Source organism: Sphingomonas sp. (assembly GCF_004799495.1).
Taxonomy (GTDB): Bacteria; Pseudomonadota; Alphaproteobacteria; order Sphingomonadales; family Sphingomonadaceae; genus Sphingomonas.
This window is the reverse complement of record NZ_SSMY01000006.1, coordinates 112322-338002: the sequence shown is the minus strand read 5'-3', so window position 1 is coordinate 338002 and position 225681 is coordinate 112322. Positions and strand designations below refer to the sequence as shown.

Genomic DNA, 225681 nt, shown 5'->3' with positions numbered 1-225681 from the left:
GGCTGGGTGCGGAACCTGATCGGGTTTTACGAGGCGCGGGAGATCGTGGGGTTCGACGCGTTTGGAAACGTCGCGGCATGGCTCGAACGCGGGCTGGCACGGCCGGCGGTTCAGCGCGGGCTGAAGATACCGGCGCGTCCCCTCTAATTGATGAAACTCTCCTGCCTGTCGTTGGTTGATCGAAGGCAACCAGCAGGAGTTTTCGATATGGCCGCCGCCGAGCAGAAGGAACGCTCCTCATCTAAGGCTGGGAAGGTTCCCTCGGCCTCGCTCGGTATGATCGCCGGGGTAGGTGCGGCCGGGGCGGCGCTCGGTGTGCTGGCAATGATCGGGCGTAAGTTCGCGGTCCAGGCGCCGACCTATTTCGCTGGCGACTGGGACGACGCGCTTGCCGCCGAGCACAAGGCGACCTTGCTGGTGTTCGACGCGATCCAGGCGACGCCGGACAGCGCCAAGGTCAAGCGGTCGATGCTGCTCGCCAACCTCAAGCACATGCTCGCCAAGCACGCGCTCGAAGAAGAAAATGCGATCTATCCGGCGCTGCGCGACGCCGGGATGGTGGCAGAGGCAGACGAGCTCAATTCGGAGCACGGTTACGTCAAGCAATATCTTTACGAGCTCGACAACATGCCGAATGATACGCCCAAATTCCTCGAGACGATGGCGAAATTCCGGGCCGATATTGAGCATCACATGCGCGAGGAAGAGGACGGCCTGTTCCCCCGGCTCAAGGCGCAACTGGACGAAGAGAGGAATCGCACGCTGACGCGTGCGATGAACAAGGAAGGCTTCAAGATCGCCTGATCGCGATCGCTCGTCCGCAAGACATCTGTTCCCCTATCGTTCTTTTTGGGGTAGGCGGTCGTCATGGCCAAACCCCAAAAACGCTACGTCTGCCAATCATGTGGCTCGGTCGCGAGCCGCTGGCAGGGGCAATGCGTCGATTGCAGCGAGTGGAACACGCTGGTCGAGGAAGTCGGCGGCAACGTCACGCCGTTCCAGGCCAAGCATAACCTGCAGTCCGGCGGGCGCGCGATCGCGTTGATCGGGCTCGATGCCGAGGTCACCTTGCCCGAGCGGATGGCGACGGGGATCGCCGAGCTCGACCGCGCGATGGGAGGCGGGTTCGTCGAGGCCTCCGCGACGCTGATCGGCGGCGATCCGGGGATCGGGAAGTCGACCTTGCTGTTGCAGGCCGCAGCCGAACTCGCGCGGCGCGGACAGCGTGTCGTGTACGTGTCGGGCGAGGAAGCCGCCGACCAGGTGCGGCTGCGCGCGCGGCGGTTGGGGCTCGGCGATGCGCCGGTCGAGCTCGCCGCCGCGACGTCGACGCGCGACATCCTGACGACGCTGGGGCAGGGGCCGCCGCCGGCGATGCTGGTGATCGATTCGATCCAGACGATGCATTCGGACCTGATCGAGGGTGCGCCGGGGACGGTGAGCCAGGTGCGCGCCTCCGCGCAGGAACTGATCCGCTTCGCCAAGGAGCGCGGCAGTGCGCTGGTGCTGGTCGGGCATGTCACCAAGGACGGCAGCATCGCGGGGCCGCGCGTGCTCGAGCATATGGTCGACACCGTTCTGAGTTTCGAGGGCGAGCGCAGCCACCAATATCGCATCCTGCGCGCGATCAAAAACCGCTTCGGCGGGACGGACGAGATCGGCGTGTTCTCGATGGAGACAGGCGGGCTGAGCGAGGTCGCCAACCCCTCGGCGCTGTTCCTGACGCATCGCGAGGAGGGGATGACGGGGTCTACCGTGTTCCCTGCGCTCGAGGGCACGCGGCCGGTGCTGGTCGAGGTGCAGGCTTTGGTCGTGCGGCTGGCGTCCGGCGCGACACCGCGGCGCGCGGTGGTCGGCTGGGACAGCGGGCGGCTGGCGATGATCCTCGCGGTGCTGGAGGCGCGGTGCGGGCTGAGTTTCTCGACCTGCGAAGTCTATCTCAATATCGCCGGCGGGTACCGGGTGCAGGATCCGGCGGCGGATCTGGCGGTCGCGGCGGCGCTGATCTCCGCGCTCAGCGAGCGGCCCGTGCCCGCCGATGCAGTGGCGTTCGGCGAGATCGCGCTGTCGGGCGAGGTGCGCCCCGTCGCGCACGCCGCGCTGCGCATGAAGGAAGCCGCCAAGCTTGGGTTCGAGCGCGCGATGGGGCCGGCGGCGACCAAGGGCGATCGCGCGATGAAGGTCAGTGGATTCAAGACGCTCGGCGCCCTCGTTGACCATATGCTGGGGCGCGGCTAGCCCTTCGCCTCATGGGTTTGCATACGCTCGATATCCTCGTCCTGCTCGGCGTCGGCGCGACCGCCGCGTTTGGCTGGATGCGCGGGTTCGTGTGCGAAGTATTGTCGCTGTTCGCCTGGGTGCTCGTCGTGTTCGCGCTCAAGCTGGTGCACGCGCCGGTGACGCAGGCGCTTAGCGGCATCATCGCGACGCCGACGGGCGCCGCGGTGCTGGCGTTCGCGCTGATTGCCGGCGCGGCATGGTTCGCGGGGCGGATGCTCGCGCAATCGATCGGTAAGCGCACCCGGACCTCGATCCTCGGCCCGCTCGACCGTGCGATGGGGTTCGGGTTCGGCGCGCTCAAGGGGCTGATCCTGGCAAGCCTCGCTTTTCTGTTGCTCGTGCTCGTCACCGATACCGCGGCGGGCGGACCGAAGCAGCGGCCGCTCTGGCTGACCAAGGCGCGCACCTACCCGCTGCTCAACGCGACGAGCGCGTATGTTGCCGACGTGATCGGCAAGCGGCGGAGCGGGCAGGCGATGTTCGGGAGTTCCGACAATTCCAACGACGCGGTGGAAAACGATAGCGCGCCCGAACCCAAGTCGACTCCCACGTCCGCAAACGTGAAGAGACCGGTCAAGCCAAAGCCCCACGTTTCCCGTTGATCGTGACCAATAACGGGGGTGCATGATGCGGCGCCGTCGCCTACATCCCCGAAACGATGAACGCGCCGCTCTACAACACCGATATTCTGCGGCTGGCGGCATCGATTCCGCATCATGAGCGGCTAAGCGATCCAATGGGGTCGTCCGAAAAGCGCTCGCCCATCTGCGGCAGCCGCGTGACGGTCGATCTCAATCTGACCGACGGGCGGGTCAGCGAGATCGGCATGCTCGTCCGCGCCTGCGCGCTGGGTCAGGCATCGTCGTCGTTGTTCGCCGCGCACGCGATCGGGCGGACGCCCGAAGAGCTGATCGCCGCCCGCGATCAACTCACGGTCTGGTTGGCGGGTGAGGGGCCGCTGCCCGACTGGCCCGATCTCGATATCTTTACCCCCGCGCTGGCGGTCACCGCGCGCCACCCGTCGATCCGGCTCGCGTTCGAGGCAGGCGCCGACGCCGCCGCGCAGGCAACCGTCTGATGGGCGACGGGTCGATGCTCCGCGACGGCGTCGTGATGCTCGGCGCCGGCCTCGTGTTCGTCATCCTGTTCCGCCGGCTCGGGCTCGGCGCGACCCTCGGCTTCCTCGTCGCGGGCGCGCTGATCGGGCCGCAAGCGTTCCATCTGATCGGCGATGCGGAGGGCAAGATCGGCGTCGCCGAGCTCGGCATCACGCTGCTGCTGTTCATCGTCGGGCTCGAGCTCAACCCGAGCCGGTTGTGGAAGATGAAGCAGGACATCTTCGCGCTTGGGTTGATTCAAGTCGTCGCGTGCGGGCTTGCCGTCTCCGCGATCGTCCACGCTGTCAGCAACACGACCTGGGCGGCGTCGCTCGTGCTCGGCTTGCCGCTCGCCTTATCGTCCACCGCGCAGGTGCTGCCGATGCTGCAATCGGCGGGGCGGCTGCGCACCCCGTTTGGTGAGCGCGCGTTCGCGATCCTGCTGTTCCAGGACCTGTCGATCATCCCGCTGATCACGCTCGTCACGATCCTGTCGCGCAACCCCGCCGACCTGGGCGGACCGCCCGGATGGCTGCTGTTCGTCGAGACGGTGCTGGCAATCGCCGGGCTGGTACTCGCGGGGCGTTACCTGTTGCGTCCATTGTTCCGCGTGATCGGCAATCTCGGCGAGCGCGAGATGTTCGTGTTCGCCGCGCTGTTCACCGTGATCGCCGCCGCGGCGTTGATGGAGTTCCTCCACCTTTCGACCGCGCTCGGCGCGTTCGTCGCGGGCGTCATGCTCGCCGATTCGCCATACCGGCACGAACTCGAAGCCGATGTCGAGCCGTTCCGCTCGATCCTGCTCGGGCTGTTCTTCCTGGCGGTCGGCATGATGCTCAACCTCCACGTCATCGCCGACCGGCCGCTGATGGTGGTCGGCATGGCGGCCGCGCTGATCGCGACCAAGGCGGCGATCGTGATGGGGATCGGCCTCGCGTTCAAGATGAACTGGCGCGGAGCGCTCGCGCTCGGGCTGTTGCTCAGCCAGGGCGGCGAGTTCGGCTTCGTGCTGTTCGCGCAGGCGCAACGCGCGATGCTGATCGACACCCAAGCGGTCAGCATCTTCAGCGCGGTCATCACGCTGTCGATGGCGACCACGCCGTTCTTGATGATGGCGACCGCCAAGTTTCGCGAGGCGCCGGTGAAAACCGGCGAGCGCGAGGGACCGCGCGCCGACGGCGCCAACGCGCTGATCGTCGGCTACGGGCGGTTCGGCCAGACCGTCTCGCAGATGCTGATCGCGGCGGGCGTGCCGGTGACGCTGATCGACACCGATATCGAGATGATCGACGTCGCGGGCGAATTCGGCGCCAAGGTCTATTACGGCGACGGTACGCGGATGGATTTGCTGCGCCAGGCGGGCGCGCACGACGCCGAGCTGATCCTGTTCTGTATCGATGGCGACCAGCTCGACGCCGATCTGATCGAGGGCGTGCACGAGGCATTCCCGGCCGCCTCGATCTTCGCGCGCACCTACGACCGTCGCGCGCTGATCAAACTCAAGGGCTCGCCGGTGTCCGGCGTGGTGCGCGAAGTGATGGAATCGGCGGTCAAGATGGGGCGCATGGCGCTCGAGGCGATCCAGGTCGACGGCGAACAGATCGACCGCGCCGAAGACATGTACCGCGCGCGCGACAAGGAACGGCTGCGCGCGCAATATGAGGCGGGCGACCTGCGCGCGGCGCGCGACCGGATCATCACGATCGACGAGCGCGAGGAACTCGCCGCCGCGACCGAACGCCACACCGTCGGCGTGACCGGGGTCGACGACGGAGGGGAGGAACTGGGACGGGGGCAGGAGCCGTGAAGAACCGCCCGTTTCGCGAGCGGCTGGGCTTCGCGCTGGCGGGCTGGCGCGCCGGATGGCGCCGTGAGCGGAGTTTTTGCACGCAAGCGGTGATTGGGGTCGCTGCGGCGGCGGCGCTCGTGGTGTTGCGCCCAGCACCGATCTGGTGGGCGCTCGTTGCGATGCTCGCCGCACTGATCCTCGCACTCGAACTGCTCAACGGCGCGATCGAGGCGGTAATCGACTTGCTCCATCCCGGTTTGCACGACGAGATCACGGCGGCGAAGGATATGGTCGCGGGCGCCGTGTTGGCGATCAGCGCGGCGGCGCTGGTCGTCGGCGCGGCGCTGGCGGTCGAACGCGGTCCGGCCGCGTTGAGGGAGTGGGGAGTCTTGCGATGAGGTGGATCGGCGTCCTGGCGGCGCTGTCGGGCGCGATGGCGATCGCCGCCGGCGCGTTCGGCGCGCATTGGGCGGGCAAGGACGTCGCCGATTTGCTAAAGACCGGTGGGCAGTACCAGCTGATCCACGCCGTCGCCGCGCTCGTCGCGCTGCGCATGGGCGCGCGCGGGCCGGCGGCATTGTTCGTCGGCGGTGGTGCGCTGTTCGCCGGATCGCTCTACGCATTGGCGCTCGGAGCGCCGCGTCCGGTCGGCGCGATTACGCCGATCGGTGGCGTGATGATGATCGCGGGGTGGTTATGGCTGGCATGGAATATGCGCCGCGCTGCCTAGAAGTCCCATAACTCCCAACGCACCCCCAGCACGCCGTACCGGACCGTCGTACCTGTCGACGGTTCGAAACGGGCGTTGCGCATGGCCAACCGACAGGTCGTCTCGTCGAGGTCGGGGGCGGCATTGACGACGGCGCGACAGGCAGTTGGCGTTCCTTCCGGCGACACGGTGATGACGATGACGCTTCGGCCCTGCGCACCGCGCCGCTTGGCACTCGCCGGATAGCTGTCCTGCGGAAACCAGGATGCCGCATTCGATCCGGGCAATGTCCGCGCCATCGTCGCAGGATCTACGCCCCAGCTCCGGATCAGGTCTTCGTTGCAGGCTCGCATCGCTTTCAACACCGCCCGCATCTTGCCGGTATCGAACCAGAAATGCTCGTTGCCGGCGGTGATCAATACGCTGGCGGTGTCGTCCATCGCCTTGACCATGTCGGCATCGGCATAGACTTGATAGGTGCGCACCTTTCCGCGGGCCGGTATCCAGCTCGTAAAGTCGACCTTGCGGCTTTCTTTGGGCGGATCGAGAGAGATCGTCGCGTGGCCCTGCCGATAGCCGCCATTGCCACCGGCATTGGGCGCCACGACGTATAGCGCCTGACCCGTTTCCTCCATGGAAACGGCGGGTTTGAGCGCGAAGATGATCGGTGCCTCCGCGGGGCCGAACGGCCGGGAGACGATGCACATGTCCTTTTGATATTCGACCGTCCACTTTCCCGCCGGCGGCAAGGGCGCGGCGGCGCCCTGCGATGCGAGCAAGGCTGCGAATAACGAAGCGATCATCAATTTTCCCCGTCCAAAAACGCTGCAATGTCAGTCAGATCGACCGAATGGTCAACGAAGGTCCGTCCGATCCCGTGCGCAAGGAGGAAGGGGAGGGTGCCGGCGTCCATCTTCTTGTCGTGACGCATGTGATCGACCAGCGTCGCCCCGCTCGCGGTAATGCCCGCCGCGGTTACGCTATCGGGCAGGCCGACCGCGCGGAGGTGCGCGGCGACTCGCTCGGCATCCTGGCCCGCGCATAACCCCCGCCGCGCCGAATAGGCGAAGGCCAGCGCCATCCCCGCCGCGACCGCTTCGCCGTGAAGCAATTTGTCGGAGAAGCCGGCCTCCGCCTCCAGCGCGTGGCCGAAGGTGTGGCCGAGGTTGAGTAGCGCCCGCTTGCCGGTCGTCTCGCGTTCGTCCTCGGCGACGATCCGCGCCTTGGCGGCGACCGAATGCGCGATGGCGTATTCGCGCGCTTGCGGGTCGCTGGCGAGTAGCTTCTCGCCGTTCGCCTCGCACCATTCGAAGAAGGCGAAATCGTCGATCAGGCCGTATTTGACGATCTCCGCATACCCCGCGCGTTGCTCGCGCGGCGGCAGTGTGTCGAGCACGTCGGGGTCGATCAGGACGAGCGACGGCTGGTGGAACGCGCCGATCAGATTCTTGCCCACGCGCGTGTTGATCGCGGTCTTGCCGCCGACCGAACTGTCGACTTGCGCGAGCAGCGTGGTCGGGATCTGGACGAACCCGCAGCCGCGCTTAACGATCGCGCAGGCGAACCCGACCAAGTCGCCGATCACCCCACCGCCGAGCGCAATCACGTGGTCGCCGCGCTCGACGCCGTGCGCGAGCAGGCGGTCGGTCAGCGTCTCGAGCTGGTTCCAGCTCTTGGTCCCTTCGCCCGGCGGGAGCACGATCGCCTCGCTCGCGATCCCGGCGGCAGCGAGCGCGGCCTGCAGCGTCGCGAGATGCGGCGCGACATTCGCGTCGCTAACGATCGCCAGCGACCGCCCGCGCGCGAGCGTCGCCAAATACTCGGCGGCGCGACCGAGCAACCCGCGCTCGATCACCACGTCGTAACTGCGGGCGCCGAGCGATACCGGAATCACGGTCATGGCTTCGCACTCCAGCCGATCGCCTTGAGGATCGCGACCACCGCCGATTCGTGCGGCGCCTGATCGCTCGCGATGCGGATCGGGGCCTGCGCGTAGATCGGGTTGCGCACCGCGGCGAGCTCGGCGAGCACCTGATGCGGGTCGCGGTTGCGCAGCAGCGGCCGCGTGTCGCGGCGCTTGACCCGGTCGGCCAGTACATGCGGCGGTGCGTCGAGCCAGATCGCGATCGCTTGTTTCAGGATCATCGCGCGCGTCTCGCCGTTGATGAACGCGCCGCCGCCGGTCGCGATCACCTTGGGCGTGCCGTCGACCAGCCGCGCGATAACGCGGCGCTCGCCGTCGCGGAAATAGGGCTCACCGAATTTCTCGAAGATTTCGCCGATGGTCATGTCGGCGGCCGCCTCGATCTCGTGATCGGCGTCGGCGAACGGCACCCCGAGCCGCGCCGCCAGCCGCCGCCCGACGGTCGACTTGCCCACGCCCATCAGCCCGACGAGCACGATCGGCTTGCCGGTCCACGTCTTGGGCGAGGGGGCGCTTTGCAACATGCGTTATCGGCTATACAGCGCACCTCGTGCTCGTCCACAATCCGGGTGTGCACGACGGTGTTTCGAACGAGAGTATGTGTCGCATGTCGCGGATGATGATGGTGTTGATCGTTGTGGTGGTGGTGCTGGTCGGGGGGATGATCCTGCTGTCGACCCGCGCGCACGAGAAGCAGCCGACCCGCGTTGAAAAGGCCGTGTCGCTTGGCAATCTCCAGGGTTAAGACTGGCCTTTCCGCGTTCGCGCTGCTCGCCATCGGCGGGGCGGCGTTCGCGCAGCAAAAGCCCGAATCGATCCTGCCGCCAGGGTTCGACCAGCCTCCGGCGCCGACCCCGCGTCCGGCGCCGACGCGCGCCGCTCCCGCGCCCGCCTCGGCGCCGACCTCTTCCGCCGCTACGCCTGTCGCGGCCGCACCCGCGCCAGCCGCACCGCCCTCAGGCGCAGCGCCGGTCCCGACGCCCGTCGCGACCGATCCCGTCACCGGCCTGCCGCTCAACGCGCCGCCGCCGCCCCCGTTCGGCTCGGTCCATTACGCGCTGCCCGATTCCTCGCGGCGCTCGCTCGACCAGGTCGGAATCATGCCCGCTGATGGCGTGGTGAACCCGAGAGCGTTCGGCGCCGCGGACGGGCGCTACATCGAAGCGCTAATGCGCTCGACCCAGGCGCCGATCGCGTCGCGCTGGGTGTCGATCGCGCTGCGCCGCTTGCTCGCCGAGCCGCTCGACACGCCGCGCAACGTCAACGGCGCGGATTTCGCCGCGGAACGCGCGTTTCTGCTGCTGCGGATGGGCGAATCGGTGATGGGCCGAGCGATCGTCCAGTCGGTCGACCCGCAGGATTATACCCCGAAGCTCTATCAGGTCGCGATGCAGGCGGCGCTGGCGACCGGCGATGTCGGCGCGATGTGCCCACTGGCGACCGATGCGGTGAAGGTATCGGACGAGCCAGCCTGGGTGCTGGCGCGCGCGATGTGCGCCGGGCTGTCGTCGTCGCCGAGCCAAGCCAAGCCGCTGATGGCGCAGGCGCAGCGAGTCGCGACCGGCATCGATCTGCTGCTCGCGCAGAAGATCGCGGGCAAGGGGTCGAACCGCCAGGACGTGACAATCGAATGGGCGAGCGTGCCCGGGCTCAACAGCTGGCGCTACGGCCTCGCGACCGCCGCGGGCGAGGATATCCCCGACGAACTGTTCGCCAACACCGGCGTGCAGATGCGGTACTGGCAAGTGCTGTCGCCGCACCTCGCCCCGACCAAGCGCGCGCAATATGCCGAACTGGCGGCGGCGCAGGGCGTGTTGTCGAATGCGGCGTTGGTCGATCTGTACGGGCTGGTCGATGCCGGTGACGAAACCGGGACCGGCGCCAATGCGATCGCGAGCGACCTGAAGAACGCCTATTCCGCGTCGAGCCGCGACGGCCGTCTCGATGCGTTGCGCGGGCTGTGGAAGGGCGCCGATGTGGGCGAGCCGGCGCATTATGGCCGCCTTGTCCTCACCGCGCGCGCCGCCGGGCGCGTGCCGGTGGCGGGCGCGACCGACGGCAGCGACGACCTGATCGCCTCGATGATCAGCGCCGGGATGGACGGGTCGGCGTTGCGCTGGCGCAATATTGTCGCGCGCGGCAGTCTGGGCTGGGCACTTATCGCGCTCGCCGATCCGAACAACGCGGCGCGCTACGCCTCGGGCGACGTCGGCGCCTTCTCGGTCAGCGCGGAAAAGCAGAAGATGTTCGCGGCCGGGCTGGCGGGACTCGGACGGCTCGATACCGGCGTCGCGCAGAGTTACGGCGTCGACGTCGCGGGCGAGAATAGCTGGACGCGCGCGATCGACCGCGCCGCCGCCGAGGGGCGTCCGGGCGAAGTGCTCGTGCTGAGCGCGGTGGGCATGCAGACCACCGATTGGCACGGCGTGTCGCCGCAAGCGGTGTTCCATGTCGTCAACGCGTTGCGCGTGGTCGGGCTGACCGGCTGGGCGCGAATGGTCGCGGCCGAGGCGGTGACTCGGGTGTGACCGGCGGGCGTCCGGGCGACGACCGCGCGCTGATCGAGCGCTTTCTCGAGATGCTGGCCGCCGAAGCGGGCGCGGCGAAGAACACGATCGTGGCCTATGCCAGCGACTTGCGGCTGGCGTCGGAGGCGTTGGGCGGCGGGCTGGCCGAGGCGAGCCCGGCGGATCTCGCGAAGCTGGGCGACGGCTGGTCGGCCCTGTCGCGGGCGACCGTCGCACGTAAATCGGCCGCGTTGCGACGATTCTTCGCGTTCCTCGCCGACGAAGGGCATCGCGCCGACGATCCCGGGACTGCGCTGCCGCGTCCCGGCGCACGGCGCGCGCTGCCCAAGGTGCTCAGCCATTCCGACGTCGATCGCCTGTTCGCCACGATCGCCGAGCGCCAGGCGCGGACGCCCCCCGATCCCAACGACCTGCGGCTCGCGGCGCTGGTCGAACTGCTCTATGGCTCGGGCCTGCGCGCGACCGAATTGGTGTCGCTGCCGCGCAACGCGATCCAGCCCGACCGGCCGTATCTCATTCTGAAGGGGAAGGGCGGGCGCGAGCGGTTGGCGCCGATCTCCGACCGTGCGCGCGCCGCCGTCGCCGCGTGGCGCGAGTATGTCGCGAGCGACCGCGCGTGGCTGTTTCCCTCGGGTAAAACCCATTTGTCGCGCGTCCGGCTCTATCAGCTGATCAAGGCGCTCGCGGCCGAGGCCGGCATCCCGCCCGACCGCGTGAGCCCACACGTCCTGCGCCACGCCTTCGCGACGCACCTGCTCGAAGGCGGCGCCGACCTGCGCGCGCTCCAGGCGATGCTCGGGCATGCCGATATCGCGACCACCGAAATCTACACGCATATCGACAGCAAGAAGCTGGTCGAGCTCGTCAACACGCGCCACCCGCTCGTTGACGAGCATTTGAAGCGCGCCTAACCCCCGCCGATGCCTACTTTCCTCGATTTCGAGAAGCCGATCGCCGACTTGCAGGGGCGGATCGACGAACTCCGCGAGACCGCCGCCGACGGCGCGATCAACATCGACAGCGACGTCGCGCGGCTGCAGGCCAAGTCCGATGCGCTGCTCAAGTCGACCTACGCCAAACTCACGCCGTGGCAGAAGACTCAGGTCGCGCGCCATGCCGACCGGCCGCATTTCAAGAATTACGTCGCCGGGCTGTTCGAGGACTTCATGCCGCTGGCCGGCGACCGAGCATTCGGCGACGACCAGGCGATCCTGGGCGGTTTCGCGACGTTTCGCGGCACGCGCGTGATGGTCATCGGCCACGAAAAGGGCGACGACACCGCGAGCCGGCTCAAGCACAATTTCGGGATGGGCAAGCCCGAGGGGTATCGCAAGGCAATCCGCCTGATGGAGCTCGCCGACCGGTTCGGGCTCCCCGTGCTGACGCTCGTCGACACGTCGGGCGCATTCCCCGGCGTGCAGGCGGAGGAGCGCGGCCAGGCCGAAGCGATCGCGCGCTCCACCGAAGCGTGCCTCAAACTCAAGGTGCCGATGGTCGCGGCGGTGGTCGGCGAGGGCGGCTCGGGCGGCGCGATCGCGCTCGCGGCGGGCAACCGCGTGCTGATGTTCGAGCACGCCGTTTACTCGGTGATCTCGCCCGAGGGCAGCGCGTCGATCCTGTGGCGGACCGCCGACAAGGCCTCCGATGCAGCGGATGCGATGAAGATCACCGCGCAGGACCTCAAGGGGCTCGGCGTGATCGACACGATCGTGGCGGAGCCGCTCGGCGGCGCGCACCGCGACCCCGACGCGGCGATTGCGGCGCTGGGTGATGCGATGGAGGGCGCGCTGGCCAGCCTCCACAATATGTCGCCCGATCAACTCAAGCTCGACCGCCGCGACAAGTTCCTCGCGATGGGAAGACTGTAGGCAGAGCAGGAGCCGTGGACACAGGCGACGACCGTTCGCGGTGGAAGGCTTACGTCCTTCAACAATTGTCGCCGCGCGTTCTGTTGCTCAACATGGCGAACGCGCGCGTTCGGACGCCGGACTGCAAATACTTCAAAATCGGCGTCGCTTACCGGATGGCTGGTCAAGCGGAAAGGTTACAGAGTTTCGGCGCGGAGGCTCGCGCGATCGAAGACGAACTGGTCGCTGATCGGGGGATCGCGAACCGGCTCGCCGCGCTGCGGGCGATGGGATTCGAGGTATATTTCGAAATCTACGACGAGCCGTGGCGGCGCGATCTGGAAATCAACGTTATTCAGAATGCCGATGCAGAGCGTTTGCTGAAGATCGAGGCCGACAAAACGTCCTGAAACAAGCGGCGTCGCTTAGACCAAGAAAAAGGGCGGCGGAACCGAAGTTCCACCGCCCTCCTTCAAAAGCTGTAAGCGAAGCTTACGAAGCCTTCATGTTCGACGACACGTTGGTGAACGTGGTCTTCAGCTGGTTGCCCAGGCCCTGCATCGCGGCAATCGCGGCGACGGCGATGAGCGCGGCGATCAGGCCGTACTCGATGGCGGTGGCACCCTTCTTGTTCGTGAAAATCTTGCGAACGGTCTTCATGGCTGGTCTCCAATGTTGCAACTTCAGTTACCCGGCTGGAACCGGAGATGCCCCCGACCAGCAGCCCGAATCACTAAGCTTGGCAGGTTGATAAAAACTTAAAGCCCGGTAAGGCGTTGCCGGTCGGGCACTTAGTGTGCGGCCTGCACCTTGTTGGAGACGTTGCCCCACATATCGATGGTCGCGCCGGCGGTCAGTTGCAGCGCGCCGAACATCGTCAGCACGATAAGCGCGAGGATCAGGCCGTACTCGACGGCGGTTGCGGCTCTGCGGCACTCGGCCACGAGGCGAAGCAAGTGCATCATAGTCTTTTTGCCGCGAACGGCTCCCCAATCTGGGTGAAGGGGTTAAGCGGGGTTCGTTAACGAAATGACAACAGGACAGGAGTGCGTGCCCAAATGACGATGCTGGTGGTCGCGGTAGCGCTGACCGATGCGGAGGGGCGCGTGCTGCTGGCGCGGCGGCCGGCGGGCAGGCAGCATGCCGGGTTGTGGGAATTCCCGGGCGGCAAGGTCGAGCCGGACGAAACGCCCAGGGCGGCGCTGGTGCGCGAATTGCGCGAGGAACTGGGGATCGAGATCGACGCCGCCGATTTGACCCCCGTCGCGTTCAGCGAGTCGCCGGGCGAGCGCCACCTGACGTTGCTGCTCTATCGCTGCCGGTCGTGGCGGGGCGAGGCGCGGGCGATCGACGCGGCGGAGATTTGCTGGAGTGTGCCGACCGAGTTCGGACGCTTCGCCATGCCGCCCGCCGACCGACCGCTGGCCGAGACGCTAGCGGCCGAGCGCTGAGGCCAGCGACGCGGTCGCGCTGCCGCGCTTCGCCGGCTTGGGCTGGTCGGACGAGGGCGCCCAGCCGGTCAGGAAGACGATCTCGAACCGTTCGCTCACGCGCCCGTCGGGATCGGCGTGGCCGGCGAAGGCGCTCGCCGCAGCCGCAATGGTCGCGCGAGTCAGCGGCACGCGGCCGCGCAGCACGTTGCTCGCCGCCATCCCGCGCAGATCGGCGATCAGCCGGAACAGGTCGGGGTAGCGAACGGTCAGCGCTTCGCTGTCGGCGACCGGCAGCGCGAACCCCGCACGGACGAGCAGGTCACCCGCTGATCGCACATCGACCATCGGGTGAAAGCGTGCGGCCGGGCGATCGGCCTCAGCTTCGCGGAACGCGGCACGCGCAACGCTCAGAGAGCTACCTCCAATAAAGGCGCCGAGAAACAGCCCATCGGGGCGCAGCGCACGGCGGATCTGCGTCAGCGCGCCGGGCACGTCGTTGACGCTGTCGAGCACCCCGGCCGACACGACCAGGTCGAAGCTGTCGGGTGCGACGGGCAAAGCGTCCTCGTCGGCCTGGATACCGCCCACCCGACGCGCGAACGCGGCGCCGGCGTCGATCCGCGTGACGGCAGCGCCCGGCGGCGATGCGAATGTCCCGTCGAAACAGCCGAGATCGAGCATGTCGCGGAAATCGCGCTTCACGCTCGCGAGCCGGTCGGCGATCCCCTCGAGCATCGCCGCGCGCAGGAAATCGTGGTCGCGCCAGTTCGCCGCTGCCCGGTCGCGGCGCTGGCGGCGCGCGGCGCGGTCGAAGATTTCGGGGGTGTCCATGCGCGGGCGCTTGTGCCGCCACCGCGCGCGCGCGACAAGGGCGCGATGGGGGTAACCGCGATCCTCGGCGAGACCTTGGCGCTGGCGCTGCCGCCGCGCTGCCCCGGGTGCGGCGCGGTGGTGCGCGGCGATCATCGCTTCTGTATCGATTGCTGGGGATCGCTCGATTTCCTCGGGCCGCCGTGGTGTGCGACGTGCTGCCAGCCCTTCGCGATCGATCGCGGTCCGGGGGCGCAATGCGCCGCGTGCCTCGACCACCCGCCGCGTCACGCGGGCGCACGGGCGGCGGTGGCGTACGGCCCGGTCGCGCGGACGCTGGCGTTGCGGCTCAAATATGGCGGACGGTTGGCGTTCGCGACGACGGCGGCGCGGTTGATGGCGCGGCATTTGCCAGCGGATGCAGGCTTGATGGTGCCGGTGCCACTGCATCGCTGGCGCTTATGGGGCAGGGGATTCAACCAGGCCGCACTGATCGCCGCCGCACTGGCGCGGACGTCGGGCATCGCGCACGACCCGCTGCTCCTGCATCGCACGCGCCGGACGCCCGCGCTCAAGGGCATGGGCCCGCGCCAACGGCGGCAGGCGGTCCGCGCGGCGTTCGTGGTCGATCCTGCGCGCCGCGCCGGGCTCGAGGACTGCCACATCGTGCTGATCGACGACGTCTATACCAGCGGTGCGACCGCCGACGCGTGCACGCGGGCGTTGCTCAAGGGCGGAGCGGCCAAGGTCACCGTGCTGTGCTGGGCACGCGTGGTCGGCGACTCGTTCGATTGACAAGCGCGACCTCGCTCTCCACCTTTTCGTACGATGGCAAAGGTCGAAATCTACACCAAGGCGTGGTGCCCTTATTGCACGCGCGCGATGAGCTTGCTCGCATCGAAGGGCGTCGAGCCGGTCGAATATGACGTGACGATGGGCGGCCCCAAGAAGGCCGAGATGGTCCAGCGCTCGGGCGGGCGGATGACGATGCCGCAGGTCTTCATCGACGGAAAGCATATCGGCGGGTCGGATGATCTCGCCGCGCTCGACGCGCGCGGGGGACTCGATCCGCTTCTCGCGGCATGAAGATCGCGCTGCTCCAGATGAGTGGCGGGATCGATCCCGCCGCCAATGTCGCCACCATCGTTCAGGCGATCGCCGAGGCAAACGCGGGCGGGGCGACAATGCTGTTCACGCCCGAAGTGTCGGGGCTGGTCGATCGCGACCGCGAGCGGGCGGCGAGCAATATCCGCGACGAAGCGAGCGACGCGGTACTCGCGACCGTGCGCGCCGCAGCGGCCGAGCACAGCCTATGGATTCATCTGGGTTCGCTGCTGATCCGTCGCGAGGACGGAAAGCTCGCCAATCGCGGTTTCGTGATCGACGATGTGGGGACGATCCGGGCGCGGTACGACAAATTGCATCTGTTCGACGTCGACCTGCCGACCGGCGAAAGCTGGCGTGAATCGGCGAGCTACACCGCAGGCGACCGGGCGATGGTCGTCGATACGCCCGCCGGCGCGCTCGGCATGTCGATCTGCTACGACCTGCGCTTTCCCGACCTCTACCGCGCGCTGACCGACGCCAGCGCGACGGTTCTCACCGTTCCCGCTGCCTTCACGCGACCGACCGGCGCGGCGCACTGGCACGTCCTGCTTCGCGCGCGTGCGATCGAAAGCGCGGCGTTCGTCGTCGCGGCGGCGCAGACCGGGGTGCATCAGGACGGCCGCGCGACTTACGGTCATTCGCTGGTGATCGATCCGTGGGGAGAGGTGCTGCTCGATATGCGCGAGGCGCCGGGGCTGGGGTTCGCCGAGATCGACCAGACAAAGCAAGAGGAGGTTCGCGCCCGCATCCCTGCGCTTCGGCACCGCCGGGCCATCCCGGACGTTGAGCGGCTATGATCGTTTTCGACCTCAAATGCGGCAAGAGCCACGTGTTCGAAGCATGGTTCGGTTCGTCCGCCGATTATGAGGATCAGCAGGCGCGGGGACTGGTCGATTGTCCGATCTGCGGCGACCGCTCGATCGAAAAGGCGGTGATGGCGCCGGCGGTGGGGGCGAAGAGCAACCGGCAGGCCGACGTCTCTCCCGCCGCGATGAAGGCAGCGATGGCGGCGCTGGCCGCGGCGCAGTCGAAGGCGCTCGAGGGGTCGCAATGGGTCGGCACCGCGTTCGCCGGGCGCGCCCGCGCGATGCATGCGGGCGAGGAGGATCACGCCCCGATCCACGGCCAGGCGACGATCGCTGAAGCCAAGGCGCTGGCCGAGGATGGCGTGCCCGTCGCGCCGCTGCCTCTGCCGGTGGTGCCGCCCGACGCATGCAATTGACCAGCGCTGGGGCTGCCGGTACCTGACGCGGCGTGGTTCCGTAGCTCAGCAGGATAGAGCGCCACTTTCCTAAAGTGGGCGTCGGGGGTTCGAGTCCCTCCGGGACCACCAATTTTGGGGAGTATTGTGATCGGGCCGGATCGCGTCGCCACGTTATGGATTGGCGACGCGCTCGGCATGGTCGAGCGCGCCTGCCTGCGCGCGGCGGTGCGTCAGGGGCACGCCGTCACGCTTTATTGCTACGATCAGCCGCAGGGCGTGCCCGAGGGCGTGGCGGTAGCCGACGCTGCGCGCGTCGTGCCCAGCGACCGCGTCGTGCGCTACCCGAACGGCAGCGTGGCGCTGTTCTCCAACCTGTTCCGCTACGAGGTACAGCGGCAGGGGCTGGGCACGTGGATCGACACCGACATCTACCTGCTCCATCCGCTCGGTTTCGATGCGCCCTATTTGTTCGGGTACGAGCAGCCGGGAATGCTCAACAACGCGGTTCTGCGCTTACCCGCGGACTCGCCGATCCTGCCGGCGCTGACCGCACCGTTCGACGGGCAGACGATTCCCGACTGGCTGTCGTGGCGTGAGCGCTGGCGTGCAAAGGGGCGGTTGCGGCGCGAGGGGAGGAGCGACGTTGCGCGGATGCCGTGGGGCGCGACCGGGCCGCGCGCGCTGACCGCGCTCGCGCGCCGCCACGGGCTGGATCGCTGGGCGGTGCCCGTCGAGACATTCTACCCGGTGCATTATGCGCAGGCCGACTGGGTGCTGGACCCGGCGACGAGCGTTGATCGGGTAATCGCGCCGGATACGGTCGCGATCCATCTGTGGAACGAAGTGATCCGGCCATTCAAGGAGTTGCCCGCGCCGCGCGGGAGCTTCCTCCACCGGTTGCACCGCGAAGGCGCGTAGCGGACACAACAAGGGCGCCGGCACGGATCGCACCGACGCCCTATTGGTGTGCCCCGTGGCTTACGCCTTGACGTGCTTGGCGATGTGCTTGTTCATTTCGAACATCGAGCACTTGTCGGTGCCGAAGACCTTCTTCAGTTTGTCGTCGGCCAGGATCTCGCGCTTGTTGGCGGGATTCTGCAGGTTATTCTTCTTGATGTGGTCCCACACCTTGGAGATCACCTGGCTGCGGGGCAGCGGCGCCGTGCCGACGATCGCGCCGAGTTCGGGCGACGGGGTGACGGGGGCGTGGATGCCGCCGGTCTTGGGTGCGTTAGCCATTGCATTCCTTCCTGTTCGTTTGGCCGGTTACCGGCCTAGACTCGTTACGCCTCTTACTAGCGCCCCTCCTTGTGCGCTGCCTTTTTGCGCTTGTCACGCCTTAGGATGCACGTTTTCTATCCCATTCGGCGAGGACGCGATTGGCGCGAACCGGCGAAGTGCCTAGAAGCGCGGATCAACCGACAGGAGCCGCCATGAAGACCCGCGCCGCCGTTGCGTTCGAAGCCAAGCAACCGCTCGAGATCGTCGAGGTCGACCTGGCGGGGCCAAAGGCGGGCGAAGTGCTGGTTGAGATCATGGCCACGGGCATTTGCCACACCGACGCCTACACGCTCGATGGTCTTGATTCGGAAGGGTTATTCCCCTCGATCCTGGGCCACGAAGGCGCCGGGATTGTGCGCGAAATAGGCATCGGCGTGACGAGTGTGACGCCCGGCGACCACGTCATCCCGCTCTACACGCCCGAATGCCGCCAGTGTAAATCGTGCCTATCGGGCAAGACCAACCTGTGCACCGCGATCCGCGCCACGCAGGGCAAGGGGGTGATGCCCGACGGGACGAGCCGCTTCAGCTACAAAAATCAGCCGATCTTTCATTACATGGGCTGTTCGACCTTCTCGAACTTCACCGTCCTGCCCGAAATCGCGGTGGCGAAGATTCGCGAGGACGCACCGTTCCAGACGAGCTGTTACATCGGTTGTGGAGTCACCACGGGTGTGGGGGCGGTGGTCAACACCGCCAAGGTGCAGGCCGGGGACAATGTCGTCGTGTTCGGGCTCGGCGGGATCGGGCTCAACGTCATCCAGGGCGCGAAGATGGTCGGCGCGGGCCGGATCGCCGGCGTGGACATCAATCCCGATCGTGAAGCGTGGGGTCGCCAGTTCGGGATGACCGACTTCATCGACGCGCGCGGGAAATCGCGCGAGGACATCATTGCCCAAGTCCTGGCGCTGACCGACGGCGGCGCGGATTTCACCTTCGATGCGACCGGCAATACCGAGGTGATGCGCACCGCGCTCGAGGCGTGCCATCGCGGATGGGGCACCAGCATCATCATCGGGGTCGCCGAAGCGGGCAAGGAGATCGCGACGCGCCCGTTCCAGCTCGTCACCGGGCGCAACTGGCGCGGCACCGCATTCGGCGGCGCGAAGGGCCGCACCGATGTGCCCAAGATCGTCGACTGGTATATGCAGGGCAAGATCGCAATCGACCCGATGATCACGCACGTGCTCAGTCTCGACGAGATCAACAAGGGCTTCGACCTGATGCACGCGGGCGCAAGCATCCGCAGCGTCGTCGTTTATTGAGGAGGGAGAGGACATGTTCAGCCATATGATGGTCGGATCGAACGACATCGATCGCAGCCGGAAATTCTACGACGCGACGTTCGCCGCGATGGGCGGGCGCGAGGGTCGCAAGGACGACAAGGGCCGGCTGATCTATGCGCATAACGGCGGCATATTCATGGTCACCCCGCCAATCGACGGCCAGCCCGCGATGCACGGCAACGGCTCGACCATCGGCTTCGCAATGACGCCCGAACAGGCCGATGCGTGGCACCGGGCCGGGGTGGATAATGGCGGCACCGCAATCGAGGACCCGCCCGGCGTGCGGACGGGCTCGGGGATGAGCCTGTACCTCGCGTATTTGCGCGATCCCGACGGCAACAAGCTTTGCGCCCTGCATCGCATGCCGGCGTGACGCTGGAGACGCTATCGGAGCAACGCTGTTTCGGCGGCGTCCAAGGCATCTATCGCCACGAGTCCGTCGAAACGCGCACGCCGATGCGTTTCGCGGTATTCGTTCCGCCGGGCGAGGGCCCGTTCCCGGTGCTGTGGTTCCTCGCGGGGCTGACGTGTACTGAGGAGAATTTCATCGCCAAGGCGGGCGCGCAGCGTGCGGCGGTCGAGCATGGTGTGATCTTGGTCGCGCCCGATACGTCGCCGCGCGGTGACGATGTCCCCGACGACGACGCATATGATTTCGGCAAGGGCGCGGGCTTCTACGTCGATGCGACCGAAGCGCCGTGGTCAGCCACTTACCGGATGCGGTCGTATGTCGAGGACGAACTGCCCGCCCTGATCGATGCGAACTTTCCGGCGGACATAACGCGGCAGGGCATTACCGGTCATTCGATGGGCGGGCACGGCGCGCTGACGATAGCGTTGCGTAATCCCGAGCGTTTCCGCAGCGTATCGGCGTTCGCGCCGATCGTGTCGCCACTGCGTTGCCCGTGGGGTGAAAAGGCGTTGACCGGATATCTCGGCGCCGGCCGCGCGACATGGCGGGGCTATGATTCCTGTGCGCTGATCGAAGACGGCGCGCGCGTGCCGGAGATCCTTGTCGATCAAGGCGAGGCCGACCAGTTTCTCGTCGAGCAACTCAAGCCGCACTTGCTCGTCGATGCTTGCCGTGCCGCCGGGATCGGCCTGACGCTGCGGATGCAACCGGGTTACGACCACAGCTATTACTTCATCGCGAGCTTCATCGCCGATCACGTCGCCTGGCACGCCGCGCGGCTTGCATAGCAAAAGCCCCGGCGAAGCGCTCGCCGGGGCTTTACTTTCGTAGTCGCCCCACGGTCAGGCGAGGCCGCCCGCATCAGAACTTGAAGCGAGCGTCCAGGCCATAGAAGCGCGGCGGGCTGGGATAGGCCGACAGCGTCCCGCTTTGCGCAACACCCGGGAAGATAACCGGATTATACTTCGGCGCGGTCAAGTTGCGGCCCCATACGCTGAGCTCGAGGCCCTTGATCACCTGGAAGCCGATCGACGCGTTGAGCGATTCCGGCGATGCCTTGTACGGTAGGCCCTGCGCGATCGTGAACGCGCTGTCGTGCGCATAGTCGACGTGGAAGATCACCGCCTGCTCGTTGCCGAACGGCACGGTGTAGGTGCCGCCGACCGAGATTGAGTATTTGGAAATACCCGAGGGCGTCTTGCCCGTCAGGTCGGTCGGCACCACCAGATTGGTCGCTGGGTTGAACGACGATCCGCCGGTGAACTTGTCGTACTTCGGATCGAGATACGTCATCGATGCGGTGAACACGAGGTTCTTGGTCGGCGACATCGTCGCGTCCATTTCGATGCCCTTGGTCGATTCCTGCTCGGCGTTCGCCAGCACGAAACCCGTGCCCTGGAAGACGTTGCTCTGGAAACCCTTCAGAATCTGCTTGAAGACCGCGACGTTGATGCCGAAGCCTTGCCAGCTGCCCTTCACGCCGACCTCGTATACCTGCGCCTTTTCCGGACCCGCATAGCGCGTGCCGTAGGTCTGGTTGACGACGGTCAGCCCGGCGGTCGTGAGCGCGGCCGCGTCGCTGAGAAACGGTCGGCTGTCGTACGACAGGTTGAACGACGACGCCTTGAAGCCGGTGGCATAGCTTGCGTAGGCGTTGACGTTACGGCTGAACTTGTACGCGACGCGCAACGTATAGGACAGATTGTCGTCGTGCGTTTTTCCATCTTCCACCGCGTTCGGATAATTAAGGAACGGCGGCAGGAACTGCAGCGGCCTGAAGGCGAGGAACGGGTTGGTTGTCGTCGAGAACACCGTCGCCTGAGCGGGCGTGAGTCCCAACCCGCCGAACGCCACCGGAGTCACAGCGAGATTGAATCCGGCCTTGACCAAGTCGAGCTGCGAGAATGTGTCGGTAGTGGAGTCGTTGGTCCGCACCTTCTTGCGGTCGTTTGTATAGTTGAACCCGGCGGTGAAGGTGAGGTTCTCGATCGGCTTCAAGTCGACCTGGCCGAAGATCGAATAGGCCTCGTTGTTGTATTTGTAGTGCTCGAACCGGCCTTGGCCCTGTGCGCCGAATGCCGTGGCCGGGGTTGCAGCCGGCAGCCCGAGCAGCGCGCGAAGCGTCGGCTCGAGCCCGCTGTAGTTGCCGCCGCTCAACAGGTTGGCATAGGCCTTGAAATCCTTGCCGAACGTCAGCGAACCGTCGCTGGCGATGTCTTCCTTGAAATAGAACCCGCCGATCAGGAAGTTGAAGGGCCCGTCGAAGCTCGACGCGAGCCGCACTTCCTGCGTGTAGGTGTCGACCTTCGTGGTTAGCTGGTTCGAGCCGATCAGGTCGGCGCTGGAGAAATCAGAATCGGCGTTGGTGTAGGTCTTCACCCGGCGATACGAACTGATGCTGGTCAGCGCGATTTGGGGCGTCACGGCATAGTCGATCTGGCCTGAGAAGCCGTAATTGTCGATCTTCGTGATCGACGGGAAGTTGGCGTAGCTGTCGTAGGAGAAGGGCTGGTTCGAATTGATTTTCCCACCTACCTGCGCGATCGCATATCCCGGCGTGATGACCTGGAACGACGCGCTCGGCGGCCTGTTGTTATTGAACAGACTGGCCACGGTGCAGCAGACTTCGTCGATCCGGTCGTAATCGGCGATCAGGCGGATCTTGAAGTCCGAACTCGGTTCGAACAGCAATTGCCCGCGGAAGCCGTACCGGTTGCGGTCGTTACCCCGGGTGCCGAGGTTCACGTAATGCGCGTAGCCGTCGCGCTTGTTGTAATTGCCCGCCAGGCTGAACGCGAGGGTCTGAGTGATCGGGCCGGTGACGTCGCCCTTCAGCACGATCGCGTTGTAGTTGCCGTAGCTCGCCTCGACGCTGCCGCCGAACTTGAATTGCGGCAGCTCGGTGACGATGCTGATCACGCCGGCCGACGCGTTCTTGCCGAACAGCGTCGACTGCGGCCCGCGCAGCACTTCGACGCGCTTGATGTTGGGAAGATCGGAAATCTGCGCCGACGAGCGCGAGCGGTACACGCCGTCGATGAACACCGCGACCGACGGCTCGATCCCGATATTATTGGCGCCGTTGCCGAAGCCGCGGATGATGAAGTTGGTGTTGGCCGAGCTCTGCAGCTGGCCGACCTTGAGCGACGGCACCAGGGTCTGCAGGTCGAGCAGGTCGCGTACCTGCGACCGCTCGATCGCCGCGGCGGTCGTCACCGACACCGAGATCGGCGTGTCCTGCAGCGTTTGCTCGCGCTTCGTCGCGGTGATGACGATGTCGTTGTCGGTCGCCGCATTTTCGGCCGTCGTGGTCTGCGGCGAGGACGTGTCGGTCGGCGCCTTTTGGGCATCGGGCTGCGGCGTGGTTTGCGCGGCGGCGGGCACGGCGGCGATCAGCGCGATCGCGGAAGCGGCGAGAAGCTCGAATTTCTTCATGGGTATCCCCTCTGCAAGTGCCGCCGTGTCTCGTGCCGGCTGGCGCGGTTTCTAACCTGAGTGAGGCCGAGCCTATGAGGCTTAAACTTGTGCCGTCAATGGCCGCGCCCGCGGGCGTCGGCGCGTTTTCGGCGGGTGTTGCCGCGGGGGGACAGTGGCGGTGGAGCGTCACGTCGCGGCAACCCGCCTTTCCGTAGCGTCAGCGCCCGCCCGCGCACCGCGGGCAAGAAAAAAGGCCGCGAAAAAAATTCGGGCCTTTCTTCCATTTTTCGTCGGTTCGGTGCCGCAGATCGCGGCCGGGCGTGCGTGTCAGAACTTAAACCCGGCCGCGACGCCGTAGCGGCGCGGTTCGAGCGTGAACGCGTTGGTGAACAGGCCCGACGACTGGTCGGTAACGTACAGGCCGGTAATCGCGTTGTTGTTGGTCAGGTTCTGGATGAACGCCCGGAGATAGAAGCGGTCCTTCGGCCCGTTCAACTGGATCTGGGCGTTGATCACCTCATAGCCCTGGATGCGGTTGATGTTCTGGTTGAAGATGCTGCCGTAATAGCCGCCGGTATAGGTCAGGTCGGCGCGCGGCACGAGCGTCCAGTCGCCGATATCGGCGGTGTACTGGACCCCGGCCGAGAATTTATAGTGTGGCGATTGCGGCAGTTCGTTGCCGCGAATGTTGGTGGTCACGCCTTCCTGCAGCACCGTCACGCCCGACGCCGCCGTGGCGTTCGCGGTCAGCACCGAGCATAGGCTGAATGCGCCGGTAGTGTTGGTGCCCGGGATTGCGGTCGGCGCGCGGAGGCCGAGGCCGGCGTTCACCGCGCCGACGAAACCGTTCGACTGCGCGGCGATGCCGGCGTTCGAGATGACCGCGCAATTGTTGCCGTATTGCAGGTCCTTGATGATCACCGCGTCGGCGCGGCCGCCCGACGGGTCCTGCGTGTTCGCAAGGAACTTGTCGGTCGTCACCTTGGTGTGCAGATAGCTGGCGTTGAGGTTGAACATCAGCTGGCGCGATGGCTTGATGATCGCTTCCGCCTCGAGCCCGTAGACGTCGGCATCGACATTGTCGTTGACCGCGGTGCGCGCCACGATGCGGCTCAGCTGAAGCTGCTTGTACTGGTAGTAGAAGCCGGTCAGGTTGAGGCGTAGCGTCCCGTTGAGGAAGGTGTTCTTCGAGCCGATCTCGAATGCGTTGACGCTTTCCGGACCAAATCCGACCGGGACCGCGAACACCGGGGTCAGCGGCGGGTTGATGCCGCCCGATTTGTAGCCGCGCGAATAGGAGGCGTAGAGCAGGTTGCGGTCGGTGATCTGCCAGTCGAGCACCGCACGGCCGGTGAGCCGGCTGAAGCTCACGTCGTTGATCGCCAGCGGCTGGATGCCGGTGCGGGTCGGGTCGGCGTCGAAATTGACGAACGCCGGCGAGGTGTAGACGTTGGTCGTGTTGAACGGCACCACGACGCCGGTCAGCAGCGTCGTACGTGCCTCGACATGCTTGTCGTCATGGTTGTAGCGCAGTCCGAGCGTCAGTTTCACCTTGTCGTTGAAATTGACATAGGCCTCGCCAAAAATACCGTAGGATTTCAGCGTGTAATCGGTGGTGTTGTTGCGATAGAACGGCGTCGCCGAATAGCCGCTGCCGCCGCCGAACAGCACCGACGCGTAATCGAGCGCGAACGAATTGACATAATAGCTGTTTTCCTTGAGGTGATAGTTCAGATAGCCGGCGCCGAGCAGGAAGTTGAACATGCCGGTGAACTTGCTGCTCAGGATGCCTTCGCCGAAATACTGGTTGGCCGAACCGGTCGACCGGTCGAAGTCGAGACTGGTCGGGGCGCAGATCGCATGGCCGCCAAATACGCCGGTGCCGGTCGGTTCCGCCAGCGACTGGCAGAGCGACGAGGTATTGCCGTTGGGCAGCAGGGCGTTGCGCGCAGCCAGGAACCCCGGGCCCAGCGCTCCGGAGCCCGCGACGGCATTGAAGGTGTTGAGGCCTGCGTTGGTCTGATAGTTCCGGGTTTCCGTCGCGAGCGTATAGTCGACCGTCGAGTCGGTCGATCCCTCGGTATAACCACCGTCCAGCTTGAGCGTGATGTCGCCGAAATCTTGCACCAGGTTGGCGAGCACTTGCTTCTCGTTGGTCTTGAAGCGCGGCGCGTAATCGTCGTTGACGGTACGCATATCGCTGGGATTGACGGCGCCGCTGAACGCATCGGCACCATAGACGCTGCCGAGCGCGAACGTCGGACCCACCGCGGCGAGCGGCGTGCCGGCATAGGCGATGCGCAGAAATTCGGTGCTGGTCAGGGTTGAGCTGAACTGGGCGTTGCCGTTGACCGTGTCGTTCCCCAGGCGATCGGGCAGGCAGCCGAGCACGCCGGTCGGGTCGCGGTGGCACAATTGCTTCTGAATGCGCGAGCGGTCGTCATTCTCCTTGAAATAATGCCCGACGATGTCGAGCGTGGTGCTCGACGACGGTTGGAAGCGGATCGAGGCCCGGATGTCGAACTGGTCGCGGCCGTCGATCTGCGAATTGGTGAACAGGTTTTTCGTGAACCCGTCGCGCTTCAGGTAATATCCCGCCACGCGGATACCGAAAATATCGCCCAGCGGAAGGTTGAACATGCCCTTGACGCGGACGCTGTCGTAATTGCCGTATTCGACGTCGCCCGATGCGTGGATACCAGACAGATCGGGCTTGGCGGTGATGAAGTTGATCACGCCGCCGGTCGCGTTGCGGCCGAACAGCGTGCCCTGCGGCCCGCGTAGAACCTCGACGCGCTCGAGGTCGAAATATTCGTTCTGGAAGATCGGCGACCCCAGCACCGGCGTGTCGTTGACGTGGATCGCGGTCGCCGCGTCGCAGGTGACGCCGACGCACAAATCGCCGATGCCGCGGATGTTGAACGACGAGGACGAGGTGAAGTTGGACTTGGTGTAGGTGATGTTGGGCAGCGTCAGCTGAAGGTCGCTGGTCGTGTTGATCTGCTGCTCCTTCAGATTCGCCGCGCTGAACGCCGAGACCGCGATCGGCACGGACTGAAGGCTTTCCGATTGACGCTGCGCCGTGATGACGATGTCGCCGATCTGATTGTCGTCGTCCGCCTGCGGCGTCGGCGTACCGGTCGTGGCGGGCTGACCCGGCGGCGGCGTGGTCTGCGCAAGCGCCGGATTGGCGGCGAGCAAGGCAATCGCAGACGCGGCGAGAAGCTCGAATTTCTTCATCGGAAAACATCCCCTCCTGCAGACGCTCCCGATCTGATGTCGGCTAGCGCGTTTCTTCGTACCCAACATTCCAAATCTAGGAGGCTTAAACTTGCGTCGTCAATGGGCTAGACGCTCTAAAAGTTGCGGGTTCGGGCGTCTGTTGCTCAAAAGGAACAGTCTGCATGCAAGCGGCGCGCGGGGCCTTGCTATTGCATCGCGCCGGCAAATGACGTGAACGGATCGAGATGAGCGAACACGAAGACGATTTGAACGACGGCGACCTGGTCGCACCGTCGCCGAAGATTCCGGTCCCCGACGAGGTCGCCGATGCGGTCAAAACGCTGATTCGCTGGGCGGGCGACGATCCCACGCGTGAAGGATTGCGCGACACGCCGCTTCGCGTCGCGCGGGCGTGGAAGGAATATTGCGCGGGATACGACGACGACCCGGCGGTCCACCTCAAGCGCGTGTTTGAGGAAGTCGGCGGATACGACGATATCGTCTTGCTCAAGGATATCCCGTTCCAGTCGCATTGCGAGCACCACATGGCGCCGATCATCGGCCGCGCGCACATCGCCTATCTGCCCAAGAACCATGTCGTCGGCATCTCCAAGCTGGCGCGCGTCCTCCACGGCTTCGCGCGGCGGCTGCAGGTGCAGGAGCGGCTGACCGCCGAGGTAGCCGACTGCATCTGGGACAACCTCAAGCCGCAGGGCGTCGCGGTGGTGATCGAGGCGACGCATGCGTGCATGACCGCGCGCGGCGTACGCACCCCGGGCGTGGGGATGGTCACCAGCCGCATGATGGGCGTGTTCCGCGACGACGAGCGCAGCCGACGCGAAGTGCTCGCGCTGATGGACATGCAGGGCCGCGCTTGACCCGGACCGTCCTCGTTACCGGCGGATCGCGGCGGATCGGCGCGGCGATCGTCCGTGCGCTGGCGCGGGCGGGGCACCGCGTGGTGATCCACCACCACCAGCCGCACGATGACGATGCGGGCAGCCTCGCGGCGGAACTCGATCCTTCCGGGGAGCGCGTCGCGACGGTGGTGGGCGACCTCGCCGACCCGCACGCGCCCGCGGCGATCTTCACGGCCGCGCGCAACGCCATGAACGGGGTGATCGACGGGCTGGTCAATTGCGCATCGGTGTTCGAGTTCGACCGCCCGCCGGCGTTCGATCCGGCACTTTTAGCCCAGCTGACTGCGACGAACCTGTCGGCGCCCGTCGCATTGGCGTGCGAACTGGCGAAGCAGGGCGGGCTGGCCGATGGCGCGGTGGTCAATTTGCTCGACCAGAAGGTCGCCAATCTCAATCCCGATTTCTTCAGCTACACCTGCACCAAGATCGCGCTCGAAGGCGCGACGACGATGCTCGCGCAGGCGCTGGCGCCAAGGGTGCGCGTCAACGCCGTGTCGCCCGGCCTGACCTTGCCGAGCGGCGACCAGAGCGAGGCGGAATTCGCGGCGGTCGCCGGGCAGAATCTGCTCCAGCGTCCGGTTCCGATCGAGGAGATCGCCCGCGCGGTCGAGTACCTCCTGACCGCGCCCGCGGTCACCGGGCAGAACCTATTCGTCGACAATGGCCAGCGTTTCCTCAAGCGCGACGGCGACGTAATGTTCTCGACCCCCGGGCGCCGCGATGGGTGACGCGACCTACACGATTCGGCTCGACGCGCTCGAGTTGATGATCGGGCTCGGCATCCACGCGCACGAGTTGGCCGCACCGCAGCGCGTGCTCGTGTCGGTCGCGATGACTTGCCGTTATCCAGCGCTGCCCGAGGACCGGATCGAGGCGGTGGTCGATTACGACCGCATCCGCGAGGGCATCCACGCGATCGCGGCTGGCGAGCACATCATGCTGCAGGAGGTGCTGTGCGAGCGCATCGCCGCGCTGTGCTTGACCGATCTGCGCGTTACCGAAGTCACGGTACGCTCGACCAAACCCGACATCTATCCGGACGCGCAAATCGGCTGTGAAGTCGTCCGCACGAGGGGGAGGGTGAGGTGAGAAGGGTAGTCGCGATCCTGTTGGCACTGTCGCTCCCATTCACCGGCCCGCCGCTTGCCGCGAAGCGCGCGCCGCGCCTGGCGCTCGACGGCGTGTGGAAGACCGATTGCCTGCCGATCGGCAAGAACGGGCGGCACGGCTTCGTCACGCGACTGGAGATATCGGGGATGGCGGTCGTCGCCGCCACGCAAATCTTTGCGCACAACACTTGCGACGTGCCCACCGTCGCCACTGATTATCGCGCGGTGATGGTGAGTTGGCGGACGATGGACGACGGCACCACCGATTTCGAGCACGACGTCCGGTCGATCACGATGACCCCCGACGCCGAGGACGTCGTCGCGACCTACAACGCGAGTCAGGCATCGGGTTGCGGCTTGGGCGGCGGGTGGAAACTGAACGTCGCGCGCGATGTGGCGGGACGGTTCTGCGCGCCCTTCGCGTTTCCGGCGACCGGCACGCGACTGTACGAGCGTGCGTGGGTGTCGGGCGACGAGATGCGCATCGGCAGTTTCCCGATCGTGTGGACCAACACGTCGCCCGACAGGCGCCCAACGACGCCCGGCCTGATGGTCTTTCATCGACAGAGTGTGGGGAGAGATAAATGACGCTGTCGCTCTATTCGGCGGTCGTGCCGAATTACGTCCAGATTCTCGGCGCGGTCGCGCGGTTGCTCGACAAGGCGGAGGCGCATTGCGCGGAGACCGGGACTGACCCCGACGATCTGCTCAAGGCGCGACTGGCCGACGACATGCTGCCGTTCGGATATCAGGTGAAATCGTGCTCGGCGCATTCGATCGGCGCGATCGAAGGCGTCCGGGCGGGAGTGTTTTCGCCCGACATGACGCCGTGGCCAACGACGTTCGACGGGCTGCGGTCCGCCATCGCCGGGGCCCTCGCCAAGATCGAAGCGCTATCGCCCGACGAGGTCAATGGTTTCGTTGGTCGCGACATGCGGTTCGAGATGGGCGAGATGGTGATGCCGTTCACTGCCGAAGACTTCCTGCTTTCCTTCTCGCAGCCCAATTTCTATTTCCACGCGACGACGGCGTATGACATCCTGCGCTGGAAGGGCGTGAAGTTGGGCAAGCGCGACTTCCTGGGTAGGCCACGGTTGAAGCTCTAGGCGCGGTTCGCCGCCGATAACACCGCGCGCACGCTCGCGGTCGCGACGTCCTCATCGATCCCCACGCCCCATACCGTCGCACCGTCGGCCGAGCGGCACTCTACATAGGCGGCCGCTTGGACGTCGGTGCCGTGGCCGATCGCATGCTCGACATAATCGACCACCTCGAGATCGATCCCGAACCCCTCGCGGACGCCCGCCAGCACGCTCGAGATCAGACCGTTACCGCGCCCGCTGACCGATTTGACCGCGCCGCCCTCCGCGATGCTGCCGGCGAAGATGCGGTCGCCGTCGGCGGCGCGCGTTTCGTCATAGGCCTGGAGCTTGAGCCGGTCCCAATCGCCCGCCAGATAGGTGCGCTCGAACAGCCGCCAGATGTCACCGGCGTCGAGCTCGCGGCTGGCTTGGTCGGCCAGCCCCTGCACATGCCGCGAGAAGTCGGCTTGGAGCCGCTTGGGCAAGCGCAGCCCCTTGTCTTGTTCGAGCACCCAGGCGACGCCGCCTTTGCCGCTCTGCGAATTGACGCGGATTACTGCCTCGTAGCTGCGGCCCAAGTCGGCGGGGTCGATCGGCAGGTAGGGGATTTCCCAATAGTCGTCGTTCTGCCGCTCGCGCGCGGTGAAGCCCTTCCTGATCGCGTCCTGATGGCTGCCCGAGAACGAAGTATAGACCAGCTCCCCCGCATAAGCGTGGCGCGGGTGGACGGGCAGGCTGGTGCAATATTCGACCGTGTTGATGATCGCATCGATGTCCGACAGGTCGAGTCCCGGATCGACCCCTTGCGTGTACATGTTGAGCGCGACGGTCACGAGGTCGCAATTGCCGGTGCGCTCGCCATTGCCGAGCAGGCAGCCCTCGACCCGGTCGGCGCCCGCCATCAGCCCAAGCTCCGCCGCCGCGACCCCGGTTCCGCGGTCGTTGTGCGTGTGGAGCGAGATGATCACGCTGTCGCGATTGGGGATCGTCCGCCCGAACAGTTCGATCTGGTCGGCATATACGTTGGGCGTCGCGCATTCGACCGTCGCGGGCAGATTGAAGATGATCGGTTTGTCGGGAGTGGGCCGGAGCACGTCCATGACCGCCGCGCAGACCTCGACCGAGAAATCGACCTCAGCGGTGGAGAAGGTTTCGGGCGAATATTCGAACCGCCAGTCGGTATCCGGCTGAGCGGCGGCGCAGTCGCGCAGGATCTTCGCGCCGTCGATCGCGATTTGACGGATCTCATCCTTCGACATGCCGAACACGATCTTGCGCCACGCGGGCGAGACGGCGTTGTAGAGGTGGACGATCGCCCTGGGAGCGCCGCGCAAGCTGTCGAACGTCGTCTCGATCAAGTCGCGGCGCGATTGCGTCAGCACCTGCGGCGTGACGTCGGCGGGAATGCGCCCCGACCGGACGAGGTTCCGGATATAGTCGAAATCGGTCGCACCGCTCGCCGGGAAGCCGACCTCAATCTCCTTGATCCCCGTCTTCACGATCAGGTCGAAGAAGCGCGTCTTCTTCTCCGCATCCATCGGATCGATCAGCGCCTGGTTGCCGTCGCGCATGTCGGTCGATAGCCAGATCGGTGCGCGCTCGATGCGGCGCGACGGCCATTGCCGGTCGGGCAGGTCGATGGTCGGAAACGGTCGGTACTTGGTCGATGGGTCGCGCAGCATGGCTCTTCTCGGCTAATCTAGTCGAAGGTCAGCCCTTAGGCGCGGCGCGCTCGATGAGCGCACGGAGTGAAAACCGCGCCTAAGGGCGCGTAAGTCGCAGGATAAGGCCGAGCGCGATCGTCATCTCGATGCCAGCGTTAGCCCGCGATGGTTAAGGAAGTCCAGCGCTCAGTCGCCGAACATATTGTCGATCGGGCTGCGCGGCAGAAACCACAGGATCGCGACGAGCAGCGCACAAGCGATCCCGAGCCAAGGGGACACGAACGACAGGGGAACGCCGACAAAGTAAATTGCCGCCGCGACAACGCCCTTGCGCGTGGTCTGGCGATGATAGGTTTGCGCGACGTCGCGCTGCGATCCGGTCGTGCGGATGACGCCCTGCAGCGGGATATACGCCATCGCCGGGAACAGCATCGTCGCCAGATAGACTAGCGTCGCGTCGCGGCTGAAATGCTGCGTGCCGAGATACGCGGTCGAAAACGGGATCAGCGACAGCGCGAACAGCAGGAACAGGTTGAACCAGACGAGCCCGTTGGTGATGCGCCTTGCGTGGCTGAACAGCCGGTGATGGTTGACCCAGTAGATGCCGACATAGGCAAAGCTGAGCGCGTAGGCGCAAAAGGTCGGCCACAGCCGCCACAGATGCTCGACTCCCGGTTCCTCCGGCGCCTTCAGCTCGAGCACCATGATCGTGATGATGATCGCGAGCACGCCGTCTGAAAACGCCTCGACCCGGCCGACCCCGGGCTGACCCTCGTCACCGTCGCTCACTGCGCCTCGAATCCGGCGTTGATCTTCAAATCGACGCGGTCGGAGACGAGCGGGATGCTGTTGGTCAGCCCGAAATCGCTGCGCTTGATGCTCGCGGTCGCGGCGAACCCGAAGGCGAGTTTCTTGTCGCCCCAGAACTCGTTTCCCGCCCCGACGAAGCGCGCCTTGAGGACGACCCGCTTGGTCACGCCGTGAAGGGTCAGGTTGCCGGTAATCGTTGCGTTCGTGCCGGCGACGCTAACGTTGGTGGAAACGAACGTCGCGGTCGGGAACTTGGTGGAATCGAAGAAGTCCGCGGCCTGCATGACCTTGTCGAGCTCGGGAGAGCTGGTCCGCACCTTGGCGATCGGGATCGTCACTTCGACCTTCGACGTCCCCGGCGCGCGGGGATCGAGCGTCACGGTGCCGATGGGCTCAGCGAAAATGCCGTTGAACTCGGTAAAGCCCAGCCGATTCACGGTGAATACGACCTGCGTGTGGTCGGGATCGATCTTGTAGCTGCCCTTCACCACGCGCTTGGGATCGAGCTTGCCGGGTGCTTCGGTCGGCATCGACATCTGCGCGACCACGGGGACCGCGACCGCAGCGGCGAGGAAAGCGAGGGGGATAAGGTGGCGCATCGTCGGTCTCCGGCGAAATCGTTGTAGGACCGTTCTAACTACCTCGCCCATACCCGTCATCCCCGCGAAAGCGGGGATCGCAAGCGGCTATCGTTCGGTCATCTCAACCCCAGCTTGTGCCGGGGTGACGGTCAGGGAAATCAATTCTTGTCCTTATCCACCAGCTTGTTCGCGCCGATCCACGGCATCATCGCGCGCAGTTCGGCGCCGACCTTTTCGATCGGGTGCGCGGCGGCGGCCTTGCGGGCGGCTTTCAATTCGGGCTGGCCGGCGCGGTTGTCGAGGACGAAGTTCTTGACGAACCGGCCCGATTGGATGTCGGCGAGGACGCGCTTCATTTCCTTCTTGGTCTCGTCGGTGATGATCCGCGGGCCGGTGGTGATGTCGCCATATTCGGCGGTGTTGCTGATCGAATAGCGCATGTTGGCGATCCCGCCTTCGTAAAGCAGGTCGACGATCAGCTTGGTCTCGTGGAGGCACTCGAAATAGGCCATCTCGGGAGCGTAGCCCGCCTCTGTCAGCGTCTCGAACCCGGCCTGGATCAGATGCGTGATGCCGCCGCACAGGACGGCTTGCTCGCCGAACAGGTCGGTTTCGCACTCCTCGCGGAAATTGGTCTCGATGATCCCCGATCGCCCGCCGCCGACGCCGCTCGCATAGGCCAGCGCGATGTCGTGCGCGTTGCCGCTTGCGTCCTGATGCACCGCGATCAGGCAGGGTACGCCGCCGCCGCGGATATATTCGCTGCGCACAGTGTGGCCGGGTCCCTTGGGCGCGATCATGATGACGTCGATGTCGGCGGGCGGCTCGATCAGCCCGAAGTGGATATTGAGGCCGTGTGCGAAGGCGATCGCGCTGCCGGGCTTCATGTTGCCCTTCAGGTCGTTCTCCCAGATCGCCGCCTGATGCTCGTCGGGGGCAAGGATCATCAGCACGTCGGCCCACGCCGCGGCATCCTTGTTCGACATGACCTTGAAGCCGGCACCCTCGGCCTTTTTGGCGGTCGCCGATCCTTCGCGCAAAGCGATCGCGACGTCCTTGACCCCGCTATCGCGCAGGTTCTGGGCGTGGGCGTGCCCTTGCGAGCCGTAGCCGACGATCGCGATCTTCTTGTTGGTGATCGAGTTCAGATCAGCGTCGCGATCGTAATAGACACGCATTGATAGGCTCCCTTTGATCTCAATTCCTCTCCCTGTGGGAGAGGATACGGAGACTTGGCAGCTTGCTGCCTAGTCGAAGTTGGTGAGGGCAGGGAAGGGCGACTGCCCTCACCCTTCCGCCGTTTCGCGGCTCCTTCCCTCCCCCGACGGGAGAGGGAAATTCTACGCCGCCTCTTTCCCCCGCGATATCGCAACGATACCCGTCCGCGCGACCTCGATCAGGCCGACTTCGCGCATCAGTTCGACGAACGTGTCGATCTTTCCGGTCCCGCCGGTCACCTCGAACACGAAGCTCGACGTCGTCGCATCGACCACGCGCGCGCGGTACACGTCGGCCAGCCGCAACGCCTCGATCCGGTGATCGCCGGTCCCGGCGACCTTCACCAGCGCCAGCTCGCGCTCGACGTGATCGCCCTCGGCGGTGAGGTCGTGGACCTTGTGGACGGGCACCAACCGGTCGAGCTGCGCGGTGATCTGTTCGAGCACGTGCGCGCTGGCCGAGGTCACAATCGTGATCCGGCTGACGGACTTGTCCTCGGTGATCTCGCTCACAGTCAGGCTCTCGATATTGTAGCCGCGCGCGGTGAACAGTCCGGCGATCCGCGCCAGGATGCCCGGCTCGTTGTCGACGATCACCGCCAGCGTGTGGCGCTCGGTCGCTTCTTCCCTGATGTGCATCAGACCAGCGCCTTCGCCTCGTCGTCCATCGTGCCGGAGACTTCGGCGGCCTGGAGGATCATGTCGGTATGCGCGGCGCCCGACGGGATCATCGGGAAGCAATTGGCGAGCTGCGAGACGCGGCAATCGACCATCACCGGGCCGTCATGCGCGAGCATGTCGGCGATGCCGTCGTCGAGCTGATCGCGAGTGTCAATGCGGATGCCCTTCCAGCCGTACGCCTCCGCGAGCTTCACGAAATCGGGCAGCGCATCGCTGTAGCTCGACGAATAGCGGCTTTCGTAGGTCAGTTCCTGCCACTGGCGGACCATCCCCATATATTCGTTGTTGAGGATGAACACCTTGACCGGCAGGCGGTATTGCGTCGCGGTCGCCAGTTCCTGGATGTTCATCTGGATCGACGCTTCGCCGGCGATGTCGATGACCAGCGCCTTGGGATTGCCGAGTTGCGCGCCGATCGCCGCGGGCATGCCGTAGCCCATCGTGCCGAGCCCGCCCGAGGTCAGCCACTTGTTGGGCGCCTCGAACCCGAAATGCTGCGCGGCCCACATCTGGTGCTGGCCGACCTCGGTGGTGATGATCGGGGATTGTTTGTGCGTCGCTTCCCACAGCGCGCGGATCGCGCGTTGCGGCATGATCGCCTGGGGATCGCTCTCCGGGAAATCGAGGCACTTGATCGCGCGCCAGCCGCGGATGCGGCGCCACCATTCGGCGGTGTCGGGCTTGGGGTGCTGGCGCGCTTTCCACACGCGGACCATGTCCTCCAGCGCGCGGCCCGCGTCCGCCACGATCGACAGGTCGACGCGGACGTTCTTGTTGATGCTCGAGCGGTCGATATCGATATGCACCTTGCGCGCGTTGGGCGCGAAGGCGTCGAGCCGCCCGGTCACGCGGTCGTCGAACCGCGCGCCGAGCGCGACGATCAAATCAGCCTGGTTCATCGCCCAATTGGCTTCGAACGTCCCGTGCATGCCGAGCATGCCGAGCCATTGCTCGGACGAGGCGGGGTAGGCGCCGAGACCCATTAGCGTCGAGGTGACCGGCGCGCCGGTGATCTTGGCCAGCTCACGCAGCAATTGCGACGCGCCCGGACCGGCGTTGATAACGCCGCCACCGGTGTAAAGGACCGGGCGTTCGGCGGCGGCGAGCATGTCGACCACCGCCTCGATCTCCGCCGGGTCGGCCTTCACGCGCGGGCGATAGGTCTTGTGCTGGATCGGGCCAGGCTTGGTGTAGCGGGCGGTCGCGACCTGTACGTCCTTGGGAATGTCGACGACCACTGGTCCGGGGCGGCCCGAGGTGGCGATATGGAACGCCTCGTGGATCGTCGTGCCCAGCCTCGCCGGGTCCTTCACCAGATAATTGTGCTTGGTGCAGTGCCGCGTGATGCCGACCGTATCGGCCTCCTGGAACGCATCGGTCCCGATCAGCGCGGTCGGCACCTGACCGGTGATGACCACCATCGGGATCGAATCCATCAGCGCGTCGGTGATCCCGGTGACGGCGTTGGTCGCGCCCGGGCCGGAGGTGACGAGCACGACGCCGGGCTTGCCAGTCGAGCGCGCATAACCCTCCGCCGCATGCGTCGCCGCCTGTTCGTGGCGGACGAGGATGTGGCGGATGCGATCCTGCTTGAACAACGCGTCGTAGATCGGGAGCACCGCGCCGCCGGGATAGCCGAACACGACCTCCACGCCGAGATCGCATAGCGCCTCGATCAGGATATCGGCTCCACTCTTCTCGGCCACGACAGGCTCCTTTGTTCGCACGCGCAACATAATGGCGGTGGCGGCGCTCTACGGGTAGGAAAACTACACGTCAATCGCCAATGGAATTATTTAATATCTATTTCATGAAGATTTGGGACATTTTCTGTCGCAGCCGTTCGCCGCCACGTCGGGGGTGGCTGGTTGCGAAACCAGGTATATTGGCGCTTGGCGTATTGCCGCGTTGCAAGGCTGGCACGCTCGATCGCTTCGGCGAGCGTGATCGTGCCGAGCGCGGCGGCGGCAAGTTCGGGCAGCCCGATCGCCCGGCGGATCGGCGCGTCGAGCGGCACGTCCTCGCGCGCGACCAGAGCGGCGACCTCATCCATCGCGCCCTCGTCGACCATCGCCGCAAAGCGCCTGTCGATCCGCTCGTTAAGCCATTCGCGCGGGGGCAACAGGATCAGCGCGCGCAGGTCGACCCGGTCGCCGATCCCGCCGACGCGCTCGCGCCGCCAGTCTGCAATCGATTTACCCGTAGAACGGATCACCTCCAGCGCGCGGGCCACGCGCGTGGTGTCGGTGGGGCTGAGGTTCGCCGCCTGCTCGGGGTCCATCTTCGCCAGAGCGGCATGGGCTTCGGCCACCGGCATCGCGCGCGCCTCGGCCCGGATCGCGGGATCGATCTCGGGCACCGGTGCGATACCGTCGATCAGCGTGCGCAGATAGAGCCCGGTCCCGCCGACCAGGATCGGCAGGCTTCCCGCCGCCACCGCCGCGTCGATCGCCTCGCGCGCCTCGCTTGCCCAGCGCGCCGCCGAATAGCCGGTATCGGCGGCGTCGACATGCCCGAACAGCCGGTGCGGCGCGCGCGCTTCCTCCGCCGCCGACGGCCGCGCGGTCACGATGCGCAGGTCGCGATACACTTGCGCGCTGTCGGCGTTGATGATCGTCCCGCCGTGCTCCTCCGCCAGCATCAGCGCGAGCGCGGACTTGCCGCTCGCGGTCGGCCCTGCGATGAGCGCGACTTTCGGGAGGTCCTGCTTGTTCATCGCGACGCTGATAGCCGCCACGTTGCCGCAGGGCGAGGTGTCCGCCGCGCGCGACCGGCTCGACGCGGCGGGGTGCCTGCCGGTCGCGGAAGTGTGGGTCGAGGAGGGCGAGGCGTGTGACCTGCAATTCGGCCGCGACCTGGCCGCCGCGCGCGCCGCGCTGGAGGGGCAGGGCGCGTGGGACGTCGTCGTCCAGCCCGCCGAGCATCGCCGCAAGAAGCTGATCGTCGCCGACATGGATTCGACGATGATCACCGTCGAATGCATCGACGAGCTCGCCGATTATGCCGGGATCAAGGCCGAGGTCGCCGCGGTGACTGAGGCAGCGATGCGCGGCGAAATGGATTTCGGCGAAGCGCTCGACGCGCGGGTGGCGCTGCTCAAGGGGATGGATGAGGCTGTGATCGGTCGCTGCCTGTCCGAACGCGTCAAGATCATGCCCGGCGCGAGCGCGCTGATCCGCACGATGCACGGCTGGGGCGCGACCGCGATCCTGGTGTCGGGCGGCTTCACCCGTTTCGCCGAACCGGTGGCGCGCGAGATCGGCTTTACCCGCGCGATCGCCAACGTGCTGGAGGTGGTGGACGGCAAGCTCACCGGCACGGTGGCCAAGCCAATCGTCGATTCCGCGACCAAGCTCGCGACGCTATCGGAGGCGATGCTGACTTTAGGAATCGCGCGCGAGGAAACGCTGGCGGTCGGCGACGGCGCCAACGACCTCGCGATGATCACGCAGGCGGGGTTGGGGGTTGCCTATCACGCGAAGCCCGTCGTGGCGGAAGCGGCCGGTGCGCAGATCGATCATGGCGACCTAACCGCGCTGCTGTTCGCGCAAGGTGTGGCGCGGAAGGATTGGGCGGTCGCCTGAGCGCTCAGCTGCGCGCCTGCGAATAGGGAAAGAGCAACTGGTTGCCGTCGGGATCGTCGACGATCATCACCCGATAGCCCCAATGCCCGTCGCGCACCGCAATGCCCGCTCGCTCGAATTGCTCGCGCACCCCATCAATCTCATCGTCATCGAGAGAGATGAACGTCAGCGCCTGGCCGTTCCGCTTGGGCCATTGGCACGACAGCAGCAATTCGCAACCCTGCCGAGACACTTGCGCGACGAGTAGCTCATCGCCCTCGGCGTGCCGCCAGTCTTCGTCAAACCCTAGCCGTGCATAGAAATCGACCGACCGTTGGACGTCCGCGACCGGGACGATCGCGCGCGTGTACCAGCGACCCATCGTCCGGTCAGGACGCGACTGGCACGCACGGCTTGACCGCGCCGCACGCGCCCGCCGCTTCGCCCTTCGACGCATACGGGCCGACCAGCAGCCTGGTCAGCGCCCCCGCCTTGACGAAGCTCGGCTGGCGGCCCGGGAAGCGGCCCGCGACCTGGCTCCATAATTTGTGTGCATTGCTGGGATCGCCGAACGCGCCGAGCTGGACGCGCCAGCCGCCGCCGGTCGCGACGGGGACGGGCTTGGGCGCGGGTTTAACGACGACCTTCGGCGGCGCGGGCTGTGGCGGCGATGGTGGTGCGACGACCGGGCGCGGGACGGGCCGGGTCGCCGGCGCCACGACGACGACCGGCGGCTTGCCCTTGGGCGGCTTGGCGCCGGGCTGCGGATAGGTCGCGCCCGGACGGCTCGGCGGCACGTCGATCGTCGCGATCGCGGGGCGCGGCGGGGCGTCGCTGCCGCCGGCGACCTCGCCGCTGTAATTGGGCCGTCCGACCTGCGCCTCCATCTGCCGCGCCATCGCGATCCCGGCCTGGCGCTGGTCGTCGGGGATGTACTTGTCCATCTCCGCCAGCGTCTGCGATCCTTGCGGCAACCCCGCCTGCGACGACCGCTGGAGCAAGGCGTAGGCGCGCACCCAGTCGCGCGGCACGCTGTCGCCATTGAACAGCATCGTGCCGAGTACGAGCTGTGCGCGTGGCTCGCCCCGCGCGACCGCCTTCTCCAGCCACGGCACCGCCTCGTCGCGCTTGCCGTCCTGGAACAGCGCGAGCCCGTAATTGTCCTCGGCCTGCGGATGCCCCTGCAACGCCGCCTTGCGGTACCAGCTTTCCGCCATCGGCAGGTCGACCGGCACGCCGCGCCCGAGCTTGTAGGCCTGCGCCAGGTTGAACTGCGCGTCGGCGTCGCCGGCGATCGCCGCCTTGCGCCATTCGGCGACCGCGGTGGTGTAGTCGCCGCGGTTCCACGCATCGACCCCGGCCTTGGTATCGGCCAGCGCCGGCACGCCCGCGATGACCATGAGGGAAAGCGCCGCAGCGCCGATCAGCGTTCGCATAATACTCAGTCCCGCCCAGCTAAACCCTGGTCCGCATCATGCCCCCGCGATCGACGGCGAGCAATAACTGTTCCGTTAACCTGTTCTTAGGCCCCCGCATGGCACCTCGCTTTCACGAATAGCGGGGAGTTACAGGATCAATGCGCGTTCTCGCGATGGCATCGCAGAAAGGCGGATCGGGCAAGACGACGCTGTCTGGGCACCTGGCGGTGCAGGCACAGCTCGCCGGCGCCGGCCCCGTCGTGCTGATCGATATCGACCCGCAGGGGTCGCTCTCGGACTGGTGGAACGAGCGATCGGACGAATATCCGGCGTTCGCGCAGACCACCGTCGCGCGGCTCGCCGCCGACCTCGAAGTGCTGCGGCAGCAGGGCTTCAAGATGGCGGTGATCGACACGCCGCCCGCCATCACCATGGCGATCCAGAGCGTCATCCAGGTAGCCGAGCTGATCGTCATCCCGACGCGTCCCAGCCCGCATGACCTCCGCGCCGTCGGCGCCACGGTCGATCTGTGCGAGCGCGCGGGCAAGCCGCTGATCTTCGTGGTCAACGCCGCGACGCCCAAGGCCAAGATCACCTCCGAAGCCGCGGTCGCGCTGTCGCAGCACGGCACCGTCGCCCCGATCACGATCCACCACCGCACCGATTTCGCCGCGTCGATGATCGACGGTCGCACCGTGATGGAGGTCGACCCCAACGGCCGCTCCGCCGGCGAAGTCCGCGAACTGTGGGGCTATATCGCCGACCGCCTCGAAAAGAATTTCCGCCGCACCGTGTTCGCAGCCCCCACCGCGGTGCCGTCGACCTTCGGGATGCAGCGTCCCGCCGCGGGCGGTGGCTTCGGCCGCCGCGTGACGAACTGAAAGGGGGCGCGATGATGAGCGAACCCAAATCCTTCGCCTCGCTGTCCTCGGGCCTGCTCGCCCGCAAGGGTCATGCGCGCCCCGCGATGCGGCCGCAGGGCTTCACCGGCGGCTATGCGTCGCTGGCCGGCGGTCTCGACGATCTCGGCTGGAACGACATGGGGCAGATTCACGAGCCCGAAGCCGATATCCACCCGCTGAACGCCGAAGACGCAATCGTCGCGCCGCCCGAGGGTGTGCCGCCGGTGCTCGCGCAGCGCCGCCAGCTGAAGGAAGAATTCGAACCGCCGGTGATCGACGCGGTCCCCGACGAGCACGACGTGACGATCGAGGCACCGGTGCACGAGCCGGCCGAGGTCGTCTCGATCGTCCGCCGCCCGGTGTCGGTCGCGACCGCCGGCCGGCTGGCGCGCGAGACGCGGCACAAGAACAAGGCAGCGTTCACGCTTCGGCTCGACGAGGACCGTCATCTCCGCCTGCGGCTCGCGAGCGCGCTCGCCGGGCGATCGGCGCAGATGCTGGTGACCGAAGCATTGGACGCGTTTCTGGAAAGCGTTCCCGAAGTCGACGACCTGGCGCGCCAGGTGCCGGTTCGGGCCAAGGGTTGAACGGGGGTATGACCATGAACAGCAAGGGTCTGAAAACCGGCCTGTCGGCGCTGGCGCTCTGCGTCGCGTTCGGTGGTCTGGTCGAAGGCGTCGCGGTGGCGGGCGAACGCAGCGCCGCGCAGATGGCCGCGGCCGCGCGCGACGATGCCGCGAAGGCGTCGAAGGCGCTGGCGAAGCGCAATGCCGGTGAAGCGGTGCGTTATGCCGAGCTCGCCGTCGCGATGCAGCCGCAATCGGCCGAGTATCGCGCGCTGTTGGGTCAGGCCTATCTGCTTGCCGGTCGGTTCGGCTCGGCCAGCACCGCGCTCAACGATTCGCTCAGCCTGTCGCCGGGCGAGGGCAAGGTCGCGCTCAATCTCGCGCTCGCGCAGATCGCCGATGGCGACTGGCAAGGCGCGCGCCGCACGCTCGACGCCAATTCGGGGGCCATTTCAATCAGCGATCGCGGGCTCGCGCTGGCGCTGGCCGGCGACCCGGCCGCCGCGGTCGACCTGATGCTGCCGGTCGCACGCCAGCCCGGCGCCGATGCCAAGCTGCGCCAGAACCTCGCGCTCAGTCTCGCGCTGGCGGGCCGTTGGCAGGATGCCAAGATCGTCGCCAGCATGGACCTGTCGCCGACCGAAACCGATCAGCGCCTGCAGGACTGGGCGGCGTTCGCGCGCCCGACCGGTCGCGCCGACCAGGTCGCGGCGCTGCTCGGCGTGAGTCCGGCAAACGATCCGGGTCAGCCGGTCGCGCTGGCGCTCAACGCGCCCGCGCCGGTAGCCGTTGCCGCCGTCGCGCCGACGCCGGTCGTGGTCGAGGCGCCGGCGCCTGCGCCGGTCGTCGCGGCCGTGGTCTCCGCGCCCGCACCAGTCGCCGACCCGATGGTCTTGCCGAAGCCCGCCGTGTCGGGCGTCGTTTTCGCGCCGCGTGCTGAAGTTGTGCAGCCGCTGCCGGTCAAGGCCGTCAAGCCGGCAGTCGGTATCGTGCCTGTCAAATCCAGAAATTTCGTCAAACCTCCGGTCGCTGCCATAACCACCCCGGGCGCTTCCAAGGTCAGCGTGGGTAAGGGCAATTTCTTTGTCCAGCTCGGTGCCTATGACAGCGCGGGCGTCGCTCGCGATGGCTGGGCGCGGGCCTCACGCGCATTTTCGGGCTATGTGCCGCAGGGCATGCCGGTCACCGTTGCGGGCAAGACCTATTATCGCCTGTCAGTCGGCGGCTTCGACGAAGCCGGCGCAAAGCGGATGTGCTCAAACTATCGCGCCAAGGGCGGGCGCTGCTTCGTCCGCGCCGGCGCGGGCGATAAGGCCGCGGCTTGGGCGAAGAAGTAAGCTAGATTTCCGCGCCGCCCTTCCACAGGCGAAGCACCTTTCCTTGAGCCGGCAGCCCGTCGAACGGCGTGTTGCCGGCTCTTGCCGTCATGGCCTCGCCCTTGATCTGCCACGGCGCGTGCTCGTCGAGCAGCAGCAGGTCGGCGGGCATGCCGGGCGCGAGGGTCCCCGAGTCGAGCCCGAGCAATTCCGCCGGGTTGGCCGCGAGCAGCGCGAACAGGCGCTCGATCGGCATTTCGAGCGACAGCCCCAAAGCAAGTAGGGTCTCCGCACCCGACGCACCTTCGGCGGCGTCGGCGAAGGGGAGGCGTTTTTCCTCCGGACCGCGCGGATCGTGGCCCGAGCACAGCACGTCGACGGTCCCGTCCTTGACCGCCGCCAGCGCCGCCTGACGGTCGCTTTCGTCGCGCAACGGCGGCGAGAGGTGCGCGAACGTGCGGAAATCGCTCATCGCATTGTCGGACAGCAGCAGGTGGGCAGGCGTGATCCCGCAGGTAACGCGCACGCCGCGCCGCTTGGCCGCGCGGATCAGGTCGAACCCGGCAGCGGTCGTGACCTGGCGGACGTGCAGCCGCGCGCCGGTATCTTCTGCCAGCGCCACGTCGCGCGCGATCGCCAGCGCTTCGGCGATCGCGGGCGCGGCGGGCAGGCCGAGCCGCGTCGCGGTCTCGCCCTCGGTGGCGACCTTGCCGTCGGTCAGCCCGCCATCCTCGGCGTGCGTGATCACCACGAGATCGAGGTCGCGGGCATAGGCCAGCACTTTGCGCATCACCCCCGAGTCCGCGATCCAGCGCCGCCCGGTCGAGACGGCCTTCGCGCCCGCGCCCATCATGATTGCCATTTCGGCGAGATCGGTCCCGGCGAGCCCCTTGGTCGCAGCGGCGATCGGATGGATCCACAGCTTCGGCTTGCCGACCAGCGAAGCGCGCTGGACGATGCCGGGGTCGTCGAGCACCGGCGACTGATCGGGCATCAGCCCGACGCGGACGATCCCTCCGGCGCGGAACGCCGCGCGGTCGATTGCGAATACACCGAAGTCGATAATCCCCGGCGCGAGCGTCTTGCCGCCGCAATCGATCGTCTCGGCATCGTTGGCATGGGCGTTGGTGATCACGTCGTCGCGGACGTGCAATTCGCCCGGCTCGGTGCCCTCGGGTCGCACGACCCGGGCGTTGACGAAGCGCAGGTTGCTCATGCCCACCCTTCCATGCCGCGTGCGCGCCGGGTTAGCACGTCGAGGCACGCCATCCGCACCGCGACTCCCATCTCGACCTGCTCGGTGATCGCCGATTGCACCGAGTCGGCGACGCTGGAGTCGATCTCGACCCCGCGGTTCATCGGGCCGGGGTGCATTACGAGAGCATCCGGTTTGGCCAGCGCGAGCCTCTCGGGCGTCAGCCCGTAGCGCAAGTGGAACTCGCGCGTGGACGGGATGAACGCGCCCGACATCCGCTCGTTCTGCAGGCGTAGCATCATTACGACATCCGCGCCGCGGAGCGCGGCATCGAAATCCGAAAACGGCGTGGCGCACATCCGGCCGATCGCGGCGGGCATCAGCGTCGCGGGTGCCACCACGCGCACCTCGGCGGCGAGCGCGGTCAGCGCGAGAATATTCGAGCGCGCCACCCGGCTGTGCAGGATGTCGCCGCAGATCACGACGCGCTGCCCCGCGATGCTCCCGCGTCGTCGTCGGATCGTCAGCGCGTCGAGCAAGGCTTGGGTCGGGTGTTCGTGGCTGCCGTCGCCTGCGTTCAAGACCGGGCAATCGACCTTGTCGGCAATCAGCCGCACCGCGCCCGAACTGGCGTGGCGGATCACGATCATGTCGGCGCGCATCGCATTCAGCGTCTGCGCGGTGTCGATCAGCGTCTCGCCCTTTTTCACGCTCGATTGCGCGACCGCCATGTTGACCACGTCGGCGCCAAGCCGCTTCCCCGCGATCTCGAACGACAGGAGCGTCCGCGTCGAATTCTCGAAGAAGGCGTTAATCAGCGTCAGGCCCGCGAGGCGCTTGTCGGGCTTGGCGCGCGCCCTGTTCGCTTCGATCCACTGCTCCGCCTCATCGAGCAGGAACATGATCTCGTGCGGCTCGATCCCGTCGATTCCGGTCAGATGCCCGTGCGGGAAAACGGCGCCGCCCTGAATGAGCGACGCGGGGCGATGATCCGATGCTTGCATCAAAGCCGTCGCCTAGACCGCCGCTCACGCCGGCGCAAGCCGATCGGTAAAATCGCTCGGGATCGGTTCGCCGGCCCTTTCCAATCCCCGCGCATTTGGACACATTGCCCGCGGGGGAATCAATGACCGATCGAGCCGCAGACAGGCAGCCGACCGACGTCCGCTTTCACTTGCCGGCGCCATCGCTCAGGGCGCTGGTCACCTCCTATTGCGTGATCGACGCGCCGGACCCGGTGGTCGATTTCACGCATCCCGAATGGGCCAACATCCGCTTCCTGCTGAGAGGCGACTTGCGCTTCGGCGACCCCGACGGGCGTGAGATGACGCCGCCGCCCAACGCATCGATCATGGGACCGACCGACCGATCGTGGCGATTCGACAGTAACGGCGGCATGACGATCGGCATCGGGTTCACGCCGATCGGCTGGCTGAGCCTGATCGGCACCGACGCGTCGCACATCGCGAACGGGATCGTTCCCTTGGGCGACGAGCTCGGCGAACCCGGCGAGGCGATCCTGGAACGATTGATCGCGGCGCCCGACGATGTGGCGCGCGTCGCGATCCTCGATACGATTCTGACCGCGCTGCCGCTGCGTGCGAGCCATTATCGCGACGCCGCGATCAAGGTTCAGGAAGCGTTGTTATCGGGCGTCATCGACGATGTCTCGAATCTCGCCGACACGCTCGAAATCGAGCCGCGTACCTTGCACCGCGTGTGTCGCACGGCGTTCGGCTTTTCCCCGGTCCGGCTGCTGCGACGCCAGCGTTTTCTGCGCACGCTCGCCCGCGTCCGCGCCTCGCTCGACCGGCCGCTCGGTCAGCTCATCGACGAGCATTATTACGACCAGGCGCATTTCAACCGCGATTTCAAGGCGTATATGGGAATGACCCCTCGCGCCTATTATGACAGCCCGCGCGAGATACTACGCCGCGGCGGGGAGGAGCGCCGCCGGGTGCTCGGCGCGCAAGTGCAGGGGCTTCACGTCAACTCGTCGTCAGCTCGCGACTAGTCCGTCGATCGCGCCCTGCAGGATGTAGCTCGCGGCCAGCTTGTCGACGCGTTCGGCGCGCTTGGCGCGGCTCAGATCCTCGGCGATCATCTGGCGCTCGACCGCCTGGGTGGACCAGCGTTCGTCCCACAACAGGATCGGCAGGTTCAGGTCGGCGAGGTTGCGCGCGAAGGCGCGAGTCGATTGGGTGCGGGGGGAATCGCTGCCGTCGAGGTTGAGAGGGAGGCCGACGACAAGCCCCTGAACCGCTTGCGCCCCGATCAGCGCGACGAGCGTCGCCTTGTCGGCGGTGAACTTGGTCCGGCGGATCAGCTCGGCGGGACTGGCGAAGCTCCACCCGGCATCGCACAAGGCGGTGCCGATCGTCTTCGTCCCGACATCGAGCCCGAGCAGCCGCCCCCCATCGGGCAACGCCGCGCGATACGCGATGCGGTCTTCGGTGATCATTTCGCCGAAAACGTCTTCAACCGCCGCACCGTGTCGGCGCGGACGTTCGCCCAGAACAGCGAATAATCGAACACGTGGTAGTTGTTGCCCGGCAGGACATAGGGGCCAAGGTCGATCGGCTGGCCGATGCTCAGGAAGCCGCGGCCGACGCATTTGGCGGGCACCGTTCCGACGCTCATCGTTCCGGTCTTGAAGTCGGACGAGGCGACGAGCGTGCCGAGGTTCGCGGTGGCGGGCGCGGCGGCGTTTGGCGTGCCGGTCAGCGGATTGGTGCAGACGAGCGGCGTTCCGGCGCGCGCGATGCCGGTCGGGCCGCTGGTCTTGTCGAAAATATCGAGCAGCATCGACGTGTCGGCGGGCTCGGCATAGCTTTGCCATGACAGGATGCATCCCGCCTGGTCCGCCGTCGTGCATTCTGGCAGCCCGAGTGCGGGGAGGTCGGCGGTCTTCGATACCGGCCAGCCGATCACGTACGCCGCGACGATTCGCTTCGCGAGCGGCTTGTCCGCGACTCGCTCGCGCAACAGGCGGGTGAGGTGGAACGCGCCCTGGCTGTGCCCGGCGAGGATGATCGGGCGGTCGGGGCCGATTTCCCTGAGGAACTCGTCGAATGCCATGGCGACGTCGCGGTATGCGAGGTCGAGCGCCTTCCCGGCGTCGGCCTGGCTGGTCAGGAACGCCCCGAACGTCGCCTGGCGGTAACGCGGCGCCCAAACTTGCCCCGCTTCGTTGAACACGCTCGCCTGACCCCGCAGGAACAAGGCGGCACGCCCGTTCGCCTCGGCATCGTCGAGCGGTGCGTTCCAGTGCGCGCGGTTGAGGTACGAGGTCGGGTGGATGAAGAACACCGCCGCCGGCGCCGTCGCGGGCACACCGTATCCGGGTGGCGTCCAGGTCGCGGGATTGCCGCGCAGGTCGGGCCGCGCCAGCCACATCTTCGCGTCGGCATAGGCGCCCTGCGGTTCCGCCGGTGCCGATTCGAAAGCGGTGCCCGGCACCATCGACAGGCGCATCACCCAGCCGGGGAAGAGCCGATAAACGAACGCGCCGGCGATCACCAGCAGCAGGATGACGACGATCGCGTAGAGGAACTTGCGGGCCATGCGCGCGCCGTGCCCGATGCACGCGGCGCTTGCAATCGGCGAGCGCAACGCGTTGTTTCGGTGCACCAAGGGGAGGACGCGCCATGGACGACCAATTGCAGAGCGACGAGCCGGGCTGGCCGCAGCGCGCCGTGATCCTGATCGCGGTGGGGGCGGTCGCAGCCTTGATCGTCCAGCAATTGATGCAGCCCGAAGACTGGCATCGCGGTCATGGCGCGTGGCGCGATGCGTGCGCAACCGGCGTGGGCGTCGCCGCGCTGGCGTTCGGGTTCGGGCTCGGCCGCGTGCGGATCGCTTGGACGATGGCGTTCGCGCCCGCGCTCGGGCTGCTCGCCGGGCTGATCCAATATTGGAACGGCCAGCCCAACGGCTTGTGGACGTGGAGCGGCGCGAGCCTGGTGCTCGCCGTCGCCATTGCCGTACCGCTGTTCCAGGTCGCGCGCGACGAAGGGCGCTTGTCGTTACCGTACAGCCAGGTTCACGGCCATGCCTGGACCAATATCGTCCTGTGGGGCGCGTGCTGGGGGTTCACCGGGATCGTGGTGCTGCTGTCGCACCTGCTCGCCGAACTGTTCGCGCTGATCGGGATCGATTTCCTCAAGGACTGGCTCAGCCACCATTGGTCGAACGCGCTGATCATCGGTGCGGCGTTCGGCGCGGCGCTCGGGCTGTTGCGCGACCGCGACCGCGTGGTGCGGCTGTTGCAGCGCGTGGTGACCTCGGTGCTGGGGTTCCTCGCGCCGATCCTGGGCGTGGCGCTGATCCTGTTCCTGCTCTCGCTGCCGTTCACGGGCCTGAGCAAATTGTGGGAGGCGACCAAGTCGACCACGCCGGTGCTGATGGCGTGCGTCATCGGTGCGCTGATCCTCGCCAATGCCGTGATCGGGCACGGCCCGGACGACGAGGCGAAGAGCCCGGTACTGCGCTGGTCGGCGCTTGCGCTGGGCGTCGCGGTGCTGCCGCTTGCGATCATCGCCGCGGTCGCGATGGGGTTGCGGATCGGCCAGTACGGCATGACGCCCGACCGTTTGTGGGGGCTGACCGTCGTGGTGTTCGCGGTCGCCTATGGCCTCGTCTACCTCGCCGACGCGGTGCGCGGGCGGCTGGGCTGGGCATCATTGGTCCGCCGCGACAATATCCGTATCGCCCTCGCAACGATGGTGGCGGGGCTGGTGCTGGCGACGCCGATCCTGGGGTTCAACGCGATTTCCACCAACGATCAGGTCGCGCGGTTGAAATCGGGCAAGGTGAGCGCCGACAAGTTCGACTGGGCCGCGCTGGCGTTCGACTTCGGTGAACCGGGCGAGCGCGCGCTGGCGGAGCTGCGGCGGTCGGCGAATGCGGAGATCGCCCAGCGAGCCGACGACGCTGCTAAGGCAAACGGCCGCTATGAGGTCGGCGATCAACTCAAGAATCAGCGCAGGCAAGCGGAGGTCGCCAATTTGCGCGTATTACCGGCGGGAACGGTGTTACCTGCTGACCTACGCAAAGGCATTGCGGACAGTGAGCAGTGCGATGCCGGGCAGTGCACGATTTTCTTTCTGGTTCCTAACAAGCAAGCAATCGTGATGGACAATGGCTGTTTCACCGATCCGCCGGCCTCGGCTTGGATGAATTGTGGCGATCCTGTCGCTTGGTACCGCTACGAGAATGGCTGGGCCGTGGGGACGAGAACCGCTGCGCAACCGGACGCCGCTGCGATTGTTGCGCGCAACGCCGCCTATAAAGTCGGCAAGGCCGAGGTCCGCACCGTCACGCGCCGTCAGGTCTTTATCGGCGGTGTCCCGGTGGGTCCCGATTTCGAATAGGTTGCGTCGGCGCGGCTCGCTCTGCTAGCCGCGCCTCCCATGTCCGTAGACGCCGCAACCGTGAAGAAGATCGCGAGCCTGGCCCGCATCGCGATCACCGACGAGGAGGTCGCGAAGATCGCGCCCGAGCTCGACAATATTCTGGGCTGGATCGAGCAGCTGGGCGAGGTCGACACGTCGGGTGTCGCACCGATGACCGCGGTGATCCCCAACCATCTGCGCCTGCGCGACGACGTCGTGAACGCCGACCCGCTGACTGGCGGCGGAAAGCGCGATGCGGTGCTGGCTAATGCGCCGGAGGCCGAGCATGGCTTCTTCACCGTGCCGAAGGTGATCGAATAGTGGCCGACATCACCGATCTCGGCGTCGCCGCCATCCGCGACGGGGTGCGCGACGGCACCTTCTCCGCCACCGATGTCGCGACCGCGTTCAACGACGCGGTCGCCAAGGCGAAAACGCTCAACGCGTTCCTGGTCGAGACTCCCGATCACGCGCTCGCCGCCGCGAAGGCTGCCGATGACGCGCGCGCCACGGGCGAGACGCTCAAGCCGCTCGCCGGCGTGCCGATCGGGATGAAGGACCTGTTCTGTACCAAAGGCGTGGCGTCGACGGCGGCGAGCCACATCCTCGAAGGGTTCACGCCCGAATACGAATCGACCGTGTCGCAGAACCTGTGGGACGCCGGCGCGGGCATGTTGGGCAAGCTCAACATGGACCAGTTCGCGATGGGATCGTCGAACGAGACCTCGTATTTCGGCAACGTCATTTCCCCATGGAAACGTAACGATGGCGGCAACGCGCCGCTCGCGCCGGGCGGCTCGTCGGGCGGCAGCTCGGCGGCGATCGCCGCGCGACTCTGTCCCGCGGCGACCGGCACCGACACCGGCGGCTCGATCCGCCAGCCCGCATCGTTCACCGGGATCGCCGGGATCAAGCCGACCTATGGCCGCTGCTCGCGCTGGGGCGTGGTGGCGTTCTCTTCCAGCCTCGACCAGGCCGGGCCGATGGCGCGCGACGTGCGCGACTGCGCGATCATGCTCGAGGCGATGGCCGGGTTCGACGCGAAGGATGCGACCAGTCTGCAGCTCGACGTGCCCAAGTGGGAAGCGGGGCTCAACGCCAGCCTAGCGGGCAAGCGCATCGGTATCCCCAAGGAATATCGCGTCGACAACATGCCGGCGGAGATCGAGGCGCTGTGGCAGCAGGGTATCGAATGGGTGAAGGACGCGGGTGCCGAGGTGGTCGAAGTGTCGCTGCCGCACACCAAATACGCGCTGCCGGCCTATTACATCATCGCCCCGGCGGAGGCTTCGTCCAATCTCGCGCGCTATGACGGCGTGCGGTACGGGTTGCGCGACCTGCCTGACGGCGCGAACCTGCAGGAAATGTACGCGGCGACCCGCGCGGAGGGCTTCGGTGCCGAGGTCAAGCGCCGCATCCTGATCGGTACTTATGTCTTGTCGGCAGGGTTTTATGACGCGTATTTCACACAAGCTTCGAAGGTCCGCGCGCTGATCGCGCGCGATTTCGACGAAGCATGGAAGTCGTGCGACCTGCTGCTCACGCCGACCGCGCCCTCGGCGGCGTTCGCGCTGGGCGAGAAATCGGCCGATCCGATCGCGATGTATCTGAACGATGTCTTCACGGTACCGTCGAGCCTCGCCGGTCTGCCCGCGATGTCGGTGCCCGGCGGGCTCGACAGGGACGGCCTGCCGCTCGGCCTCCAGGTGATTGGCAAGGCGCTCGACGAGCAAGGCGTGCTGGATGCGTGCCTGGCGATCGAGGAGCGGGCGGCGTTTGTCACGCGACCCGAAGCTTGGTGGTAAGCTAGCCTTAAATCGTCATGCCGGACTTGTTCCGGCATCCAACGTGCCACCAACGATGTAGCTGGTGGAGAGTTGGACCCCGGAACAAGTCCCGGGTGACGAATACAGTTGAAATGTTGGACTTCGTTTGAGAGCGTCCGATCCGCTCTTTGACATCGTGATCTTGCACCATCACGAACCATACTGGCATACCATGGTTAGTGCGAACATTGGGAACATTCGCGCACCGACCCCGGCATCCTGGAATCATCACCGATAGCGTGAAGTTTGTGAAGTTTGGCCGTCACTCGGCCCGGCTGCGCTCGACCGAATCGAGAATCCGCGCACCGGCCATGAACACCGCGATCGGGCAGACCGAGAACAGCATCCAGCCGCCGAAGCCGGGATATTGCTGGACGTAATGCACCCCGCGCTCGACCGCGCCGAGGCCGAGGCCATAGATGATCAGGAACGCCTCGAACTTGGTCTTGATGACGAACAGGCGAGAGATCTTGGTCCACATGCCCGCATTAACGCATGGACCGTGCCAATGGCGGAAACGCGCGGTTTCGCGTTACCGGACAGGGTTAATCGTAAGTAAATCCGACAGATAGAGCGTCTCGAACAGCGCGGTGCGGGCCGTGCGGATCCGGTCGATCAGCGCGGGCTCGCCGATGTCGGGACCCGCGATCTCCTCGGGCCATTTCGTCTCGATCACCGACGCGATGCGGTCGAGCTTGGCGGCGTCGACCAGAAAGCGTTCGTCGACCGTCGCGGTGTCGGACACGACGCGCAGCCGCAGGCACGCTGGACCGCCGCCGTTCGCCATCGACTGGCGGACATCGACCACTTCGACCCGCCGGATCGGGCCGTTGCCGGCGAGCATCGACTGCAGCCAGGTCCAGACGGCGGGTGTGTCGCGCGCCTCGCTCGGCACGATCAGCGTCATCGTGCCGTCCGGCAGCGTGACGAGTTGGGCGTTGAACAGGTAGGACGAGATCGCATCGGCCAAACTGACCTTCGCAGCGGGCACTTCGACGATCTCGGCCCAAGGCGCCACCCGCGCGATGTCGGCGTAGAGGCCGGCCTTGTCCTCGAACGCCTGTTCGTGCGCGAACAGCACGCGCTCGTTGGCGACCGCGACGACGTCGTTGTGGAACGCGCCGGCGGCGATCGCGGCGGCCGATTGCTGCGCGTAGATTGTGCGGTCGGGCGCCAGTTTGTGCCGTCGCGCGATCGCCTCGCACGCCTCGCGGCGCTGGCGCGCCGGAAAGGGCCCACCGCTCTCGCCATAAACGAAGATCTCGACCCCGCGGTCGCCGTGATGCTCGCACAGCCGCATGTGGTTGGCGGCGCCCTCGTCGCCGAACGGGGCGGGGACGGGGAGGTGCACCGCGAATGCCGGATGGGCGAAGGCGAGGCGAAGCTGCGCCAGCGTCTCGGGCCATTCGTGGCTGCGGTGCGGCATCGTGACGAGGTTGGCGACGGTCAGGTGGCACCGGCCGTCGGGGGTATCGGGGGCGGGCGAGACGGTCGCCGCGTTCGCCGCCCACATCGGCGAGGCGGACAGGGCCTGCGCCTTGAGGTGCGGCGGCGCGTCGGCATAGTTGGTCGCGAGGCTCTCCAGCCAGCGGTCGTCGGGCCGGTCGTGCGGCAACAGGATGCCCTGCGTCAGCCCGAGCTTGAGATTGGCGCGCATCTTGTCCACGCCCTCCAGCGCGGCGTCGCGCGGGCGTGACGTCATGCCGGCATTCTTCGTCGCGGCCAGGTTTCCCGCGCTCAAGCCGGCATAATTGTGGCTCGGCCCGACGATCCCGTCGAAGTTGATCTCGACCAGCGCCATTCAGAACCGACCAACATGCGTGATCGCATCGCCCTCTTGCACGCCCAGCGCAATCGCGCCCGCGCGGTCGATCACCACGCCGCCCGCGGCCTCGCGCAGCTTGGCATAGGCGCAGTGGAAATCGCCGAGCCGACCGGTCGCGGCCAGTACGCGCTCGCCGCCGTCCTGATCGACCGCCACGACGGTGCTCGAGATCGCGTTGGCGATGCTCTTCACATTGTCGGTGTGCGCGGTCATCGTCGGCCCGCCGTCGAAGATGTCGATATATTTCTCGAACGCGAACCCCTCGCTTTCGAGCATCCGCATCGCCGCACGGCCCGAGGGATGCGGCAGCCCGATCACCGACCGCGCACTCTCGGTCAGCATCGCGACATAGATCGGGTGCTTGGGGAACAGGTCGGCAATGAACTGGTGGCCGTGGGTGGCGTTGAACTGGTCGGCATCCTGGAAATTCATCCCGAAGAACCGACCCGCCAGACCATCCCAGAACGGCGACCCGCCCGCCTCGTCGATGATCCCGCGCAATTCGGCCAGGATGCGGTCGGCGAAACGTGCGCGGTGCATCGCGATGAACAGGTAGCGGCTGCGCGCGAGCAGCATGCCCAAGCCCCCTGCGCGCTCGCCCGGGTGGAGGAACAACCCGCCGACCTCGCTCGCGCCCTCCAGGTCGGTGGTGAGACTCAGCATTTCGGCGCGGAAGGTGCGCTTCAGTTCCTTGCTGGTCTGCGACAGCGTGCCGATGCGGTAGCTGTAGAACGGGTGCTCCTGGCCGACGCGGCTGAACATCTGGCACGTCCCGCGCACGTCGCCCGTCTCGACGTTTTCGAGCATCAGCACGAAGGCTTCGTCGGCCAGCCCGTCCGCGGTCCGCGCGAACGCCGCGCTGCTCTTGTCGAGCCGCGCCTTGAGCGCGCGGCGGTCGGCGGGCAGGTTGGTGAAGCCGCCGCCGGTCAGCTTCGCCATTTCGTAGAGGTGGTCCAGATCGCCCTCTCGCGCGGCGCGGATACGAAAGCTCACAATTCCCCCTTTTCGGCGATCTTCAGGATCGTCAGCGCAGATAGCGCGGCGCGTTCGGGCAGCGAATCGACCAGCAGGAATTCGTCCGCCGAATGGATCGCCCCACCGCGCGCGCCCATCGTGTCGACCACCGGCACGCCCGCCGCGGCGATGTTGTTGCCGTCGCACACCCCGCCGGTCGCCTTCCACGCGATGTCGAGACCGAGGTCGGCGCCGGCCTGTCTGACCAGGCCGAACAGCCTGGCAGCGCCATCGTCGATCGGCTTGGGCGGGCGGTTGAAGCTGCCGTGCAGATCGATGCGGACATCGCGATCGGCGGCCACTGCCGCGATGGCGGAATCGATCGCGGTCTGCGCGGCGGCGATAGCCTTGGGCGAGGCGGGGCGGAAATTGACGCGCAGCACCGCGAGGTCGGGCACGACATTGTTCGGCCCGCCGCCCTCGATCCGCGCCGGATTGACCGCGAGGGCTTCCTGCTTCGCCGCGGACAGGCGCACCGCGAGATCGCTCGCCGCGACGATCGCGTTGCGCCCGTCATCGGGGTTGCGCCCGGCATGCGCGCTCTTGCCGTGGACGACGATCGAGAAATTGCCAGTGCCGCCGCGCGCGCCGGCCAGCGTCCCGTCGGCGAGCGCGGGCTCGTAGGTCAGCGCCGCGACCTTGCCTCGCGCGAGGTCGGCGATCAGCGCGGCGGACGAGAAACTGCCCGTTTCCTCGTCCGAATTGATCATTACCTCGTACCCGATCCGCGCGGCGAGCGGCGATTCCTCGACGGCCTTGAGTGCGGCGAGCAACAACGCGAGCCCGCCCTTCATGTCGGCGACGCCGGGGCCGTTGAGCGTGTTGGCGTCGAGATTTGTCAGCGACTGGAATGGGTGATCGACGGGATACACGGTGTCCATGTGCCCTGTGAACAGCATCCGCACCGCCGCCTCGGGCCGCACGCGCACGACAAGATGCTGGCCGTGCTCGATCGCCCGGACGACGCCGTCCGAGTCGACGCTTTCGGCGGGCGCGGGTTCGATCAATGACACCTCGCCGGGGAGCGCCGAGAACGCATTCGCCAACGTTTGTGCCATCGCGTTCAGCCCGGCGAGGTTGCGCGTGCCGCTGTTGATCGCCGCCCAGGCGCGGGTGTTCGCGAGCATCGGTTCCGCGCTGAGTCGATCGAACAGCGCGGATACGGAGGGAGCAACGGTCATGGCATTCGTCTAGGCCCGCTCGCTCGCGGGGTGAACCCGCCGTCAGCCGCCGTGCGAATTATATTTCGAGCCCGACGAGTTGCCGACACCCATTGCTCGGCGCCCGGCCGCAAACGGGTTGCCCGCGCCGTAACTCTTGGCGCTGCTCGGCCGCGTGCCGCCGCTGCACACGAACTGGCGCGCCGAATCGTCGAGCGACCCGCTAGTGACGTCACGCCACATCCCCGACCCGGCCTCGTCCGACAAAACCGTCAGCCGCGAATTGTACCCGGTCAGGTGCAGGAAGCGGTAGCGCGCGCCGGTGCAATCGAATTCGAGCACCAGCTCGCGCGACGCCGTGCCGTCATCATCATCGGCGGAATGGACGCTCCATGCGTGGATGCGGCGCATGTTGGGGCCGCTGTTCACGATGCTGTCACGGTCGATGAAATAGGCCGTGGTGTTGGTGTCCGATATGGCCACCAGATACCAGTTCTTCGCCGATGCGGGCAGGGCCCAGAACAACGCGACCAGCGCGACCCATTTGATCATGTCACCCCTCCGTAACAGCGTCGCTATCGTGTCGCGCCGTCGTCCGTTTGGCAAGCATTGGCCGCGGTCAAATGGTCCGCCAGGGCGGCGAGTACGTCTTCGTAGAGCTGGCGTTTGAACGGCACGATCAGCCCGGGCAGGCCGCTTGGGTCGACCCAGCGCCACGACATGAATTCGGGGTGCGGCGTCGCGAGATTGATATCGGTGTCCTCGCCGAGAAAGCGATACAGAAACCATTTCTGCCGCTGCCCGCGCCATTTGCCCTTCCACACCTTGCCGACCAGATCGTCCGGCAGATCGTAGAAGAATTCACCCGGCGCCTCGGCGATCAGCGCGACCTTGTCCGGGGCGACGCCGATTTCCTCACCCAACTCGCGCAGCGCCGCTTCCTGCGCATCCTCGCCGGGGTCGATCCCGCCCTGCGGCATCTGCCACGCTTCCATCGTGGTATCGATCCGCTGTCCAACGAACGCCAGGCCGTCGCGGTTGATCAGCATCACCCCGGCGCACGGACGATAGGGCAGGTCGCGGTCGTTCATTCGGCGGCTTGCGCCATCATGCGGTCACCTTCGGCCTCGACGACGATGTCCTTCAATGCGGCGAGTGCCCCCGCGACGTCGCCGACGCTCGACGGAATGACCTTCCGCATCGTGATGAAGCCGTGGACGTTCCCCTTCGCCTCGCGGAAAACCACCGGCACCCCGGCGTTCGCGAGCCCCGCCGCATAGGCACGGCCCTGGTCGCGGATCGGATCGAGGCTCGCGGTCACGACCACTGCCGGCGGCAGACCCGCCAGGTCGCCGACCAGCGGCGAGGTGCGCACGTGCGCCGCTTCGGACTGATACGCGGCGTCGAACCACTCCATCGACTCGCGCGTCAGCAGATAGCCGTCGCCGAACTGGGCGTAGGATGGATACTCCCGGCTCATGTCGGCGGCGGGGTAGAAGGGGAGTTGCGCGATCACCGGCACTTTGGCTGGCGCGTCGCGCAGCGCCATTGCGGTAACGATCGCCAGATTACCTCCGGCGCTGTCGCCGACAAGGATGATCGACGTCACGGCACGGCCCAACTCGGCCGGTCCGCTCGCGACCCAGCGCGCAGCCGCCTCGCAATCGTCGGGCGCGGCGGGCCATTTGGCTTCGGGTGCGAGGCGATAGTCCACCGCGATCACCGGCAAATCGAGGACGCGTGCCATTTCCGCGGTGAAGCTCGCATGGCTGTCGAGGTCGCCGATCACGAACCCGCCGCCGTGGAAGAACACCACCGCCGGCCCTGGCTCGCGGCTGGTGCGCGGGTCGAACAGCCGCGCGGGGATGTCGCCCGCCGGTCCCGGGATCTTGAGGTCGAGCATCGTGCCGAGCTCGCCGATCGGCGGGTCGGCGACGTCCTTCATCATCACGTACATCGCGCGCGCCGCCGCCGGCTCGAGCTCGTGCATCTTCGGCCCGGGCATCGCCGCAAGATAGTCGAGGAACCCGCGGGCATCGGGGCGGACGAAGGGCTCGGTCATGCGGCTATCCTCTGGTGATGTGAGTTCTTAAATAAAAGCGATGATCGCGGTCGTCCATCACCCTGCCTATGTGGCGCCCGGCCAGCCACGCTCGGGGTATCAGTGGAACAAGAACGGCGCGATCCGCGACTTGTTGCGCGAAGCGGGCGAGGCGATCGAATGGTTCGAGCCCGATGCGATGCCGCGCCGCTGGATCGAGGCGGCGCACGATCCCGACTATGTCGCCGAAGTGATCGAGGTGCGCGTACCGCGCGAGAAGGAGCGGCGGATCGGCTTCCCGATCGACGCGACGGTGGCCGAGCGTGCGCAACTGGTGCCGGGTGGGACGTATCTTGCGGCGAAGCTGGCGCTCGACCGCGGTTATGCGGCGAACAGCGCGGGCGGTAGTCATCACGCGCTCGCCGATACCGGCGCGGGTTATTGCGTGTTCAACGACCTCGCCATCGCGGCGATCCGGCTGATCGAGGAGCGGACGGTCGCGCGGTTGATGATCGTCGATTGCGACGTGCACCAGGGCGACGGCACGGCGGCACTGACCGCGGGCCGGCCGGGGATCGCGACCTATTCGATCCATGCCGCGAAGAATTTCCCGGCGCGTAAGGCGCGATCGACGCTCGACGTTCCGCTGGCCGATGGAACAGGCGACGCCGCGTATCTCGAAACGCTCGAAGCGACGCTCGCCCCAATGCTCGATGCCGAGCGCCCGGAACTGATCCTGTATCAAGCCGGGATCGATCCGTTCGCTGGCGATCGGCTCGGGCGGCTCGACCTGACCGACGACGGCCTCGCGCGGCGCGAACGGCTGGTCGCGCGGTTGGCGATCGAGCGCGGCGTTCCGCTCGCGAGCACGGTAGGCGGCGGGTACGCCGACGACGTCGTGGCGCTCGCGCGCCGCCACGTCGCCGCGATCCTGACGCTGGGCCGAGCATTCGCCGATGCGCGGCAAAGAACGGTTTTCACGCGAGTGTAACCGATCTACGTTGGCCGGCAGGGGCTCCACGCCTAGGAAGCCCGCGAAACGACCGCAGGACACAGTGACATGGCGACCGCCGCCCATGAAGTGACGCCGCAAGAGGCGTCGGCCCATCCCCCCGCAGAATCGATCGTCGTCCGCTTCGCCGGAGACTCGGGCGACGGCATGCAGCTGACGGGCGGGCAGTTCACGCTGTCGACCGCCTTGGCCGGGAACGATCTCGCAACCTTCCCCGATTTTCCCGCCGAGATCCGGGCGCCGCAAGGCACGTTGTTCGGCGTCTCCGCCTTCCAGATCAATTTCGGCTCGACCGCGATCGATACCGCGGGCGACGCGCCCGACGTCCTGGTCGCGATGAACCCGGCGGCGCTCAAGACCAATGTCGAGGCGCTCAAACCCGGCGGACTGATCATCGCCGATGAGGGCGAGTTCGGCGAGCGCAACCTGGCCAAGGCGAAGTACGACGCCAACCCGCTCCACGACGGCAGCCTCAACCGCTGGCAGTTGCTGAGCCTCAACATGTCGCAGCTGACGCTCGATGCGGTGAAGCCATTCGGGCTCGGCAACAAGGAAGCGCTGCGCTGCAAGAACATGTGGACGCTGGGACTCGCGCTGTGGATGTTCGACCGCTCGCGCGACCCGATCGTCGCGTGGCTCAACGCCAAGTTCGCCAAGAACCCGACGCTCGCCGAAGCCAATATCGCCGCGCTGAACGCGGGCCACGCCTATGGCGAGACCGCCGAGCTTTCCGGGCCGATGAAGCAGCATCACGTCGCCGCGGCGCCGGCCGAGCCCGGGCTGTACCGCACCGTGACGGGGGCCGAGGCGATCTCGATGGGCCTGGTCGCGGGTGCGCAACTGGCGGGCATCCCGATGTTCTTCGGCGGCTATCCGATCACGCCGGCATCGGCGATCCTGCACCACCTGAGCCGGCTCAAGGAGTTCGGTATCACGACCTTCCAGGCCGAGGACGAGATCGCCGCGATCGCCTCCGCGATCGGCGCCTCCTATGCCGGGCAACTCGGCGTCACGTCGTCATCGGGGCCGGGGATCGCGCTGAAGGGTGAGGCGATGGGTCTCGCGATCATGACCGAATTGCCGCTGGTGATCATCAATTCGCAGCGCGGCGGGCCGTCGACCGGGCTGCCGACCAAGACCGAGCAGTCCGACCTCTATCAGGCGGTCTATGGCCGCAACGGCGACGCGCCGATGCCGGTGATCGCTGCGCGCAGCCCGTCCGACGCGTTCGAGGTGGCGATCGAAGCGGTGCGGATCGCGACGCAGTACATGACGCCGGTAATGGTGCTGACCGACGGTTACATCGCCAACGCGGCCGAGCCGTGGAAGGTGCCGGCGGTCGGCGACTATGCGCCGTTCCCGGTGCGGTATCTCGAGCAGGCGCCGGCCGAGGGGTTCCAGGCCTATGCCCGCGACGCCAAGCTGGCGCGGCCGTGGGTCAAGCCCGGCACGCCCGGTCTGCTCCATCGCATCGGCGGGATCGAGAAGGCGCTGGGCACCGGCAACATCGACTATTCGCCCGCCAACCATCAGGCAATGACCGACATCCGCCGGGATAAGGTGCTGGGGATCGACGTGCCCGACCAGGCGGTCGAATTGGGTGGCGAAGGCGGCAAGCTGGCGGTGGTCGGCTGGGGATCGACCTTCGGACCGATCCATCAGGCGGTTCGACGTGCGCGCCGCCGCGGGCTCGACGTCAGCCATATCCACATCCGTCACATCTGGCCGATGCCGAAGAACCTTGGCGTGTTGCTCAAGGGGTACGACAAGATCCTCGTGCCCGAAATGAACACGGGCCAGTTGAAGACGGTGCTGCGCGACCAGTTCCTGGTCGATGCGCGGCCGCTCAACAAGGTCAGCGGCCAGCCGTTCCGCATCGCCGAGATCGAGGATGCGATCGACGCGATGCTTCGCGGCGGCTCGGGTGGCGAGGTACCCGCCGACGACGCGCAATTGCCGAGCCCCGAGGCGATCAACCCGTGAACGCGGACAGCTCGCAGGCGGCGTTGCTCAACGCCGGCGTAGTGATCGGGCTGTGTGCGCTCGCCTATTTCGTGTTCCCCGGTCACGACGGAGTCATGATCGCGGTGGGCGTGGTCGCCGGGTTCGTGCTGGCGATGCTGACGTTCGGCAAGACGATGCCGGCCGGCGCCACCATCCCTGCCGCGCTCGGTGCGTTCGTCGGACTGGTGCTGGTCGCCTTCGCGATACCGTGGGTGGTTCGCAGCGAGCTACACGCCGACGACCTGGGCGGAATGCGCGCCGGATTGATTACGATGAGCGCGGCGGTGGGGGCATTGTTGTGGGGCGTCGCGTTGCGCCTGTTGTGGAATGCAAGGAAGTTGATCCGATGAACGACATGACGCCGCCCGTGAAGTCGAGCCCCAAGGATTGGGAAACCGACCAGGAAGTGCGCTGGTGCCCGGGCTGCGGCGACTATGCGATCCTGAAGGCGGTGCAGCGCACGATGCCCGAAATCGGCGCGCGGCCCGAGAACACCGTGTTCGTCAGTGGCATCGGCTGCTCGTCGCGTTTCCCCTATTACATGGAAACGTACGGCTTCCACACGATCCACGGCCGCGCGCCAGCGGTGGCGACGGGGGTCAAGCTCGCCAATCCCGAGCTCGACGTGTGGGTCATCACCGGCGACGGCGACGCGCTGTCGATCGGCGGCAACCACACGATGCACTTGTTGCGGCGGAACCTGAATTGCCAGGTGCTGCTGTTCAACAATGAGATTTACGGGCTGACCAAGGGGCAATATTCGCCGACCAGCCGCGTTGGGACGCGCAGCCCCTCGACCCCGTTCGGATCGGTCGACCGTCCGGCGATGCCGTGCGCGTTCGCCCTGGGTTCGGGCGCGCGGTTCGTCGCGCGGGCGATCGACGTCAACAAGAACCTGCCGGCCGTGCTCAAGGCCGCTTACGAGCATCAGGGCGCGGCGTTCATCGAGATCTTCCAGAATTGCATCGTCTACAATGACGACGTATTCGCTAACTTCACCGACAAGGCCAACGTGGCGGCGAACCAGTTGTGGGTCGAGCACGGCAAGCCTCTCCTCTTCAACAACGGCACCGAGGGGCTGGCGATGGATCACGAGCGCCTGGTGCTGACGGTGGTCGATGTGCACGACGGCGACTGGCAGGCGGCGGGAGTCGCCGTGCACGACCAGACCAACAAGGGGCTGGCGCACATGCTGGTCGAAATGCCGGTCGGCGCGTTCCCGATGGCGCTGGGGGTGATTTACGACGATCCCGCCCCGACCTTCGACAGCGCCGTCATCGCGCAGAACGCGCAGGCGTCGGCGGGCAAGAAGCCCGATCTCCAGAAGCTGTTGAGCCAGGGCCAGACCTGGATGGTCGACAAGCAGCCGCACGAAATCTGAGTTTTGCCGTCGATCGTCTGGCTCCGCCGCGACCTCCGCCTCGCCGATCAACCGGCGCTGGCGGCGGCGATCGCGGATGGGCCCGTTGTTCCGGTCTACGTGCTCGACGACGATACGCCGAGGCACCGCGCGATGGGTGCCGCGTCGCGCTGGTGGCTCCACCATAGCCTCGCCAGTCTCGACAAGGATTTGCGTGCGAAAGGATCGCGGCTCATCCTGCGGCGCGGGAAGTGCGACGAGGAGCTGACCAAGGTCGCGAACGAGGTCGGCGCGGGGGCCGTCCATGCGATCCGGCATTACGAGCCGTGGTGGCGCAACGCCGAGCGCGCGGTGGCGAAACAGCTCGACCTGGCGTGTCACGACGGCAATTACCTCGCGCCGCCGGGATCGGTGACGACGGGGAGCGGCCAGCCCTACAAAATCTACACGCCATTCTGGCGCGCGCTGAATGAGCTCATGCCGCCACCGCATCCGCTCAACCGGCCGCGCGAGATACCGGCGCCGTCGACATGGCCGAAGAGCGACAAGCTGGCCGACTGGGACTTGCTGCCGACCAGGCCCGACTGGGCGACCGGGTTCGGCAAGGAATGGACCCCGGGCGAGGCGGGCGCGCACGGCCGGCTCGACGATTTCGTGGACGAGGTCGCGGACTATGCCGAGGGCCGCAACCTGCCATCGGTCGAGGGCAGTTCGCGCCTGTCGCCGCACCTCCATTTCGGCGAGGTGTCGCCGGCGCAGGTCTGGCATCGGCTGGCGGGGCGGAAGGCCGAGGTGTTCCTGAAGGAACTGGCGTGGCGTGATTATGCGCAGAACGTGATCCTGCAACTCCCCGATTACGCGTCGAAGAACGGCCGCGAGCGGTTCGACACACTGCCGTGGCGGTCGTCCAAGGCCGATCTGCGCGCTTGGCAGCAGGGCCGCACTGGCTATCCCATCGTCGATGCCGGGATGCGCCAGCTCTGGGCGAGCGGGTGGATGCACAACCGCGTGCGGATGATTGCCGCGAGTTTCCTGATCAAGCACCTGCTGATCGACTGGCGCGAGGGCGAAAAATGGTTCTGGGACACGCTGGTCGATGCCGATTACGGCAACAACAGCGTCAACTGGCAATGGGTCGCGGGCACCGGGATCGACGCGAACATGTGGGGCCGCATCATGGCGCCGCTGGTGCAATCGGAGAAGTTCGACGCGGCCGATTACATCCGCGAATGGGTGCCGGAGCTGCGCGATCTGCCCGACGAGGCGATCCATGATCCCGATGAAGCGGGATGCCGCCCCGACGGCTATCCGGCCAAGATCATCGGCCATCGCGAAGCGCGCGAGCGGGCGTTGGCGGCGGGACGAAAGGTGCGCTGACGCCGCCTAAGTTCACAAAGTTGACACTGGATCGGTCGTTTACGCCAATCGCGCCGGCGAAGCATCCACATCGCCGCCGCCCGGCGACACGCGCGCCTCACGAGCGCGCCTCCTGCGTCACGCCGCTGCGGCACTAAAGCGGCTGGCAGGCGCCGCCGACGCACCACGGAAGCGCCGGCGATCATCGCGGCGCCTTGGGCGTCGACTCGTCGCGCCCGAACGGGTCGGCGAGCCGCCGCGCATGGCTGGCGAGGACGGCACTCCATTGCTGGTCGAACGGCGTGCCGGCAAGCCGGCGGCGCAGACGGTGCGCGCTCGACCGCGACATTCCCGCGGCACGGGCGGCCAGCGCGACGCTGCCGGTGTCGAACAGGGCACGAAGAAACAGGCGCTGACGCCCCGGAGTCCAGTGCGCGCGGTCGGGCAAGGGGCGGTGCTGATCCATTCGCCAGTATGGTTCATATCAATTCCTACATTGAAAGCAGCTTGTGCGCTGGTGCATGGATTGCGCCATGGACGTTGCCGTTTCCGTGAAGAAACCCCGGGCCGCGGGGGCGCTGGGCTGGTTCGGCCGGCGGATGCTGGCGCGGATCGACCGGGGGATCGTCGAGGGGGCGATCACTGCCTCGCTGCCCGGTGGCCAGCCGCATCGCGTCGGTGGGCGCTTGCCCGGTCCCGAGGCCGTCGTGATCTTGCATTCTTGGCGCGCGCTGTGGCGGCTGGCGACGGGTGGGTCGGCAGGCTGGTATGAGGCTTGGGTCGCGCGCGAATGGGAAAGCCCCGATCCGGTCGCGCTGTTCGAGCTGTTCACCCGCAACCGCCACACGCTGGCACCGACCGCGCGGGCGCAAGGGATCGGGCGCTGGCTGCGGCGGCAATGGCATCGCGCGCGGCGCAACGACCGGACGGGCGCGCGGCGGAACATCCGGGACCATTACGACCTGGGCAACGATTTCTACGAACTCTGGCTCGACCCGAGCATGACCTATTCGAGCGCGATCTTCGCCGCGCCGGACCAGTCGCTCGAAGAGGCACAGCGCACCAAGCTCCGCTCAATCCTCGATCGAACAGAGTGTAAGGCGGGTGATCGCATCCTCGAGATCGGTTGCGGCTGGGGCTCGTTCGCCGAGGAAGCGGCGCGTGCGGACGTTACCGTTCACGGCATCACGCTCTCGACCGAGCAGAAGGCTTATGCCGAGGCGCGGCTGGCGCGGCAGCGGCTGGCGGGCGAGATCGAACTGATCGACTATCGCGACGTCGCCGGCCGCTATGACGGCGTCGCAAGCATCGAGATGGTCGAGGCGGTCGGCGCCGAATATTGGCTCGATTATCTCGGTGCGATCGCCCGGGCGCTCAAACCGGGCGGGCGCGCGGCGATCCAATATATCGCGATCGACGATGCGATTTACGAGGATTACGCGCGCAACGTCGATTTCATCCAGCGCTACGTCTTTCCCGGCGGCATGCTGTTGTCCGAAAGCCGGTTTCGCGCGCTCGCGGAAAAAGCGGGGCTGGCGTGGTGCGATGTCGTGGCGTTCGGGCACGACTATGCCGAAACGCTGCGGCGCTGGCGCGAACGGTTCGATGCGGCGGTCGCGGGCGGGCTGATGCCGAAGCAATTCGACAGATATTTCATCGATTTGTGGCGCTATTATCTGATGTATTGCGAGGGCGGGTTCCGCGGCGGCGCGATCACCGTCGCACAAGTGACTTTGGTCAAGGAGGGGTGATGGAGCGACTGATCCTGGCGGCAACGCTCGCGATTGCCGGTGCTGCGACTGCGCAGACGGTGGCGATCACCCCCGACAACGCGGCGAAACTGCGCCAGGTCGGTGCCGAGGTGTTGTTCTGGAACCAGCAGCAGCGCGACCAGAACTTTCCAGCGATGGAGAAGCTGTTCCCCGGGCACGTCGTGAAGGCCGGCGGCAAGGTGCGGCCGTTGCCCCCGGGCAAGCCGCTGGCGATCCCCGAGGGTGACATCGAGACCGCGATGACCGATCTCAACATCGCCGGGATGATCGTCGTGCAGGATGGCAAGGTCCGGCTCGAACGCTACGCGCGCGGTTACGGGCCGGAAGGGCGCTGGACCAGTTTCTCGGTCGCAAAGTCGTTCACCTCGACCTTGGTCGGCGCGGCGGTTCGCGACGGATACATCAAGTCGATCGACGATCCGGTGACGCGCTACATTCCCGACCTCGCCGGCGGCGGCTATGACGGCGTGACGGTGCGCCAGTTGCTGACGATGACGTCGGGCGTGAAGTGGAACGAGGATTACACCGACCCCAAGTCCGACGTCGCACGGATGTTCAGCGATCCGGTGCCCGCAGGGCAGGATCCGACCGTCGCGTACATGAAGAAGCTGCCGCGCGAGACCGCGCCCGGGACCAAGTGGGTTTACAAGACCGGCGAGACCAATCTGATCGGCGTGCTGGTCGAGCGCGCGACGAAGAAGACGCTCGCCGACTATCTCAGCCAGAAATTGTGGAAGCCGTGGGGGATGGAGCACGACGCGTTCTGGATGGTCAACCCGGGCGGGCACGAGGTCAGCGGGTGCTGCCTGTCAGTCAGTCTGCGCGATTATGCGCGGATGGGGCTGTTCGCGCTGTCGGGCGGCAAGGGCGTGGTGCCCGACGGCTGGTTCGCCAAGGCGACCAGCTCGCAAATCCCGCCGTCGGATGAGTTCAGCGGCGGGGCAGGGTACGGCTACCAATGGTGGGTGCTGCCGGGCGGACGCTACGCCGCGATCGGCATTTTCGGGCAGAGCATCATGATCGATCCCGCCAAAAAGCTGGTGATCGCCGTGTCGAGCGCCTGGCCGCGCGCGACGGGCAGCGATTTATCGGCCAAGCGCAATGCGTTGTGGATGAAACTTGAGGCGGCGGCTGATCTTGAGCTTTAGCCGTCACCCCGCACTTGTTCCGGGTCCAACTCTCCCCGATCGGTAGCGCTCATGGCGCACTGGATGCCGGAACAAGTCCGGCATGACGGCTACTGGCCGACCCGCTCGATGTGACCCGATGCAAAATCCTCGCCGATCAACGCCACGATCCGTGCCGCCACATCCTCGGGCGGCTTGACCTTGCTCGGGTCCTCACCCGGATAGGCCCGCTCGCGCATCTTCGTCCGCGTCGCGCCGGGGTCGACAATCGCCACGCGAATCTTGCTCACCGCTTCGACTTCCTCGCCATAGGCCAGCACCAGCGTCTCCATCGCTGCCTTGGACGCGCCGTAGGCGCCCCAATAGGCGCGCGGCCGGCGTCCGACGCTGGAGGTCAGCGCGATCACACGTCCATGCGCCGATTTTCGCAGCGCCGGGTCGAACGCCGCGATCAGCGCGGCCTGCGCGCTGACATTGAGCGTCATCACCTTGGCGAACTCGCCCGGATCGATCGCCGGCACGGCCGACAGCGACCCGAGCATCGCCGCGTTGAGCACCATGATGTCGAGCGCGCCCCAGCGCTCGCTCACCGCCGTCGCCAGCCGCGCGATGCTGTCGGTCTGCGTCAGGTCGAGCGGCGCGATCGTCGCGGTGCCGCCGGCGGCGTGGATCGCCTCTTCGACTTCCTCGAGCGCGCCCGCCGTCCGCGCGGTGAGGATAACATGTGCGCCCTCCGCTGCGAGCGCCTTCGCCGTGGCGGCGCCAATCCCGCGGCTCGCGCCGGTCACCAGCGCGAGTTGTCCTTGCAATCTCATGTTTATTCCGCTGCTTCGTGGAGGGCGAGTTCGGCGTCGAGCGCGTCGTGGTCGGTCAGCCGCGTCGGGTAATCGCCGGTAAAACAGGCGTCGCAATAGCGTGGCGTCATGTCGTTGCGGCCCGCTTCGCCGAGCGCCTTATACAGTCCGTCGATGCTGACGAACGCCAGGCTGTCGGCGTGAATGAAGTCGGTCATGCCGGGCACGCTGAAGCGCGAGGCAAGGAGCTTGTCGCGTTCGGGCGTGTCCACGCCGTAGAAGCACGAATTGGTCGTCGGCGGGCTGGCGATGCGCATGTGCACCTCGCGCGCGCCGGCTTCGCGCATCATCTCGACGATCTTGAGGCTGGTGGTGCCGCGAACGATCGAATCGTCGACCAGGATGATCGACTTGCCCTGGATCAGCGCGCGATTGGCGTTGTGCTTCAGCTTGACGCCGAGCCGCCGGATCTGATCGCCCGGCTGGATGAAGGTACGCCCGACATAGTGCGAGCGGATGATGCCGAGCTCGAACGGAATGCCCGATTGCTGGGCATAGCCGATTGCGGCGGGGACGCCCGAGTCGGGGACGGGGATGACGAGATCGGCCTCGACCGGCGATTCGATCGCGAGCTGCGCGCCGATCGCCTTGCGGACGCTGTACACCGACTGGTCGCCCGCGATCGAATCGGGGCGCGAGAAATAAACCCACTCGAAAATGCATGGGCGCGGATTGGTCTGACCGAACGGGCGGAGAGAGCGGAGCTGGCCGTTCTCGACGATCACCAGTTCGCCCGGATCGATCGAACGGACAAACTCAGCGCCGACTACGTCGAGCGCAACCGTTTCCGACGCGAAGATATACGCGTCGTCCAATCGCCCCATCACCAGCGGGCGGATGCCGAGCGGATCGCGGCACGCGATCATGCCCTGCGGCGTCATCACGATCAGCGAATAGGCGCCCTCGACCCGGCGCAGCGCGTCGATGAACTTGTCGAGCGAATCGCGGTAACTGCTGGTCGCGACGAGGTGGAGGATCACCTCGGTATCGCTGGTCGACTGGAAGATCGCGCCGCGCGCGACCAGATCGTCGCGCAGGAACATCGCGTTGGAAATGTTGCCGTTATGCGCGACCGCGAACCCGCCGGTGGCAAGCTCGGCGTAGAGCGGCTGGACGTTACGGAGCGCAGTTTCGCCCGTCGTCGAATAGCGGACGTGCCCGCACGCGACGTCGCCGCGCAGCGCGGTCATGATCTCGTCGCGGTCGAAATTGCCCGCGACATGCCCCATCGCGCGGTGGCTGTGGAAATGCGCGCCGTCCCAGCTGGTGATGCCGGCGGCTTCCTGCCCGCGGTGCTGGAGCGCGTGCAAGCCCAGCGCGACGAGCGCCGCCGCGCCGTCGGCGCCCGACACGCCGAATATGCCGCATTCCTCGCGGAGCTTGTCGTCCTCGAACGGATTGGTCGTCAGCATGGGGATCCGGATGCCGTGGGGCCGAGGGCCATATAGTGAGGCGAACCGGGTTTGTCGCGCCCCTTCGCCGCGAATATGACCGCTGCATGACCGACTCGCGCGAAACCGGGCTGATGCTCGATCCGAAATGGGGAGCCGACGGGCTGATCACCGCGGTGGTCACCGATGGCCATTCGGGTGGTGTGCTGATGGTCGCGCACATGAATGCCCAGGCGTTGAAGGCGACGGTCGATAGCGGCGAGGCGGTGTTCTGGTCGCGCAGCCGCGGTGAGCTGTGGCGCAAGGGCGCGACGTCGGGCAACACGATGCGCGTGCGCGAGGTGCGGATCGATTGCGATCAGGATGCGGTGTGGCTGATCGTCGATGCGGCGGGGCCGGCGTGTCACACGGGGGAGCGGTCGTGCTTCTATCGCCGAATCCATGGCGTCGGGCTGGAGCGGGTGGAATGAAGGCGTTCAAATCCTCCTCCGTCACCCCGGACTTGTTCCGGGGTCCATTGTACCGCGGGGGTGGCGCTTGAGCCTTTTGTCATTTCTTCGGTTCCACGATGGATCCCGGCTCAAGGCCGGAATGACGGTTTTGTTGGTTTTGCTGGGGTCATGTTCGAGCCAATCGACGCCTGACGCCAAACCGACCCCATCCAGCCTCGAAGCCGCGGCGATCGACGCCGGGATCATCTCCGATCCCGCCAATACCGACCCGACCGGCCTATACGCGCGCGACCGCGACAAGGTCTGCGTCGTGCCGAGCGCGACGGCGTTTCATGTCGGAGTCTACGTCGATTACGGCGACGATTATTTCTGCAGCGGATCGGGCGGGGCGACGCGCGCCGGGGAAACGCTCCATGTCGAGCTGACCAGCGCGCCGGGGTGCAGCTTCGACGCGAAGTTCGACGGTGATCGGATCGCGGTTCCCGGTGCGTTGCCCGATGCCTGCCAGAAGGCGTGCTCCAAACGGGCGTCGCTCGCCGGGCTTAACGTCGAGCGGCTGAGCGATTCGCCGTCCGAAGCGGCGGCGCTGCGCGACGGGCGCGGCAAGATGCTCTGCGCGAACGCCAGGTAGCGTTGACGTAAACGTAAGGTAAGCGTAGCATCGCGCCATGCCGTGGGTGCCGTCCAACGCCGCCATCGAGCCGCTCCATGACCGGCAAGATTTCTCGATCTCCGACCTGTCGACCGAATTCGGCGTCACCGCGCGCGCACTACGTTTTTACGAAGACGAGGGCCTGATCGCGCCCGAGCGGCGCGGCACGCAGCGCATCTATTCGCACCGCGACCGCGCGCGCCTCGCCTGGATCCTGCGCGGCAAGCGCGTCGGCTTCTCGCTGACCGATATCCGCGAGTTGATCGATCTGTACGACATCGGCGACGGGCGCCGTACGCAGCGCCAGCGCACGATCGACCGCTGCCATGCCAAGATCGACGCCCTCAGCGCGCAGAAGCGCGACATCGACGCCGCGATCGCCGAGCTGACCGAATTCACCGCGCTGCTCGAAGCGGCGCGCGACAACGACAAGGACTAATCCATGCCGCAATACACGCCACCGGTGCGCGACACGCGCTTCGTGCTCGACCATGTGCTCGGGCTGGAGCGCTACGCCAATCTGCCGGGATTCGAGAATGCCACGCCCGACACGGTCGATGCCGTGCTTGAGGAAGGCGGGCGGTTCGTCGCCGAGGTACTGTTTCCGCTCAATCAGTCGGGCGATCTGGAAGGCTGCACGCGCCACGACGACGGCAGCGTGACGACGCCTGAAGGATTCAAGGACGCCTACACCAAGTTCGTCGAATCGGGCTGGGGCACGCTGAGCGCGCCCGCGGAGTTCGGGGGGCAGGCGATGCCGCACGTCGTGTCGACCGCATTCCAGGAATTTATGATTTCCTCGAACATGGCGTTCGCGATGTATCCCGGGCTCACCCACGGCGCGATCGCCGCCTTACTGGTCAAGGGCTCGCCCGAGCAGCAGGCGAAATACGTTCCCAAGATGGTGTCGGGTGAGTGGGGCGGCACGATGAACCTGACCGAGCCGCAATGCGGCACCGACCTCGGCCTGATCCGTACCAAGGCCGAGCCGCAGGCCGACGGCAGCTATGCGATCACCGGCACCAAGATCTTCATCTCGGCGGGCGAGCACGACCTGACGAGCAACATCATCCATCTTGTGTTGGCGAAGACGCCGGGCGCGCCCGAAAGCTCGAAGGGGATTTCGCTCTTCGTCGTGCCCAAAATCCTCGTCAACGACGACGGGTCGCTCGGCGAGCGCAACCATGTCCAGTGCGGGTCGATCGAGCACAAGATGGGCATCCACGGCAACGCGACGTGCGTGATGAATTACGACGGCGCCAAGGGCTGGCTGGTCGGCGAGGAGATGAAGGGCCTCGCCGCGATGTTCATCATGATGAACGCCGCGCGGCTTGGGGTCGGGCTGCAGGGGCTGGGCGTGGCGGAAACGGCGTATCAGAACGCCGTGCAATATGCGCACGACCGGCGTCAGGGGCGCGCGCTGACCGGCGCGGCCGAGCCGCAGGAAAAGGCCGACACGTTATTTGTTCATCCCGATGTCCGCCGCATGCTGATGGATGGCAAGGCGCTGACCGAGGGGCTGCGCGCGCTGTGTCTGTGGGGCGCGCTTCAGGCCGATCTCGAACATGCCGCCGCGACCGAGCAAGAGCGCGAGCACGCCGCCGACCTGCTCGGGCTGCTGACCCCGGTGATCAAGGGCTATGGCACCGACATGGGTTATGCGATCGCGACCGAGGCGCAGCAGGTCTATGGCGGGCACGGCTACATCCAGGAATGGGGGATGGAGCAGTACGTCCGCGATGCCCGGATCGCGATGATCTACGAAGGCACCAACGGCATCCAGGCAATGGACCTAGTCGGGCGCAAGCTCGCGCAGAACGGCGGGCGCGCGGTGCAATTGCTGTTCAAGACCGTGGCCGAGGAAGTCGCCGCGGCGAAGCAGGTCGAGGCGACGGCGGACTTCGCGGGCGCCCTGGAAAAGGCCAACGGCGAGCTTCAGACGGCGACGATGTGGTTCATGGCGAACGGCATGACCAACCCCAACAATGTCGGCGCCGGCGCGCATTCGTACATGCATTTGATGGGGATCGTCGCGGTCGGGCTGATGTGGCTGCGCATGGCCGAGGCAGCGGCGCGGCTCAAGGCGGCGGGCGAGGGCGATCCGGCGTTCCTCGATGCCAAATTGGTAACCGCGCGTTATTTCGCCGAGCGGATCATGCCCGAGGCGGGTGCGCTGCGCCGCAAGATCGAGGGTGGCGCGGAGGCGCTGATGGCGATCCCGCCGGAGATGTTCGCGGCGGCATAACCTCTCCCTTTGGGAGAGGGTCGAGGCGCGTTAGCGCCGAGGGGTGAGGGCAGGGTCGAGCCGCTCCGCTGCTGCCCTCACCCTTCCGTCGCCTTCGGCTCCTCCCTCCCTCTCCCACAGGGAGAGGGAATTAGGGCCGCTCTGATTTAGCCGCAGGCGCCGGCGTCGCGGCGGGCTTGGGCGGATTTTCCTTCTTCCGCACGCCGCTCAGGCCATCGGGTACCGCTGGCTTCAGCGAGAAGTTCGCCGTCGTCGGTGGCGTCGCGCCGGGTGTGGTCGTAGCCGGTTTCGCGGGCGGCGGCGGCAGCGCGGCCGTCGGCACGCCCAAAACCTGCAGCTTCATGCACTCGCCCTTCGACGCGCGCTTGAACTGGCCACAATTCCACAGTGCCTTCTCATATCCGCGCGCCTTGTCGCGCAGATAGCTGAACGCCATCGCCGAAATCTGCGACTGGCCGAGCGGCAGACCTTTGGGAGTCTTTCCCTTGTCGGTCCACGCCATCAGCTTGCAATATTCGCGCGTGCCGCAGGCTTTCGCGGCGACTTGCGGGAACGAGTCGGGCGGCGCGTGCGGGTCGAGCGTAACGAGGAAGCTGTTGGGATCGATCGACAGCGCTTGCGATCCGCCGCCGGTTCCGGCGATGGTCGCGCTATCGATTTCGGCGGGATTGACCACGGCGAGATCCGCCACCGCGCCGCTATGCGCCGCGGAGAAACCGGCGAGCGCGGGAATGCCCGGCTCGAACCCCGACACGCTGTGCACGAACGCGGCGGGGGTGCCCCACCAGCCGGTCCAGCGGAAGAACAGGTGAGTCTTGACTGCGGTCACCTTGTCGAGGCTCGCGCTCCAGTACGGCACCACCCAGTCGGTGTGGTAATGCGTCGAATAGCCGACCTTGCCGTAGACCGCGCCGCTGAGTGCGGCGCTCGCGACCTCGCGCGCGCGCGCCCAGGCGGCGGGGTTGGGATGCCAGCGGTTCATCGCGCCGTCGCAGGCGAAGGTGAACTGGCATCCGGTCGAGCGTTCGGAGCCCTGGAAGATCACGCCGCAAACCGATTTGGGGAAGGCCGGGTGCCGGACGCGGTTGAGTACGACCTGCGCCACCGCGCGCTCGCCTTCGGTGTCGTCGCCCGCTTCGTACAGGACGCCGACCGCCAGACAATCGACCGCCCGCGCGCGCGCGTCCTTGTCGCCCGAGAAGATGAACGGCCGCGCCGGCGGGTTGGGCGCTGTCGAGAAGGGCACCGTATCGTTGAACGCCTTGGCATCCTGCGGCGTGATCGCTTGCAGCTCGACCGGTTCCACCGGCGGCAATTCGGTCTTCGGCACGACGCGCTGCGCCACCGCGACGTTGGGCAGCGGCCTCGCGTGCGGCGCGAACAGCACGACCGCCGTCGGTACCGCGATCAGCGCAAGGCCGACCAGCGCCAGAATGACGCGCAGGCTCAACGACGGGGGCAGCGAACGGATCAAGTCACAACCTGTTTTGGGATGGGCACCGCGATGCGGCGCACGCCCTTAGCGCAAAGCGCGCGCATTGCCAAAACCCGGACGTTCGTGTCCGCTCAGCTTTCGGGCAGGAAGTCCGGGACCGACAGATAGCGCTCGCCGGTGTCGTAGTTGAACCCGAGCACGCGCGTCCTCGCGGGCAGGTCGGGCAGCTTCTGCGCGATCGCCGTCAGCGTCGCGCCCGAACTGATTCCGACCAGCAAGCCCTCTTCGCGTGCCGAGCGCCGTGCCATTTCCTTGGCATCGTCCGCCTCGACTTGGATCACGCCGTCGAGCACCTGCGTGTGGAGATTGGCGGGAATGAACCCCGCCGCGAGCCCCTGGATCGGGTGCGGCCCCGGCTGGCCGCCCGAAATGACCGGCGAGAGTGTCGGTTCGACCGCATAGACCTTGAGGTTCGGCCACTCCTTCTTGAGCACCTCGGCGACGCCGGTGATGTGCCCGCCGGTACCGACCCCGGTAATGAGCACGTCGATCGGCGCGTCCGCAAAATCCTTCAGGATTTCCTGCGCGGTGGTGCGCGCATGAACCTCGATATTCGCGGGATTCTCGAACTGCTGCGGCATCCACGAATTGGGTGTCGCCTCGATCAGCTCGAGCGCGCGTTCGATCGCGCCTTTCATGCCCTTTTCGCGCGGGGTCAGATCGAATTGCGCGCCGTACGCCAGCATCAGGCGGCGGCGCTCGAGCGACATGCTTTCGGGCATCACCAGAATGATCTTGTAGCCCTTGACCGCCGCAACCATCGCCAACCCGACGCCGGTATTGCCGCTGGTCGGCTCGATGATCGTGCCGCCGGGCTTGAGCTTGCCGTCGCGCTCGGCCGCCTCGACCATGGCGAGTGCGATACGGTCCTTGATCGACCCGCCGGGGTTCGAACGCTCGGACTTGATCCACACCTCGGCGCCGGGGAACAGCCGCTGGATGCGGATGTGCGGGGTGTTGCCGATCGTTTCCAGAATGGTGTTGGCCTTCATGGCTGGGCGACTCCGTGCTGGGGTGGGGTTTGGAGGATGTCGGGCGGCTCGAACGTCTTTGCAAGCCTGAGCTCGGGAAACAGCCGCGACCAGGCGAGCACGATGACGATTGCGGCGACTCCGCCGAACGCGACCGCGCCGACCGGCCCGAGCAGCGACGCCATCAGCCCGGTTTCCGCCTCGCCGAGTTCGTTCGAAGCGGAGATGGTGAGCTGCGAAACCGCGCCGACGCGGCCGCGCATCGCATCGGGCGTGTGGAGCTGGATCAGCGACGAGCGGACATAGACCGACACCATGTCCGCCGCGCCCGCGACGATCAGCGCGGCGAGGCTCAAGGGGAACCAGGTCGAGAAACCGAATGTCAGGATCGCGGCCGCGAAGATCAACACCGCGACGAGCATCTTCACCCCGACATTTTCCTTCATCGGGCGGATCGAGAACCAGATCGACCCGGCCGACGCCCCGATCCCCATCCCCGCGGCGAGGACGCCGAGGCCGGTCGGCCCGACGTGCAGGATGTCGCGGGCATATACCGGGAGCAACGCGGTCGCACCGGCGAGCAATACGACGAACAGGTCGAGCGTGATCGCCGCCAGCACCAGCCGATTGTCGCGCACATACTTGAACCCGTCGGCGATACGCTGGAGCGGGTGGCGGTCCTTCTGCGCGGGCGGCTGCGGCACCTTGCCGATCAGAAAGATCGTGCCGAGCGCGACCAGCAACATCGCGGCGATTGCGCCGTATGCGAGGTCGGGGTGGATCGCGTAGAGCAGACCGCCAATGCTCGGCCCGGCGATCGTACCGGTCTGCCACGCGATCGACGACACCGCGATTGCGGTCGGCAGGACCTCGCGCGGCACGAGGTTGGGGGCGAGCGCGCCATAGGCCGGACCAGAGAAGGCGCGAACCACGCCAACCACTGCGGCGGCGGCGAACAGGACCGGCAGGCCCAGCATTCCGGCGCTCGTCATTACCCCCAGCATTACCGCATTGAGCGCGAGCACGGCCGTCGTGATCCGCACGATCCATCGCCGGTCGAACGTGTCGGCGGCCAGCCCAACCACCGGTGTCAGCACGAACAGCGGCACGAACTGCACCAAACCGATCATGCCGAGCATGAACGCCGCTTGCTTGATGTCCATCGTCTGGCGGGCGAGGCCGTAGACCTGCCACCCGATCACGATCCCCTGCGCGCTGACCGCGACGGTGCCGAGGAAACGCGACACCCAATAGGCGCGGAAATTGGCGATGCGCAGGGGATGGTCGGCGGGTAGCACGCATATGCCCTTAGTCGGCTCGTGGCGACTTGGGCAACCATGGCAAAGCTTGGCCGTTGAATTGCTTCACTATGCCGCAGCGCAAGATTGAAACCCGCCGCGCAACCGGCCTATAGCGCCCGCTTTCTCCCCTACGGAAACGAGGTTTCCCCTTGGCCAAGAAGCCGTCAGCACCGCCCGCCACGCCCAACCGCCCGCGCCCCGACGAGCCGCAGCCGTACAAGGCGTCGAAGGCGGAGTTGCTCGAATTCTACAAGCAGATGCTGTTGATCCGGCGCTTCGAGGAGAAGGCGGGGCAGCTCTATGGGCTCGGGCTGATCGGCGGGTTCTGCCACCTCTATATCGGGCAGGAAGCCGTCGCGGTGGGTCTGCAGTCGGCGCTGACCGAGAAGGACAGCGTGATCACCGGCTATCGCGATCACGGCCATATGCTCCTCTGTAACATCCCGCCCAAGGACGTGATGGCCGAGCTGACCGGCCGCGCCGCGGGGATTTCGAAGGGCAAGGGCGGCTCGATGCACATGTTCAGCGTCGAGCATAAATTCTACGGCGGGCACGGCATCGTCGGCGCGCAGGTAAGCCTGGGGACGGGACTCGCGTTCAGCCACAAGTACAGCGAGGACGGCGGCGTCTGCCTCGCCTATTTCGGCGATGGTGCTGCGAACCAGGGCCAGGTCTACGAATCGTTCAACATGGCCGAGCTGTGGAAGCTGCCGATCATCTATGTGATCGAAAACAATCAGTATGCGATGGGCACCAGCGTCAACCGCGCGAGCGCCGAGGACCAGCTGTATCGCCGCGGCGAATCTTTCCGCATCCCGGGCATTCAGGTCGACGGGATGGACGTGTTGGCCTGCCGCGGCGCCGCCGAGGAAGCGCTGGCGTGGGTGCGCGCGGGCAAGGGGCCGCTGATCCTCGAAATGAAGACCTATCGCTATCGCGGCCACTCGATGTCCGATCCGGCGAAATACCGCTCGCGTGACGAAGTGCAGGCGGTGCGCGACAAGTCCGATCCGATCGAGCACGCCAAGAAATTGCTCGAGGAGATGGGCGTCAAGGAGGAAGAGCTGAAAGCCGCCGAGCAGGAAATCCGCAAGCAGGTCAACGAAGCGGCGGACTTCGCCGAACAGACCCCCGAGCCGGAGCCGGGTGAGCTGTATACCGACGTGCTGGTGGAGTCGTACTGATGGCCGTAGAGATCAAGATGCCGGCGCTGTCGCCCACGATGGAAGAGGGCACGCTCGCCAAGTGGCTCGTCAAGGAGGGCGACACCGTCCGCTCGGGCGACATCATGGCCGAGATCGAGACCGACAAGGCGACGATGGAGTTCGAGGCAGTCGACGAAGGGACGATCGGCAAGATCCTGGTCGCTGAGGGCACGGACAATGTGAAGGTCGGGACCGTGATCGCGGTGCTCGACGGCGAGGGCGAGGAGACGCCCGCGCCGGCGCCAGCGCAAGAGCCCGCGACCGAGCAAAAGGCGGCAGAGTCCGAAGCGCCCGAGCCTAAGCTTGTCGAGACCGGCGCGCGGCAGATGTTCGAAGCGGCGAAGCATGACGCCGAGGTCGCCGACCCGGCGATTCCGGCGGGCACCGAGATGGTCAAGATCACGCTCCGCGAGGCGTTGCGCGACGCGATGGCCGAGGAAATGCGCCGCGACCCCCGCGTGTTCGTAATGGGCGAGGAAGTCGCGCAGTACCAGGGCGCGTACAAGGTGACGCAGGGCTTGCTCGACGAATTCGGCGACAAGCGCGTGATCGACACGCCGATCACCGAATATGGCTTTGCCGGGGTCGGCACGGGGGCGGCGATGGGCGGCCTGCGCCCGATCGTCGAATTCATGACGTTCAACTTCGCGATGCAGGCGATCGACCACATCATCAATTCGGCGGCCAAGACCAATTACATGTCGGGCGGCCAGATGCGTTGCCCGATCGTGTTCCGCGGCCCCAATGGCGCGGCGAGCCGTGTCGGCGCGCAGCACTCGCAGAACTATGGCCCGTGGTACGCGAGCGTCCCCGGATTGATCGTGATTGCGCCCTACGATGCGGCGGATGCCAAGGGACTGATGAAGGCGGCGATCCGCACCGAGGACCCAGTCGTCTTCCTCGAGAACGAACTGCTCTACGGCCGCACGTTCGAAATTCCGGCGATCGACGATTACGTGCTCCCGATCGGCAAGGCGCGGATCATGCGCGAGGGCAAGGACGTGACGATCGTCAGCTACTCGATCGGCGTCGGGGTCAGCCTGGAAGCCGCCGACGAACTGGCCAAGGAAGGGATCGAGGCGGAAGTCGTCGACCTGCGCACGCTGCGCCCGCTCGACAAGGCAACGGTGCTCAAGAGCCTCGCCAAGACCAACCGCATCGTCGTCGCGGAAGAAGGCTGGCCGACCTGTTCGATCGCCTCCGAAATCGCGGCGTTCGTGATGGAGGAGGGGTTCGACGATCTCGACGCGCCGGTGCTGCGCGTGACCGATGAAGACGTGCCGCTGCCTTATGCGGCGAACCTGGAGAAACTCGCGCTGATTTCCGCCGACAAGGTGGTGAGCACGGTCAAGAAGGTGTGCTACCGCTGATCCGAACGCAGTTCGGTTAAGGGAGGTGGCGCTGTCCACTGGCGCGCTAGGATTGGTCGGGGCGGCGCTCGCGCTGGCGATCGTCGGCGCGTGCTGGGTGCTGTACACCGGGTTGCGCGCCAAGGCCGCGGCGGGCGCGACGGCGGTCGGCAACGAAAAGCTGTCCGCGCTGCTCGCGTCCGGCCCGGCGCTGGCGATGGTGGTGCGCGCCGACGGACGGCTCGAATTGCCCGATCGGCTGGCCGACTGGATCGGTTTGTCGCCGCCGCCGCGTTTCCTCGACGACATGGTCACGCCGGGTGCCGGGCTGACCAGCGAGGATGCCGCCGCGCTAAGCGAAGCGGTAACCGCGGCGCAAAAAGCGGGCGAGCCGTTCGCGCTAGCGATCCGGCCGCAGGGATCCGGGCGCACGCTGACCGCGCGTGGCCAGCGCGCGCCGCAATCGGTCGGTGCGCCGGGCAGGGTGGTCGTGTGGTTCTTCGACGCGACCGAAAGCCAGGCGCAGATTGGCCAGCTGCTCGGCGAGACCGCGCAGCTGACCGATGCCTTTGCCGCGCTGAAGGGACTGATCGAGGCCGCGCCCTTGCCGATGTGGTATCGCGGCCCCGACATGCGGCTGGCGATGGTCAATTCGGCCTATGTCCGCGCGGTCGAGGGGCAGGATGCGCGCGACGTCGTGGCGCGCGGGGTTGAGCTGATCGAGGGGTCGGGCGCGGGCGGGCCGCTGGCCGGCGCGGTCAAGGCGCGCGACAGCGATCGCCCGGCGACCGCGACCTTGCCAGCGACGATCAACGGCGCACGGCGGATGCTGCGCGTCCACGATGTGCCGTTGCCGACCCCGCCCGGCGGCGTCGCCGGGTTCGCGATCGATGTCGACGAGCTCGAACAGGCGCGCGGCGGGATCAAGCGCTTCGCCGAGGCGCAGCGCGCGATGCTCGACCGGCTGTCGGCGGGCGTTGCGCAATTCGCCGCCGACCGCTCGCTCAGCTTCTGCAACCAGCCGTTCCAGCGCATGTTCGCGATGCGCGGCGAATGGCTTGCCGACCGCCCCGAGTTCGACCGCGTGCTCGAAAGGATGCGCGAGGCGAACCGCTTACCCGAAGTGCGCGATTTTCCGGGGTGGAAGGCGGAGCGGCGCGACTGGTTCCTCGCTGCGACCGGCGCGATCGAGGAAAGCTGGACGCTCCCCGGCGGCACGCATTTGCGCGTGGTTGGGCATCCATTGCCCGACGGCGGGTTGGTGCTGATCTTCGAGGACCGCACCGAACAGGTCCAGCTCGCCAGCGCGCGCGACACCTTGCTGCGCGTCCGCACCGCGACGTTCGACAATCTGTTCGAGGCGCTCGGCGTGTTCGCCGGCGACGGGCGGTTGCAGATCTGGAACGACAAGTTCCGCAAGCTGTGGGGGTTCGACGAGGAATTCCTCGCGACGCACCCGCGCGTCGACACGCTGGTCGATCGCGGATCGGCGATGCTCGCGCAGCCGAGCCGGGCGCCGGTGATCGCCGAACTGGTGCGCTCCGCCGCGGTCGGACGAACGCAACGCGCGGGCCGCGTCGCCTTCGCCGACGGCCGCCATTTCGAATTCGCCGGGGTGCCGCTGCCCGACGGCAACGCGCTGTTCACGATGCTCGACATCTCCGACAGCCGCCGCGCCGAGCAGGCGCTGCGCGACCGCAACGAAGCGCTGGAGGCGGCCGACCGGGTCAAGACCGCGTTTGTCGCCAATATGAGCTACGAGCTGCGTACCCCGCTCACCTCGATCCAGGGCTTCGCCGAGATGATGGGCGAGGGCTATGCGGGCAAATTGTCCAAACAGGCCGACGGCTATGTCGACGCGATCCTCGAATCGGTCGCGCGCCTGTCGGCGCTGGTCGACGACGTGCTGGCGCTGACCGAGGGTGAGCAGAAGGTCGAACGCGAAGACGTCGATATCGAGGGCATCGCCCATGCAGCGGCGGAGACGGTGTCGCACTCAGCCAAGCAGAAAAATCTCGATTTCGCGATCGAGATCGCGCCGTCGACCGGAATGGTGAAGGGCGACGCGAAGAAACTGCGCGAGATGATCGAGCATCTGCTGCGCCACGCCGTCGCCGGGGCCGGGCAGGGTGGTCGCGTGCTGCTCCACACCGACGGTGACGCGGCGCGCGCGCGCGTGGTCGTGTCCGACGATGGTGCCGGGATGGACCAGGCCGCCGTGGACCGCGCGTTCGACAGCTTCGCCGAACCGACCGTGCAGGACGACAGCCGCGCGCTCGGGCTCGGCCTGCCGCTCGCCAAGCAATTCGCCGAGGCACACGGCGGGACGATTCAGCTGCTGTCGGAGCCCGGCGCGGGGACGCTGATCACGGTGGATTTGCCGCGATAGTTGATGTCGACAAATAATGCGCATATGAAATGCGCATAGGAGTTGCCCATGCCCCGATCGCGTGTTCGCGAAGAAACGGCGCCGTTTCGTCGGCCAACCAACGTGTCGCTGGACGCCGCCTTGGTTGAACAGGCGCGAGAATTGGGCATCAACGTGTCGCGCGCCTGCGAAGATGGCCTGTCCGATGTCGTCCGGGCTGAACGTCGTCGTCGCTGGATCGAAGAGAACCGCGAGGCGATGGAGGCGTCCAACGCCTATGTCGCCGAAAATGGCTTGCCTCTCGCCAAGTACCGTATGTTCTGATGGCGCGGTTCGACGTGCATCGCGATCGCGATGGATCGCTGTTGCTCGACGTGCAAACCGATTCGTTGCCCTACCTGGCGATACGGCTGATGGTTCCGCTGTTCGCGATCGAGGTGGCGCCGCATCCGCTTATCGCGACCCTCAATCCGGTGTTTCAGTTTGCCGGTGGGGAAGTCGCGATGATGACGCAATATGCCGGGGCGGTGCCGCAGAAGGTATTGGGTCCGGTATTGGGATCACTGGCGGCCGAAGCTTGCGCGATCGGCCGCGCGCTAGACATGCTGATCACCGGGATATGATCGACCTTGCGAACGCCGCCGCGACCGAGACATTCGGCCGACGCCTTGCCGAGATCGTCCGGCCGGGTGACGTCGTGACGCTGTCCGGACCGCTCGGCGCGGGCAAGACGAGCATTGCACGTGGGCTGCTCGCCGCACTTGGGCTGGCGGGCGAGGCGCCGTCGCCGACCTTCGCGATCGTCCAGCCCTACGCGCCGCCCGAAACGCGGCTGCCGGTGATGCACGTCGATCTGTATCGGATCGAGCATCCCGACGAGATCGAGGAGCTCGGGCTCGACGACGCGCGGGCCGAGTCGGTGCTGGTCGTCGAATGGCCCGAGCGTGCCCCCGGTCGCTGGCCCGAAGCGCTGGCGTTGAGCCTGGATTTCGCAGCAGACGGCGGACGCGCCTTGACAGCTTCGGTCTCGGCGGCATGGGAGGGCCGATGGCCCCTGACATGAACCCGCCGGCGGGCGCCGCCGCTTTTCTCGATGGTCTGGGATGGGGCGATGCCGACGTGCTGCCGCTCGCGGGCGACGCCTCGTTCCGGCGCTATTTTCGCGTTGCCGACCACGCCCGCAGCGCGATCCTGATGGACGCGCCGCCGCCGCATGAGGATCCCAAGCCGTTTCTCGACGTCGCCAAATGGCTAACGTCGCGCGGTTTTCCGGCGCCGGCGATCTACGGCACCGATCTGACGCAGGGTCTCGTCCTGCTCGAAGATTTCGGCGACGCGCGGATGCGCGAGACGGTCGATGCCGCGCCCGAATCGCTGCTGCGGCTGTACGAAGCGGCGGTCGATATCCTGATCCGGCTGCGCGACGAACCGGCGGGGCCGTGGAAGCCATACGACCGCAACGAATTGCACCGCGAGGCCGATCTGCTGGTCGAATGGTATTGCCCGGCGGTCGGGCTCGACGTGAGCCTCGACGAATACCATGCCGCGTGGGACGCCGTGTTCGACATCGCGCTGGCAGAGAGACCGGTGACGGTGCTGCGCGACTATCACGCCGAAAACCTGATGTTGATCGGCGTGACCGAAGCGCTCGGCCTGCTCGATTTCCAGGACGCGGCGGCGGGGCATCCGGCGTACGACCTCGTATCCCTGCTCCAGGACGCGCGGCGCGATGTCGAGCCGGCGATCGAGGCGGCGATGCTCGACCGCTATCGCCGGATCACCGGCGCAGGCGACGAGTTCGACGCGGCGTATCACCTGCTCGGCGCGCAGCGGAACGCGAAGATCGTCGGGATATTTACACGGCTGTGGCAGCGCGACGGCAAGCCGCGTTACCCGGCGCTGTGCCCGCGCGTGTGGCGCTATCTCAACGCCGATCTGCGGCATCCGGCGCTCGCCCCGGTCAAGGCGTGGTTCGACAGCAACATCCCGCCCGACAAGCGCGGCGACCCGATGGAGATTTCGGGCGCATGAATGCGAAGCGCACGCTGTCGATCCGTCCCGATCCCGGCGGCGCGGTGCCCGAAACCGCGATGGTGATGGCGGCGGGGCTGGGCAAGCGGATGCGCCCGCTGACCGCGACACGCCCCAAGCCGTTGATCCCCGTGGCGGGCAAGGCGTTGCTCGACCACGTCTTCGATCGGCTGCGCGCCGCCGGAATCAAGCGCGCGGTGGTCAATGTCCATTACCTCGCCGACGCGCTGGAGGCGCACCTCAAGGCGCACGTGAACGACATCGAGATCGTCGTATCCGACGAGCGTGACCGCTTGATGGAAACGGGCGGCGGGCTAGTAAAGGCGCGTAAGCTCATCGGTGATGAGCCGTTCGTGTGCGTCAACGCCGACAATCTGTGGGTCGATGGACCCGCCGACACGATCAAGCTGCTGGCGTCGCGCTGGGATGATGCGACGATGGACGCGCTGTTGCTGGTCGTGCCCTATGCCCGCGCGCACAACCATCCCGGGCGCGGCGATTTCCACCTCGACGCGCGGGGCAAGATCACCGGTCGCCGCAAGCCCGGCCGCGTCGCGCCGTTCGTCTATACCGGGGTCCAGATCCTGTCGCCGCGCGTGATCCGCGATTGGCCCGAAGGGCCGTTTTCAACGATGCTGTTCTGGGAACGCGCGATAGCGGCAGGGCGGGCTTATGCGTTCGTCCATCAGGGATTGTGGTTCGACGTCGGCTCGCCGCCCGCCATCGCCAAGACCGAAGCCATCCTGATCGATGCCTGAGCGCGGCCTCGCGCTTTTCACCATTCCCGCGCAGCGCGCGTTCGCGGACTCGCTCGTGGCGGGCCTGATGAAGCGGTACGGCGGTGATCCGCTGCGGCTGGCGCGCGGGATGGTGTTGCTGCCCAACAATCGCGGACGGCGCGCGGTGCAGGACGCGTTCGTGCGCGCGAGCGAGGGCGGGCTGTTGTTGCCGCGACTGGTGACGATCGGCGACCCGTCGCTCGACGAGGCAGCGGCGGCGATGCTCGATCCGGCCGACGACGCGGCGCCGCTGCCGCCAGCGGTATCGCCGCTCGCGCGGCGGATGATCCTGGCGCGCTTGGTCGGCGAGGCGCGCGCGCGGGCGGGTGAACCGGTAACCGCGGACGAGGCGGTGCGGCTCGCCGGGGCGCTGGCGCTGACGCTCGATCAGTTGCTGGTAGAAGGCGTCGAGGCGCGTGACCTGCGCACTATCGAGCTGACCGAGACGCTGTCCGCGCATTGGGACAAGGCGCGCGAATTGTTCGAACTGGTGATCGACCGCTGGCCCGCCGAGCTCGCGCGGATTGGCGCGATCGATGCGGCGGACCGGCGCGCGAAGATGCTCAAGCGGCTGGCGGAGCGGTGGAAGGACGCGCCGCCGGCGGGGTTTGTTTGTGCCGCGGGGATCAGCGATCCCGCGCCGGCCGTGGCCGGGCTGCTGCGCCGGGTCGCGGAACTCGCCGAGGGAAGTGTGGTGTTCCAGGATCTCGCGCTCGAAATGCCCGACGAGGAATGGGATGCGCTGGGCCCGCACAGGCCCGACCCCGACACCGGGCTGCGCAAGCGATCGATCGAAACCCACCCGCAGTTCCAGCTCAAGCTCCTCCTCGATCGGGTCGGCGCGGGACGAGCCGAGGTGCGGCAGTGGCCGGCCGGGTCGGGCCACGATGCCTCGCTCGCGCGCGGCCGCGCGATCATGAACGCGCTGGCCCCGGCCGATTTCACGGGCAAGTGGACGACGCTCGACGCCGATCGGCGGCGGCTGGCGGGGATTAGGGCGGTCGAGCTGGCTACCGCCGCCGACGAGGCGCAAGCTATCGCGCTCGCGCTGCGCGAAGCGCTGGAGACGCCGGGGCGAACCGCCGCGCTCGTTACGCCCGACCGCGCGCTGGCCGAGCGAGTCGCGGCGCATTGCGCACGCTGGGGGATCGCGATCGACGACACCGCCGGACGCCCGCTGGCGACGCGACCGCCGGGGACGCTGCTGACGGTGCTGGCGGAGGCGGCGGCGCAGGATTTCGCGCCGCAGGCGCTGCTCGCGTTGCTCAAGCATCCGCTCGTGCAGAACGGCCCGCCGCGCACGTTGTGGCTCGATGGCGTCCGCGCGCTCGACCGCGCGCTCAGGGGACCGCGCCCCGCGCCGGGGCTCGTCGGGATCGATGCGCATTTGCGCGAGGGCGACGAGCGCGAAGCGCAGATCCGCGCGGCGGCACTGTTGGCGTGGCCTGACGTCCGCGCGCTGCTCGAACCGATCGCGCAGTGCTTCGGTGACGGCGCGCAGCCGCTCGCGGCGATGATCGCGACGCTGCGCGAGACGGCGCAGGCATTGTGCGGCGACCTGTTGTGGGCCGGTCCGGCGGGGCGCGCAGCGGCGGAATTGCTCACCGAGCTCGAGGCGGAGGCGGCGAATGGCCCGCCCGTTGCCGATCCGGCGAGCGTCGCGCCGTTGCTCCGCACGCTGATGGAGGAGACCGCCGTCCGCCCGCCGCAGGGCGGGCATCCGCGACTAGCGATCTACGGCTTGATCGAGGCGCGGTTGCAGACCGCCGAGCTGATGATCCTGGGCGGGCTCAACGAAGGCACGTGGCCCGCGATTGCGCAGCCCGATCCGTGGCTCGCGCCCCGCATCCGCGCCGAACTGGGGCTGCCGGGGCTGGAGCGCAACATCGGCGTTGCGGCGCACGATTTCGCCAATGCGCTCGGGGCGCCGCAGGTGCTGATCACGCGCGCGCGGCGCGACGGGCGGTCGCCGACCTTGGCATCGCGCTTTTGGCTGCGGCTGGAGGCGCTGGCGGGCGAGCGGTTCGACTATGCGCACGATTATGCCGATTGGGCGGCCGCGATCGACGATCCGGGCGAGCACCTCCCCGCCGACCGCCCTGCGCCGTCGCCCAGGGTCGAGGACCGCCCACACCGCATTTCGGTGACCGAGGTCGATACGCTCAAGGCCGACCCGTTCGCCTTTTACGCGCGCAAGGTGCTCAAGGTATCGCCGATCGACCCGGTCGACGCCGATCCGAGTCCGGCGTGGCGCGGCAATCAGGTGCATGCGATCCTGCAGGACTGGTTCGAGCAGGACGGCGGCGCGCCAGCCGCGCTGCGGCCGCGCTGCGAGAAACTGCTGACCGATCCGCGCACGCACCCGATGATTCGCGCGTTGTGGGGCCCGCGGTTGCGCGAGGCGATCGATTGGGTCGCGAGCGAGGTCGAGGCACGGAGCGACGAACGCACCATCCTGGCAGTCGAAGGGCGCGGGACACTTGAGCTGTTCGGGGTCGAACTCACCGGGCGGTTCGATCGCATCGACCGGCAGCACGACGGCAGTCTGGTGGTGGTCGACTACAAGACCGGCCAGCCGCCCAGCATCGCCGCGGTGCGCGAAGGGTTCAGCCTGCAACTCGGGCTGCTCGGCCTGATCGCCGAGCGCGGAAAGTTCGCTGGCGTCACTGGCACCGCAAGCGGGTTCGAATATTGGTCGCTCGCGCGCAATTACCGCACCGGCACGTTCGGCTATGTCGATAGCCCGTGCGACCCGAAGAAGCGCGACCCGATCCCGGCGGAGGAGTTCGTCGCCCGCGCGACGCGCAATTTCGAAGGTGCCGCGGCCAAATGGCTGACCGGCGCCGAGCCGTTCACCGCCAAGCTGCGCCCCGAATACGCGCCGTTCGGCGATTACGACCAATTGATGCGCCGCGACGAATGGTACGGGCGTGAGTAAGGCGGCGGGCAACCTCCCGACGCTGGTCGATGAGCAGGCGCGAGCGAGCAATCCGGGCGCGCACGTCTGGCTATCGGCATCGGCGGGGACGGGCAAGACGCAGGTGCTGGCGGCGCGCGTCTATCGTTTGCTGCTCGGCGGGACCGACCCGGGGGCGATCCTGTGCCTGACCTTCACCAAGGCCGGCGCGGCGGAAATGGCGGGGCGGATTAACGCGCGTCTGGCGGCGTGGGTGCGCGCGAGCGAGGCCGACCTCGGCGCCGACCTAATCGCGCTGGGCGAGGAGCCGACGCGCGAGCGGATCGCGCGGGCGCGGACATTGTTCGCCAAGGTGCTCGACGCGCCAGGCGGGGGCTTGCGTATCCAGACGATCCACGGTTTCTGCCAGTCGCTGCTCGCCGCATTCCCTGTCGAGGCTGGGCTGGTGCCCGGTTTCCGCCCGCTCGAAGCGCGCGAGGAAGCGCAGTTGGCGCACGAGGCGCTGGCGGGGATGCTGGTCGATGCCGAGCGCGAGGGACGCACCGGTCCGACCGCGGCAATTGGTGCGCTCAGCAAGGCGCTGGGCGAGGGCGGGGCGGAAGGGTTCCTCCACGCGTGTGCCAAGGCGCCGGACGCGCTCGCCGCGTTGCCGATGGGCGAGGGGGTGCAGCCGTATATCCGCCGGGCGCTCGGCCTGCCGAGCGGCGATATCGAGGCGGTGATCGCGGAAGGGTGCGCGGCGATCGACGAGGAGGGGTTGCGCGTCCTCCACGATTTCAACCTCGGCTGGGCGACCAAAGGCGGGTTGGAGCGCGCCGGGCTGATCCGCGACTGGATCGAATTGCCGTCGCCCGAGCGCGTCGCCGGACTCGAAACGCTCCACCGCGTCTGGGCCAAGGCCGACGGCGACATTCGATCGTTCGGCAAGGGACAGGCGCCGCAAGACCCCGACTACGCGCTGACCGCGACCTTCTTCTACGACGAATGCGCCGCCTTGCTCGCGCTGCGCACGCGGGCCGCCTATGCCGACCTGCTTGCCCAAAGCCTCATCGTCGGGCGCGATTATGCCGAGGCGTATCGCAGCGCCAAGCGCCGCGCGGGAGCCGTCGATTTCGACGATCTGATCCGCGCGACGGTCGATCTGCTCGGCCAGCCCGGGATGGGCGAGTGGGTGCGGTACAAGCTCGATCAGGCGACCGATCACGTCCTGATCGACGAGGCGCAGGACACCAATCTGAAGCAGTGGCAGATCGTCAACGCGGTGGTGGAGGATTTCTTCGCCGGCGCGGGCGCGAAGGACCGCAAGGTGCGCACGCTGTTCACCGTCGGCGACCACAAGCAGGCGATCTTCGGGTTCCAAGGCACCGACCCGATCTTCTTCAGCGCCGCCGAGCAGTCGTTCCGCCGGCGCGCCGACGTGTACAGCGACCTGCCCGAGGTCGATCCGATCGCGTTCGAGCAACTGTCGCTGACCGCCTCGTTCCGCTCGACCGCCCCGATTCTCGAATTCGTCGATGCGGCGATCGGCGCGATGCCGGCGGGCGGGATGGGCGACGTCGCGCTCGAAACGCATGTCAGCAGGGTCGCGGGGCCGGGGCAGGTCAATCTGTGGTCGCCGACGCTGGCGGATGAGGGCGCCGAGGAAGCCGAAGAGGGATGGGTGCCCGATGCCGTTCGCGCGCACGCGACGCGGATCGCGCGGCAGGTCAAGACGTGGCTCGACCAGCCGGTAATGCTGGAGAGCAAGGGGCGGCCGCTGCGGCCCGAGGATGTGATGATCCTGGTCAAGCGGCGCAGCGAGCTCGCCTCGCTGATCGTCGCGCGCTTGTATGCGGAGGGTGTGCCGGTCGCCGGCGTCGACCGCTTGCGGTTGACCGCGCCGCTCGCGGTGCAGGACCTGCTCGCCGCGATCCGCTTCGTGCTCCAGCCGCAGGACGATCTGTCGCTCGCCAGCCTGCTCGTCTCGCCGTTGATCGGGTGGACCCAGGACGAGTTAATGCACGCCGCGATGAAGCGGCGCGGCGGGTTGTGGCAGCACCTTCAGGCGACGCAGCCGACGGAGCGGCTCGAGCCGTTGCTCGCGATGCTACGCCGAGCCGATTTCACCACGCCGTACGTGTTTCTGGAGGAAATGCTGACCGGCCCGCTCGACGGGCGGCGCAAGCTGTTGCGGCGGCTGGGTCAGGAAGCGCGCGACCCGATCGACGAACTGCTCAACGCCGCGCTGGAATTCGAACGCGTCGCGATCCCCTCGCTACAACGCTTCCTCGACTGGTTCGACCGCGGCGATGTCGAGATCGTGCGCGACCCGTCGGCGCCGCTCGATGCGGTGCGGGTGATGACGGTGCATGGCGCCAAGGGTTTGCAGGCGCCGCTGGTGATCCTCGCCGATGCCACCGCCGATCCCGAGGCGCGGCCGCGGTCGACGATGGAATGGGAGATCGCGGAAGGCGTCAAACTGCCGATCTTCCGCCCCAAAAAGGATCAGCGGTCGGGGCCGCTGGCCGAGGCGATCGAGACGGCGGACGCGCGCGAACTCGCCGAGCATTGGCGGTTGTTCTACGTCGCCGCGACGCGCGCGGAGGAACGGCTGGAAATCGCCGGGGCGCTCGGCTCGCGGGCGAATGGCGTGCCGTCAGACAATAGCTGGTATGCAGTCGCCGATGCAGCGCTGACGGCGCTGGGGGCGGGCGAAACACCTGATGCGCGACGGTCGTTCGTCGGCAGCGACCCGCAGCCGCCTGTTGCGGCTAAAGCCGAAAGCACGGTCGTCACCGCGCGCGCAGACTTGCCCGACTGGGCGCGCCAAGCAGCACCCGTCGAGGCACGCCCGCCACGCCCGCTCGCGCCCTCGTCGATCGGTGAGGACGACGTGCCCGATCCGCCGCCCAGCGCCGCTATGCGGGCCGCCGCCGAGCGCGGGCGGCTGGTCCACGCGCTGTTCGAGCGGCTCCCATCGGTGGCGATCGACCATCGCATGACGGCGGCGGATCGCTGGCTGGCGACGGTCGGGGGCGTGACCGATCCCGCCGCGCGCGGCGACATATCCAAAACGGTTTGCGGCATCATCGCCCATCCGATGCACGCCGCGCTGTTCGGGCCGGACTCGCTCGGTGAGGCGCCGATTTCCGCGGTCGTCCCCGGCGGCCACGTCATTGCCGGCACCGTCGACCGCTTGCTGGTCGAGCCGAGCCGCGTCCGCGTGGTCGATTTCAAGACCGGTCGCCGCGTACCGCTCACGCTCGACGAAGTGCCCGTTTTCCACCTGCGCCAAATGGCCGCCTATGCCGAGGCTCTCGCCGTCGTCTTCCCCGGCCGCACGATCGAGGCGGCGTTGCTCTACACCGCCGCGCCCCGGCTGTTCGATCTGCCGTTCGACTTGCTCGCCGCGCACAAGCCGGGCTTTGCCGCGGCGGAGCAAAGCTAGGGCGAAGACCGTTGAGCAACCGCGACACCGCCCCTACATTCGCGGGCAAAGGAGATTCTCGAATGGGTACCGTGGCGATTACCGACGACAGCTTTCAGGCCGACGTGCTGGCCTCCGACAAGCCGGTGCTGGTCGATTTCTGGGCCGAATGGTGCGGCCCGTGCAAGATGATCGGCCCGAGCCTGGAGGAGATCGCCGACGAACTGGGCGACCAGGTGACGATCGCCAAGCTCAACATCGACGAGCATCCCGACGCCCCCGCGAAATACGGTGTGCGCGGCATCCCGACGATGATCCTGTTCAAGGGCGGCGCGCCCGCCGCGACCAAGGTCGGCGCCGAGCCCAAGGGCCGGATCAAGGCGTGGCTGGAGGGCGAGCTCGCCTGACCGAGCGAATCCCCTTGCGTTGGGCCAAGTCGCTGGAATAGCGTGACGATACGCCCGCGTTCGCGGGCGCTATCGATTGGGGGGAATTATGAAGAAAGCTGTTGCGCTGGCTATCGTGCTGGCCGTTGCGCCGGTCGTGGCCGCACCGGCGATGGCCAAGGACAAGGTGCCCGAGCTCTCGACGGCACAAATGAATGAAATCCAGGGCCGGACGTATTCGGCCTCTGCAGCTCAAGTCATGGCCAGCGCGGTCGCTGCGCTGCAGTCGGCCGGCTATATGGAAATCACGGCCAACAAGGACGCGGGAACCGTGTCGGGCCATACCGACGGCAAGTCGAAGCTGATGTATAATTTCTTCTGGGGCTTCGGGAAGAAGAAGATGACGCAGACGGCCGAGTTTCTCGTCGAGGAGCTGACGCCGGGCCACACGACGCTACGCCTCAACATCTTCCTCAACGAATCGAAGACTCGCAGCATCATCTTCGGCAACAGAATGACCGACGCGAGCCTGATCAAGGTCGCCGAACCGTACCAGACGTTGCTCGACAGCGTGTCGGCCGAGGTCGGCAAGCGCGGCGGGACGATGACTCCCGCGGTCGCGGCGACGGCTGTGGCGCCCGCCGTAGCGGAGCCGGCTGCCGCCAAGTAAAGTGTTTCGTTAAGCGGCGGGCCGCGACCCAACCGGGTCGCGGCCCGCTTTGCGCTTAGCTGCGATAATCGGCATTGATCGAAATGTAGCCGTGGGTCAGATCGCAGGTCCACACCCTGGCGCGGCCATCGCCTAGGCCGAGGTCGACGCCGATCTCGATTTCCCGCCCCTTCAAATGCGCGGCGACCGGCGCTTCGTCATAGCCTTCGACCGCGAGGCCGTCCTTCGCCACCTGCGTTTCACCGAAGCGGATCGCGAGCCTGTCGCGCTCGGCGGGCTCGCCGGCCTTGCCCACCGCCATCACGACGCGGCCCCAATTGGCGTCCTCGCCGGCGATCGCGGTTTTGACCAGTGGCGAATTGGCGACGCTCATGCCGATGCGGTGTGCACTGGCGTCGCTTTCCGCGCCGGTCACGTCGATCCGGATGAACTTGGTCGCGCCCTCACCATCGCGGACCACCAGATGCGCGAGTTGCAGGCACAGATCGTCGAGCGCGGCGCGGAAGGCGTCGGCGCCGGGATCGTCGTCGTGCGCGATCGCGACATTGCCTGCCGCCCCCGTCGCGAAGGCAAGCACGGTGTCGCTGGTCGATGTGTCGCTATCGACCGTGATGCACGAAAAGCTCCGCGTATTGGCCGCCGACAGCGCGGATTGCAGCCAGGCAGGGTCGATCGCCGCGTCGGTGAAGATGAAGCCGAGCATCGTCGCCATGTCGGGCATGATCATTCCCGACCCCTTGATGATCCCGACTAGGCTAACTGTTTGTTCGCCGATTACCGCTTTCGTCACCGCGACCTTGGCGAACGTGTCGGTGGTCATGATCGTCTCGGCCGCCGCGATCCAGTCGCACGGCTCGGCGTCGAACGCGGCGGTCAGCCCCGCCTCGGCCTTGTCAAGCGGCAGCGGTACGCCGATCACCCCGGTGGAGGCGACGAAGACGTCGGACGGCTGGCAATTCAGGTGCTGCGCGACGCGCGCGACGAGCCCCTCGACCGCATGGCGCCCGCGGTCCCCGGTGAACGCGTTCGAATTACCCGCGTTGACCACCAGCGCGCGCGCCCGGCCCAGCACCAGCGCCGCGCGGCACCAATCGACTTCGGGCGAGGCGCATTTGCTCCGGGTCGTCACCCCGGCTACCGCGGTCCCCGCCGCCAGCTCGACATAGGTCAGGTCGCACCGGTCCCACGTCTTGTACCGCGCCCGCGCGACGCGGCGCGTCACCCCGGCGATTTCGGGCAGATCGGGCAGCGCGGCGGGAGCGAGGGGGGAGCGATCGGTCATCCGCGCGTCATAGGGGCGCATCCGTTCGAGGCAAAGCCGATCGGGTGACAATAAGACAGGATCGGCTAGGGTCGGGCGAAGCTTAAAAGGGGCGAGTGCGTAATGATTCGGCAGTCCATGGTAATCGGCGCCGTCGCGTTGCTCGCGTTGCCGTCGGCGGCGACCGGCAAGAATAAGTCGGCTCCGGCAACGTCTGCGACCAGTCTGGCGACCTGGTTTCCCCAGAGCAGCTATCCGGCGGAGGCAAAGCGCGCTCATCAGCAGGGCCGAGTTGTCGTTGAACTGACCATCGACACATCCGGCATCCCGACCGCGTGCAAGGTCGTGACGAGCAGCAACGTTGCGTCGCTCGACGCCGTGACTTGCCAACTCGCCATCGCCAACGGCCGGTTCTCGCCGGCAAAGGGCGCCGACGGTCGACCGATCGAGGGAACGTATGTCACTCCTGGCGTCCGATGGGCGTTGTTCGATCCGCCGCCGATCAAGTTGGCGGGCCCCTGGCGCGTAGCGGCGACCGTCGCGATCGATGCGACCGGCAAGATCGTATCGTGCAAGGACGAGCGAAAGGGGCCCGTTCCGCAGAAGATGATGCCATGCGTTCAAGCGGCGTCGATTCCGCCGGTGTTTGGTCGATATGCGCGCGATTACTCGACCGATGCGAAGCCGCTCGACATGGTGATAGAAACACTATTCGCGTTCGACGGCGGCGCTACATTGCCGACGCTCTATGATTCTGGCGGGCGCGAGACGCTGATGATGACCCAGATCCATTTCGATGTGGGCGTCGACGGCAAGGTGCAGAATTGTCAGGTCATCGCACAAAGCGGGCCCGGCTCGCTCAATCTGTGTGACGATCCGGGCAGCTATCTTCCATTGGACAAGCGGCAGGGTGTTACGGTCGTGATGGCCATGTCGCGACCGGCGGGTTAGTGACAATTGGGTCGTATCGGTCCGACGGACGGTTGGGGCGGGGAGGGGCATGCGGATAACGCAGACAATTTCGCTGGTGGTCGTGATCGCCGGATTTGCCGTGTCCGCCCAAGCGCAGGAGGAGCCGTTGCCGCGCGCCACGCCGATCGGCAATCCGGGCACATGGATCCCCGTCGATGCCTACCCGCCGGCGGCCAAGGCGTCGGCGGAAGAGGGACGCGTGACCTTCAAGCTGACGATCGACGAAACCGGCGCCGTGTCCGACTGCAAGGTGACGATCTCGTCCGAATCGCCGTTGCTCGACGAAACGACGTGCAATCTGATGATGGCCAATGGCCGCTTCACCCCGCCGCGCGACAAGAAGAGCCGGCCGGTCGCGAGCCAGTGGACGTCGTCGGTGCGCTGGAAGCTCGAGGCGCCGCCGCCGGCGATGCCTACGCCGCCGGTTGCGCCGGCCAAGCCCTAGCACCATTTCGATTGGACGTTTGACTCGACCGGCCCTATGCATCGCCGATCGCAATCCGGAAACGATCCGCTTTTGAACCTGATCCTGCTCCTGTCCGCTCTCCTGTCCGCGCTCAGCGGTACGGCGGGCGCGCGTACGCCGGTGACGCCGGCGGCGCTGACCAGCAGCGTGGCGAGCGCGGTCAAGGCGACCGCGAGCGCGCGGCTTCAGGTCGCGCAGCGGCCGATGGCGGTGATCGGCGGGCCGGCGAGTGCGGTCGTGCCGGTGCTCCACGCCTTCGTTCTGGACGATATGGTTCCCGCTTTCGCGAGCCGCCGGCGCGAGTGAGCGGCGGTCCCGGCTGACGGCCGGGCTCCCACACCGCTGATTTTCGGCGCGGCACACGCGGTGCCGCGCATACTCATTTCAACAGGAATATCATCATGCTCGGCGGATTCGCCAAAACCATCTTCGGTTCGTCCAACGACCGGTACGTCAAGTCGCTCGGCGGCATCGTCAACAAGATCAACGCGTTCGAGCCGGCGCTCCAGGCGATGGACGATGCCGCGCTGGCCAACCAGACCGTCCTGTTCCGCGAGCGGCTGGCGAACGGTGAAAAGCTCGACGACATCCTGCCCGAAGCGTTCGCGACGGTGCGCGAGGCGTCGGTGCGCGTGCTCGGCATGCGGCATTTCGACGTGCAGATGATCGGCGGCATCGTGCTCCACCGCGGCGAGATCGCGGAGATGCGCACCGGCGAAGGCAAGACCTTGGTCGCGACGCTCGCGGTCTATCTCAACGCGCTGACCGAACAGGGCGTCCACGTCATCACGGTCAACGATTACCTCGCCGCACGCGACGCCGAGTGGATGGGGCGGATCTACAAGTTCCTCGGCATGACCGTCGGGGTGATCATCCCCAACCTCACCGATCACCAGCGCAAGCAGGCGTATGGGTCGGACATCACGTACGGCACCAACAACGAATTCGGCTTCGATTACCTGCGCGACAACATGAAGTACGACCGCGAGACGATGGTGCAGCGGCCGTTCGCGATGGCGATCGTCGACGAGGTGGATTCGGTGCTGATCGACGAAGCGCGCACGCCGCTGATCATTTCCGGCCCGACCGACGACAAGTCCGAGCTGTACATGAAGGTCGACGCGGTGGTGAAGCAGCTCGCGACCGACACGTACGAGAAGGACGAGAAGCAGAAGACGGTCACGCTGACCGAAGAGGGGACCGAGACGGTCGAGCGCATGCTCGAGGCCGCCGGGCTGCTCCAGGGCGACAACCTCTACGATTTCGAGAACACGCAGGTGGTGCACCACCTCAACCAGGCGCTCCGCGCGAACATGATGTTCAAGCGCGACATCGATTACATCGTCAAGGACGGCAAGGTCATCATCATCGACGAGTTCACCGGCCGCATGATGGACGGTCGGCGCTGGTCGGACGGGCTGCACCAGGCGGTCGAGGCGAAGGAAGGCGTCGACATCGAGCCCGAGAATCAGACGATGGCCTCGATCACGTTCCAGAACTATTTCCGCATGTACCCCAAGCTGTCGGGCATGACCGGCACCGCGGCGACCGAGGCGGCCGAATTCTATGACATCTACAAGATGAACGTCGTCACCATCCCGACCAACGTGCCGGTCAAGCGCGTCGATGAGGAGGACACGTTCTACAAGGATTTGAACGACAAGTTCCGCGGCATCGCGAAGACGATCAAGGAACATGCCGACAAGGGCCAGCCGATCCTGGTCGGCACGGTGTCGATCGAAAAGTCCGAAATGCTCTCCGAATTCCTCGTCGAGGAAAAGGTCGAGCACAAGGTGCTGAACGCGCGCTACCACGAGATGGAAGCGCACATCGTGGCGCAGGCGGGGCGCAAGGGCGCCGTCACGATCGCGACCAACATGGCGGGCCGCGGCACCGACATTCAGCTCGGCGGCAACCTCGATTTCCGGATCGAGGACGAGCTTGCGGAGATGCCGGAAGGGCCCGAGCGCGACAAGGCGATCGAGCGGATCAGGCAAGAGATCGCGGCGGAGAAGCAGGAAGTGCTCGCCGCGGGCGGGCTGTTCGTGCTCGGCACCGAACGTCACGAAAGCCGGCGCATCGACAACCAGCTGCGCGGCCGTTCGGGGCGCCAGGGCGACCCGGGTCTCTCGCGCTTCTACCTCAGCCTCGACGACGATTTGCTGCGCATCTTCGGGCCGAATACGCTGTTCGCGAAGATGATGCGTTCGAGCCTGGAGGACGGCGAGGCGCTGCCCCCGTCGCGCTGGATGTCGAAGGCGATCGAGACCGCGCAGAAGAAGGTCGAGGCGCGCAACTACGACATCCGCAAGCAGGTCGTCGAATACGACGACGTGATGAACGACCAGCGCAAGGTCGTGTACGAACAGCGCGCCGACATCATGGATGCCGAAGCGGTCGGCGACGTGGTCGAGGACATGCGCGCAGAGACGGTCAATTCGATCGTCGGCGATTCGTGCCCGCCTGGCTCGTACCCCGAGCAATGGGATGTCGAGGGCATGAAGACCAAGGCGGCCGAATTGCTCGGCATCGCGCCGCCGATCGACGATTGGCTGAAGGAAGATTCGGTCGACGTCGAAATGGTCGAGAACCGGCTGCGCGAAGCGGCCGATACGCTCGTCACGACGAAGAGTGCCGACATCGACACGCCGACCTGGACGAGCATCGAAAAGTCGATCCTGTTGCAGAACCTCGACCATCACTGGAAGGAGCATCTCGCGACGCTCGACGCGCTGCGCCAGGTCATCCACCTGCGTGCCTATGCGCAGAAGACGCCGATCAACGAATACAAGCAGGAAGCGTTCGCGCTGTTCGAGCGCATGCTGTCGTCGATTCGCGAGGATGTGACGCGGACGCTGGCCCATGCCGAGTTCCGCTTCCAGCCGGCGCCCGAACTGCCCGATTTGCCCGATTTCATCACGCAGCATTTCGACCCGTTCTCGGGCGACGACGACACGCGCGACCTCGACGCCGGCGCGCTGGGGACGGTCACTACCTCGCTGCCGCCCTTGTCGTATGTACGGCCCGAAGAGCCCGATCTCGGCACCGACCCCAAGGAATGGGAGGGCAAGGTCAGCCGTAATGCGCCGTGCCCGTGCGGCTCAGGCCTGAAATACAAACACTGCCACGGGCAGGTTGCCTGACAGCAAAAAAGCCGGAGATCGCTCCCCGGCCTTTTTCCATTCCGTCATCCAGCGAAAGCTGGCATCTCAGCAGCATCATTTGTTGCACGAGACCCCAGCTTTCGCTGAGGTGACGGCATTTACTTCGGCAGGACGACCGTCGGCCCGATGTTCGCCATCACCGAGCGGGCGTCGAACGCGCGGACGTTGCCGGCCGGTTTCGGGCCCTTGCCCATCACGATCTCGGCCGTCGCTTCGTATTTCTCGACCGTGTCGATATCCACGCTGCGGTCGAAGAACGGGTCGCCCCAGAACGGATCCCACGAGCGCCAGCCGAACCCGCGGCCGTAATAGCGCCAGCGCGGGCCCCAACCGCCATAGCCGTAGCCGAATCCGCCACCGAAGCTTGGCGTCGCATAGGTGCGCTGCCGCTTGTCGGTGTCGCGGTCGGCCATGACGAAATAATCGTAACCCTGCTGCACAGTCAGTTCGGCTGAGCGGAACAGCAGGTAACGTTCGACCGTGTCGCGCGACGTCATCGTGTTGCCCGCAAAGGTGACCTGGAAGCGGTTGGGCTCGATCTGCCGCTCGCTGTAGCCTTCGCGCGAGAAGCCGACGCCGGTGGCGGGGCGATACGTGGTTTCGGTCATGCAGCCGGCCAGCGCCAGCGTCGAAGCCGCGATCAGGCCAAGGGCCGAGGCGCGGCGGAAGGAATACGCCATCATAATTCTCCGTTCGCCGATAGTTTTAAACGATCCAGCCTATCGCGAATAGGTGGAACGCAGGATGAACGGGTTTTGCTCCGAGATCCTTCGGCCGGAATTTGTCGCAGTTTGTCACGGAGATATCGCTGGCTCCCTGAGTAGGATTCGAACCTACGGCCGCTCGATTAACAGTCGAGAGCTCTACCGCTGAGCTATCAGGGAATAGCGCGAAGCGCGCTCTATAAACACCGGACATCGTGATGCAACCCCTATACACGCCGCGGCAAAGCCGCGCCGTCGACCGTGGCCATGGGGCCACGTCGGCCGCCCTTGGGCGAGTCTTGACGCGGCGCGCGTCAAGCCGCCCTACGAGGCGAATTGCTCCATCGTAATCCGGTCATCGAGCGCATGTTCGGGATCGAACAACAGGGTGAGCTCGCGGCTGCGGTCGATTGCGATTTCGACCTGCGCTACGTCGCGCACCTCGCGCTGGTCGGCGACGGCGGACACGGGGCGCTTGGCGGATTCGAGCACGCGCAACCCTATGCGCGTCTTCTCCGGCAGGATTGCGCCGCGCCAGCGCCGCGGGCGGAACGCCGAGATCGGCGTCAGCGCGATCATCGCCGATCCGAGCGGGAGTATCGGGCCGTTCGCGGAAAGGTTGTACGCGGTCGAGCCGGCGGGCGTCGCCGCCAGGATGCCGTCGCAGATCAATTCGGGTAGGACGATGCGGTCGTTGACCGTCACTTCCAGTTTGGCCGCCTGGCGCGTTTCGCGGAGCAAGGAGATTTCGTTGATCGCGGGAAGGACGAATTCCTCCCCGCCGACAGTGCGGGCGGTCATTTCGAGCGGCGTCACTTTGAATGTCTTGGAGTGCTGAAGTCGCTCGTCGAGTCCTTCGCTGCGCCATTCGTTCATCAGAAAACCGATGGTGCCGAGGTTCATCCCGAACACCGGCACCGGATCGCTGCGCCGCTCGAACAGGGTGTGGAGCGTTTGTAGCATGTAACCGTCGCCGCCGAGCGCGACGATCAGGTCGGCTTCCTCGACCGGGACCCAGTCGTATGCACCGCGCAATTCCCGCTCCGCCGCTTGCGCATCGGGGGTCGGGGAGGCGAGCAGCGCGCGCCTGGTCATCCGCCGGTGACGTTCATGTGCCGCGCGACGGCGGGTTCGGCTCCCGCGGCGATGCGGAAATCGTGACGCGCAGGCTTGATCGCGAGGGCGTTGTCGATTGCCTTGTCGAGTTCCGCGACGCCCCCAGAGCGCAACGCAGCCTTCAAATCGACTTGATCGTCATGGCCGAGGCATGAATAGAGCCGCCCTTCGGTGGTCAGCCGGACGCGGTTGCAGCCATCGCAGAAATTGGCGGTAAGTGGTGAGATCAGCCCGAGCCGCGTGCCGCTGTCGCCGACTCGCCAATACCGCGCCGGACCGCCGCTGGTATGGGTATCGCGGGTCAGGTCGAATTGGTTGGCCAGCGCGGCAAACACCTCGGTCAGCGGCAGGAAACGATCGGCCCGATCCTCGTCGATCGCGCCGAGCGGCATCGTTTCGATCAGGCTGAGGTCGTGGCGCTGCTCGACGCACCAGGCGAGCATCGGGGCGATTTCGTCCGCATTCAGCCCCTTGAGTGCGACCATGTTGATCTTGACCGCCAACCCCGCCGCCTTTGCCGCGGCGATGCCGCCCAGCACCTGATCCACGTCGCCATGCCGCGTGATATAGTGAAAACGCTCGGGGTCGCGGCTATCGAGGCTGACGTTGACGCGGCGAATACCGGCATCGCGCAGCGCCTCGGCGTGTTGCACCAGCCGCGTGCCGTTGGTCGTCATCGTCAACTCGTCGAGCCCGTGCCCGACATGCCCGCCGAGCCGTCGCGCCAAGTCGATGGCGTCGCGCCGCACCAGCGGCTCGCCCCCGCTCAGCCGGATCTTGGTCACCCCGCGCGCGATGAAGCGCTCGGCGATGATCGCGATCTCCTCCAGCGCAAGCAGCGCGCTTTTGGGCAGGAACGTCATTTCCTCCGCCATGCAATAGCGGCAACGCAAGTCGCAGCGATCGGTCACCGACACGCGCAGATAGCTGATCGTGCGGCCGTGCCGGTCTATCAAGGCGGGTGAGCTCGCCATCCTGGGCCGAGAGCTAGGGTTTCCGGCACTTGCCCGCAAGCGCGATCATGCATGGCGGATGTTAACCCGGCCGCGGCTATGCGCGGGCGTAGGATGAACGTTTACCGCCCTCCAGCTAGAGAGACGCTGTTCTTGCTGTCGTTTTCGCGGGCCGACGAGTTGTCGGCGGCGGCGGTGGCTGCGGGCTGGCGCGTTGACGGGGAGGGGGGGCAGGGCATTACCCGAAGCTTTGCGGACAGTGCGGCGACGCTCGCGGTGGTCGATACGCGCGGCGCGAGCGAGGAGGCGTTGGCCGCGGCGACGGCGATCGGCGGAGTGCTGGCGGCCAAACGCGGCGCGTTGCTGGTGTTGGTGTCGCATGAAGACGTCCGGACGCTCGGCGCGTTCCACGCCGCGGGCGCCACGCATTTCCTCGCCAGCCCGTTCAGCGACGCCGAATTTGTCGAGGCGCTTCGCTTCGCGCAGCCGCGAACCCAGTCCCGCGTGCTGGCCGCCGCGCCTGACGAGCCGCTCGACTGGGCCACAGCGCGCGACTGGATCGAACGCCATGAGCAACCGAGCGTCATCATCATCGCGCTGAGCCGGTTCGACCTGGTCAATAGCGGCTATGGCCGGGACGCTGGCGACGCGCTGATCACCGCCGCCGTCCGGCGCATCGCCGGCGAGGCGGGCGCGCGCCATGACGAGAGCCACGTCGTCGCGCGGTTGAAGGGCCCAGAGTTTCTGATCGCGGTGGCGGGCGATGTGGACGCCGAAGCGCTGGCGCGGGCGCTATCCGCCACGCTGGAGCGGCCGTTCGCGATCGACGGCGCGCTGGTTGCGGTCGGCGCGCGGGTCGGCGTGGCGACGGCGCGCGCGGGCGAGAGCGGCGACGCACTCCTGCGCCGTGCCAACGACGCGCTCGATGACGCGCGAGCCTCGGACGGGGCAACGATCCGGATCGCCGGCGACGCTGCGAATGCCGACGCGCTGTCGGTCGACCTGCGCCGCGCGATCGAGGCGCGCGAGATCGGGGTGCTGTTCCAGCCGCAGGTAGCAATCGCGACGGGCCGAATCACCGGCGTCGAAGCGCTGGCTCGGTGGGAGCATCCGACCTTCGGACCGGTCGGCGCCGATCAATTGTTCGCCGCTGCTGATCGCGCCGACCTGGGGCTGGCACTATCGGATCACATCCAGCGTCTTGCGCTTCAGACCGCCGCGGCGTGGCCCGAAAGCCTGTCGGCGCTACGACTGTCGATCAACCTCACCGCCGCCGACATCGCGCGGCCCGGGTTCGCCGACCTGTTCCTCGACCGGGTCGACGCCTCGCGGTTCGCGCGCTCGCGGTTGACGGTGGAGATCATCGAAAGCGGGCTGATCGACGATCTCGGCGCCGCGGCGCACTTGCTCGCGGTGCTTCGCCACGCGGGTTGCCGAGTCGCGATCGACGATTTCGGGACCGGCTATTCGAGCCTCGCCTATCTCAAGGCGCTGCCGCTCGATTACCTCAAGATCGACAAGAAGCTCGCGCAGGACATCGCCGGCACGCCGCGCGACCGCGTCGTCGTGCGCGGCGTGATCGAAATGGCGCGCTCGCTCGGGCTGACCGTGATCGCGGAAGGCGTCGAGACCGACGAGCAACTCGACCTGCTGGCGAAGGAAGGGTGCCAATATTATCAGGGCTTCCTGTGTGCCGAGCCCTTGACCGTCGCGGCGCTCGCCACGATGGTCGCCGCCAACGAGCATGGCCGTATCCCCGCAATCCGTTCCTGACGATCACAGCGTAGCAGTCGCGCACGCGCGTCAGCTGACCATGCAGGGGCGGAGTCGGGAAGCGGAGGACGTCTGCCGCGAGGTGCTGAGCCTCGATCCCGGCAACGGTATCGCGCACGGCATGCTCGGCATGCGCCTGTCCGAGCGGGAATCGCTGGTCGCGGGCGCTTGGCATCTGCGCCGCGCAATCGAGATCGAGGGGCGTCATCCCGAACTGTTCGCCGCGTTGGGCCACAATCTGATCCGGCAGGGTCAGGTCGACGAGGCCGAACCCTTGTTGCGCGAGGCGAGTGCGGCAATGCCGGAAGCGCTGCTGCCGCGGGCGCACCATGCCGTGGCGCTGGAACGGCTGGGGCGACGAGACGAAGCGTGGGCGGTGTTCGCGACGCTCAAGGCCGATGCCGCGCGCACCCGACAGGACGTGACCGGGCAGGAAGCTTTGCTGTGGGAAGGCTCGCCAAACTGGCGCGACGGGCTGGAGGCACTCGACCGGCTGGCCACACCGACGCAAGGCGCGACCCAGCTGACGCGCGGCCGGTTGCGCGACAAGGCCGGAAACTACGCCGGCGCCTGGGCTGACTTCGTCGAAGGCAAACGCCGCGTCGCCGAGGAAAATAAACTATCCTACGACCGCGCCGGCGTCGCGGGACACCTGAAGAAATTGCAAGGCTTTTTCACCGCCGAACGGATGGCGGGGTTACCGCGCGCCACGGTGCGGGGCGACGTGCCGCAGCCGATCTTCGTACTTGGCTTCCCCCGTTCGGGCACGACGATGACCGAGCAGTTGTTGACGAGCCATCCCGCGATCCGCGCCGGCGACGAATTACCGTTCACCGGTGAACTGGTCGAATTCGCGGCGGGGCAGACCGGTCGCTTCCCGGACGGTCTGGCGAGCCTGGCCGGTGCGGACCGGCGTCATCTCGTGACGTTATTCCGCGATTTCTATCTGGCGCGGGCCGAGCAGTACGGCCTGCTTGCGCCCGGCGCGCAATGGTTCACCGACAAGATGCCGCTCAACGACATCTATCTGCCGCTGCTGCATCTCGCGTTCCCGCAAGCGAAGGTCATTTTGGTCCGCCGCCATCCGCTCGACATTCTCGTGTCGGTGATGGGCCATAACCTGACCCATGGGTTCAATTGCGGCTTCGATCCCGGAACGGCGGCCGCGCATCTGGCGCTGGTGTCCGATGCGATGCAAGCGTGGCGAGTGGCTGGCATCCCGTTCCACGATTTCAGCTACGAAGCCTTCGTCCGCGATCAGGAAGGCGAAACGCAGCGGCTGATGGCGTACATTGGCGTCGAGGTCGATCCGGCGCAGCATCGGTTTCACGAGAACAAGCGGCTCGCGCCGACGCCGAGCTATGGCCAGGTGCGCCAGCCGCTCTACGACAAGTCGATCGGACGCTGGTGCAACTATCGCGAGATGCTGGCGCCGGTTGTGCCGACTGTCGCCGACGCGTTGCGCCGGGGCGGGTACTCGGTGATGGAATAGAACGATTCGTGAGCGACAAGAGTGGGAATATCTGCGGCGTCTGGTACGGCCCGCTACGACGCCACCAGTTACGCGGAGACTAGCTCGTTCATCGCGCCGCTGAAGCAATCGGACGACACCCTGTCGGGCGTAATCACCGAGCCCGACACGACCGGACAGACCGATGTCGCCGCGCCTTCGTCAACGGGCGCCGCGCGGGATCGGCAACCACGACGCGACGGAAATCGCCCGGCGCTGGATCATTGTCCGGCACAGCGGAACGTTCGTCATGACTCGCGAGAAATTTTTCTATTCAGGAACTCGAGCAGGAGCGCGAGGTCGAACTGACCGGGCCTAGGACGCCAGTTTTCGGATCTGCCTAGAATCGTGAATCCGTTCGGCCTGCGCGCTCGCGCTCTTGGCCAGCATGTCGAGCAGCGTCAGCGCGTCTTCCTCGATCGGCGCGGTGCTGCGCCAATACGCGCCGATCGCGGCGACCGGCTCACCATGGCCGATCGGCGCCATCGCCATGCTCGCGACGAAAGTCGAGAGATAGGCGTTGAGCGGGACGCGCGGATCGAGCCGGATGTCGGGGATCACGATCGATTGGCGCTCCATCATCGCAACGCCCGAAATGCACGTCGCAATCGGAAAGCGCTGGCCCGCCCATAACGGCGCGATCGCATCCTCGCCGACATAATGGACCATGTTGCCTTCGCGGCGCACGACCGTGACGCCGTCCGATCGGAGAATGGCGCGCGCGCTGATCCGCAGAATTTCGAGCACACCTTCCAGCGTGCCGGCCTCGCCGAGGCGACGTGTCGCGGCGCTCATCAACCGCCAGCGAGTGAACCTTACTGTCTTGCTCATCATCCCGGTGTACTGGACCGGTATGAACGATTGGCTACCGATAAAGCCGTTTTCGATCAATCGCTTGCTATCCCGCGGCCTTGGCCAGACCCTTTGCCAGTTGCAGGGCGCCGTTGAGCCGCGCCTGCGGGTTAGCCCATTCGCGCGCGATGACGAGCTTGCTGTCGGGACGCAGCTTCGCGACGCCTTGGAGCCTCGCGACATAGGCGAGGAGGCCATCGACGTTCGGCGGCTTGTCGTCGTGGAAGCCGACCAGCGCACCCTTCGGCCCGACGTCGATCTTGGCGATGCAGGCGCGCTTGGCGTGGAGCTTGACTTCGATCAGCTTGATCAGGTTCGCGGTCGCCTCGGGCAACGGCCCGAACCGGTCAATCAGTTCGGCGGCGAACGCCTCGACACCGTCCACCTCGTCCAGATCGTTAAGCCGACGATAGAGGCCCATGCGCAGGTCGAGGTCGGGGACGTAATCGTCCGGGATCATGATCGGCGCGTCGACATTGATCTGGGGCGAGAAATCGCGTGGGCGCGACGCCATGCCGCCCGCCTTGGCGTCCATGATCGCCTCTTCGAGCATGGCTTGGTAGAGCTCGTAGCCGACCTCGCGGATATGCCCCGATTGCTCGTCGCCGAGCAGGTTGCCCGCGCCACGGATGTCGAGGTCGTAGCTCGCGAGCTGAAACCCCGCGCCGATCGTATCGAGGTCGCTCAGCACCTTGAGGCGCTTGTCGGCGGTCTCGGTGACGATGCGGTTGGGCGGGGTGGTCATGTATGCGTAAGCGCGCGTCTTCGAGCGCCCGACGCGGCCGCGCAGCTGGTAGAGTTGCGCCAGCCCGAAGCGGTCGGCGCGGTGGATGATCATGGTATTAGCGCTGGGGATGTCGAGCCCGGATTCGACGATCGTGGTCGAGACGAGCACCTCGAATTTCTTGTCGTAGAAAGCGGACATCCGCTCCTCGACCTCGCCCGCGCCCATCTGGCCGTGCGCGACGACGTAGCGCACTTCGGGCACCGATTCTCGCAGGAATTCCTCGATTTCAGGCAAGTCCTTGATGCGCGGTGTGACGAAGAAGCTCTGCCCGCCGCGATAATGTTCGCGCAGCAACGCCTCGCGCAGCACGACCGGGTCCCACGGCATGACATAGGTGCGCACCGCGAGCCGATCGACCGGCGGGGTCTGGATCACCGACAGCTCGCGAATGCCCGACATCGCCATTTGCAAGGTGCGCGGGATCGGCGTCGCGGTGAGCGTGAGGACATGAACGTCGGCGCGGAGCGTCTTGAGCCGCTCCTTGTGCGTCACGCCGAAGCGCTGCTCCTCGTCGACCACGACCAGCCCGAGCCGCTTGAACTCGATCGATTTTGCGAGAATCGCATGCGTGCCGACGACCAGGTCGATAGTCCCGTCGGCCAGCCCCTCGCGCGTCGCCTTGGCCTCCGCCGTGCCGACCAGCCGCGACAGCCGCCCGACTTTGATCGGGAAGCCTTCGAACCGCGCGAAGAAGTTGTTGTAGTGCTGGCGTGCGAGTAACGTCGTTGGGCAGACGATCGCGACCTGTTTCCCCGCCATCGCCGCGGCGAACGCGGCGCGCAGCGCGACTTCGGTCTTGCCGAACCCGACGTCGCCGACCACGAGGCGATCCATCGGCTTGCCCGCCGCGAGGTCGCCGAGCACGTCGTCGATCGCGCGGTCCTGGTCGTCGGTTTCCTCGTACGGGAAGCGATCGACGAACGCAGGGTAGCCGGCCTCGTCGGGCTCGATCACGTCGCCGGGGTGGAGCGCGCGTTCGGCGGCGGTCGCGATCAGCTCGCCGGCGATCTCGCGGATGCGTTCCTTCATGCGGCTCTTGCGCCGCTGCCACGCCTCGCCGCCGAGCCGGTCGAGCGTGCCGCCTTCTTCCGACCCGTAGCGGCTCAGGACTTCGAGATTCTCGACCGGGACGTAGAGCTTGTCGCCGCCGGCATAGGTCAGCGCGACGCAATCGTGCGGCGCCTTCTGCACCGGGATCTGGGTCAGCCCCTCGTAGCGCCCGATACCGTGGTCGGCGTGGACGACCAGGTCGCCGGGCGAGAGCGTGGCGAGCTCGGCGAGGAACGCGTCGGCCGACTTTTTGCGCCGGTTGCGCCGCACCAGTCGGTCGCCGAGCATGTCCTGCTCGGTCAGCAGCGCGATGCCGGGGGCGGTGAAGCCGTGGTCGAGCGGGAGAATGGTGAGCGCGACTCCACGATCCGCCGCGCCGAGCGCTTCCTGCCACGTGTCGACCAGCGTCGCGCCGGTCAGGTCGTGATCGCGCAAAAGCCCCGCGAGCCGTTCGCGCGACCCGGCGGAGTAGCTCGCGAGGATCGGTTTCTTGTCCTTGCGCAGCTTGTCGAGGTGTTCGACCACCGCTTCGTAGATATTGACGCCGCTCGACCGCTCGGGCGCGAAGTCGCGTGGGCCGTCGACGTGGAAGTCGATGACGGTAGCGCTTTCGGGCTCGTGGAACGGCGTGGTCAGGTGCGCCTTCGCGCTCGCTAGCCGCGCGGTCCATTCGGATGCGGTCAGGTAGAGCGCGTCGGCGGGGAGCGGGCGGTACGACCCCGGATCGCCCGACTGCGCCTTGAGGCGGTTGGCGTGGTAATCGGCGATTGCCTCGAGGCGCTGTTCGGCCGCCGCCGGAACGCCGGCCTCGCGTACGACGATTGCATCGTCGCCGATATGGTCGAACAGCGTCTCCAGTCGCTCTTCGAACAGCGGCAGCCAATGCTCCATCCCGGCGAGGCGACGGCCCTCGCTGATCGCCTGGTAGAGCGGGTCGCCGGTCGCGGTCGCGCCGAACGTCTCGCGGTAACGCGCGCGGAAGCGCTTGATCGATTCCTCGTCGAGCAACGCTTCAGACGCGGGGAGGAGGGTGAATCCGTCGACTCGTCCGGTGGTGCGCTGATCAGCGGGATCGAACGTGCGCACGCTTTCGATCTCGTCGCCGAAGAAATCGAGTCGTAGCGCCTGTTCCTCGGCGCTCGGGAACAGATCGACCAGCCCGCCGCGCACCGCGAACTCGCCGTGATCGTGGACCGTGTCGGTGCGGACATAGCCGTTGGCCGACAGCAGCGCCGCGACCTTGTCGCGCCCGATCCGCTCGCCGGGCGCGAGGCGTGCGACCAGCTGGCGGATTCGGAATGGCGTCAGCGTCCGCTGAGTCGCGGCGTTGGCGGTGGTGACGACGACTTGCGGGCCCTTGGGCTTGGCCTGCAGTCGATGGAGCGCCGCGAGCCGCTCGGCCATCACCCGCAACGTGGGCGAGGCGCGGTCGTAGGGGAGGCAATCCCACGCCGGATAGGCGATCACTTCCAGTTCGGGCGCGAAGAACGGCGCGGTCGCGGCGACGCTGCGCATCTCGGCCTCGTCGGGCGCGATCAGCACGACGCGCGACGGCGCCGCGCGCGCCAGATCGGCGAGCAATACCGGCAGGAACCCCGCCGGTACGCCGGCGAGGGTCAGCGGCGCCTTCGCGGCCAATATCTTATGCGGGTCGGTCATTCGGGTTTCGCGGCCGCCACCGGCACGAAATCGAGCGCGCGCATCGTCGCCATCATCGGCCCGTCCCATCGCGCGGGGCAGGGTATGCTGCCGATCGCCCAGCCCATGATGTCGACGTCCTGTTCCTCGAGGAGTTGCTCGAACCAGTCGAGCTGCGCCGGGTTCCACGTCGCGGCGTGGCGGTCGAAGAACCCGCCGATCATCAGATCGGCTTCGCGGGTGCCGCGATGCCACGCGCGGAAGCGCAGGCGTTTGAGGCGGATGTCGCGGTCCATGCGAGTCGGTTGCTTTCTGGCCAACGGCGATTGGCCGGCGGCGCTTTTCGGCGCAGTCGGCTGGGGTAAGGGTCCGGACCTGCAACCGGCAATGGCCGTGATTGCCGCCACAAACCCGCTGGCAAGGAATGCCGCGCAGTCGCGTAGCCGGGGCTACGCGCAAGCAAGTGATGCCGTCCAGCGGGTTTGTGGCGGCAACCGCGAAGCGGCGGGCGTCTTTTGGCGCAGAGCGTCGTTCCTAGTCGGTTACGATGCCTAAGGCATCGCGCCCTCCTCGCGCCTAGCCCTGTGCCAAAATCCGCTCCGTCACGACCGTTGCCGGTTACAGGTCCGGACCCTAGTGTCGGCTCCAGATAGCTATGCGCCCCGACATCCTCAACCCGCTGTTTGCCGAAGTCACCGCGCTGAAGGGCGTCGGACCGGGGCTCGCCAAGCCGCTCGACAAGCTCGGGCTGCATCGCGTGGTCGATGTCGCGTTCCATCTGCCGAGCGGGTTCATCGACCGCGTGCCGCGCGACGAACTCGACATGGCCGACGTCGGGCGGACGATTGCGATCACGCTGACCCCGGTCGAATATCGGATGAGCGCCAGCCAGCGCGGGCCGATGCGCGTCCACGCAACCGATGCGAAGGGTAACTACGTCAGCCTGATCTATTTTGGCGGCTCGTCGGGCTGGGTGAAGAAGCTGCTCCCGCTGAACGAGTCCAAGCGCGTGTCGGGCAAGCTCGAGATGTACGGGCAGGAGTTGCAGATCATCCACCCCGATCTGGGCGATGGCGATGAGGGATTCCGCGAGCGCGAGGCGATCTATCCGTTGTCGGAAGGGATCACGTCGCGGCGGCTTGGGCAGTTCGCCCACGAGGCGATCGAACGTGCGCCCGACTTGCCCGAATGGATCGAGCCGGGACTGAAGGCGCAGCACCAATGGCCCGACTGGCGCGACGCGCTGACGCGGGCGCATGCCGACCCGGCCGACACCAAGGCGCGCGAGCGGCTCGCGTATGACGAGCTGTTCGCCAACCAGCTCGCCTTCATGCTGGTCCGTGCGTCGTCGCGGGCGCGGCGGGGCAGGGCGCTGGCGGGCGACGGGCGGTTGCGCGACATGCTCAAGCTGCCCTACGCGCCGACCGCCGCGCAGGCGCGGACCATCCGCGAGATCGAGGGCGATATCGCGCAATCGTCGCCGATGCTGCGCTTGCTCCAGGGCGATGTCGGGTCGGGGAAGACCCTGGTCGCGACGATGGCGCTGCTGATGGCGGTCGAGGCGGGGGCGCAGGGGGCGTTCCTCGCGCCGACCGAAATCCTCGCGCGCCAGCATTACGAGACGCTGCAGCGGATGCTCGCGGGACTGCCGGTCAATGTCGCGGTGCTGACCGGGCGCGACAAGGGACGCGTGCGAGAGTCGACGCTGATGGGGCTGGCCGACGGGTCGATCCACATCCTGGTCGGCACCCACGCGATCTTTCAGGAGGCGGTCGCGTACAAGGATCTGGCGCTGGTCGTGGTCGACGAGCAGCACCGCTTCGGCGTGGCGCAACGGCTGTTGCTCCAGGGCAAGGGCAATGCGCCGCATCTGCTCGCGATGACCGCGACGCCGATCCCGCGCACGCTGACGCTCGCGCAATATGGCGAGATGGACGTCAGCCGGCTCGACGAGATGCCGCCGGGCCGCCAGCCGATCGAGACGCGTGTGGTGTCGGAGGATCGGCTGGGCGAGGTTGCCGAGGCGCTGGGGCGTCATATCGACGGCGGGGGGCAGGCTTATTGGGTGTGCCCGTTGGTCGAGGAATCTGAGAAATCGGACCTCGCTGCCGCCGAAGCGCGGGCCGCGGCGCTGCAATCGCGGTTCGGCGACCGGATCGGGCTGATCCACGGGCGGATGAAGCCGGCCGAAAAGGATGCGGTGATGGCCGCGTTCGCTGGCGGCAAGCTCAGCGTGCTGGTCGCGACGACGGTGATCGAGGTCGGGGTCGACGTGCCCAACGCGACGCTGATCGTGATCGAGCATGCCGACCGGTTCGGGCTGGCGCAGCTCCACCAGTTGCGCGGACGCGTGGGGCGAGGGAGCGGCCAGTCGATCTGCCTCCTGATCCGTGGCAACGCGCTGAGCGATACGTCGCGCGCGCGGCTGGCGCTGATGCGCGAGACCAACGACGGCTTTCGCATCGCCGAGGAGGACTTGCGGCTGCGCGGCGCGGGCGAGATGCTCGGCACGCGGCAATCGGGCGAGCAGGGCTATCGGCTCGCCAGTCCCGAACATTTTGCCGCGCTCCAGCAGACCGCGCACGACGATGCGCGGTTGCTGATCGACCGCGACGGCGGGCTCGACGGTCCGCGCGGACAGGCCGCCCGCACCGCACTGTACCTGTTCGAACGCGACGCGGGAGTCGCGCTGCTTCGTTCGGGCTAGCGCGCGCCCTTCAGCAACGCCGCGAGCAATTCGTAATAATCCGCCATGGCGATCGGCCGGTCGAGTTCGCAGCCGATCCGTCCACCCAGCGACCAGCGCACTTCCGCAGTGATGACGCCGACCACGGGGAGATTGATCTTGAGCCGCTCGCCGACCGGACGGTCGCCGACGACTCGCGCCATCAGGCCCTGTGCCGACATATTGACGACCTGAAGCCCGAGCGGCTGCGCGTCGCCGCCATAGGCGCGTGCGCGATAATCGACCTCGTCGCGCGGTATGTCGCGCTTTTCGGTATAGGCGAGGGCGGCTGCGGCCATCGGTGGTGGTTTCCCTTTCCGCCCCGACGCTAGGGGTGCCGTGTGAAGAGCTTGAAAAGGAACATATTTAACGCGCGTTGACGATAACTATCCGCGCGTCACCAGCCCGTGGTGTTTCTTGCCCGCCGACACGCGCGCCGGATTTTCGCCGGTTATGATGGTGAACGCTTCGTCGACCTTCTCGCCATCGACTCGCGCGCCGCCGCCCGCGATCAACCGCCGCGCCTCGCCCTTCGACGCACAGAACCCCAATCCAATCAGCGCATCGACGATGTTGATCGCCTGCGGCACCGCCATCGTCGGGAGGTCGCCGCCCGCGCCGCCTTCCTCGAAGGTCTTGCGCGCGGTCTCCGCTGCCGCCTCCGCCGCCGCCTGGCCGCGGCACATCGCGGTCGCGGCGTTGGCGAGCGCGATCTTGGCCTGGTTGATCTCCGCGCCCTCGAGCTTCTCGAGCCGTTCGATCTCGTCGATCGGCAAGTCGGTGAAGATGCGCAGCCGGTTGCTGACATCGCGGTCGTCGGTGTTCCGCCAGAATTGCCAGTAATCGTAATGCGGCAGTTGGTCCTCGTGCAGCCACACCGCGCCCGACACGGTCTTGCCCATCTTGCTGCCGTCGGCATTGGTGATCAGCGGCGTCGTCACCGCGAACACTTCGGTCCCGTCGGCACGCCGCGCGAGGTCGACGCCGTTGACGATGTTCCCCCATTGGTCCGACCCGCCCATCTGCAAGCGGCATCCCATCCGCCGCGACAATTCGAGGAAGTCGTAGCCCTGCAGGATCATGTAGTTGAATTCGAGGAACGACAGCGACTGCTCGCGGTCGAGCCGCAGCTTGACGCTGTCGAACGACAGCATGCGGTTGATCGAGAAATATTGCCCGATGTCGCGCAGGAACGGCAGATATTCGAGCTTGCCCAGCCAGTCGTCGTTGTTGACCAGCACCGCGTCGGTCGGCCCGTCGCCGAACGTGAGAAAGCGTTCGAAGATGCGCCGGATCGAAGCGATATTGCCAGCGATCACGTCCTCGCCCATCAGCTTGCGCGCTTCGTCCTTGAAACTCGGATCGCCGACCTTGCTCGTTCCGCCGCCCATCAGCACGATCGGCTTGTGTCCCGCCTGTTGCAGCCGCCGCAGCAGCATGATCGACACCAGGTTGCCGACGTGCAGCGACGGCGCGGTCGCGTCGAACCCGACATAGCCAGGCACGATCTGCTTCGAGGCGAGCGCATCGAGGCCCGCCGCGTCGGTCATCTGGTGGATGTAGCCGCGCGCATCGAGCGTGCGGAGCAGGTCGGACTGATAGGTGCTCATAGCGGCGCGGGCGGTAGCATGACGTTCCGGCTTACGGAAGTTTCGCCGGCACTGTCCGAAAACGCCAAGGTTCCCGGGTGCGCCTGCGCTATCTTCGCAGAGACAAATGGGGGGGATTTGGGATGCGACCAGGCAAGTTTCTTCGCGCGGCCGGGATAGGCGCGGCGCTGTTCACCACCACCGCGACGTTCGCGCAGGACTTCAGCAACGCGCAGTTCGAGATCAACCGCGACCGCGTCAAGTACGGCACGATCGGGTCGTGCGCGAAGAGCACCGCGTTCCTGGTCCCGACGGTGTACCTCTACGTGCCCGTCCGCACGAAGCTGAGCGCGGGGGGCGGGATCAACGCCGTTGGGGTCAAGGCGCGCGTGTATATCGATGGCGCTGGCAAGGCCGAGTTGCAGCAGCTGGCCGGGAGCATCCAGAATGAGATGGTCGGTGCTTTGCGCGGCGCGGGCTACACCGTGCTGACGTTCGACGACGTCAGGGGCGATGTCGCGGGCAAGTCGCTGATGGCCGCCAACCCGCGCTACGGCATGCCGACCCATGATGCGCGGGCGTTCCCCGGCACCGATTTCGTCGTCGCCACGCCGAGCGATGCGCAGGCGCTGGAATACGGGCTGATCGGCGGGCCGAACAAGCCGTTCGCCGACGCCGCCAAGCGGACCGGCGCGACTCAGCTGATCACCGAAGTCTATCTGACGATGCCGCAATTGGGCGCGCAGGCCGCCAATGGCGAAAACTCGATGTTCCGCAGCTCGTCGGCATCTATCAGCTTCAACCCTTCGATGCACCTCGCCGGCATCACCGTCTACGGCCTGACCGCCAAGGGATCGTGGTGCAGCATCGGCGTGCCCGAACACGGCGTGCGCGTGCCGGCTTCCCGCGTCGGCACGTTTCGCGAGATTTCGGTGTCCGATGACGATTCGAGCGAATGGGGCAAAAGGCGCGGCGATTACGCTTTCGTGGTCGACGACGACGCGTTCCGCACCGGGGTGCTCGCGGTCGGGCGGTCGCTCGGTCGGCTCACCGCGGATGCGATGACGAGCAAGCGGTAGCTTAGCGGCGCGGAAGCTTCGTCAGTGGGTCGACCGGCACGCGGCCCTTGCGCAGTTCGAAATGCAGCTCGGGCCGGTCGGCGAAGCCGGTGTCGCCCGACAGCGCGATCGACTGGCCGCGCCTTACCGCCTGGCCGCGCTGGACCAGGATGCGGCTGGCATGCCCGTAGACACTGGTCCAGCCGTCGCCGTGCTTGACCATGACGAGCCCGCCGAGGCCTGCGACGCTCGTGGCGGTGTAGATCACGACGCCGTCGGCGACCGCCTTGATCGAGGTGCCGACGGGGACAGCGATCTTGATCCCGTCGTTGCGCTCGCCGCTCGCGCCGGCGCCGAAGCGCTTGACGACGTTGCCGGTCGAGACGGGCCACAGGAACGGGCCGTTGAGCGCGCCGGGCGTGGCAATCGGCACGGAGGAGGGAAGGGGTCGCCGGACCACACTCGCGGCGCGTGGCGCCCGCTCGGTCTCCGGGATGGCGGGCTCGCCGCCGCCGGTGGCGATGTCGCCGAGGTCGATCTTGAACGCCGCGGCGCGCTCGGCGAGCGTTTGCGGGCGCGCCGGTGCGCCGCCCGGGATCAGGATGCGCCGGCCCGCGCGTAGGATGTACGGCTCTTCGAGATTGTTCGCCGCGACGATATCGGCCCAGCGCACGCCATAGGCGCGCGCGATCGCGATCCCCGATTCGCCGGGGCGGACGAAGTGATAGCGCCCGCCGGGGATGTGCAGTTGCTGTCCCGGGCGGACGATGAAGGGCGCGCTCAGGTCGTTGGCGTCGGCGATCGTCTCCGACCCCGCGCCGACCTTTTCGGCGATCCCGCGCAGCGTGTCGCCGGGCTGGACGACATAGGTCGAATCGGGGATCGTCCGCGCGTCGGGCGTGACCGGCTGCGCGACCCAGGCGGGCGGCGCGGAGGGCGGGGCGGGGACGTCTTCGTCGGCGCGCTGCGGATCGTAGCGCTCAGGCGGATAGTCGCGGTCCTGCGGCGGCGGCGCGTAGCCGGAATCGGGCGGGCCGTAATCCTGGCCGGCGGGAATGCAGCCCGACAGCAGCAGCGCGACGACGACCGACAATTTGCTCCGCATCGCGCTTCCCTTCCGGCTCGCGAGCATAGCGCAGGTGATGCGGTACGCAATTCCTCCCCGGGACGGGGAGGGGGACCGCCGACCGCAGGTCGGTGGTGGAGGGGGTGCGCTACCAGCGAGTCGCTCGCGGCTCGCCCTCTCCGTCAGCGCTGCGCGCTGTGTTCGGGCGAGATCGTGCCTCCCAGGCACGATCTTGGCAGGCCGGGGGCCTGCCAAAGCCCGAACACTCCCCGTAAACCGGGAGGAATTAAGTTACCGGCTCAAGCCGGTTCATTCCGCGCAGATAGGGCTGCAGCGCGTCGGGGATCGCGACCGATCCGTCCTCCTGCTGGTAATTCTCCAGGATCGCGACGAGCATCCGCCCGACCACGAGGCCGGAGCCGTTGAGCGTGTGGACGAAGGCGGGCTTGCCGTCTTCGTCGCGATAGCGCGCGTTCATCCGCCGTGCCTGGAAATCGGTGCAGGTCGAACAGCTCGAAATCTCGCGATACTTGCCCTGGCCCGGCAGCCACACTTCGAGGTCGTAGGTGCGCGCGGCGGAGAAGCCCATGTCGCCGGTGCACAGCTTCATGCGGCGAAAGGGGAGGCCAAGGCGCGTCAACACGTCCTCGGCCGCCACGGTCATCCGCTCGTGCTCGGCTTCGGACTGATCGGGCGTCACGATCGAGACCATCTCGGCCTTCTCGAATTGGTGCTGGCGAATGAACCCGCGCGTGTCGCGGCCCGCCGCGCCGGCCTCGGAGCGGAAGCACGGGGTGAGTGCGGTGAAGCGCAGCGGGAGCTCGTCGGCACTCAGGATCTTCTCGCGGACGATGTTGGTCAGGCTGACTTCGGACGTGGGGATCAGCCAGCGGCCGTCGGTGGTCTGGAACAAATCCTCGGCGAACTTGGGGAGCTGGCCGGTGCCGAACATCGCCTCGTCACGCACCATCAGCGGCGGGACGACTTCCTCATAACCGTGATCGCGCGTCAGCACGTCGAGCCCGAACTGCCCGAGCGCGCGGTTGAGCCGCGCGGCCGCGCCGCGGACCAGCGTGAACCGCGCACCCGCGAGCGCGACGCCAGTTTCGAAATCGAGCCCGAGCGGCGGGCCGATCTCGTCGTGCTCCCGAACCGCGAACGCGAAATCGCGGCGCTGGCCGTGCTCGGCGACGAGTTCGTTGTCGTCCTCGTCTGCGCCCTCGGGCACGTCGGCAAGCGGCAGGTTTGGAATTGCGGCAAGCTGCGCGGTCAGCACCTCACCGGTCGCCCGCTCCTCAGCTTCTATCAGCGGCATCTGTTCCTTGATTCGTGCGACTTGCGCCATCGGCACGGAGGCGTCGGCCCCGTCACGTTTCATTTGGCCGATCACCGCGGACAGTGCATTGCGCTGCTGCTGGCTATCTTGGACTTCGGTGATCAAGGAGCGGCGTTTCTCGTCGAGCGCGAGCAGGTCCGCAGCCATCGGCGACAACCCGCGCTTCTTCAGGCCGGCATCAAAAGCCTTGGGGTTTTCGCGGATCAGGCGGATGTCGTGCATAACGGCGTGGCTATGGCGGGGCGAGAGGAACGGCGCAACCCGGCGCGGGGGCGGGGCGTTGTCATGCGCGAACCATCAGGAGAATCGCCCATGCAGATCGCCCACAACACGCTCGTCGTCGTCGCGGATGGCCGCAAGGCGCTGTTCCTGCGCAACGAGGGCGATGCGGTGCATCCCAACTTGATCGTCGAACATGCCGAGGACCGCCTCAACCCGGCCGATCGCGACCAGAAAACCGATGCCCCGGGCCGCGCCTCCGGCGGCGTCGGCGGGCGGCAGGACACGATGGACGAGGTCGATTTCCACCAGCAGGAGGAGGATCGCTTTGCCGCGGATGTCGGTGCGATGCTCAAAAGCCGCGCACTCGCCAGTGATTTCGAAACGCTGATCATCGCCGCGCCCGCCAAGACGCTCGGCGAGATCCGCAAACACTATCACGTCGAGGTCGAAAAAAGACTGGCCGGCGAAATCCCGAAGGATCTCACCGGCCACCCTCTGCCCGAAATCGAAAAGGCGCTTGCCGCCGCTTAGGCGGTAACCGTCGTCTGCTTGGCGAGCCGCTTGCGCGCGACCAGCGCCGCGGCGGCGCCGCCGAACAGGAAGATCATCGGCGGGGCCGGGACCGGTGCGGGCGGGCCGCCCGACGATCCGGTCGATCCGCTGCTGCCGTGCCAGCCGCCGTTCGACGACCAGCCGCCGCTCGATCCCCAGCCCTTGGACGACGAACCGTAGCTCGACGACGAGGTCGAACCCGAGCTCGACGTGGACCCAGAGGTGCTCGACGAGGTCGAGCTGGCCGACGAGTTCGACGAGCTGGTGCTGCTCGACGACGTGCTCGACTGGCTCTGATCCTGGTTCTGGTTCTGGTTCTGGTTCTGCGTCTGGTTGTTGTTGTTCGAGTTGTTGGCGCTGTTGTCGTTGTTATTGTTGTTGTTGACGTAGGCGCCGCCGGTCGAGCTCGAGGTCGACCCGCCGCTCGACGACGAGGTCGACGACACGACGATCCCGCTGCTGCCCGATCCGCCGCTGCCGCCGAAGAAGCCGCCGGCGAAGAACCCGCCGCCGCCGAAGCCGCCGCCCGATCCGCCGACGACGGTCGCACCTTCGCCGCTCGATCCGACGAAGGGCGGCGGCGCCGGCAAGGGCGGGCCACCGGCGACGGTGACCACCGCGGGCGGGCAGGCGGTCGTGGTGGTCGTAACGACCTTGCGAACGCGAGCCGCGCGAGCCGCGACGGCGCGGGTGGAGCGGACGACGCGCTTCTTGTACGTCGTCTTCACGTAGCCGGAGCGCACGCTCGTCTCGGACACCTTGACGGCGCCCCCGCCGACTATCGCGCCGCCGCAAGCGCAGGCGCAAAGTTTAGCCATGGCCATCCGAACAGACATCGCATCACTCTCTTTTTAACCGCGTCTGCCCCCACAGAGACGGTGATGGTTCTTCTGCAGCTGGTGAGCCGCTATTGGCATAGTGCAAAACAAAACATTAAGTGCAATTGCGTTAACCAAGAATAATCGCCGGAAACCGCTCCAATCTCTTCTGACCGCGCTTCGATCATAGTTAACGTTTCATTGTGACACGCTGCCGATCATTTGCGACACGGTTCGCCGCTCCGATCATAGTGTCTGGAAGATGAAGGCTTGGTTCACGACGTTGAAAGCCGAGGCCGGTTAAAGCGACGATCGGGCGACGACCGTATTTTCCGGTCGCTCGTCAACCGCTTGTGGAGCGGCCTGCGCCTCGCTATAGGCCCGCCCGTTACGGGGGGTCCGAGGCACCGGCGCAGATCGGTTCGCGGGCCAGTGGGAGAGCGGGGATGGCGACGGCTTTGAATCGCGTGATGGATTCCAGTTTCGATCTGCCGGCGAACGATGCGGACGGTTATCGTCCCAGCGCCGACGAAGCGTTCATGAACCCGCGCCAGCAGGCGTATTTCCGGCAAAAGCTGCTCAAGTGGAAAGAGGCGATCCTCAAGGAAGCCGAGACCACGCTGTCGCAGCTTCAGGTTGAGCCGTTGCGCGAGGCGGATCTGACCGACCGCGCATCGAGCGAGACCGACTGGTCGATCGAGCTGCGCACGCGCGATCGTCAGCGCAAATTGATCGCCAAGATCGACGCTGCGTTGCGCCGCCTCGAAGAGGGCGAATATGGCTATTGCGAGGTGTCGGGGGAGCCGATCTCGCTCGGCCGGCTCGAGGCGCGGCCGATCGCGACGATGACGGTCGAGGCGCAGGAACGGCACGAGCGCAACGAGAAGGTGTCGCGCGAGGACTGAGCGCTCCCGCGTTTACGCTTTCGACAATATTTCGGGTCTATGCGGGCGGGAACGGCGATCGGCGCCGCTCGGACGGGATTCATGGACCAGTTTCCACAAGACAGCTTCGTACCGGCTGATGCCGAGTCGGCGCCCAAGCGCAAGAAATCGCGTGACAGCCTTTTCCTGGTCGCATCGCTGACGATCGACGGTCGTCCCGATTCGACTGATGTGCGCGTGCGCAATCTGTCGAGCGGCGGGCTGATGGCCGAATATGCGCATCCGGTCGAGATCGGGACGGCGGTCGAGGTTGAGTTGCGTGGCGTGGGCAAGGTCGCGGGCGACGTCGCCTGGACGGCGGCAGGTCGGATCGGCGTTTCGTTCGGTACCCCGATCGACCCGATGCAGGCGCGCAAACCAGTCTCCGCGCCGGCCACCGCGCCGCGCAAGGACAAGCCGATCAAGCCTATCTTGTGATCCGTGCGCCCCGGCGAAACCGGGGCGACACGGACCGGCCGCTACAGCGCGGCGATCGCTTCCTTCACGCGCAATTTCTGTTTCTTCAGGTCGGCCAGAATCCGCATATCGGGCGCCGGGCGGTGGCTTTCGGTGATGATTTGCCGGTCGAGCACGTGGTGCTTGGTCTCGAGCGCCGAAAGGTGCGGGTTCTGCATGGGGGCGACCTCCTTCGATCAGGTGGGGGAGCGAATAGAACACGAAAAGCGTAAAAAGTCGCCATCGATTTCGCTTGCGAATCGACGCGCCGCATCGTTTTGACGACAGTCGGAAATTTGGCGTTCGGGAGCGCAGCAAGGTGGACGAAGCGCAGATCGTGCAGCGGCTCGGCACGCTCAGGACCGAGCATCGCGATCTCGACTCGGCGATCGAGGCGCTGACCGCGTTCGGCACCGGCGACCAGCTTCAGATCGCGCGGATGAAGAAGCGCAAGCTGGCGCTGAAGGACGAAATCGCGTTGCTCGAGGACCAATTGATCCCCGACATCATCGCCTGATCGATTTCGGGACGCGCGGGCGATGTCGCGGCTTGCATAGGTTAGTGAATCTGGCAACGCTGCGCCGATGACAGGGGACGTCACCAATGCGCGGATCCACCGCCGCCTGATCGATTCGCTCTACGTCGAGGCGATGGTGCTGGCGGACGAGGCGCGCGGCTATTTCGACCAGGGCGCGCGGATCGAGCGCGAGGCGCTGGACCCGCTCGGGCGAGTCACCTTTTCGTGCGAATCGCTCAAGGTCACCACGCGGCTGATGCACATCATTGCCTGGCTGCTGACTCAGCGTGCGGTCGATGCGGGCGAACTGAGCGTGCGTGACGCGCTCGATCCGGCGCGGCGGCTCGGGGAGGCGCCGGTGACGGACGATGCCGTGCTCGCGCAGATGCCCGCCGACGCGCAGGCGCTGATCGCGTCGAGCATCGACCTCTACCGCCGAGTCGCGCGGCTCGACGATTCGCAGATGGAGCCGCAGCCGTCGGATAGCCCGGTGCAGTACATGCAAGCCAGATTGGCGATGGCGTTTTAAACGGGCTTACGCCGGTCCGACGAATTCCACGATTAGCTCACCGATCCGCGCGTGCACCGGGTTGCGCGCCGGCGCCTCATCGCCCGGGCCGCCGGTGATGAACACGGTCACGAAGATCGGCTGACGCGGCGCGCGGCCCGGCGGCCAGATCAGCGCGACATCGTTATTGCTGTTGTGCCCGCCGGCGCCCGTCTTGTCACCGATTGCCCAGCCGGCGGGCAAGCCTTTACGCAGCTTTTCCGTCCCGGTCGTGTTGTTGGCGAGCCAGAGCATCAGGTTCTTGCGCGAGTCCGGCGCGAGCACCGTGCCGAAGGTCAGCCGCCGCAGCGTGTCAAGCATTGCGTTCGGCGTGGTCGTGTCGCGCGGGTCGCCCGGCGTCCCTTCGTTGAGGATCGTCTCGACGCGGTCGAGCCGAGTCACCATATCGCCGGTCGAGCGCAGGAAGCGCGTGAGCCCTTCCGGCCCGCCGACGGTGCCGAGCAGCAAATTGGCGGCGGTATTGTCGCTGCGCGTCATCGCCGCCTCGCACAGGTCGCCGATACCGAGGTGCCCGCCGGCCTGGCCCGCCGTGGTCGGCGAATTGGGCAGGATGCCGGTCGACGGTACGGCGATTTGACGGTCGAGCCTTTCGCTGCCGTGATCGATCTTGTGCAGGATCATTCCCGCGAGCAGCAGCTTGAACGTGCTGCACATCGGAAAACGCTCACCGCCGCGCCACGTCGCGGTGCGCCCGCCGACCGGATCGATCAGGTGAAGCCCGATGCGCGCGCCCGGGCCCAGACCCTGTTCCAGCTTGCGGACGGCGGCAGTGAAACGCGCGCGCGGATCGACCGGCGCGGTGGCGGGCAACACTATCACCGCCGATCCCGTCGCGACGAATTCGCGGCGGGTCGGCATCAGGCGATCCGAGCCTTGGCAGCCTTATATTCGCGTTCGAGCCGCTCCACGCGCACCGCGACGCTTTCGACCTTGTCGACCACGCCGATGCCCTGGCCCGACCCCCAGATGTCCTTCCACGCCTTGGCCTTGCTCGAATTGCCGCCGCCGAAGTTCATCGTGCTGAGGTCGCCTTCGGGCAGATGGTCGGGATCCATCCCCGCCGCTACGATCGATCCGCGCAGGTAATTGCCGTGCACCCCGGTGAACAGGTTCGAATAGACGATGTCGGAAGCACGGCCTTCGACGATGCCCTGCTTGTAGCCTGGAACCGCATTGGCCTCGTCGGTCGCGATGAACGGCGAGCCGATGTACGCAAGATCCGCCCCCATCGCCTGCGCCGCGAGCACCGCATCGCCCGTCGCGATCGATCCCGACAGCGCTAGCGGGCCGTCGAACCACTGGCGGATTTCCTGCGTGATCGCGAAGGGTGAGAGGCGCCCAGCATGTCCTCCTGCGCCCGCCGCGACGGCGATCAGCCCGTCGGCGCCTTTTTCGATCGCTTTCCGCGCGAAGCGGTCGTCGATGATATCGTGTAGCGTGATCCCGCCCCAGCCGTGCACTGCGTGATTGAGCTCCGGCCGCGCGCCGAGCGAGGTGATGACGATCGGCACCTGCCATTTGGCGCAAGTCATCAGGTCGGCCTCTAGCCGGTCGTTCGACTTGTGCACGATCTGGTTGACCGCGAACGGCGCGGCGGGGCGGTCGGGATGCTCGCGATTGTGCGCCGCCAGTTCCTCGGTGATGCGGTGCAGCCACTCATCGAGTTCCGCTTGGGGCCGCGCGTTGAGTGCGGGGAACGATCCGACGATCCCCGCCTTGCACTGCGCGATCACCAGATCGACGCCGGAGATGATGAACAGCGGCGACCCGATGACGGGCAGGCGCAGGCGGTCGAACAGCGGCGGCAGGCTCATGGTGCGAATTCATAGCGCAACCGTAATCACAGGAAAGGCCTTTCGAATTGACGGTACGGAATGTGTTGCCTCGGCCGAATTGATCCATTTGCCATTCATCGCGGAGGCGTTATAGCGCGGCAACACACCGATACGAGAGGTTGTCCATGAAGCTCGCCGCTGCCGCCGTCGCCCTGATGTTCACTGCCTCTACCCCGGCGCTCGCCGCGGCGCAGCTCGGCCGCGACGTGGCGCCGATCGCGTACGATATCACGATCGACCCGAACGCGCAGGCAATGACCTTTACGGGCAGCGAGACGGTGACGGTGAACGTCCGCAAGGCGACGCGCACGATCACGCTCAACGCCGCCGATCTCGCGATCAGCAAGGCGACCGTCGATGGCCGCCCGGTGCAATTCAAGCTCGACAATGATGCGCAGCGCGTGACGCTGACGCTGCCCGCCGCGGCGATGGTCGGCCTCCACACCATCGCCTTCGCCTGGACCGGCAAGATCAACGAATCCGCCGCCGGCTTCTTCGCGATCGATTACACCAACACCGATGGGTCGAAGGCGCGGATGCTCGCGACTCAGTTCGAAGCGCCCGACGCGCGCCGCTTCGCGCCGATGTGGGATGAGCCGAGCTTCAAGGCGAAGTTCACGCTGCGCGCGGTCGCGCCCAAGGGGCAGCTGGCCTTCTCCAACATGCCCGCGATCGTGACGCGGCGCGCCGACGGGACGCAGCTCTACAGCTTCCGCCAGTCGCCGGTCATGTCCAGCTACCTGCTGTTCCTCGGCATGGGCGACATGGAGCGCAAGACGGTGATGGCCGGCAAGACCGAGATCGGCGTCATCACGCGCCGCGGGGTGTCGGACCAGGGCGACTATGCGCTCGCCTCGGCCAAGCGCCTGCTCGCCTATTACAACGACTATTTCGGCCAGCCGTACCCGTTGCCCAAGCTCGACATGATCGCGGGGCCGGGCACCAGCCAGTTCTTCGGTGCGATGGAGAATTGGGGGGCGATCTTCTACTTCGAGCCCGAACTGCTGTTCGACAAGAAGCGCGCGACCGAAAGCGACAAGCAGCGCATCTTCGTCGTCGTCGCGCACGAAATGGCGCACCAATGGTTCGGCGACCTAGTGACGATGAGCTGGTGGGATGACCTGTGGCTCAACGAGGGCTTCGCGTCGTGGATGGAGAACAAGACCTCCGCCGACCTCAACCCCGACTGGTTCGCGCGCGATTCGGCCGTGGCATTCGACCGCGAGGGCGCGCTGGCGCTTGACGCGACCGCGGCGACGCACCCGATAATCCGTCACGTCGAAACCGTCGACCAGATCGGCGAGGCGTTCGACGGCATCACCTATCAGAAGGGCCAGGCCGTGATCGGGATGATCGAATCGACGCTCGGCCCCGACAAGTTCCGCGCGGGCATCCGCCGCTATATGGCGAAGTACAAGTACGGGAACACCCAGACCGACCAGTTGTGGGACGAACTGGAAGCGGCGTCGGGGATGCCGGTCAAGAGTTTTGCGCATGACTTCACGCTGCAGGGCGGGGTGCCGATGGTGACCGTGGCGGGTGGAAAATGCGTCGGCGGTAATACTGTCGCGGCACTGGCGCAGGGGCGGTTCGGACTCGATGCAGCATCGAAAACGCCGCAGACTTGGCGAGTGCCGCTGCGGATCGGGACGGTCGGGGGTGCGCCGGTCAGCAAGATTGTCACCGGCTCGTCCACCGAAGTGACGGTACCGGGCTGCGGCGCGGTCGTCGCCAATGTCGGCAAGGGCAGCTACGCGCGTATCCGTTACCTCGGCGACGCGCATTCCGCGCTGGTTGCGAATTACGACAAGCTCGCACTGGCCGACCGGGTCGGCACGCTGGGTGACGATTACGCGTTGGCGCGGTCGGGCGATCAGGATTTCGCGACCTATGCCGCGACGCTCGACGCGGTGCCCGCCGACGCCAGCCCGCTCGAATGGTCGGTGGTGTCGGGCCAGCTCGGTTCGCTGTCGGGGCTGTATGGCGGCACGCCGCTCCGCGCGCGGATCAACGCGCTGACGATCCGCAAGCTCGGGCCGGTGCTGGCGCAGATCGGGTATGAGGCGCGCACCGGCGAATCGCCGCTCGTCACCAATCTTCGGGAGGATCTGGTCGGGCGGCTCGGCCGCGCCGGCGATCCCGAAGTCGAGAAGCGTGCGCGCGCTTATTTCGCGAAGCTCAAGACCGACTCGTCGGCGATCCCGCCGGCGATCCGCGCGCCGATCCTCGCGACGTTCGCCGCCAATGCGACCCCGGCCGAATGGGACGACCTGCTCGCGCTGACCAAGGCCGAGACCAACCCGGTGGTGAAGAACGAATATGTTCGCTTGCTCGGCGCGGCGAACGACCCGGCGATCGCGATGCGCGCGCTCGAACTGGTTAAGGGCGACGTGCTGACCGCGCAGCAGAAGCCGACGATCCTGCGTGCGGTCGCGGCGGGCCACCCCGACATGGCGTTCGACTTCGCGGTGGCGAATATGGAATTGGTCAACAGCGTCGTCGAGGCGAGCTCGCGCGCCGCGTTCATCCCCAGCCTGGGCGCGGGATCGAACGACCCCGCGATGCCGGGCAAGATTCAGGCCTATGCGGAGAAGAACCAGCCCGAGTCGGCGCGGGGCGGCGCCCGGCGCGCGATCGCCGGGATCGCGGTGCGCAAGGCGGTGGCGGACCGGTTGCGGGCGGGCGTGACGGCCTGGGCGGGGTGACGCGTCCTGAGTCTCGTATTCCTGGGAAAGCAGGAATCCAGAGTCAGGAGCGGTCGATTTGTAACCTTGGACTCCTGCTTTCGCAGGAGCAGGAGCTAGTCGATCCGTTTCAGCCCCTTGGCGAACCGGTGCGCGTTTTCGACGTAATGCTCGGCCGACAGCTTCAGGAACGCGCGCTTGTCGGGATCGAGCGTCTTGATGCTGCGCGCCGGGCTGCCGACGATCAGGCTGCCAGGGTCGAAGCTTTTGCCTTCGGTGACGAGCGCGTTCGCGCCGATCACGCATTCGTCGCCGATCACAGCCTCGTTGAGCACCGTCGCGTCCATCCCGACGAGCACGCGGTTGCCCACCGTGCAGCCGTGCAGGATCGCATGGTGCCCGATCGTGCATTCCTTCCCGATCGTCAGCGGCACGCCGTAATCGGAATGCAACATCGTCCCGTCCTGCACATTGGTGCGGTCGCCGACGGTAATCAGTGAGGTGTCGCCGCGGATCACGGTGCCGAACCACACCCCGACATCGTCGCCCAACACGACCTCGCCGACGACATGCGCGTCGGGGGCGATCCAGACGTTCTTGCCGATCTGCGGCACTTTGCCGTCGAGTTCATAGATGGGCATCGGGCCTCCTGTTGGCCAACGCTTTATTTGATTTTGCGAGCGTAGCGAAGAAATCCAGACGGACCGCGATGTCCTTGGATTGCTTCGCTACGCTCGCAATGGCGGACGGAGGCTGGCGAGCGCGTCCATCACTGCCTCGACCAACTCCTTGCGGCAGATCAGCAAGTCGTGGACGTACGTGTCGTCGCAATTGTAGACGAGCGGCGTCCCGTCGAGCCGCGCGCAATGCAGCCCGGCGGCGAGCGCCACCGCGACCGGCGCGGCGCTGTCCCATTCGTGCTGGCCGCCCGAATGGAGGTAGATGTCGGCGACCCCGCGCACCACCGCCATCGCCTTCGCGCCGGCCGATCCCATCGGCACCAGTTCGGCGCCGATCGCCTCCGCGACCGCGACGGCCTCGGCGGCGGGGCGGGTTCGGCTGACGACCATGCGCGGCGGATCATTGAGCGCGCTGAGCGGGGGAGGGGCGTCAGACCTCAACACGAGCCCGGCATCGGGTAAGGCGACCGCGCCGAGCACTGGGGCACCGTCGACGCACAGCGCGACATGCACCGCCCAATCGTCGCGCGCCTCGCCATATTCGCGCGTGCCGTCGACCGGATCGATAATCCACACGCGCGACTTCGCCATCCGCGTGCCGTCGCATTTGCGCTCCTCCGACAGCAGCCCGTCTTCGGGGCGTTCGGTCGTGATCGCGTGGCACAGCAAGTCGTTTGCGACATGATCGCCCGCCTTGCCGAGTGCCTTGGGATCCTCCCAGACTTGCGACGCGCGGACTTCCTGCAACAACTTTCCCGCTGCCTCGGCGAGCTGTGCCGCCAGATCGCCGTCGCTCACAGGTCGGGACTCCACACGCCCATGATATGCTCGACGATCCGCTCCGCTGCGGCCTCGGGCGTTTCGCGCGTCGTGTCGATGCGGATGTCGGGGCGCTCGGGCGTTTCGTACGGGCTGGAAATGCCGGTGAACTGCGCGATCTCGCCCAGCCGCGCCTTCCTGTAGAGTCCTTTCACGTCGCGCGCCTCGGCGACGTCGAGCGGGGTGTCGACGAAGATCTCGACGAAATCGCCATCGGGCAGCATCGCGCGGACCAGCTCGCGTTCGGCGCGGAACGGGGAGATGAACGCGGTCAGCACGATCAGCCCGGCGTCGGTCATCAGCTTTGCGACCTCGCCGACGCGGCGGATATTCTCGACCCGGTCGGCGTCGTTGAACCCGAGATCGCGGTTGAGCCCGTGGCGGATATTGTCGCCGTCGAGCAGGAACGAATGCCGCCCCAGCGCGAACAGCTTCTTCTCGACCAGATTGGCGATCGTCGATTTGCCCGACCCCGACAGCCCGGTGAACCACAGCAATTTGGGCGACTGTCCCTTTTGCTGCGCGTGCGCCTCGCGCGTCACGTCGACCGCTTGCCAGTGCACGTCGCGCGCGCGGCGCAGCGCGAAGTGCAGTATCCCCGCCGCAACGGTCGTGTTGGTCACCTTGTCGATCAGGATAAACCCGCCCAACTCGCGGCTGTCGGCATAGGGCTCGAACACCAACGGCTTGTCGGTCGCGAGGTTCGCGACGCCGATCGCGTTGAGATCGAGCGTCTTCGCCGCGAGTTGCTCGAGCGTGTTGACGTTGATCTGGTACTTGGGCTGGTAGACCTGCGCGGTGACGGTTTGTGTGCCGAGCTTCAGCCAGTATCCTCGCCCGGGCAGCAGCGGCTCGTCGGCCATCCAAACCAACGTCGCTTCGAACTGGTCGGCAACCTGTGGCGGATCGCCCGCCGCCGCGATCACGTCGCCGCGCGAGCAGTCGATTTCGTCGGCCAGCGTCAGCGTCACCGATTGCCCCGCGACCGCTTGCGGCAAGTCGCCGTCCATCGTCACGATCCGTGCGATGGTCGAGGTACGGCCCGATGGCAGCACGCGAATCGCGTCGCCCGGCGCGATACTCCCCGACGCGATCGTGCCCGCGAACCCGCGGAAATCGAGATTGGGACGGTTGACCCATTGCACCGCCATCCGGAACGGCCGCGCGCGGTCGGCGTCGGTGTCGAGCGGGACGGTTTCGAGATGCTCGATCAGTGTCGGGCCGTCGTACCACGGCGTATTCGCCGAGCGCGTAGCGACATTGTCGCCCTTGAACCCCGAGATCGGGATCGCGGTGAACTTTTCGATCCCGATGCTGCGCGCGAACGCGGCATAATCGGCGACGATCGCGTCGTAGGTCGCCTGATCGTACCCGACCAGATCCATCTTGTTCACCGCGAGTACGACATGACGTATGTCGATCAGGTGCGCGAGATACGAATGCCGCCGCGTCTGGGTAAGCACCCCCTTGCGCGCGTCGATCAGGATCACCGCGAGGTCGGCGGTCGACGCGCCGGTGACCATGTTGCGCGTGTACTGCTCGTGCCCCGGCGTGTCGGCGACGATGAACTTGCGTTTCTCGGTCGCGAAGAAGCGGTATGCGACGTCGATCGTGATGCCCTGCTCGCGCTCGGCGGCGAGTCCGTCGACCAGCAGCGCGAAATCGATCTCCTGGCCCTGCGTGCCGACCCGCTTGCTGTCGGCCTCCAGCGCCGCCAGCTGGTCGTCAAAGATCATCTTGCTGTCGTACAGCAGCCGCCCGATCAGCGTGGACTTGCCGTCGTCGACCGACCCGCAGGTGATGAAGCGCAACAACGTCTTGCGCTGATGCTGCGCGAGGTACGCATCGATATCGGCGGCGATCAGCGCGTCGGGGCGGAAGGCGGCGGTCATAGTCGAATACCGTCACCCCAGCGAAAGCTGGGGTCTTTTGCGATCGTGAGCGAAAGGCGTGCGGTACGAGACCCCCGCCTTCGCGGGGGTTGACGCTTCGTCAAGCTGCGCATGACGTGGCGCGTCAAAAATACCCCTCCTGCTTCTTCTTCTCCATCCCCGCGCCGCCGGCATCCTTGTCGATCGCGCGGCCCTGGCGCTCGCTGGTCGTCGTCAGCAGCATTTCCTGGATGATCGCGGGCAAGGTCGCCGCCTCGCTCTCGACCGCGCCGGTCAACGGGTAGCAGCCGAGCGTGCGGAAGCGGATCGAGCGCTCGAGGGGCACTTCGCCCGGCGCGAGCCGAAAACGCTCGTCATCGACCATCAGCAGCAACCCGTCACGCTCCACCGTCGCTCGCGACGCGGCGAAATAGAGCGGGACGATCTCGATCCCTTCGAGATGGATATATTGCCAGATGTCGAGCTCGGTCCAGTTCGACAGCGGGAAGACGCGGATGCTCTCCCCCTTCGCCTTTCTGGTATTGTAGAGGTGCCACAGCTCGGGCCGCTGCGCTTTCGGGTCCCATCTATGGCTCGCCGAGCGGAAGCTGAACACGCGTTCCTTCGCGCGGCTCTTCTCCTCGTCGCGCCGCGCCCCGCCAAATGCGACGTCGAAGCCGTGCTGGTCGAGCGCCTGCTTAAGCCCCTCGGTCTTCCAGATGTCGGTGTGGAGCGCGCCATGATCGAACGGGTTGATCCCGCGCGCGACGGCTTCGGGGTTCCGGTGGACGAGCAATTCCATTCCCGCCTCGCGCGCCGCCTTGTCGCGCAGCGCATACATGTCGCGAAACTTCCAGGTCGTGTCGACGTGAAGCAGCGGGAAGGGCGGGGGCGCCGGGTAGAACGCCTTGCGCGCGAGGTGCAGCATCACCGCGCTGTCTTTGCCGACCGAATAGAGCATCACCGGCCGCTCGGCCTCCGCGACGACCTCGCGCAGGATATGGATGCTCTCCGCCTCGAGGCGTTCGAGATGCGTCAGCGGCGCCGTTTCGGCTGTCGGGTGATCGATTCTGGACACGGCCGCCTACATAAGCAGGCACGCCCCTTACGCACCCCAAGCCTTCTTTAGCGCGCAAAAGCTCGCTTAGGGTAGGGTGGATGGAGATTTGGAAATGGTGGACGCACTAGGGCTCGAACCTAGGACCCGCTGATTAAGAGTCTCGTTTTGTGCGTTTCGCTGGCGTGCGCTGAGTTGCGCTACAGTGCGCTACTGCATTGGAATCTTGCAGAAAAATAAGTGGTGAACGTCGCTACCCGTTGCTGCGATTCGCTGCGTTCTGCTACCTATTTGCTACCTAGAAACGGGGTGGCAGATGCGATCAAAACTCACCGTGCGCAACGTCGAAGCGGTCCAGCCGGGCAGCTCGGACGTGATTCTTTGGGATACCGAGCTGGCCGGTTTCGGATGCAAGGTTACGCCCAAAGGCAAGCGGACCTATTTCCTCTATTACCGAACCGCGGATGGCCAGCAGCGCCGGCCAACGATCGGTCTTCACGGGCCGCTGCGTCCCGAAGCTGCGCGCGATATCGCCAAACGTTGGCTTGCCCAAGTCGCGAGCGGGAAGGACCCATCACAGTCGCGTGCCGAAAGCCGAGCGGCCCCGATCATGCGCGACCTTTGCGCGCGTTATCTCGCGGAACATGCGGAGACGCGGAAAAAGGCCAGTTCGGTACGTAACGATCGCCGGCTGATCGATCAGCATATTCTCCCGGCACTCGGCTCGCGGAAGGTTGCGTCGGTAAATCGAGCCGACATTGCTGCCATGCATCATTCGCTCCGCGCGACGCCATACGAGGCAAATAGAATGCTTGCCCTCGCGAGCAAGATGTTCTCGCTCGCCGAACGATGGGGCCTGCGGCCGGATGGCTCAAACCCGGCCAAGAATATCGACCGATTTCCCGAAGAGAAGCGCGAGCGCTATCTAACGGAGGCGGAAATCGCTCGCCTGTGGAAAGTGCTCCACTCGGAAGAGGGTGAGGCGGCGGCGTCGCCGAGCGCAATCGCCGCGCTCAAGCTACTCATTCTCACCGGACGCAGGCTGAACGAAATCCTCGGTTTGCGTTGGGTGTGGGTCGATCTCGATGCGGGGCTGCTGCGCCTGCCAGATACCAAGAGCGGCGCACTGCTGGTCTCGCTTGGCGATCCTGCTATCGACATACTCAAAGACCTAAAGGCCGCTGGCTGTGATCCAACGTTTGTGATTGCGGGCCAGCGTAAAGGCGCGTCCCTCGTCAATCTGCAAAAGCCGTGGCGTGCCCTGCGTGCGCTCGCCGAACTGGACGACGTCCGAATCCACGATCTTCGTCATACCTATGCCAGCGTCGGCGTAGGGCTCGGGTTCAGCCTGCCGATGCTCGGTAGGTTGCTAGGCCATACGCAGGCGACGACCACGAGCCGCTACGCGCATCTTGCGCAAAGTCCAGTTCGCGCCGCCGCCGACGCGATCGGTGACGAACTGCTGCGCTTGGCTTTGAAGGACAAGGCGTCGGATAGCACTATGGGCAACGTGGTGAGCTTGGATCAATTTCGCACACGCTAGTGCGGAGCGCGTCAGTCTCGTCGCGCCGACGCGCGTTTTCCCTTTGCCGGCGCAGAAGATCGTCGGCGGAACCGCGCGCCTCGCGTACGCGAGCCTCTGCGCTTGCCAATGGGATATGCTCTTCGCGCGCGATATCGGCGGCTACAGACTTCTCGATTTCGCTAAGCTGGTTCGGATCAGGTGCCGGCGACAATGTCATTATGAGCCAGGTAAACGCCAGATACCCGACGCCTATCGCCAGAATGAGCTTTCCTGCCTTACCCCATTCCCGCTTGCGTGAAGGCCCCAGTCGAGATTCTGAAACAGGTAGATTGTCCATCACGCCCTCCATCGAAAGGGCGAAGACCGGACGGAGCCGGCCGTTGGAATCCCTGCCCAAGGACAAGGCGCTGCCGCTTTTGGGCAAAGCCTTGGACATGGCGACAGCCGACCGGCCGAATAGCTCGACCGGACCTTGGGTCTTGGGGATTCCACGCCCCACGCTCGGGACTGACCGTGCGCAGTTCGAACCTGGCAGATCATGAGTTGAACTGCAACGCGCGGGCTTGTGCGGAGTGGGCGGATTTCTCGGATTGGTTGCCCATGGTTGACCTGAAAACCCTGGAATCGCTCAAGAACGTCCCGCTAAGCCTGAGGCCTCTCCACGACGATGAAAGGCGCTCCGATGGTCGCAAATTTCATGCTTCGCGAGGCTGACGCGGCCTCGTTTCTGGGCCTCGCTCCGAAGACGCTGAGCCGTTGGCGCTGGGCCGGGAAGGGTCCAGCTTATCGCAAGCTCGGGTCAAGCGTGCGATATCGCGTTGAGGACCTCGAAGACTTCGTGAAGGCCGCTACAATCGACCCAGTCAACGAAATCGCTGGGGCGGGCCGATGAAAACGGTGGGCCCGCTGTATTATACCGCCACCCGATCGGGCCAGATTATCTTCCCGAAAGACGGCGAGAGCATCGACCAGCTTCACAAGCGCTTGGCCCGTTTGGCGCGGAGTTATCGGACGAGTGAGAGAGCCTTCAGCGCTACTCGACGAGGCGACCACGTCCTATGGCTTCGGGTTTATCCTGGCCAACAGTCCAAGCTCGCACCTTGGTATCGGCTGAACGTCGGGGAAGAACACGCCCTGCTTCCAGAGGGCGCGAATGAAGCTGACTTGAAAAAGGCTCGCCGAACCGCCGCGTACGTTAAACGCAGCGGACGCGGTGAGTTTGTCGTTGTGCTCGAAGGCGATCGATTGTCGATCTCGCGCAAGACCACAGGAGATGCTGCCCGGATGCCATATCAGCATACCAATCCGAGCCGTTTTTGACCGCGGCCTCGGCTCTTACATCATTTCAAAAACACATGATACCCGGTAACTTACCCCTTCCCATGTATATATATATTCATTCATTTGGCCCCTAATATATATAAAAATCAATTATTTATATTGACTGAGGGGAAAAGATACCCGGTAACTTGGCAAATTGCAAAAGGGTGTAGGGCAAATTGCTGATCAGAAGTGGCGCGGTTTGGTTACTCGGCTTGCTCTAGGAGGCGATGGCCCAAATTTAGCCCTAGGAAGGCCGTAGAGAAGATGTTGCGGAATTTGGCTGTCCGGTGCCTAGGACGGCTTAGATCTTGTCTCTGAAGAATCTGAGAGCATTTTAACGGGTATTGGATAACTTAACGCTGCTCGTCGGCCGCTTTGGGCTCCATTTCCGACATTCCGAAAGGGCAGCTGCTATCCTGAGATTGCCGTTTGCGAGCGCTGGGCCAGCTCATCCCAGCAGGTCGTCAAACTCACCTTTTTTGGGCTCGGGAAAAAGGCCGGGCCGCCCTTTTCCGAGCACACCGGTAAAGAGCGCCGTACGCTCGGACTTCCGTATTTGTGGCGGTGGATCGGTGTTCTCAATAATGATGATTTGGCGGTCCTCGGGTAGGTTGGCGATGTAGTCGAAGAAGCTCGCGTTGAGGTCGGTCCCGCGCAAATCATCGGAATCGTCTGCCCCCGCTTCCGGTTCGCGGTAGGACAGCAATGGCGAGTCTAGCATCACAAAGCCGGGATGTGCCGTTTGATTTAGACGACAATACTCCATGAGTCCGATAGTGAATGCGGCTTGCGTGATCGCCCGAAGACCTTTGCCAAACGCGATTCGGTTCTTCCCGCCAATTACGAGATCGCGCGTGCTGAGGTCGAAGTGAACGCGATCCGCGTTGGGGAAATGCCACTCTTGGAGGATCGTCTGAATCAACGACGCGAACTTATCGGCGGTGGCCGTGGAAAGCCCAAAGTCTGTGGAACCGTTGGCGCTTCCAAAGCGAGCCTCGTCCTCCTTTTCCAGTTTGGCCTTGCGTTCAATCAGGTCGCTCAAGCCGCGATGGATGGCGAGCGCCTCCCTGACCTCGCCGCCCTTGTCCGCCAGTTCCTTGTAGCTCGCGCGAAGCTGGCGCAAATTTGGCGCGACCACGGAGTCGATTTCGCCGGATAACTCCCGAAATCTAGACTCGAGTCTGGGCAAGCGGCGCTCGAAGCTGACCGCTTCCTCGCGTAGCGTCGTCATGGTGTCGGCAAGGTCGGTCTGCCGCACTTTAATCTTGGCTATCTCCGCTGCGGCCGCCGCAACGACTTGATCAACGTCGCCTTCGCAATCGGCCTTCGCCTGGTGTTCTTTCAATGCGCCGCACAGCGGACAGGTCGCGTCCCCCAAGGCACCGAAGAGGCTGCCCGCCTCTTCAATCGCCGACAGGCGCTCGAGGTCGGAGCGATAATGCGCGTTGAGCAACGTGAACCGATCCAGCAACGCTGTGATCTCGGTCAAGCGGTTGTTGGCTTCCTCAACTCGTTTTGCCACGTCGCGCCGCTGAACGGTCGCTTCCTTAAACTGCGCTTCCGTTACGGCTAGTTGGGCGCTCTGGCTGTCCATTGTGTTTTCAAGCCTTGCGAGCTGCTCTTGCAGCTCGTCAGGCTTGCCAGCCAACTCATTAACTTGGCGCTCATAATCGCCAATAAGCTGATCCAGCAGGTCGATCTGCCCGCCCCGTAACTGGTCCTCAGCAGTCGGTTTCTGGCCCGCCGTGAATGCACTGTCATCAACGCCAGTTAGAAGCAGTTTGAATACGGAGGTGTTGGCAGTGTCAGCGACTACATTGCCGTCCGAGAGCGGAGATCGCTCCTGAATGATTTCTTGCTCGTTGATAAGGATCAGTCGTGCCAAGTTTCTGAAGCTGAGACTTTGCGTGTCACCGCGCTTGTTCTTGCGGATGCGCTTCTGCGTCAGGTCGATAAGGTTGAGCAGGTAGGCTGAAAGATTATCGTCCCGTTTGTCGTTATGAATGTCGGCTAGAATCTTGCCTTGATCGACGGGCAGCTCGGCCGCGTGCAGTCCGTCGAACAGCGTGAATGCGCCGCCGTTTACGGATCGGCTGACCGTGAACTGATCGCCCGCAAGCGTTTCGACAGCGAGCAGAACGCGATCATAGCCTTCGCGTTCGGGAATGTCGCGCAATGGCGGCTTGCCGCCGAGCATGAAATCAACGGCGTTCAGGATGAACGATTTGCCGGTATTCGACGCCCCGTAAATAACGTTAAGGCCAGGCCCGAACTCCACGACGGCCGCTTCGGCTGAGGGGCCGTGAAAGCTAAGAAACCTGAGGCGTAGGCCACGCGTCATGCTTCGGCCCCCAAACTCTGCTCCGTCTGCTGAAACTCGATCAGCCATTGATCGAAGAAGCGCCGCATCAGCGCATCAAACTCTTGATCCGTATAACGGGCAAGATGATGAACAAGCCATCCGGCCCGACCGCACATTTCGCGCAAATATGGCGCTTGAAGGGAGTCGAGGAAGATCGCTGCCGCTTCTCCGGCCCGATAGACGATGCCATCATCGTTCGTTTCGCGCGCGATCAGATCGCGTGTCATCATCAGATGAATACCATCCTGAACAACTCGCCGCCGCACCTGGGTGGCAGGCGCGCGAATGGGGCTGTCCGGGTGCAAGTCGGCGGGGCCGCCGAGCTGGCTAGTATGAACCAGCAAATAGTCGAACGCCGTCATCCGCTGAATGTCGAAGGCTTTAGGAAACGCGGCGCCGAGGATGGCCACGGCCCGCAGTCCGGCTTCCAGCGGGCCGTTGAACGTCAGGGATCGCGCGTGAGTCACTTCGTCCATTGGAGACGATCCTCGTTGGCGAGCTGATGGCAAATGCCGTGACGGTCCTTCGTCAAAGCGCTCGCGCCGAGCGGGTGCGCGTCCAGCGACATTTCCTGCGCGGCCTTGGCGGTCGCTTTGACGCGCTCATAGCCATCTGCGTGCTGGCCATCTACGGTGTCGATCACGCCGTCGTAAATCTCGTTCTGCAGCGTCTCGAACGTGCCGGGCTCAACCTTCTCGCGGACAAACACACGCAACGACTCCGCATGGTAGAAGCTCTCGCGCGAACGTCGAAAATGCTCCCGCAGCGGCTTCCATTGGTCAAGCGCGGCGGCGTCCGCAACAGCCTGTTTAGTGTGGTCGCCGTAAGCCGCGAGCAGTTGGCCGACATATTTTTGCTCGTGGTCCTGAATGTCGTCGGGCGGCCCACCCGGCTTCGGGCGGGCGGGCAGAGCGCCCCCGAACCGACTGAGAAAATATGGCGTCTTGCGATGCTGGTCGATCAGCTCTCGCGGCGAAATTGATTTGAAAATAGAGAAGTCGAAGGCTTCAACGTAAGCTGCGAACTCGCCCTCAAGGGCGATGGCCGCGGTGCCGGTGATAGCGTCGGCGATGTTCTTGACCCACTCTTTTTTGACGCGCGCCTTCAGGTTAGGCGCGTGCGCGAGAAGCTGATTGAGCGTCGTGCCAACTCCTTTCGGGGCCATAAAATAGTAGGCGCGCGGCGCTTTGTAGTGACCCTGAAACGAGTGCCACAATATTTTGCCGATTTCCGGCCACGCAGCGCCGGGGGTGACGCTGTTTTGAAACCGCTTGCATTGATACAGATCCCACACACCGTTCAGCATCGCCGCGTCGGCGAACCCGGCAATGTCGATGCCGCGGTCGTTCGCGCCGGTAAAGCGGCGGACGGCTGTGTATTCAGCCTTCACGACTCCCGACACCCACTCCTCGATAAATTCTTCCCATTGGTCGGGTGTATAGACCATCAAGCGCGAGATGGGCTCGATGGGCGGCCCCGCCTGCAAGAGTGACGCCGACGGCAAGGTCGGCGGCGCGGGCGGATCGGTCATATCTTCGAAGTCATCCACGGATCAGCCCCTCGCTGCCTCGGCGGCGATGTGGCCCGCCAAGCCTGTGACGAAAGTCTTGACGCTGGTCAGGTCCGACAGGTCGGCGAATGCGCCGTCTTCGGCGGCGCTGCGCGGCGAGGCAATCAGCGCTGCCGCCGTGTAAAGCTGCTCCTGAACGAGCCGTTGGCACAGAACATCGTAGCGTTTGAGATAGGACGCGCCCTGAAACTCCGAGAACACCGGGAAATGCGGCGAGCGGTCTGTGACTGGTCGGCGCGAGGCGTCCGCGTCCTCAACCAGCATTAACCAGCCGATGAACGGTCGCGGGTGTTTGCCGAGTGCGCCTTCCCGATACGCAACCGAAAGATCATGCGCGGTGCCAATCGCTTCCTCGGTGCGGTTGTTGAAATTGTTGCCGAAGGACGGGCCGACTTGACTCTTCAGCTCGACGGCGGCGATCAGCCGCCCGTCGATCATTACCAACAAATCCCAAAGTTTGGTCGGCCGGAAGTAACCGGGCAGCGTGAGCAGTGCGCGATTTTGATGTATCTGCGCGTGAGCTAGCCCGTTCCGTTTCACAAGGTCGATGATGAGAGCGGTGAACCCATCCATATTCTTGCCGCCGGTCACGCCGGCGCGCTCACCTTGATCGGTAACACCCGCCTCAATCTGCTTTTGCCGCGCCTGCTCGCGGTTGCCCCAGAAGGCCATGACGGCTTCTTTGGTCTGACGTTCGTAATCCGCTAGATCGAGCGCCATCTATCAACTCTCTTTCAACGCCGCGATTTCGGCCTCCGTCATGCCGTAAAGCGCATAAACTGCTGCATTGCACGCCGCTTCATCCTTGATCTCGGCGCACGCGACGAGCCTGGCCTTGATCGGCGCAGGAACGTCGTCCCAATGAGGCAAACGAATACGGCGGAGATACTGCGCCTGAAAACGCAAGAAGCCGCCGCGCATTTTTGTCGAATAAGCCGCGACGAACAGCCGCGCGATGCCAGACATCAAAACCGTTTGTAGCGCCTGTAGGTCCCAATCACGCGACGTGATGAAATAGAGATTGTGGTGCGGGTAAAAGCATCCTTTTTCGTAAACGATATGCGCGCCGCCTTTGATGTCAGGTATTAAAAGTTTCGGCTGATAGGTCAGTTCGGGATAGATGCGGTCGATGGTGCGATACCAATTTGCAGGCGCTTTTTGCGCGACGTGCCGCCCCGCGATCTGGTCGCGGTGATCCTCCAGATAGCGCCGCAGTTTCGGGTAAGTGGCGAGATCGACAAGCTTGCCATTGTCGCCGAACGGATTGACCACGCCAAGACCGCGCCATTCGACCGAGCCGCGCTCGATGTCGCGCGTCATCACGAGGGGCAGCTTCCGGCTGTCTTCCACGTCGAGCGCGTCGATCGGGCCGATAAAGGCTTGGTCCGCGCCGGTCGCCACGCCGATCCCGACTCTACAACGAGCCTCTTCAATAGTGGGAAAGTCGCGTTCCAGGCGGCGAACAAGCGCAAGCTGGGCGCTCGTGTCGAGCACCCACGGCTCGCTGCCGTTGGCAATCCCCGTCATTTCCTTCACGTCGCTGTCCGGCGCGGGCGCGGCGTCTGCGTTCAAGGCGGCGCTCAACGCCGCGAGATAACGCTTTTCAATTTTTGGGCGGTAAGCGAGCCGGGTGACGTTGCCGGGTTCCTTGGCGATGATTGTGATCGCTGGGTAGGCGACGACCTCGGCGTGAAAGGCATCTGTTCCCACCATATCGACGTATGTTTTGAGGTGGTAGCTTCGCGCGACCATGCCGCGTAGCGGTCCGCCGTAACGGTTTTTCATCCAACGGTCGGCGCAGATGAAACCGAGCTGTCCGCCTTTCTTGAGAAGCGTCAGCGACCGTTCAATGAACGGAACGTATAGATCGGCGCGGTCAAAGATCGTGCTGAACCGGCGTCGGTATTCAGCAATCAGAGTGTCGGGTATCGATTCTTGCCGAACGTAAGGCGGATTACCAATCACGGCGTCGAACGCGCCATTAAAGGGCGTAAGCAGGTAGTCGCCTTGCAACAGCCAAACGTCGGCGATGTCTTCGGCCTCGCGCTCGCTGATGCCTGCGCTGCTGAGCGCGCGTTGCACCGCCTGATGGGTTCGTTCGTAGGAGCGGCCGTGCAGTTCAACCGCCCGAATTGCGTCGCGCATGGCGTCCGCGGGCGCACCTGCGCGCCGCCACGCTTCGACCAGCCGCTCGACAGCGGGGAGGAGAAAATCGCCGTCCCCAAATGATGGTTCGAGCAGCCGCATCTTGTGCAGCGGCTTGTCGACGGTGTAGCCGATGAGGTCTAGGACGAAGTCCGCCACCTCGCGCCGGGTGAAAATCGCACCCCGCTCATCTACACCGGCATCTGCAAGCGTTCTAATTGCGTCTGTCACGGGACAAAGTTCCGGAAGAAACGGCTCTGCAAGCACTGAGGCAAGCTTGAGGTGCGCCACAATTGCTCCCTGAAATAACGTCACAGCGACGCTAGCGGCCGGTCGAGCGAAACAAAACCGCTTTGCGGATCGCTAGTTAGGCAGACTGCGGATTGGAACAAAAGTAGATCACGACGATGCGGCGCGTGTCAACATCTAAACCGCCGAACCGGCCTTCGCCATCGCAGAGAAACTCGTATGCACTGGGTGCCTTGGCTTTCATAAGGCGCCGATCCGCAATCGGCCCAATGTTGGTTGGAGCAGAAATCCCGAAAAATATATCGCGACTAAACGGCAGAGGATTGCATTAGTGACCAGATTGCCGGCCAAAGAAGGTGTTACCCTTCTAGCCCGCGCACGCTGCTACCTATTTGCTACCTAGCCTCCCGCGCCAACGCGCCGATCACCGCTAAGTCATTGAAAAGGTGGTGGACGCACTAGGGCTCGAACCTAGGACCCGCTGATTAAGAGTCAGCTGCTCTACCAACTGAGCTATGCGTCCATGCCGGGAAAGGCGGTCCCCGTTCGGGGAGCGAGGCCGTTAGCATCGCGGCCGGGCTTTGCAAACCCTTTTTGCGGGTGAAATTCCTACCAGCGCGTCTGTTTGCGGTTGGCGCGGTCGAGCGACATCAGGATGCCGATGCACAGCAATACGGTGAGCTGCGACGAACCGCCGTTGCTGATCAGCGGCAACGGCACGCCGACCACAGGCGCCAACCCCATCACCATCGCCATATTGACCGACACGTAGAAGAATAAAGTGGTGGCAAGTCCGGCCGCGGTCAGCCGGGCAAACCGGCCTTCGGCGCGCAACGAGATGTTGATCGCCCAGCCAATGATCGCGAACCAGGCGAGCAGCAGCGCCACCCCGCCGGCCAGCCCCCATTCCTCCATCATCGTTGCCAGCGCGAAGTCGGTTTGCCCTTCCGGCAAATAATCGAGGTGGCTTTGCGTCCCGTTGAGGAAACCCTTGCCCCAGATGCCGCCCGATCCGATCGCGATCTTCGACTGGGTGATGTGATAGCCTGTGCGCAACGGGTCGCTTTCCGGGTTGAGGAAGATCGCGATGCGGTTGCGCTGATAGTCGTGGAGGACGAAGTTGTACGCGATCGGTGCCGCGATCGCCGCAAGCAACGCCCCGCCGAGGAACAACCGCAACGGGATCCCAGCGAGGAACATGATCGTGATCCCCCCCGCGGTGATCATCATTGCGGTGCCGAGGTCGGGTTGCAGCATCACCAGCCCGGCGGGCAGGCCGATCAGCAGTAGCGCTGGCCAGATCGCACCGAACTTGCGCGTCTCGCTGGGCGGGAGCAAATCGTAGAAACGTGCGCAGGCCAGCACGATGAAGGGTTTCATCAGCTCCGACGGCTGTAAGCGGATGACGCCGAGCTCGAGCCAGCGCTGGCCGCCGCCGGCGACCTTGCCCAATATTTCTACGCCGACCAGCATCACGATGATGACCGCATAGGTGGGCAGGCTGATCATACCCCAGATTTCGGGCCGTACGCGTGACAGCCCCATCGCCGCAGCGAGCAGCACAAAGAAGCGAATGCCCTGCGACAGTGCCCAGGGCCTGATGTGCCCACCCGCCGCCGAATAAAGCACCAGCAGGTCGAAACAGCCGATCGCGAGGATCAGCAGGATGATCTTCCACGGCAGGTTGGCGAGCGGTTCGGGGACGAAGCCGAGCGAGGCGGAGGACTGCGGCCTCATTGGTCGACTTCGTGCGAGCCTTGCTCGGCTGGGAGCGCGGTGTTGGCGATCGCGGCGGCGGAGACGTTCGCGGCATCGGTTGCAGCCTCCACCGCGGGAGCATCGGTCGGGGCGGTCGCGTCGGCTTCGGTCTGCACCGCCTGCACCGCCGAAATCTGGCCCTTGTACGCAGCGGTCTCCGCTGCCGTGCGCGTTGCGATATCGCCGCCCCAGGTCGGCTCGAGTTCAGCGAGCGATTTGAGTGCACGGTCGCGGTCGAGCAGGTACGTCATGATGTCGCGGCCGATCCCCGGCGTGTCGAGGTTGCGGACGGTGTGCCCGCCGTGTTCGAGCACGATCGCGGCGGCATAGCGCGGATTCTCGACCGGCGCGAAGCACACGAACAGCGCATGGTCGCGCAGTTTGAACGGCAAGGCCGCATTCTTGAGCACCCCGCTGCCCCGCTCCGCCATGGTGATCCGGCGGACTTGCGCGGTGCCAGTCTTCGCGCCGAGCGACACGCCGGGAATGTTGAGCCGCGCCGCGCCGCCGGTGCCGCCCTCATTGACCACGCCGTACATCGCGTTGCGGATCAGCGCGAGGTGGTTGGGATCGATCGGCAGCGGATTGGCGTGCGGGGCGGAACCGTTCATCAGCAGCCGGGGCGTCAGTGAGCGGCCCGACGCGATGCGCGACGCCATGACCGCGAGCTGAAGCGGATTGGCGAGGACATAGCCCTGGCCGATCGACGCGTTGAGCGAGTCGGCGACGGTCCATTCGTCCTTGTATTTCTTCCGCTTCCACGCGCTGTCCGGGACGGTGCCGAAGCGCTGGGTCGAAAACGGAATGTCGAACTTCTGCCCGAGCCCCAGCGTCCGGGCGATAGGCGCGACCCGGTCGTAGCCCAGCCGGCGCACCATTTCGTAGAAATAGATGTCGCAGCTCGCCATGATCGCTTGCTTGAGGTTGAGCGGCCCGTGCCCGTTTCGCTTGTGGCAGTGGAAGATGCCGCCGCCGACCTTCAGCGCGCCGCCGCAGCTGATCCGCTCCTCCGGGCTGACGCCGTTATGGAGCAGCGCCAGGCCGTTCATCGGCTTGACCGTCGATCCCGGCGGATAGAGTCCCTGCAGGATCTTGTTCATCAGCGGGACGTGGTCGTTGTCCGACAGCATCTTCCATTCGAGATGGCTGATTCCGTCGGAAAAGCTGTTGGGGTCGTACGCCGGCATCGACACGAACGCGAGAACGTCGCCATTGGTCACGTCGATCACGACCGCCGAGCCCGAGTTGGTTCCCAGCCGGCGTGCGGCATATTCCTGCAGGCCCGCATCGATCGTCAGCCGCTGGACGTGGCCGGCGACGTCGCGGCGCGTTTCGAGTTCGCGCACCAGCTTGCCGTGCGCGGTGACTTCGACGCGCTTGGCGCCCGGTTCGCCCTGCAAAGTACTTTCTAGCGCCTTTTCGAGGCCGTCCTTGCCGATCTTGAATCCCGGTGTGATCAGCAACGGATTCTTGGTCTTCTGATATTGTTCCGCCGACGCCGCGCCGACATAGCCCGTCAGATGCGCTACCGCCTGACCCGCCGGATAGCTGCGCGAATAGCCCGCGGTCGGTGCAACGCCGGGCAGTTCGGGCAAGCGCACCTGCACCGCGTTGAATCGGTCGGCGTCGAGATTTTCCGCGACCTGCACCGGCTGGAATCCCGCCGCGCGCTTGATGTCGGTCTCGATCCGCGTGATCTGTTCGGGCGGCAGGCCGAGCAATTGCTGCAGCAGCCCGAGCACGCGCGGCTGGTCGGCCTCGGGCAAGCGGTCGCGGATGATGTCGACGCGAAAGTCGGTGCGGTTGTTGGCAATCGGGTGGCCGTAGCGGTCCACGATCCAGCCGCGGCGCGGCGGGATCATCGTCAGGTTGACGCGGTTACTCTCCGACAACAGCCGGTAGTGCTCGTTCTCGAACACCGACAGCCACGTCATGCGCGCCGCCAGCGCGACCCCGACCGCGCCTTGCACGCCGCCGATCATCAGCGCGCGGCGCGAGAAGCTGTAACTCTGCGTCGCCTCGGTGGTCAGGCGCGGCGGTTTGCTCACGCGCGCCCTCGCTTGGCATCGAGCCACGCGACCAATCGAGCGACGAAGGGATAGAGCAGCACGGCGGCGATCACCTGAAACAGCAGCAAGGTGTCGACATGCGCCTCAAGCGGCGTGGTGATCAAGCGCCCCGCGATCAGGCAGAACGCGATCGCGCCCGACGCAAGAACCCAATCCTGCCAGAAGTCGCGTGACATCAGTCGCTGGTCGAGCAGGTCGATGACGAGAAACGCGAGCGTCCACAACAGAATCGCGCTGCCAAGCGGCTGGCCGCTGACCAGGTCGTCGAAGAACCCGAACGGCAACGGGCTCCAGATCCGCACCGTGTCGGGCCGCAACAGCCGCCACGCAAGCAAAACCATCAGCCCGAGTGGCGGCAAGACCGGAAACGTGGCGATCAGCGGCACAATGGTGATCAGCGATCCAATGACGATCGACGCTGCCGGGATCGCCCAGACGGCGACAGGCGAGGGATCGGGCGCGAACGCGCCGCCCGTCTGCCTCACGGCTGCTTCTCGTCCGCGGGCGGCGGCGGAGCGGTCAGGAAGGTGCGCAGCACGACGGCATAATCGAGCGCGTCGGGCGCGGCATAGGGCTTGGCGAGCGCGCCGTCGCGGCCGCGGCTGATGACCTTGGCGACCGGAATATTGGGCGGGAAGATGCCGCCCGAGCCCGACGTGACCAGGACGTCGCCGGGCGCGTACTCCGCATTGCCGAGGGCGATCGGCTTGACGTCGAGCAGGCCGTCGCCGCGCCCGGTCGCGAAACCCGGTGCGCCGTCGCGCGTACGGCGAACCGGCACAATGCTTTCGGAATCGATCAGCATCAGCACGCGCGCGGTGTCGGGCCCGGCTTCCAGCACGCGGCCGACCAGCCCGTCTGGCGCGCGCACCGGCATCCCGGCGTGGACGCCCTGGATCAGGCCGGCATAGAGCAGCGCGTAGCGGCGGGTACTGGTCGCCGACGAACTGACCACGCGCGCGGTCGCAATCGTCTCGACGCTCGGCTCGCGCAGCCGCATAAGGGCCTTGAGACGAAGGTTTTCGTATGCGATGGCGCGCGCGCGGAGCAATTGCCGGCGGCCGTCGGCCACTTGCTTGGTCAACCGCGCATTCTCGCTGCGCACGCCGAAGAAGCTGCCGATCACCGAGGGAATCGACGCGATTCCGTTCCACACCGATCCGGCCGCCCAGCTGACCGGCGCGGTGACTTCGGCGGCACCGGCGCGCAACGCGGAAAAAGCCGCCGGGTTGAACGTCGACAGCGCGAGCAGGACAGCGCCCATCAGCGCCCCCGCGATCGCGATCACGTAGCCGATGAACAGACTATATTGCGCCCGCCGCGAGAAACCCGGGCGCCGGTTGCGTGGCGGCGCCATCCATCTCCCTCACATCACAAGGCCGCAACAGTAACAGAAATCAGGCGGTGTGCAGCACGCCGCGATACATCGGGTCCTCGAGCGCGCGGCCGGTGCCGAGCGCGACGCAGGTCAACGGGTCGTCGGCGATCGTCACCGGCAGCCCGGTCTCGTCGCGCAACACTTCGTCGATGCCATGGAGCAGCGCGCCGCCCCCGGTCAGGACGATGCCCTGGTCGACGATGTCCGCCGCCAGTTCGGGCGCGGTGTTCTCGAGCGCGATACGCACGCCCTCGACGATCGTGCCGACCGGCTCGCTCAGCGCTTCGGCGATCTGGCCCTGGTTGATCTGGATTTCCTTGGGCACGCCGTTGACCAGGTCGCGGCCCTTGATGTGGATCGTGAGCCCGATCCCGTCGGCCGGGGGTTTGGCGGTGCCGACTTCCTGCTTGATCCGCTCGGCGGTCGCTTCGCCGATCAGCAGATTGTGGTTGCGGCGAACGTAGCTGACGATCGCTTCGTCCATCTTGTCGCCGCCGACGCGGACCGAGGTGGTGTAGGCGAGACCACGCAGCGACAGCACAGCGACTTCGGTCGTTCCGCCGCCGATATCGACGACCATGCTGCCGATCGGCTCGGTCACCGGCATGTTCGCGCCGATCGCCGCGGCCATCGGCTCCTCGATCAGCCACACCTGGCTCGCGCCGGCGTTCTGCGCGGCGTCGCGGATCGCGCGGCGCTCGACGCTGGTCGACCCCGACGGCACGCAGATCACGATCTGCGGCCAGCGCATGAAGCGCTTCTGCCCGCCGTGCACCTTGTGGATGAAGTGCTTGATCATCTGCTCGGCCACGTCGATGTCGGCGATGACGCCGTCGCGTAAGGGGCGGATCGCGGCGATGCTGTCGGGGGTCTTGCCCATCATCAGTTTGGCGTCGTCGCCGACCGCCTTGACCTTCTTCACGCCGTTGATCGTCTCGACCGCGACCACCGACGGCTCGTTGAGCACGACGCCGCGGCCGCGCAGATAGACGACCGTGTTCGCCGTACCCAGATCGATCGCCATGTCCTGCGACATCAGCTTGAAGAAACGCCCGAAGACCATAGTGAACGTACCGCCCGAAAAGATGCGCGCGTCAGGCGCGCGAGTTATTCATTTCCCCCGCCGCCAAAGCCAATTTCCGGGCTCCGGGTTGATCGGCATTAACGGTCGCGAGAGCCGGGCGCTTGGGCTAGAGTCACAATCATGTCAATACGGCGCCTCCCCGAACATCTGGTCAATCGTATCGCTGCCGGTGAAGTGGTGGAAAGACCCGCCAGCGCGTTGAAGGAACTGGTCGAAAACGCGATCGACGCGGGCGCGACGCGGATCGCGGTGCGGCTGGCGAGCGGCGGCATCGACCTGATCGAGGTGATCGACGACGGGTGCGGGATGACGCCCGCCGACATGGCGTTGGCGCTCGAACGGCATGCGACGTCGAAACTGCCCGATGAGGCGATCGATCAGGTCACGACGCTGGGTTTCCGCGGCGAGGCCTTGCCGTCGATCGCCAGCGTCGCGCGGCTCACGCTCGAAAGCCGGGTTCGCGGCAGCGACGGCTGGCGGCGCGTGGTCGATAACGGCGCGCTGGTCGAGGAGGGGCCGGCCGCGCTGCCCCCCGGAACGCGCGTGCTGGTCGAGGGGCTGTTCGGCAAGGTGCCCGCGCGGCGCAAGTTCCTGCGCACGCCGCGTGCCGAATATGGCGCGAGCCTCGACATCGTCCGCCGGTTGGCGATGGCGCGGCCCGACATTGCGTTTTCGGTCGAGCATGACGGCAGGCGCAGCCTGGCAACCAACGCGCCGGAGGACCGTCCCGCGCGCGTCGCCGCGCTGACCGATCGCGCGCTGGCGGAGAACAGCATCGGCGTCGACGTGGAGCGCGACGGCGTGCGGCTTGGCGGGGTCGCCGGGCTGCCGACCTTCAACCGTGGGGTCGCCGACCACCAATATCTGTTCGTCAACGGGCGCCCGGTGAAAGACCGCTTGTTGATGGGCGCGATCCGCGGCGCGTATGCGGAAATGATCGCACGCGACCGGCACCCGGTGGTGGCGCTGTTCCTCGACCTTCCGGCCGACTTGGTCGACGTCAACGTCCACCCGGCCAAGACCGAAGTCCGCTTCCGCGAGCCGCAGATGATCCGTGGGCTGATCGTCAGCGGCTTGCGCCGTGCGCTCGACGAAGCGGGGCACCGCAGTTTCCAGCGCCCGAACGAAGATGCGCTCGCGGCGTGGCGGTCCGAGCCGGTCGGACCGATGCTGTGGGACGCCGGGCAGGGCGACACGCTGACCGCGCCGCGCCACTCGGCGGTTTTTGATCGCCGCCCATCGTTCAGCGCCCCGCCGCCGCTCGCGCGCGCGGAACCAGCCTATGCCCCGCCGCCCGACACCGTCGCGCATCCACTCGGCGTGGCGCGGGGGCAAGTCGCCAAGAGCTATATCGTCGCCGAGGCCGAGGACGGCCTAGTGCTGGTCGATCAGCACGCTGCGCACGAACGGCTGGTGCTCGAACGCATGCGTGCCGCGCTCGCCGGCGGACGCGTGGCGAGCCAGGTGCTGCTGATCGCCGAAGTGATCGAACTCGACGAACCCGCGTGCGACCGTCTCGAAGCGCGTCTCGACGAGTTGGCCGAATTCGGGCTTGAGCTCGAACGCTTCGGCCCGCGCGCGATGCTCGTTCGCGCGACGCCGGCGATGCTAGGGCAGGGGGATGTAACCGGCCTCGTCACCGACCTCGCCGACGAACTCGCCGCGTTCGACGAAGCGCTGAGCCTCAAGGAACGCCTCGACCACGTCGCCGCGACGATGGCCTGCTACGGGTCGGTCCGCGCCGGGCGGATACTGTCGGTGACCGAAATGAACGCGCTGCTCCGCGAAATGGAAGTCACCCCGCACTCGGGTCAGTGCAACCACGGCCGCCCGACCTGGGTAAAGCTGGCGCACGGCGACATCGAGAAACTGTTCGGGCGAAAATAGCATCGCAGGAGAGCCGCGCGACGAAAAAGTTCCCCGACCCAAGCAAAATCTATTTCGTTCATCTCTTGGAAACTTTGCGCATGATGCGCATTTTCAGCTGCATGGGTCATCACGACCCGCTGGATTTGCCGCCCGTGAAAAACGTCCTGCCCGTCGTCTTCGCTCTCATCCCCCTCGCGGCCGTGCTTGGCGCCTGCGTTTCGACGTTCTGATCCCCCGCCGGAACGTCGCGGCTCTCCTCCCCCTCCCAGAGAGCCACATGAAAAGGGCCGCCCAGAGACGATCCGGACGGCCCTTTTTCTTGGCTTGGTAGAAGCGATCAGGCTTCCGAAGCTTCCTCGGTCGCGTCGGCCTGCGGCTCGTCGGCCACCACCTTGACCTCGGCGGTCGCGCCCGGCTCGGCGTTGGGGTCGAACTCCTCGATGAAGCCGGCTTCGTCCTTTTCGAACATCGCCGCCATCACGTCGACGCCCTGCGACTGCATCTCGGCCTCTTCGGGCGAGCGCGCGACGTTGACCTTGACGGTCACCGACACTTCGGGGTGCAGCGCCACGTTGACCTCGTACAGGCCGATCGCCTTGATTGGCTTGTTGAGCACGATCGCCGACTTGGCGACCTTATGTCCCGCGGCCTCGAGTGCCTCGACCAGGTCGCGCACCGCGACCGAGCCGTAGAGCTGGCCGGTGTTCGACGCCTGGCGGATCAGCGTCACCGACGCGCCGTCGTAGGACTTGGCGTCCTTCTCGGCCTCGCTGCGGCGATTGGCGTTGTCCGCCTCGATCCGCGCGCGGTTCGCCTCGAAGACCTTCTTGTTGGCGTCGTTGGCGCGAAGCGCCTTCTTGTTGGGCAACAGGAAGTTACGGGCGAAGCCGTCCTTCACCGTCACGACATCGCCGATGGCGCCGAGCTTCTCGACGCGTTCCAGCAGAATAACGTCCATCGTGTCTGCTCCTTACTTCACGAGGTAGGGCAGCAGGCCCAGGTGACGCGCGCGCTTGATCGCCTGGGCGAGCTCGCGCTGCTTCTTCGCGCTCACCGAGGTGATGCGCGACGGGACGATCTTGCCGCGTTCGGACACGAAGCCCTGCAGCAGACGAACGTCCTTGTAATCGATCCGGGGAGCATCCTTCGCGGAAAAGGGGCAGCTCTTGCGGCGGCGGAAAAAGGGTCGTGCCATGTCTATAGTTCCTTATTCGCCGTCGAAGCCGCCGCGGGGACCGCGGTCGGGGCGGTCGCCCCGGTCACGACCGCGCTCGCGGTCGCGCTCACCCTTGCGCATCATGACGCTCGGGCCGTTCTCGTGCTCGTCGACCTTGACGGTCATGTAGCGGATCACGTCCTCGTTGATCTGGGTCTGGCGTTCCAGCTCGGCGACGACCGCGCCGGGGGCGTCGATTTCGAGCATCACATAATGCGCCTTGCGGTTCTTCGCGATGCGATACGCGAGGCTGCGCAGGCCCCAGGTCTCGGTCTTGACGACCCTGCCCTTGTTGTCGGTCACGATCTTGGTGGCGGCTTCCGCCAGAGCGTCCACTTGCGCCTGCGCCAGATCCTGGCGCGCAAGGAACACGTGCTCGTAAAGAGCCATGCTTTCGTCTCACTGTTGGCCGATCGCTGACACAGCACCGTGCTGCGCCCCTCCGGCTATCGTCTTTTCCGTTTGTCGGAAGCGCGGGCCATTGGCGGAAAAACCCGCCGAACGCAACCCTTAGAGAATGTGGAGCGCGACGAGGTTCGCCTCGGCGGCGCATTTTTCGGGCTTCGGCGCGGCTGGACTGGCGCGCAGCGCGGTCAGTTCGGCGCGCGCGGCGGCGAGATCGGCCTGGAACTCGGGCTGGCCGAGTTCGGCGGCGTAGGTGGCGGAGGCGGTGACTCGTCCGGCCTCGATCGCGCTATAGTTATGCACGCCGCACACCACGCGGCTTTCGCCATAGGCGCGGCCGCGCTGCAGGATCGGCGTGGCGCGGTCGGGCGCCAGGTTCGCGAGGATAATCGCCCAGGTCCAGCCCCAGGTCGTGTGGCCCGACGGATAATCGTAGCTGCCCGCGAGTTCTCCCGGCGCCTGGCATGTCTTGCCCTTGTCGATCTGGTACGGGCGCAGCCGCTTGAAGAAATCCTTCGACGCGCGCGATTGTGCGTTGGCGGTGGCGCCGCCGATCGCGATCAGCTTCATCGTCTTGGGTGCCATCGCGGGATCGAGCTTGATCCCGAGCGAACAGCTGAACGCCTCAGCCATCGCCGGGCCACCGGTCCTAACATCGCGCGTCGCCATGTCGCCGCGTGGGGTGCCGAGCCAGTGGCGCGTCGCCTTGAAGATGCGCCGGTCGGCCTCGTAGCGCGGGTCGCCCTTAACCGGAGCGGGCGGCAGGATCTGCGTCATGTCGAGGCTGCCGTCGGGCAGGTAAGTCGGAGTGTCCTGCGCCACGACCAGCGCCGGCACGCCGATCGCGAGCGCCGCCAATGCGATGAATGTCGACCGTGCCACGCCGCGCTCCCCTGTTGTACCGACGCTCCTCTGCCAGCATTGCGCGGGCACGAAAAGGGCGGCGAGCCGAAGCCCGCCGCCCATTCGTTTCGGCTATTGCCGAGCGCCCTAGTTGAACGCGCCCGACAGCACCGCGCCGATCAGCCCGCCGGCCACCGCGACCAGCACGGCGTCGTTGCCCGAGCGCACCCAGTGATACCCGCGCGGCGGCGCGTAGAGGCGGCGGCCGCGATACTGCTGCCAGTTCGGGATCTCGCGATAGTTCTGGGCATAACGGCGGTCGAACCGCTGACCGCGGCTCCACTGGTGATAGCGCGGCGCCTGCTGGCCGTGGCGGTTCGCCTGATAGCGATCGTGGCGTTGGGGCGCGGCCGAGGCCGGCGTGATCGCAACCGGGCTCGCCAGCATCGCGGCGGCAAGCGCGCCGATAAGGAACTTCTTCATGACAACCTCCATTTCGAACGACGTCGTGTTTGGCGTCGATCTGGATGTGGGAACGAGGTGTCGCGGTCCCGTCGCAGCATACCTGCGATTTGGTCGCAAAGTGTCGCGAAATGGCAGTAATATTGACCAATCGTTCATGTTTTCCGGGCGGCGGCGTGTGCTTGCGCCGGACCGCGCGGCTTTCTACTGCCGATGCCAAGCAAGGAGACGTCGATGCGCGCGTTCATTTTCCCGGGGCAGGGCAGCCAGGCAGTCGGTATGGGCAAGGCGCTCAACGACGCGAGCCCGATCGCCCGCGCGGTGTTTCAGGAGGTCGATGACGCGCTCGGCCAGCATCTCTCGACATTGATGTTCGAAGGGCCGGCGGAGGAACTGACGCTGACCGCCAACGCCCAGCCGGCGATCATGGCCAACGCGATCGCGACGTTGCGCGTGCTGGAGCAGGCGGGCGACGTGCGGCTAGCCGACAAGGCCGATTACGTAGCGGGCCACAGCCTTGGCGAATATACTGCGCTGTGCGCCGCGGGCGCGTTCGACCTTGCGACTACTGCGCTGCTGTTGCGCCGTCGCGGCGAGGCGATGCAGGCGGCGGTGCCGGTCGGGCAGGGCGCGATGGCGGCGTTGCTCGGCTGCGACCTCGCGACCGCGCAGAAGATCGCAGACGCGGCCGCGCAGGGCGAGGTGTGCACCGTCGCCAACGACAACGATCCGTCGCAGGTGGTGATCTCGGGCGCCAAGGCCGCGATCGATCGCGCGATCGAGATCGCCAAGGATCACGGCGCCAAGCGCGCGATCGCGCTTCCCGTTTCCGCCCCGTTCCATTGCCCGATGATGCAGCCCGCCGCCGACGTGATGAGCAGCGCGCTGGGCGAGGTGAAGATCGACACGCCGCTCGTGCCGGTGTTCGCCAACGTCACCGCGCAGCCGGTGAGCGATCCCGATACGATCCGCCGTCTGCTGGTCGAGCAAGTCACTGGTATGGTGCGCTGGCGCGAATCGGTGCTCAATATGGCGGATGCCGGCGTCACGCACTTTGTCGAATTCGGCGGCAAGGTGCTCGCCCCGATGGTCAAGCGCATCGCGCCCGATGTCGATGCGGTCAGCGTGATCTCGATGGACGACATCGAAGCGCTGGCGAAGAGTTTCTAGGAGAGAATGATGTTCGACCTGACAGGCATGACCGCGCTGGTGACCGGCGCTTCGGGGGGGATCGGATCGGCGATCGCGCGAGCGCTGGCGGGGCAGGGCGCGCGGCTCGCGGTGTCGGGGTCGAATGCGGAGAAGCTCGAGGATTTCCGCGCGTCGCTTGGCGGCGATCATGTCGCGCTGCCGTGCAACCTGTCGGACGGCGCTGCGGTCGATGCGCTGGTACCCTCGGCCGTCGAGGCGCTGGGTAAGCTCGACATTCTGGTCAACAATGCCGGCGTCACGCGCGACAACCTCGCGATGCGGATGAAGGACGACGAGTGGGATCAAGTCATCCGCATCAATCTGGAGGCCGCGTTCCGCCTGATCCGCGCCGCCGCCAAGCCGATGATGAAGGCGCGGTTCGGCCGCGTCATCTCGATCACCAGCGTGGTCGGCGCGACAGGCAACCCCGGCCAAGCTAATTATGCCGCATCGAAAGCCGGGCTGGTCGGCATGTCGAAGGCGCTGGCGCAGGAACTCGCGAGCCGCAACATCACGGTCAATTGCGTGGCACCGGGCTTCATCCGCTCGGCGATGACCGACGTGCTGCCCGAGGCGCAGAAGACCGCGCTGCTCACCCGAATTCCAGCGGGCGACCTGGGCACCGGCGAGGATATCGGCGCCGCAGTGGTCTATCTCGCGTCGAAGGAAGCGGGGTACGTCACCGGACAGACGTTGCATGTCAACGGCGGCATGGCGATGATCTGACAGGCGAATTTGGGAGGACGAACGATGAACCGATGGCTAATCATCGCGGGCGGCTTTGCCGCGTTTGCAGCGACACCCGCCGCGGCGCAGCGCTTTGGCCCCGATTATAGCCAGCGCGGTCTGCCCGGCGGCAGCGACACGATCTCGAGCGGCGGCGAACTCACCGGCAAGGACATGGGCCCGGTCGGCTGCATCTATCAATACACGCACCGCATTCCCCGGCCCGACGCGGTCGATCTCGTCAAGAACGGCTACGCTGCGAAAACCAGCAAGCAGAAAGAGACGTTCCAGATGGTCGGGGAGGCGATCGCGGCCTGCCGTGCCGGAACGGGCTGGAGCGCGAAGCGGCAGGATATCGCGGTGAAGTTCTTTTCGGCCAAGATCCTGGCCGAAGACGCGATCTACCAAGGGCGCGATCTCGGCCTGACCGTCGCCGTCGTGCGTGCGCTCGACGCCAGGCTCGATGCCGACACGAAGGCCGCGTTCGCGTCGGGGCAAGTCGATGGCGCTCGCATGGCGGTCGCGACGGCGCAGCTCAAGGCGGCGGGGCTCGATCCGGCGGCACTGACCGAAGAGCAGCGCCAAACGCTCGCGCCTCTGCTCGCGCGCGCATTGTGGGGCTTGTATCAGCAACAGGCGGCCGCGGCCGCTTACAAGGCCGGATAAATGCACCACACCATTTCCCGTATCTTCTGCGCGTTTCTCGCTCTCGCCACTTTCGCGCCCGTCACCGCCCGGGCGGCGACGGGCGATATCGGTTGCATCGAGGCGAAACTCGGTCCGGCCGCGATGCAGCGGATCGGTACCGGGGTCGTCGCGGCGGCGGACAAGGGCACCAACCCCGCCGGCGCGCTCGATGCCGATCGCGAAGCCTTGCTCGCCGCGCGACAGGGGTGCCGCGTGGCGAACGACTGGTCGCCCGATGCCGTCCAGGCGGCGATCTCCTACACGCAAAGTCGCGCGACCAAATTGGGTGCCGAGTCGGCCCTAAAGTCGGAAGGGCTTGACACTGCCAAGCTCGTGACGAGCTATGCCGCCTTGCCGATCCAGGACCGCAAGAGCCTGATCGCGAAAGCCTCGCCCGGTGCGCTCAACGCCGTTGCCGTCGCGGCCCCTGTTCTTCGCACCCGCCGCCACATCCTGCTCTATTTCGCTGCGCTCGCGGGAATTGAATTCTATCCTGGGGATTTCGCCGCGTCATGAAACACGCTTTTCTATTGTCGACCGTCGTGCTGGCCGGCCTGTTGGCAACGCCTGCCCATGCCGCCGATCGAGCGTCGCTCGACTGCATGGCGACCGAACTGGGCCCGGTCGAGATCGCGAAGTACCAGCACATCGTTGGTGACACGCTGGTTGCCGACGGAACGCGTCAAGATGCCGCGCTGGCGCCGGTAATGGCCGTCGTCGACACTTGCAAAAAGAAACATGGCTGGTCGGATGCCGCGACTCATGTAGCGAGCGCGATCCTGTTCGCACGGCTGGCGCGACCGGCGGTCGAAGCCGCGCTGACGTCGGACGGCGTGTCGATCGCCACCGTGGAGCGTGTCTATAGCGGACTTCCCGAGGCAGTTCGGCGCGATTTTACGACCCCGCAAGCGTCGGACGCCAGCGGCGTAGCCGCGGCACAGGCGTTGATCGCCGCTCGCGTAGATACGTCCGGTCGCCGCGCCAGGCTGATCGGTATGCTGATCGCCTCCTTAGGCATCGAGGAATTCTGGACGGCGCGGTTCGCCGCCGCCTGACCCCCTTGCGCGGGCACTAACCGCGTTCTACGTGCGTTCAGGAAACCCCGGGGGAAGTCCCCCGACAATAGAGGGATGCGACGAATGAGCGATACTGCCGACCGGGTGAAGAAGATCGTGGTCGAGCACCTGGGTGTCGAAGCCAGTGCGGTGACGCCCGAGGCGAGCTTCATCGACGATCTCGGTGCCGACAGCCTCGACATCGTCGAGCTGGTGATGGCGTTCGAGGAGGAATTCGGGGTCGAGATCCCGGACGACGCCGCGGAGAAGATTTCGACCGTCAACGACGCGATCACCTATATCGACGCGAACCAGGGCTAAGGCCCTTTCCGTGGCGCTTTGCCGCGGTGTAGAGTAACGAGCGGCTCCCCGTCCCCGGGCAATCCAGGGCCGGGGGGCCGTTTCGCATTTTGACGTGAACGAATTGGAGAATGGCATGCGGCGTGTCGTCGTGACCGGGCTGGGCCTGGTGACCCCGTTGGGGGGCGATGTCGAAACGACCTGGAAGAACCTGCTCGCCGGCAAGTCGGGCGCGGGCCAGATCACGCGGTTCGACGCGAGCGAATATCCCTGCACGATCGCGTGCGAGGTGAAGCCCGCCGACCACGAATATGGCTTCGATCCGGGCAAGCGCGTCGACCACAAGGTCCAGCGCCAGGTCGACCCGTTCATCATCTACGGCATCGACGCCGCGGGCCAAGCTCTCGAAGATGCCGGACTGACCGAGATGAGCGAAGCCGAGCGGTTGCGCGCCGGCTGTTCGATCGGGTCGGGGATCGGTGGCTTGCCCGGGATCGAAAGCGAGTCGCTGGTGCTCGCGGAAAAAGGCCCGCGCCGGGTCAGCCCGCACTTCGTCCACGGCCGCCTGATCAACCTGATCACCGGGCAGGTACAGATCAAATACGGGTTGATGGGTCCCAACCATGCGGTCGTCACCGCCTGTTCGACCGGGGCGCATTCGATCGGCGATGCCGCGCGAATGATCGCGATGGACGATGCCGACGTGATGCTCGCGGGGGGATCCGAAAGCACGATCTGTCCGATCGGGATCGCCGGGTTCGCCGCGGCGCGCGCGCTCAACACCGACTTCAACGACCGGCCCGAAGAAGCGAGCCGTCCGTATGACGAGGCGCGCGAAGGCTTCGTGATGGGCGAGGGCGCGGGCGTGGTCGTGCTCGAGGAATATGAGCATGCCAAGGCGCGCGGCGCGAAGATCTATTGCGAAGTCGTCGGCTACGGCCTGTCGGGCGATGCCTATCACGTGACCGCGCCGGAGCCCGAGGGATCGGGCGCCTACCGCTCGATGGAAATGGCGCTCAAGCGTGCCGGCATGCAGCCGTCGGACATCGATTATATCAACGCGCACGGCACCTCGACGATGGCCGACATGATCGAATTGGGCGCGGTGAAGCGGCTGTTCGGCGATGCGATCGGCAACGTCTCGATGAGCTCGACCAAATCGGCGATCGGGCACCTGCTCGGTGGTGCGGGCGCGGTGGAAAGCATCTTCTGCATCCTCGCGATCCGCGACCAGATCGTGCCCCCGACGCTCAACCTCCAGAATCCGTCGGAGGGCGCGGAGGGAGTCGATCTGGTGCCGCTCGTCGCGAAGAAACGCGAAGTGAAGGCGGCGCTCAACAATTCGTTCGGGTTCGGTGGCACCAACGCCAGTCTCGTGATGAAGGCGCTCTAGGCATCCCGATGCGCCGCTTCGGTTGCCTCACGCTGTTCACCGCGCTGGCGCTTGTCGGCGGTGCGCTTTGGGCGATTCACGACTGGGGCGGAGCGGGGCCGGCACCCAAGAATCTGACGGTGACGATCCAGCCGGGCAGCGGGTTGAGCAAGGCGGCGGATCAGCTCGAAGCGGCCGGCGCGATCCGCTCGGCGAGCCGCTTCGTCTTCTTCGCCAAGATTTTCGGCGGCGGTACGGGCATCCGCGCGGGCGAATACGGTATCCTCGCGCATCTCAGTCAGTCGGACATCCTCAAGCTGCTTCAGGGCGGCAAGACGCTTCAGCGTTTCGTCACGATTCCCGAGGGTCTGCCGTCGATCCTGGCGCAGGAACGCATCATGGCCGCGCCCGAACTGATCGGCACGATCGACCGGCCGGCGGAGGGCTCGCTGCTGCCCGACAGCTACAGCTATCAGCGCGGCGACACGCGGCAATCGGTGGTGAACCGCATGCAGCGCGCGATGCAGGCGTATCTTGCCAAAGCGTGGGCGAGCCGCAAGCCGGGCCTCGTTGTCCACACCCCGCAGGAGGCCATCATCCTCGCGTCGATCGTCGAGAAGGAAACTGCGGTACCGAGCGAACGCCGCATGGTGGCGGCGGTCTATTCGAACCGATTGAAGCGCGGGATGATGCTGCAGGCGGATCCGACGATCATCTATCCGGTCACTTTGGGCAAGGCGCTCGGCCGCCGCATCCTGCTCTCCGAAAAGAATGCGAAGAATGCGTACAATACCTACACGATGACGGGGTTGCCCAAGGGGCCGATCGCGAATCCTGGGCGAGCTTCGATCGATGCGGTGCTGAACCCGGCGGACTCGAACGCGCTCTATTTCGTCGCCGACGGCACCGGCGGCAGCGTGTTTGCCGACACGCTGGAGCAGCAGAACATCAACGTGCAGAAATGGTACGCCATCCGCCGCGCGCGCGGCGAGATGTAATTAGCGGCGGAAGGCCGCCGCCGCACGTGCCTTGGCTTCGACCACTTCCGTCGTCCCGCTGCACACCCAACTCCCGCCGACGCACAGCACCGGCTCAAACGCGAGCCATTCTGGCGCGTTCGCTTCGCTGACGCCGCCGGTCGGACAGAACTTGCATTGATAAAACGGCGCCGCGAGGCTCTTGAGCGCCCTCAGCCCGCCATTCGCTTCGGCGGGGAAGAACTTGAAGTGCGTTAGGCCGAGGTCGAGCCCGCGCATGATGTCCGCCGAGTTGGCGATGCCCGGCAAATACGGCACCCCGCTCGCGATGATCGGCTCCGCAAGCCGCTCGGTCAGCCCGGGCGAGACGATGAACTCGGCGCCGGCGTCCATCACTGCCTCGAACTGCTCGCTGTTCACGACCGTGCCCGCGCCGACGATCGCGCCGGGCACTTGCTTCATCGCGCGGATCGCGTCGAGCGCGGCCGGGGTGCGCATGGTGACTTCGAGCGCGGGCAAGCCGCCCGCGACTAGCGCCTCGGCCAGCGGCACCGCCGTCGCCAAATCGTCGATCACGATCACCGGGATGACCGGCGCGGCGAGCATGATGCGTTCGATGTCGCTCATTTGGCATGCTCCTGCGCGAACGCCGCCGCGGCGCCGTACAGGCCGGGCTGGGGGTGGGTGATAAGCTTGACCGGGATGCCAGCCATCATCTGCTGGAAGCGGCCCTTGGCGGTGAAGCGCTCGGCGAATCCGGAACGCGCGAAATGGTCCTTGAGCTTGAGGCCGAGCCCGCCCGCGATCACGACCTCCTTCGCGCCCTGCGTCAGCGCGAGGTCGCCGGCGAACGCGCCGAGCGTCAGGACGAAGCGGTCGAGCGCAGCGATCGCCAGGCTGTCGGTGCCTTCGAACGCGAGCCCCCAGATCGCCTTGTCGTCGAGGTGGCGGACGGGCTTGTCTTCGATCTCGGCGAGCGTTTCATAGATCGCGACGATCGCCGGTCCCGCGCAGACGCGCTCGGCGGAGACGCGCGTGAACGTCTTGCGCAACCGCGCCAGCATCGCATCCTCGAACCCATCGAGCGGCGCGAAATCGACATGCCCGCCTTCGGTCGGCATGACGTGATACCCGCCGTCCGCGTGGAACACGCCCGCCACGCCCAGCCCGGTGCCGGGGCCGCAGATCGAGGTCACGCCATCGCGCGCGAGCGGGCGATCCGGACCGCAGATGTGTAAGAAATCGCCCTCGGGCAATTGCGCGACGGCATGCGCGATCGCGGCGAAGTCATTGACGATCGTATAGGTGTGGGCGCCGAGTCGCTCGGGGATCAGCGCGGGGCGAATGATCCACGGGTTGTTGGTCAGCTTGATCACCTCGCCGCCGACCGGCGACGCGACCGACAGCGCGGCGGCCTTGGGCAGCGGCGCGCCATGCTGGCGCTCGAAATCCTGCCACGCGGTCTGAAGCGAGGCGTGCTCGGCGGTCTTCTGCGTCACCACATGGCCGAGCGATACTACGTTGCCCTTGGCTACTTCCGCGATGGCGAAACGGGCGTGCGTGCCCCCGATATCCACCGCGACGACCTGCATCACAAACCCGCTCCCGCAAAGATTGCCGACGCGCCAAGCTCGGCTTCGTCGGCCGCGCTGCGGAACAGCCCGAACAGCTCGCGCCCCATGCCTTCCGTCGCGAGTGGGCAGTCGGCGAGCTCGCGCGCATTCCATTCGGCCGCATCGATCATCGCATCGAGCGTGCCGGCGACGGCGTCGAGCCGGATCACATCACCGTCGCGCACACGGCCGAGCGGCCCGCCGCCCAGCGCCTCGGGCGAGCAATGGATCGCCGCGGGCACCTTGCCCGACGCGCCCGACATACGCCCGTCGGTGACGAGTGCGACCTTGAAGCCCTTGTTCTGCAGAACGCCGAGCGGCGGGGTGAGCTTGTGAAGCTCGGGCATGCCGTTGGCGCGCGGGCCCTGGAACCGCACGACGACGACGACGTCGCGGTCGAGCTCGCCCGCCTTGAACGCCACCTGCACCTCGGCCTGGTCGTGGAACACGCGCGCGGGCGCCTCGATCACCCAGCGCTCGCGGTCGACCGCCGACACCTTGATGCACGCGCGGCCGAGGTTGCCCGACAGGATGCGGAAGCCGCCTTCGGGGGAGAAGGGATCGCTCGCTGGGCGCAGGATCGTGTCGTCGCCGCTCGCGCCCGGGTCTTCCCAGCGCAGCGTATCTCCCTCGATGACAGGCCGCTTGCCATAATCGGCGAACGCGCCGGCCACCGTGAGGATATCGCCGTGGAGTAGTCCCGCATTGAGCAATTCGCGGATCACGAACGGCATTCCGCCGGCATCCTCGAAACCGTTCACGTCGGCCGACCCGTTGGGATAGACGCGCGCGACCAACGGCACCGCGCGGCTGAGCGCGTCGATATCGTCCCAATCGATCGCGATCCCAGCCGCGCGGGCGATGGCGGGGAGGTGGATCAGGTGGTTGGTCGAGCCGCCTGTCGCGAGCAATCCGACCGCTGCGTTGACGATCGCCTTCTCATCGACGCAGTGCCCGAGCGGGCGGTAATCGTCGCCCTCCCACCCGATCTTCGCCAGCCGCTGCGTCGCGGCGCGCGTCAGTTCCTGGCGCAGCTTCGTCCCCGGGTTGGCGAAGGCGGCACCGGGCATGTGGAGGCCCATTACCTCCATCATCATCTGGTTGGTGTTGGCGGTGCCGTAGAAGGTGCACGTGCCCTTCGAGTGATACGCGCCGATCTCGGCGTCGAGCAGTTCGTCGCGGCCGACCTTCCCTTCGGCATAGGCTTCGCGCACCGCGGCCTTGGCCTTGTTGGCGAGACCGGTGCGCATCGGTCCGCCGGGGATCAGGATCATCGGGAGATGGCCGAACCGCAACGCCCCCATCAGCAGCCCGGGCACGATCTTGTCACAGATCCCGAGCAACGCCGCGCCCTCGAACATGCCGTGGCTCAAGGCGACCGCCGTCGACAGCGCGATCGTGTCGCGGCTGAACAGCGACAGCTCCATCCCCGGATAACCTTGCGTTACCCCGTCGCACATCGCCGGCACGCCGCCCGCGACCTGCGCCGTCGCACCGACCTCGCGCGCCCAAACCTTCATCTGCTCGGGATAGCGGTAATAGACCGCGTGCGCCGACAGCATGTCGTTGTACGCGGTGACGATGCCGATATTCATTCCGCGATCGGCCTTCATCGCCTCGCGGTCTTCCTCGGTCCCGGCATAGCCGTGCGCGAGGTTGGCGCAGCCAAGCATCGGCCGCTTGAGCCCAGCGTCGCGTTCGCGCACGATCAGGTCGAGATAGGCCGCGCGGGTCGGGCGCGAGCGCTCGATAATGCGATCCGTGACGGCCGAGACGGCGGGGTTCATCGTCTGTCCCTCATGCCCGACAGCTTTGCGGCACGGCGGACCCCGGGACAAGCCCGGGGTGACGGTCACATACGTATGCCGTGGTCAGGGCGCCCAGTGGATGTCAACCGGCAGCTCGGTATCCGCCAGCACGCGCCCGATCGGATAGGTCGACCCAGCCCCCTGCGCGATGGCGTCCTCGATCACCTTGCGCTTGGCCGCGCCCGTCACCGCGATCATCACCGAGGCGGAGGCAACGATCGCCGCTCGGCTCAGCGTCACGCGCGCGACCGGCGCATCGGCCGGCATCGGGTCGGGCATCACGCCGAGCGCGCGGCGTTCCTTCGGGCCATTGAGCGCTTCGTCGAAATCGGGACCCGGGAAGATCGACGCGGTGTGCCCGTCGCCGCCCACACCGAGCAGGCACAGGTCGAGCGGCCAGTGGAGGTCCTGCATCAACGCGTCGGCGGAGCGCCCCGCGGCCTTGTAATCGGCGGTCGCGGTTGGGACGATCGGTATCACGCGCGCGCCCTTGGGCAGGAACGCCTTAGCCAGCGCGGTGACGTTCGACAGCGGATCGCCGAGCGGCACGATCCGCTCGTCGCCGGGGATGATCGTGACGCGCTTCCAGTCGAGCTTGGCTTCGCTTAGGATGGCGTAGATGGGCAGGGGCGTCTTGCCCCCGGCGAGCGCGATGACCGCGCCGCCCCGCGCGTCGATCGCGCTTTCGATGATGAACTGGATGTCGCCGGCGACCGCCTCCGCCATCTCCTCGGCGTCGTCATAGTCCCACCATTCGATTTCTTCGTTGATCGCCATTTGCATTCCTAACCAATTCCGTTCGCTTCGAGCGAAGTCGAGAAGCCGTCCCTCCGTCAGCATGTCTCGACTGCGCTCGACACAAACGGGGAGGGCAGATTGCCGTTCCTAATCGTCCTGCCAGGTCACGCCGTCGCGCTCGGTCAGCGCGATCGAGGTGGACGGGCCCCAGCTGCCCGAGGCGTAGCTCTTGGGCTTCATGTCGTTCGCGGCCCAGCCGGCGCGGATCGCGTCGGTCCAGGTCCATTGTGCCTCGACCTCGTCGCGGCGCACGAACAGCGTCTGGTCGCCCTCGATCAGGTCGAGCAACAGGCGTTCGTAGGCGATCCGTCGCCGTGTGCCGGCGAATTCGGCGTCGAGGCTGAGGTTGAGCGGGACTTCGCGCAAGTGAATGCCGTCGCGGTCGAGTCCCGGCTCCTTCGCCATCACCAGCAACTGGATCGTTTCCTCGGGCTGGAGCCGGATGATCAGTTTGTTCGGCTGGAGCAGCCCGCCGCGCCCGGCGAACATCGAGTGCGGCACCGGCTTGAACTGGATGGTGATCTCGCTCCGCCGCGTCGCCATGCGCTTGCCGGTGCGAAGGTAGAACGGCACGTCCTGCCAGCGCCAATTGTCGATATTGGCCTTGATCGCGACGAAGGTCTCGGTGACCGACGGCTTGCCGAGCTCGTCGAGATAGCCCTTGACGATCTGCCCGTCGACCGCGCCCGGGCCGTATTGGCCGGTGACCGTAACGTGCGGCGCGTCCTCTGGGCTGATCAAGCGCAGCGAGCGGAAAACCTTGGCTTTCTCGTCGCGGATCGAATCCTTGTCGTATCGCGCCGGCGGCTCCATCGCGATCAGCGCGACGAGTTGCAGGATGTGGTTGGTGACCATGTCGCGGAGCGCCCCCGCGCCGTCGTAATAGCCCGCGCGTTCCTCCAGCCCGACCGTCTCGGCAATCGTGATCTGGACGTTGTCGATCCCTTGCGCGTTCCACACCGGCTCGAAGAACGAATTGCCGAACCGCAGCGCCAGGATGTTCTGGACGGTTTCTTTGCCGAGGTAATGGTCGAAGCGGAAGATGCGGTCCTCGGGGAAAACCCGCGCGACCGCATCGTTGATCTCACGGCTGGAGGCGAGGTCATAGCCGAGCGGCTTTTCCAGCCCGATGCGAACGTCGCCGTGGGTGAACCCGGCCTTCTCCAGCCCCGCGATGGTCGGCTCGAACAGGCTCGGCGCGGTCGACAGAAAGATTGCGAGCCCCTTCGACGTGTCGCCCAGTTCGTCGGCGATTCGCGTGAAATGATCCTCCTTGGTCACGTCGAGCGTCTGGTAGTTGAGCCGCTTCAGGAATGCCGCGATCTTGTCCTTTTCCTTGCGGTCGGGCGGCAGATATTCGTCGAGCGCGCCCTTCGCGAACTTGCGGAACGCCTCGTCGCCCATCGGCGTGCGCGCAGCCCCGGTGATTGTCATGTCGGCGGGCAGCAAGCCGTCTTCGTCGAGGCCGTAGAGCGACGGAAGCAACATGCGTTGCGACAGGTCGCCGGTCGCACCGAACAACAGCAATTTGTCGAGCGGCGCGCGGGTTTCCATGCAAAATCGGCCTTTTTCGGGGAGGCCGCCCGCCTACCAGACGAAATGTCGGCGGGGCAACCTCATTCCCGTGCCAAACGCGCCCATTCGACGCTTGATCCGCGGTCGGTCATCGTCGCAAGTGGGCCTATGGATATCGGACAATCAATCGTCGAACATGGACCGGTCGATATCCGGGGTTTGCGTGATGGCCTGGCGCGCGTGTCATCGGATTTCTGGCATCTCGATCGGGCGAGCCGGGCGGGCCTGGCGGGGGACAGGCCGGGCGGCGCGGTCTATTATTATAACGACCAGCCTAACTTTCTGGCGCGCTCGGCACTCAGCGAGGCCGAGCAGACCGGGCGGATCAGCGTATTGCGCAACGCCGCACGTCCGCTCTTCGAGGCGGTGGAGGCCATCGTGCGGGATCACGTCGCGCCGCGCTACCCCGACTGCGACGTCCTGCGCGCGCAGTTCGCCGAACTGCCGGCGGGGGAGACGATCTCGCCGCATCGCGACGCGGGCATGCTGGCGCTGATCCACCGCACCCATATTCCGATCGCGACCAACGATGCGGTCGTCTTCACGATCGCGGAAGAGGATTTCCGGCTCGAGGAGGGCGTGCTGTACGAACTCAATAACTGCGTGCGGCATTCGGTGCGCAACCACGGTGCGACCGATCGAGTCCATCTGCTCGTCGACATGTTGCCGCACGCGGTCGGCCGAGCGGTTTATTTCGATTCGGCGAAGGAACTGGCGGTCGCGATGATGACGGGCCGCTAGAGCGTCAGCCCCGCGATCGGATCGAACCCGGCCATGATGTTGAGGTTCTGCACCGCGGCACCCGCCGCGCCCTTGCCGAGATTGTCGAGCGTCGCGATCAATCGGGCCTGGCCGGTCTCGTCATTGCCGCAAACGCGCAAGGTCAGCCGGTCGGTGCCGGCATCGTCCTCGATCCGCACGAACGGAACATCGCCCGGCGCGACCCGGACCAGCGGCGAATCCTTGTAGGCCTCCGCCAGCGTCGCTTCGATCTGCGCGAGGCTCGGCTTGCGCGGCAGCGCGTGGAGCGGCAGCGGCACCTCGACGATCATCCCGCGATAGGTGTCGGCGACACCCGGCTGGAAGATCGGCACATGCTCGATCCGCGCGTGGCGGCGCATTTCGGCGACATGCTTGTGCGACAGATCGAGGCCATAGGCGCGCGCGCGCGTCTTCGCCTTGCCGCTTTCGAATTCGGCGATCATCGCCTTGCCGCCACCCGAATAGCCCGACAGCGCGTTGATGCTCAGCGGCCAGTCGACCGGCACGTAACCGGCGCGGACGAGCGGGCGGACGAGGGCGAGGAATCCGGTCGGGTAGCACCCAGGGTTGCTGATCCGTGCGGCGGCCGCGATCTCCGCCTGCTGCGCGGGCTCGAGCTCCGGAAAGCCATAGGTCCAGCCGTCGGCGATGCGATGCGCCGACGAGGCGTCGATCACGCGAGTCGTGTCCGACGCGATCATCTCGACCGCCTCGCGCGCGGCGTCGTCGGGCAGGCAGAGGATGACGATATCCGCGTCGTTGAGCGCGTCGCTCCGCGCCTTGGCGTTCTTGCGCTTCGACTCGTCGAGCGTGACCAGCGTCACGTCCTTGCGGCCGCCCAGCCGCTGCGCGATTTCCAACCCGGTCGTGCCGTGCCCGCCATCAATGAAAACGCTGACGCTCACTTGATCTGGTCCAGCGCGTCCCGATCGACATATCCGGCCAACCGGCGGTCGGGCGATACGCCCCAGGCCACTTCGCGCAGCACTTCGAGGCATTCGAACGCATCGCCAGCCTGCAATTCGGCCAATACTGCCGAATCCGCGGATGACGTGAGATGGAGGACGACATCGCGCGTCACGACGCACGGCATCGGCGCGGCATAATGCGGCGCGAAGACATATTCGGCGAGCCGCACGTCGGCCAGATCGGGGCGGACGGCGTTGTGGCGCGGATCGATCGCGACCGAATGCCCGGTCAGCGCAAAACTCTTACGCGGTGGCGCGCCGGGCGCGAGGCTCGCTTTCTCCCACAAATTGTCCGAACTCTTCAAGAAAACCTGCCCCTTCGGTCGTCCGCGCGATGAAAATGTTGCGTTTGTCGGTATCGTCGCGCTGGCGGCGCAGATAGCCGAGGCCGCCCAACCTGTTCAAGGCACGTGTCACGACCGGTTTAGACACATTCAGCGCGCGCGCCAGCCCGCGCACCGTGTGCGGCCCCGGGCTGAGATAGACCACCATCAGCAACGCCATCTGGCGGTTGGTCAGATCCGGTTCGCCCGATCGGACGTAGTCGACCAGCGTGTTCATCCATCGCGTGAGCGGCGGAGCGGTGAAGGATGCGGCGACATTCATGGCCTTGCTCACAATCGTCTGCTCGAAAAGAGGGCGGTATCGTCAGCGTAACAACGTGCGCCGGGGCCGCTTGGTTTCAGGTGAGTTACGAATTGTCGCGCAAAGCGCCCGCGTTGCGTGTCATTCGTTACGGTTGATCGCGCCCGCGGCCTCGCCTATGTGCCCGCTTTCCCCATTTCAGGCGCTTCCCGTTCCATGCTGTTCAGTTTCCTGCTCGTCGTCCATTTCCTCGTCGCGTTCGCGCTTGTCACGGTCATCCTGTTGCAGCGCTCGGAAGGCGGCGGACTGACCGGCGGCGGCAGCCCCGCGGGGCTGATGTCGGCGCGCGGCGCGGCGGATTTCCTGACGCGTTCGACCGCGATCCTGGCGACGGCGTTCGTGTTGCTGTCGATCACGCTCGCGTTCATGGCGGCGACGCGGCACGCGACTTCGATCGATACCTCGGTCAACCGGGTGGCGCCGACCGCGCCCGCACCCGCGCAGTCCGCGCCCAATGGCGGCGCGTTCGGCGGCGACGCGGCCAACGCCGCGGCGGGTACGGCCGCGCCGGCCAACCTGAGCTTTCCTGGCGTCACCACGCCGCAGGAAAATCGCGCGGCCCCCGGCAACACGGTCGCGCCGACCAAGTAAATTCGCGTAGCGGACCGCGGCGCCGGCAATTTATTTGCCGGGTCGCGGATTCGCGCGCTTGCCGTCCGTCCCCAATCCAAGCTAGGCGTTTTCTCCCATGGCGCGGTTTATTTTCATTACCGGCGGCGTGGTGTCCTCGCTTGGCAAGGGTTTGATGGCGGCGAGCCTCGCCGCCCTCCTGCAAGCGCGCGGCTATCGCGTCCGCATCCGGAAATTCGATCCCTATCTCAACGTCGATCCGGGCACGATGAGCCCATATCAGCATGGCGAAGTCTACGTCACCGACGACGGCGCGGAGACCGACCTCGACCTCGGCCATTACGAACGCTTCACCGGCGTTGCGGCGCGGCAGTCGGACAATGTGACCTCGGGCCGGATCTATCAGCAGATCATCCAGCGCGAGCGGCGCGGCGATTATCTCGGCGCGACGGTGCAGGTGATCCCGCATGTCACCGACGCGATCAAGGCGTTCGCGCTCGCGGATACCGACGACCTGGATTTTGTGCTGTGCGAGATCGGCGGGACGGTCGGCGATATCGAATCGCTGCCGTTCATCGAGGCGATTCGCCAAATCCGCAACGATTTGGGGCGTGGCAATTCGGTCAGCGTCCATGTGACGCTGGTGCCGTACATCGCGGCAGCGGGCGAGTTGAAGACCAAGCCGACGCAGCATTCGGTGCGCGAGCTCGCGGCGCTCGGGGTCCAGCCCGACGTGCTGGTGTGCCGCTGCGAACAACCGCTACCGGCGAGCGAGCGCGCCAAGATCGCGTTGTTCTGCAACGTGCCGGCGAACGCGGTCATTCCGGCGCTCGATGCGAAAAGCATTTATGCCGTCCCGGTCCAGTATCACGAGGAGGGGCTGGACGAAGCCGTCCTCAACGCGTTCGGGATCGAGCCCGGAGCGAAGCCGCGGCTAGACCGCTGGACCGACATCATGGACCGGCTGACCAATCCGGAAGGGGAAGTCACGGTCGGGGTGGTCGGCAAATATGTCGGGCTGCAGGACGCGTACAAGTCGCTCAACGAGGCGCTGGTCCACGGCGGGATCGCGAACCGGGTGAAGGTCAACATCCGCTGGATCGACGCCGAAATCTTCGAGCATGAAGACAGCGACGTCGCGGCGAGCCTCGAACCGCTCCACGCGATCCTCGTCCCCGGCGCGTTCGGGGAGCGCGGCGCGGAGGGCAAGATCGCCAGCGTCAAGTTCGCGCGCGAGCGGCAGGTGCCGTATTTCGGCATTTGCTTCGGGATGCAGATGGCGTGCATCGAAGGGGCGCGGAACTTGGCAGGGATAGAAAAGGCCAGTTCCACCGAATTCGGCCCGACCGACGAGCCCGTGGTCGGCATCATCACCGAATGGATGACCGCCGAGGGCGTCGAGAAGCGCGAGGCGGGTGGCGATCTGGGCGGCACGATGCGGCTCGGCGCGTACGACGCGAAGCTGGCCGGCAACAGCGTGGTGTCCTCGATTTACGGCGCGACCGACATCAGCGAGCGGCATCGTCACCGCTACGAGGTTAATACCGGCTACAGGACGGCGCTGGAGAAGGGCGGGCTGGTATTCAGCGGGATGTCGCCCGACGGCATGCTGCCTGAGATCGTCGAGCGGCCCGACCACCCGTGGTTCGTCGGTGTCCAGTTTCACCCCGAGTTGAAGAGCAAGCCGTTCGACCCGCATCCGCTGTTCGCGAGCTTCATTGAGGCGGCGGTGAAGAAGAGCCGGTTGGTCTGACGGTCCCCCGGATGCCCAAGCTCAAGGTATTCCGCACGCCGATCGGTTTTCACGACGCCTATGTCGCCACGCTCAGCCGTGCCGCGGCGCTGCGGGCGTGGGGCAGCGACAAAAATCTGTTCGCCCGCGGTATGGCCGAGGAGGTGACCGATCCGGCGTTGACCGCCGAGCCGCTGGCCCAGCCCGGCACGGTGTTCAAGCGCTCGCGCGGCACGGCGGGCGAACAAGTCGCCGCCTTGTCGAAGGGCAAGACATCCGCCGCAAGGAAGAGCAAACCGAAACCGGCGAAAGCGGTCAAGCCGCGAGGTCCGCGCCCCGACCGCGCGCCGCTCGACGCGGCGGAAAAAGCGTTAGTCGACGCCGCCGATCAGCACGAACGCGACGTCGGCGAACTCGACAGACAGATCGCAGCCCTCGAAAAGAAGCGGGCGACGCTGGACACCCAATATTGCACCAAGGCTGCCAAGCTGGAAGGGCAGCGCGCATCGCGTGAGATCGCTTACGATCGCGCGATGGCCAAGTGGCGAGGTAGCTGAAAAAAGGCGCCCGAACCGTTCGATCCGGGCGCCGTCATTGGACGCCTCCAACGGAGGAGAACCGTCCTCGCGGTTACGCTGCCTTAGCTTCGTCCGCAGTCGTCGTTTCGATCGCAGCGAGCGGCGCGCCGGTCTTGATCGCGATCGTCTGCGGCTTCAGCGCCTCGGGCACTTCGCGCACCAGGTCGATCGTCAGCAGGCCGTCGTTGAGCCGCGCATCCTCGACGCGGATGAAGTCGGCGAGCTCGAAGCGACGTTCGAAGCTGCGCGTCGCGATACCCAGGTGCAGGAACGCCGACTGGTCGCCGTCCTTGTCCTTCTTGCCGCTGACGGTCAGCAGGTTCTGCTGCGCGACGATCTCGATCTCGTCGCGGCGGAAGCCGGCGACCGCGAGCGTGATGCGGAAATGATCCTCGGCGGTGCGCTCGAGATTGAACGGGGGGTAATTGTCGGCGCTCGACTGGCGCGTCGATGCTTCGAGCATGTCGAACAGGCGGTCGAAACCGATGGTCGAGCGGCGATAGGGGGTCAGGTCGAACTGTCGCATGTGAATATCCTCCAAATGAGCAATGTTCAGGTTGGCGCGACCCCGTGTTGGGCATCGCGTCGCCGCATATCTGGGGCGTTCCGTCGCCGGTTCAAGATAGTCCAAACGATAAAATGTCGCCGTTTTTCAATGGTGCTAAAGTTTGGCTTCGGCGCACAGACAGGCGAACTTGCTGTAATCATAGCAACCGAGTGGGGATTTTATCGGTTCTCGATCTAACAAGGGAATCGACGATGCTTGCGACGCTGCCGCTCTTGCTCTCCGCCGCCGCGCCGCAAGCGATCGCGCTTGCCGACACTCCACGGATTCCGGTCGCGGAGCCCGCCCCGCAGGCCGACCCGCAGGCCGCGCCTAGGGACGACGGCGACATCGTCATCACCGCACGCCGCCGCGAGGAGCGGCTCCAGAACGTGCCAATCGCAGTATCGGTGCTCTCCGGCGAGACGATCTCCAACACCGGTGCGTTCAACGTCAACCGGCTCCAGACGCTCCAGCCCTCGCTGCAATTCTATTCGAGCAACCCGCGCAATTCGGCGATCAACATCCGCGGGCTCGGCGCGCCGTTCGGGTTGACCAACGACGGGATCGAACAGGGCGTCGGGCTGTATATCGACCAAGTCTATATCGGCCGCGTCGGCGCCTCGACCTTCGATTTCGTCGATGTCGAACGCGTCGAAGTGCTGCGTGGGCCACAAGGCACGCTCTATGGTAAGAACACCACCGCCGGCGCGGTCAATATCACCACCAAGAAGCCGAGCTTCGAGCCGGAGGCGACGTTCGAAGTCAGCACGGGCAATTACGGGCTCGTGCAGATCAAGGCATCGGCCTCCGCGCCGATCGCCGACGGCAAGCTCGCGGCGCGCATCTCGACTTCGGTGACCAAGCGCGGCGGGACGATCTATGACATCACCAAGGATCAGAACCTGCAGAAGCAGGATAATTTCAGCGTCCGCGGCCAGTTGCTCTGGCGAGCGACACCCACGCTCGACCTGACCTTCTCCGCCGACCTCAGCCTGCAAAATCCCTATTGCTGCGTGCAATATTATGCGCGTCTGGCACCGACGCAGCGTCCGCTGGCGCGGCAATATACGGCACTGGCCGCGGCATTCGGCTATACGCCGCCGAGCTTCGACCCGTTCGACCGCGTGACCGACCTCGATGCGAGCATCAATTCGCGCCAGGAAGTCGGCGGGCTGTCGCTGGTCGGTAGCTGGGACGTCGGATCGGCAACGGTCACGTCGGTCACCGCCTGGCGCTATTGGGATTGGAAACCCGCCAACGACCGCGACTTCGTCGGGCTGCCGATTACCACGGTGTCGCAGAACCCGTCGCAGCAAAAGCAGCTTTCGCAGGAAATGCGCATCTCGTCGAACGGCCAGCGCAAGTTCAGCTATACGCTCGGCGCGTTCTTCTTCAATCAGACGATCAACACGCAAGGATCGCAAGTGCAGGGGCCGGCGGCGAGCCGCTGGCTGCTATCTGGCGCCGATGCGTCGAACCCCAACGTACTCGACGGACTGACGTCGACCAACACGATCAGCTTCGACAACACGAGTTTCGCGGTGTTCGGCAAGCTCAATTGGGCACTGACCGACAAGCTGCACGTCCAGCCTGGGCTTCGGCTCAATTACGACAAGAAATCGGGGTTCTACGAATCGGTCGTGAGCATCGCCAATGCACAATACAATTTCGTCGCCACCGCCGATAACGTCGCCGCTTTGCTCGCGGCCTTCCCCAACCCGAGCGCTGCGCGGACAACGTTTCAGAATCAAATCAACACGCTGGCGCCGCAGCGCTACAGCCCGCGTTTCAGTGCGTGGAACCTGTCGGGCGACCTGACACTGTCGTACGACGCGACGCCCGACGTGCATTTCTATGCGACCTATGCGCGGAGCTTCAAATCGGGCGGGATCAACCTGTCCGGCCTGCCGCTCAATTCGACCAGCACTGGCGTCGATCTTAGCACGCAGACGGTCAAACCCGAGAAGGTCAACCACTTCGAGGTTGGGCTTAAGACGCAGTTCCTCGACCGAAAGCTGACGGTCAATCTCGCGGGATTCTGGGACGAGATCACCGATTATCAGGCGACGGTGAACAACAATGCGATCAACGTGATCCGTGGATATTTGGCCAACGCCGGCAAGGTGCGGGTGCGCGGCGTGGAATGGGATTCGTCGCTCCGCCCGTCGCCGCGGCTCAGCCTCTATTTCAACGGTGCCTATACCGACGCCAGATATGTCGACTTCAAGAATGCGCCGTGCCCGCCGGAACTGTCGGGCGGCAGCGCGACCGCGCCCGGCGGCGTCACCGATCCGGCCGGCACGCCCGGCGGCCGCAGTCCGGCCTATTGCGACATTTCGGGGCAGATTTTGCCCGGCATCTCGAAATGGGCGCTGTCGTGGGGCGGCGAGTTCAACGTGCCGGTCGGCAACGGCAAGGCGTATATCGGGTACGATGGCAGCTATCGTTCCAGATTCTCATCCAACCCTTCACGCTCGGCCTATATGGACATTGCCGGCTACTCGTTGTCGAACCTGCGCGCCGGCTACCGAACCGACAAGTTCAACGTTTACGGCTGGGTCCGCAACGTCTTCGACCAGCATTATTTCGAGTTGCTCAGCGCGCAGTCGGGCAGCACCGGGCTGATCGTCGGTCAACCGGGCGATCCGCGCACCTATGGCGCGACGCTTCGCGTGAGTTTTTGATGGTTCCCGCGCGCGCGGGACAGGGGGTGAGGGTCTTCTTCTTACTGGAAGCTCGAAGAAGACCCTCATCGCTGGTTAAGCGCGCCAGTCGGCAAAGCCGCCGTCGCTCGGGTCGCCAGGCGACCGGGCGAAGCGCTGCTCCGCACCGCCGGCCAAGCTTGCTTAGCCGACTTCGCTTCGCCCAAAAGCAAACGACCGAGCTGTTACCAGCCCGGTCGCCTGCGTGACGATTGCTCGTCAGCCCCCTTGAAGCTTCCGCCCGCGCGTCCCTGTCGAGACGGAGCTGGAAGCAATCCCCGAACCACGGCCATCGACCTGCGTTTCGTGAAGCCCGGTGCTAGGCGGCGAGTCCCGCTTTGTCATCGCCAAACGACCCGCCGGCCGCCGATTGCGGCAACCGTGTGTCGAATCCGCCACAGCATCGCCTTGGTTGCCAGTCACTTGCCGTCACCGTAGAGCGGGGCGATCCGGGGGCGGACGAGCGAGGGCCGAATTGATACTCCTGTCGCGCTACGAACGCATGATCGCGGGGCGCTATCTCCTTCCCGGCAAGGGCGAGCGGTTCATCGCCGTGGTCGCCGCGTTCAGCCTCGGCGCGGTGATGCTCGGCGTGTGGGCACTGGTCATCGTGATGAGCGTCATGAACGGCTTTCGCGCCGAGCTGTTCGACAAGATCGTCGGGCTCAACGGCCACGCGATGGTGCAAGGGTACAACGGCCAGCTGCGCGACTGGCGGAACATCGCCGCGCAGGCCAAGGCGACGCCCGGCGTGACCAGCGCCATTCCGCTGATCGACCAGCCGCTGATGTCGACGGTCAACGGTCGAGTCGAATTCATCCTGTTGCGCGGCATGCAGGTCGACGACCTGCGCAAGAACAAGGCGATCGCCGATAACGTCATCGTTGGGAATCTCGCCAGCATCACCCCGGGCAGCAACCGCGTCGCGATCGGCTCGCGCCTCGCCGAATCGCTCGGCGTCCAGGTCGGCGACCAGATCACGATCTGGAACCCCGCGGGCCAATCGACGCCGTTCGGTACGATGCCGCGAATGGTCGCCTATACCGTCGGCGCGATCTTCGAGGTGGGCGTGTACGATTACGACAAATCTTACGTCCTGATGCCGATGGAGGACGCGCAGACGCTGCTTCTGCTGCCCAGCGACACGGTGATGATGATCGAGGTCAAGACGGATAACCCGGACAAGGTCGGCGACATCCTGCGCCCGCTCGCCGCCAAGGTTCAGGGGCGCGCCGTCATCAACGACTGGCGCCAGATGAACTCCGAGCTGTTCGAGGCGCTGGCGGTCGAGAAGGTCGTGATGTTCGTGATCGGCTGCATCATCATCCTGGTCGCGGCGTTCAACATCGCCTCGTCGCTGATTATGTTGGTCCGCGCGAAGACGCGCGACATCGCGATCCTGCGCACGATGGGCGCGACGCGCGGATCGCTGGTGCGGATTTTCATGACGGTGGGGACGACGATCGGCGTGCTCGGCACCGCCGTAGGAACGCTGCTCGGATTCGCGACGCTGGCGGTGCGGCAACAGGTGCTGAATGTGGTCGGGCGCATCACGGGTCAGAATCTGTGGGACCCTTCGATCCGCTTCCTCACCGAACTGCCGTCCAAGCCCAACCCGATCGAGATCGCGGCGATCGTCGTGGTCGCCTTGCTGCTGACGTTCGTCGCGACGCTCTATCCGGCATTCAAGGCAGCCGGGACCGATCCGGTGCAGGTGCTGCGCTATGAATAGCCCGGTACTGGCCACGCAAGGGCTCACCCGGTCGTTCGAGCAAGGCGGCGTCACAATCGAGGTGTTGCGCGGCGTCGACCTCTCGGTCGGCCCGGGCGAGATCGTCGCGCTGCTCGGCCCGTCGGGATCGGGCAAGTCGACGCTGCTTCAGGCGGTTGGTTTGCTCGAGGGCGGGTTCGGCGGGTCGATCCGCATCGCCGGGGCCGAAGTTGCGCAACAGGACGCCGCAGCGCGCACCGTGACACGACGCGACCGCCTCGGTTTCGTCTATCAGTTCCACCATCTGCTCCCCGACTTCACGGCGATCGAGAATGTCGTCCTGCCGCAGCTGATCCACGGCGCGACACAGGGCGAGGCGGAGGCGCGCGCCGACGCGCTGCTCGTCGCGCTCGGGCTGAGCCATCGCCTGACGCACAAGCCCAGCCAATTGTCGGGCGGGGAGCAGCAACGCGTCGCGGTTGCGCGCGCGCTCGCCAATCGCCCCGCGCTGATCCTCGCGGACGAGCCCACCGGCAATCTCGATGAAGGTACCGCCGACGTGGTGCTCGCCGAACTCCTCCGTCTGGTCCGCCAGGAAGGGTCCGCCGCGCTGATCGCGACGCACAACGAACGGATCGCGGCGAAGATGGATCGTGTGGTACGCTTGCACGACGGGCATCTCGAATAAGGGGGCACACATGACCGCGATCACCGATTTCCACGTCAAGGCGGCGAACGGCACCGACGCCGATCTGGCCGAGTTCGCGGGCAAGGTGCTGCTGATCGTCAACGTCGCGTCGAAATGCGGGTTCACGCCGCAATATGAGGGACTGGAGGCGCTGCACCGCCAATATGCCAGCCGCGGTTTCGAGGTACTCGGGTTTCCGTGCAACCAGTTCGGCGCGCAGGAGCCGGGCAACGCCGAGGAAATCGCGACCTTCTGTTCGCTGACTTACGACGTCACCTTCCCGGTTTTTGCCAAGATCGACGTCAACGGATCGGCCGCGGATCCGCTGTATGCCGAGCTCAAGAAACAGGCACCAGGGTTCCTCGGCACCGAGGGGATCAAGTGGAACTTCACCAAGTTCCTGGTCGGTAAGGACGGTAAGGTGGTCGAACGGTACGCGCCCACAACCAAACCGGAGGAGATCGCCGCGGACATCGAAAAGCTGCTCTGACCGTGGCGGAGATCGAATCGCTCGCCACCGAGGAGCCGCTCGCCAGGCACGTACAGCGGCATCGCACGGACCGGCTGATCATGTTGTCGGACGGGATTTTCGCGATCGCGACGACGCTGGCCGCGCTCGAGATCCACTTGCCCGAGCACCCTGATTCGCTGGCGGCGATGCTTGCCGAAAGCGGCCAGAGCCTGGTTGCCTACGCGCTGAGCTTTCTGGTCACGGCAGTGTTCTGGGTCGCCAACCGCGAATTGTTCGCCCGCGTGCGGCGCACCGACAATATCCTTACCGCATTCGCGTTGGGCCTGTTGTGCGGCATCGCGATCCTGCCGGCGGCGGTGCACGTCTTCTATCAGCCGGGCGGGCTCACCGTCGGGTTCAAATTCTATTGCCTGGTCATGGTGGTTTGCGGGCTGATGAACTCGGCGATGTGGATTTATGCGTCGGCACGGCGGGGCGTGATGCGCGACGAAGTCACACAGGCCGAACGTTGGCGAAAGGCGCTGCCGACGCTGATCATGCCAGCGGTGTTCTTCGTCTGCCTGTTCGTCGACAAACGCCAAATGGTATGGGTGATCGCGCCCGTCGCTCTGTCGATATTCGTTCTCCGGCGTGTCGTGGCGCCCCGGCTCGCGCCGACGAAAGCTGTGGATAGCGCGGCGTAGCGGTTTGCCTCGCGGGGATGCGGCGTCCATAGTCGACCGATGCCCCATTCCGGCTTCGTGCCCCTGCGAATCTTCTCCTGCTACACGATGCTCGACGGGGCGATCGAGCCGAAGGCGATCGCCAAGGTGGCGCGCGCTCTGGGATTTCCCGCCGCCGCACTAACCGATCGCAACGGCCTCTACGCCGCGATGCAGTTTTCCGATGCGGCGATCGAGGCAGGGGTGCAGCCGATCATCGGCGCGATGCTCGGCGTCGCGCGGCCCGATTTGCCCGAGGGTGCTGCGGTCGCGGTCGATTGGCTGGCGCTCTATGCGCAAGACGAGGCCGGGTATCTCAACCTGTGCAAGTTGGTCAGCGACGCGCATCTCGGTCGCCCAATCGAACAGGCGCCGCATGTCGGTCTCGAAACCTTGTCCGCGCATGCCGATGGCCTGATCGCGCTAACCGCGGGCGGGGAAGGCGCGCTCGCCCGATTGTTCGCGGAGGACCAGCCCGAGCGCGCGCTCACCTATGCTGACCGGCTCCAAGGCATCTTTGGCGACCGGTTGTACATCGAGATTTCGCGCCGCCTCGACCCCGTCGAGGGCAAGGCCGAGGCCGAGCTGCTCGACCTCGCCTACGCTCGCAACTTGCCGATCGTCGCGACCAATCCGTGCTGCTTCGCCGATCAGGAATTCGGCGAGGCGCACGACGCGATGTTGTGCATCGCCTCGTCGAGTTACGTCGCCAGCGAAGACCGTCCGCGCAGTTCCCCCGATGCATGGATGAAGCCCGCCAAGGATATGCGGACGCTGTTCGCCGACTTGCCCGAGGCGATCGCCAACACGCTCGTCATCGCGCAACGCTGCGCGGTCGCGGCGCCCAAGCGCAAGCCGATCCTGCCGAGCCTGGCGGGCGACCGCGACGGCGAGGCGGAGATGCTGCGCGCCGCGGCGCGCGAGGGATTGCAGAAGCGGCTCGACCGCATCGTGGAACTGGAAACGCGCGAATACGGCTGGGAGCAGGAATATCGCGACCGGCTCGAATTCGAGCTCGACGTCATCATCTCGATGGGTTTCCCCGGCTATTTCCTGATCGTCGCCGACTTCATCCAATGGGCGAAGAGTAACGACATTCCGGTCGGCCCGGGCCGTGGATCGGGCGCTGGCAGCGTCGTCGCGTGGTCGCTGACGATCACGGATCTCGACCCGATCAAACTGGGTTTGCTGTTCGAACGCTTCCTCAATCCCGAGCGCGTGTCGATGCCCGACTTCGACATCGACTTCTGCGAAACGCGACGCGGCGAGGTAATCCGTTACGTCCAGCAGAAATACGGCCGCGACACCGTCGCGCAGATCATCACGTTCGGGACGATGAAGGCGCGCGCGGTGCTCAAGGACACCGGGCGCGTGCTCCAGATGAGCTACGGCCAGATCGACCGGCTGGCGAAGTTGATTCCCAATCACCCGACCGATCCGTGGACGCTGACCCGCGCGCTCAACGGCGTCAGCGAACTGGCGAGCGAGTATCGCGGCGACAAGGACGTGCGGCATCTGCTCGACTTGGCGATGAAGCTGGAGGGATTGCCGCGTCACAGCTCGACGCACGCCGCGGGCGTGGTGATCGGCGATCGCCCGCTGGCCGAATTGGTGCCGCTCTACCGCGACCCCCGTTCCGACATGCCCGTCACGCAGTTCGATATGAAATATGTCGAATATGCGGGTCTGGTGAAGTTCGACTTTCTCGGCCTCAAGACGCTATCGGTGTTGCAAAAGGCGACGCAATTGCTCGCCAAGCGCGGCATCGCGCTCGATCTCGACGCGCTGACCTGGGACGATGAGGACGTCTATCAGTTACTCCAGAAGGGCGACACTGTCGGCGTGTTCCAGCTCGAATCCGAAGGGATGCGGCGCACGCTCTCCGCGGTTCGCCCGTCCAATTTCGGCGACATCATCGCGCTCGTCTCGCTCTACCGGCCCGGCCCGATGGACAACATCCCGAGCTTCGGTCGGCGCAAGAACGGGCAGGAGCCGATCACCTACCCACACCCGCTGCTCGAACCGATCCTGGCGGAGACGTACGGCATCTTCGTCTATCAGGAACAGGTGATGCAGGCGGCGCAGGTGCTGGCGGGCTATTCGCTCGGCGGTGCCGACCTGTTGCGCCGCGCGATGGGCAAGAAGATCGCGTCCGAAATGGCTGCGCAGCGCGACCATTTCGTCGCCGGGTGCCTGGAAACCAACCAGATCGACAAGGCCAAGGCGAACGAGCTGTTCGACTTGATCGACAAGTTCGCGGGCTACGGGTTCAACAAGTCGCATGCCGCGGCGTACGCGCTGCTCGCGTACCAGACCGCGTGGCTCAAGGCGCATCACCCACACGAATTCTTCGCGGCGTCGATGTGTTACGACCTGCACCTGACCGACAAGCTTGCGATCTTCGTCGACGACATGCGCCGGCTCGACGTCGCGATCCTGCCGCCCGACGTGAACGCCAGCGCGGCGGAGTTCGACGTGCAGCCGGCGGGCGGGGGATTGGCGGTCCGGTACGCGCTCGCCGCACTCAAGTCGGTGGGCGAGGGTGCCATGGAGCGGCTGGTCGAGGAGCGCGACGCCAACGGCGCGTTCGCGAATCTCGACGATTTCGCGCACCGCGTCGATCCGCGCCTCCTGAACAAACGCCAACTCGAAACACTGGCGGCGGCCGGCGCGTTCGACGGGGTCGATCCCAACCGCGCCGGCATCTTCGCGTGCGCCGAAACGATCCTCGCCACCGCGGCGCGCGTGCACGACCAGAAGACCAGCGGGCAGGGCGGGTTGTTCGGCGAAAGCGAGGCGTCGGGCACGCACATCAAGCTGCCGCTCTCGGTCCGCTGGACCCTCGCGCAGCGAATGGAGCAGGAGAAAGAGGCGTTCGGCTTCTATTTCTCCGCGCATCCGGTCGACCGATTCGCGCAACTCGCCAAAATGCATGGCGCACGCCGCTTCGCCGATCTGGGCGATATCCAGATCCCCGAAAATGGCCGCGCCGGCGCGGTGATGGCGGCGATGGTCGAGGATGCCCGCTGGCGCACCTCCGCCAAGGGACGCCGCTACATGATGGCGACGATGTCGGACCCGTCGGGTCAGTTCGTCGCGACGTGTTTCGACGAGGTCGTTGCGAGCGACCTGGAGGAAGCCGCGCGCAATGGCGGGTGCGGATTGCTGACGGTCGAACTCGACCGCCGTGCGGGCGAGGAAACCCCGCGCGTCACAATCAAGCGCATCCAGCCGTTCGAAAGCCTGGCCAATACGACGCGAATGATGCTGGATATCGCGGTCGACGACGTCGTTGCGATTCCCGCGATCTGTGCGCTGCTGTCGGAAGCGCGGGGCGCGAGGGGTGAGGCACGCGTGACCGCGGCGTTGCCGGATGGTGGAAGCGCGACGGTGCTGCTCGGCCGCGACTTCCTGCTGGACCTCGAATTGACGGATCGCATCGCCGGCCTGCCCGGTGTTTCGTCCGCCGAGGTCGTGATCGCCCCGCCACAACGGCTTGCGCTGGTCGGCTAGGCGCGAAATACTGCCCGCGAGATAGCGGCGGGGAGAGCGTGATGGCGCTGGGTGCGATGCAGGATTTCGAACTGCGCGTGATGCGGCTGCTCGATCACGCCGCGCGCGAGCATGGCAGCCGCGAGCTGGTCAGCTATTGGGCGGACGGTCGCGAGACGCGAACCGACTGGGCCGGCGTCCACCGCGACGCGCGCAAGCTCGCGCAGTGGCTCGAGAAGAAGGGTATCGCGCCCGGTGACCGCGTCGCGACGCTGGCGATGAACCACCATCACCACTTGACCTCGTGGTACGGCGCGATCGGGATGGGGGGGGTGATCCACACGATCAACCCGCGGCTGTTCGACGAGCAGCTGGTCTACATCGCCAACCATGCCGAGGACCGCGTCCTCTTCTACGACAAGCAGTTCCAGCCGCTGGTCGACCGGTTGAAGCCGCAATGGACGAGTATCGAGCATTACGTCGCGTACGACGAATTGGGGCCAGACGGTTTCCAGACGATCCTCGACGGCGAGGACGGCAAGTATGCGTGGCATGAGGGGCCGGAGCGCGACCCCTGCATGATCTGCTACACCAGCGGCACGACGGGGAACCCCAAGGGCGTTCAGTACGAACATCGCTCGACCGTGATCCACGCCATGGCGGAAGTCGCACCGTGGGTGTTCAACCTCAGCCCGCGCGCGGTGGTGCTGCCGGTGGTGCCGCTGTTTCACGCCGCCGCCTGGGGGCTGCCGTTTGCGTGCGCATTGGCGGGCGCGAAGATCGTCTATTCGGCGACCAACGAAGCGAGCGTGATCTGCCGCTTGATGAATCAGGAAAAGGTCACGCATTCGGCCGGCGTGCCGACCGTGTGGCTGGCGATGTTCCAGCACATCGATTCGACCGGCGAGAAGCCGGAGCATCTTCAGCAAGTGACGATCGGCGGATCGGCTTGTCCGCGCGCGATGATCGAGCGAATCATGGGGATGGGCGTGGTGGTCAAGCATCTGTGGGGCATGACCGAGACCTCGCCGATCGGCACCGCCGGCACGCCGCCGCCGCAGTGGGACGATATGACGCTGGACGAGCAGCTCGATCTGGTCAGCAAGCAGGGGCAGATTCCCTTCGGGATCGAGCTGCGCGTGCTCGACGACGACGATAAGGAGCAGCCGCGCGATGGCGTCAGCTCCGGCCGGCTGCAGGTGCGCGGGCCATGGGTCGTGAAGCGCTATTTCAAGGCGGAGCAGGACGCGGTCGACAAGGACCAGTGGTTCGATACCGGCGACGTCGCGGTGCTCCACCCCGACGGCACGATGCAGATCACTGACCGCGCCAAGGACGTGATCAAGTCGGGCGGCGAGTGGATCAGTTCGGTCGACCTGGAAAATGCCGCGGTCGGCTGCCCCGGCGTGCACGAAGCAGCCGCGATCGGCGTCTATCATCCCAAATGGGACGAGCGCCCGATCCTGCTCGTCGTGCGCAAGCCGGGCGGCGAGGTCACCCCACAGGAGATCACCGCACACCTGGCGAAGCACGTCGCCAAATGGTGGCTGCCCGATGAGATCCTCTTCGTCGAAGAGTTGCCGCACACCGCGACGGGCAAGATCCTCAAGACCGAGCTTCGTGCGCGGTACAAGGATTACAAACTGGCCAGCGCAGCCTGACTTGCCTTTCGGCGCGGGGACGGGCAGCTTCGTCTAAATGGACATGGTGACGACCGGCAGCGCCGGCGAGAATGGCGTAACGCTCAGCGCCCGGCCCGAGGCGCTGCGGCTGGCCCCGCGCGAGACCGCGGTCGTCGTGATCGACATGCAGAACGCCTATGCGAGCGAGGGCGGCTATGTCGATCTCGCGGGGTTCGACATCGCGGGCGCGGCGGGGACGATCGGCAAGATCGCGACGGTGCTCGACACCGCGCGCAAGGCCGGGGTGCAAGTCGTCTACCTCCAGAACGGCTGGGATCAGGATTACAAGGAAGCCGGCGGTCCGGGGTCACCCAACTGGCACAAGTCCAATGCGCTCAAGACGATGCGCGCACGGCCCGAACTAGCCGGGCAATTGCTCGCGCGCGGCGGGTGGGACTACGAGCTGGTCGATGCGCTCAAGCCCCAGCCGGGCGATATCACGCTCCACAAGACGCGCTATTCCGCCTTCTTCAACTCGCAGCTCGATTCGACGCTGCGCGCGCGTGGCATCCGCAACATCGTGTTCGTCGGCATCGCGACCAACGTCTGCGTCGAGAGCACGCTGCGCGACGGCTTCCACCTCGAATATTTCGGCGTGATGCTGGAGGACGCGACGCACCATCTCGGCCCGCCCGCGATGCAGGACGCGACGGTCTACAACGTCGAGAAATTCTTCGGCTGGGTCAGCACCGTAGCGGACTTCTGCGGCAGTTTCGGCCAACTTCCCCAACCAGATAGTAAGGACTGATGTCATGGCGTTCGAGCCCATCAACCCGCCGCAATTCCCGACCCCGATCGCGCCATATTCGGCCGGCGCCAAGGCGGGGAACACCGTCTACGTCTCGGGCGTGCTGGCGCTGGGCGAGGGCGGGGCGGTGCTCCATGTCGGCGACGCGGCGGCGCAGACCCGGCATGTGCTCGAGGTGATCAAGACGACGCTCGAAGCGGCCGGCGCGACGATGGCCGACGTCGCGATGAACCATATCTTCCTCAAGGATCTCGGCGATTACGCCGCGTTCAACCAGGTCTATGCCGAGTATTTCCCCGGCCCGAAGCCCGCGCGTTACTGCATCAAGTGCGAGCTGGTGAAGCCCGATTGCCTGGTCGAGATCGCGTCGGTCGCGCACATTGGCTGAGCCAGCACTATACACCTCTCCGGCGAAGGCCGGGGCCCAGTTGCGAGCGGCCCGATGCTGGGCCCCGGCCTTCGCCGGGGAGGCGTGAATGGGGCAGGCGGGCGGACTCTATTATGAAGAGCATGGGCATGGTGACGCCCCGCCGCTGATCCTGTCGGCCGGGCTGGGTGGATCGGGCAGTTATTGGGCGCCGAACCTGCCGGCGCTGGCCGAGGCGCATCGAGTGATCGTTTACGATCATCGCGGGACCGGAAAGAGCGACCCGGCGATCCCCATTCCGACGTCGATCGACGACATGGCGCGCGACGTGATCGCGCTGATGGACGGCGCGGGTATCGCTCGCGCCGATCTGATGGGCCATGCGCTCGGCGGGATCATCGGCCTGGCGCTAGCGCGGATTGCTCCCGAGCGGCTGAACAAGCTGGTCGTCGTCAACGGCTGGGTGAAGACCGATCCGGTGACGCTGCGTTGCTTCGACGCGCGACTGCATGTGCTGAAATCGGGTGGCCCCGCCGCCTATGTCGCTGCCCAACCCATCTTCCTGTTCCCTGCAAGCTGGATCGCAGAGCATGGCGACCAGCTCGACCGCAACGCCGTCCACCATGTCGCGCATTTTCAGCCGGAAGCGACACTTCGAGCGCGCATCGCCGCGATTGCCGCGTTCGATGGGACCGCATGGATCGGCAGCCTTACCACGCCGACGCTGGCGCTTGCCGCGCGTGACGACATGCTCGCGCCCTACACCGCGTCGGAGCACCTCGCCGCCGCCAACGACAACATCTCGCTATCGCTGATGGACTGGGGCGGCCACGCCTGCAACGTCACCGATCCCGACACCTTCAACCGCATCGTCCTCGATTTCCTCAGGAGCTAAGCCCATGCAAGTCGGCGTTTTCGTGCCCATCAACAACAATGGCTGGCTGATTTCGGAGAACGCGCCGCAATACATGCCGTCGTTCGATCTCAACAAACAAATCGCGCAGTCGGCGGAGAAGCACGGGCTCGACTTCCTGCTCTCGATGATCAAGTTGCGTGGGTTCGGCGGCAAGACCGAGTTCTGGGAATATGGCTTGGAGAGCTTCACGCTGATGGCGGGGCTCGCCGCGGTGACCGAGAAGATCAAAATCTATGCGACCTGCCCGACGCTGGTCATCCCGCCCGCCTTCGCGGCGCGGATGTGCAACACGATCGATTCGATCAGCCATGGGCGGTTCGGGCTCAACCTGATCACCGGGTGGCAACGGCCCGAATACAGCCAGATGGGACTGTGGCCCGGCGACGAGCATTTCCGTAATCGTTACCAGATGTTGGACGAATATGCTCGCATCCTGCGCGAGCTGTGGGAAACCGGGCGGAGCGACTTCAAGGGCGACTATTACCAGATGGACGACTGCCTCGTCCGTCCCAAGCCCGAGGGCGACATGAAGATCATCTGCGCGGGCTCGTCGGACGAGGGGCTCGCCTTCTCGGCGAAATGGGCGGATTACGCCTTTTGCTTGGGGAAGGGCGTCAACACCCCGACCGCGTTCGCGTTCAACAACGAGCGGCTGGCCGAGGCAACCGCGAAGACCGGCCGCGACGTGTCGGTGTTCGTGCTCGTCATGATCATCGCCGCCGACACCGACGAGGAAGCGATGGCGCGGTGGCAGCACATCAACGCCGGAGTCGATGTCGACGCGATCAGCTGGCTCAAGGACCAGGGCGCCGCCGACAAGGTCAACGCCACCACCAACGTCCGCCAGCTCGCCGCGCCGGAAGGGGCGGTCAACATCAACATGGGGACTTTGGTCGGGAGTTACGCGAGCATCGCGCGGATGCTCGACGAAATGGCCGAGGTGCCGAACACCGGCGGCGTGCTGCTGACGTTCGACGATTTCGTGGCTGGCGTCGAGGATTTCGGGACGAAGATCCAGCCGTTGATGAAGAGTCGACCGAAATGATTATTCCATTCGCGATGATCATTGCGAACACCGCGTTTCCTGCGGCCACCGGCGTCGTTAAATGCGACCTCCCGGCGACCGCTAGTATGACGGATGTTATCGATGTCCTTTCTCATCGCGCTATCGATGCGGTCGATCGTGCCCGTAGCCGTGGATGGAAGGATGATTTTACGCTCGCCTCAGTGGTCGCCCCATCGGCCGATTTTAGTTTAGGCGGCGGGGACGTCGGGCGCCCGCTCGGAACAGGGGTTCAAGGACTGCGAGCGATGGCCCTTAATTTACGAGCAGATAGTTTTCGTTTCAGCACTTGGAGTGGAACGCCCCCACCGCCGGCGAACGCCTGTAGTGAGTGGAAAATGGATGTCGAATTCATCGACAGCAAATCGAGTGTCACGTCGACAATCAAATTTTCCTTTCGCGATGGCCGTATTGTGAGCGCTTCGGGCTGGAAGGGATTTTTCGCGGCTGGTCCGCTAAAGGAGATCGAGCGCTAGTCGCACTAAAACAATTCCCCCTGAGCCCCCCTCGGCGGCCTGAACAAATCGCTCCGCACCGCCAGCCGCTCCTTGTTCAGCCCATGCTTGCGGATCGCGATCTGGAAGCGCGTGCGGATCAACTCCGCCCACGGGCCTTGCCCCTTCATCCGGGTGAAGAAATCGGGGTCGTTGTCGCGGCCGCCGCGAATCTCCCGGATGATCGCCATCACCTTGCCCGCGCGGTCGGGGAAATGCGCGTCGAGCCACGCGCGGAACAGCGGCGCGACTTCGTGCGGCAGGCGGACGGGGAGGAAATTGATGCCCTTCGCCCCGCTTTCCGCCGCGCGCTCGACGATATGCTCGATCTCGTGGTCGGTGATCGCCGGGATCACCGGGGCGATCGACACGAACACCGGCACGCCGGCGTCGGCGAGCCGTCGCACCGCGGTCAGCCGGCGTTCGGGGTGCGGCGCGCGCGGCTCGACGGTGCGCGCGATTGTGCTGTCGAGCGACGTCACCGACACCGCCACCGCCGCCAGGCCCTTCGCCGCCATCGGCGCCAGCAGGTCGATGTCGCGCACGACGCGGTCGGACTTGGTCGTGATGGTCAGCGGGTGATTGGTCTCGGCCAGCACCTTGATGCACTCGCGCGTGATCTGCCAATGCCCTTCGATCGGCTGGTACGGATCGGTGTTGGTGCCGAACGCGATCGGCTTGCAGACATAGCCGCGCTTGCTCAGCTCCTCGCGCAGCAGCACCGGCGCGTTGGGCTTCGCGAACAGCTTGCTCTCGAAATCGAGCCCCGGCGACAGATCGTGATACGCGTGCGTCGGCCGCGCGAAGCAATAGATGCAGCCATGCTCGCACCCGCGATACGGATTGATCGATCGGTCGAACCCGATGTCAGGCGAGGCGTTGCGCGTGATGATCGTGCGCGGGGTTTCGACCGTCACCGTCGTCTTGAGTTTGGGCGGCGCGCCGTCGACGTCCTCCAGCGCGTCGAGCCAGTCGCCATCGGTCAGCCGTTCGGGCAGATTGAAGCGCGTGCTTTCACGATTGACCGTGGCGCCGCGGACGGGACGGGCTTTTGCCATTGCGGGAATGTGCCACGCGCTCTAGAACATAGCAAGAACATTGGAGACGGATATGGCGAAGCTCAACTATGTCGAACTGCCGGTGCAGAGCACAGAAACGACCAAGGCGTTCTTCGCGGCGGCGTTCGGCTGGGACTTCGCCGATTACGGCCCGACCTATGCCGCGACGCAGAGCGGTGAGACCGATCTGGGGCTACAGGGCGACCGCGCCGAATGGACCAGCGCGCCGTTGCCGGTGATTCAGGTCGACGATCTCGATGCGACGCTGGCGGCGGTGACGAGCGCGGGCGGGACGATCAGCCAGCCGATCTTCGCGTTCCCCGGTGGACGGCGCTTCCACTTCCGCGATCCCAACGGCAACGAACTTGCGGCGATGCAGCCCGCCGCCGAATAAAGGCTTGCGGGACGGCGGCGAAGCCAGCAGAAAAAGCGCTGAAACAACCGGGGGCGGTATGATGAAAAAGCGGTATTTCCTGTTGGGTTTGGGGCTGGCGCTCGGGACGCTCGCATCGTCCGTGCAGGCAAAGGACGACAAGCCGTGCGGCGCCAACATGGTGTGCGCGAGCGACCCGAACACGATTGTCGCCGCGCTGCAAAAGGCCGGGTACAAGGCGAAGCTGGGCAAGGACGGCGTCGGTGATCCGGAGATCGACAGCGCCGCGTCGGGCTATTCGTTTTCGATCTATTTCTACGATTGCGTCGAGCATAAGCAGTGCGCGGCGATCCAGTTCTACGTCAGCTTCGAAGCCGACCCGCAAAATACCGAGGCATTCGCGAACAAATGGAACACCGACAAACGCTTCCTCCGCGCGCGCGTCAACGACAAGAAGGAGCTGGTCTTCGACCATGACGTGTCGACGATCGGCGGGCTGAACCAGACCAATTTCGCCGACTTGCTCGAATGGATGGCGTCGGCGCTGAACGACGTGCGTGCGTACCTCAATCCGAAGAAATAGGGGTCAGCGCTCGGTCAGGCGCGGCATAAGCTCGACGAAATTGCAGGGGCGGAAGCGACTGTCGAGCTGGTCCTTGAGGATCAGCTCCCAGCCGTCCTTCACCGCGCCGGTCGAGCCGGGCAGCGCGAAGATGTAGGTGCCGCCGGCGACGCACGCGCACGCGCGCGACTGGATCGTCGAGGTGCCGATTTTCTCGTAGCTGAGCCAGCGGAACGCTTCGCCGAAACCGGGGATCATCTTTTCGGCCACCGCCTCGACCGCTTCGGGCGTGACGTCGCGCCCGGTCACGCCGGTGCCGCCGGTAGTGATGACGACATGGATTTCGGGGTCGGCGATCCAAAGGGCCAGCCGCTCGACGATCGCATCGATGCTGTCCCGTTCGATCGCGCGGTCCGCTAAAATGTGGCCCGCGGTAGTGATCCGTTCGACGAGCGTATCGCCCGATCTGTCCTCTGCGAGGCCGCGCGTGTCGGACACGGTCAGGACGGCAATGCGGACGGGCAGGAATTCGCGGGTTTCGTCGATCGCCACAAGCACCTCCGTTCGCCCTGAGCTGTCGAAGGGCGTGCCCTAGCACACGTGCTTCGACAAGCTCAGCACGAACGGCGGATTGAGGTGGTTACTTCGCCCCCGGAAACTTCGGCCACTTGCCCTGCGCGAGCGCCTCGCGGCTCGGCGAGGTGAGGCGGCCGTCCTTGGCCTCGTACATCCAGTAATTGCGCATCACCGTGGTCACGTAACCGCGCGTTTCCCAGTACGGGATCGATTCGATGTAGAGCAGCGGATCGCCGCCGTCCTTGACGATGGCGTTCCACGCGGTTACCGGTACCGGCCCGGCATTGTATGCCGCCATCACCTTGATCAGCGATCCGTTCGCGAAGCTTTGCGTGCTCAGCCGCTCGAGCGTGCGCTGACCCACCGCCATGTTGACCGATGGCGTGGCGAGCGCGCCGCGATCGACGGTGATGCCGCGCTCTCGCGCATAATCGATCGCCGCGGCGGGCATGATCTGCATCAGGCCGTACGCGCCGGCCGGGCTGATCACGGTGCGCTTGAAGCGCGATTCCTGGAGCGCGTGGGCGTAGACCAGCGCCTTGTCGACCTTCCACCCGCCGTCGGGCGCCCATTTCGGCGCCGGGAAGCGCGCGATCGTCGGCGGGCGCGTGCCTTGCGGGCAATTGTTGCCGAGCCACATCAACGTTTCGGGCAGGTCGAGCGTCTCGGTCAGGCGGACGAGCGAAGCGTATTCGGAGGCGGGCCCGATCTTGGCCTGCTGCTTGAGCACGTCGTCGGCCAGGTCGGTCTCGCCAATCTCGACCAGCGCAGCGGCGACGCGGACGTTGGGGCGGTTCTGCAATTTGTCCCAATCGGCGAGCATCAGCTCGTCGGAGACGCGCGGCTGTTCCTTGATGCCGAGCTGTTGCCGCGCGAGCATGCCGTAGAAGGTCTCGTCGAGCTGCGCCGCGTTCTTCAACCGCGCCTCGACCAATTGCGGGCGGGCGCACTTCATGTCGGCGCGTGCCGCCCAATATAGACCCGCCGCGCGCAGTTCGATGTCGCTCGCGCGCGCCGCGACCGCGACGAAAGCTTGCCCGGCGGCGGTGCAATCGCCCTGCCGCCACGCGGCGAGCCCGCCGACCCATTCGCCCTGGACCGCCCAGTCGCCGCTGCCGACACGCGCCTTCGCCGCCATCGTACGGGCGTTGTTGTCGTCGCCCTGCAGGAAATAGATCCACGCGACGCGCTGTTGCCATTCGGTCTGCGCTTCGGGAGTCAGGTTGGGCGTCGCTTCGAGCAACGCCTGCGCTTCGGCGCCCTTATCGTCCTTGATGAAGGGCTGCATCTTGAGCGCGAGCTCGGCGGCGACGAGATCGAGCTTGGTCGGCTTGGCGCGGCCGCGGGTGGACGCGCCGTTGACCCAGACCAGCTTTTGCGGGACCGGCAGCCCGGGGGCCACGATGCCGCGCGACGCCAGGATTTTCGCAATCGCCGGCGCTTCGGGCAGCTCGGGCGCGTTGGCCAGCACCGCGAGCAGCGGATCGTTCTCCACCTTGGGCGACCCCTTGGCGAGGTAGAGCTCGGCAGCGGCGATCGAGTGGAGCGGGCCGGGCTTCATCGCGGTCAGCTGGATCTGCGCGTCGGCCCAGCGTTGCTCGCGGATCGCCTTGAACACGGCGCGGTATCCATCGCGCTGACCGGAATCGAGTTGGGCGGGAATACCGCGGCTCATTGCGCCGGCGGCAGGAGGATCGCCCGCCGCCAACGCAGGCGCCGCCAGGATCGGGGTGAGCGCCGCCGCGGTGGCCGCCAGCAAATACGAAAATCTCACTCGAACCCCCCGATCAACATCTTCAGGTCTCTCCAGGCATCCGCCTTCGCCGCAGGCCGCTCCAGCAGGAAGCGCGGGTGAAAGCTCGCCACGACCTCACTTGTCCCGCCATCATGCTTAATGACGCGTAAACTTCCACGCGCATCCGCGACGTCCATCCCCGTGAGCGCACGGCTCGCCGCATTACCGAGCGCGAGCACGCGTTTCGGGGCGGCGAGCGAGAGATGATGGCGGATCAGTGTCGCCAATTGCTCGACCGTTTCGTCGCTCGCTCGCCCGGCGGGCGGGCGCTTCACCGACAGCGCGGTTAGATAAATGGATTGCCGATCGCGCCCGATCGCCGCGAGCATCGCGTCGAACAGCCGCCCGGCGCTGCCCGACAGCAGGGCGCCTGCGGCATCGTCCTCGCGGTCGGGCATGTCGGCGACGATCATCAATCCGCTCGCGGCATCGCCTTGCGTGGCGAGGGCCTGGCCCGGCCAGCCCGCCTCGGGGCCGGACACGGCTCGCCACGCGGCGAATTCGGCCAAGGTTTCGGGCAGCTTGATCGCTTCGACCGGGGCTTCGCGCACCGCGGCGGGCAGCTTGTCGGGCGACGGCATCCGCGCGAGCCAGTCACGCGGCCCATCATCGATCTCGCAATCGACCCCGGCGTCGCGCCACCATTCGAGCGCGCTGGCGACGCTCGCGCGCCAATCGTTATGCTGGTCAGCCCCCATGTGATCCCCATAGAGTCGATAGTTGACGGCGGGGTCAATTCGCGGGCACCGCTTCGGGGACAAACCGTTGCCGCCGCGCGATGACCGGCGGGCGTTGTTGAATGGGGCATTAGCCCTCGGGAGGAAGTGATGAGCGAACGCGAGTCGATGCCGTACGACGTGGTGATCGTCGGCGCGGGTCCGGCGGGGCTGTCGGCGGCGATCCGGCTGAAGCAACTGGCAGCGGAAAAGGGCGGCGACATCGCGGTTTGCGTGCTCGAAAAGGGGTCGGAGGTCGGCGCACATATCCTGTCGGGCGCGGTGATCGATCCACGCAGCCTCGACGACCTGATCCCCGATTGGCGCGAGAAGGGCTGTCCGCTCGCCGAAGTGCCGGTCAACGACAATCAGCACTGGATCCTGACGAAGAAAAAGCGATTCTCGATGCCGCATCTCTTCACCCCCGGCTTCATGCACAACAAGGGCACCTACACCGGCAGCCTGGGCAATCTGTGCCGCTGGCTGGCGGGGCAAGCCGAAGAACTGGGGGTCGAGATCTTCCCGGGCTTCGCGGCGGCGGAAGTGCTCTACAACGACGACGGCAGCGTGAAGGGCGTCGCGACCGGCGACATGGGCGTAGCGCGCGACGGCAGCCACAAGTCCGATTATCAGCCAGGGCTAGAGCTCCACGCCAAATACACCTTCTTCTCGGAGGGTGCGCGCGGGCACCTGACGCGCCAGCTCGTCGACCGCTTCAACCTGCGTGCCGACTGCGAGCCGCAGGTCTATGGCCTCGGCATCAAGGAATTGTGGGACATCAAGCCGGAGAACCATGCGGCCGGCCGCGTCATCCACACGCAGGGCTGGCCGCTCAGCGAGACCGGGTCGAACGGCGGGGGGTTCCTGTACCATCAGGCCAATGGGCAGGTCGCGCTCGGTTACGTAACGTGGCTCAATTATTCGAACCCCTACCTGTCGCCGTTCCAGGAGATGCAGCGCTGGAAAACGCATCCGGCGATCGCGTCGATCCTCGAGGGCGGCAAGCGCGTCTCGTATGGCGCGCGCGCCATTTCTGACGGCGGGTATCAGTCGGTGCCCAAGCTCGTCATGCCCGGCGCCGCGTTGATCGGTGACTGTGCCGGGTTCCTCAACGTCCCGCGGATCAAGGGCACGCACACCGCGATGATGTCCGGCATCATGGCCGCGCACGCCGCGTACGATGCGGTGCTTAGCCAGCGCCAGTCCGACGAGCTGGTCGCCTATACCGAGGCGTACGACCAGAGCTGGGTCAAGAAGGAGCTGTCGGTCGTCCGCAACGTGCTCCCGCTCGTCGAGAAGTTCGGCGAGGGGTTCGGCACGATCCTGGCGGGCATAAACATGTGGCTCGAAAGCTGGGGCATCCGCATGCCCTTCACGATGAAGCACCATCCCGACCACCAGAGCCTGTGGCGCAAGGATCAGGTCCAGCCGATCGCCTATCCCAAGCCCGACGGCGTGTTGACGTTCGACCGGCTGTCGTCGGTGTTCATCTCGAACACCAACCATGAGGAGGATCAGCCGGTCCATTTGACGCTGGGCAATCCTGACATTCCGGTCGAATACGACCTGCCGATGTATGACGAGCCGGCGCAGCGGTACTGCCCGGCGGGGGTGTACGAGATCGTCGGCGAAGAAGAGGGCAACCCGAAGTTCGTGATCAACGCGCAAAACTGCGTCCACTGCAAAACGTGCGACATCAAGGACCCGACACAGAACATCGTCTGGGTGGTTCCCGAGGGCGGCGGCGGGCCTAATTACCCCAACATGTGACGCTAGGTGACGATCACCGAACTCGCCCCGGCCAAGATCAACCTCGCGCTCCACGTCCGCGCGCGGCGGCCGGATGGCTATCATGAGATCGAGACTTTGTTCGCGTTCTGTCGCGACGGCGACGCCGTGACGGTCGCCGAGGCGGCGAGCGATAGTTTCACCATAACCGGCCCGTTCGCCGATGCGTTGATCGGCCAGGGCAACCTCGTCATCGCCGCGCGCGATGCTTTCGCCGCGCGATTCGGCACGCTCCGGCCGCTCGCGATCACGCTCGACAAGCAGCTTCCCGTGGCCTCGGGGATCGGCGGCGGATCGGCCGATGCCGCCGCGATGCTTCGCGCGCTGGCGCGAATGCGGGGGGTCGGGATCGACGAGATGGCGGAGATCGCGCTCGCGCTCGGGTCCGACGTGCCGGCCTGCCTCGCGGGCGAGAGCGCCTATGGCCGGGGCAGAGGTGAACAACTCACTCCCGCCGAGGGACTGACAGGCCGCCCGGTCCTGTTGGTCAATCCGGGCGTCGCTGTCTCGACCGCCGCGGTGTTCGCCGGCTGGGACGGCGTCGATCGCGGGCCGCTGGAGCCGGACGCGGTGAGCCGCAACGATCTCGAGGCTGCCGCGCGCACGATCGCGCCGGTCATCGGGAACGTGCTAGCGATCCTCGCCGCGCATCCCGGCGTCACGCTCGCGCGGATGTCCGGCTCGGGCGCGACGTGTTTCGCACTGTTCGACAGCGAGGAAACGCGCGCCGACGCGCATGCCGGGATCGCGCTGGGTCATCCCGATTGGTGGTGCCTTGAAACCACCTTCACGTAATAGTCTTGCGCCAAACGGCCTTCCCGCGACATAGGCGATCGCGCCATGACCAATCGCTTCGACAAATCGAACCTTCCCAGCCGCCACGTCTCGGTCGGCCCGGAACGCGCCCCCCACCGCAGCTATTACTACGCGATGGGGCTGACAGAGGAGGAAATCGCCCGCCCGTTCGTCGCACTCGCCAGCGCGGGGAACGACAGCGCGCCGTGCAACACGTTGCTCGACGTCCAGGCCGATGCAGCGCGCGCGGGCGTCCAGCAAAACGGCGGAATGCCGCGCCGCTTCAACACGATCACCGTTACCGACGGGATCGCGATGGGGCATCAGGGAATGAAGTCCAGCCTCGTCAGCCGCGAGGTCATCGCCGATTCGGTCGAACTCAGCGTGCGTGGCCATTGCTACGACGCGCTCGTCGGGTTCGCAGGATGCGACAAGTCGCTGCCCGGCATGATGATGGCGATGCTCCGCCTCAATATCCCGTCGATCTTCGTCTATGGCGGGTCGATCCTGCCGGGGCGGTTCCATGACAAGGACATCACCGTCGTCGACGTGTTCGAAGTGGTCGGCAAGTTCGCCGCCGGCACCTGCCCGATCAGCGAGCTCCACGCGATGGAAAAGGTCGCGTGCCCCGGTCACGGTGCTTGCGGCGGCCAGTTTACCGCCAACACGATGGCGTGTGTGGGCGAGGCGATCGGATTATCCTTGCCGAACAGCAATATGGTGCCCGCTCCTTACAGCACGCGCGAACAGATCGCAGTTGCCGCGGGGCATCAGGTGATGGAATTGCTCGAGCGCAACCTGCGCCCGCGCGACATATGCACCCGCGCCGCCTTCATCAACGCCGCGCGCGTCGTTGCGGCGACCGGGGGCTCGACCAACGCCGCGCTGCACTTGCCGGCGATGGCGAGCGAGGCGGGAATCGACTTCGACCTGTTCGACGTCGCGGAAGCGTTCAGGTCGACCCCGTACATCGCCAACCTCAAGCCCGGCGGGCAATATGTCGCGAAGGATATGTACGAGGCGGGCGGCGTCTACATGCTGATGAAGACGATGCTCGATAACGGCCTGCTCGACGGCGAGTGCCTGACCGTGACGGGCCGCACGTTGGGCGAGAATATCGCCGAAGTTACGTGGAACCCCAATCAGAAGGTCATTCATGACGTCAAGACGCCGCTGAGCCCGACCGGCGGCGTCGTAGGCTTGCGCGGCTCGCTCGCGCCTGATGGGGCGATCGTCAAGGTGGCGGGCATGCACCGATTGCAATTCGAGGGTCCGGCGCGGTGCTTCGATTGCGAGGAAGATGCCTTCGCGGCGGTCGAGGCGCGGGCGATCAACGAAGGTGAGGTCGTGGTTATCCGCTACGAAGGACCCAAGGGTGGCCCCGGTATGCGCGAGATGCTCTCGACCACGGCGGCGCTCTACGGGCTCGGCATGGGCGAGAAGGTCGCACTGATCACCGACGGCCGCTTCTCGGGTGCTACGCGGGGGTTCTGTATCGGCCATGTCGGGCCCGAAGCCGCCGACGGCGGGCCGATCGCGCTGATCGAGGATGGCGACACGATCCGCATCGACGCCGAAGCCGGAACGATCGACCTCGACGTGCCCGCCGATGTACTCACCGCGCGCCGCGCAGCGTGGACGCCTCGCGTGAACGACTATCAATCGGGCGCGTTGTGGCGCTATGCCCGCAATGTCGGTCCCGCGTTGCAAGGCGCCGTCACCCATCCCGGGGCCGCGGCGGAGACGCACGTCTATGCGGATATCTAGCGCGTTCCTGCTGGCTTTCGCGCTCGCCGCGTGCGGCCAGCAGGCGACCCCGGCCGAAACGCTCGAGAACAGCATCGCCGGTCCGACCGCCGACGACCGCATCGAATGCGCGACCGGCGCGGGGACGTTCGCGCGCGATTGCACCGTCGAGCGGACGCAATCGGCCGAGGGACTGGTCCTGACGGTGCGCCGCCCGGACAACGGTTTCCATCGTCTGCTGATCGTCAACGACGGCCGCGGCGTTATCGCCGCCGACGGCGCGGAGAGCGCCCAGGTCAGCCTGTTGGGCGACGGCCGCATCGAGGTAGCGATCGGCGGCGACCGCTATCGCCTGCCCGCGACGGTGAAGGCCAAGGCAGCCAAGTGACACCGATCGACGGCCAGCCGATCCTGACCGCGGCCGAGATGCGCGCGGCGGAGGAACGCGCGATTGCGGCCGGATCAAGCGTCGAGGATCTGATGGAACGGGCCGGGGCGGGCGTCGCGGAGGCCGTACGGCGGCTGACGGCGGGTGCGCCCGTGCTGGTGCTGTGCGGACCGGGCAACAACGGCGGCGATGGCTATGCCGCGGCACGCATCCTGAAAGCGAACGGCGTCCCCGTGCGGGTTACCTCTTGCGCGGACCCGAGGAGCGCGGCGGCGGTCGCGGCGCGTCAAGCGTTCGCGGGAGAAGTCGAGAGTATCGATCGCGCGGACGGCGCGCCGGTCGTGGTGGATGCGCTGTTCGGGACGGGATTGTCGCGCCCGCTCGATCCATCATCGCAGCAAGCGCTGGCGCGACTGACCGGCGGTGCGCGGCTATCGTTTGCCGTGGATTTGCCGAGCGGCATCACGACCGACGATGGCGCGCTGCTCGGCCACGTACCGCATATCGACATTACGCTCGCGCTTGGTGCGCTGAAGCCGGCGCACCTGCTGCAGCCCGCCGCAGCGATGTGTGGCGCAGTGCGCCTGGTCGATATCGGCCTGAAGCATGTCACGAGCGATTGCCGCGCCCTGGCTCGCCCCGACCTCGGACCGCCGCCGGTCGATGCGCACAAATATTCGCGCGGCCTGGTGGCGATCGTCGGCGGCGAGATGCCCGGTGCAGGCGCGCTGGCGGCCGAGGCGGCGATGCGCGCCGGGACGGGATATGTGCTGCTGTTCGACGATCAGGGAAGCGCAGGCGCGCCCCACGCGCTGGTGCGCCGGAAATGGTCGGTGGCTGCGCTGCGCAAGGCGCTCGACGGCAAGAAGGCGGCGGCGATCGTCGTCGGGCCGGGGCTGGGCCGCGGGAAGGACGCCGAGCGCAAGCTCGACGCCGCGATTGCGATCGCGGTGCCGCTGGTGATCGACGGTGACGCGCTTCACCTGCTCGACAAGGATCGGCTGGCCGCCCTCGGCAAGCGCACGGGCGGCACGGTCCTCACGCCGCATGTCGGGGAGTTCAAGGCGGCGTTCGGCGAATATGCAGGCAGCAAGATCGAAGCGACACGCCGAGCCGCGGCGAAATCGGGCGCGACCGTCGTGTTCAAGGGTCCGGACACGGTCATCGCGACGCCCACAGGCCAAGCGGTTGTTGCGCCCGCCGCGAGCAGCTGGCTGTCGACCGCCGGCACCGGCGATGTGCTCGCCGGCGCCGTTGGGGTGATGCTCGCGGCGGGCGAAGGACCAGAGGCCGCGATATGGCTCCATGGAGAGGCTGCTCGGCGGCTGGGCGGGGCGTTTATCGCCGACGACCTCGCGCGCGAGCTCGGCGCGGTGCGAGCGTCGCTGTGAGTCCGGATATGATCGTCCGCGTCGCCGCGCGCGGCGATGGCGTCACCGCGGACGGACGTCACGCTGCGCTCGCCGCACCAGGGGATACCCTCAACCCCGACGGTTCGCTCACGCCCGGCCCCCACCATCAAGTGCCGCCGTGCCGGCATTTCCCGATCTGCGGCGGGTGCCAGCTCCAGCACCTCGACGACGCCAGCCATGCGGGCTTCATCGTCGACCGCATCGCGAGCGCGCTCGCGGCGCATGATCTGGCGACCGAGATTCGCCCGCCGTTGTTGTCGCCGCCGCGCACGCGCCGCCGCGCGACGCTCCATGCCGAGGCCAAGGGCGGGCGCGTGCGGATCGGTTTTACCGAGGCGGGCAGCCATGCGCTCGTCGATATCCAGGAATGCCATATCCTCGCGCCCGAACTGTTCGCGCTTGTCGCGCCGTTGCGCGCATTGCTCGCCAGGATCGGGTTCAGGCGCCGCGCCGACATCCAGCTGACGTCGTGTGACCAGGGGGTCGACGTGCTGATCGGGGCAGGCGCCGAAGGGCTGGAGGCGGCCGAAGCGATCAACGATTTCTGCCTGGAGCACCGCATCGCGCGCTTCGCGACCGACGACGGCATCGGCCCCGAGACTCGCTGGGAGCCCGAGCCGGCGACGGTGACGCTGGGCGGCGTCCCGGTACCGTTCCCGCACGGCAGCTTCCTCCAGGCCACGCGCGAGGGCGAGGCGGCGTTGATCGCCGCGGTGCGCGAGGCGGTCGGCGCCCCGGCCACGATCGCGGACTTGTTCGCAGGCCTCGGTACCTTCGCGCTCTCGCTGGCCCCCGCCAAGGTCTATGCGGCGGAAGCGGGTCGCAACGCCATTCTGTCGCTCAAGGGCGCGGCGGCGATCGCGGGACGACCGGTGTTCGCGGAACATCGCGACTTGTACCGCCGGCCGCTGACCACCACGGAACTGGATCGCTTCGGTGCCATCGTGCTCGATCCACCGCGGTCGGGCGCGCGGGAACAGGTAGCGAACCTGGCCAGGTGCAAGGTACTGGCCATCGCCTATGTGTCGTGCAACCCAAGCAGTTTCGCGCGCGATGCTCAGATGTTGTGCGAAGGTGGGTACCGGGTCGACTGGATCCAGCCGGTCGGCCAGTTCCGCTGGTCGACGCATGTCGAGCTGGCCGCGCGGTTCAGCCGTCAGGGGTAATCGGCGCGCACGAAATAGAGGCCATCGGGCGGCGCGTTGAAGCCCAGCGCCGTGCGATCCGCCGCTTCCAACGCCGCCTTGAGGTCCGCTTTCGACCATTTGCCCTGGCCGACCATTGCCAGGCATCCAACCATCGACCGCACCTGGTGGTGAAGGAACGACCGCGCCGAGACGAACACGCTGATCCGCTCGCCGTCCCCCACGACCTCAAGCCGGTCGAGCGTCCGCAAGGGGCTGTCTGCCTGGCAATGCGCCGAACGGAAGGTCGTGAAGTCGTGCCTGCCCACCAACACGCGGGCCGCATCCGCCATCGCATCTGCGTCGAGTTCCTGCGGCACGCGCCACGCCAGCCCGGTTTCCCACGTCAGCGGCGCCCGGCGCGTGACGATGCGGTACTCGTAATGCCGCGCGACGCACGAGAAGCGCGCGTGCCAGTTGTCCGCCACCGCCTCGCACGCCAGCACCGCGACCGGATCGGGCCGCAATCGCGCGTTGAGCGCTTCCGTCAGCCGGAACGGCGTGATCGGCCGCGCAACATCGAGGTGCGCGCGCATGCCGAGCGCATGCACCCCCGCATCGGTACGCCCGGCTGCATGCACCGCGACCGTCTCGCCGGTGATCTCGTGCGCCGCGCGCTCGACTGCCGCCTGCACGCTCGGCCCGTGATCCTGCCGCTGCCAGCCCATGAATGGGCGGCCGTCATATTCGACCGTCAGCGCGAACCGAGTCACAATTGCGTGCCGGAGGGCACGGAAAACCCTCGCAAAAGCTCGTCTGACGTCATGACGCCTCGACCCGCGCGCTGGACGAGCGTGGGACGGATCGCGTCGGTGCCGCAAGCGATCGTCAGCCCGTCGAGCACGCATCCCGGCGTGCCAATGTCGTCCGTTACGTCGGCAGCCAGGACGCGGATGCGTTCGCCGTCCCATTCGAAGAATGCCCCCGGCGGATTGAACGCGCGCACCTGGCGCTCGACCTGCTCGGCAGGCCGCGTGAAGTCGAGCCGAAGCTCGGCCTTGTCGACCTTGTTGGCGTAGGTCGTGCCGTTGTCTGGCTGCGGGGTGGGAGGACAGGCGGCAAGGTCGTCGAGCACCTGCCCCATCAATCGCGCGCCCATTGCGCTCAACTCGGTGGTCAATTCGCCCGCGGTCTTGCGCTTGATAGCGGTGCGATCCTCGAGCAGCACGGGTCCCGTATCGAGACCCGCCTCCATCTGCATGATGCACACGCCAGTCTCGGCATCGCCCGCCAGGATGGCGCGCTGGATCGGAGCGGCGCCACGCCAGCGCGGCAACAAGGAGGCGTGGACGTTGAGGCAGCCATGCCTGGGCGTGTCAAGCACCGCCTGCGGCAGGATCAAGCCATAGGCCGCGACCACCGCGACATCGGGGGCCAGCGCCGCGAATTCCGCCTGTGCGCCCGCATCGCGCAGCGTCCGCGGCGTCCGCACCCCGATCCCCAGCGCCTCGGCCCGCGCCTGCACCGGTGACGCCACCAATTCGCGTCCGCGCCGCCCGCCAGGTCGCGGCGGCTGGCTGTACGCCGCCACGACGTCGTGCCCGCCCGCGACCAGCGCCTCCAGCACCGGAACGGCAAAATCGGGGGTGCCCATGAAGACGATCCGCATGAGCGCGCTCATCGCCGCTTGGCATGGGGGCAGGCAACCCCCTATCTGTTCCGCCATGGCATCGCAGGAAATCGAGGCGCTGACGCAAGCGCTGGCGCGACTCCCCGGACTGGGCCCGCGATCGGCGCGGCGCGCGGTGCTGCACTTGCTCAAAAAGCGCGAGGCGGCGATGGGACCGCTGCTGGCGGCGCTGGAGGCGGTCGACCAGCAGCTCGCGACGTGCTCTACCTGCGGCAATATCGATACCAGCGACCCGTGCGCGGTGTGCGCCGACCCGCGCCGCGACCAGCGCAGCCTGTGCGTGGTCGAGGAAGTGGCGGATTTGTGGGCGCTCGAGCGCTCGCGGCTGTTTCCGGGGCGCTATCATGTGCTCGGCGGGCGACTGTCGGCGTTGGACGGCGTGCGGCCCGAGGATCTCGGAATCGCGCGCCTGGTACAACGGGTCGAGGGCGGCGGGATCGATGAGGTCGTGCTGGCGATGAATGCGACGCTCGAGGGGCAGACCACCGCGCATTACATCGCCGAGCGGATCGAGCGGTTTCCGGTGCGGCTCACCCAGCTCGCGCACGGCCTGCCGGTCGGCGGCGAGCTCGATTATCTCGACGAGGGCACGCTGGCGCAGGCGATGCGCGCGCGGCGCCCTGTGGTGTAGCCACATACAAATGGCGCTTGCTTGACGTAGCGCGGGGCCTTTTCTAGCTGACCCGCCATGACCTTGCTCACGATCCTCGAAGTTCCCGATCCCGGCCTGCGCGCCATCGCCGCGCCGGTGGACACGATCGACGAGGGCGTCCGCGCGACCGTCGCCGACATGTTCGAGACGATGTACGACGCGCGGGGCATCGGCCTCGCCGCGACGCAGGTGGGAATCGAGCGCCGCATCTTCGTGATGGACTTGCAGGAGCCGGAAGAGGAGGGCGGCGATCCCGTCCGGCAGCCAATGGTATTCATTAACCCCGAAATACTGTCGGTTAGCGACGAAACCTCAACCTACAACGAAGGTTGCCTGTCGATCCCCGAGCAATATGCCGAGGTCGAGCGCCCGGCGCGATGCCGCGTCAAATGGCAGGATGCCGACGGGAAGGCGCACGAAGAGGACATGGACGGGCTGAGGGCGACGTGCGTCCAGCACGAGATCGATCATCTGAACGGCGTGCTGTTCACCGATCATATTAGCAAGCTGAAGCGAGACATGCTGATGAAGAAGCTCGCGAAGCTGCGGAAGGCGGCTTGAGGTCAAGTCGCTTGGCGCGACGCAAAACCCTCTATCCTAAGCTCATCGTTCGATCTATGTTCCGCGGATGACCGGAGCCATTCTCGCCGCGCTGGGTGCGCTCGCCATCGGTGTGCTCGTCGGATGGCTGCTCGCCTCGCGGCATGGCGTCGCCGAGCTCGCCGCGGCCAAGGTGCACGCCGACCAGTACGATCTAACACGAATGTCGCTGATCGAGGTCACGCGCGAGCGCGACGAAGCGATGCGCGCGCTCGACAGCCACAAGGCGGCGTCGGCCGAGCGCGAGGCGGCGTTCGAGGCGCGGCTGGCCGAACTGGTCGCGGCGAAGGAAGCGCTGGGGCGGCAGTTCGCCGAGGTCGGACAAAAGCTGTTGGACGAGGCACAGGCCAAGTTCCTCCAGCGCGCGGACGAACGATTCAAACAGTCCGAAGCGACGAGCGGGCAGAATCTCAAGGCCTTGCTGCAACCCGTTCACGAACGGCTCGAACGATACGAACAGGGGGTCGCGAAGGTCGAAGCGGAGCGGCGCGACGCGTTCGGTGACCTCAAGGGCCAGATCGAATCGATGCGCGTCGGGAGCGAATCGGTCCGTGCCGAAGCATCCAAGCTGGTCAATGCACTGCGCAACGCGCCCAAGGCGCGCGGTCGCTGGGGCGAGCAACAACTACGCAACGTGCTCGAAAGCTGCGGATTGTCCGACGTGGCCGACTTCCGCGCCGAAGTATCGGTCGACGACGGCGCGGGTGGGCGGCTGCGCCCCGACGTGATCATCCGCGTGCCCGGCGGCAATTCGCTGGTGATCGACGCCAAGGTGTCGCTCAACGATTACCAGGACGCGTTCGGCGCGATCGACGATGCCGAGCGCGCCGCGGGGCTCGTCCGCCACGCCGCGTCGATGCGCGCGCACGTCAACGCGCTCGGTGCCAAGGCGTATTGGAGCCAGTTCGACGACGCGCCCGATTACGTCATCATGTTCGTGCCGGGCGAGCATTTCCTGTCGGCGGCATTGGAGCAGGACCCGGCACTGTGGGACTTCGCATTCGACCGGCGCGTGTTGCTCGCGACGCCGACCAATTTGATCGCGATCGCGCGCACGGTCGCGGCGGTGTGGCGGCAGGAGAAGCTCGCCGGCGAGGCGCGCGAGATCGCCGAGCTGGGCAAGGAATTATACGCGCGGCTCGCGGTGATGGGCGGCCATGTCGCCAAGCTGGGGCGAAACATCGGGCTCGCCAACGATGCGTATAATGCGTTCGTCGGCAGCCTGGAGACTCAGGTGCTGACGCAAGCGAAGCGCTTCGAGGATTACAACATCGACACCGCCGGCCGCTCGATCGAATCGCCCCCGATCGTCGAGCAGACGCCGCGCCCGCTGGTGAAGCTTGCGTCGGTGAGTGAGATAGCGGATCGTAGCGCGGAAGGTTGAGTCGTCGGAGTATTGGGCGATGCGGTTGGCAATGGCGGGTCGATGGATCCTCGCGAGTGCGGCGCTGGCGATCGCGCTGCCAGCCGTCGGGCAAGCGGTCCGGCAATTACCCCCGGGCACGCCGGCCAATCGTCCGCCCTCCAACGATGATCGCGACGCCGCCAAGGGCTCACGCATACCGCCCACCGTCGACGCGAAATACGACGCCGGGATGGCGGCGATCCGGGCGAAAAATCCCGGTGCCGCGGTTGAATTGATGCGTCCCGTACTCGCCGATTTCGAACGCCGATATGCGGACGAAAAGCGCCAGATCTATTGCGCGGTGACGCCCGAACAGTCGTCCGCCTATCTCGCCGACGCCGCCAGGGCCAAGCGTGCGGCAGTCGCGATCGACGCCGGCTGGTGCCGCGCGCAATATGTCACCGGCTACGCGCTGATCGATCTCCAGCGATTGCCCGAAGCCGAGACCGCTTTCACCCGCCTGATCGGCTTCGCGCCGCAGAATTCGCGGTATCTCAACGAGCTCGGCTACATTTTGATGAAGCAGAAGAAGTGGAAGGAATCGCTCGACGCCTATCGTCGGTCGGAAGCCGCCGCCGACCTGACCCCCGGGCGCGTGACGGAGGAACGGTGCCTCGCGCTGAAGGGAATCGGCTATAATTTGGTCGAACTCGGCGATCTCGACGCGGCCGAAGCCGCGTATCGCAAGTGTCTCAACATCAACCCGCAGGACAGTGATTCGCCGCGCGAGCTCGAATATATCGCGCAGCAGCGCAAACTGACGGTGTAACCTTCAGGCGCGCGCCCGGGCCAGCACTTCGTAAGCCATCACGGCCGTGGCTACCGCGGCATTGAGGCTGTCGGCCTTGCCCAACATCGGCATCTTCACCAGCAAGTCGCATTCGGCTTCGTAGGCATCGGGCAAGCCCTGCGCTTCGTTGCCCGTCAACAGGAAGGTCGGGGCCTGGTACGCTGCGTCGCGGTAATGGCTGTCGGTCTGCAGGCTCAGGCCGACGAGCTGGCCGGGCCCGGACCGCAGCCAGGGTACGAATTCGTCCCATCGCGCCTGTGCGATCGGCACGGTGAACAGCGCGCCCATGCTCGCACGCACCGCCTCGACCGAAAACGGGTCGACGCAATCGTCGATCAGGATCAGCCCGCCCGCGCCGACCGCGTCGCCGGTGCGCAGGATCGTGCCGAGATTGCCCGGATCGCGCAGCCGTTCGGCGACCAGCCAGATCGGCGACGCGGTGCGGTCGAGCTCGCCGAGCGGCGTGGTGAATTCGGGGAACACGCCGACCACCGCCTGCGCATTGTCCTTGCCCGACAGCTTGGAGAGGATGTCGTGGCTGGTCTGGATCGCCTCGCCGCCGTCGCCTTCGACCGCCGCGATCAATTCGGCCGCCAGCGGGTGGGGCGCGCCCTCCGCCGTGAAGAACAGATACTCGGGCAAGCGCCCGGCCTCGCGCGCCTCGGTCAGGATGCGCAGCCCCTCGGCGAGGAACAGTCCCTCGGCGCGGCGGTGCTTCTTGTCGCGCAACGAGCGGACGCGCTTGACGAGCGTGTTGGAAAAGGCGGTGATCTCGCGGGGCATCGGCGCGCGTCTATCGGCTCACGACACCGCAACCCAGGCGATGTTGGTCCAGGGCTGGACGTAGAATTCGCCGTCGTTAGCGCCCTGTACGACGACGCCCAATTCGTCGACCGCGATGATCGCGCGTTCGTTGGGGATCTTTTGCCCGGCGGTGCAGATCCGCACCATCAGCACATTGTTGTTGTCCGCCAGCGCCTGGCGCAGCATTTCGAGCATGGCAGTTTCTCCCGGTCGCGCACGCGGCTCAATCCTCGCCGAACTTGGCTTCGACCAATTCGCACAAGGCGCCGACCGTCGCTTCGGCGCCGTCGCCCTCGGCGCTGATCGTGATCGTGTCGCCCATCGCGGCGCCGAGCATCATCAGCCCCATGATCGACGTGCCGGTGACGCCGGGGCCGTCCTTGACCACCATCACCTCGACCGGCTGGGTCGAGGCGAGCGTCACGAACTTGGCGGAGGCACGGGCATGGAGGCCGCGCTTGTTGGTAATCTGGACCGATCGGGTGACCGGCATCAGGCCGCGGCCTCGCCGAGCGCTTCGGACGCGACCGCGATATATTTGCGGCCAGCCTCGCGCGCCGCGACCACCGCGTCGAGCACCTTCATCGTCTTGCGCGCCGAAGCGAGGCGGATCAGCATCGGCAGGTTGATCCCCGCGATCACCTCGACCCGCCCGCGCTCGAGCAGCGAGATCGCGAGGTTCGACGGCGTGCCCCCGAACAGGTCGGTCAGCAGAATCACGCCCTTGCCGACCTCGACCTTGGCGATCGCGGCGGCGATGTCGGCGCGGCGCGCCTCCATGTCGTCGTCGGGGCCGATCGCGATCGCCTCGACCTGCGTCTGCGGGCCGACGACATGCTCCATCGCGGTCACGAATTCGGACGCCAACCGCCCGTGCGTCACCAATACCAGCCCGATCATGCTCTGCTTGCTATCCCAAATCGCATCGCGGCGCACCTTCCAGCGAATCCTGCGGCGCCGCCCCCAAATCACGATGCGTGACCGTGGGCGAAAACCCAGCGTCGCGCAACCGCCCAGCGACCCGCTCCGCGACGTGCACCGAACGATGTCTCCCACCGGTACAACCGAACGCGATGGTCACGTACGCCTTGCCCTCGGCGCGGTAGCGCGGGAGGAGGAGAAGCAGCAGGTCTTCGATCCGCGTCATGGCGGCATCGTACGCCGGATCGGCGGCGACATAGGCCGCGACATCCGCGTCGAGCCCGGTCCCGCCGCGCAAGTCCTCGTCCCAATGCGGATTGCGCAGGAAGCGCATGTCGAACACCAGGTCGGCGTTGCGGGGCACGCCACGCGCGAACCCGAACGACATCACGCCGAGCGTCGGCTCACCGAACCCCTCGGTCCCGAACGTCTCGCGCACCTGCTGCGCCAGTTCGTTCGCGGCGAGGTCGGTCGTGTCGATCAGCCGGTTGGCCCAGCGTCGGAGCGGCGCGAGCAATTCGCGTTCGCGCGCGATGCCGTCGCTCGCCGGGCGGTCGAGCGCGAGCGGATGGCGGCGGCGCGTTTCGGAGAAACGGCGTTCGAGCTCGGACCCGGAGCAATCGAGGAACAGCGTGCCGATGTCGTGGCCGTGATCGTCGCGCAGTTTCTTGATCCGCTTGACGATCCGCTCGGGGTCGAAATCGCGAGTCCGCGCATCGATGCCGAGTGCTAGCGGGCGCTGGTCGTCCTCGGCGCCTTCCGCAGGCGGTGACCCGAGCAAGCGGTCGAGCAGGCGCAGCGGCAGATTGTCGACCGTTTCCCACCCCAGATCCTCGAGCGTCTTGAGCACGGTCGATTTGCCCGCGCCCGACAGGCCCGTGACGAGCAGGATTTCCTTGGCATCGGTCATGTCGCCGCTCCGCACAGGTGCTTCAGTGCCAGTTCGACCTTGATCGGCGCCGAGGCGGACCGCGCGTCGATCGCGACCGAGCGGATGCCGACCCCCGCGATCCGCCGCACGTCTTCCCCCATCGGCAGGCGTTCGGGGGCGTCGGAGAGGCGAACGGCCAGCGCCACTGGGGCGCTGTCGGTATGCGGTAGCGGAACGATACCCAGTCCGCGAATCTCGATCCGACCCGCGATCGTGGCTGGGGCCGATGCGACGAGTGCTCCCTCGACGCGAGTCAGCAGCGTGTAATCGTCGCTGATCAACGTCGCGCCGCGGTCGATCAGCCGCAGCGCCAGGTCCGACTTGCCCATTCCCGACGCACCCTCGATCAGCACCGCGCGGCCGCCGATCGCGACGCTGGAGACGTGGAGTGTTTCGGATGAGGGGAGGGCGATGACGGGCGTCCTTACCGATAGGGGGCGAGCGGCAGGCGGACCACGAACCGCGCGCCGCTCAGCCGGTCCTCGCGCGATTCCACCACGATGCTGCCTTGATGCCCCTCGACGATGGTGCGCGCAATGGCGAGGCCGAGCCCCGAATGCTTGCCGAATTCCTCGGTTGCGGGGCGAATCGACTGGAAGCGGTTGAACACCGACTCGCGCGCTTCGACCGGGACGCCGGGGCCTTCGTCCTCGATCCGCACGACCATTTCGCTGCCGTCGATCGCCGTGCCGACCGCGATCAAGCCGTTGTCGGGCGAAAACGAAACGGCGTTCTCGAACAGATTCTCGAACACACGTTCCAGCCGCGCGCCTTCGCCCATCACCGACGCCCGCCCGCGGATTTGGTTGTCGAATCTGAAGCGCACGCCGCGTTCGATTCCGCGGTCGTTGCGCTGTGCGATCAGCCCGTCGAGCATCGCCGCCACATCGACCTCGTCGAACTTGGCGCGGCTGAGCTGCGCATCGAGCCGCGACGCCTCGGCGATGTCGGTGATCAGCCGGTCGAGCCGCTGCACGTCGTCACGCAGGATCGCCAGCAACCGCTCGCGTAACGCCGGGTCCTTGACGGATCCGAGGCTTTCGAGCGCCGACCGCATCGACGCGAGCGGGTTCTTCATCTCATGCGCGACATCGGCGGCGAAGGCTTCGGTCGCGTCGATCCGTGCGCGCAACGCCTGGCTCATGTCGGAGAGCGCGCGCGCGAGGCTGCCGATCTCGTCGCGGCGCGAGGGCAGGCGAGGAACCACGACTTCGCGTGCTCGTCCCAGCCGGACCCGCACCGCCGCGCGCGCCAGCCGCCGCAACGGCCGCACGATCGTTCGCGCGAGGAACAACGACAGGAAGATCGAAACCAGCGCGACGATCGCCAGCACGACGCTCAGCCGAAACCGCTCGCTGCGCACCGTCTGGGTGATGTCGCGCGCGTTGGCGGTGGTCATCACGACCTCGCCGTCGCCGAGCGCGGCCGCCGCGGTGATCACCGGGGTGCGGTCGGGCGCGCGCCAGATCGTGGCGGGCGCGGTCGGAGTCGTGCGCGCGGTCCGCACGTCGGGCCATTCGCCGCCGGCGCGGCGCTCGCGATAGAGCGGCGCGCGCGGCGCGTTGACGACGGTGTCGATCATCGCATCGAGGAACCGCGCGGCTTGCAGCTGCCACCCTTGCGTGGTCGGGTCGATCAGCTGGACGTTGCGCAGTCCCATCGCACGCGTGTCGCCCGCTAGCGTGCCGTCGGGCTTGAACAGGCGGATGCGCGTGCCGGTGTCGCGCGCCAGTTGCAGCGCAAGCGCGGCACGATGCTCGGGTGAGGCCGCATTCATCGCAGCGGCGATCAGCCGGACCTCGCGACTCGCCTGCGCGCCGCGTGCGTCGAGGATTCGGCTGCGGTACGAATCGAGATAGAAGAAACCGCCCGCGAGCATCGCCAGCGCGAAGATGTTGAGCGCGAGGATACGGGTGGTCAGCGAAATCCGTCCCGACCAGCGCAGCGACAGGTCGCGACCGGCACCGTCCTCGCCGCCGGGGTCAATCCTCCGAAAAACGGTAGCCAGCGCCATATAATGTTTCGATTGCGTCGAAATCGCCGTCGACCTCACGGAACTTGCGGCGGACGCGCTTGATGTGGCTGTCGATCGTGCGGTCGTCGACGTAGATGTCGTCCTGATACGCCGCATCCATCAACTGGTTGCGCGTCTTGACCACGCCCGGGCGCTGCGCGAGCGCTTCCAGGATCAGGAATTCCGTGACGGTCAGCGTGACGTTGTCGCCGCCCCACGTCACGCGATGCCGCGCCGGGTCCATCTGCAGCCGGCCGCGATCGATCAGCGCTTCGGCGGTGCTTTCGTCGCCATTGGCGCTCGCCTGGCTGGCTTCGGTGCGGCGCAGGATCGCGCGGATGCGCGCGATCAGCAGGCGCTGGCTGAACGGCTTGGCGATGTAATCGTCGGCGCCCATCGCGAGGCCGAGCGCTTCGTCGAGCTCGTCGTCCTTGCTGGTCAGGAAGATCACCGGAATCTGGCTCTTCTCGCGCAGCCGGCGGAGCAGTTCGAGCCCGTCCATGCGCGGCATCTTGACGTCGAAGATCGCGAGGTCGGGCGGATTGTCGATCAATGCCTTCAGCGCTGTTTCGCCGTCCGAATATACTCGGGTGAGGAATCCTTCGGTCTGCAGCGCTATCGACACGGAGGTGAGGATGTTGCGGTCGTCGTCGACGAGGGCGATCGTGGCCGTCATGCCCGCGTGGGTAGAGGAAAGCCGGCACGCGCTCAATGGGCGGTTTGACGGCGATAGGGCGCGGGGATATGGGCGCGGGCAATCGCCTGCATACGTATGCAGCGCCATCATCCAGCCGTGAGGAATTCTATCGTGAGTGAGCGTATTCCGGACGCCGGGCTCGAATCGCAGGGCATCGAAACGCGCGCCGACCTGCACTGGAACCTGGTGACTGCGCGGCTGGTCGACGCCGCCGTGCGCCGCGGCGAGGGCAAGCTCAGCGCCGACGGTCCGCTGGTCGTCGAGACCGGCCGGCACACCGGCCGCTCGGCGCAGGACAAGTTTACCGTCCGCGACGCGGAAACCGAAAACACCGTGTGGTGGGGCAAGTCGAACAAGGCGATGTCGCCCGAGCATTTCGCCGCGCTCAAGCGCGATTTCATGGCGGCGCTGAACGACAAGGAAGACCTATATATCCAGGACCTGTTCGGCGGATCGCAGCCGGAGCACCGCGTTCGGGTCCGCGTCGTCACCGAACTGGCGTGGCATAACCTGTTCATCCGGACGATGCTGGTCCGTCCCGAGGCGCGCGAGCTCAAGGGGTTCGTGCCGGAATATACGATCATCGACCTGCCGAGCTTCCACGCCGATCCCGAAAAGCACGGCACGCGCAGCGAAACGGTGATCGCGGTCAATTTCACCGAAAAGCTGATCCTGATCGGCGGGACGCGCTACGCCGGCGAGATGAAGAAGTCGGTGTTCGGCCTGCTCAACTACCTGTTGCCGCTGACCGGCGTGATGCCGATGCATTGCTCGGCCAACATGGCGCACGACGGCAGCAATACCGCAGTGTTCTTCGGCCTGTCGGGCACCGGCAAGACGACGCTCTCCGCCGATGCCAGCCGCACGTTGATCGGCGACGACGAGCATGGCTGGTCGGACGAAGCGGTCTTCAATTTCGAGGGCGGTTGCTACGCCAAGATGATCCGCCTGTCGGAAGAGGCCGAGCCGGAGATTTTCGCGACCACGAAGCGCTTCGGCACCGTGCTCGAGAATGTCGTGATGGACCCGGTCACGCGGGTGCTCGACCTTGACGATCACACGCTCGCGGAGAACAGCCGCGGCGCGTATCCGATCGATTTCATCCCCAATTCGAGCCCCGATAACATGGGGCCCGTGCCCAACAACGTCGTAATGCTGACCGCCGACGCGTATGGCGTGCTGCCGCCGATCGCGAAGCTGACGCCCGACCAGGCGATGTACCACTTCCTGTCGGGCTACACCGCGCGCGTCGCGGGGACGGAGATCGGCGTGACCGAGCCCGACGCGACTTTCTCGACGTGCTTCGGCGCGCCGTTCATGCCGCGGCACCCGTCGGTGTACGGCAATCTGCTCAAGGAGCGGATCGCCAAGGGCGGGGTCGATTGCTGGCTGGTCAACACCGGTTGGACCGGCGGCAAGTACGGCGTCGGCAACCGCATGCCGATCAAGGCGACGCGTGCGCTGCTCAACGCCGCGCTCGACGGCAGCTTGAACAATGCGACGTTCCGCACCGATCCGAATTTCGGGTTCCAGGTGCCGGTCGCAGTGAAGGGGGTCGACGCCGCGATCCTCGATCCGCGCGAGACCTGGGCGGACAAGGCCGAATACGACGCCACCGCGGCGAAACTGGTCGATTTGTTCGTCGAGAATTTCGCGCAATTCGCGGACCATGTCGACGAGGGCGTGCGACAATCAGCGCCCCGAACCCCCGCCACCGCGTAATTCGGCCCGTCAGGAAGTCGGGCCTCTCCAATTGGAAGCCCGACCAATGACCGACCATAAGATCCGTTTCTTCGCCGACGCCGCCGCCGTCCGCCATGTGGGGGAGGGGTTGCTCGCGCGCACGCTGCCCAAAGCGGAATGGACGCATGAGGCGCACCTAGCCTCGTGCCTGTGGCTGCTCGTCGAGCGCCCAGAGATCGATCCCGAGCGGGAGCTACGTTCGATCATTTCGCGCTACAACGAGTCCGTCGGCGGCGTGAACGACGAGACGCAGGGCTATCATCACACGATCACGATGGTCTTCGTCGCCGGCGTTCGCGGCTTTCTTGCCCGCACCGACCCCGCGCTACCGTTGGCGGCAAAGGTCAACGCGCTGCTGGCCTCGCCCGAAGGCCGCCGTGACTGGCCGCTGACGCTCTATTCGCGCGACCGCTTGTTCTCGGTGGCGGCCAGGACGGGCCATATCGCGCCCGACCGCTCTTCCTAGCCCGCCCGCATCGGGCTATCCCGGCGATCCCAGCACCGATAAGGATTCCACCATGTCGTTCCTCGATAGCATCCTCGGCCAGGTCGGTTCGAACGTCGACATCAAGAACCTCGCCGAAAAGGTCGGTATCTCGCCCGAACAGGCCGAAAGTGCCGTAGCGGCACTCGCCAAGGCGCATCCGCAACCCGGCGATACGGTCGATGCCGCAGCCGCCTCGACCGGGCTCGATTCGGGGATCCTCAGCCAGATCGTCGGCCATATCGGCGGCGAGGGCGCGCTCGGTCAGTTCGCGAGCATGCTCGGCGGCGCAGGCGGGAACGAAGGCGGCGGGATCATGGACAAGATCGGCGGCCTCGCCGGCGGTCTGTTCGGCGGCGAGAAGAACTAGGCCAGCGGCTCCACCAGCAATACGTTCCCGGCCGCGCCTGTGATCCGCACGCGTGCGCCGGCGGGCATGTCGGGGCCCTTCGCGGTCCACGCGCCGTCGCCGACCCGTACGCGGCCTTCGCCCGCGACGATCGGCTCGGACACCTCGACCGTCCTGCCGATCAGCTTGGCGGTGCGCTCGTTGAGGCCCGACGGCGCGGCGGTCGACGGGCTGCGGTGATACCAGCGCCGCCCGATCGTCACCGCGATCCGCTGAATATCGCGAACATCAGCGCCTGGACGATCGGGTGCAGATCGGGCGCGGCCAGCATGACGAACCCGGTCACCGCCGCGCCGGCCGCGACGAAGATCAGGAAGAAGCCCGGTGCCGCGAGTTCCATGATCGCGAGCATCAAGGCCGCGGCGAGCCATGCCTCGCCGACGCCGAGCGTGATGCCGAACAGGGTCATTGCCGCCCCCGCGTCGCCGGCACCGATCCGCCGCCGTCGGGGCGCGCCGCGTTGCCGATGGCTTCCTTCGCGAGCTCGCCGATCCCGCCGAGCGTGCCGATCAGCTGGGTCGCCTCGACCGGGAACAGGATCGTCTTGGCGTTGGGCGACGTGGCGAATTCGCGCACCGCATCGACATATTTCTGCGCGATGAAATAGTTGAGCGACTGGCTGCTGCCCGCCTCGATCGCATCCGACACCATCTTGGTCGCCGCCGCTTCGGCTTGGGCGGAGCGCTCGCGCGCCTCGGCGTCGCGGAATGCGGCTTCCTTGCGGCCCTCCGCTTCGAGGATCTGCGCCTGCTTCTGCCCCTCGGCGCGGTTGATCTCGTTCTGCCGCGCGGCTTCGGATTCGAGGATCGTCGCGCGCTTCTCGCGCTCGGCCTTCATCTGTCGCGTCATCGCGTTGACGATGTCGGCGGGCGGACGAATGTCCTTGAGCTCGACGCGCGTGATCTTGACGCCCCATGCCTCGGTCGCGTGATCGACCACGGTCAGCAGCCGCGTATTGATCTCGTCGCGCTTCGACAGCGTTTCGTCGAGATCCATCGAGCCCATCACGGTGCGCAGGTTGGTCGTCGAAAGCTGCATGATCGCGACGTACAGGTCGCTCACTTCATAGGCCGCCTTGGCCGCGTCGAGCACCTGGAAGAACACGACGCCGTCGACCGCGACCATCGCATTGTCCTTGGTGATGATCTCCTGGCCCGGAATGTCGAGCACTTGCTCCATCATGTTCACGCGTCGGCCGATCCGGTCGAAGAACGGGATCAGGATGGTGAGCCCGGGGTGCGCGACGTTGGTGAACTTGCCGAACCGCTCGATCGTGTACTGATAGCCTTGGCGAACGACCTTGATGCTGCTGACCATGAAGATGAAGACCAGGAAAAGCAGCAATCCTGCAATGACGAGACCCATGAGACTCCCCCGAAACCACGCCCCGGCACGCCGCCGGGCGTGTGCCGATAGTAGCAGAACCGCGGCGCGGTTATAGCGAAATGCGACGTGGTTCGACGGCGTGGGCTGGCGTGTCGCGGAGACGTTGTTTACATGGCCCGCCAACCTTCGATTCGACAGATTGGCGCTCCCATGGACATCCGGCTCGGCCTGACCTTCGACGACGTTCTGCTGGTTCCGGCGGAATCCGAAGTGCTGCCGAGCGAGGCGCAGACCGCGACGCGGCTGACGCGCGACATCTCGCTGGCGATCCCCGTGATCTCTTCGGCGATGGACACCGTGACAGAGGCCGACATGGCGATCGTCATGGCGCAACTGGGCGGGATCGGCGTGCTCCACCGCAATCTTTCGGTCGAGGAGCAGGTCGCCGCGGTGCGCGCGGTCAAGCGCTACGAGAGCGGGATGGTGGTCAACCCGATCACGATCGCGCCGACCGCCACGCTGGGCGAGGCGCAGGCACTGATGGCGCACCACAAGATCAGCGGCATCCCGGTGACCGAAGCAAGCGGCAAGCTGGTCGGCATCCTGACCAACCGCGACGTGCGCTTTGCGGGCAACCCCAACCAGCCGGTCAGCGAGCTGATGACGCGCGAGGACCTCGCGACGGCATCGGTCGGGGTGGGGCACGAGCAGGCACGGCATCTGCTCCACCAGCGGCGGATCGAGAAACTGCTGGTGGTCGATGATGCCTATCGCTGCGTCGGGCTGATCACGGTCAAGGATATCGAGAAGGCGGTCAATTATCCCGACGCAACCAAGGACCCGGCCGGCCGCCTGCGCGTCGCGGCGGCGACGACGGTCGGCGACAAGGGCTATGAGCGGACCGAGGCGCTGGTCGATGCCGAGGTCGATCTGGTCGTGATCGACACCGCGCACGGCCACAACCGCGACGTCGCACGCGCGGTCGAGCGGGTGAAGAAGCTCAGCAATTCGGTCCAGGTGATCGCGGGCAACATCGCCACCGCCGAAGCCGCCAAGGCGCTGATCGGCGCGGGCGCGGACGGGATCAAGGTCGGGATCGGCCCCGGCTCGATCTGCACCACGCGGGTCGTGGCGGGGGTTGGCGTGCCCCAGCTGACCGCGGTGATCGACTGCGCGGAGGAGGCCGCCAGGTCGGACACGCCGGTGATCGCCGACGGCGGCATCCGCACCTCGGGCGACATGGCGAAGGCGCTCGCGGCGGGCGCGTCGACGTGCATGATCGGTTCACTGCTCGCTGGGACCGAGGAAGCTCCGGGCGAGACATTCCTGTACCAGGCCCGCGCGTACAAATCGTACCGTGGGATGGGGTCGGTCGGGGCGATGGGCCGCGGCTCCGCCGACCGTTATTTCCAGGGCGACATCAAGGACCAGATGAAGCTGGTGCCCGAAGGGATCGAGGGCCAGGTCGCGTTCAAGGGACCGGCGAAGGACGTCATCCACCAGCTCGTCGGTGGCATCCGCGCGGCGATGGGCTATACCGGGTCGCGCACGCTCGACGATCTGCGGTCCCGCGCGCGCTTCGTGCAGATCACCGGAGCGGGGCTGAGCGAAAGCCACGTCCATGACGTGACGATCACGCGCGAAGCCCCGAACTACCCGACACGATGAAGATCGGGCGATGACACCCGCCGCGCGCACGCAGGCGGCGATCGAGATTCTCGACCAGGTGATCGACGCCGCCCGCGCTGGCGGGGCGGCGGGCGACACGCTGATCGCGCGCTATTTCGCGACGCGGCGCTACGCCGGGTCGAAGGACCGGCGCGCGGTGCGCGAGCTGGTGTACGCCGCGATCCGGCGCGCGGGCGAAGCGCCGGAGAATGGGCGCGCCGCAATGGTCGGGCTGGCGCGCGACGACGATGCCATTGCCGCGACGTTCGACGGGTCGCCCCACGGTCCGGCGCCGATCGCGGCGGACGAGCCGTCCAGCAAGGCGGGCACCGTGCCGGCCTGGATCGGCAAGCGTTTCAAGGCGTCGGAGATCGGCCCGGCCGAAGCCGCTGCGCTGGTCGAGCGCGCGCCGCTCGATCTTCGGGTGAACGTTTCCCGGGGAGGGGATCCCGCCACGCTATTCGCCGATCTGGGCGCGAAAGCAATTGCCGGCCTACCCAACGCGCTGCGGCTGCCGTCGGGCACGGCGATCGAGGCAACCGACGCGTTTCGCAGCGGGCAAGTCGAGGTACAGGACGCCGGTAGCCAGATGGTGACGCTCGCGGCGCGGGTAACGCCGGGCATGGCGGTGATCGATTTGTGCGCCGGCGCCGGCGGGAAGTCGCTGGCGCTGGCCGCGATGATGAACAACGAGGGCGCGATCCTTGCCACCGATACCGATCGCGGCCGCCTGTCGCGGTTGCCGCCGCGCGCCGAACGCGCCGGCGCGTCGATCATCGAAACGCGCCTGCTAAATCCGAATACTGAGGCTGCAGCGCTCGCCGACTGGACTGCACGCGCGGACGTCGTGCTGATCGACGCGCCGTGTTCGGGTACGGGCACATGGCGCCGCAACCCCGAGGCGCGCTGGCGTCTGACACCGGCGCGGATCGAGCGGCTGGTCGATACCCAGCGGCGCTTACTCGGCGTCGCGGTGCCCTTGGTCAAGCCGGGCGGCGCGCTCGTCTATATCGTGTGCTCGCTGCTCGACGAGGAAGGCGCGGATCAGCTCACGCATTTCCTGTCGGCGCACCCCGACTGGACCGCCGAACCGCCCATCCCGTTTGGCCGTCCGCGCGGCGCCGGCGTGCGGCTTACACCGGCGCATGACCAGACCGACGGCTTTTTTGTCGCGCGCCTTGTGCGGCCATGCTAGCCGGCTGACATTGTGCCTCGAGTGGAGACGATCATGCGCCTGTTCCCTGCCGCGCTTGCTGTAGCCTTTGCGGCATTGAGCGTTTCGACTTCGTTGCACGGCCAGCCCGGCGACAAGCCGATCGATGCGCGGTCGATGGCGTTGCTCGCGCAAGGGCGCGCGGCGGCGGCGGCGGGCAATCTCGACCGTGCGACCGACCTGATCGAAACGGCGCTCGCGGTCGACCCGCGCAACCGCGCGGCGTTCCTGGTGCTGGCCGATGTTGCCGAGCGCCAGCAACTTCCCGGCAAGGCGATCAAGCTCTACCGCGAAGCCCTGCTGATCGAGCCCGACGATCCCGCCGCGTTGCGCGGGCAGGGCGAGGCGCTGGTTGCCAAGGGGGCGATGGGCCCGGCGCGCGAGAACCTCGCCAAGATCGTGGCGCTGTGCGGAAAGAAGCCATGCCCCGATGCTGTTGCACTGACCGCGGCAATCGCGAAAGGCCCGCCGCCGAGTGCGGAACCGACCAAGGTACCCGAGACCGCCGCCGCTAAGTAAGCGCGCGCGCGACGCTGACGAATTCCGATACCGATAGCGTCTCGGCGCGGCGCGAGGGGTCGATCCCGGCCGCCGCCAGGGCGTCGATCGCGCCGGGCACTCCCTTCAGGCTCTGCCGCAGCATCTTGCGTCGTTGACCGAAGGCCGCCGCGGTGACGCGCTCCAGCATCGCGAATTGAACGCCGGCGGGAGGCTCGATCGGCACGATATGCACCACCGCCGACATCACCTTGGGCGGCGGCGTGAACGCCGAGCGGTGCACGGTTATCGCGATCCGCGCGCTCGATCGCCACTGCGCGAGCACCGACAAACGACCGTAGGCATCGTTCCCGGGAGCCGCGACGATGCGGTCGGCGACCTCGCGCTGGAACATCAGCGTCAGGCTTTGCCACCATGGCTGCCATTCCGCCGACAGCCAGCGCACGAGTAGTGCGGTGCCGACATTATACGGCAGGTTGGCGACGATGTGCGGACGGTCGGCGAACAGTGCAGGGGCGTCGATCTCCAACGCATCGCCCTCGATCACCGCGAGCTTGCCGGGATAGGCGGCGGCGAGTTCGGCAAGCGGCGGAATGCAGCGCCGGTCGCGCTCGATCGCGAAGACTTTCGCGCCCGCCGCGAGCAGTGCGCGCGTCAATCCGCCCGGGCCGGGGCCGACCTCCAGGACCTCGGCATCCGCCAAATCGCCGGGCACCGCCGCGATCCGCGTGAGCAACTGACCGTCGAGCAGGAAGTTCTGCCCCAGCGCTTTCGATGCCGACAGCCCGTGCCGCGCGATCACCTCGCGCAGCGGCGGCAGCTCGGTCGCGGTCACGCGGTGACGAGCGCGTCGAGGCGCCGTCGCGCGGCATCGGCGGCGAGCCGGATCGCGGCGATCATCGCGCCCGGCTCGGCGCGGTCCTGCCCGGCGATGCCGAACGCGGTGCCGTGATCGGGCGATGTCCGGATGATCGGCAAGCCGAGCGTAATATTCACGCCCTCGTCGAAGTGGAGCGTCTTGAGCGGCACCAGCGCCTGGTCGTGGTAACAACAGATCGCAGCGTCATACGTCGCGCGCGCGCGCCCATGGAACATCGTGTCGGCGGCGAGCGGCCCGGTCGCGTCGATCCCTTCCGCTCGCAACGCCTCGACCGCCGGCGTGATTATGTCGATCTCCTCGCGCCCGATCGCCCCTTGCTCGCCAGCATGCGGGTTGAGTCCCGCGAAGGCCAGCCGCGGGCTCACGATGCCGAAATCGCGGGCAAGCGCGCGCGCCGTCACGCGTGCCTTCGCGATCAGCAGCTCGGGGCTGAGCAACCCGGGCACCTCGCGAAACGGGACGTGGGTAGTCGCGGGCACGACGCGCAGGGTCGGGCCGGCAAGCATCATGACGGTCGCGCTCGAAGCCACGCCGACGCGCTCGGCGACGAACTCGGTTTGGCCGGGGTGCGTAAAGCCGATCTGGTACATCTGCGCCTTCGACACCGGCCCCGTGACCAGCGCGGACGCCGCGCCGGCGCTGGTCAATCCGGTCGCCAGTTCGAGCGCATGGAGCGCGCACCGCGCCCCGTCGAGATCGGGATGCCCTGGCACGACCTGGCTCGCGCATGCGACGCTCAACAGTGGTAGCGCGTCGTCGAATGCCGCTGCCGCTTCATCCGGCCCGGCGATCCGCTCGACCGGCCCGCCCCAAACGGCAGCGATCGCGCGCGCATCTCCCACCGCGAAAAACGGTGCCAGCCGCTCTTCGCGACGCCGCGCCCAGGCCTTGGCGACGATCTCCGGGCCGATCCCCGCCGGATCGCCCATCGCGACCGCCAGCGGGGAGAGAATGGTCACATCGTCGCTCCGGTCAGCGATATTCGATGATCGCGTCGCGCCGCAGATCGCGCAGGATCTTGGCGGCGCGCAGATTGACGCGTTGCTGCTCCATCTGATCCTGCACCTGGCCCGCGCTGGGGAGGTTGCCGCCCGGCGCTTCGTCGCGGCCGCACAACACGAGCGAGCTGACGCCTTCGGTCGGCGATCCGAACGGCGGCGTCGCCTGACCGACCTGCATGTTCAGAATCATTTCCTGCAAAGCTCCGGGCAAATCGCGGACGGTCAGCTGGTCGTTGTCGACCACTTCCGCACCGATGCCGGCGGCCGCCTTGCCGACGCTGCCGCAGCCGTTGATGCTCTGGACCGTCTTGGCGAACTCGGCCGCGCGCGCCTGGGCATCCGCCTGGGTGGTGCCGGCGGGGAAGGAGATCTTGATCTGCTTGAGGCTGAGCCGGGCGGCGCGCGGATCGGCTTCGAGCACCTTGCGCTTGTCGACCAGATACAGGATCGAAAAACCGCCCGAATTCTCGATCGGCCCGGCAAGCTGACCGACTTGCATCTGGTTGGCTGCGGTTGCCAGCTCGGGGGGCAGCGCCGCCGGCCGGACCCAGCCCAGTTCGCCGCCGGACGGCGCCGTCGTCGTCTCCGACATGGTCCGGGCGTAGTAATCGAAGGGCGCCTTGCCGGCCTTCATGTCTTCCATCGCCTGGCGCAAAGCACCAGTGACGGCGGGGACGCGGTCCGGGGTCGCGGAGACGAAAATCTCCTTCAGGTGAAATTCGGGCGTGCCGCGCGCCGCGTTCATGGCGTCGAGGATTTTCTTGACCTCTTCATCGCTGACACTGATGCCGGGCGCGACGCGGCGGCGCAAGTAACGCTGCCAGACCAGTTCGCCCTCGATCTGCCGCCGCACCGACCGGGCGGACGAGCCGACCGACCGCAGATAGGGCCCGAACTCCGCCGGCGTCTTCTGGAAGTTCGCCGCAACCTTGGCGTACGCCTGGTCGAGGTCGTCGGAGCTGGCGGTGATGTCCTCGGTTTTCGCCTGCTGAATCTGCAGGGCTTCGTCGATCAGCCCGCGCAGAACGGTGAGCCGCAATTGCTGCTCTTCCTCGGGCTTCAGCTTGAACTGGTTGGCGAGGATGATCAGCGCCATCCGCTGGTCGACGTCGGTGCCGGTGATCACCGTGCCGTTGACGATCGCGGTGGGCTTGCGGACGTTGGGGTCGAGCTTGCCGAAGATCTGGAGGTTCTCGGGAATGTCGAGCCCGGTTTGCGGCACCGAGGCATCGGGCACGGTCTGCGCCAGCGCGACGCCGGCGACGGCAAGCATGGCGGTTCCGGCAAGGGCGCGCAGCGCGCGCGACGTCGAAAGAAGTGTCACGTAATCAAAACCCCATGGCCATACGGGCGCACCCGAAAAATCCCCGTGCGCTTGCCCAATGTCGGATGAACCTCTGCTTAGCGGCTTAGCGCCCCAAGTTCTTGAACGCCAGCGTCAACAGGAAGCTGTTGCCCGCCCGCGCGTCGCCGGTCGTCTGGTAATCGCGCCGCCAGGTCAGCCCGAGGCGAAGGCAGTCGTCCTCATACTCCACCCCCAGCCGGTGCCGGACCGGATCGAACCCGTCGGCCAGCGACGTCGGGTCCTCGTTCTTGTCGGTCAGGTCGATCGTCGCCGATCCGAAGATCGACCAGAAACGGGCGAACCCGACTCGCCCGCCGACCCGCGCTTCCTCGCGGTCGCGCAAATCCTCGAGCGTGGGGGCGATGTTGCGGTTGAGCCGGAGATAACCGAGCAGCAGATACGTCCGCTTGGTGCCGACCGTCGCATCGATTTCGTTGCGGCGGATCGCGAGATTGTCCTTGTCGAGCCGGTAGCGGTGCACGAACGACACGAAATCGCGAATACGCACTTCGGTCCGCCCGACGATGTCGGACCAGCGGTCGGTCAGACCCGTGCCGTCGGGGAAGATCGTCGGCTTGCTTGACAGGCGATAGCTTTCGCCGATCGTCGCGCTGATCGCGACACCGGGTAACGTGAGCGCATAGTCAAGCCCGATCGTGAACCGCGTCGAATCCTCCCAGCGGTCGTAGCCGGGGAAGCGGTTGAGTGCGAAGAGGTTCGAATCCTCGAGATCGACCGCGCGCGCGTCCTCATTGGGCACCGACAGATTGCCGGCGGGCGGCGAGGCGACGATCTGGAAGCGCGGGGTAAGACGCTGCATTCCGCCCATGAACGGTCCGACCAGCGGCCATTGGATGTCGAGCGCGAGTGCCGCGATGGCGCGGGTATGGATGCCGCTTTGGCCCCGATAGCTCGCGACCGTGGTGGCGGCGATATCGCTCGCGTTATACACATCGCCGCGCGCGTAGGCGGTCAGCGTTACTTCCTGTCCCCACGGCGTGATCCGCCGCAAGTCCCACTGGGCGCTCGCGAAGGCGCGCTGCGTGTCTTCGCCGGCGGTGCGCGTGATCGCCAGCGTGTTGAGCTGCAACGCGACACGGCCGCCGAGCACGTCGTCGATGCGGTGGCGGAAATCGATTTCGGGCAGCGCGATCGGTTGCAGCCCCTGGCGATCTCCCAGCCGCAGCGTCTGCACCGCCCAACCGGTTATCCCGAGATAGGTGTTGGGATCGATCCGCTCGACGCTGATCGTCGAGCGCAGCCGGTCGTCGTTCGAGATGTCGTAGCGCCGCAGGAAGGTGCGGTCGGTGGTCAGCCGCAGCGATCCGCTGACCGACCAATAGGGGTCAAGCTGGAACCGCGCGACGCCGTCCAGATAGCCGCGAAACGCGCTCGTCGTGCTGAGCGGCGTCGTCGCGAGGAAGTCGGTCTTGGGCGACACCGTGGCATAGCCCGTGATCCGGTACGCGCCCAAGCTGTTGAGCGCCTCGTACTGGACCTGCGCCATCGGCGCGACGCTGGTGAAGACGTGCGGCGTCACGGTCAGCCCGCGATTGGGCGCGAGCCGGAAATAATAGGGCACCGCGACTTCGAAGCCGTTGGTCCGGGTATAGCGCAGTTCGGGGCTCAGCAGACCGCTGTCGGCACCTTCGCCGACCGGGTTGGACAGCTTGGGCAGCGGGATCGTCGCAAAGCCGAACAGGTTGAAGCGCGCGCCGGTGTAATAGATGCGCTTGCGGTCGGGGCGGTACACGACCTTCACCGCGGTAATCTTCCACGACGGGTTTTTCGGGCAGCCGTGCGAATCGGTCACCGCGCACGGCGTGTAGGCCGCCCTCTTGAGCGTGACGGTGCCGTTCTCGTCGCGGTAACCCTTGACCGCAGCAAGCCGTCCACCCTGCTGGAGCACGACGAGCATATTGTCGACCACGCCGTCCTTGAGCGAGTCGGTCAGGTCGATCCGATCGCCGTACGCGACATCGCCCTGCGGGTTGGTGACCGCGATATTGCCGGTCGCGACGACCTTCCCCGTCTTGCGGTTCCACACGACCTGATCGGCGCGCAGCTTGTCGCCCTGGCGGTACATGCGCACATCGCCGGTCGCGGTGACGGTATCGCTGTCATTGTCGTATTCGAGCGTGCCGGCGGAGAATTGCACCTGGTCGGGGTCGGCCGGCGGCGGCGTCTCGGCCGGGGGCGGGGGTGCCGCCTGGCGATCCTGCAGGTCCTGCGCGCTCGCCGGGGGGGCGACGCCCAGCGCGAACAGCATCGCCGAGCCGGCCAGGAAAGCGGAACGCGTGAAGTTCACCAAACACCCTTTGTCGCGGCGGCGCCCGCCCTGAACGGACCGCCCGCCAACCCTATCGCATCGCCGCCCGATAACCGCAATCGACGCTTTGCCTGTGCGGCATTAGCGGCCTAGAGAAGCGCGTCCAACGTCCTTTCGCGTTAATTGATTGAGGTTTGCCTTACCATGAAGATCGAGTTCGCCGCTTCCCTTCCTCAAGACGCGGAGGTGGTCGTACTTCCCGTTGCCAAGGGCCAATTGGACCAGACGTTGGTGGCATTTGGTGGCCGCGAAGTGCTGAAAGCAGCGGCTGCGGCAGCAAAGTTCGACGGGGAAGCCGGCGCGACGATCGAGAGTTTCGTGTCGGTTGGCGAGCACATCAATCGCATTGTTCTGGTTGGTGTGGGAGATGGAGAGGACTCGGATTGGGAGAAGGCGGGCGGGGCGGTCACTGCGAGACTGCTAACGAACGCCAAAAGTATTGCGATCGATCTTGAGCACAGTGCTCACTCGCCTGAAGGGGCGGCGCGGTTCATCGGGGCTTTGGCGCAGCGAGCCTGGCGGATCGACACGTATCGGACCAAGCTGCCCGAAAAGCAGAAAGCCACATTGGCCTCGGCCACGATTGTGCCGTTGGTCGATGCGGACAAGGAACACTGGGCGCACCAGAACGCCGTTACCGCCGGGCTCGATCTCACCCGCACGCTCGTGTCGGAGCCGCCGAACATCGTCTATCCCGCGAGCTTCGTCGACCGCGTCACCGCCGATGTCGAGGGGCTCGGCCTCGAAATCACCGTGCTCGGCCCCAAGGAGATGGAAAAGCTCGGCATGGGGGCGCTGCTCGGCGTGGCGCAGGGCTCGACCCGCGAAGGCCGGCTGCTCGCGCTCAAATGGAGCGGCAAGGGCAAGGGCGATCCCGACCTCGCGCTGGTCGGCAAGGGCGTGACGTTCGACACCGGCGGCATCAGCCTCAAGCCCGGCGCGGGCATGGAAGACATGAAGTGGGACATGGGCGGCGCGGGCGCGGTCGTCGGCGCGATGAAGGCGCTCGCCACGCGCAAGGCGAAGGCGAACGTGATCGGCGTGTGCGGGCTGGTCGAGAACATGCCCGACGGCAACGCAATCCGCCCCAGCGACATCCTGACCAGCATGTCGGGCCAGACGATCGAGGTGCTCAACACCGACGCCGAGGGGCGGCTGGTGCTGTGCGACTGCGTGACCTGGGTGCAAAAGACGCATCGCGTGAAGACCATCGTCGATCTGGCGACTTTGACCGGCGCGATGATCATCGCGCTGGGCAACGAACATGCCGGTCTGTTCTCGAACGACGACGGGCTGGCCGATCAGTTGCTCGCGGCGGGGAAGGCGTCGGGCGACCTGCTGTGGCGCTTCCCGATCTCCGACGCGTACAACAAGCTGATCGACTCGCCGATCGCCGACATGAAGAACGTCGGCCCGCGCGGCGCCGGGTCGATCACCGCCGCGCAGTTCATCGGGCGCTTTGTCGAGGCGGGCGTGAAGTGGGCGCACCTGGACATCGCCGGGATGGTGTGGGCCGACAAGCCCGGTGCGACCTACGACAAGGGCGCGACCGGCTATGGCGTGCGCCTGCTCGACCGCTTCGTCGCGGACAATTTCGAGAAATAATGCAGGTCGATTTCTACCATTTGACCGTCACCCCGCTCGAACGCGCGCTACCGCGTATCGCCGAGCGCGTGGTGGCGGGCGGGGGGCGACTGCTGATCGTCAGCGATAACGACGCGCAATGCGGTGCGATCGACAAATTGTTGTGGAGCTATTCGGCCGAAAGCTTCCTGCCGCATGGGCTGGCAGGTGATGAGGACGCTTCCCAACCGGTGCTGATCGCCAACGACGTATCGGCGGGCAATGGGGCAACGAACATCGCCCTCATCGACGGCCAATGGCGCGACGCGGCGCTCGGGTTCGACCGCGCCTTCCACTTCTTTGACGCCGACCGCATCGCCGACGCGCGCGAGGCTTGGAGGGCGCTTGCCGATCGCGACGGGATCGAGCGACGTTACTGGAAGCAGAACGACGCCGGAAAGTGGCAGCAGTCCGCCTGAGGCTTGCGCGTTTTGCACGCGGCGCTTAGGGAGCCGCCAGTTTCCCCAGCCCCAACCAAAGGAGCGAGCGACCGCCATGGCCGCCACACGCACGTTTTCGATCATCAAGCCCGATGCCACGCGCCGCAACCTGACCGGTGCGGTCACCAAAATGCTGGAGGACGCGGGTCTCCGCGTCGTCGCGTCGAAGCGCATTCACATGACCAAGGAGCAGGCCGAGGGCTTCTATGCGGTGCACAAGGAGCGCCCGTTCTTCGGTGAGCTCGTCCAGTTCATGACCTCCGGGCCCGTCGTGGTGCAGGTGCTCGAAGGCGAAAACGCGATGCAGCGCAACCGCGACATCATGGGCGCGACCAACCCGGCGAACGCCGAGCCCGGCACGATCCGCAAGGAACTCGCCGAATCGATCGAAGCCAACACCGTCCACGGGTCGGATTCGGACGAGAATGCCGCAATCGAGATCGCGTATTTCTTCAAGCCCGAAGAAATCGTCGGCTGATTAGCGACAGCCGACGGGGCTAGCTCGCCGGCCAGCCCGCCTTCCACAGCGCGTCGATCCGCGCTTGCGACCCGCCGCGTTCGTGGAGGCGCATGCCGAGGATGTGCAGGTCGCGGCCAAGCGGCGGCACCCGCCCATTCGTGCGCCACACGATATCGAACACGCCAGTCGTGCTGAGCGGCGTGTCGTCGTCCATGTAATGGACCGTCAGCAGCACCGGCAGCTTGCCGGTCTGCGAGTCCGCGCCGCCATCGGTCGCCTTGAGCAGCGCCTTTTCGTACCAGCCGGCGGGGATCGTCTGCGTCGCACTGGTCTGCGGAGCCACGCCGAGATCGCTCGGGAAGGTGACGCTGATGTCGCCCAGCGTGTGGCGGTCGTCGGCGGTGATGACGATATCCTTGCCGTGCAGCGACGAGCGCACCGCGTAGCGCGCCTCGCTCTGCGCTGCGGCGGTCTTTTCCGCCTGCTTGTCCGCTTCATCCGCCTTGCGGTCGTGCCACGTCATCCACAGGCTGACCGCCGCGATGATCAGCCCGGCGACCGCGACGAACTCGCCGAGATTGATCCAGCGGCGGCGCGTCGCAGCGGCTTCGGCCTTGGCCACCGCTTCGGTCGCCGCGACCTCCAGTTCGGGAGCGTCGCTCATCGCCCGCCCGCCTCGAGCAAGCGGCGCGGCGCGACCATTTCCCAGCTGATCGCGATGCGGTCCTCGACGCGCTCCCAGTCGGTGGCGTCGCCGTTCAGCTCCATCCCGATCCAGCCCGACGGGCCGAGATAGGGCGGGATGTGGTAGAAATCGGGGTCCATCTCGACGAGCATCGCCTGCTCCTCGCGGCCCGACGTCTTGACCATCACCGCGGTGTGCCCGTCGTTGTGATGGTTGTGCCAGACGTACGCGTAAACCTTGCCCTTCTCGATGTAGAAGGCGGGGGAGCCGTGCGAGAGTTTCTCCGCGGCCTCCGGATAGCCGAAGCAGATCGCGCGGACGCGGGCGAGGTCGGACTCGTAATCGGGGCTCATCGCGCCGCGAACTCTGCCAGAACGCGCGGGTAAAGGCGATGCTCTTCGGCGAGCACGCGCGCGGCGAGGGTTTCGGCGTCGTCATCGGGCAGGATCGGCACGCGCGCCTGACCGAGCACGTCGCCGGCATCGAGCTCTTCGGTGACGATATGGACCGAGCACCCGGCCTCGGTTTCACCAGCGCCGATCGCGCGCTGGTGCGTGTCGAGGCCCTTGTATGCGGGGAGCAGCGAAGGGTGGATATTGACGATCCGCCCGCGCCAGTCGGCGACGAACTCGTCCGACAGCAACCGCATGTACCCGGCGAGCGCGACGATCTCGACCCCGGCCTCGCGCAACGCGGCGCTCAGCGCGGCTTCATACGCCGGCTTGCCGATCCCTTTGGGCGACAGCGCGAAGATCGGGATGCCGTGCTCGAGCGCCCAGGTCAGGCCAGGCGCTTCGGGTTTGTCGGAAGCGACGACTGCGACCTCGTACGCCTCGCCGGCATTTTCGACGAGCGCCATCATGTTCGACCCGCGGCCTGAAATCAGGATGCCGACTTTTTTAGGCATGGTGCGTGGCCGACCAGTCGGCGCGCGCACTCCAGGTGCCGGCGGAGCCATGGACCGTACATCCGCGCTCGCCCGCGACGATCTCGCCGATCCGGAACGCTGTTTCGCCCGCCGCGTCGAGCGTCGCGATCACCGCATCCGCCTGATCCGCCGCGACGACTGCCGCCATCCCGACCCCGCAGTTGAACGTCCGCGCCATTTCCTCTGGCTCGATCGCACCTTGCGCTTGCAGGAAGGCCATCAGTCGGGGCTGATCCCAGGCACCAGCGTCAATGCGCGCGTGGGTACCTTCGGGCAGGACGCGCGGAATATTCTCCAGCAACCCGCCGCCGGTGATGTGCGCCAGCCCCTTGGTCCGCCGCTCGGCGATCAACGGCAACAGGCTTTTCACGTAGATCCGGGTCGGCGCCATCAGCGCGTCGATCAGCAACACGTCGCTGTCGAACAGAGCGGGGCGGTCGAGCTTCCAGCCCTTGTCTGCCGCGAGCCGTCGCACGAGCGAATAGCCATTCGAATGCACGCCTGACGACGCCAGCCCCAGGATCACATCGCCTGGCGCGATATCCTTGCCCGTCAGCACGCGATCACGCTCGACCGCGCCGACGCAGAACCCGGCGAGGTCGTAATCGCCCGCCGCGTACATCCCCGGCATCTCCGCCGTTTCGCCGCCGATCAGCGCGCAGCCGGCGATGCGACAGCCCTCGGCGATCCCCGCGACGACGCGGGTCGCGACGTCGTTGTCGAGCTTCCCGGTCGCGTAATAATCGAGGAAGAACAGCGGCTCCGCGCCCTGCACGATCAGATCGTTGACGCACATTGCGACCAGGTCGATCCCGACCCCGTCGTGTCGTCCGCTGTCGATTGCGAGTTTCAGTTTGGTACCGACCCCGTCATTCGCCGCGACCAGCAACGGATCGACGAACCCCGCCGCCTTCAGGTCGAACAACCCGCCGAACCCGCCCAGATCGGCGTCCGCGCCCGACCGCCGCGTCGCCTTGGCCAGCGGACCGATCGCGCGGACCAGCGCATTGCCCGCGGCGATCGACACCCCCGCGTCGGCATAGGTGTAGGGGCTGTTGCGGCGGTCGGGGTCGCTCATGCGCGGCCCCTAGCGATATCGCGCTTGGATTTCCACGGCTCCTTCGCCAAAAGGGCGCCCGTCATGCCCCGCACCCGCCTTTTTTTTCACGCCACCGCGATCGCCGCCGCCTTGGCGCTTGCCGGCACGGCGGGCATGGTCGCCGCGCAATCGACCGACACGATCGATACCAACGAGCCGATCGACACCTCGGGCAGTTACCAGGTCGACGGAGTCATGGTCGACGTGAGCGGCCCGACCGCCGAAGCCGCGCGCCACGCCGGATGGCGCCTTGCCCAGCGCAAGGGGTACGAGATGCTGGCGAAGAAGATGGGCGCCGGCGGCGGCGTGCCATCGGATTCGGCGCTCGATTCGATGGTGACGGGCATCGTCATCGAGAACGAGCAGATCGGCCCCAATCGCTATATCGCCAAGCTAGGCGTGCTGTTCAGCCGGGGCAAGATCGGCGGCATGCTCGGGCTCGCCGGGCAGGATGCGCGGTCTTCGCCGATGTTGCTGATCCCGGTCCAATGGTCGGGCGGCGCCGCGGTGGCGTTCGAGCAGAAGACCGCGTGGTTTGACGCCTGGGGCCGGTTTCGCGCCGGCGACAGCGACGTCGATTACGTCCGCCCGATCGGCAGCGGGCCCGACTCGCTGTTGCTCAACGAAGGGCAGATCGGGCGGCGCGACCGCGGCTGGTGGCGCAGCGTGCTCGATCAATATGCCGCGTCGGACATCCTGACTCCCGTCGTTACCCTGTCGCGGCAATGGCCCGGCGGCCCGGTCATCGGCACGTTCGAGGCACGGCACGGCGCCGACAATCAACTGATCGCGCGCTTCACGCTTCGCGTCGAAAGCGAGGATGGCCTGGGCGCGTTGCTCGACGCCGGGGTCAAGCGGATCGATACGATCTATCAGAATGCGCTCAAGGGCGGGGCGCTCGCGAGCGATCCGAGCCTTGCGTATATCGCGCCGCCGATGGCGACCCCCACGCCGACCCCGACGCCGACCGGCACGCCGAGCGACGTGACGACAGCTCCGACCGATACGCCGACCGCCAACGCGACGACGATGACGATCCAGTTCGACACGCCGACCGCCGGATCGGTCTCGTCGATCGAAAGCGCGGTGCGCGGCATTCCGGGCGTGAGCGGGGCCGCGACCACCAGCATGGCGATCGGCGGACTGTCGGTGATGCGGTTGAGCTACAACGGCGACCCAGAGGTCCTGCGATCGTCGCTGCAATCGCGCGGTTTCCAGGTCGCGGGGAGCGGCACGACGCTCCGTATCCGCCGCCCGGAGGCCAATCCGGGCGAATGAGCCAGCTCGGCCTGCCGCTGGCGTGGCCGCCCGGGCCCGGCGACGATGAATTCCTGGTCACGCCGTCGAACGACCATGCCTTCCATCTGCTCGAACGTTGGGCGACCTGGCCCGTCATGACGGCGTTGCTGGTGGGCCCGCGCAAGTCGGGGCGCAGCGTGCTCGCGCGCGTGTTCGCCAGCCGCAGCGGGGGCACCTTCATCGACGATGCCGACCGCCGGCCCGAGAAGGACCTGTTCCACGCTTGGAACGCCGCGCAGGCCGATCGCCGCCCGCAAGTCTTCGTGGCGGAAGCGGCACCCCCCGACTGGCGCATCACCGTGCCCGACCTGCGCTCGCGCCTTGCCGCCAGTCCCGTCGCGCGGATCGGCCCGCCCGACGATGCGCTGATGCGCTCGCTGCTCGAGCGCCAGTTCCTGCGCCGCCACCTCGATGCGCGGCCCGACCTGATCGATTGGCTGATTGCGCGGCTCGAACGCAATTTCGTCGCGGTCGAGCGCGCGGTCGATGTGCTCGACCAGGACGTGCTCGAGCATCGCAAGCGCTTGTCGATCCCGCGCGCCCGGACCACATTGGCGGCGGCGGGAATCATCGCCCTGCCCAGCGAGGATCAATGAGCCGGCCCGCCCATATCGCGCGTCTCGCCAATGACGATGACGACGATCCGTTCGAAGCGAGCGACGGTGGCGAACGCTATTTCAACCGCGAGCTGAGCTGGCTGGCGTTCAACCGCCGCGTGCTGGAGGAGGCATGCAACGAAGCGCATCCGTTGCTCGAACGGCTGCGCTTCCTGTCGATCTCCGGCTCCAACCTCGATGAATTCTTCATGGTCCGCGTCGCCGGGCTGATGGGACAGCAGAAGCAGGACGTCGAGCGCCGCTCCGCCGACGGGCTGACCACGCGCGAGCAATTGGCGCGGATCATCGAAACCGCCGACACGCTGGTCGAGGATCAGCGCGCGGTGTGGCGCGACCTGCGGCGCGACCTCGCCGCGGCGGGCATCCAGGTCCTGGGGTCGCGCCACATTGACGACAGCGTAACGCCGGAGGAAGCGGCGTGGCTCGAAAGCCATTTCCGCGACCAGATCTTCCCGATCTTGACCCCGCAGGCGCTCGACCCGGCGCATCCGTTCCCGTTCATGCCCAACAAGGGGTTGGCGGTGATCTTCGACCTGGTCCGCGCGTCGGACGGCGAGGAAGTACGCGAACTGGTGATGCTGCCGGCACCGATGGCGCGCTTCGTGCGGCTGCCGGGCGAGCCGGCGCGATATGTGGCAGTCGAGTCGCTAGTGAAGCGATTCTCCGGCATCATCTTCCCTGGATATGCCGTGGCCGGCGCCGCCGAGTTCCGCGTGCTGCGCGACAGCGATATCGAGATCGAGGAGGATGCCGAGGATCTCGTCCGCTACTTCGCCAACGCGATCAAGCGGCGGAGGCGGGGCAGGGTGATCCGGCTCGAGCTCGAAGCGGGCATGCCCGAGGCGTTAGGCGCGGTGCTGCGCGACGAACTGGCGGGCGGCGATGCGTTCGTCACCGAAAGCGGCGCGTTCCTCGGGCTCGACGATCTCGAAGCGATCATCGACGAGAACCGCCCCGACCTGAAGTTCGTCGCCTTCGCGCCGCGCTTCCCCGAGCGAATCCGCGAATTCGGCGGCGACTGTTTCGCCGCGATCAAGGCCAAGGACATCGTCGTCCACCATCCGTACGAAACGTTCGAGGTGGTGATCGAATTCCTCAAACAAGCCGCCGCCGACCCCGATGTCGTTGCGATCAAGCAGACGCTGTATCGCGCGGGCAAGCAGTCGGCGGTCATCAACGCGCTGATCGCCGCGGCGGAAAGCGGCAAGTCGGTGACCGCGGTGGTCGAGCTGAAGGCGCGGTTCGACGAGGAGCAGAATCTGCTCTGGGCTTCCGCGCTCGAACGCGCCGGCGTGCAGGTCGTCTACGGCTTCTTCGACTGGAAGACCCACGCCAAGGTGTCGATGGTCGTCCGGCGCGAGGCCGGCGAGTACCGCACCTACTGCCATTTCGGGACGGGCAATTATCACCCGGTCACCGCGCGCATTTATACCGATTTGAGCTTCTTCACGGCCGACCCGGACATCGGCCGCGACGCCGCGCAGATCTTCAACTACGTCACCGGCTACGTCGAACCGACGCTCAAATATGTCGGCATCAGCCCGCGCGACATGCGGACTCGGCTGACCGCGCTGATCGATGCGGAGATCGCCAGCGCGGACGAAGGCAAGCCGGCCGCGATCTGGGCCAAGATGAATTCGGTGGTCGATCCGGCGATCATCGAGAAACTGTACGAAGCGTCGAACGCGGGGGTCGAGATCGATCTGGTGATCCGCGGCATCTGCTGCCTGCGCCCGGGAGTCCCCGGCATCTCGGAGAACATCCGAGTCAAGTCGGTGATCGGGCGTTTCCTCGAGCACAGCCGCATCTGGTGCTTCGGCAACGGCAAGGCGCTGCCCAACGACGGCGCGAAAGTGTTTATCTCCTCGGCCGACTGGATGCCGCGCAATTTCGACCGGCGCGTCGAATATATGCTCCCGATCCTCAATCCCACCGTCCACGACCAGATCCTCGACCAGGTGATGGTCGCCAACCTGATCGACACCGAACAGAGTTGGATACTGCATTCGGACGGCAGCTACGACCGCGTCGAGCCCGGCGAAAAGCCGTTCAATCTGCACCGCTATTTCATGACCAACCCGTCGTTGAGCGGCCGCGGCGCGGCGCTGGAGGGCGGGGCGGTACCGAAACTATCGCTGACGCGGCGGCGTTAACGGGTCGATGGCGACGCTCGTGTTCTCGAAGCCGCGGAGCGAGGCCGCGGAGGCGACGCCGCGCACCGCGATCATCGACATCGGGTCGAACTCGATCCGTCTGGTCGTCTATCAGGGGCCGTCGCGGCTGCCGGCGACCTTGTTCAACGAAAAGGTCATGGCGGGGCTGGGCAAGGGGCTGGCCGGCGACCGCAAGCTGTCGTCCGAGGCGATCGACCTGACGATCGAGACGCTCGAACGGTTCGCCGCGCTGGCACGCGAAATGGAGGTGGATTCGCTCCGCACCGTCGCCACTGCAGCAGTGCGCGATGCCGCCAACGGCCAGGTGCTGCTCGACGCCGCCGCGCGGATCGGCTTGCCCGTAGAACTGCTGTCGGGCGAGCAGGAAGCGATGGCGGCGGGGATGGGCGTGCTGTCGGCGATCCCCGACGCGGACGGCATCGTCGGCGATCTGGGCGGTGGGAGCCTAGAGCTGGTCCGCGTCAAGAAGGGCGAGATCCGCGACCGCGCGTCGTTCCCCCTCGGCGTGCTGCGCGTCGCGGCGCTGCGCGCCAAGGGGAAGGGCGCGATCGACCGCCGCGTCGCCAAATTGCTCGCGCAGGCCGGCTGGGCGGGTAAGGGCAAGGGACTGCCGCTCTACCTCGTCGGCGGGTCGTGGCGCAGCCTCGCGCGGCTCGACATGGAGGTAAAGC

Annotated in this window: 229 protein-coding genes and 3 tRNA genes (2 of these 232 only partly in view); 126 read left to right on the top strand and 106 right to left on the bottom strand. The window is 66.3% G+C overall.

Annotated elements, in window-relative coordinates; translation table 11 throughout:
* From E7773_RS07525 to E7773_RS07490, 8 genes are all read left to right on the top strand, one after another.
* Positions 1 to 147, top strand: partial view of a glutathione S-transferase N-terminal domain-containing protein gene (locus tag E7773_RS07525; protein WP_293989940.1) — the 3' portion only. It extends 561 nt beyond the left edge of the window; only the last 147 of its 708 coding nucleotides appear in the window; the start codon falls outside the window, past its left edge; the stop codon is at positions 145 to 147.
* A gap of 60 nt (positions 148 to 207) precedes the next feature.
* On the top strand, positions 208 to 804 hold the full coding sequence (locus E7773_RS07520; protein ID WP_293989938.1) for a hemerythrin domain-containing protein: 597 nt from the start codon (positions 208 to 210) through the stop codon (positions 802 to 804).
* Positions 805 to 867: 63 nt separating this feature from the next.
* Positions 868 to 2238, top strand: a complete 1371-nt coding sequence (gene radA / locus E7773_RS07515; RefSeq protein WP_293989936.1) for a DNA repair protein RadA — start codon at positions 868 to 870, stop codon at positions 2236 to 2238.
* A gap of 11 nt (positions 2239 to 2249) precedes the next feature.
* The gene (locus tag E7773_RS07510) at positions 2250 to 2882 is read left to right on the top strand and encodes a CvpA family protein (RefSeq protein ID WP_363130055.1); all 633 of its coding nucleotides are present in this window, start codon (positions 2250 to 2252) and stop codon (positions 2880 to 2882) included.
* 56 nt (positions 2883 to 2938) lie between these two features.
* Positions 2939 to 3358 carry an iron-sulfur cluster assembly scaffold protein gene (locus E7773_RS07505; RefSeq protein WP_293989934.1) on the top strand — a complete coding sequence of 140 codons (420 nt, stop codon included), beginning with the start codon at positions 2939 to 2941 and terminating at the stop codon, positions 3356 to 3358.
* On the top strand, positions 3358 to 5184 hold the full coding sequence (locus tag E7773_RS07500) for a cation:proton antiporter (RefSeq protein WP_293989932.1): 1827 nt from the start codon (positions 3358 to 3360) through the stop codon (positions 5182 to 5184). The genes E7773_RS07505 and E7773_RS07500 overlap by 1 nt, the downstream gene beginning before the upstream one ends.
* Positions 5181 to 5564, top strand: coding sequence for a diacylglycerol kinase (locus E7773_RS07495; RefSeq protein WP_293989929.1), 384 nt, complete (start codon positions 5181 to 5183; stop codon positions 5562 to 5564). The genes E7773_RS07500 and E7773_RS07495 overlap by 4 nt, the downstream gene beginning before the upstream one ends.
* Complete coding sequence (locus E7773_RS07490; RefSeq protein ID WP_293989927.1) at positions 5561 to 5896, top strand: DUF423 domain-containing protein; 336 nt, start codon at positions 5561 to 5563, stop codon at positions 5894 to 5896. The genes E7773_RS07495 and E7773_RS07490 overlap by 4 nt, the downstream gene beginning before the upstream one ends.
* On the opposite strand, the gene E7773_RS07485 is transcribed toward E7773_RS07490, so the two are convergent.
* Genes E7773_RS07485 through E7773_RS07475 form a run of 3 tightly spaced genes read right to left on the bottom strand, consistent with a single transcriptional unit; the run spans position 5893 to position 8323 of the window.
* Positions 5893 to 6678, bottom strand: coding sequence for an energy transducer TonB (locus E7773_RS07485; RefSeq protein ID WP_293989926.1), 786 nt, complete (start codon positions 6676 to 6678; stop codon positions 5893 to 5895). The genes E7773_RS07490 and E7773_RS07485 overlap by 4 nt on opposite strands.
* Positions 6678 to 7775 carry a 3-dehydroquinate synthase gene (gene aroB / locus E7773_RS07480; RefSeq protein ID WP_293989925.1) on the bottom strand — a complete coding sequence of 366 codons (1098 nt, stop codon included), beginning with the start codon at positions 7773 to 7775 and terminating at the stop codon, positions 6678 to 6680. Before aroB ends, E7773_RS07485 begins: the two co-directional genes overlap by 1 nt.
* Positions 7772 to 8323 carry a shikimate kinase gene (locus E7773_RS07475; RefSeq protein ID WP_293989924.1) on the bottom strand — a complete coding sequence of 184 codons (552 nt, stop codon included), beginning with the start codon at positions 8321 to 8323 and terminating at the stop codon, positions 7772 to 7774. The genes aroB and E7773_RS07475 overlap by 4 nt, the downstream gene beginning before the upstream one ends.
* Positions 8324 to 8370: 47 nt before the next feature.
* Between E7773_RS07475 and E7773_RS07470 the strand changes: the two genes are divergently transcribed.
* The 5 genes from E7773_RS07470 to E7773_RS07450 are packed head-to-tail and all read left to right on the top strand — an operon-like array spanning position 8371 to position 12584.
* A complete protein-coding gene (locus E7773_RS07470) occupies positions 8371 to 8544 on the top strand; it encodes a hypothetical protein (RefSeq protein WP_293989923.1) in 174 nt (57 codons plus the stop codon).
* Positions 8525 to 10327, top strand: a complete 1803-nt coding sequence (locus tag E7773_RS07465) for a hypothetical protein (protein ID WP_293989922.1) — start codon at positions 8525 to 8527, stop codon at positions 10325 to 10327. Before E7773_RS07470 ends, E7773_RS07465 begins: the two co-directional genes overlap by 20 nt.
* The gene (locus E7773_RS07460) at positions 10324 to 11238 is read left to right on the top strand and encodes a tyrosine-type recombinase/integrase (RefSeq protein ID WP_293989921.1); all 915 of its coding nucleotides are present in this window, start codon (positions 10324 to 10326) and stop codon (positions 11236 to 11238) included. Before E7773_RS07465 ends, E7773_RS07460 begins: the two co-directional genes overlap by 4 nt.
* A 9-nt stretch (positions 11239 to 11247) precedes the next feature.
* On the top strand, positions 11248 to 12195 hold the full coding sequence (locus tag E7773_RS07455) for an acetyl-CoA carboxylase carboxyltransferase subunit alpha (RefSeq protein WP_293989920.1): 948 nt from the start codon (positions 11248 to 11250) through the stop codon (positions 12193 to 12195).
* A gap of 14 nt (positions 12196 to 12209) precedes the next feature.
* On the top strand, positions 12210 to 12584 hold the full coding sequence (locus E7773_RS07450; protein WP_293989919.1) for a hypothetical protein: 375 nt from the start codon (positions 12210 to 12212) through the stop codon (positions 12582 to 12584).
* Between the two features lie 82 nt (positions 12585 to 12666).
* On the opposite strand, the gene E7773_RS07445 is transcribed toward E7773_RS07450, so the two are convergent.
* The gene (locus tag E7773_RS07445; protein ID WP_066590201.1) at positions 12667 to 12834 is read right to left on the bottom strand and encodes a Flp family type IVb pilin; all 168 of its coding nucleotides are present in this window, start codon (positions 12832 to 12834) and stop codon (positions 12667 to 12669) included.
* 131 nt (positions 12835 to 12965) lie between these two features.
* Complete coding sequence (locus tag E7773_RS07440) at positions 12966 to 13139, bottom strand: Flp family type IVb pilin (RefSeq protein ID WP_293989918.1); 174 nt, start codon at positions 13137 to 13139, stop codon at positions 12966 to 12968.
* 99 nt (positions 13140 to 13238) lie between these two features.
* Here E7773_RS07440 and E7773_RS07435 point away from each other — a divergent pair, with 99 nt between their 5' ends.
* Positions 13239 to 13625, top strand: coding sequence for a (deoxy)nucleoside triphosphate pyrophosphohydrolase (locus tag E7773_RS07435; RefSeq protein ID WP_293990017.1), 387 nt, complete (start codon positions 13239 to 13241; stop codon positions 13623 to 13625).
* Here the strand turns inward: E7773_RS07435 and E7773_RS07430 are convergent.
* Positions 13608 to 14438, bottom strand: coding sequence for a class I SAM-dependent methyltransferase (locus E7773_RS07430; protein ID WP_293989917.1), 831 nt, complete (start codon positions 14436 to 14438; stop codon positions 13608 to 13610). The genes E7773_RS07435 and E7773_RS07430 overlap by 18 nt on opposite strands.
* 45 nt (positions 14439 to 14483) lie before the next feature.
* Here E7773_RS07430 and E7773_RS07425 point away from each other — a divergent pair, with 45 nt between their 5' ends.
* From E7773_RS07425 to E7773_RS07400, 6 genes are all read left to right on the top strand, one after another.
* Positions 14484 to 15212, top strand: coding sequence for a ComF family protein (locus tag E7773_RS07425; RefSeq protein ID WP_293990016.1), 729 nt, complete (start codon positions 14484 to 14486; stop codon positions 15210 to 15212).
* Between the two features lie 33 nt (positions 15213 to 15245).
* Positions 15246 to 15503, top strand: coding sequence for a glutaredoxin 3 (grxC, locus tag E7773_RS07420; protein WP_293989916.1), 258 nt, complete (start codon positions 15246 to 15248; stop codon positions 15501 to 15503).
* Positions 15500 to 16321, top strand: coding sequence for a carbon-nitrogen hydrolase family protein (locus E7773_RS07415; RefSeq protein WP_293989915.1), 822 nt, complete (start codon positions 15500 to 15502; stop codon positions 16319 to 16321). The genes grxC and E7773_RS07415 overlap by 4 nt, the downstream gene beginning before the upstream one ends.
* Positions 16318 to 16746, top strand: a complete 429-nt coding sequence (locus tag E7773_RS07410; protein ID WP_293989914.1) for a DUF1178 family protein — start codon at positions 16318 to 16320, stop codon at positions 16744 to 16746. Before E7773_RS07415 ends, E7773_RS07410 begins: the two co-directional genes overlap by 4 nt.
* Before the next feature lie 34 nt (positions 16747 to 16780).
* Positions 16781 to 16857, top strand: a tRNA-Arg gene (locus E7773_RS07405).
* A 15-nt stretch (positions 16858 to 16872) separates the two neighbouring features.
* Positions 16873 to 17646, top strand: coding sequence for a hypothetical protein (locus E7773_RS07400; RefSeq protein ID WP_293989913.1), 774 nt, complete (start codon positions 16873 to 16875; stop codon positions 17644 to 17646).
* Positions 17647 to 17706: 60 nt separating this feature from the next.
* On the opposite strand, the gene E7773_RS07395 is transcribed toward E7773_RS07400, so the two are convergent.
* A complete protein-coding gene (locus E7773_RS07395; protein ID WP_293989912.1) occupies positions 17707 to 17967 on the bottom strand; it encodes an SWIB/MDM2 domain-containing protein in 261 nt (86 codons plus the stop codon).
* A 194-nt stretch (positions 17968 to 18161) separates the two neighbouring features.
* Between E7773_RS07395 and E7773_RS07390 the strand changes: the two genes are divergently transcribed.
* From E7773_RS07390 to fghA, 3 genes are read left to right on the top strand one after another with little or no spacing between them, the layout of a single operon-like run.
* Entirely contained in the window at positions 18162 to 19274 is a 1113-nt protein-coding gene (locus E7773_RS07390; protein WP_293989911.1) for an S-(hydroxymethyl)glutathione dehydrogenase/class III alcohol dehydrogenase, read from the top strand.
* Between the two features lie 13 nt (positions 19275 to 19287).
* Positions 19288 to 19668, top strand: coding sequence for a VOC family protein (locus E7773_RS07385; protein WP_293989910.1), 381 nt, complete (start codon positions 19288 to 19290; stop codon positions 19666 to 19668).
* Entirely contained in the window at positions 19665 to 20495 is an 831-nt protein-coding gene (gene fghA / locus E7773_RS07380) for an S-formylglutathione hydrolase (protein WP_293990015.1), read from the top strand. The genes E7773_RS07385 and fghA overlap by 4 nt, the downstream gene beginning before the upstream one ends.
* Positions 20496 to 20568: 73 nt before the next feature.
* On the opposite strand, the gene E7773_RS07375 is transcribed toward fghA, so the two are convergent.
* Both E7773_RS07375 and E7773_RS07370 read right to left on the bottom strand, forming a co-directional pair.
* Positions 20569 to 23142 (bottom strand): TonB-dependent receptor, encoded by a 2574-nt coding sequence (locus tag E7773_RS07375; RefSeq protein ID WP_293989909.1) that lies wholly within the window; start codon positions 23140 to 23142, stop codon positions 20569 to 20571.
* A gap of 309 nt (positions 23143 to 23451) precedes the next feature.
* A complete protein-coding gene (locus E7773_RS07370) occupies positions 23452 to 26364 on the bottom strand; it encodes a TonB-dependent receptor (RefSeq protein WP_293989908.1) in 2913 nt (970 codons plus the stop codon).
* 227 nt (positions 26365 to 26591) lie between these two features.
* On the opposite strand from E7773_RS07370, the gene folE reads away from it, so the two are divergent.
* The 5 genes from folE to E7773_RS07345 are packed head-to-tail and all read left to right on the top strand — an operon-like array spanning position 26592 to position 29481.
* The gene (folE, locus tag E7773_RS07365) at positions 26592 to 27224 is read left to right on the top strand and encodes a GTP cyclohydrolase I FolE (protein WP_293989907.1); all 633 of its coding nucleotides are present in this window, start codon (positions 26592 to 26594) and stop codon (positions 27222 to 27224) included.
* Positions 27221 to 27994: an SDR family oxidoreductase gene (locus tag E7773_RS07360; protein ID WP_293989906.1), complete on the top strand. Its 774-nt coding sequence runs from the start codon at positions 27221 to 27223 to the stop codon at positions 27992 to 27994. Before folE ends, E7773_RS07360 begins: the two co-directional genes overlap by 4 nt.
* Positions 27987 to 28355, top strand: a complete 369-nt coding sequence (locus tag E7773_RS07355; protein WP_293989905.1) for a dihydroneopterin aldolase — start codon at positions 27987 to 27989, stop codon at positions 28353 to 28355. The genes E7773_RS07360 and E7773_RS07355 overlap by 8 nt, the downstream gene beginning before the upstream one ends.
* Complete coding sequence (locus E7773_RS07350) at positions 28352 to 28963, top strand: hypothetical protein (protein WP_293989904.1); 612 nt, start codon at positions 28352 to 28354, stop codon at positions 28961 to 28963. Before E7773_RS07355 ends, E7773_RS07350 begins: the two co-directional genes overlap by 4 nt.
* Positions 28960 to 29481 carry a DUF1993 domain-containing protein gene (locus tag E7773_RS07345; RefSeq protein ID WP_293989903.1) on the top strand — a complete coding sequence of 174 codons (522 nt, stop codon included), beginning with the start codon at positions 28960 to 28962 and terminating at the stop codon, positions 29479 to 29481. The genes E7773_RS07350 and E7773_RS07345 overlap by 4 nt, the downstream gene beginning before the upstream one ends.
* On the opposite strand, the gene leuA is transcribed toward E7773_RS07345, so the two are convergent.
* From leuA to miaA, 7 genes are all read right to left on the bottom strand, one after another.
* The gene (gene leuA / locus E7773_RS07340) at positions 29478 to 31139 is read right to left on the bottom strand and encodes a 2-isopropylmalate synthase (protein ID WP_293989902.1); all 1662 of its coding nucleotides are present in this window, start codon (positions 31137 to 31139) and stop codon (positions 29478 to 29480) included. The two genes, E7773_RS07345 and leuA, sit on opposite strands and share 4 nt — an antisense overlap.
* Positions 31140 to 31307: 168 nt before the next feature.
* Positions 31308 to 31910, bottom strand: a complete 603-nt coding sequence (locus E7773_RS07335) for a TMEM175 family protein (protein WP_293989901.1) — start codon at positions 31908 to 31910, stop codon at positions 31308 to 31310.
* Entirely contained in the window at positions 31907 to 32530 is a 624-nt protein-coding gene (locus tag E7773_RS07330; protein ID WP_293989900.1) for a YceI family protein, read from the bottom strand. The genes E7773_RS07335 and E7773_RS07330 overlap by 4 nt, the downstream gene beginning before the upstream one ends.
* Positions 32531 to 32670: 140 nt before the next feature.
* A complete protein-coding gene (ilvC, locus tag E7773_RS07325) occupies positions 32671 to 33690 on the bottom strand; it encodes a ketol-acid reductoisomerase (RefSeq protein WP_293989899.1) in 1020 nt (339 codons plus the stop codon).
* 162 nt (positions 33691 to 33852) lie between these two features.
* Positions 33853 to 34368, bottom strand: a complete 516-nt coding sequence (ilvN, locus tag E7773_RS07320) for an acetolactate synthase small subunit (RefSeq protein ID WP_293989898.1) — start codon at positions 34366 to 34368, stop codon at positions 33853 to 33855.
* Positions 34368 to 36116 carry an acetolactate synthase 3 large subunit gene (locus E7773_RS07315; RefSeq protein ID WP_293989897.1) on the bottom strand — a complete coding sequence of 583 codons (1749 nt, stop codon included), beginning with the start codon at positions 36114 to 36116 and terminating at the stop codon, positions 34368 to 34370. Before E7773_RS07315 ends, ilvN begins: the two co-directional genes overlap by 1 nt.
* A gap of 86 nt (positions 36117 to 36202) precedes the next feature.
* Positions 36203 to 37126 (bottom strand): tRNA (adenosine(37)-N6)-dimethylallyltransferase MiaA, encoded by a 924-nt coding sequence (miaA, locus tag E7773_RS07310; protein WP_293989896.1) that lies wholly within the window; start codon positions 37124 to 37126, stop codon positions 36203 to 36205.
* On the opposite strand from miaA, the gene serB reads away from it, so the two are divergent.
* Positions 37119 to 37994 carry a phosphoserine phosphatase SerB gene (serB, locus tag E7773_RS07305; RefSeq protein ID WP_293989895.1) on the top strand — a complete coding sequence of 292 codons (876 nt, stop codon included), beginning with the start codon at positions 37119 to 37121 and terminating at the stop codon, positions 37992 to 37994. The two genes, miaA and serB, sit on opposite strands and share 8 nt — an antisense overlap.
* A gap of 4 nt (positions 37995 to 37998) precedes the next feature.
* On the opposite strand, the gene E7773_RS07300 is transcribed toward serB, so the two are convergent.
* Together E7773_RS07300 and E7773_RS07295 are read right to left on the bottom strand one after the other, a co-directional pair.
* Complete coding sequence (locus E7773_RS07300) at positions 37999 to 38355, bottom strand: glyoxalase superfamily protein (RefSeq protein ID WP_293989894.1); 357 nt, start codon at positions 38353 to 38355, stop codon at positions 37999 to 38001.
* A 7-nt stretch (positions 38356 to 38362) separates the two neighbouring features.
* Entirely contained in the window at positions 38363 to 39409 is a 1047-nt protein-coding gene (locus E7773_RS07295; protein ID WP_293989893.1) for an SPOR domain-containing protein, read from the bottom strand.
* 140 nt (positions 39410 to 39549) lie between these two features.
* Here E7773_RS07295 and E7773_RS07290 point away from each other — a divergent pair, with 140 nt between their 5' ends.
* The 3 genes from E7773_RS07290 to E7773_RS07280 are packed head-to-tail and all read left to right on the top strand — an operon-like array spanning position 39550 to position 42196.
* Positions 39550 to 40272, top strand: coding sequence for a ParA family protein (locus E7773_RS07290; RefSeq protein ID WP_293989892.1), 723 nt, complete (start codon positions 39550 to 39552; stop codon positions 40270 to 40272).
* Between the two features lie 14 nt (positions 40273 to 40286).
* Entirely contained in the window at positions 40287 to 40880 is a 594-nt protein-coding gene (locus tag E7773_RS07285; protein WP_293990014.1) for a hypothetical protein, read from the top strand.
* A 14-nt stretch (positions 40881 to 40894) separates the two neighbouring features.
* Positions 40895 to 42196: an SPOR domain-containing protein gene (locus E7773_RS07280; RefSeq protein WP_293989891.1), complete on the top strand. Its 1302-nt coding sequence runs from the start codon at positions 40895 to 40897 to the stop codon at positions 42194 to 42196.
* 1 nt (position 42197) lies between these two features.
* Here E7773_RS07280 and E7773_RS07275 read toward each other — a convergent pair whose 3' ends face one another.
* Positions 42198 to 43391, bottom strand: coding sequence for a dihydroorotase (locus E7773_RS07275; protein WP_293989890.1), 1194 nt, complete (start codon positions 43389 to 43391; stop codon positions 42198 to 42200).
* Positions 43388 to 44374 (bottom strand): aspartate carbamoyltransferase catalytic subunit, encoded by a 987-nt coding sequence (locus E7773_RS07270; RefSeq protein WP_293989889.1) that lies wholly within the window; start codon positions 44372 to 44374, stop codon positions 43388 to 43390. The genes E7773_RS07275 and E7773_RS07270 overlap by 4 nt, the downstream gene beginning before the upstream one ends.
* Before the next feature lie 122 nt (positions 44375 to 44496).
* Here E7773_RS07270 and E7773_RS07265 point away from each other — a divergent pair, with 122 nt between their 5' ends.
* The gene (locus E7773_RS07265; protein WP_293989888.1) at positions 44497 to 45384 is read left to right on the top strand and encodes a helix-turn-helix domain-containing protein; all 888 of its coding nucleotides are present in this window, start codon (positions 44497 to 44499) and stop codon (positions 45382 to 45384) included.
* Here the strand turns inward: E7773_RS07265 and ruvX are convergent.
* Together ruvX and E7773_RS07255 are read right to left on the bottom strand one after the other, a co-directional pair.
* Entirely contained in the window at positions 45370 to 45831 is a 462-nt protein-coding gene (ruvX, locus tag E7773_RS07260; RefSeq protein ID WP_293989887.1) for a Holliday junction resolvase RuvX, read from the bottom strand. The two genes, E7773_RS07265 and ruvX, sit on opposite strands and share 15 nt — an antisense overlap.
* The gene (locus tag E7773_RS07255) at positions 45828 to 46934 is read right to left on the bottom strand and encodes a DUF3089 domain-containing protein (RefSeq protein ID WP_293989886.1); all 1107 of its coding nucleotides are present in this window, start codon (positions 46932 to 46934) and stop codon (positions 45828 to 45830) included. The genes ruvX and E7773_RS07255 overlap by 4 nt, the downstream gene beginning before the upstream one ends.
* Positions 46935 to 47017: 83 nt before the next feature.
* Between E7773_RS07255 and E7773_RS07250 the strand changes: the two genes are divergently transcribed.
* Genes E7773_RS07250 through gatA form a run of 3 tightly spaced genes read left to right on the top strand, consistent with a single transcriptional unit; the run spans position 47018 to position 50568 of the window.
* On the top strand, positions 47018 to 48742 hold the full coding sequence (locus E7773_RS07250; RefSeq protein WP_293989885.1) for a DUF4153 domain-containing protein: 1725 nt from the start codon (positions 47018 to 47020) through the stop codon (positions 48740 to 48742).
* Between the two features lie 39 nt (positions 48743 to 48781).
* Positions 48782 to 49084: an Asp-tRNA(Asn)/Glu-tRNA(Gln) amidotransferase subunit GatC gene (gene gatC, locus E7773_RS07245; protein WP_293989884.1), complete on the top strand. Its 303-nt coding sequence runs from the start codon at positions 48782 to 48784 to the stop codon at positions 49082 to 49084.
* Positions 49084 to 50568: an Asp-tRNA(Asn)/Glu-tRNA(Gln) amidotransferase subunit GatA gene (gene gatA, locus E7773_RS07240; RefSeq protein WP_293989883.1), complete on the top strand. Its 1485-nt coding sequence runs from the start codon at positions 49084 to 49086 to the stop codon at positions 50566 to 50568. Before gatC ends, gatA begins: the two co-directional genes overlap by 1 nt.
* A gap of 283 nt (positions 50569 to 50851) precedes the next feature.
* On the opposite strand, the gene E7773_RS07235 is transcribed toward gatA, so the two are convergent.
* Genes E7773_RS07235 through E7773_RS07205 form a run of 7 tightly spaced genes read right to left on the bottom strand, consistent with a single transcriptional unit; the run spans position 50852 to position 56650 of the window.
* Positions 50852 to 51070, bottom strand: coding sequence for a hypothetical protein (locus E7773_RS07235; protein ID WP_293989882.1), 219 nt, complete (start codon positions 51068 to 51070; stop codon positions 50852 to 50854).
* Positions 51071 to 51121: 51 nt separating this feature from the next.
* Positions 51122 to 52390, bottom strand: coding sequence for an N-succinylarginine dihydrolase (locus E7773_RS07230; protein WP_293989881.1), 1269 nt, complete (start codon positions 52388 to 52390; stop codon positions 51122 to 51124).
* Entirely contained in the window at positions 52391 to 53407 is a 1017-nt protein-coding gene (locus tag E7773_RS07225; protein ID WP_293989880.1) for an arginine N-succinyltransferase, read from the bottom strand. It lies immediately after the preceding gene.
* The gene (locus E7773_RS07220) at positions 53404 to 54609 is read right to left on the bottom strand and encodes a hydrolase (protein ID WP_293989879.1); all 1206 of its coding nucleotides are present in this window, start codon (positions 54607 to 54609) and stop codon (positions 53404 to 53406) included. The genes E7773_RS07225 and E7773_RS07220 overlap by 4 nt, the downstream gene beginning before the upstream one ends.
* A gap of 42 nt (positions 54610 to 54651) precedes the next feature.
* Positions 54652 to 55140: a surface-adhesin E family protein gene (locus tag E7773_RS07215; RefSeq protein ID WP_293989878.1), complete on the bottom strand. Its 489-nt coding sequence runs from the start codon at positions 55138 to 55140 to the stop codon at positions 54652 to 54654.
* Between the two features lie 23 nt (positions 55141 to 55163).
* On the bottom strand, positions 55164 to 55679 hold the full coding sequence (locus E7773_RS07210; protein ID WP_293989877.1) for an RNA pyrophosphohydrolase: 516 nt from the start codon (positions 55677 to 55679) through the stop codon (positions 55164 to 55166).
* A complete protein-coding gene (locus E7773_RS07205; RefSeq protein ID WP_293989876.1) occupies positions 55676 to 56650 on the bottom strand; it encodes an alpha/beta hydrolase in 975 nt (324 codons plus the stop codon). Before E7773_RS07205 ends, E7773_RS07210 begins: the two co-directional genes overlap by 4 nt.
* Before the next feature lie 40 nt (positions 56651 to 56690).
* Here E7773_RS07205 and E7773_RS07200 point away from each other — a divergent pair, with 40 nt between their 5' ends.
* From E7773_RS07200 to E7773_RS07180, 5 genes are all read left to right on the top strand, one after another.
* Complete coding sequence (locus E7773_RS07200; RefSeq protein WP_293989875.1) at positions 56691 to 57620, top strand: histone deacetylase; 930 nt, start codon at positions 56691 to 56693, stop codon at positions 57618 to 57620.
* Positions 57621 to 57689: 69 nt separating this feature from the next.
* Entirely contained in the window at positions 57690 to 59624 is a 1935-nt protein-coding gene (locus tag E7773_RS07195) for a 2-oxoacid:acceptor oxidoreductase subunit alpha (RefSeq protein WP_293989874.1), read from the top strand.
* Positions 59621 to 59995, top strand: coding sequence for a hypothetical protein (locus E7773_RS07190; RefSeq protein ID WP_293989873.1), 375 nt, complete (start codon positions 59621 to 59623; stop codon positions 59993 to 59995). The genes E7773_RS07195 and E7773_RS07190 overlap by 4 nt, the downstream gene beginning before the upstream one ends.
* A complete protein-coding gene (locus tag E7773_RS07185; protein ID WP_293989872.1) occupies positions 59992 to 61026 on the top strand; it encodes a 2-oxoacid:ferredoxin oxidoreductase subunit beta in 1035 nt (344 codons plus the stop codon). The genes E7773_RS07190 and E7773_RS07185 overlap by 4 nt, the downstream gene beginning before the upstream one ends.
* A 3-nt stretch (positions 61027 to 61029) precedes the next feature.
* Positions 61030 to 62382, top strand: coding sequence for a deoxyribodipyrimidine photo-lyase (locus tag E7773_RS07180; protein WP_293989871.1), 1353 nt, complete (start codon positions 61030 to 61032; stop codon positions 62380 to 62382).
* 181 nt (positions 62383 to 62563) lie between these two features.
* Here the strand turns inward: E7773_RS07180 and E7773_RS07175 are convergent, their stop codons facing one another.
* A complete protein-coding gene (locus tag E7773_RS07175) occupies positions 62564 to 62827 on the bottom strand; it encodes a LysR family transcriptional regulator (RefSeq protein WP_293989870.1) in 264 nt (87 codons plus the stop codon).
* Between the two features lie 133 nt (positions 62828 to 62960).
* On the opposite strand from E7773_RS07175, the gene E7773_RS07170 reads away from it, so the two are divergent.
* Both E7773_RS07170 and E7773_RS07165 read left to right on the top strand, forming a co-directional pair.
* On the top strand, positions 62961 to 64112 hold the full coding sequence (locus E7773_RS07170; protein ID WP_293990013.1) for a cyclopropane-fatty-acyl-phospholipid synthase family protein: 1152 nt from the start codon (positions 62961 to 62963) through the stop codon (positions 64110 to 64112).
* Positions 64112 to 65281: a serine hydrolase domain-containing protein gene (locus tag E7773_RS07165; protein ID WP_293989869.1), complete on the top strand. Its 1170-nt coding sequence runs from the start codon at positions 64112 to 64114 to the stop codon at positions 65279 to 65281. Before E7773_RS07170 ends, E7773_RS07165 begins: the two co-directional genes overlap by 1 nt.
* 89 nt (positions 65282 to 65370) lie before the next feature.
* On the opposite strand, the gene E7773_RS07160 is transcribed toward E7773_RS07165, so the two are convergent.
* Together E7773_RS07160 and purF are read right to left on the bottom strand one after the other, a co-directional pair.
* Positions 65371 to 66075, bottom strand: a complete 705-nt coding sequence (locus tag E7773_RS07160) for an SDR family NAD(P)-dependent oxidoreductase (RefSeq protein WP_293989868.1) — start codon at positions 66073 to 66075, stop codon at positions 65371 to 65373.
* A gap of 2 nt (positions 66076 to 66077) precedes the next feature.
* Positions 66078 to 67526: an amidophosphoribosyltransferase gene (gene purF, locus E7773_RS07155; protein WP_293989867.1), complete on the bottom strand. Its 1449-nt coding sequence runs from the start codon at positions 67524 to 67526 to the stop codon at positions 66078 to 66080.
* An 86-nt stretch (positions 67527 to 67612) separates the two neighbouring features.
* Here purF and hisI point away from each other — a divergent pair, with 86 nt between their 5' ends.
* The 4 genes from hisI to E7773_RS07135 all read left to right on the top strand — a co-directional run bounded on the left by hisI (position 67613) and on the right by E7773_RS07135 (position 70854).
* Positions 67613 to 67975: a phosphoribosyl-AMP cyclohydrolase gene (gene hisI / locus E7773_RS07150; protein ID WP_293989866.1), complete on the top strand. Its 363-nt coding sequence runs from the start codon at positions 67613 to 67615 to the stop codon at positions 67973 to 67975.
* Between the two features lie 121 nt (positions 67976 to 68096).
* Positions 68097 to 68588, top strand: coding sequence for a hypothetical protein (locus E7773_RS07145; RefSeq protein WP_293989865.1), 492 nt, complete (start codon positions 68097 to 68099; stop codon positions 68586 to 68588).
* A 37-nt stretch (positions 68589 to 68625) separates the two neighbouring features.
* Positions 68626 to 69048, top strand: a complete 423-nt coding sequence (locus tag E7773_RS07140; protein WP_293989864.1) for a MerR family DNA-binding transcriptional regulator — start codon at positions 68626 to 68628, stop codon at positions 69046 to 69048.
* Between the two features lie 3 nt (positions 69049 to 69051).
* The gene (locus E7773_RS07135; RefSeq protein ID WP_293989863.1) at positions 69052 to 70854 is read left to right on the top strand and encodes an acyl-CoA dehydrogenase C-terminal domain-containing protein; all 1803 of its coding nucleotides are present in this window, start codon (positions 69052 to 69054) and stop codon (positions 70852 to 70854) included.
* A 130-nt stretch (positions 70855 to 70984) separates the two neighbouring features.
* Here E7773_RS07135 and E7773_RS07130 read toward each other — a convergent pair whose 3' ends face one another.
* The 3 genes from E7773_RS07130 to E7773_RS07120 all read right to left on the bottom strand — a co-directional run bounded on the left by E7773_RS07130 (position 70985) and on the right by E7773_RS07120 (position 74618).
* Positions 70985 to 72328, bottom strand: a complete 1344-nt coding sequence (locus E7773_RS07130; protein WP_293989862.1) for a cell wall hydrolase — start codon at positions 72326 to 72328, stop codon at positions 70985 to 70987.
* A gap of 92 nt (positions 72329 to 72420) precedes the next feature.
* On the bottom strand, positions 72421 to 73341 hold the full coding sequence (cysK, locus tag E7773_RS07125; RefSeq protein WP_293989861.1) for a cysteine synthase A: 921 nt from the start codon (positions 73339 to 73341) through the stop codon (positions 72421 to 72423).
* Complete coding sequence (locus E7773_RS07120) at positions 73338 to 74618, bottom strand: MFS transporter (RefSeq protein ID WP_293989860.1); 1281 nt, start codon at positions 74616 to 74618, stop codon at positions 73338 to 73340. The genes cysK and E7773_RS07120 overlap by 4 nt, the downstream gene beginning before the upstream one ends.
* A 152-nt stretch (positions 74619 to 74770) precedes the next feature.
* Here E7773_RS07120 and pdhA point away from each other — a divergent pair, with 152 nt between their 5' ends.
* From pdhA to E7773_RS07060, 12 genes are all read left to right on the top strand, one after another.
* On the top strand, positions 74771 to 75805 hold the full coding sequence (gene pdhA / locus E7773_RS07115) for a pyruvate dehydrogenase (acetyl-transferring) E1 component subunit alpha (RefSeq protein ID WP_293989859.1): 1035 nt from the start codon (positions 74771 to 74773) through the stop codon (positions 75803 to 75805).
* The gene (locus E7773_RS07110; RefSeq protein WP_293989858.1) at positions 75805 to 77196 is read left to right on the top strand and encodes a pyruvate dehydrogenase complex E1 component subunit beta; all 1392 of its coding nucleotides are present in this window, start codon (positions 75805 to 75807) and stop codon (positions 77194 to 77196) included. Before pdhA ends, E7773_RS07110 begins: the two co-directional genes overlap by 1 nt.
* A 25-nt stretch (positions 77197 to 77221) precedes the next feature.
* Positions 77222 to 79564: a PAS domain-containing sensor histidine kinase gene (locus tag E7773_RS07105; protein WP_293989857.1), complete on the top strand. Its 2343-nt coding sequence runs from the start codon at positions 77222 to 77224 to the stop codon at positions 79562 to 79564.
* Between the two features lie 48 nt (positions 79565 to 79612).
* On the top strand, positions 79613 to 79867 hold the full coding sequence (locus tag E7773_RS07100; RefSeq protein WP_293989856.1) for a type II toxin-antitoxin system CcdA family antitoxin: 255 nt from the start codon (positions 79613 to 79615) through the stop codon (positions 79865 to 79867).
* Complete coding sequence (locus E7773_RS07095) at positions 79867 to 80166, top strand: CcdB family protein (protein WP_293989855.1); 300 nt, start codon at positions 79867 to 79869, stop codon at positions 80164 to 80166. Before E7773_RS07100 ends, E7773_RS07095 begins: the two co-directional genes overlap by 1 nt.
* Positions 80163 to 80606: a tRNA (adenosine(37)-N6)-threonylcarbamoyltransferase complex ATPase subunit type 1 TsaE gene (tsaE, locus tag E7773_RS07090; RefSeq protein ID WP_293989854.1), complete on the top strand. Its 444-nt coding sequence runs from the start codon at positions 80163 to 80165 to the stop codon at positions 80604 to 80606. The genes E7773_RS07095 and tsaE overlap by 4 nt, the downstream gene beginning before the upstream one ends.
* Entirely contained in the window at positions 80603 to 81574 is a 972-nt protein-coding gene (locus E7773_RS07085; RefSeq protein WP_293990012.1) for a phosphotransferase, read from the top strand. Before tsaE ends, E7773_RS07085 begins: the two co-directional genes overlap by 4 nt.
* On the top strand, positions 81571 to 82332 hold the full coding sequence (locus E7773_RS07080) for a nucleotidyltransferase family protein (protein WP_293989853.1): 762 nt from the start codon (positions 81571 to 81573) through the stop codon (positions 82330 to 82332). The genes E7773_RS07085 and E7773_RS07080 overlap by 4 nt, the downstream gene beginning before the upstream one ends.
* Complete coding sequence (gene addB / locus E7773_RS07075) at positions 82325 to 85291, top strand: double-strand break repair protein AddB (RefSeq protein ID WP_293989852.1); 2967 nt, start codon at positions 82325 to 82327, stop codon at positions 85289 to 85291. The genes E7773_RS07080 and addB overlap by 8 nt, the downstream gene beginning before the upstream one ends.
* Positions 85284 to 88697 (top strand): double-strand break repair helicase AddA, encoded by a 3414-nt coding sequence (addA, locus tag E7773_RS07070; protein WP_293989851.1) that lies wholly within the window; start codon positions 85284 to 85286, stop codon positions 88695 to 88697. The genes addB and addA overlap by 8 nt, the downstream gene beginning before the upstream one ends.
* Positions 88698 to 88759: 62 nt before the next feature.
* Positions 88760 to 89083, top strand: a complete 324-nt coding sequence (gene trxA, locus E7773_RS07065; protein WP_293989850.1) for a thioredoxin TrxA — start codon at positions 88760 to 88762, stop codon at positions 89081 to 89083.
* A gap of 88 nt (positions 89084 to 89171) precedes the next feature.
* Positions 89172 to 89732, top strand: a complete 561-nt coding sequence (locus E7773_RS07060; RefSeq protein WP_293989849.1) for a hypothetical protein — start codon at positions 89172 to 89174, stop codon at positions 89730 to 89732.
* A gap of 55 nt (positions 89733 to 89787) precedes the next feature.
* Here the strand turns inward: E7773_RS07060 and argJ are convergent, their stop codons facing one another.
* Positions 89788 to 91014 carry a bifunctional glutamate N-acetyltransferase/amino-acid acetyltransferase ArgJ gene (argJ, locus tag E7773_RS07055; RefSeq protein WP_293989848.1) on the bottom strand — a complete coding sequence of 409 codons (1227 nt, stop codon included), beginning with the start codon at positions 91012 to 91014 and terminating at the stop codon, positions 89788 to 89790.
* Between the two features lie 102 nt (positions 91015 to 91116).
* Here argJ and E7773_RS07050 point away from each other — a divergent pair, with 102 nt between their 5' ends.
* From E7773_RS07050 to secA, 4 genes are all read left to right on the top strand, one after another.
* The gene (locus E7773_RS07050) at positions 91117 to 91944 is read left to right on the top strand and encodes an energy transducer TonB (RefSeq protein ID WP_293989847.1); all 828 of its coding nucleotides are present in this window, start codon (positions 91117 to 91119) and stop codon (positions 91942 to 91944) included.
* A gap of 49 nt (positions 91945 to 91993) precedes the next feature.
* Positions 91994 to 92410, top strand: a complete 417-nt coding sequence (locus tag E7773_RS07045; protein WP_293989846.1) for an energy transducer TonB — start codon at positions 91994 to 91996, stop codon at positions 92408 to 92410.
* 72 nt (positions 92411 to 92482) lie between these two features.
* Entirely contained in the window at positions 92483 to 92737 is a 255-nt protein-coding gene (locus tag E7773_RS07040) for a hypothetical protein (RefSeq protein ID WP_293989845.1), read from the top strand.
* Positions 92738 to 92832: 95 nt separating this feature from the next.
* Positions 92833 to 95574, top strand: a complete 2742-nt coding sequence (secA, locus tag E7773_RS07035) for a preprotein translocase subunit SecA (RefSeq protein ID WP_293989844.1) — start codon at positions 92833 to 92835, stop codon at positions 95572 to 95574.
* Between the two features lie 119 nt (positions 95575 to 95693).
* Here the strand turns inward: secA and E7773_RS07030 are convergent, their stop codons facing one another.
* The 4 genes from E7773_RS07030 to moaA form a co-directional block, all read right to left on the bottom strand.
* Entirely contained in the window at positions 95694 to 96278 is a 585-nt protein-coding gene (locus E7773_RS07030) for a hypothetical protein (RefSeq protein ID WP_293989843.1), read from the bottom strand.
* Between the two features lie 126 nt (positions 96279 to 96404).
* Positions 96405 to 96479: transfer RNA gene (locus E7773_RS07025), tRNA-Asn, on the bottom strand.
* A 144-nt stretch (positions 96480 to 96623) separates the two neighbouring features.
* Positions 96624 to 97394, bottom strand: coding sequence for an NAD kinase (locus E7773_RS07020; RefSeq protein ID WP_293989842.1), 771 nt, complete (start codon positions 97392 to 97394; stop codon positions 96624 to 96626).
* On the bottom strand, positions 97391 to 98389 hold the full coding sequence (gene moaA, locus E7773_RS07015) for a GTP 3',8-cyclase MoaA (RefSeq protein WP_293989841.1): 999 nt from the start codon (positions 98387 to 98389) through the stop codon (positions 97391 to 97393). The genes E7773_RS07020 and moaA overlap by 4 nt, the downstream gene beginning before the upstream one ends.
* Positions 98390 to 98482: 93 nt before the next feature.
* On the opposite strand from moaA, the gene E7773_RS07010 reads away from it, so the two are divergent.
* Positions 98483 to 100141, top strand: a complete 1659-nt coding sequence (locus E7773_RS07010) for a GGDEF domain-containing phosphodiesterase (RefSeq protein ID WP_293989840.1) — start codon at positions 98483 to 98485, stop codon at positions 100139 to 100141.
* Complete coding sequence (locus E7773_RS07005) at positions 100113 to 101633, top strand: sulfotransferase (RefSeq protein ID WP_293989839.1); 1521 nt, start codon at positions 100113 to 100115, stop codon at positions 101631 to 101633. The genes E7773_RS07010 and E7773_RS07005 overlap by 29 nt, the downstream gene beginning before the upstream one ends.
* A 333-nt stretch (positions 101634 to 101966) precedes the next feature.
* On the opposite strand, the gene E7773_RS07000 is transcribed toward E7773_RS07005, so the two are convergent.
* From E7773_RS07000 to E7773_RS06990, 3 genes are all read right to left on the bottom strand, one after another.
* Positions 101967 to 102482: a GAF domain-containing protein gene (locus E7773_RS07000; protein ID WP_293989838.1), complete on the bottom strand. Its 516-nt coding sequence runs from the start codon at positions 102480 to 102482 to the stop codon at positions 101967 to 101969.
* 67 nt (positions 102483 to 102549) lie between these two features.
* Positions 102550 to 105999: a transcription-repair coupling factor gene (gene mfd, locus E7773_RS06995; RefSeq protein WP_293989837.1), complete on the bottom strand. Its 3450-nt coding sequence runs from the start codon at positions 105997 to 105999 to the stop codon at positions 102550 to 102552.
* The gene (locus E7773_RS06990; RefSeq protein ID WP_293989836.1) at positions 105996 to 106274 is read right to left on the bottom strand and encodes a succinate dehydrogenase assembly factor 2; all 279 of its coding nucleotides are present in this window, start codon (positions 106272 to 106274) and stop codon (positions 105996 to 105998) included. The genes mfd and E7773_RS06990 overlap by 4 nt, the downstream gene beginning before the upstream one ends.
* 359 nt (positions 106275 to 106633) lie before the next feature.
* On the opposite strand from E7773_RS06990, the gene recG reads away from it, so the two are divergent.
* Positions 106634 to 108685 carry an ATP-dependent DNA helicase RecG gene (gene recG, locus E7773_RS06985; protein ID WP_293989835.1) on the top strand — a complete coding sequence of 684 codons (2052 nt, stop codon included), beginning with the start codon at positions 106634 to 106636 and terminating at the stop codon, positions 108683 to 108685.
* On the opposite strand, the gene E7773_RS06980 is transcribed toward recG, so the two are convergent.
* Together E7773_RS06980 and tyrS are read right to left on the bottom strand one after the other, a co-directional pair.
* A complete protein-coding gene (locus E7773_RS06980) occupies positions 108682 to 109002 on the bottom strand; it encodes a PilZ domain-containing protein (protein ID WP_293989834.1) in 321 nt (106 codons plus the stop codon). The genes recG and E7773_RS06980 overlap by 4 nt on opposite strands.
* Before the next feature lie 87 nt (positions 109003 to 109089).
* Positions 109090 to 110313 carry a tyrosine--tRNA ligase gene (gene tyrS / locus E7773_RS06975; RefSeq protein ID WP_293989833.1) on the bottom strand — a complete coding sequence of 408 codons (1224 nt, stop codon included), beginning with the start codon at positions 110311 to 110313 and terminating at the stop codon, positions 109090 to 109092.
* A gap of 122 nt (positions 110314 to 110435) precedes the next feature.
* Between tyrS and E7773_RS06970 the strand changes: the two genes are divergently transcribed.
* Positions 110436 to 111371 carry a hypothetical protein gene (locus E7773_RS06970; RefSeq protein ID WP_293989832.1) on the top strand — a complete coding sequence of 312 codons (936 nt, stop codon included), beginning with the start codon at positions 110436 to 110438 and terminating at the stop codon, positions 111369 to 111371.
* Position 111372: 1 nt separating this feature from the next.
* Here the strand turns inward: E7773_RS06970 and E7773_RS06965 are convergent, their stop codons facing one another.
* Positions 111373 to 112455 (bottom strand): M23 family metallopeptidase, encoded by a 1083-nt coding sequence (locus E7773_RS06965; RefSeq protein WP_293989831.1) that lies wholly within the window; start codon positions 112453 to 112455, stop codon positions 111373 to 111375.
* A 247-nt stretch (positions 112456 to 112702) separates the two neighbouring features.
* Entirely contained in the window at positions 112703 to 113974 is a 1272-nt protein-coding gene (serS, locus tag E7773_RS06960; RefSeq protein ID WP_293989830.1) for a serine--tRNA ligase, read from the bottom strand.
* 90 nt (positions 113975 to 114064) lie between these two features.
* Here serS and E7773_RS06955 point away from each other — a divergent pair, with 90 nt between their 5' ends.
* Complete coding sequence (locus E7773_RS06955) at positions 114065 to 114505, top strand: host attachment family protein (protein WP_293989829.1); 441 nt, start codon at positions 114065 to 114067, stop codon at positions 114503 to 114505.
* Here the strand turns inward: E7773_RS06955 and E7773_RS06950 are convergent.
* Positions 114502 to 115284, bottom strand: a complete 783-nt coding sequence (locus E7773_RS06950) for a hypothetical protein (protein WP_293989828.1) — start codon at positions 115282 to 115284, stop codon at positions 114502 to 114504. The genes E7773_RS06955 and E7773_RS06950 overlap by 4 nt on opposite strands.
* Before the next feature lie 506 nt (positions 115285 to 115790).
* On the opposite strand from E7773_RS06950, the gene dksA reads away from it, so the two are divergent.
* Positions 115791 to 116249, top strand: a complete 459-nt coding sequence (gene dksA / locus E7773_RS06945; protein ID WP_293989827.1) for an RNA polymerase-binding protein DksA — start codon at positions 115791 to 115793, stop codon at positions 116247 to 116249.
* An 81-nt stretch (positions 116250 to 116330) separates the two neighbouring features.
* Positions 116331 to 116705 (top strand): PilZ domain-containing protein, encoded by a 375-nt coding sequence (locus E7773_RS06940; RefSeq protein ID WP_293989826.1) that lies wholly within the window; start codon positions 116331 to 116333, stop codon positions 116703 to 116705.
* Between the two features lie 41 nt (positions 116706 to 116746).
* On the opposite strand, the gene E7773_RS06935 is transcribed toward E7773_RS06940, so the two are convergent.
* Positions 116747 to 116902 (bottom strand): YdcH family protein, encoded by a 156-nt coding sequence (locus E7773_RS06935; RefSeq protein WP_293989825.1) that lies wholly within the window; start codon positions 116900 to 116902, stop codon positions 116747 to 116749.
* 140 nt (positions 116903 to 117042) lie between these two features.
* Between E7773_RS06935 and E7773_RS06930 the strand changes: the two genes are divergently transcribed.
* Both E7773_RS06930 and E7773_RS06925 read left to right on the top strand, forming a co-directional pair.
* The gene (locus E7773_RS06930) at positions 117043 to 117240 is read left to right on the top strand and encodes a DUF465 domain-containing protein (RefSeq protein ID WP_293989824.1); all 198 of its coding nucleotides are present in this window, start codon (positions 117043 to 117045) and stop codon (positions 117238 to 117240) included.
* A 67-nt stretch (positions 117241 to 117307) separates the two neighbouring features.
* Positions 117308 to 117769, top strand: a complete 462-nt coding sequence (locus E7773_RS06925; RefSeq protein WP_293989823.1) for a DUF1465 family protein — start codon at positions 117308 to 117310, stop codon at positions 117767 to 117769.
* A gap of 6 nt (positions 117770 to 117775) precedes the next feature.
* On the opposite strand, the gene bla is transcribed toward E7773_RS06925, so the two are convergent.
* Together bla and E7773_RS06915 are read right to left on the bottom strand one after the other, a co-directional pair.
* Positions 117776 to 118666 carry a class A beta-lactamase gene (bla, locus tag E7773_RS06920; RefSeq protein WP_293989822.1) on the bottom strand — a complete coding sequence of 297 codons (891 nt, stop codon included), beginning with the start codon at positions 118664 to 118666 and terminating at the stop codon, positions 117776 to 117778.
* Positions 118666 to 119622 (bottom strand): nitronate monooxygenase family protein, encoded by a 957-nt coding sequence (locus tag E7773_RS06915; RefSeq protein ID WP_293989821.1) that lies wholly within the window; start codon positions 119620 to 119622, stop codon positions 118666 to 118668. The genes bla and E7773_RS06915 overlap by 1 nt, the downstream gene beginning before the upstream one ends.
* Positions 119623 to 119768: 146 nt before the next feature.
* On the opposite strand from E7773_RS06915, the gene E7773_RS06910 reads away from it, so the two are divergent.
* Positions 119769 to 122348, top strand: coding sequence for a M1 family metallopeptidase (locus tag E7773_RS06910; protein ID WP_293989820.1), 2580 nt, complete (start codon positions 119769 to 119771; stop codon positions 122346 to 122348).
* A gap of 95 nt (positions 122349 to 122443) precedes the next feature.
* Here the strand turns inward: E7773_RS06910 and E7773_RS06905 are convergent, their stop codons facing one another.
* The 4 genes from E7773_RS06905 to cysD all read right to left on the bottom strand — a co-directional run bounded on the left by E7773_RS06905 (position 122444) and on the right by cysD (position 126766).
* Positions 122444 to 122968 (bottom strand): gamma carbonic anhydrase family protein, encoded by a 525-nt coding sequence (locus E7773_RS06905; RefSeq protein WP_293989819.1) that lies wholly within the window; start codon positions 122966 to 122968, stop codon positions 122444 to 122446.
* An 87-nt stretch (positions 122969 to 123055) separates the two neighbouring features.
* Complete coding sequence (locus E7773_RS06900) at positions 123056 to 123805, bottom strand: 3'(2'),5'-bisphosphate nucleotidase CysQ (RefSeq protein WP_293989818.1); 750 nt, start codon at positions 123803 to 123805, stop codon at positions 123056 to 123058.
* The gene (gene cysN, locus E7773_RS06895) at positions 123802 to 125718 is read right to left on the bottom strand and encodes a sulfate adenylyltransferase subunit CysN (RefSeq protein WP_293989817.1); all 1917 of its coding nucleotides are present in this window, start codon (positions 125716 to 125718) and stop codon (positions 123802 to 123804) included. The genes E7773_RS06900 and cysN overlap by 4 nt, the downstream gene beginning before the upstream one ends.
* A 124-nt stretch (positions 125719 to 125842) precedes the next feature.
* Positions 125843 to 126766: a sulfate adenylyltransferase subunit CysD gene (gene cysD / locus E7773_RS06890; RefSeq protein ID WP_293990011.1), complete on the bottom strand. Its 924-nt coding sequence runs from the start codon at positions 126764 to 126766 to the stop codon at positions 125843 to 125845.
* 304 nt (positions 126767 to 127070) lie between these two features.
* Here cysD and E7773_RS06885 point away from each other — a divergent pair, with 304 nt between their 5' ends.
* Entirely contained in the window at positions 127071 to 128297 is a 1227-nt protein-coding gene (locus E7773_RS06885; protein ID WP_293989816.1) for a site-specific integrase, read from the top strand.
* On the opposite strand, the gene E7773_RS06880 is transcribed toward E7773_RS06885, so the two are convergent.
* Positions 128254 to 128715 carry a hypothetical protein gene (locus tag E7773_RS06880; RefSeq protein ID WP_293989815.1) on the bottom strand — a complete coding sequence of 154 codons (462 nt, stop codon included), beginning with the start codon at positions 128713 to 128715 and terminating at the stop codon, positions 128254 to 128256. The genes E7773_RS06885 and E7773_RS06880 overlap by 44 nt on opposite strands.
* Before the next feature lie 231 nt (positions 128716 to 128946).
* Here E7773_RS06880 and E7773_RS06875 point away from each other — a divergent pair, with 231 nt between their 5' ends.
* Both E7773_RS06875 and E7773_RS06870 read left to right on the top strand, forming a co-directional pair.
* Positions 128947 to 129171, top strand: a complete 225-nt coding sequence (locus tag E7773_RS06875; RefSeq protein ID WP_363130019.1) for a helix-turn-helix domain-containing protein — start codon at positions 128947 to 128949, stop codon at positions 129169 to 129171.
* Positions 129168 to 129599: a hypothetical protein gene (locus E7773_RS06870; protein ID WP_293989814.1), complete on the top strand. Its 432-nt coding sequence runs from the start codon at positions 129168 to 129170 to the stop codon at positions 129597 to 129599. Before E7773_RS06875 ends, E7773_RS06870 begins: the two co-directional genes overlap by 4 nt.
* Positions 129600 to 130050: 451 nt before the next feature.
* Here E7773_RS06870 and E7773_RS06865 read toward each other — a convergent pair whose 3' ends face one another.
* The 11 genes from E7773_RS06865 to E7773_RS06815 form a co-directional block, all read right to left on the bottom strand.
* Positions 130051 to 131943: an ATP-binding protein gene (locus E7773_RS06865; protein ID WP_293989813.1), complete on the bottom strand. Its 1893-nt coding sequence runs from the start codon at positions 131941 to 131943 to the stop codon at positions 130051 to 130053.
* Positions 131940 to 132440 carry an ABC-three component system middle component 2 gene (locus tag E7773_RS06860; RefSeq protein ID WP_293989812.1) on the bottom strand — a complete coding sequence of 167 codons (501 nt, stop codon included), beginning with the start codon at positions 132438 to 132440 and terminating at the stop codon, positions 131940 to 131942. Before E7773_RS06860 ends, E7773_RS06865 begins: the two co-directional genes overlap by 4 nt.
* Positions 132428 to 133513: an ABC-three component system protein gene (locus E7773_RS06855; RefSeq protein ID WP_293989811.1), complete on the bottom strand. Its 1086-nt coding sequence runs from the start codon at positions 133511 to 133513 to the stop codon at positions 132428 to 132430. Before E7773_RS06855 ends, E7773_RS06860 begins: the two co-directional genes overlap by 13 nt.
* A 3-nt stretch (positions 133514 to 133516) precedes the next feature.
* Positions 133517 to 134254, bottom strand: a complete 738-nt coding sequence (locus E7773_RS06850) for a PaeR7I family type II restriction endonuclease (protein ID WP_293989810.1) — start codon at positions 134252 to 134254, stop codon at positions 133517 to 133519.
* A 3-nt stretch (positions 134255 to 134257) separates the two neighbouring features.
* Positions 134258 to 135970: an Eco57I restriction-modification methylase domain-containing protein gene (locus E7773_RS06845; RefSeq protein WP_293989809.1), complete on the bottom strand. Its 1713-nt coding sequence runs from the start codon at positions 135968 to 135970 to the stop codon at positions 134258 to 134260.
* Between the two features lie 405 nt (positions 135971 to 136375).
* A tRNA-Lys gene (locus tag E7773_RS06840) sits at positions 136376 to 136451 on the bottom strand.
* 86 nt (positions 136452 to 136537) lie between these two features.
* Complete coding sequence (gene rodA / locus E7773_RS06835) at positions 136538 to 137665, bottom strand: rod shape-determining protein RodA (protein ID WP_293989808.1); 1128 nt, start codon at positions 137663 to 137665, stop codon at positions 136538 to 136540.
* A complete protein-coding gene (gene mrdA / locus E7773_RS06830) occupies positions 137662 to 139734 on the bottom strand; it encodes a penicillin-binding protein 2 (protein WP_293989807.1) in 2073 nt (690 codons plus the stop codon). Before mrdA ends, rodA begins: the two co-directional genes overlap by 4 nt.
* Positions 139731 to 140240, bottom strand: a complete 510-nt coding sequence (gene mreD / locus E7773_RS06825) for a rod shape-determining protein MreD (protein WP_293989806.1) — start codon at positions 140238 to 140240, stop codon at positions 139731 to 139733. The genes mrdA and mreD overlap by 4 nt, the downstream gene beginning before the upstream one ends.
* On the bottom strand, positions 140237 to 141112 hold the full coding sequence (mreC, locus tag E7773_RS06820) for a rod shape-determining protein MreC (protein ID WP_293989805.1): 876 nt from the start codon (positions 141110 to 141112) through the stop codon (positions 140237 to 140239). The genes mreD and mreC overlap by 4 nt, the downstream gene beginning before the upstream one ends.
* Positions 141113 to 141152: 40 nt before the next feature.
* A complete protein-coding gene (locus tag E7773_RS06815; RefSeq protein ID WP_293989804.1) occupies positions 141153 to 142196 on the bottom strand; it encodes a rod shape-determining protein in 1044 nt (347 codons plus the stop codon).
* A 141-nt stretch (positions 142197 to 142337) separates the two neighbouring features.
* Here E7773_RS06815 and mutL point away from each other — a divergent pair, with 141 nt between their 5' ends.
* Entirely contained in the window at positions 142338 to 144104 is a 1767-nt protein-coding gene (mutL, locus tag E7773_RS06810; protein ID WP_293989803.1) for a DNA mismatch repair endonuclease MutL, read from the top strand.
* A 319-nt stretch (positions 144105 to 144423) separates the two neighbouring features.
* On the opposite strand, the gene rplI is transcribed toward mutL, so the two are convergent.
* The 5 genes from rplI to E7773_RS06785 all read right to left on the bottom strand — a co-directional run bounded on the left by rplI (position 144424) and on the right by E7773_RS06785 (position 147033).
* Positions 144424 to 145044: a 50S ribosomal protein L9 gene (rplI, locus tag E7773_RS06805; protein ID WP_293989802.1), complete on the bottom strand. Its 621-nt coding sequence runs from the start codon at positions 145042 to 145044 to the stop codon at positions 144424 to 144426.
* A 12-nt stretch (positions 145045 to 145056) separates the two neighbouring features.
* Positions 145057 to 145281, bottom strand: a complete 225-nt coding sequence (gene rpsR, locus E7773_RS06800) for a 30S ribosomal protein S18 (protein WP_066583513.1) — start codon at positions 145279 to 145281, stop codon at positions 145057 to 145059.
* Positions 145282 to 145293: 12 nt separating this feature from the next.
* A complete protein-coding gene (rpsF, locus tag E7773_RS06795) occupies positions 145294 to 145692 on the bottom strand; it encodes a 30S ribosomal protein S6 (RefSeq protein ID WP_293989799.1) in 399 nt (132 codons plus the stop codon).
* 120 nt (positions 145693 to 145812) lie between these two features.
* Positions 145813 to 146589, bottom strand: a complete 777-nt coding sequence (locus tag E7773_RS06790) for a phosphatase PAP2 family protein (protein WP_293989797.1) — start codon at positions 146587 to 146589, stop codon at positions 145813 to 145815.
* A 108-nt stretch (positions 146590 to 146697) separates the two neighbouring features.
* Positions 146698 to 147033: an RcnB family protein gene (locus E7773_RS06785; protein ID WP_293989794.1), complete on the bottom strand. Its 336-nt coding sequence runs from the start codon at positions 147031 to 147033 to the stop codon at positions 146698 to 146700.
* Between the two features lie 213 nt (positions 147034 to 147246).
* Between E7773_RS06785 and fabD the strand changes: the two genes are divergently transcribed.
* The 8 genes from fabD to mltG all read left to right on the top strand — a co-directional run bounded on the left by fabD (position 147247) and on the right by mltG (position 153341).
* The gene (fabD, locus tag E7773_RS06780) at positions 147247 to 148182 is read left to right on the top strand and encodes an ACP S-malonyltransferase (RefSeq protein WP_293989792.1); all 936 of its coding nucleotides are present in this window, start codon (positions 147247 to 147249) and stop codon (positions 148180 to 148182) included.
* Positions 148183 to 148191: 9 nt separating this feature from the next.
* Complete coding sequence (fabG, locus tag E7773_RS06775; RefSeq protein WP_293989790.1) at positions 148192 to 148929, top strand: 3-oxoacyl-[acyl-carrier-protein] reductase; 738 nt, start codon at positions 148192 to 148194, stop codon at positions 148927 to 148929.
* 24 nt (positions 148930 to 148953) lie between these two features.
* Positions 148954 to 149595, top strand: a complete 642-nt coding sequence (locus tag E7773_RS06770; RefSeq protein WP_293989788.1) for a hypothetical protein — start codon at positions 148954 to 148956, stop codon at positions 149593 to 149595.
* Complete coding sequence (locus tag E7773_RS06765) at positions 149596 to 150132, top strand: hypothetical protein (RefSeq protein WP_293989785.1); 537 nt, start codon at positions 149596 to 149598, stop codon at positions 150130 to 150132.
* The gene (locus tag E7773_RS06760) at positions 150129 to 150671 is read left to right on the top strand and encodes a hypothetical protein (protein WP_293989782.1); all 543 of its coding nucleotides are present in this window, start codon (positions 150129 to 150131) and stop codon (positions 150669 to 150671) included. Before E7773_RS06765 ends, E7773_RS06760 begins: the two co-directional genes overlap by 4 nt.
* Positions 150672 to 150755: 84 nt before the next feature.
* On the top strand, positions 150756 to 150992 hold the full coding sequence (locus E7773_RS06755) for an acyl carrier protein (RefSeq protein ID WP_293989780.1): 237 nt from the start codon (positions 150756 to 150758) through the stop codon (positions 150990 to 150992).
* Between the two features lie 115 nt (positions 150993 to 151107).
* Positions 151108 to 152364: a beta-ketoacyl-ACP synthase II gene (gene fabF / locus E7773_RS06750; RefSeq protein ID WP_293989778.1), complete on the top strand. Its 1257-nt coding sequence runs from the start codon at positions 151108 to 151110 to the stop codon at positions 152362 to 152364.
* 8 nt (positions 152365 to 152372) lie between these two features.
* On the top strand, positions 152373 to 153341 hold the full coding sequence (gene mltG, locus E7773_RS06745) for an endolytic transglycosylase MltG (protein ID WP_293989775.1): 969 nt from the start codon (positions 152373 to 152375) through the stop codon (positions 153339 to 153341).
* Here mltG and eda read toward each other — a convergent pair whose 3' ends face one another.
* The 5 genes from eda to zwf form a co-directional block, all read right to left on the bottom strand.
* Positions 153342 to 153947, bottom strand: coding sequence for a bifunctional 4-hydroxy-2-oxoglutarate aldolase/2-dehydro-3-deoxy-phosphogluconate aldolase (gene eda / locus E7773_RS06740; RefSeq protein WP_293989772.1), 606 nt, complete (start codon positions 153945 to 153947; stop codon positions 153342 to 153344).
* Positions 153944 to 154912, bottom strand: coding sequence for a glucokinase (glk, locus tag E7773_RS06735; protein WP_293990009.1), 969 nt, complete (start codon positions 154910 to 154912; stop codon positions 153944 to 153946). Before glk ends, eda begins: the two co-directional genes overlap by 4 nt.
* Entirely contained in the window at positions 154912 to 156720 is a 1809-nt protein-coding gene (edd, locus tag E7773_RS06730; protein ID WP_293989769.1) for a phosphogluconate dehydratase, read from the bottom strand. The genes glk and edd overlap by 1 nt, the downstream gene beginning before the upstream one ends.
* Before the next feature lie 84 nt (positions 156721 to 156804).
* Positions 156805 to 157518, bottom strand: a complete 714-nt coding sequence (gene pgl / locus E7773_RS06725) for a 6-phosphogluconolactonase (RefSeq protein ID WP_293989766.1) — start codon at positions 157516 to 157518, stop codon at positions 156805 to 156807.
* A 108-nt stretch (positions 157519 to 157626) separates the two neighbouring features.
* Entirely contained in the window at positions 157627 to 159093 is a 1467-nt protein-coding gene (zwf, locus tag E7773_RS06720; RefSeq protein ID WP_293989763.1) for a glucose-6-phosphate dehydrogenase, read from the bottom strand.
* Between zwf and E7773_RS06715 the strand changes: the two genes are divergently transcribed.
* Complete coding sequence (locus tag E7773_RS06715; RefSeq protein WP_293989760.1) at positions 159031 to 159855, top strand: aspartyl/asparaginyl beta-hydroxylase domain-containing protein; 825 nt, start codon at positions 159031 to 159033, stop codon at positions 159853 to 159855. The two genes, zwf and E7773_RS06715, sit on opposite strands and share 63 nt — an antisense overlap.
* On the opposite strand, the gene argC is transcribed toward E7773_RS06715, so the two are convergent.
* Genes argC through E7773_RS06700 form a run of 3 tightly spaced genes read right to left on the bottom strand, consistent with a single transcriptional unit; the run spans position 159852 to position 161405 of the window.
* A complete protein-coding gene (gene argC / locus E7773_RS06710; protein WP_293989757.1) occupies positions 159852 to 160781 on the bottom strand; it encodes an N-acetyl-gamma-glutamyl-phosphate reductase in 930 nt (309 codons plus the stop codon). The genes E7773_RS06715 and argC overlap by 4 nt on opposite strands.
* On the bottom strand, positions 160778 to 161149 hold the full coding sequence (locus tag E7773_RS06705; protein ID WP_293989754.1) for an SH3 domain-containing protein: 372 nt from the start codon (positions 161147 to 161149) through the stop codon (positions 160778 to 160780). The genes argC and E7773_RS06705 overlap by 4 nt, the downstream gene beginning before the upstream one ends.
* On the bottom strand, positions 161088 to 161405 hold the full coding sequence (locus E7773_RS06700) for a MarR family transcriptional regulator (RefSeq protein ID WP_293990008.1): 318 nt from the start codon (positions 161403 to 161405) through the stop codon (positions 161088 to 161090). Before E7773_RS06700 ends, E7773_RS06705 begins: the two co-directional genes overlap by 62 nt.
* A gap of 243 nt (positions 161406 to 161648) precedes the next feature.
* Between E7773_RS06700 and secG the strand changes: the two genes are divergently transcribed.
* The 3 genes from secG to E7773_RS06685 all read left to right on the top strand — a co-directional run bounded on the left by secG (position 161649) and on the right by E7773_RS06685 (position 164348).
* Entirely contained in the window at positions 161649 to 162080 is a 432-nt protein-coding gene (gene secG, locus E7773_RS06695) for a preprotein translocase subunit SecG (protein WP_293990007.1), read from the top strand.
* Between the two features lie 97 nt (positions 162081 to 162177).
* Positions 162178 to 163812, top strand: a complete 1635-nt coding sequence (locus E7773_RS06690) for a CTP synthase (RefSeq protein ID WP_293989751.1) — start codon at positions 162178 to 162180, stop codon at positions 163810 to 163812.
* An 11-nt stretch (positions 163813 to 163823) separates the two neighbouring features.
* On the top strand, positions 163824 to 164348 hold the full coding sequence (locus tag E7773_RS06685) for a hypothetical protein (RefSeq protein WP_293989748.1): 525 nt from the start codon (positions 163824 to 163826) through the stop codon (positions 164346 to 164348).
* A gap of 73 nt (positions 164349 to 164421) precedes the next feature.
* On the opposite strand, the gene E7773_RS06680 is transcribed toward E7773_RS06685, so the two are convergent.
* Positions 164422 to 164895 (bottom strand): Hsp20 family protein, encoded by a 474-nt coding sequence (locus E7773_RS06680; RefSeq protein WP_293989746.1) that lies wholly within the window; start codon positions 164893 to 164895, stop codon positions 164422 to 164424.
* Between the two features lie 233 nt (positions 164896 to 165128).
* Between E7773_RS06680 and E7773_RS06675 the strand changes: the two genes are divergently transcribed.
* From E7773_RS06675 to E7773_RS06620, 12 genes are all read left to right on the top strand, one after another.
* Complete coding sequence (locus E7773_RS06675; protein WP_293989744.1) at positions 165129 to 167600, top strand: TonB-dependent receptor; 2472 nt, start codon at positions 165129 to 165131, stop codon at positions 167598 to 167600.
* A gap of 496 nt (positions 167601 to 168096) precedes the next feature.
* A complete protein-coding gene (locus tag E7773_RS06670) occupies positions 168097 to 169350 on the top strand; it encodes a lipoprotein-releasing ABC transporter permease subunit (protein ID WP_293990006.1) in 1254 nt (417 codons plus the stop codon).
* Entirely contained in the window at positions 169343 to 170017 is a 675-nt protein-coding gene (locus E7773_RS06665) for an ABC transporter ATP-binding protein (RefSeq protein ID WP_293989741.1), read from the top strand. The genes E7773_RS06670 and E7773_RS06665 overlap by 8 nt, the downstream gene beginning before the upstream one ends.
* Before the next feature lie 10 nt (positions 170018 to 170027).
* A complete protein-coding gene (locus E7773_RS06660; protein ID WP_293989738.1) occupies positions 170028 to 170507 on the top strand; it encodes a glutathione peroxidase in 480 nt (159 codons plus the stop codon).
* 2 nt (positions 170508 to 170509) lie between these two features.
* Entirely contained in the window at positions 170510 to 171172 is a 663-nt protein-coding gene (locus E7773_RS06655) for a TMEM175 family protein (RefSeq protein ID WP_293989734.1), read from the top strand.
* Between the two features lie 39 nt (positions 171173 to 171211).
* A complete protein-coding gene (gene dnaE / locus E7773_RS06650) occupies positions 171212 to 174703 on the top strand; it encodes a DNA polymerase III subunit alpha (RefSeq protein WP_293989731.1) in 3492 nt (1163 codons plus the stop codon).
* Between the two features lie 41 nt (positions 174704 to 174744).
* Positions 174745 to 176343, top strand: coding sequence for a long-chain fatty acid--CoA ligase (locus tag E7773_RS06645; protein ID WP_293989728.1), 1599 nt, complete (start codon positions 174745 to 174747; stop codon positions 176341 to 176343).
* 37 nt (positions 176344 to 176380) lie between these two features.
* Positions 176381 to 177112: a pyrimidine utilization protein B gene (rutB, locus tag E7773_RS06640; RefSeq protein WP_293989725.1), complete on the top strand. Its 732-nt coding sequence runs from the start codon at positions 176381 to 176383 to the stop codon at positions 177110 to 177112.
* 4 nt (positions 177113 to 177116) lie between these two features.
* On the top strand, positions 177117 to 177500 hold the full coding sequence (gene rutC, locus E7773_RS06635) for a pyrimidine utilization protein C (protein ID WP_293989723.1): 384 nt from the start codon (positions 177117 to 177119) through the stop codon (positions 177498 to 177500).
* Positions 177501 to 177588: 88 nt separating this feature from the next.
* Positions 177589 to 178374, top strand: coding sequence for a pyrimidine utilization protein D (rutD, locus tag E7773_RS06630; protein WP_293989720.1), 786 nt, complete (start codon positions 177589 to 177591; stop codon positions 178372 to 178374).
* Positions 178375 to 178378: 4 nt separating this feature from the next.
* Positions 178379 to 179440 carry a pyrimidine utilization protein A gene (rutA, locus tag E7773_RS06625; protein ID WP_293989717.1) on the top strand — a complete coding sequence of 354 codons (1062 nt, stop codon included), beginning with the start codon at positions 178379 to 178381 and terminating at the stop codon, positions 179438 to 179440.
* On the top strand, positions 179437 to 179934 hold the full coding sequence (locus E7773_RS06620) for a hypothetical protein (protein ID WP_293989715.1): 498 nt from the start codon (positions 179437 to 179439) through the stop codon (positions 179932 to 179934). Before rutA ends, E7773_RS06620 begins: the two co-directional genes overlap by 4 nt.
* Positions 179935 to 179939: 5 nt before the next feature.
* Here the strand turns inward: E7773_RS06620 and E7773_RS06615 are convergent, their stop codons facing one another.
* Positions 179940 to 181010, bottom strand: a complete 1071-nt coding sequence (locus tag E7773_RS06615) for a PA0069 family radical SAM protein (protein ID WP_293989713.1) — start codon at positions 181008 to 181010, stop codon at positions 179940 to 179942.
* A 52-nt stretch (positions 181011 to 181062) separates the two neighbouring features.
* Here E7773_RS06615 and E7773_RS06610 point away from each other — a divergent pair, with 52 nt between their 5' ends.
* Both E7773_RS06610 and E7773_RS06605 read left to right on the top strand, forming a co-directional pair.
* Complete coding sequence (locus tag E7773_RS06610) at positions 181063 to 181404, top strand: VOC family protein (protein WP_293989710.1); 342 nt, start codon at positions 181063 to 181065, stop codon at positions 181402 to 181404.
* Positions 181405 to 181462: 58 nt separating this feature from the next.
* Positions 181463 to 181966 carry a YbjN domain-containing protein gene (locus E7773_RS06605; RefSeq protein ID WP_293989707.1) on the top strand — a complete coding sequence of 168 codons (504 nt, stop codon included), beginning with the start codon at positions 181463 to 181465 and terminating at the stop codon, positions 181964 to 181966.
* 3 nt (positions 181967 to 181969) lie between these two features.
* On the opposite strand, the gene moaB is transcribed toward E7773_RS06605, so the two are convergent.
* The 3 genes from moaB to E7773_RS06590 form a co-directional block, all read right to left on the bottom strand.
* A complete protein-coding gene (gene moaB, locus E7773_RS06600; protein ID WP_293989704.1) occupies positions 181970 to 182497 on the bottom strand; it encodes a molybdenum cofactor biosynthesis protein B in 528 nt (175 codons plus the stop codon).
* A gap of 88 nt (positions 182498 to 182585) precedes the next feature.
* Positions 182586 to 184295: a lytic transglycosylase domain-containing protein gene (locus tag E7773_RS06595; protein ID WP_293989701.1), complete on the bottom strand. Its 1710-nt coding sequence runs from the start codon at positions 184293 to 184295 to the stop codon at positions 182586 to 182588.
* Entirely contained in the window at positions 184292 to 185014 is a 723-nt protein-coding gene (locus E7773_RS06590) for a uracil-DNA glycosylase (RefSeq protein WP_293989698.1), read from the bottom strand. The genes E7773_RS06595 and E7773_RS06590 overlap by 4 nt, the downstream gene beginning before the upstream one ends.
* A 129-nt stretch (positions 185015 to 185143) precedes the next feature.
* Between E7773_RS06590 and E7773_RS06585 the strand changes: the two genes are divergently transcribed.
* From E7773_RS06585 to E7773_RS06560, 6 genes are read left to right on the top strand one after another with little or no spacing between them, the layout of a single operon-like run.
* On the top strand, positions 185144 to 186802 hold the full coding sequence (locus E7773_RS06585; RefSeq protein ID WP_293989695.1) for an electron transfer flavoprotein-ubiquinone oxidoreductase: 1659 nt from the start codon (positions 185144 to 185146) through the stop codon (positions 186800 to 186802).
* A gap of 6 nt (positions 186803 to 186808) precedes the next feature.
* Positions 186809 to 187615, top strand: coding sequence for a 4-(cytidine 5'-diphospho)-2-C-methyl-D-erythritol kinase (locus tag E7773_RS06580; protein ID WP_293989693.1), 807 nt, complete (start codon positions 186809 to 186811; stop codon positions 187613 to 187615).
* Between the two features lie 45 nt (positions 187616 to 187660).
* Complete coding sequence (ilvD, locus tag E7773_RS06575; RefSeq protein WP_293989691.1) at positions 187661 to 189382, top strand: dihydroxy-acid dehydratase; 1722 nt, start codon at positions 187661 to 187663, stop codon at positions 189380 to 189382.
* Entirely contained in the window at positions 189369 to 189749 is a 381-nt protein-coding gene (locus E7773_RS06570; protein ID WP_293989688.1) for a hypothetical protein, read from the top strand. The genes ilvD and E7773_RS06570 overlap by 14 nt, the downstream gene beginning before the upstream one ends.
* Positions 189746 to 191140: an NAD(P)H-hydrate dehydratase gene (locus E7773_RS06565; protein ID WP_293989686.1), complete on the top strand. Its 1395-nt coding sequence runs from the start codon at positions 189746 to 189748 to the stop codon at positions 191138 to 191140. The genes E7773_RS06570 and E7773_RS06565 overlap by 4 nt, the downstream gene beginning before the upstream one ends.
* Before the next feature lie 8 nt (positions 191141 to 191148).
* Entirely contained in the window at positions 191149 to 192327 is a 1179-nt protein-coding gene (locus tag E7773_RS06560) for a class I SAM-dependent RNA methyltransferase (protein WP_293989684.1), read from the top strand.
* On the opposite strand, the gene truA is transcribed toward E7773_RS06560, so the two are convergent.
* Positions 192318 to 193058: a tRNA pseudouridine(38-40) synthase TruA gene (gene truA / locus E7773_RS06555; RefSeq protein ID WP_293989681.1), complete on the bottom strand. Its 741-nt coding sequence runs from the start codon at positions 193056 to 193058 to the stop codon at positions 192318 to 192320. The two genes, E7773_RS06560 and truA, sit on opposite strands and share 10 nt — an antisense overlap.
* Positions 193055 to 193954, bottom strand: a complete 900-nt coding sequence (fmt, locus tag E7773_RS06550; RefSeq protein WP_293990005.1) for a methionyl-tRNA formyltransferase — start codon at positions 193952 to 193954, stop codon at positions 193055 to 193057. Before fmt ends, truA begins: the two co-directional genes overlap by 4 nt.
* Before the next feature lie 55 nt (positions 193955 to 194009).
* Between fmt and recR the strand changes: the two genes are divergently transcribed.
* From recR to E7773_RS06530, 4 genes are all read left to right on the top strand, one after another.
* Positions 194010 to 194606, top strand: coding sequence for a recombination mediator RecR (gene recR / locus E7773_RS06545; protein ID WP_293989678.1), 597 nt, complete (start codon positions 194010 to 194012; stop codon positions 194604 to 194606).
* Positions 194607 to 194663: 57 nt separating this feature from the next.
* On the top strand, positions 194664 to 195188 hold the full coding sequence (def, locus tag E7773_RS06540; RefSeq protein WP_293989676.1) for a peptide deformylase: 525 nt from the start codon (positions 194664 to 194666) through the stop codon (positions 195186 to 195188).
* Positions 195189 to 195255: 67 nt separating this feature from the next.
* A complete protein-coding gene (rmuC, locus tag E7773_RS06535) occupies positions 195256 to 196611 on the top strand; it encodes a DNA recombination protein RmuC (protein ID WP_293989674.1) in 1356 nt (451 codons plus the stop codon).
* 31 nt (positions 196612 to 196642) lie between these two features.
* Positions 196643 to 197401, top strand: coding sequence for a tetratricopeptide repeat protein (locus E7773_RS06530; protein ID WP_293989671.1), 759 nt, complete (start codon positions 196643 to 196645; stop codon positions 197399 to 197401).
* A gap of 3 nt (positions 197402 to 197404) precedes the next feature.
* Here E7773_RS06530 and E7773_RS06525 read toward each other — a convergent pair whose 3' ends face one another.
* From E7773_RS06525 to E7773_RS06490, 8 genes are read right to left on the bottom strand one after another with little or no spacing between them, the layout of a single operon-like run.
* Positions 197405 to 198205: an RNA methyltransferase gene (locus tag E7773_RS06525; RefSeq protein ID WP_293989668.1), complete on the bottom strand. Its 801-nt coding sequence runs from the start codon at positions 198203 to 198205 to the stop codon at positions 197405 to 197407.
* A gap of 18 nt (positions 198206 to 198223) precedes the next feature.
* On the bottom strand, positions 198224 to 198421 hold the full coding sequence (locus tag E7773_RS06520) for a hypothetical protein (RefSeq protein WP_293989665.1): 198 nt from the start codon (positions 198419 to 198421) through the stop codon (positions 198224 to 198226).
* Between the two features lie 28 nt (positions 198422 to 198449).
* Positions 198450 to 198719, bottom strand: coding sequence for an HPr family phosphocarrier protein (locus E7773_RS06515; protein WP_293989662.1), 270 nt, complete (start codon positions 198717 to 198719; stop codon positions 198450 to 198452).
* Complete coding sequence (locus E7773_RS06510) at positions 198719 to 199126, bottom strand: PTS sugar transporter subunit IIA (RefSeq protein ID WP_293989659.1); 408 nt, start codon at positions 199124 to 199126, stop codon at positions 198719 to 198721. Before E7773_RS06510 ends, E7773_RS06515 begins: the two co-directional genes overlap by 1 nt.
* A gap of 10 nt (positions 199127 to 199136) precedes the next feature.
* Positions 199137 to 200057, bottom strand: a complete 921-nt coding sequence (gene rapZ / locus E7773_RS06505; protein WP_293989657.1) for an RNase adapter RapZ — start codon at positions 200055 to 200057, stop codon at positions 199137 to 199139.
* Positions 200054 to 200491 (bottom strand): HPr kinase/phosphatase C-terminal domain-containing protein, encoded by a 438-nt coding sequence (locus E7773_RS06500; protein ID WP_293990004.1) that lies wholly within the window; start codon positions 200489 to 200491, stop codon positions 200054 to 200056. The genes rapZ and E7773_RS06500 overlap by 4 nt, the downstream gene beginning before the upstream one ends.
* Positions 200492 to 200502: 11 nt before the next feature.
* Positions 200503 to 202092, bottom strand: a complete 1590-nt coding sequence (locus E7773_RS06495; protein WP_293989655.1) for a stimulus-sensing domain-containing protein — start codon at positions 202090 to 202092, stop codon at positions 200503 to 200505.
* Positions 202061 to 202768 carry a response regulator transcription factor gene (locus tag E7773_RS06490; RefSeq protein WP_293989652.1) on the bottom strand — a complete coding sequence of 236 codons (708 nt, stop codon included), beginning with the start codon at positions 202766 to 202768 and terminating at the stop codon, positions 202061 to 202063. The genes E7773_RS06495 and E7773_RS06490 overlap by 32 nt, the downstream gene beginning before the upstream one ends.
* Positions 202769 to 202900: 132 nt before the next feature.
* Between E7773_RS06490 and E7773_RS06485 the strand changes: the two genes are divergently transcribed.
* From E7773_RS06485 to E7773_RS06475, 3 genes are read left to right on the top strand one after another with little or no spacing between them, the layout of a single operon-like run.
* The gene (locus E7773_RS06485) at positions 202901 to 204511 is read left to right on the top strand and encodes a phosphoenolpyruvate carboxykinase (RefSeq protein WP_293989649.1); all 1611 of its coding nucleotides are present in this window, start codon (positions 202901 to 202903) and stop codon (positions 204509 to 204511) included.
* A gap of 46 nt (positions 204512 to 204557) precedes the next feature.
* Positions 204558 to 204998, top strand: a complete 441-nt coding sequence (locus E7773_RS06480; RefSeq protein ID WP_293989646.1) for a hypothetical protein — start codon at positions 204558 to 204560, stop codon at positions 204996 to 204998.
* A gap of 52 nt (positions 204999 to 205050) precedes the next feature.
* Positions 205051 to 205386 carry a hypothetical protein gene (locus tag E7773_RS06475; RefSeq protein ID WP_293989643.1) on the top strand — a complete coding sequence of 112 codons (336 nt, stop codon included), beginning with the start codon at positions 205051 to 205053 and terminating at the stop codon, positions 205384 to 205386.
* Here the strand turns inward: E7773_RS06475 and E7773_RS15560 are convergent.
* From E7773_RS15560 to E7773_RS06465, 3 genes are read right to left on the bottom strand one after another with little or no spacing between them, the layout of a single operon-like run.
* Entirely contained in the window at positions 205383 to 205628 is a 246-nt protein-coding gene (locus E7773_RS15560; RefSeq protein WP_363129996.1) for an NfeD family protein, read from the bottom strand. The genes E7773_RS06475 and E7773_RS15560 overlap by 4 nt on opposite strands.
* On the bottom strand, positions 205625 to 205834 hold the full coding sequence (locus E7773_RS15555; RefSeq protein ID WP_363129994.1) for a hypothetical protein: 210 nt from the start codon (positions 205832 to 205834) through the stop codon (positions 205625 to 205627). Before E7773_RS15555 ends, E7773_RS15560 begins: the two co-directional genes overlap by 4 nt.
* On the bottom strand, positions 205831 to 206790 hold the full coding sequence (locus E7773_RS06465) for an SPFH domain-containing protein (protein WP_293989640.1): 960 nt from the start codon (positions 206788 to 206790) through the stop codon (positions 205831 to 205833). Before E7773_RS06465 ends, E7773_RS15555 begins: the two co-directional genes overlap by 4 nt.
* 171 nt (positions 206791 to 206961) lie before the next feature.
* Here E7773_RS06465 and guaB point away from each other — a divergent pair, with 171 nt between their 5' ends.
* From guaB to E7773_RS06450, 3 genes are read left to right on the top strand one after another with little or no spacing between them, the layout of a single operon-like run.
* Positions 206962 to 208419: an IMP dehydrogenase gene (guaB, locus tag E7773_RS06460; RefSeq protein ID WP_293989637.1), complete on the top strand. Its 1458-nt coding sequence runs from the start codon at positions 206962 to 206964 to the stop codon at positions 208417 to 208419.
* A gap of 10 nt (positions 208420 to 208429) precedes the next feature.
* Positions 208430 to 209614, top strand: coding sequence for an RsmB/NOP family class I SAM-dependent RNA methyltransferase (locus E7773_RS06455; RefSeq protein WP_293989634.1), 1185 nt, complete (start codon positions 208430 to 208432; stop codon positions 209612 to 209614).
* A 33-nt stretch (positions 209615 to 209647) separates the two neighbouring features.
* Positions 209648 to 210151, top strand: coding sequence for a tetratricopeptide repeat protein (locus E7773_RS06450; protein ID WP_293989631.1), 504 nt, complete (start codon positions 209648 to 209650; stop codon positions 210149 to 210151).
* Here the strand turns inward: E7773_RS06450 and rsmA are convergent.
* The 4 genes from rsmA to lptD all read right to left on the bottom strand — a co-directional run bounded on the left by rsmA (position 210144) and on the right by lptD (position 215625).
* A complete protein-coding gene (gene rsmA / locus E7773_RS06445) occupies positions 210144 to 210965 on the bottom strand; it encodes a 16S rRNA (adenine(1518)-N(6)/adenine(1519)-N(6))-dimethyltransferase RsmA (RefSeq protein ID WP_293989628.1) in 822 nt (273 codons plus the stop codon). The two genes, E7773_RS06450 and rsmA, sit on opposite strands and share 8 nt — an antisense overlap.
* Positions 210962 to 211963 carry a 4-hydroxythreonine-4-phosphate dehydrogenase PdxA gene (gene pdxA, locus E7773_RS06440; protein WP_293990003.1) on the bottom strand — a complete coding sequence of 334 codons (1002 nt, stop codon included), beginning with the start codon at positions 211961 to 211963 and terminating at the stop codon, positions 210962 to 210964. The genes rsmA and pdxA overlap by 4 nt, the downstream gene beginning before the upstream one ends.
* Positions 211964 to 211982: 19 nt before the next feature.
* Entirely contained in the window at positions 211983 to 213284 is a 1302-nt protein-coding gene (locus E7773_RS06435) for a peptidylprolyl isomerase (RefSeq protein ID WP_293989625.1), read from the bottom strand.
* A gap of 136 nt (positions 213285 to 213420) precedes the next feature.
* Complete coding sequence (lptD, locus tag E7773_RS06430) at positions 213421 to 215625, bottom strand: LPS assembly protein LptD (RefSeq protein WP_293990002.1); 2205 nt, start codon at positions 215623 to 215625, stop codon at positions 213421 to 213423.
* A 204-nt stretch (positions 215626 to 215829) separates the two neighbouring features.
* Here lptD and E7773_RS06425 point away from each other — a divergent pair, with 204 nt between their 5' ends.
* The 3 genes from E7773_RS06425 to ndk all read left to right on the top strand — a co-directional run bounded on the left by E7773_RS06425 (position 215830) and on the right by ndk (position 218226).
* Positions 215830 to 217290, top strand: coding sequence for a leucyl aminopeptidase (locus tag E7773_RS06425; protein WP_293989622.1), 1461 nt, complete (start codon positions 215830 to 215832; stop codon positions 217288 to 217290).
* Complete coding sequence (locus E7773_RS06420; protein WP_293989619.1) at positions 217290 to 217727, top strand: DNA polymerase III subunit chi; 438 nt, start codon at positions 217290 to 217292, stop codon at positions 217725 to 217727. Before E7773_RS06425 ends, E7773_RS06420 begins: the two co-directional genes overlap by 1 nt.
* Before the next feature lie 76 nt (positions 217728 to 217803).
* A complete protein-coding gene (gene ndk, locus E7773_RS06415; RefSeq protein WP_293989616.1) occupies positions 217804 to 218226 on the top strand; it encodes a nucleoside-diphosphate kinase in 423 nt (140 codons plus the stop codon).
* 19 nt (positions 218227 to 218245) lie between these two features.
* Here ndk and E7773_RS06410 read toward each other — a convergent pair whose 3' ends face one another.
* The 4 genes from E7773_RS06410 to purM are packed head-to-tail and all read right to left on the bottom strand — an operon-like array spanning position 218246 to position 220899.
* Positions 218246 to 218872: a hypothetical protein gene (locus E7773_RS06410; protein ID WP_293989613.1), complete on the bottom strand. Its 627-nt coding sequence runs from the start codon at positions 218870 to 218872 to the stop codon at positions 218246 to 218248.
* Positions 218869 to 219246, bottom strand: a complete 378-nt coding sequence (locus E7773_RS06405) for an MmcQ/YjbR family DNA-binding protein (RefSeq protein WP_293989610.1) — start codon at positions 219244 to 219246, stop codon at positions 218869 to 218871. The genes E7773_RS06410 and E7773_RS06405 overlap by 4 nt, the downstream gene beginning before the upstream one ends.
* Positions 219243 to 219800 carry a phosphoribosylglycinamide formyltransferase gene (gene purN / locus E7773_RS06400; RefSeq protein ID WP_293989607.1) on the bottom strand — a complete coding sequence of 186 codons (558 nt, stop codon included), beginning with the start codon at positions 219798 to 219800 and terminating at the stop codon, positions 219243 to 219245. The genes E7773_RS06405 and purN overlap by 4 nt, the downstream gene beginning before the upstream one ends.
* On the bottom strand, positions 219793 to 220899 hold the full coding sequence (gene purM, locus E7773_RS06395) for a phosphoribosylformylglycinamidine cyclo-ligase (protein WP_293989604.1): 1107 nt from the start codon (positions 220897 to 220899) through the stop codon (positions 219793 to 219795). Before purM ends, purN begins: the two co-directional genes overlap by 8 nt.
* A 63-nt stretch (positions 220900 to 220962) precedes the next feature.
* On the opposite strand from purM, the gene E7773_RS06390 reads away from it, so the two are divergent.
* The 4 genes in view from E7773_RS06390 to E7773_RS06375 are tightly spaced (at most 7 nt apart) and all read left to right on the top strand, a layout consistent with a single transcriptional unit that may run on beyond the window.
* Entirely contained in the window at positions 220963 to 222198 is a 1236-nt protein-coding gene (locus tag E7773_RS06390; protein WP_293989601.1) for a heavy-metal-associated domain-containing protein, read from the top strand.
* Positions 222195 to 222815: a chromosomal replication initiator DnaA gene (locus E7773_RS06385; protein WP_293989598.1), complete on the top strand. Its 621-nt coding sequence runs from the start codon at positions 222195 to 222197 to the stop codon at positions 222813 to 222815. The genes E7773_RS06390 and E7773_RS06385 overlap by 4 nt, the downstream gene beginning before the upstream one ends.
* Positions 222812 to 224989 carry an RNA degradosome polyphosphate kinase gene (locus E7773_RS06380; protein WP_293989595.1) on the top strand — a complete coding sequence of 726 codons (2178 nt, stop codon included), beginning with the start codon at positions 222812 to 222814 and terminating at the stop codon, positions 224987 to 224989. Before E7773_RS06385 ends, E7773_RS06380 begins: the two co-directional genes overlap by 4 nt.
* A 7-nt stretch (positions 224990 to 224996) precedes the next feature.
* Positions 224997 to 225681, top strand: the beginning of a protein-coding gene (locus E7773_RS06375; RefSeq protein WP_293989592.1) for a Ppx/GppA family phosphatase. It continues 812 nt past the right edge of the window; the window shows 685 of its 1497 coding nt (coding positions 1-685); the start codon lies at positions 224997 to 224999; its stop codon lies beyond the right edge, outside the window.

Coding starts and splice junctions, on each gene's coding strand:
- E7773_RS15555 (WP_363129994.1), bottom strand. CDS start 205,834: ATGACCCTGTTCGGCATCACGCTCGGCGTCGGCGAGGCATGGCTCGCC.
- lptD (WP_293990002.1), bottom strand. CDS start 215,625: ATGCTGTTCGCGCTGGGCGTCGCCCCCCCGGCGAGCGCGCAGGACCTG.
- fmt (WP_293990005.1), bottom strand. CDS start 193,954: ATGCGGATCGTCTTCATGGGCACCCCCGATTTTGCCGTTCCGGTGCTG.
- grxC (WP_293989916.1), top strand. CDS start 15,246: ATGGCAAAGGTCGAAATCTACACCAAGGCGTGGTGCCCTTATTGCACG.
- guaB (WP_293989637.1), top strand. CDS start 206,962: ATGGACATCCGGCTCGGCCTGACCTTCGACGACGTTCTGCTGGTTCCG.
- E7773_RS06495 (WP_293989655.1), bottom strand. CDS start 202,092: ATGGCGCTGGCTACCGTTTTTCGGAGGATTGACCCCGGCGGCGAGGAC.
- E7773_RS06765 (WP_293989785.1), top strand. CDS start 149,596: ATGCACCACACCATTTCCCGTATCTTCTGCGCGTTTCTCGCTCTCGCC.
- recR (WP_293989678.1), top strand. CDS start 194,010: ATGGCATCGCAGGAAATCGAGGCGCTGACGCAAGCGCTGGCGCGACTC.
- E7773_RS07000 (WP_293989838.1), bottom strand. CDS start 102,482: ATGAGCAAGACAGTAAGGTTCACTCGCTGGCGGTTGATGAGCGCCGCG.
- E7773_RS06390 (WP_293989601.1), top strand. CDS start 220,963: ATGCCCCGCACCCGCCTTTTTTTTCACGCCACCGCGATCGCCGCCGCC.
- E7773_RS06685 (WP_293989748.1), top strand. CDS start 163,824: ATGCCCAAGCTCAAGGTATTCCGCACGCCGATCGGTTTTCACGACGCC.
- E7773_RS07135 (WP_293989863.1), top strand. CDS start 69,052: ATGCCGCAATACACGCCACCGGTGCGCGACACGCGCTTCGTGCTCGAC.
- pgl (WP_293989766.1), bottom strand. CDS start 157,518: ATGGCGATCAACGAAGAAATCGAATGGTGGGACTATGACGACGCCGAG.
- E7773_RS07045 (WP_293989846.1), top strand. CDS start 91,994: ATGCGGATAACGCAGACAATTTCGCTGGTGGTCGTGATCGCCGGATTT.
- E7773_RS06880 (WP_293989815.1), bottom strand. CDS start 128,715: ATGTCCAAGGCTTTGCCCAAAAGCGGCAGCGCCTTGTCCTTGGGCAGG.
- cysN (WP_293989817.1), bottom strand. CDS start 125,718: ATGACCGCCGCCTTCCGCCCCGACGCGCTGATCGCCGCCGATATCGAT.
- E7773_RS06965 (WP_293989831.1), bottom strand. CDS start 112,455: ATGCGGAGCAAATTGTCGGTCGTCGTCGCGCTGCTGCTGTCGGGCTGC.
- E7773_RS06760 (WP_293989782.1), top strand. CDS start 150,129: ATGAAACACGCTTTTCTATTGTCGACCGTCGTGCTGGCCGGCCTGTTG.
- E7773_RS07390 (WP_293989911.1), top strand. CDS start 18,162: ATGAAGACCCGCGCCGCCGTTGCGTTCGAAGCCAAGCAACCGCTCGAG.
- E7773_RS06850 (WP_293989810.1), bottom strand. CDS start 134,254: ATGGCGCTCGATCTAGCGGATTACGAACGTCAGACCAAAGAAGCCGTC.
- rpsF (WP_293989799.1), bottom strand. CDS start 145,692: ATGGCTCTTTACGAGCACGTGTTCCTTGCGCGCCAGGATCTGGCGCAG.
- E7773_RS07490 (WP_293989927.1), top strand. CDS start 5,561: ATGAGGTGGATCGGCGTCCTGGCGGCGCTGTCGGGCGCGATGGCGATC.
- E7773_RS06915 (WP_293989821.1), bottom strand. CDS start 119,622: ATGAGCCTGCCGCCGCTGTTCGACCGCCTGCGCCTGCCCGTCATCGGG.
- rmuC (WP_293989674.1), top strand. CDS start 195,256: ATGACCGGAGCCATTCTCGCCGCGCTGGGTGCGCTCGCCATCGGTGTG.
- ruvX (WP_293989887.1), bottom strand. CDS start 45,831: ATGATCACCGAAGACCGCATCGCGTATCGCGCGGCGTTGCCCGATGGG.
- E7773_RS07195 (WP_293989874.1), top strand. CDS start 57,690: ATGGCGACCGCCGCCCATGAAGTGACGCCGCAAGAGGCGTCGGCCCAT.
- E7773_RS07175 (WP_293989870.1), bottom strand. CDS start 62,827: ATGGATCAGCACCGCCCCTTGCCCGACCGCGCGCACTGGACTCCGGGG.
- E7773_RS07030 (WP_293989843.1), bottom strand. CDS start 96,278: ATGATGGCGTATTCCTTCCGCCGCGCCTCGGCCCTTGGCCTGATCGCG.
- trxA (WP_293989850.1), top strand. CDS start 88,760: ATGGGTACCGTGGCGATTACCGACGACAGCTTTCAGGCCGACGTGCTG.
- E7773_RS06585 (WP_293989695.1), top strand. CDS start 185,144: ATGAGCGAACGCGAGTCGATGCCGTACGACGTGGTGATCGTCGGCGCG.
- E7773_RS07270 (WP_293989889.1), bottom strand. CDS start 44,374: ATGCAAGCATCGGATCATCGCCCCGCGTCGCTCATTCAGGGCGGCGCC.
- E7773_RS07500 (WP_293989932.1), top strand. CDS start 3,358: ATGGGCGACGGGTCGATGCTCCGCGACGGCGTCGTGATGCTCGGCGCC.
- dksA (WP_293989827.1), top strand. CDS start 115,791: ATGGCGACGGCTTTGAATCGCGTGATGGATTCCAGTTTCGATCTGCCG.
- E7773_RS06405 (WP_293989610.1), bottom strand. CDS start 219,246: ATGAGCCCCGATTACGAGTCCGACCTCGCCCGCGTCCGCGCGATCTGC.
- argJ (WP_293989848.1), bottom strand. CDS start 91,014: ATGACCGATCGCTCCCCCCTCGCTCCCGCCGCGCTGCCCGATCTGCCC.
- E7773_RS07455 (WP_293989920.1), top strand. CDS start 11,248: ATGCCTACTTTCCTCGATTTCGAGAAGCCGATCGCCGACTTGCAGGGG.
- E7773_RS07230 (WP_293989881.1), bottom strand. CDS start 52,390: ATGGCGCTGGTCGAGATCAACTTCGACGGGATCGTCGGGCCGAGCCAC.
- rutD (WP_293989720.1), top strand. CDS start 177,589: ATGGGGCAGGCGGGCGGACTCTATTATGAAGAGCATGGGCATGGTGAC.
- E7773_RS07005 (WP_293989839.1), top strand. CDS start 100,113: ATGGCCGTATCCCCGCAATCCGTTCCTGACGATCACAGCGTAGCAGTC.
- tsaE (WP_293989854.1), top strand. CDS start 80,163: ATGATCGACCTTGCGAACGCCGCCGCGACCGAGACATTCGGCCGACGC.
- E7773_RS06420 (WP_293989619.1), top strand. CDS start 217,290: ATGCAGGTCGATTTCTACCATTTGACCGTCACCCCGCTCGAACGCGCG.
- E7773_RS07160 (WP_293989868.1), bottom strand. CDS start 66,075: ATGAGATTGCAAGGACAACTCGCGCTGGTGACCGGCGCGAGCCGCGGG.
- E7773_RS06680 (WP_293989746.1), bottom strand. CDS start 164,895: ATGCGACAGTTCGACCTGACCCCCTATCGCCGCTCGACCATCGGTTTC.
- E7773_RS06860 (WP_293989812.1), bottom strand. CDS start 132,440: ATGGACGAAGTGACTCACGCGCGATCCCTGACGTTCAACGGCCCGCTG.
- E7773_RS06990 (WP_293989836.1), bottom strand. CDS start 106,274: ATGGACCGCGACATCCGCCTCAAACGCCTGCGCTTCCGCGCGTGGCAT.
- E7773_RS06690 (WP_293989751.1), top strand. CDS start 162,178: ATGGCGCGGTTTATTTTCATTACCGGCGGCGTGGTGTCCTCGCTTGGC.
- E7773_RS06870 (WP_293989814.1), top strand. CDS start 129,168: ATGAAAACGGTGGGCCCGCTGTATTATACCGCCACCCGATCGGGCCAG.
- ilvC (WP_293989899.1), bottom strand. CDS start 33,690: ATGCGTGTCTATTACGATCGCGACGCTGATCTGAACTCGATCACCAAC.
- E7773_RS07375 (WP_293989909.1), bottom strand. CDS start 23,142: ATGAAGAAATTCGAGCTTCTCGCCGCTTCCGCGATCGCGCTGATCGCC.
- fabD (WP_293989792.1), top strand. CDS start 147,247: ATGCGCGCGTTCATTTTCCCGGGGCAGGGCAGCCAGGCAGTCGGTATG.
- E7773_RS06700 (WP_293990008.1), bottom strand. CDS start 161,405: ATGAACACGCTGGTCGACTACGTCCGATCGGGCGAACCGGATCTGACC.
- hisI (WP_293989866.1), top strand. CDS start 67,613: ATGACCGACTCGCGCGAAACCGGGCTGATGCTCGATCCGAAATGGGGA.
- E7773_RS06815 (WP_293989804.1), bottom strand. CDS start 142,196: ATGGTCTTCGGGCGTTTCTTCAAGCTGATGTCGCAGGACATGGCGATC.
- E7773_RS07435 (WP_293990017.1), top strand. CDS start 13,239: ATGCTGGTGGTCGCGGTAGCGCTGACCGATGCGGAGGGGCGCGTGCTG.
- E7773_RS06905 (WP_293989819.1), bottom strand. CDS start 122,968: ATGCCCATCTATGAACTCGACGGCAAAGTGCCGCAGATCGGCAAGAAC.
- def (WP_293989676.1), top strand. CDS start 194,664: ATGACCTTGCTCACGATCCTCGAAGTTCCCGATCCCGGCCTGCGCGCC.
- E7773_RS07410 (WP_293989914.1), top strand. CDS start 16,318: ATGATCGTTTTCGACCTCAAATGCGGCAAGAGCCACGTGTTCGAAGCA.
- secA (WP_293989844.1), top strand. CDS start 92,833: ATGCTCGGCGGATTCGCCAAAACCATCTTCGGTTCGTCCAACGACCGG.
- E7773_RS06435 (WP_293989625.1), bottom strand. CDS start 213,284: ATGCTTGCCGTCGCCGGCGTCGCGCTGGCGCAGACCGTGCCCGATGCC.
- moaA (WP_293989841.1), bottom strand. CDS start 98,389: ATGGCGAGCTCACCCGCCTTGATAGACCGGCACGGCCGCACGATCAGC.
- E7773_RS06885 (WP_293989816.1), top strand. CDS start 127,071: ATGCGATCAAAACTCACCGTGCGCAACGTCGAAGCGGTCCAGCCGGGC.
- E7773_RS06955 (WP_293989829.1), top strand. CDS start 114,065: ATGCAGATCGCCCACAACACGCTCGTCGTCGTCGCGGATGGCCGCAAG.
- E7773_RS07395 (WP_293989912.1), bottom strand. CDS start 17,967: ATGGCTAACGCACCCAAGACCGGCGGCATCCACGCCCCCGTCACCCCG.
- radA (WP_293989936.1), top strand. CDS start 868: ATGGCCAAACCCCAAAAACGCTACGTCTGCCAATCATGTGGCTCGGTC.
- E7773_RS06875 (WP_363130019.1), top strand. CDS start 128,947: ATGAAAGGCGCTCCGATGGTCGCAAATTTCATGCTTCGCGAGGCTGAC.
- E7773_RS07430 (WP_293989917.1), bottom strand. CDS start 14,438: ATGGACACCCCCGAAATCTTCGACCGCGCCGCGCGCCGCCAGCGCCGC.
- fabG (WP_293989790.1), top strand. CDS start 148,192: ATGTTCGACCTGACAGGCATGACCGCGCTGGTGACCGGCGCTTCGGGG.
- ndk (WP_293989616.1), top strand. CDS start 217,804: ATGGCCGCCACACGCACGTTTTCGATCATCAAGCCCGATGCCACGCGC.
- E7773_RS07140 (WP_293989864.1), top strand. CDS start 68,626: ATGCCGTGGGTGCCGTCCAACGCCGCCATCGAGCCGCTCCATGACCGG.
- tyrS (WP_293989833.1), bottom strand. CDS start 110,313: ATGAGCACCTATCAGTCCGACCTGCTCCGCACGCTCGATGCGCGCGGC.
- rutC (WP_293989723.1), top strand. CDS start 177,117: ATGGCGTTCGAGCCCATCAACCCGCCGCAATTCCCGACCCCGATCGCG.
- E7773_RS07345 (WP_293989903.1), top strand. CDS start 28,960: ATGACGCTGTCGCTCTATTCGGCGGTCGTGCCGAATTACGTCCAGATT.
- purF (WP_293989867.1), bottom strand. CDS start 67,526: ATGCTGACGACCAATCCGTTCGAGGACGACAAGCTCCGCGAGGAATGC.
- E7773_RS07165 (WP_293989869.1), top strand. CDS start 64,112: ATGGAGCGACTGATCCTGGCGGCAACGCTCGCGATTGCCGGTGCTGCG.
- fabF (WP_293989778.1), top strand. CDS start 151,108: ATGCGGCGTGTCGTCGTGACCGGGCTGGGCCTGGTGACCCCGTTGGGG.
- glk (WP_293990009.1), bottom strand. CDS start 154,912: ATGCAGGTCGTCGCGGTGGATATCGGGGGCACGCACGCCCGTTTCGCC.
- E7773_RS07250 (WP_293989885.1), top strand. CDS start 47,018: ATGGACGACCAATTGCAGAGCGACGAGCCGGGCTGGCCGCAGCGCGCC.
- E7773_RS06645 (WP_293989728.1), top strand. CDS start 174,745: ATGGCGCTGGGTGCGATGCAGGATTTCGAACTGCGCGTGATGCGGCTG.
- E7773_RS07220 (WP_293989879.1), bottom strand. CDS start 54,609: ATGACCGTTGCTCCCTCCGTATCCGCGCTGTTCGATCGACTCAGCGCG.
- E7773_RS06455 (WP_293989634.1), top strand. CDS start 208,430: ATGACACCCGCCGCGCGCACGCAGGCGGCGATCGAGATTCTCGACCAG.
- mfd (WP_293989837.1), bottom strand. CDS start 105,999: ATGACCGACCCGCATAAGATATTGGCCGCGAAGGCGCCGCTGACCCTC.
- E7773_RS07255 (WP_293989886.1), bottom strand. CDS start 46,934: ATGGCCCGCAAGTTCCTCTACGCGATCGTCGTCATCCTGCTGCTGGTG.
- E7773_RS06525 (WP_293989668.1), bottom strand. CDS start 198,205: ATGCCCCGCGAGATCACCGCCTTTTCCAACACGCTCGTCAAGCGCGTC.
- E7773_RS07415 (WP_293989915.1), top strand. CDS start 15,500: ATGAAGATCGCGCTGCTCCAGATGAGTGGCGGGATCGATCCCGCCGCC.
- rapZ (WP_293989657.1), bottom strand. CDS start 200,057: ATGACCGATGCCAAGGAAATCCTGCTCGTCACGGGCCTGTCGGGCGCG.
- E7773_RS07110 (WP_293989858.1), top strand. CDS start 75,805: ATGGCCGTAGAGATCAAGATGCCGGCGCTGTCGCCCACGATGGAAGAG.
- E7773_RS06510 (WP_293989659.1), bottom strand. CDS start 199,126: ATGATCGGGCTGGTATTGGTGACGCACGGGCGGTTGGCGTCCGAATTC.
- E7773_RS07095 (WP_293989855.1), top strand. CDS start 79,867: ATGGCGCGGTTCGACGTGCATCGCGATCGCGATGGATCGCTGTTGCTC.
- E7773_RS06475 (WP_293989643.1), top strand. CDS start 205,051: ATGTCGTTCCTCGATAGCATCCTCGGCCAGGTCGGTTCGAACGTCGAC.
- E7773_RS07475 (WP_293989924.1), bottom strand. CDS start 8,323: ATGTTGCAAAGCGCCCCCTCGCCCAAGACGTGGACCGGCAAGCCGATC.
- E7773_RS06970 (WP_293989832.1), top strand. CDS start 110,436: ATGCGACCAGGCAAGTTTCTTCGCGCGGCCGGGATAGGCGCGGCGCTG.
- purN (WP_293989607.1), bottom strand. CDS start 219,800: ATGCCTAAAAAAGTCGGCATCCTGATTTCAGGCCGCGGGTCGAACATG.
- mutL (WP_293989803.1), top strand. CDS start 142,338: ATGTCAATACGGCGCCTCCCCGAACATCTGGTCAATCGTATCGCTGCC.
- E7773_RS06675 (WP_293989744.1), top strand. CDS start 165,129: ATGCTTGCGACGCTGCCGCTCTTGCTCTCCGCCGCCGCGCCGCAAGCG.
- E7773_RS07520 (WP_293989938.1), top strand. CDS start 208: ATGGCCGCCGCCGAGCAGAAGGAACGCTCCTCATCTAAGGCTGGGAAG.
- E7773_RS07330 (WP_293989900.1), bottom strand. CDS start 32,530: ATGCGCCACCTTATCCCCCTCGCTTTCCTCGCCGCTGCGGTCGCGGTC.
- addB (WP_293989852.1), top strand. CDS start 82,325: ATGCCTGAGCGCGGCCTCGCGCTTTTCACCATTCCCGCGCAGCGCGCG.
- E7773_RS06570 (WP_293989688.1), top strand. CDS start 189,369: ATGCGGATATCTAGCGCGTTCCTGCTGGCTTTCGCGCTCGCCGCGTGC.
- E7773_RS06980 (WP_293989834.1), bottom strand. CDS start 109,002: ATGGCCGCAGCCGCCCTCGCCTATACCGAAAAGCGCGACATACCGCGC.
- rplI (WP_293989802.1), bottom strand. CDS start 145,044: ATGGACGTTATTCTGCTGGAACGCGTCGAGAAGCTCGGCGCCATCGGC.
- E7773_RS06935 (WP_293989825.1), bottom strand. CDS start 116,902: ATGCAGAACCCGCACCTTTCGGCGCTCGAGACCAAGCACCACGTGCTC.
- mreC (WP_293989805.1), bottom strand. CDS start 141,112: ATGGCGCCGCCACGCAACCGGCGCCCGGGTTTCTCGCGGCGGGCGCAA.
- E7773_RS07170 (WP_293990013.1), top strand. CDS start 62,961: ATGCTGGCGCGGATCGACCGGGGGATCGTCGAGGGGGCGATCACTGCC.
- dnaE (WP_293989731.1), top strand. CDS start 171,212: ATGCCCCATTCCGGCTTCGTGCCCCTGCGAATCTTCTCCTGCTACACG.
- E7773_RS07275 (WP_293989890.1), bottom strand. CDS start 43,391: ATGAGCAACCTGCGCTTCGTCAACGCCCGGGTCGTGCGACCCGAGGGC.
- E7773_RS07200 (WP_293989875.1), top strand. CDS start 56,691: ATGATCGCGGTCGTCCATCACCCTGCCTATGTGGCGCCCGGCCAGCCA.
- E7773_RS07505 (WP_293989934.1), top strand. CDS start 2,939: ATGAACGCGCCGCTCTACAACACCGATATTCTGCGGCTGGCGGCATCG.
- E7773_RS06590 (WP_293989698.1), bottom strand. CDS start 185,014: ATGGGGGCTGACCAGCATAACGATTGGCGCGCGAGCGTCGCCAGCGCG.
- E7773_RS07185 (WP_293989872.1), top strand. CDS start 59,992: ATGAACGACATGACGCCGCCCGTGAAGTCGAGCCCCAAGGATTGGGAA.
- eda (WP_293989772.1), bottom strand. CDS start 153,947: ATGAGCGACATCGAACGCATCATGCTCGCCGCGCCGGTCATCCCGGTG.
- ilvD (WP_293989691.1), top strand. CDS start 187,661: ATGACCAATCGCTTCGACAAATCGAACCTTCCCAGCCGCCACGTCTCG.
- E7773_RS07080 (WP_293989853.1), top strand. CDS start 81,571: ATGAATGCGAAGCGCACGCTGTCGATCCGTCCCGATCCCGGCGGCGCG.
- E7773_RS07370 (WP_293989908.1), bottom strand. CDS start 26,364: ATGAAGAAATTCGAGCTTCTCGCCGCGTCTGCGATTGCCTTGCTCGCC.
- E7773_RS06785 (WP_293989794.1), bottom strand. CDS start 147,033: ATGAAGAAGTTCCTTATCGGCGCGCTTGCCGCCGCGATGCTGGCGAGC.
- E7773_RS07300 (WP_293989894.1), bottom strand. CDS start 38,355: ATGGGTCGCTGGTACACGCGCGCGATCGTCCCGGTCGCGGACGTCCAA.
- E7773_RS07440 (WP_293989918.1), bottom strand. CDS start 13,139: ATGATGCACTTGCTTCGCCTCGTGGCCGAGTGCCGCAGAGCCGCAACC.
- E7773_RS06425 (WP_293989622.1), top strand. CDS start 215,830: ATGAAGATCGAGTTCGCCGCTTCCCTTCCTCAAGACGCGGAGGTGGTC.
- E7773_RS07205 (WP_293989876.1), bottom strand. CDS start 56,650: ATGACCGAGCCCTTCGTCCGCCCCGATGCCCGCGGGTTCCTCGACTAT.
- E7773_RS06770 (WP_293989788.1), top strand. CDS start 148,954: ATGAACCGATGGCTAATCATCGCGGGCGGCTTTGCCGCGTTTGCAGCG.
- E7773_RS06490 (WP_293989652.1), bottom strand. CDS start 202,768: ATGACGGCCACGATCGCCCTCGTCGACGACGACCGCAACATCCTCACC.
- E7773_RS06620 (WP_293989715.1), top strand. CDS start 179,437: ATGATTATTCCATTCGCGATGATCATTGCGAACACCGCGTTTCCTGCG.
- E7773_RS07050 (WP_293989847.1), top strand. CDS start 91,117: ATGATTCGGCAGTCCATGGTAATCGGCGCCGTCGCGTTGCTCGCGTTG.
- E7773_RS07265 (WP_293989888.1), top strand. CDS start 44,497: ATGACCGATCGAGCCGCAGACAGGCAGCCGACCGACGTCCGCTTTCAC.
- E7773_RS06660 (WP_293989738.1), top strand. CDS start 170,028: ATGACCGCGATCACCGATTTCCACGTCAAGGCGGCGAACGGCACCGAC.
- E7773_RS07285 (WP_293990014.1), top strand. CDS start 40,287: ATGAGCGAACCCAAATCCTTCGCCTCGCTGTCCTCGGGCCTGCTCGCC.
- miaA (WP_293989896.1), bottom strand. CDS start 37,126: ATGAACAAGCAGGACCTCCCGAAAGTCGCGCTCATCGCAGGGCCGACC.
- purM (WP_293989604.1), bottom strand. CDS start 220,899: ATGAGCGACCCCGACCGCCGCAACAGCCCCTACACCTATGCCGACGCG.
- gatC (WP_293989884.1), top strand. CDS start 48,782: ATGTCCGTAGACGCCGCAACCGTGAAGAAGATCGCGAGCCTGGCCCGC.
- serS (WP_293989830.1), bottom strand. CDS start 113,974: ATGCACGACATCCGCCTGATCCGCGAAAACCCCAAGGCTTTTGATGCC.
- edd (WP_293989769.1), bottom strand. CDS start 156,720: ATGAACCCCGCCGTCTCGGCCGTCACGGATCGCATTATCGAGCGCTCG.
- E7773_RS06520 (WP_293989665.1), bottom strand. CDS start 198,421: ATGCTCGAAATGCTGCGCCAGGCGCTGGCGGACAACAACAATGTGCTG.
- E7773_RS07385 (WP_293989910.1), top strand. CDS start 19,288: ATGTTCAGCCATATGATGGTCGGATCGAACGACATCGATCGCAGCCGG.
- E7773_RS07355 (WP_293989905.1), top strand. CDS start 27,987: ATGGGTGACGCGACCTACACGATTCGGCTCGACGCGCTCGAGTTGATG.
- E7773_RS07210 (WP_293989877.1), bottom strand. CDS start 55,679: ATGAACGACCGCGACCTGCCCTATCGTCCGTGCGCCGGGGTGATGCTG.
- E7773_RS06480 (WP_293989646.1), top strand. CDS start 204,558: ATGACCGACCATAAGATCCGTTTCTTCGCCGACGCCGCCGCCGTCCGC.
- E7773_RS06380 (WP_293989595.1), top strand. CDS start 222,812: ATGAGCCGGCCCGCCCATATCGCGCGTCTCGCCAATGACGATGACGAC.
- E7773_RS07060 (WP_293989849.1), top strand. CDS start 89,172: ATGAAGAAAGCTGTTGCGCTGGCTATCGTGCTGGCCGTTGCGCCGGTC.
- E7773_RS07485 (WP_293989926.1), bottom strand. CDS start 6,678: ATGATCGCTTCGTTATTCGCAGCCTTGCTCGCATCGCAGGGCGCCGCC.
- rpsR (WP_066583513.1), bottom strand. CDS start 145,281: ATGGCACGACCCTTTTTCCGCCGCCGCAAGAGCTGCCCCTTTTCCGCG.
- E7773_RS07100 (WP_293989856.1), top strand. CDS start 79,613: ATGCCCCGATCGCGTGTTCGCGAAGAAACGGCGCCGTTTCGTCGGCCA.
- E7773_RS07280 (WP_293989891.1), top strand. CDS start 40,895: ATGAACAGCAAGGGTCTGAAAACCGGCCTGTCGGCGCTGGCGCTCTGC.
- E7773_RS07085 (WP_293990012.1), top strand. CDS start 80,603: ATGAACCCGCCGGCGGGCGCCGCCGCTTTTCTCGATGGTCTGGGATGG.
- E7773_RS07145 (WP_293989865.1), top strand. CDS start 68,097: ATGACGGTTTTGTTGGTTTTGCTGGGGTCATGTTCGAGCCAATCGACG.
- E7773_RS06530 (WP_293989671.1), top strand. CDS start 196,643: ATGGCGGGTCGATGGATCCTCGCGAGTGCGGCGCTGGCGATCGCGCTG.
- E7773_RS06665 (WP_293989741.1), top strand. CDS start 169,343: ATGAATAGCCCGGTACTGGCCACGCAAGGGCTCACCCGGTCGTTCGAG.
- aroB (WP_293989925.1), bottom strand. CDS start 7,775: ATGACCGTGATTCCGGTATCGCTCGGCGCCCGCAGTTACGACGTGGTG.
- E7773_RS06910 (WP_293989820.1), top strand. CDS start 119,769: ATGAAGCTCGCCGCTGCCGCCGTCGCCCTGATGTTCACTGCCTCTACC.
- E7773_RS07235 (WP_293989882.1), bottom strand. CDS start 51,070: ATGTGGACCAAGATCTCTCGCCTGTTCGTCATCAAGACCAAGTTCGAG.
- E7773_RS07295 (WP_293989893.1), bottom strand. CDS start 39,409: ATGCGAACGCTGATCGGCGCTGCGGCGCTTTCCCTCATGGTCATCGCG.
- E7773_RS06865 (WP_293989813.1), bottom strand. CDS start 131,943: ATGACGCGTGGCCTACGCCTCAGGTTTCTTAGCTTTCACGGCCCCTCA.
- E7773_RS07425 (WP_293990016.1), top strand. CDS start 14,484: ATGGGGGTAACCGCGATCCTCGGCGAGACCTTGGCGCTGGCGCTGCCG.
- E7773_RS07445 (WP_066590201.1), bottom strand. CDS start 12,834: ATGAAGACCGTTCGCAAGATTTTCACGAACAAGAAGGGTGCCACCGCC.
- cysK (WP_293989861.1), bottom strand. CDS start 73,341: ATGAAGGCCAACACCATTCTGGAAACGATCGGCAACACCCCGCACATC.
- E7773_RS06450 (WP_293989631.1), top strand. CDS start 209,648: ATGCGCCTGTTCCCTGCCGCGCTTGCTGTAGCCTTTGCGGCATTGAGC.
- rutB (WP_293989725.1), top strand. CDS start 176,381: ATGGACATGGTGACGACCGGCAGCGCCGGCGAGAATGGCGTAACGCTC.
- E7773_RS06605 (WP_293989707.1), top strand. CDS start 181,463: ATGATGAAAAAGCGGTATTTCCTGTTGGGTTTGGGGCTGGCGCTCGGG.
- bla (WP_293989822.1), bottom strand. CDS start 118,666: ATGCCGACCCGCCGCGAATTCGTCGCGACGGGATCGGCGGTGATAGTG.
- E7773_RS07010 (WP_293989840.1), top strand. CDS start 98,483: ATGAACGTTTACCGCCCTCCAGCTAGAGAGACGCTGTTCTTGCTGTCG.
- ilvN (WP_293989898.1), bottom strand. CDS start 34,368: ATGCACATCAGGGAAGAAGCGACCGAGCGCCACACGCTGGCGGTGATC.
- E7773_RS06385 (WP_293989598.1), top strand. CDS start 222,195: ATGAGCCAGCTCGGCCTGCCGCTGGCGTGGCCGCCCGGGCCCGGCGAC.
- E7773_RS06755 (WP_293989780.1), top strand. CDS start 150,756: ATGAGCGATACTGCCGACCGGGTGAAGAAGATCGTGGTCGAGCACCTG.
- recG (WP_293989835.1), top strand. CDS start 106,634: ATGCGCCCCGACATCCTCAACCCGCTGTTTGCCGAAGTCACCGCGCTG.
- E7773_RS06515 (WP_293989662.1), bottom strand. CDS start 198,719: ATGCCGGTCACCCGATCGGTCCAGATTACCAACAAGCGCGGCCTCCAT.
- E7773_RS07215 (WP_293989878.1), bottom strand. CDS start 55,140: ATGATCAAATGGGTCGCGCTGGTCGCGTTGTTCTGGGCCCTGCCCGCA.
- rutA (WP_293989717.1), top strand. CDS start 178,379: ATGCAAGTCGGCGTTTTCGTGCCCATCAACAACAATGGCTGGCTGATT.
- E7773_RS07290 (WP_293989892.1), top strand. CDS start 39,550: ATGCGCGTTCTCGCGATGGCATCGCAGAAAGGCGGATCGGGCAAGACG.
- E7773_RS07510 (WP_363130055.1), top strand. CDS start 2,250: ATGGGTTTGCATACGCTCGATATCCTCGTCCTGCTCGGCGTCGGCGCG.
- E7773_RS06615 (WP_293989713.1), bottom strand. CDS start 181,010: ATGGCAAAAGCCCGTCCCGTCCGCGGCGCCACGGTCAATCGTGAAAGC.
- rodA (WP_293989808.1), bottom strand. CDS start 137,665: ATGAGGCCGCAGTCCTCCGCCTCGCTCGGCTTCGTCCCCGAACCGCTC.
- mltG (WP_293989775.1), top strand. CDS start 152,373: ATGCGCCGCTTCGGTTGCCTCACGCTGTTCACCGCGCTGGCGCTTGTC.
- leuA (WP_293989902.1), bottom strand. CDS start 31,139: ATGCTGCGCGACCCATCGACCAAGTACCGACCGTTTCCGACCATCGAC.
- E7773_RS06410 (WP_293989613.1), bottom strand. CDS start 218,872: ATGAGCGACGCTCCCGAACTGGAGGTCGCGGCGACCGAAGCGGTGGCC.
- folE (WP_293989907.1), top strand. CDS start 26,592: ATGAGCGAACACGAAGACGATTTGAACGACGGCGACCTGGTCGCACCG.
- E7773_RS06465 (WP_293989640.1), bottom strand. CDS start 206,790: ATGGGTCTCGTCATTGCAGGATTGCTGCTTTTCCTGGTCTTCATCTTC.
- E7773_RS07020 (WP_293989842.1), bottom strand. CDS start 97,394: ATGACCAGGCGCGCGCTGCTCGCCTCCCCGACCCCCGATGCGCAAGCG.
- E7773_RS06560 (WP_293989684.1), top strand. CDS start 191,149: ATGATCGTCCGCGTCGCCGCGCGCGGCGATGGCGTCACCGCGGACGGA.
- zwf (WP_293989763.1), bottom strand. CDS start 159,093: ATGGAAACCCGCGCGCCGCTCGACAAATTGCTGTTGTTCGGTGCGACC.
- E7773_RS06610 (WP_293989710.1), top strand. CDS start 181,063: ATGGCGAAGCTCAACTATGTCGAACTGCCGGTGCAGAGCACAGAAACG.
- E7773_RS06925 (WP_293989823.1), top strand. CDS start 117,308: ATGACAGGGGACGTCACCAATGCGCGGATCCACCGCCGCCTGATCGAT.
- E7773_RS06940 (WP_293989826.1), top strand. CDS start 116,331: ATGGACCAGTTTCCACAAGACAGCTTCGTACCGGCTGATGCCGAGTCG.